At 67.2% G+C, this 230,686-nt stretch carries 195 protein-coding genes (2 of these 195 cut by a window edge); 108 read left to right on the top strand and 87 right to left on the bottom strand.

The features are described from left to right. A protein-coding gene (locus OG203_RS08850) for a 3-oxoacyl-ACP synthase III family protein (protein WP_405165193.1) crosses the window boundary here: on the bottom strand, window positions 1–378 show its beginning. 672 nt of this gene lie to the left of the window's left edge; 378 of the gene's 1,050 nt are visible here — the first part of the coding sequence; its start codon is at window positions 376–378; its stop codon lies beyond the left edge, outside the window. Between the two features lie 547 nt (window positions 379–925). On the opposite strand from OG203_RS08850, the gene OG203_RS08845 reads away from it, so the two are divergent. Continuing rightward, window positions 926–2,458 (top strand): flavin-containing monooxygenase, encoded by a 1,533-nt coding sequence (locus tag OG203_RS08845; protein ID WP_405165192.1) that lies wholly within the window; start codon window positions 926–928, stop codon window positions 2,456–2,458. Between the two features lie 156 nt (window positions 2,459–2,614). Here OG203_RS08845 and OG203_RS08840 read toward each other — a convergent pair whose 3' ends face one another. Then, the gene (locus OG203_RS08840) at window positions 2,615–3,292 is read right to left on the bottom strand and encodes a TetR/AcrR family transcriptional regulator (RefSeq protein ID WP_405165191.1); all 678 of its coding nucleotides are present in this window, start codon (window positions 3,290–3,292) and stop codon (window positions 2,615–2,617) included. Window positions 3,293–3,465: 173 nt separating this feature from the next. Between OG203_RS08840 and OG203_RS08835 the strand changes: the two genes are divergently transcribed. Together OG203_RS08835 and OG203_RS08830 are read left to right on the top strand one after the other, a co-directional pair. Continuing rightward, window positions 3,466–5,037: a succinic semialdehyde dehydrogenase gene (locus tag OG203_RS08835; RefSeq protein WP_405165190.1), complete on the top strand. Its 1,572-nt coding sequence runs from the start codon at window positions 3,466–3,468 to the stop codon at window positions 5,035–5,037. A 31-nt stretch (window positions 5,038–5,068) separates the two neighbouring features. Then, the gene (locus tag OG203_RS08830; RefSeq protein WP_405165189.1) at window positions 5,069–5,899 is read left to right on the top strand and encodes an SDR family oxidoreductase; all 831 of its coding nucleotides are present in this window, start codon (window positions 5,069–5,071) and stop codon (window positions 5,897–5,899) included. Window positions 5,900–5,902: 3 nt separating this feature from the next. Here the strand turns inward: OG203_RS08830 and OG203_RS08825 are convergent, their stop codons facing one another. Both OG203_RS08825 and OG203_RS08820 read right to left on the bottom strand, forming a co-directional pair. Continuing rightward, the gene (locus OG203_RS08825; RefSeq protein ID WP_405165188.1) at window positions 5,903–6,703 is read right to left on the bottom strand and encodes a putative protein N(5)-glutamine methyltransferase; all 801 of its coding nucleotides are present in this window, start codon (window positions 6,701–6,703) and stop codon (window positions 5,903–5,905) included. A 111-nt stretch (window positions 6,704–6,814) separates the two neighbouring features. Continuing rightward, the gene (locus tag OG203_RS08820; RefSeq protein ID WP_405165187.1) at window positions 6,815–7,684 is read right to left on the bottom strand and encodes a YdcF family protein; all 870 of its coding nucleotides are present in this window, start codon (window positions 7,682–7,684) and stop codon (window positions 6,815–6,817) included. A gap of 244 nt (window positions 7,685–7,928) precedes the next feature. Between OG203_RS08820 and OG203_RS08815 the strand changes: the two genes are divergently transcribed. From OG203_RS08815 to OG203_RS08785, 7 genes are all read left to right on the top strand, one after another. Beyond that, window positions 7,929–8,780: a bifunctional 5,10-methylenetetrahydrofolate dehydrogenase/5,10-methenyltetrahydrofolate cyclohydrolase gene (locus OG203_RS08815; RefSeq protein ID WP_405165186.1), complete on the top strand. Its 852-nt coding sequence runs from the start codon at window positions 7,929–7,931 to the stop codon at window positions 8,778–8,780. 246 nt (window positions 8,781–9,026) lie between these two features. After that, window positions 9,027–10,325: an MFS transporter gene (locus OG203_RS08810; RefSeq protein ID WP_405165185.1), complete on the top strand. Its 1,299-nt coding sequence runs from the start codon at window positions 9,027–9,029 to the stop codon at window positions 10,323–10,325. A 78-nt stretch (window positions 10,326–10,403) separates the two neighbouring features. Next, window positions 10,404–11,123, top strand: coding sequence for a GntR family transcriptional regulator (locus OG203_RS08805; RefSeq protein WP_405165184.1), 720 nt, complete (start codon window positions 10,404–10,406; stop codon window positions 11,121–11,123). Between the two features lie 126 nt (window positions 11,124–11,249). Continuing rightward, a complete protein-coding gene (locus tag OG203_RS08800; protein ID WP_405165183.1) occupies window positions 11,250–11,792 on the top strand; it encodes a thiamine pyrophosphate-binding protein in 543 nt (180 codons plus the stop codon). A 2-nt stretch (window positions 11,793–11,794) separates the two neighbouring features. Continuing rightward, window positions 11,795–12,385: a thiamine pyrophosphate-dependent enzyme gene (locus OG203_RS08795; protein WP_405165182.1), complete on the top strand. Its 591-nt coding sequence runs from the start codon at window positions 11,795–11,797 to the stop codon at window positions 12,383–12,385. Continuing rightward, complete coding sequence (locus OG203_RS08790) at window positions 12,382–13,761, top strand: aldehyde dehydrogenase family protein (protein WP_405165181.1); 1,380 nt, start codon at window positions 12,382–12,384, stop codon at window positions 13,759–13,761. Before OG203_RS08795 ends, OG203_RS08790 begins: the two co-directional genes overlap by 4 nt. Beyond that, the gene (locus tag OG203_RS08785) at window positions 13,758–14,891 is read left to right on the top strand and encodes a mandelate racemase/muconate lactonizing enzyme family protein (RefSeq protein ID WP_405165180.1); all 1,134 of its coding nucleotides are present in this window, start codon (window positions 13,758–13,760) and stop codon (window positions 14,889–14,891) included. The genes OG203_RS08790 and OG203_RS08785 overlap by 4 nt, the downstream gene beginning before the upstream one ends. Before the next feature lie 9 nt (window positions 14,892–14,900). On the opposite strand, the gene OG203_RS08780 is transcribed toward OG203_RS08785, so the two are convergent. After that, window positions 14,901–15,659, bottom strand: a complete 759-nt coding sequence (locus OG203_RS08780) for a hypothetical protein (RefSeq protein ID WP_405165179.1) — start codon at window positions 15,657–15,659, stop codon at window positions 14,901–14,903. A 171-nt stretch (window positions 15,660–15,830) separates the two neighbouring features. Beyond that, a complete protein-coding gene (locus OG203_RS08775; RefSeq protein WP_405165178.1) occupies window positions 15,831–16,256 on the bottom strand; it encodes a MarR family winged helix-turn-helix transcriptional regulator in 426 nt (141 codons plus the stop codon). Window positions 16,257–16,341: 85 nt separating this feature from the next. Between OG203_RS08775 and OG203_RS08770 the strand changes: the two genes are divergently transcribed. Beyond that, entirely contained in the window at window positions 16,342–18,099 is a 1,758-nt protein-coding gene (locus OG203_RS08770) for an ABC transporter ATP-binding protein (protein ID WP_405165177.1), read from the top strand. 5 nt (window positions 18,100–18,104) lie between these two features. Here OG203_RS08770 and OG203_RS08765 read toward each other — a convergent pair whose 3' ends face one another. From OG203_RS08765 to OG203_RS08755, 3 genes are all read right to left on the bottom strand, one after another. Then, entirely contained in the window at window positions 18,105–19,004 is a 900-nt protein-coding gene (locus tag OG203_RS08765; RefSeq protein WP_405165176.1) for an alpha/beta hydrolase, read from the bottom strand. 160 nt (window positions 19,005–19,164) lie between these two features. Then, window positions 19,165–19,917 carry a L,D-transpeptidase family protein gene (locus OG203_RS08760; RefSeq protein WP_405165175.1) on the bottom strand — a complete coding sequence of 251 codons (753 nt, stop codon included), beginning with the start codon at window positions 19,915–19,917 and terminating at the stop codon, window positions 19,165–19,167. A 1,212-nt stretch (window positions 19,918–21,129) separates the two neighbouring features. Beyond that, the gene (locus tag OG203_RS08755) at window positions 21,130–21,534 is read right to left on the bottom strand and encodes a winged helix-turn-helix transcriptional regulator (protein WP_405165174.1); all 405 of its coding nucleotides are present in this window, start codon (window positions 21,532–21,534) and stop codon (window positions 21,130–21,132) included. A 67-nt stretch (window positions 21,535–21,601) separates the two neighbouring features. Between OG203_RS08755 and OG203_RS08750 the strand changes: the two genes are divergently transcribed. Continuing rightward, window positions 21,602–22,522, top strand: a complete 921-nt coding sequence (locus tag OG203_RS08750) for an NADP-dependent oxidoreductase (protein ID WP_405165173.1) — start codon at window positions 21,602–21,604, stop codon at window positions 22,520–22,522. Between the two features lie 4 nt (window positions 22,523–22,526). Here OG203_RS08750 and OG203_RS08745 read toward each other — a convergent pair whose 3' ends face one another. After that, window positions 22,527–23,492, bottom strand: a complete 966-nt coding sequence (locus OG203_RS08745) for a TIGR03557 family F420-dependent LLM class oxidoreductase (protein ID WP_405165172.1) — start codon at window positions 23,490–23,492, stop codon at window positions 22,527–22,529. Window positions 23,493–23,561: 69 nt separating this feature from the next. Further along, window positions 23,562–24,221 (bottom strand): cyclodeaminase/cyclohydrolase family protein, encoded by a 660-nt coding sequence (locus OG203_RS08740; RefSeq protein ID WP_405165171.1) that lies wholly within the window; start codon window positions 24,219–24,221, stop codon window positions 23,562–23,564. Window positions 24,222–24,364: 143 nt separating this feature from the next. On the opposite strand from OG203_RS08740, the gene OG203_RS08735 reads away from it, so the two are divergent. Then, on the top strand, window positions 24,365–25,405 hold the full coding sequence (locus OG203_RS08735; RefSeq protein WP_405165170.1) for an LLM class F420-dependent oxidoreductase: 1,041 nt from the start codon (window positions 24,365–24,367) through the stop codon (window positions 25,403–25,405). A gap of 66 nt (window positions 25,406–25,471) precedes the next feature. Here OG203_RS08735 and OG203_RS08730 read toward each other — a convergent pair whose 3' ends face one another. The 7 genes from OG203_RS08730 to mftR form a co-directional block, all read right to left on the bottom strand. Then, window positions 25,472–25,810 carry an STAS domain-containing protein gene (locus OG203_RS08730; RefSeq protein ID WP_405167801.1) on the bottom strand — a complete coding sequence of 113 codons (339 nt, stop codon included), beginning with the start codon at window positions 25,808–25,810 and terminating at the stop codon, window positions 25,472–25,474. A 521-nt stretch (window positions 25,811–26,331) separates the two neighbouring features. Continuing rightward, window positions 26,332–28,713, bottom strand: coding sequence for a SpoIIE family protein phosphatase (locus OG203_RS08725; protein ID WP_405165169.1), 2,382 nt, complete (start codon window positions 28,711–28,713; stop codon window positions 26,332–26,334). Window positions 28,714–28,726: 13 nt separating this feature from the next. Further along, window positions 28,727–29,362, bottom strand: coding sequence for a SpoIIE family protein phosphatase (locus OG203_RS08720; protein ID WP_405165168.1), 636 nt, complete (start codon window positions 29,360–29,362; stop codon window positions 28,727–28,729). Then, entirely contained in the window at window positions 29,355–29,780 is a 426-nt protein-coding gene (locus OG203_RS08715) for an ATP-binding protein (RefSeq protein ID WP_405165167.1), read from the bottom strand. The genes OG203_RS08720 and OG203_RS08715 overlap by 8 nt, the downstream gene beginning before the upstream one ends. Continuing rightward, the gene (locus OG203_RS08710) at window positions 29,758–30,147 is read right to left on the bottom strand and encodes an STAS domain-containing protein (protein WP_040735779.1); all 390 of its coding nucleotides are present in this window, start codon (window positions 30,145–30,147) and stop codon (window positions 29,758–29,760) included. Before OG203_RS08710 ends, OG203_RS08715 begins: the two co-directional genes overlap by 23 nt. Before the next feature lie 14 nt (window positions 30,148–30,161). Further along, a complete protein-coding gene (locus tag OG203_RS08705; protein ID WP_040735778.1) occupies window positions 30,162–31,067 on the bottom strand; it encodes an STAS domain-containing protein in 906 nt (301 codons plus the stop codon). 149 nt (window positions 31,068–31,216) lie between these two features. Beyond that, window positions 31,217–31,810, bottom strand: coding sequence for a mycofactocin system transcriptional regulator (gene mftR, locus OG203_RS08700; protein WP_405165166.1), 594 nt, complete (start codon window positions 31,808–31,810; stop codon window positions 31,217–31,219). Between the two features lie 40 nt (window positions 31,811–31,850). Here mftR and mftE point away from each other — a divergent pair, with 40 nt between their 5' ends. Together mftE and mftD are read left to right on the top strand one after the other, a co-directional pair. Continuing rightward, window positions 31,851–32,606 carry a mycofactocin biosynthesis peptidyl-dipeptidase MftE gene (gene mftE / locus OG203_RS08695; protein ID WP_405165165.1) on the top strand — a complete coding sequence of 252 codons (756 nt, stop codon included), beginning with the start codon at window positions 31,851–31,853 and terminating at the stop codon, window positions 32,604–32,606. Beyond that, window positions 32,603–33,853 carry a pre-mycofactocin synthase MftD gene (mftD, locus tag OG203_RS08690; RefSeq protein ID WP_405165164.1) on the top strand — a complete coding sequence of 417 codons (1,251 nt, stop codon included), beginning with the start codon at window positions 32,603–32,605 and terminating at the stop codon, window positions 33,851–33,853. The genes mftE and mftD overlap by 4 nt, the downstream gene beginning before the upstream one ends. 103 nt (window positions 33,854–33,956) lie before the next feature. On the opposite strand, the gene OG203_RS08685 is transcribed toward mftD, so the two are convergent. Next, window positions 33,957–34,427 carry a MarR family winged helix-turn-helix transcriptional regulator gene (locus tag OG203_RS08685; RefSeq protein WP_405165163.1) on the bottom strand — a complete coding sequence of 157 codons (471 nt, stop codon included), beginning with the start codon at window positions 34,425–34,427 and terminating at the stop codon, window positions 33,957–33,959. Window positions 34,428–34,723: 296 nt separating this feature from the next. Here OG203_RS08685 and OG203_RS08680 point away from each other — a divergent pair, with 296 nt between their 5' ends. Continuing rightward, complete coding sequence (locus OG203_RS08680; protein ID WP_405165162.1) at window positions 34,724–36,400, top strand: fumarate hydratase; 1,677 nt, start codon at window positions 34,724–34,726, stop codon at window positions 36,398–36,400. A 10-nt stretch (window positions 36,401–36,410) separates the two neighbouring features. Here the strand turns inward: OG203_RS08680 and OG203_RS08675 are convergent, their stop codons facing one another. Then, the gene (locus OG203_RS08675) at window positions 36,411–37,502 is read right to left on the bottom strand and encodes an alkane 1-monooxygenase (protein ID WP_405165161.1); all 1,092 of its coding nucleotides are present in this window, start codon (window positions 37,500–37,502) and stop codon (window positions 36,411–36,413) included. A gap of 725 nt (window positions 37,503–38,227) precedes the next feature. Here OG203_RS08675 and OG203_RS08670 point away from each other — a divergent pair. The 4 genes from OG203_RS08670 (at window position 38,228) to OG203_RS08655 (ending at window position 40,349) form a co-directional block, all read left to right on the top strand. After that, window positions 38,228–38,695, top strand: a complete 468-nt coding sequence (locus OG203_RS08670; RefSeq protein WP_405165160.1) for a hypothetical protein — start codon at window positions 38,228–38,230, stop codon at window positions 38,693–38,695. A gap of 487 nt (window positions 38,696–39,182) precedes the next feature. After that, window positions 39,183–39,443: a hypothetical protein gene (locus OG203_RS08665; protein ID WP_405165159.1), complete on the top strand. Its 261-nt coding sequence runs from the start codon at window positions 39,183–39,185 to the stop codon at window positions 39,441–39,443. 71 nt (window positions 39,444–39,514) lie between these two features. Beyond that, the gene (locus OG203_RS08660) at window positions 39,515–39,763 is read left to right on the top strand and encodes a hypothetical protein (RefSeq protein WP_405165158.1); all 249 of its coding nucleotides are present in this window, start codon (window positions 39,515–39,517) and stop codon (window positions 39,761–39,763) included. A 52-nt stretch (window positions 39,764–39,815) separates the two neighbouring features. Then, complete coding sequence (locus tag OG203_RS08655; RefSeq protein WP_405165157.1) at window positions 39,816–40,349, top strand: M15 family metallopeptidase; 534 nt, start codon at window positions 39,816–39,818, stop codon at window positions 40,347–40,349. A 3-nt stretch (window positions 40,350–40,352) separates the two neighbouring features. Here OG203_RS08655 and OG203_RS08650 read toward each other — a convergent pair whose 3' ends face one another. Then, window positions 40,353–41,222, bottom strand: a complete 870-nt coding sequence (locus OG203_RS08650) for an NAD(P)-dependent oxidoreductase (RefSeq protein WP_405165156.1) — start codon at window positions 41,220–41,222, stop codon at window positions 40,353–40,355. 103 nt (window positions 41,223–41,325) lie between these two features. On the opposite strand from OG203_RS08650, the gene OG203_RS08645 reads away from it, so the two are divergent. Together OG203_RS08645 and OG203_RS08640 are read left to right on the top strand one after the other, a co-directional pair. After that, on the top strand, window positions 41,326–41,976 hold the full coding sequence (locus tag OG203_RS08645; protein WP_405165155.1) for a TetR/AcrR family transcriptional regulator: 651 nt from the start codon (window positions 41,326–41,328) through the stop codon (window positions 41,974–41,976). A 53-nt stretch (window positions 41,977–42,029) separates the two neighbouring features. Continuing rightward, window positions 42,030–43,664, top strand: coding sequence for an FAD-dependent oxidoreductase (locus tag OG203_RS08640; protein ID WP_405165154.1), 1,635 nt, complete (start codon window positions 42,030–42,032; stop codon window positions 43,662–43,664). Window positions 43,665–43,893: 229 nt separating this feature from the next. On the opposite strand, the gene OG203_RS08635 is transcribed toward OG203_RS08640, so the two are convergent. From OG203_RS08635 to OG203_RS08615, 5 genes are all read right to left on the bottom strand, one after another. Beyond that, the gene (locus OG203_RS08635) at window positions 43,894–44,301 is read right to left on the bottom strand and encodes a hypothetical protein (RefSeq protein ID WP_405165153.1); all 408 of its coding nucleotides are present in this window, start codon (window positions 44,299–44,301) and stop codon (window positions 43,894–43,896) included. 123 nt (window positions 44,302–44,424) lie between these two features. After that, window positions 44,425–48,609, bottom strand: a complete 4,185-nt coding sequence (locus OG203_RS08630; protein WP_405165152.1) for a TIGR02680 family protein — start codon at window positions 48,607–48,609, stop codon at window positions 44,425–44,427. Window positions 48,610–48,613: 4 nt separating this feature from the next. After that, window positions 48,614–50,077, bottom strand: coding sequence for a TIGR02678 family protein (locus OG203_RS08625; RefSeq protein WP_405167800.1), 1,464 nt, complete (start codon window positions 50,075–50,077; stop codon window positions 48,614–48,616). A 58-nt stretch (window positions 50,078–50,135) separates the two neighbouring features. Continuing rightward, a complete protein-coding gene (locus OG203_RS08620) occupies window positions 50,136–51,845 on the bottom strand; it encodes a TIGR02677 family protein (protein WP_405165151.1) in 1,710 nt (569 codons plus the stop codon). Window positions 51,846–51,963: 118 nt separating this feature from the next. Further along, window positions 51,964–53,157: an XRE family transcriptional regulator gene (locus OG203_RS08615; RefSeq protein WP_405165150.1), complete on the bottom strand. Its 1,194-nt coding sequence runs from the start codon at window positions 53,155–53,157 to the stop codon at window positions 51,964–51,966. Window positions 53,158–53,431: 274 nt separating this feature from the next. Here OG203_RS08615 and OG203_RS08610 point away from each other — a divergent pair, with 274 nt between their 5' ends. Further along, window positions 53,432–53,737 (top strand): hypothetical protein, encoded by a 306-nt coding sequence (locus OG203_RS08610; protein ID WP_405165149.1) that lies wholly within the window; start codon window positions 53,432–53,434, stop codon window positions 53,735–53,737. Between the two features lie 325 nt (window positions 53,738–54,062). On the opposite strand, the gene OG203_RS08605 is transcribed toward OG203_RS08610, so the two are convergent. The 3 genes from OG203_RS08605 to OG203_RS08595 all read right to left on the bottom strand — a co-directional run bounded on the left by OG203_RS08605 (window position 54,063) and on the right by OG203_RS08595 (window position 55,687). After that, complete coding sequence (locus tag OG203_RS08605) at window positions 54,063–54,557, bottom strand: hypothetical protein (RefSeq protein ID WP_405165148.1); 495 nt, start codon at window positions 54,555–54,557, stop codon at window positions 54,063–54,065. A 26-nt stretch (window positions 54,558–54,583) separates the two neighbouring features. Then, window positions 54,584–54,727 (bottom strand): hypothetical protein, encoded by a 144-nt coding sequence (locus OG203_RS08600; RefSeq protein ID WP_405165147.1) that lies wholly within the window; start codon window positions 54,725–54,727, stop codon window positions 54,584–54,586. Between the two features lie 75 nt (window positions 54,728–54,802). Continuing rightward, window positions 54,803–55,687, bottom strand: a complete 885-nt coding sequence (locus OG203_RS08595; RefSeq protein ID WP_405165146.1) for a PAC2 family protein — start codon at window positions 55,685–55,687, stop codon at window positions 54,803–54,805. 149 nt (window positions 55,688–55,836) lie between these two features. On the opposite strand from OG203_RS08595, the gene metH reads away from it, so the two are divergent. From metH to OG203_RS08565, 6 genes are all read left to right on the top strand, one after another. After that, entirely contained in the window at window positions 55,837–59,433 is a 3,597-nt protein-coding gene (gene metH, locus OG203_RS08590; protein WP_405165145.1) for a methionine synthase, read from the top strand. A 466-nt stretch (window positions 59,434–59,899) separates the two neighbouring features. Next, window positions 59,900–61,642, top strand: coding sequence for a protein kinase domain-containing protein (locus tag OG203_RS08585; protein ID WP_405165144.1), 1,743 nt, complete (start codon window positions 59,900–59,902; stop codon window positions 61,640–61,642). After that, the gene (locus OG203_RS08580) at window positions 61,639–62,310 is read left to right on the top strand and encodes an HAD family hydrolase (protein WP_405165143.1); all 672 of its coding nucleotides are present in this window, start codon (window positions 61,639–61,641) and stop codon (window positions 62,308–62,310) included. The genes OG203_RS08585 and OG203_RS08580 overlap by 4 nt, the downstream gene beginning before the upstream one ends. A 149-nt stretch (window positions 62,311–62,459) precedes the next feature. Next, window positions 62,460–63,323 (top strand): arpA protein, encoded by an 864-nt coding sequence (locus tag OG203_RS08575; protein ID WP_405165142.1) that lies wholly within the window; start codon window positions 62,460–62,462, stop codon window positions 63,321–63,323. Between the two features lie 60 nt (window positions 63,324–63,383). Further along, window positions 63,384–64,220, top strand: a complete 837-nt coding sequence (locus OG203_RS08570) for a class I SAM-dependent methyltransferase (RefSeq protein WP_405165141.1) — start codon at window positions 63,384–63,386, stop codon at window positions 64,218–64,220. Beyond that, window positions 64,217–66,031, top strand: a complete 1,815-nt coding sequence (locus tag OG203_RS08565) for a choline/carnitine O-acyltransferase (RefSeq protein ID WP_405165140.1) — start codon at window positions 64,217–64,219, stop codon at window positions 66,029–66,031. Before OG203_RS08570 ends, OG203_RS08565 begins: the two co-directional genes overlap by 4 nt. 77 nt (window positions 66,032–66,108) lie before the next feature. Here the strand turns inward: OG203_RS08565 and OG203_RS08560 are convergent, their stop codons facing one another. Then, window positions 66,109–67,065: an NAD(P)H-dependent flavin oxidoreductase gene (locus tag OG203_RS08560; RefSeq protein WP_405165139.1), complete on the bottom strand. Its 957-nt coding sequence runs from the start codon at window positions 67,063–67,065 to the stop codon at window positions 66,109–66,111. A 98-nt stretch (window positions 67,066–67,163) separates the two neighbouring features. On the opposite strand from OG203_RS08560, the gene OG203_RS08555 reads away from it, so the two are divergent. From OG203_RS08555 to OG203_RS08535, 5 genes are all read left to right on the top strand, one after another. Then, a complete protein-coding gene (locus OG203_RS08555; protein ID WP_405167799.1) occupies window positions 67,164–67,445 on the top strand; it encodes a phosphoribosyl-ATP diphosphatase in 282 nt (93 codons plus the stop codon). A 47-nt stretch (window positions 67,446–67,492) separates the two neighbouring features. After that, window positions 67,493–68,344: an ATP phosphoribosyltransferase gene (gene hisG, locus OG203_RS08550; RefSeq protein WP_405165138.1), complete on the top strand. Its 852-nt coding sequence runs from the start codon at window positions 67,493–67,495 to the stop codon at window positions 68,342–68,344. Between the two features lie 125 nt (window positions 68,345–68,469). Further along, a complete protein-coding gene (locus OG203_RS08545) occupies window positions 68,470–68,604 on the top strand; it encodes a hypothetical protein (protein WP_405165137.1) in 135 nt (44 codons plus the stop codon). After that, a complete protein-coding gene (locus OG203_RS08540; RefSeq protein ID WP_405165136.1) occupies window positions 68,604–69,803 on the top strand; it encodes a YeiH family protein in 1,200 nt (399 codons plus the stop codon). The genes OG203_RS08545 and OG203_RS08540 overlap by 1 nt, the downstream gene beginning before the upstream one ends. 236 nt (window positions 69,804–70,039) lie before the next feature. Beyond that, on the top strand, window positions 70,040–70,204 hold the full coding sequence (locus tag OG203_RS08535; protein ID WP_405165135.1) for a hypothetical protein: 165 nt from the start codon (window positions 70,040–70,042) through the stop codon (window positions 70,202–70,204). Between the two features lie 4 nt (window positions 70,205–70,208). On the opposite strand, the gene OG203_RS08530 is transcribed toward OG203_RS08535, so the two are convergent. Next, window positions 70,209–71,120, bottom strand: coding sequence for a RecB family exonuclease (locus OG203_RS08530; protein ID WP_405165134.1), 912 nt, complete (start codon window positions 71,118–71,120; stop codon window positions 70,209–70,211). Window positions 71,121–71,201: 81 nt separating this feature from the next. Here OG203_RS08530 and OG203_RS08525 point away from each other — a divergent pair, with 81 nt between their 5' ends. Further along, window positions 71,202–72,035, top strand: coding sequence for a tRNA (adenine-N1)-methyltransferase (locus OG203_RS08525; protein ID WP_405165133.1), 834 nt, complete (start codon window positions 71,202–71,204; stop codon window positions 72,033–72,035). 78 nt (window positions 72,036–72,113) lie between these two features. On the opposite strand, the gene OG203_RS08520 is transcribed toward OG203_RS08525, so the two are convergent. Next, a complete protein-coding gene (locus OG203_RS08520; RefSeq protein ID WP_405165132.1) occupies window positions 72,114–72,491 on the bottom strand; it encodes a hypothetical protein in 378 nt (125 codons plus the stop codon). A 311-nt stretch (window positions 72,492–72,802) separates the two neighbouring features. Here OG203_RS08520 and arc point away from each other — a divergent pair, with 311 nt between their 5' ends. From arc to OG203_RS08480, 8 genes are all read left to right on the top strand, one after another. Next, on the top strand, window positions 72,803–74,563 hold the full coding sequence (gene arc / locus OG203_RS08515) for a proteasome ATPase (protein ID WP_405165131.1): 1,761 nt from the start codon (window positions 72,803–72,805) through the stop codon (window positions 74,561–74,563). A 167-nt stretch (window positions 74,564–74,730) separates the two neighbouring features. Continuing rightward, entirely contained in the window at window positions 74,731–75,978 is a 1,248-nt protein-coding gene (locus tag OG203_RS08510; RefSeq protein ID WP_405165130.1) for a carboxylesterase/lipase family protein, read from the top strand. A gap of 18 nt (window positions 75,979–75,996) precedes the next feature. After that, entirely contained in the window at window positions 75,997–76,632 is a 636-nt protein-coding gene (locus OG203_RS08505; protein ID WP_405165129.1) for a TetR/AcrR family transcriptional regulator, read from the top strand. Continuing rightward, the gene (locus OG203_RS08500) at window positions 76,625–78,139 is read left to right on the top strand and encodes an ArnT family glycosyltransferase (protein WP_405165128.1); all 1,515 of its coding nucleotides are present in this window, start codon (window positions 76,625–76,627) and stop codon (window positions 78,137–78,139) included. Before OG203_RS08505 ends, OG203_RS08500 begins: the two co-directional genes overlap by 8 nt. Before the next feature lie 200 nt (window positions 78,140–78,339). After that, on the top strand, window positions 78,340–79,290 hold the full coding sequence (locus tag OG203_RS08495; protein WP_405165127.1) for a Fic family protein: 951 nt from the start codon (window positions 78,340–78,342) through the stop codon (window positions 79,288–79,290). Window positions 79,291–79,338: 48 nt separating this feature from the next. Continuing rightward, window positions 79,339–80,121, top strand: coding sequence for a methyltransferase domain-containing protein (locus OG203_RS08490; protein WP_405165126.1), 783 nt, complete (start codon window positions 79,339–79,341; stop codon window positions 80,119–80,121). Then, window positions 80,118–80,309 carry a VOC family protein gene (locus tag OG203_RS08485; protein ID WP_405165125.1) on the top strand — a complete coding sequence of 64 codons (192 nt, stop codon included), beginning with the start codon at window positions 80,118–80,120 and terminating at the stop codon, window positions 80,307–80,309. The genes OG203_RS08490 and OG203_RS08485 overlap by 4 nt, the downstream gene beginning before the upstream one ends. 259 nt (window positions 80,310–80,568) lie before the next feature. Next, window positions 80,569–82,503, top strand: a complete 1,935-nt coding sequence (locus tag OG203_RS08480) for a CocE/NonD family hydrolase (RefSeq protein WP_405165124.1) — start codon at window positions 80,569–80,571, stop codon at window positions 82,501–82,503. Between the two features lie 54 nt (window positions 82,504–82,557). On the opposite strand, the gene OG203_RS08475 is transcribed toward OG203_RS08480, so the two are convergent. After that, window positions 82,558–83,277: a peptidylprolyl isomerase gene (locus OG203_RS08475; RefSeq protein ID WP_405165123.1), complete on the bottom strand. Its 720-nt coding sequence runs from the start codon at window positions 83,275–83,277 to the stop codon at window positions 82,558–82,560. Between the two features lie 196 nt (window positions 83,278–83,473). Next, window positions 83,474–84,973, bottom strand: coding sequence for a PLP-dependent aminotransferase family protein (locus OG203_RS08470; protein WP_405165122.1), 1,500 nt, complete (start codon window positions 84,971–84,973; stop codon window positions 83,474–83,476). 122 nt (window positions 84,974–85,095) lie between these two features. Between OG203_RS08470 and OG203_RS08465 the strand changes: the two genes are divergently transcribed. The 7 genes from OG203_RS08465 to OG203_RS08435 all read left to right on the top strand — a co-directional run bounded on the left by OG203_RS08465 (window position 85,096) and on the right by OG203_RS08435 (window position 92,307). Continuing rightward, complete coding sequence (locus tag OG203_RS08465) at window positions 85,096–85,932, top strand: nitrilase-related carbon-nitrogen hydrolase (RefSeq protein ID WP_405165121.1); 837 nt, start codon at window positions 85,096–85,098, stop codon at window positions 85,930–85,932. A 16-nt stretch (window positions 85,933–85,948) separates the two neighbouring features. Beyond that, a complete protein-coding gene (gene hydA, locus OG203_RS08460; RefSeq protein ID WP_405165120.1) occupies window positions 85,949–87,370 on the top strand; it encodes a dihydropyrimidinase in 1,422 nt (473 codons plus the stop codon). Window positions 87,371–87,420: 50 nt separating this feature from the next. Further along, window positions 87,421–88,455 (top strand): TIGR03842 family LLM class F420-dependent oxidoreductase, encoded by a 1,035-nt coding sequence (locus tag OG203_RS08455; protein ID WP_405165119.1) that lies wholly within the window; start codon window positions 87,421–87,423, stop codon window positions 88,453–88,455. A gap of 106 nt (window positions 88,456–88,561) precedes the next feature. Further along, on the top strand, window positions 88,562–89,449 hold the full coding sequence (locus tag OG203_RS08450; protein ID WP_405165118.1) for an ABC transporter permease: 888 nt from the start codon (window positions 88,562–88,564) through the stop codon (window positions 89,447–89,449). 52 nt (window positions 89,450–89,501) lie between these two features. Further along, a complete protein-coding gene (locus tag OG203_RS08445) occupies window positions 89,502–90,386 on the top strand; it encodes an ABC transporter ATP-binding protein (RefSeq protein ID WP_405165117.1) in 885 nt (294 codons plus the stop codon). Next, on the top strand, window positions 90,383–91,168 hold the full coding sequence (locus tag OG203_RS08440; protein WP_405165116.1) for an ABC transporter permease: 786 nt from the start codon (window positions 90,383–90,385) through the stop codon (window positions 91,166–91,168). Before OG203_RS08445 ends, OG203_RS08440 begins: the two co-directional genes overlap by 4 nt. After that, window positions 91,165–92,307, top strand: coding sequence for an ABC transporter substrate-binding protein (locus OG203_RS08435; RefSeq protein WP_405165115.1), 1,143 nt, complete (start codon window positions 91,165–91,167; stop codon window positions 92,305–92,307). The genes OG203_RS08440 and OG203_RS08435 overlap by 4 nt, the downstream gene beginning before the upstream one ends. Window positions 92,308–92,342: 35 nt before the next feature. On the opposite strand, the gene OG203_RS08430 is transcribed toward OG203_RS08435, so the two are convergent. Together OG203_RS08430 and OG203_RS08425 are read right to left on the bottom strand one after the other, a co-directional pair. Further along, window positions 92,343–92,846, bottom strand: coding sequence for a hypothetical protein (locus OG203_RS08430; protein ID WP_405165114.1), 504 nt, complete (start codon window positions 92,844–92,846; stop codon window positions 92,343–92,345). Window positions 92,847–92,920: 74 nt separating this feature from the next. Further along, on the bottom strand, window positions 92,921–94,405 hold the full coding sequence (locus OG203_RS08425; RefSeq protein WP_405165113.1) for a bifunctional phosphatase PAP2/diacylglycerol kinase family protein: 1,485 nt from the start codon (window positions 94,403–94,405) through the stop codon (window positions 92,921–92,923). 85 nt (window positions 94,406–94,490) lie between these two features. Here OG203_RS08425 and OG203_RS08420 point away from each other — a divergent pair, with 85 nt between their 5' ends. Together OG203_RS08420 and OG203_RS08415 are read left to right on the top strand one after the other, a co-directional pair. Further along, window positions 94,491–94,859, top strand: coding sequence for an arsenate reductase family protein (locus tag OG203_RS08420; RefSeq protein WP_405165112.1), 369 nt, complete (start codon window positions 94,491–94,493; stop codon window positions 94,857–94,859). Window positions 94,860–94,920: 61 nt separating this feature from the next. After that, window positions 94,921–95,601 (top strand): TIGR00266 family protein, encoded by a 681-nt coding sequence (locus OG203_RS08415; protein WP_405165111.1) that lies wholly within the window; start codon window positions 94,921–94,923, stop codon window positions 95,599–95,601. A gap of 210 nt (window positions 95,602–95,811) precedes the next feature. Here the strand turns inward: OG203_RS08415 and OG203_RS08410 are convergent, their stop codons facing one another. After that, on the bottom strand, window positions 95,812–96,312 hold the full coding sequence (locus OG203_RS08410; RefSeq protein ID WP_405167798.1) for an NUDIX domain-containing protein: 501 nt from the start codon (window positions 96,310–96,312) through the stop codon (window positions 95,812–95,814). 91 nt (window positions 96,313–96,403) lie between these two features. Here OG203_RS08410 and OG203_RS08405 point away from each other — a divergent pair, with 91 nt between their 5' ends. Then, window positions 96,404–96,787 (top strand): nitroreductase family deazaflavin-dependent oxidoreductase, encoded by a 384-nt coding sequence (locus OG203_RS08405; RefSeq protein WP_405165110.1) that lies wholly within the window; start codon window positions 96,404–96,406, stop codon window positions 96,785–96,787. A gap of 86 nt (window positions 96,788–96,873) precedes the next feature. Here the strand turns inward: OG203_RS08405 and yidC are convergent, their stop codons facing one another. The 11 genes from yidC to OG203_RS08350 all read right to left on the bottom strand — a co-directional run bounded on the left by yidC (window position 96,874) and on the right by OG203_RS08350 (window position 111,352). Beyond that, window positions 96,874–97,797 (bottom strand): membrane protein insertase YidC, encoded by a 924-nt coding sequence (gene yidC / locus OG203_RS08400; RefSeq protein WP_405165109.1) that lies wholly within the window; start codon window positions 97,795–97,797, stop codon window positions 96,874–96,876. A gap of 96 nt (window positions 97,798–97,893) precedes the next feature. Next, complete coding sequence (locus tag OG203_RS08395; protein WP_405165108.1) at window positions 97,894–98,193, bottom strand: DUF6412 domain-containing protein; 300 nt, start codon at window positions 98,191–98,193, stop codon at window positions 97,894–97,896. Between the two features lie 94 nt (window positions 98,194–98,287). After that, a complete protein-coding gene (locus OG203_RS08390) occupies window positions 98,288–99,076 on the bottom strand; it encodes a helix-turn-helix transcriptional regulator (RefSeq protein ID WP_405165107.1) in 789 nt (262 codons plus the stop codon). Between the two features lie 103 nt (window positions 99,077–99,179). Further along, the gene (locus OG203_RS08385) at window positions 99,180–100,562 is read right to left on the bottom strand and encodes a condensation domain-containing protein (RefSeq protein ID WP_405165106.1); all 1,383 of its coding nucleotides are present in this window, start codon (window positions 100,560–100,562) and stop codon (window positions 99,180–99,182) included. After that, a complete protein-coding gene (locus OG203_RS08380; protein WP_405165105.1) occupies window positions 100,559–102,013 on the bottom strand; it encodes a condensation domain-containing protein in 1,455 nt (484 codons plus the stop codon). Before OG203_RS08380 ends, OG203_RS08385 begins: the two co-directional genes overlap by 4 nt. Further along, window positions 102,007–103,308, bottom strand: coding sequence for a condensation domain-containing protein (locus OG203_RS08375; protein WP_405165104.1), 1,302 nt, complete (start codon window positions 103,306–103,308; stop codon window positions 102,007–102,009). The genes OG203_RS08380 and OG203_RS08375 overlap by 7 nt, the downstream gene beginning before the upstream one ends. A gap of 572 nt (window positions 103,309–103,880) precedes the next feature. Beyond that, window positions 103,881–105,929: a CocE/NonD family hydrolase gene (locus OG203_RS08370; protein ID WP_405165103.1), complete on the bottom strand. Its 2,049-nt coding sequence runs from the start codon at window positions 105,927–105,929 to the stop codon at window positions 103,881–103,883. 119 nt (window positions 105,930–106,048) lie between these two features. Beyond that, window positions 106,049–107,221 (bottom strand): PucR family transcriptional regulator, encoded by a 1,173-nt coding sequence (locus OG203_RS08365; RefSeq protein WP_405165102.1) that lies wholly within the window; start codon window positions 107,219–107,221, stop codon window positions 106,049–106,051. Window positions 107,222–107,241: 20 nt separating this feature from the next. Beyond that, window positions 107,242–109,047, bottom strand: coding sequence for an AMP-dependent synthetase/ligase (locus OG203_RS08360; protein WP_405165101.1), 1,806 nt, complete (start codon window positions 109,045–109,047; stop codon window positions 107,242–107,244). 192 nt (window positions 109,048–109,239) lie between these two features. Then, a complete protein-coding gene (locus OG203_RS08355) occupies window positions 109,240–110,862 on the bottom strand; it encodes a hypothetical protein (RefSeq protein ID WP_405165100.1) in 1,623 nt (540 codons plus the stop codon). Window positions 110,863–111,070: 208 nt separating this feature from the next. Beyond that, window positions 111,071–111,352 carry a DUF427 domain-containing protein gene (locus tag OG203_RS08350; RefSeq protein ID WP_405165099.1) on the bottom strand — a complete coding sequence of 94 codons (282 nt, stop codon included), beginning with the start codon at window positions 111,350–111,352 and terminating at the stop codon, window positions 111,071–111,073. Between the two features lie 307 nt (window positions 111,353–111,659). Here OG203_RS08350 and OG203_RS08345 point away from each other — a divergent pair, with 307 nt between their 5' ends. After that, entirely contained in the window at window positions 111,660–111,980 is a 321-nt protein-coding gene (locus tag OG203_RS08345) for a type II toxin-antitoxin system VapC family toxin (protein WP_405165098.1), read from the top strand. Window positions 111,981–112,080: 100 nt separating this feature from the next. Here the strand turns inward: OG203_RS08345 and OG203_RS08340 are convergent, their stop codons facing one another. Further along, on the bottom strand, window positions 112,081–113,847 hold the full coding sequence (locus OG203_RS08340) for a DUF4873 domain-containing protein (protein ID WP_405165097.1): 1,767 nt from the start codon (window positions 113,845–113,847) through the stop codon (window positions 112,081–112,083). Next, on the bottom strand, window positions 113,844–114,743 hold the full coding sequence (locus tag OG203_RS08335; protein ID WP_405165096.1) for a diiron oxygenase: 900 nt from the start codon (window positions 114,741–114,743) through the stop codon (window positions 113,844–113,846). The genes OG203_RS08340 and OG203_RS08335 overlap by 4 nt, the downstream gene beginning before the upstream one ends. Before the next feature lie 99 nt (window positions 114,744–114,842). Between OG203_RS08335 and OG203_RS08330 the strand changes: the two genes are divergently transcribed. After that, window positions 114,843–115,553, top strand: coding sequence for a TetR/AcrR family transcriptional regulator (locus OG203_RS08330; protein ID WP_405165095.1), 711 nt, complete (start codon window positions 114,843–114,845; stop codon window positions 115,551–115,553). Between the two features lie 6 nt (window positions 115,554–115,559). Here the strand turns inward: OG203_RS08330 and OG203_RS08325 are convergent, their stop codons facing one another. Then, entirely contained in the window at window positions 115,560–116,087 is a 528-nt protein-coding gene (locus OG203_RS08325) for an NUDIX hydrolase (protein WP_405165094.1), read from the bottom strand. Window positions 116,088–116,151: 64 nt separating this feature from the next. Here OG203_RS08325 and OG203_RS08320 point away from each other — a divergent pair, with 64 nt between their 5' ends. Further along, complete coding sequence (locus OG203_RS08320) at window positions 116,152–116,907, top strand: DUF6882 domain-containing protein (protein ID WP_405165093.1); 756 nt, start codon at window positions 116,152–116,154, stop codon at window positions 116,905–116,907. 27 nt (window positions 116,908–116,934) lie between these two features. Here the strand turns inward: OG203_RS08320 and OG203_RS08315 are convergent, their stop codons facing one another. Continuing rightward, window positions 116,935–118,143, bottom strand: coding sequence for a DUF418 domain-containing protein (locus OG203_RS08315; RefSeq protein WP_405165092.1), 1,209 nt, complete (start codon window positions 118,141–118,143; stop codon window positions 116,935–116,937). A 132-nt stretch (window positions 118,144–118,275) separates the two neighbouring features. Here OG203_RS08315 and dop point away from each other — a divergent pair, with 132 nt between their 5' ends. From dop to OG203_RS08285, 6 genes are all read left to right on the top strand, one after another. After that, the gene (gene dop / locus OG203_RS08310) at window positions 118,276–119,775 is read left to right on the top strand and encodes a depupylase/deamidase Dop (RefSeq protein WP_405165091.1); all 1,500 of its coding nucleotides are present in this window, start codon (window positions 118,276–118,278) and stop codon (window positions 119,773–119,775) included. 160 nt (window positions 119,776–119,935) lie between these two features. Further along, window positions 119,936–120,130 carry a ubiquitin-like protein Pup gene (locus tag OG203_RS08305; protein WP_405165090.1) on the top strand — a complete coding sequence of 65 codons (195 nt, stop codon included), beginning with the start codon at window positions 119,936–119,938 and terminating at the stop codon, window positions 120,128–120,130. Next, window positions 120,127–120,987 carry a proteasome subunit beta gene (prcB, locus tag OG203_RS08300; protein ID WP_405165089.1) on the top strand — a complete coding sequence of 287 codons (861 nt, stop codon included), beginning with the start codon at window positions 120,127–120,129 and terminating at the stop codon, window positions 120,985–120,987. Before OG203_RS08305 ends, prcB begins: the two co-directional genes overlap by 4 nt. After that, the gene (gene prcA / locus OG203_RS08295) at window positions 120,984–121,754 is read left to right on the top strand and encodes a proteasome subunit alpha (protein ID WP_405165088.1); all 771 of its coding nucleotides are present in this window, start codon (window positions 120,984–120,986) and stop codon (window positions 121,752–121,754) included. Before prcB ends, prcA begins: the two co-directional genes overlap by 4 nt. Window positions 121,755–121,950: 196 nt before the next feature. Then, complete coding sequence (gene pafA / locus OG203_RS08290; protein ID WP_397134504.1) at window positions 121,951–123,309, top strand: Pup--protein ligase; 1,359 nt, start codon at window positions 121,951–121,953, stop codon at window positions 123,307–123,309. A gap of 143 nt (window positions 123,310–123,452) precedes the next feature. Then, window positions 123,453–123,830: a nuclear transport factor 2 family protein gene (locus tag OG203_RS08285; RefSeq protein ID WP_405165087.1), complete on the top strand. Its 378-nt coding sequence runs from the start codon at window positions 123,453–123,455 to the stop codon at window positions 123,828–123,830. Between the two features lie 77 nt (window positions 123,831–123,907). On the opposite strand, the gene OG203_RS08280 is transcribed toward OG203_RS08285, so the two are convergent. Further along, window positions 123,908–124,204: an MTH1187 family thiamine-binding protein gene (locus OG203_RS08280; RefSeq protein WP_040735631.1), complete on the bottom strand. Its 297-nt coding sequence runs from the start codon at window positions 124,202–124,204 to the stop codon at window positions 123,908–123,910. Between the two features lie 89 nt (window positions 124,205–124,293). Here OG203_RS08280 and OG203_RS08275 point away from each other — a divergent pair, with 89 nt between their 5' ends. The 7 genes from OG203_RS08275 (at window position 124,294) to OG203_RS08245 (ending at window position 132,324) form a co-directional block, all read left to right on the top strand. Beyond that, on the top strand, window positions 124,294–125,289 hold the full coding sequence (locus OG203_RS08275) for a helix-turn-helix transcriptional regulator (protein WP_405165086.1): 996 nt from the start codon (window positions 124,294–124,296) through the stop codon (window positions 125,287–125,289). 52 nt (window positions 125,290–125,341) lie between these two features. Beyond that, the gene (locus tag OG203_RS08270) at window positions 125,342–126,316 is read left to right on the top strand and encodes a helix-turn-helix transcriptional regulator (protein ID WP_405165085.1); all 975 of its coding nucleotides are present in this window, start codon (window positions 125,342–125,344) and stop codon (window positions 126,314–126,316) included. Between the two features lie 8 nt (window positions 126,317–126,324). Beyond that, window positions 126,325–127,335: a 2-dehydropantoate 2-reductase gene (locus OG203_RS08265; protein WP_405167797.1), complete on the top strand. Its 1,011-nt coding sequence runs from the start codon at window positions 126,325–126,327 to the stop codon at window positions 127,333–127,335. Window positions 127,336–127,468: 133 nt separating this feature from the next. Further along, the gene (gene tatA, locus OG203_RS08260; RefSeq protein ID WP_405165084.1) at window positions 127,469–127,744 is read left to right on the top strand and encodes a Sec-independent protein translocase subunit TatA; all 276 of its coding nucleotides are present in this window, start codon (window positions 127,469–127,471) and stop codon (window positions 127,742–127,744) included. A 113-nt stretch (window positions 127,745–127,857) separates the two neighbouring features. Then, complete coding sequence (gene tatC / locus OG203_RS08255; protein ID WP_405165083.1) at window positions 127,858–128,811, top strand: twin-arginine translocase subunit TatC; 954 nt, start codon at window positions 127,858–127,860, stop codon at window positions 128,809–128,811. Between the two features lie 2 nt (window positions 128,812–128,813). Further along, entirely contained in the window at window positions 128,814–131,516 is a 2,703-nt protein-coding gene (locus OG203_RS08250) for a DEAD/DEAH box helicase (protein WP_405165082.1), read from the top strand. 118 nt (window positions 131,517–131,634) lie between these two features. Continuing rightward, complete coding sequence (locus tag OG203_RS08245; RefSeq protein WP_405165081.1) at window positions 131,635–132,324, top strand: DUF4333 domain-containing protein; 690 nt, start codon at window positions 131,635–131,637, stop codon at window positions 132,322–132,324. Window positions 132,325–132,777: 453 nt separating this feature from the next. Here OG203_RS08245 and OG203_RS08240 read toward each other — a convergent pair whose 3' ends face one another. Next, window positions 132,778–133,746, bottom strand: coding sequence for a 5'-3' exonuclease H3TH domain-containing protein (locus OG203_RS08240; RefSeq protein WP_405165080.1), 969 nt, complete (start codon window positions 133,744–133,746; stop codon window positions 132,778–132,780). Window positions 133,747–134,073: 327 nt separating this feature from the next. On the opposite strand from OG203_RS08240, the gene OG203_RS08235 reads away from it, so the two are divergent. Next, window positions 134,074–135,201, top strand: coding sequence for a M24 family metallopeptidase (locus OG203_RS08235; protein WP_405165079.1), 1,128 nt, complete (start codon window positions 134,074–134,076; stop codon window positions 135,199–135,201). Between the two features lie 427 nt (window positions 135,202–135,628). Here OG203_RS08235 and OG203_RS08230 read toward each other — a convergent pair whose 3' ends face one another. Beyond that, window positions 135,629–136,057 carry a PPOX class F420-dependent oxidoreductase gene (locus OG203_RS08230; RefSeq protein WP_405165078.1) on the bottom strand — a complete coding sequence of 143 codons (429 nt, stop codon included), beginning with the start codon at window positions 136,055–136,057 and terminating at the stop codon, window positions 135,629–135,631. Between the two features lie 243 nt (window positions 136,058–136,300). Between OG203_RS08230 and OG203_RS08225 the strand changes: the two genes are divergently transcribed. The 6 genes from OG203_RS08225 to OG203_RS08200 all read left to right on the top strand — a co-directional run bounded on the left by OG203_RS08225 (window position 136,301) and on the right by OG203_RS08200 (window position 140,517). After that, the gene (locus OG203_RS08225) at window positions 136,301–137,056 is read left to right on the top strand and encodes an SDR family NAD(P)-dependent oxidoreductase (protein ID WP_405165077.1); all 756 of its coding nucleotides are present in this window, start codon (window positions 136,301–136,303) and stop codon (window positions 137,054–137,056) included. A gap of 149 nt (window positions 137,057–137,205) precedes the next feature. After that, window positions 137,206–137,475 (top strand): hypothetical protein, encoded by a 270-nt coding sequence (locus OG203_RS08220; protein ID WP_405165076.1) that lies wholly within the window; start codon window positions 137,206–137,208, stop codon window positions 137,473–137,475. Then, window positions 137,472–137,822, top strand: coding sequence for a hypothetical protein (locus OG203_RS08215; protein ID WP_405165075.1), 351 nt, complete (start codon window positions 137,472–137,474; stop codon window positions 137,820–137,822). Before OG203_RS08220 ends, OG203_RS08215 begins: the two co-directional genes overlap by 4 nt. Beyond that, window positions 137,819–139,060 (top strand): precorrin-6y C5,15-methyltransferase (decarboxylating) subunit CbiE, encoded by a 1,242-nt coding sequence (gene cbiE / locus OG203_RS08210; protein WP_405165074.1) that lies wholly within the window; start codon window positions 137,819–137,821, stop codon window positions 139,058–139,060. Before OG203_RS08215 ends, cbiE begins: the two co-directional genes overlap by 4 nt. 102 nt (window positions 139,061–139,162) lie before the next feature. After that, complete coding sequence (locus OG203_RS08205) at window positions 139,163–139,780, top strand: DUF6861 domain-containing protein (protein ID WP_405165073.1); 618 nt, start codon at window positions 139,163–139,165, stop codon at window positions 139,778–139,780. An 11-nt stretch (window positions 139,781–139,791) separates the two neighbouring features. Then, the gene (locus OG203_RS08200; protein ID WP_405165072.1) at window positions 139,792–140,517 is read left to right on the top strand and encodes a cobalt-precorrin-6A reductase; all 726 of its coding nucleotides are present in this window, start codon (window positions 139,792–139,794) and stop codon (window positions 140,515–140,517) included. Here the strand turns inward: OG203_RS08200 and OG203_RS08195 are convergent. The 5 genes from OG203_RS08195 to OG203_RS08175 all read right to left on the bottom strand — a co-directional run bounded on the left by OG203_RS08195 (window position 140,503) and on the right by OG203_RS08175 (window position 145,267). Beyond that, a complete protein-coding gene (locus tag OG203_RS08195) occupies window positions 140,503–141,033 on the bottom strand; it encodes a PadR family transcriptional regulator (RefSeq protein WP_405165071.1) in 531 nt (176 codons plus the stop codon). The two genes, OG203_RS08200 and OG203_RS08195, sit on opposite strands and share 15 nt — an antisense overlap. Before the next feature lie 73 nt (window positions 141,034–141,106). Next, window positions 141,107–141,373 carry a hypothetical protein gene (locus OG203_RS08190; RefSeq protein WP_405165070.1) on the bottom strand — a complete coding sequence of 89 codons (267 nt, stop codon included), beginning with the start codon at window positions 141,371–141,373 and terminating at the stop codon, window positions 141,107–141,109. A 32-nt stretch (window positions 141,374–141,405) separates the two neighbouring features. Further along, window positions 141,406–143,067 (bottom strand): precorrin-3B C(17)-methyltransferase, encoded by a 1,662-nt coding sequence (cobJ, locus tag OG203_RS08185; protein ID WP_405165069.1) that lies wholly within the window; start codon window positions 143,065–143,067, stop codon window positions 141,406–141,408. A gap of 800 nt (window positions 143,068–143,867) precedes the next feature. Continuing rightward, entirely contained in the window at window positions 143,868–144,503 is a 636-nt protein-coding gene (locus OG203_RS08180; protein WP_405165068.1) for a precorrin-8X methylmutase, read from the bottom strand. A 326-nt stretch (window positions 144,504–144,829) separates the two neighbouring features. Continuing rightward, window positions 144,830–145,267, bottom strand: coding sequence for an Lrp/AsnC family transcriptional regulator (locus tag OG203_RS08175; protein WP_405165067.1), 438 nt, complete (start codon window positions 145,265–145,267; stop codon window positions 144,830–144,832). A 138-nt stretch (window positions 145,268–145,405) separates the two neighbouring features. On the opposite strand from OG203_RS08175, the gene ddaH reads away from it, so the two are divergent. Then, complete coding sequence (gene ddaH, locus OG203_RS08170; RefSeq protein ID WP_405165066.1) at window positions 145,406–146,248, top strand: dimethylargininase; 843 nt, start codon at window positions 145,406–145,408, stop codon at window positions 146,246–146,248. Window positions 146,249–146,375: 127 nt separating this feature from the next. On the opposite strand, the gene OG203_RS08165 is transcribed toward ddaH, so the two are convergent. Further along, on the bottom strand, window positions 146,376–147,581 hold the full coding sequence (locus tag OG203_RS08165; RefSeq protein ID WP_405165065.1) for a precorrin-3B synthase: 1,206 nt from the start codon (window positions 147,579–147,581) through the stop codon (window positions 146,376–146,378). Between the two features lie 109 nt (window positions 147,582–147,690). Here OG203_RS08165 and OG203_RS08160 point away from each other — a divergent pair, with 109 nt between their 5' ends. Next, complete coding sequence (locus OG203_RS08160) at window positions 147,691–148,131, top strand: nuclear transport factor 2 family protein (protein WP_405165064.1); 441 nt, start codon at window positions 147,691–147,693, stop codon at window positions 148,129–148,131. Here the strand turns inward: OG203_RS08160 and OG203_RS08155 are convergent. Continuing rightward, on the bottom strand, window positions 148,128–149,705 hold the full coding sequence (locus OG203_RS08155) for an MFS transporter (RefSeq protein WP_405165063.1): 1,578 nt from the start codon (window positions 149,703–149,705) through the stop codon (window positions 148,128–148,130). The genes OG203_RS08160 and OG203_RS08155 overlap by 4 nt on opposite strands. Before the next feature lie 105 nt (window positions 149,706–149,810). Here OG203_RS08155 and OG203_RS08150 point away from each other — a divergent pair, with 105 nt between their 5' ends. The 3 genes from OG203_RS08150 to OG203_RS08140 all read left to right on the top strand — a co-directional run bounded on the left by OG203_RS08150 (window position 149,811) and on the right by OG203_RS08140 (window position 155,370). Beyond that, complete coding sequence (locus tag OG203_RS08150; RefSeq protein ID WP_405165062.1) at window positions 149,811–150,404, top strand: TetR/AcrR family transcriptional regulator; 594 nt, start codon at window positions 149,811–149,813, stop codon at window positions 150,402–150,404. Window positions 150,405–150,886: 482 nt separating this feature from the next. Continuing rightward, the gene (locus OG203_RS08145; RefSeq protein WP_405167796.1) at window positions 150,887–154,669 is read left to right on the top strand and encodes a cobaltochelatase subunit CobN; all 3,783 of its coding nucleotides are present in this window, start codon (window positions 150,887–150,889) and stop codon (window positions 154,667–154,669) included. Window positions 154,670–154,842: 173 nt separating this feature from the next. Then, entirely contained in the window at window positions 154,843–155,370 is a 528-nt protein-coding gene (locus tag OG203_RS08140) for a hypothetical protein (protein ID WP_405165061.1), read from the top strand. Between the two features lie 410 nt (window positions 155,371–155,780). Here the strand turns inward: OG203_RS08140 and OG203_RS08135 are convergent, their stop codons facing one another. The 6 genes from OG203_RS08135 to OG203_RS08110 all read right to left on the bottom strand — a co-directional run bounded on the left by OG203_RS08135 (window position 155,781) and on the right by OG203_RS08110 (window position 160,401). Next, window positions 155,781–156,059, bottom strand: coding sequence for a hypothetical protein (locus OG203_RS08135; protein ID WP_405165060.1), 279 nt, complete (start codon window positions 156,057–156,059; stop codon window positions 155,781–155,783). Between the two features lie 146 nt (window positions 156,060–156,205). Beyond that, window positions 156,206–157,171 (bottom strand): RimK family alpha-L-glutamate ligase, encoded by a 966-nt coding sequence (locus OG203_RS08130; protein ID WP_405165059.1) that lies wholly within the window; start codon window positions 157,169–157,171, stop codon window positions 156,206–156,208. Between the two features lie 192 nt (window positions 157,172–157,363). Continuing rightward, complete coding sequence (locus OG203_RS08125) at window positions 157,364–158,008, bottom strand: formylglycine-generating enzyme family protein (RefSeq protein WP_405167795.1); 645 nt, start codon at window positions 158,006–158,008, stop codon at window positions 157,364–157,366. Window positions 158,009–158,013: 5 nt separating this feature from the next. Next, on the bottom strand, window positions 158,014–158,541 hold the full coding sequence (locus OG203_RS08120; RefSeq protein ID WP_405165058.1) for a GtrA family protein: 528 nt from the start codon (window positions 158,539–158,541) through the stop codon (window positions 158,014–158,016). A gap of 378 nt (window positions 158,542–158,919) precedes the next feature. Beyond that, entirely contained in the window at window positions 158,920–159,594 is a 675-nt protein-coding gene (locus OG203_RS08115) for a cysteine hydrolase family protein (protein ID WP_405165057.1), read from the bottom strand. Window positions 159,595–159,675: 81 nt separating this feature from the next. Continuing rightward, complete coding sequence (locus OG203_RS08110) at window positions 159,676–160,401, bottom strand: lipase family alpha/beta hydrolase (RefSeq protein WP_405165056.1); 726 nt, start codon at window positions 160,399–160,401, stop codon at window positions 159,676–159,678. 23 nt (window positions 160,402–160,424) lie between these two features. Between OG203_RS08110 and OG203_RS08105 the strand changes: the two genes are divergently transcribed. After that, the gene (locus tag OG203_RS08105; RefSeq protein WP_405165055.1) at window positions 160,425–160,658 is read left to right on the top strand and encodes a hypothetical protein; all 234 of its coding nucleotides are present in this window, start codon (window positions 160,425–160,427) and stop codon (window positions 160,656–160,658) included. Here the strand turns inward: OG203_RS08105 and OG203_RS08100 are convergent. Then, window positions 160,648–160,995: a VOC family protein gene (locus tag OG203_RS08100; protein WP_405165054.1), complete on the bottom strand. Its 348-nt coding sequence runs from the start codon at window positions 160,993–160,995 to the stop codon at window positions 160,648–160,650. The two genes, OG203_RS08105 and OG203_RS08100, sit on opposite strands and share 11 nt — an antisense overlap. A gap of 924 nt (window positions 160,996–161,919) precedes the next feature. Between OG203_RS08100 and OG203_RS08095 the strand changes: the two genes are divergently transcribed. Together OG203_RS08095 and OG203_RS08090 are read left to right on the top strand one after the other, a co-directional pair. Continuing rightward, entirely contained in the window at window positions 161,920–162,312 is a 393-nt protein-coding gene (locus OG203_RS08095) for a PPOX class F420-dependent oxidoreductase (protein WP_405165053.1), read from the top strand. Window positions 162,313–162,906: 594 nt separating this feature from the next. Continuing rightward, a complete protein-coding gene (locus OG203_RS08090) occupies window positions 162,907–164,196 on the top strand; it encodes an IS256 family transposase (protein WP_405167794.1) in 1,290 nt (429 codons plus the stop codon). A 660-nt stretch (window positions 164,197–164,856) separates the two neighbouring features. Here OG203_RS08090 and OG203_RS08085 read toward each other — a convergent pair. Then, window positions 164,857–165,120 (bottom strand): helix-turn-helix transcriptional regulator, encoded by a 264-nt coding sequence (locus OG203_RS08085; RefSeq protein ID WP_405165052.1) that lies wholly within the window; start codon window positions 165,118–165,120, stop codon window positions 164,857–164,859. 314 nt (window positions 165,121–165,434) lie between these two features. Between OG203_RS08085 and map the strand changes: the two genes are divergently transcribed. Together map and OG203_RS08075 are read left to right on the top strand one after the other, a co-directional pair. Beyond that, window positions 165,435–166,202, top strand: coding sequence for a type I methionyl aminopeptidase (map, locus tag OG203_RS08080; protein ID WP_405165051.1), 768 nt, complete (start codon window positions 165,435–165,437; stop codon window positions 166,200–166,202). A gap of 808 nt (window positions 166,203–167,010) precedes the next feature. Then, window positions 167,011–167,160, top strand: a complete 150-nt coding sequence (locus OG203_RS08075; protein ID WP_405165050.1) for a hypothetical protein — start codon at window positions 167,011–167,013, stop codon at window positions 167,158–167,160. 245 nt (window positions 167,161–167,405) lie between these two features. Here OG203_RS08075 and OG203_RS08070 read toward each other — a convergent pair whose 3' ends face one another. After that, on the bottom strand, window positions 167,406–168,125 hold the full coding sequence (locus OG203_RS08070) for a glyoxalase (protein ID WP_405165049.1): 720 nt from the start codon (window positions 168,123–168,125) through the stop codon (window positions 167,406–167,408). A gap of 112 nt (window positions 168,126–168,237) precedes the next feature. Here OG203_RS08070 and OG203_RS08065 point away from each other — a divergent pair, with 112 nt between their 5' ends. Together OG203_RS08065 and OG203_RS08060 are read left to right on the top strand one after the other, a co-directional pair. Next, entirely contained in the window at window positions 168,238–168,786 is a 549-nt protein-coding gene (locus tag OG203_RS08065) for a PadR family transcriptional regulator (protein ID WP_405165048.1), read from the top strand. Window positions 168,787–168,810: 24 nt separating this feature from the next. After that, the gene (locus OG203_RS08060; RefSeq protein WP_405165047.1) at window positions 168,811–169,191 is read left to right on the top strand and encodes a PPOX class F420-dependent oxidoreductase; all 381 of its coding nucleotides are present in this window, start codon (window positions 168,811–168,813) and stop codon (window positions 169,189–169,191) included. A 66-nt stretch (window positions 169,192–169,257) separates the two neighbouring features. Here the strand turns inward: OG203_RS08060 and OG203_RS08055 are convergent, their stop codons facing one another. Continuing rightward, window positions 169,258–170,649 carry a metallopeptidase TldD-related protein gene (locus OG203_RS08055; protein WP_405165046.1) on the bottom strand — a complete coding sequence of 464 codons (1,392 nt, stop codon included), beginning with the start codon at window positions 170,647–170,649 and terminating at the stop codon, window positions 169,258–169,260. After that, window positions 170,646–172,175 carry a TldD/PmbA family protein gene (locus OG203_RS08050; RefSeq protein ID WP_405165045.1) on the bottom strand — a complete coding sequence of 510 codons (1,530 nt, stop codon included), beginning with the start codon at window positions 172,173–172,175 and terminating at the stop codon, window positions 170,646–170,648. Before OG203_RS08050 ends, OG203_RS08055 begins: the two co-directional genes overlap by 4 nt. A 159-nt stretch (window positions 172,176–172,334) precedes the next feature. On the opposite strand from OG203_RS08050, the gene OG203_RS08045 reads away from it, so the two are divergent. After that, on the top strand, window positions 172,335–173,054 hold the full coding sequence (locus OG203_RS08045) for a TetR/AcrR family transcriptional regulator (protein ID WP_405165044.1): 720 nt from the start codon (window positions 172,335–172,337) through the stop codon (window positions 173,052–173,054). Here the strand turns inward: OG203_RS08045 and OG203_RS08040 are convergent, their stop codons facing one another. Beyond that, window positions 173,055–173,822 carry a sulfite exporter TauE/SafE family protein gene (locus tag OG203_RS08040; RefSeq protein WP_405165043.1) on the bottom strand — a complete coding sequence of 256 codons (768 nt, stop codon included), beginning with the start codon at window positions 173,820–173,822 and terminating at the stop codon, window positions 173,055–173,057. A gap of 109 nt (window positions 173,823–173,931) precedes the next feature. On the opposite strand from OG203_RS08040, the gene OG203_RS08035 reads away from it, so the two are divergent. Beyond that, window positions 173,932–175,104: a sensor histidine kinase gene (locus OG203_RS08035; protein WP_405165042.1), complete on the top strand. Its 1,173-nt coding sequence runs from the start codon at window positions 173,932–173,934 to the stop codon at window positions 175,102–175,104. An 11-nt stretch (window positions 175,105–175,115) separates the two neighbouring features. Here OG203_RS08035 and OG203_RS08030 read toward each other — a convergent pair whose 3' ends face one another. After that, window positions 175,116–175,499 (bottom strand): hypothetical protein, encoded by a 384-nt coding sequence (locus tag OG203_RS08030; RefSeq protein ID WP_405165041.1) that lies wholly within the window; start codon window positions 175,497–175,499, stop codon window positions 175,116–175,118. Between the two features lie 14 nt (window positions 175,500–175,513). Between OG203_RS08030 and OG203_RS08025 the strand changes: the two genes are divergently transcribed. The 10 genes from OG203_RS08025 (at window position 175,514) to OG203_RS07980 (ending at window position 199,279) form a co-directional block, all read left to right on the top strand. Then, window positions 175,514–176,173, top strand: a complete 660-nt coding sequence (locus OG203_RS08025; protein ID WP_405165040.1) for a response regulator — start codon at window positions 175,514–175,516, stop codon at window positions 176,171–176,173. A 176-nt stretch (window positions 176,174–176,349) separates the two neighbouring features. Next, window positions 176,350–177,051: a TetR/AcrR family transcriptional regulator gene (locus OG203_RS08020; protein WP_405165039.1), complete on the top strand. Its 702-nt coding sequence runs from the start codon at window positions 176,350–176,352 to the stop codon at window positions 177,049–177,051. A 9-nt stretch (window positions 177,052–177,060) separates the two neighbouring features. Further along, window positions 177,061–178,197 carry an FAD-dependent oxidoreductase gene (locus OG203_RS08015; RefSeq protein WP_405165038.1) on the top strand — a complete coding sequence of 379 codons (1,137 nt, stop codon included), beginning with the start codon at window positions 177,061–177,063 and terminating at the stop codon, window positions 178,195–178,197. 87 nt (window positions 178,198–178,284) lie between these two features. Next, on the top strand, window positions 178,285–178,767 hold the full coding sequence (locus tag OG203_RS08010; RefSeq protein WP_405165037.1) for an FxsA family protein: 483 nt from the start codon (window positions 178,285–178,287) through the stop codon (window positions 178,765–178,767). A 76-nt stretch (window positions 178,768–178,843) separates the two neighbouring features. Further along, window positions 178,844–179,086 carry a hypothetical protein gene (locus OG203_RS08005; protein ID WP_405165036.1) on the top strand — a complete coding sequence of 81 codons (243 nt, stop codon included), beginning with the start codon at window positions 178,844–178,846 and terminating at the stop codon, window positions 179,084–179,086. A 164-nt stretch (window positions 179,087–179,250) separates the two neighbouring features. Then, window positions 179,251–180,846 carry an amidohydrolase gene (locus OG203_RS08000; protein ID WP_405165035.1) on the top strand — a complete coding sequence of 532 codons (1,596 nt, stop codon included), beginning with the start codon at window positions 179,251–179,253 and terminating at the stop codon, window positions 180,844–180,846. Window positions 180,847–181,310: 464 nt separating this feature from the next. Continuing rightward, complete coding sequence (gene lnt / locus OG203_RS07995; RefSeq protein ID WP_405167793.1) at window positions 181,311–183,080, top strand: apolipoprotein N-acyltransferase; 1,770 nt, start codon at window positions 181,311–181,313, stop codon at window positions 183,078–183,080. A 359-nt stretch (window positions 183,081–183,439) separates the two neighbouring features. Then, the gene (locus OG203_RS07990) at window positions 183,440–197,314 is read left to right on the top strand and encodes an amino acid adenylation domain-containing protein (protein ID WP_405165034.1); all 13,875 of its coding nucleotides are present in this window, start codon (window positions 183,440–183,442) and stop codon (window positions 197,312–197,314) included. Window positions 197,315–197,438: 124 nt separating this feature from the next. Continuing rightward, complete coding sequence (locus tag OG203_RS07985; RefSeq protein ID WP_405165033.1) at window positions 197,439–198,434, top strand: ATP-binding cassette domain-containing protein; 996 nt, start codon at window positions 197,439–197,441, stop codon at window positions 198,432–198,434. 62 nt (window positions 198,435–198,496) lie between these two features. Next, a complete protein-coding gene (locus OG203_RS07980) occupies window positions 198,497–199,279 on the top strand; it encodes an ABC transporter permease (RefSeq protein WP_405167792.1) in 783 nt (260 codons plus the stop codon). A gap of 2,013 nt (window positions 199,280–201,292) precedes the next feature. On the opposite strand, the gene OG203_RS07975 is transcribed toward OG203_RS07980, so the two are convergent. Beyond that, window positions 201,293–201,628: an RNA polymerase-binding protein RbpA gene (locus OG203_RS07975; RefSeq protein ID WP_040731279.1), complete on the bottom strand. Its 336-nt coding sequence runs from the start codon at window positions 201,626–201,628 to the stop codon at window positions 201,293–201,295. Window positions 201,629–201,896: 268 nt separating this feature from the next. On the opposite strand from OG203_RS07975, the gene OG203_RS07970 reads away from it, so the two are divergent. Continuing rightward, window positions 201,897–202,232 (top strand): hypothetical protein, encoded by a 336-nt coding sequence (locus OG203_RS07970; RefSeq protein ID WP_396973060.1) that lies wholly within the window; start codon window positions 201,897–201,899, stop codon window positions 202,230–202,232. Between the two features lie 106 nt (window positions 202,233–202,338). Here OG203_RS07970 and OG203_RS07965 read toward each other — a convergent pair whose 3' ends face one another. The 7 genes from OG203_RS07965 to OG203_RS07935 all read right to left on the bottom strand — a co-directional run bounded on the left by OG203_RS07965 (window position 202,339) and on the right by OG203_RS07935 (window position 209,713). After that, window positions 202,339–203,466, bottom strand: a complete 1,128-nt coding sequence (locus OG203_RS07965; protein ID WP_405165032.1) for a hypothetical protein — start codon at window positions 203,464–203,466, stop codon at window positions 202,339–202,341. Window positions 203,467–203,945: 479 nt separating this feature from the next. Continuing rightward, window positions 203,946–204,356 carry a YybH family protein gene (locus tag OG203_RS07960; RefSeq protein WP_405165031.1) on the bottom strand — a complete coding sequence of 137 codons (411 nt, stop codon included), beginning with the start codon at window positions 204,354–204,356 and terminating at the stop codon, window positions 203,946–203,948. A gap of 133 nt (window positions 204,357–204,489) precedes the next feature. Beyond that, on the bottom strand, window positions 204,490–205,890 hold the full coding sequence (locus tag OG203_RS07955) for an amino acid permease (protein ID WP_405165030.1): 1,401 nt from the start codon (window positions 205,888–205,890) through the stop codon (window positions 204,490–204,492). Between the two features lie 120 nt (window positions 205,891–206,010). Further along, entirely contained in the window at window positions 206,011–207,156 is a 1,146-nt protein-coding gene (locus tag OG203_RS07950) for an LLM class flavin-dependent oxidoreductase (protein ID WP_405165029.1), read from the bottom strand. 12 nt (window positions 207,157–207,168) lie between these two features. After that, a complete protein-coding gene (locus OG203_RS07945) occupies window positions 207,169–208,173 on the bottom strand; it encodes an ABC transporter substrate-binding protein (RefSeq protein WP_405165028.1) in 1,005 nt (334 codons plus the stop codon). Next, window positions 208,170–208,859, bottom strand: coding sequence for an ABC transporter ATP-binding protein (locus OG203_RS07940; protein WP_405165027.1), 690 nt, complete (start codon window positions 208,857–208,859; stop codon window positions 208,170–208,172). The genes OG203_RS07945 and OG203_RS07940 overlap by 4 nt, the downstream gene beginning before the upstream one ends. Window positions 208,860–208,975: 116 nt before the next feature. After that, complete coding sequence (locus tag OG203_RS07935; RefSeq protein WP_405167791.1) at window positions 208,976–209,713, bottom strand: ABC transporter permease; 738 nt, start codon at window positions 209,711–209,713, stop codon at window positions 208,976–208,978. 319 nt (window positions 209,714–210,032) lie between these two features. On the opposite strand from OG203_RS07935, the gene OG203_RS07930 reads away from it, so the two are divergent. Further along, a complete protein-coding gene (locus OG203_RS07930; RefSeq protein ID WP_405165026.1) occupies window positions 210,033–211,538 on the top strand; it encodes a flavin-containing monooxygenase in 1,506 nt (501 codons plus the stop codon). A gap of 5 nt (window positions 211,539–211,543) precedes the next feature. On the opposite strand, the gene OG203_RS07925 is transcribed toward OG203_RS07930, so the two are convergent. Then, complete coding sequence (locus tag OG203_RS07925) at window positions 211,544–212,272, bottom strand: TioE family transcriptional regulator (RefSeq protein WP_405165025.1); 729 nt, start codon at window positions 212,270–212,272, stop codon at window positions 211,544–211,546. Between the two features lie 82 nt (window positions 212,273–212,354). Between OG203_RS07925 and OG203_RS07920 the strand changes: the two genes are divergently transcribed. The 3 genes from OG203_RS07920 (at window position 212,355) to OG203_RS07910 (ending at window position 218,081) form a co-directional block, all read left to right on the top strand. Continuing rightward, window positions 212,355–213,548, top strand: a complete 1,194-nt coding sequence (locus OG203_RS07920) for an erythromycin esterase family protein (protein WP_405165024.1) — start codon at window positions 212,355–212,357, stop codon at window positions 213,546–213,548. Between the two features lie 157 nt (window positions 213,549–213,705). Next, window positions 213,706–214,725 (top strand): NAD-dependent epimerase/dehydratase family protein, encoded by a 1,020-nt coding sequence (locus tag OG203_RS07915; RefSeq protein WP_405165023.1) that lies wholly within the window; start codon window positions 213,706–213,708, stop codon window positions 214,723–214,725. A 176-nt stretch (window positions 214,726–214,901) separates the two neighbouring features. After that, the gene (locus tag OG203_RS07910) at window positions 214,902–218,081 is read left to right on the top strand and encodes a carboxyl transferase domain-containing protein (protein ID WP_405165022.1); all 3,180 of its coding nucleotides are present in this window, start codon (window positions 214,902–214,904) and stop codon (window positions 218,079–218,081) included. Between the two features lie 225 nt (window positions 218,082–218,306). On the opposite strand, the gene OG203_RS07905 is transcribed toward OG203_RS07910, so the two are convergent. Beyond that, window positions 218,307–219,473 carry a serine hydrolase domain-containing protein gene (locus tag OG203_RS07905; protein ID WP_405165021.1) on the bottom strand — a complete coding sequence of 389 codons (1,167 nt, stop codon included), beginning with the start codon at window positions 219,471–219,473 and terminating at the stop codon, window positions 218,307–218,309. A gap of 75 nt (window positions 219,474–219,548) precedes the next feature. Further along, a complete protein-coding gene (locus OG203_RS07900; RefSeq protein ID WP_405165020.1) occupies window positions 219,549–226,757 on the bottom strand; it encodes an amino acid adenylation domain-containing protein in 7,209 nt (2,402 codons plus the stop codon). Between the two features lie 351 nt (window positions 226,758–227,108). On the opposite strand from OG203_RS07900, the gene OG203_RS07895 reads away from it, so the two are divergent. From OG203_RS07895 to OG203_RS07885, 3 genes are all read left to right on the top strand, one after another. After that, window positions 227,109–227,513, top strand: coding sequence for a YciI family protein (locus tag OG203_RS07895; RefSeq protein ID WP_405167790.1), 405 nt, complete (start codon window positions 227,109–227,111; stop codon window positions 227,511–227,513). 1 nt (window position 227,514) lies between these two features. Next, window positions 227,515–228,765, top strand: a complete 1,251-nt coding sequence (locus tag OG203_RS07890) for an RNA polymerase sigma factor (RefSeq protein WP_405165019.1) — start codon at window positions 227,515–227,517, stop codon at window positions 228,763–228,765. Window positions 228,766–228,833: 68 nt separating this feature from the next. Further along, on the top strand, window positions 228,834–229,481 hold the full coding sequence (locus OG203_RS07885) for a pentapeptide repeat-containing protein (protein WP_405165018.1): 648 nt from the start codon (window positions 228,834–228,836) through the stop codon (window positions 229,479–229,481). A 21-nt stretch (window positions 229,482–229,502) separates the two neighbouring features. Here the strand turns inward: OG203_RS07885 and OG203_RS07880 are convergent, their stop codons facing one another. Beyond that, window positions 229,503–230,686 carry the 3' portion of a hypothetical protein gene (locus tag OG203_RS07880; protein WP_405165017.1) on the bottom strand. It continues 169 nt past the right edge of the window, so the window shows 1,184 of its 1,353 coding nt (coding positions 170–1,353); the start codon falls outside the window, past its right edge — the gene reads right to left on this strand; its stop codon occupies window positions 229,503–229,505.

Below are 230,686 nucleotides of genomic sequence, written 5' to 3'. Positions count from 1 at the left end.
TCCGGCGCAGGCGTTCGACACGTCGAACGTAATAGCGTTCTTCGCACCGATAAGACGGCTTATCGAACCCGCGAACGATGGCTCCATGTACATGCGGGTGGCGTGGTTGCTCCGCGTGATCGAGGTCGAGATGATCACATCGAGCTCCGCCGCCTCGTATCGCGACCTGGACAGACAGTCTTCGGCGGCCTTCATGGCGATCGCGAAGGAGTCCTCATAGCTGTCCGGGTTCGTGTCGTGCACCCGGCGTTCCTTCACTCCGGTAATTTTCTCGAGATCGAAGGCGGGTGGTTCCTTGAGCCGGGAGAGCAACTCCTCGGTTGTGACGATATTCGAAGGCAGATAGGCGCCGATGGATTCGAATCGAGAATGCGACACGCGCGCTCCTGGAAATCGTGGAAAGAAAACGGTTCCGGATCGTCTCTGATCTTCGGTGCGACGGACACTACCCGACGGTAACTAGGAATGCCTATGACGCGGATCGGGGGGTGAACGACGGTGTGGAAGTACATGTTTCGTGAAGTATCACTAACTGGTGATCGACTGGCTATGGTGGGATGACCTCACCCGATCGGGCCGAATATCGCGGGTCGCCAATGGTTTTCGGGTCTGGTGTACAAACGCGACACGGTGTGGTGTATATCCGCGCCACGACAAGTGAGCGAACGTTCAGCTAACTAGCTGCCCCGGCGGAATAATGAGTGACGCGCCACGGCGATGTGAGTGACTTCACTGCGAGTCGTGCAGTTTTAGTACCGTCCGGTCTCGCTTCTCGTGCGGCGCTAACTATGTTGCGGCCGAACGGAATCCACGCAAAGCGGGCGGTGGCAATGGGAAGATACGTCCCATGATTCGCGCGCCTCCGCCGGAGAAACTGTCTGGGTCGTAGGCTGGGGACGCACGCCGCCTAACCAAGGAGAGAGCGATGACCACCGCTGTTGAGCACGTCGATGTGCTCATTGTCGGCGCCGGACTGTCTGGGATCGGTGCGGCCTACCATCTGCAGCGAGCGTTCCCGCGACGGACCTACGCGATCCTGGAGAGCCGCGAGGCGATCGGCGGGACCTGGGATCTGTTCCGCTACCCCGGAATTCGCTCCGACTCCGACATGTACACCCTCGGCTACCGATTCAAGCCGTGGCTCGGCGACAAGTCGATCGCCGACGGCGAGTCCATTCTCGACTACGTGCGAGACACCGCCGCGGCGAACGGCATCGATCGGCACATCCGCTTCCGGCGCCGGGTGCTGCGCGCCGAATGGTCCTCCGCGGACAACCGCTGGACCGTGACGGCCGAGCGCACTCGCACCGGCGAGACGGTCACCGGAACTGGCGGTACGGTCACCGATACCGGTGAGACCGTCACGCTCACCGCCGATTTCCTGTTCTCCTGCTCCGGCTACTACCGCTACGACCAGGCCTACACCCCGGATTTCGCGGGCGCCGAGCGCTTCGCCGGACCCGTTGTGCACCCGCAGTTCTGGCCCGCCGACCTGGATTACGCGAACAAGAAGGTGGTGCTGATCGGCAGCGGCGCCACCGCGGTCACGCTCGGCCCCGCGCTCACCGAGCAGGGCGCGCACGTGACCATGCTGCAGCGCAGCCCGAGCTACATCATCTCCGCGCCCGCCCGCGACGCCCTCGCGGTGCGGCTGCGCCGCTACCTGCCGCCGCGCGCCGCCTACACGCTGGCCCGCGCCAAGAACGTGACCTTGTCCACGGCGATGTATCAACTGAGCCAACGCTATCCGGCCCGCATGCGTCAGCGCATTCGCGGCTGGCAGCAACGCTGGCTGCCGCCGGGCTACGACATCGACACGCATTTCACGCCGAGCTACAACCCGTGGGATCAGCGACTGTGCCTGGCCCCCAACGGTGACTTCTTCCGCGCCATCCGCAAGGGGAAGCTGGATGTCGTCACCGATCGGATCGAGACATTCACCGAGACCGGCCTGCGCCTGGCCTCCGGCGCGACACTGGATGCCGACATCGTCATCACCGCAACGGGATTGAACCTGGTCGCGTTCGGCGGTATCGACCTGGTGGTGGACGGGCGGGCGGTGACGCTGTCGGACAGCATGGCCTACAAGGCGATGATGCTGTCGGATGTGCCGAACTTCGCCTACATCATCGGCTATACCAACGCCTCGTGGACGCTGAAGGCGGATCTGGTGTGTGAGTACGTGGTTCGGCTGTTGCGGCACATGGACGCGCGCGGCTACGTGCGCTGCACGCCGGTGCGTGACCCGTCGGTCGGCGCCGAATCATTGTTCCTCAACTTCAATCCCGGCTATGTGCGGCGATCCGCTGATCAGTTCCCGATCCAGGGCGACCGTGCGCCGTGGCGATTACGGATGAACTATCTGCGCGACCTGGTCACGCTGCGGCACGGGTCGATCGCCGACGATACGCTGAGTTTCGAACGGGCCGAGCCGGTGTCCGCGACTAGGCCTCGGTGATCACCGAAGAGCGTGCTCGCGCACTGTGTTCCAGCACGGTCGCGGCGTGCTCGTCGAATCATGCACGGGGGACCGGGATCTCACCGTCGAGCCAGGGGCGGTAGAGGTAGGTTTGTGCCAGCAGGGTTCTGTGACACCTGCCGCGTCGGGGTGGCTTCAGGGAGCGGGGAAAATACCGGGCAGGTTCATCGCGTATTCGAGGTCGGTGCGGGTGCCGAGCGTCGTCAGCAGCACGCGGATCATCGTAAGCCGTGCCGCCGCAACCGTTTCCGGGTCGGGTTCGACGCCGGGCGCGGTATTCGCCGAGATGCGGTAGACCACGTACTCGCAGACATGCAGCGCGGCATCGAGATCCAGCGGACTCGGCACAGGGCGGCCGAGCTCGGTGAACGTCGCACGGACCAGACCGCGGATATCGTCCAGTGCGCGTTCCCGATACGCCGAAACAGGCGAGCCGGGGTCGTGTAGTTCGGCGAACAGCGGGCGCAGCATGAGGCCGTGGCCGCCTGCCCAGGCAAGGTAGGCGTCGATCAATCGGATGCCGAGCTCGACGGGTTCGTCGGTGCCGGTCAGTGCCACCCGGATGCCGTCGACCAGGCCGTCGTTCGAGGTGTTGAGCAAAACATGTAGTGGCTCAGTCGCATTGCCGAAGTAGCGGTAGAAGGTAGGCCTGGCCAGACCGGCCTGCTCGATGATCTGCGCGACGCTCAACCCGCGGGATCCGTTGCGGGTGAACACCTCCGCGGTCGCGAGCACGATCCTGGCGCGGACCTCGTCGGCCTGCTCCTGCGTCTGCGGCGGCCTACCCCGTCGCGTCGCTGCCGCCTCGGTCACGGTGCCTCGTGCCCGACATGGTGCTGCCTCACAGCCAGCAGCCTGCCATGTCTGTGTTCCATGACGAAGAGCTTGACACGAAGCGTGGCACGCCTATTAATCTAACACTAGTGTTCAGTTAAAGGCTGGCTGTGCTTCCGGCCCGTCCGACCACCCCACCGAGAGGGCCGACAATGACGACCGCCTCCCAGCTCGCCGCAGCAGACGCGTTGCCATCGTCGCTGGTCCAGCCATTACTGGACCGAGCGGTCGCGGGTGGTGCGCCCTCGGTGGAGGTGTTCGCGCCTGCCACCGGAGACAAGATCGCGGACCTGCCGCAGTCCTCGGTCGCCGATATCGACCGGGCGTTCGCGACGGCACGTACCGCGCAGCACGAGTGGGCGCGACGGCCGATCCGGGAGCGCGCCGCGATACTGCGCCGCTTCCACGACATCGTGCTCGCCGAGCAGGACGTCATCCTCGACATCGTGCAGACCGAGACCGGCAAGTCGCGCGCGCACGCCTTCGACGAGGTCGGCGATGTCGCGGTCAACGCCAGGTACTACGCGCAGGTCGCCGCGAAGCTGCTGGCCACCCGTAAGCCGCGCGGCGTGCTGCCGGTGCTCACCCAGGTCGACGTGCGACACCGGCCGAAGGGCGTCGTCGCGGTGATCTCGCCGTGGAACTACCCCCTGGCGCTGGCCGCCTCCGACGCGCTGCCCGCCTTGGTCGCGGGCAACGCGGTGGTGGCGCGACCTGATAACCAGACCGCGCTCACCGCGCTCTGGGCGATCGACGCCGCCGAACGCGCCGGGCTGCCGCGCGGGCTGTGGCAGGCCGTGCTCGGGCGCGGCTCGGTGATCGGCCATGAGGTGATCGGGCGCGCGGACTACGTCGACTACACCGGTTCCAGCGCGACCGGCCGCACCATCGCGCAGCAGGCGGGGGAGCGGCTCATCGGCTACTCGCTCGAACTCGGCGGCAAGAACCCCCTCGTTGTACTCGCCGACGCCGATGTGTCACGGGCCGCCAAGATCGCCATTCGCGCCTGCTTCGCCTCGGCCGGGCAGCTGTGCGAATCTATGGAGCGAATCTATGTGCACGACAAGGTGTATGACCAGTTCGTCGCCGAATTCATCGAGCACGTCGAGGGAATCGAGCTCGGCGGCGGGCTGAACTACGACAGCGATATGGGTTCGCTGACCTTCCCGCGCCAATTGGCCACGGTCCGTTCGCATGTCGACGACGCGGTGGCCAAGGGTGCGACGGTGCTCGCCGGCGGCCGGGCGCGACCCGACCTCGGCCCGTACTTCTACGAGCCGACGGTGCTGAGCGGCGTGCGCCCCGGCATGACGGTGTACCGCGAGGAGACCTTCGGTCCGGTCGTCTCGATCTACCGGGTCGGCAGCGATGACGAGGCGGTCGAGCAGGCCAACGACACCGCCTACGGACTCAACGCCAGCGTCTGGACCAAGGACACCGACCGAGGTCGCGAGGTCGCGGCGCGGATCAACGCCGGTTCGGTGAACGTCAACGAGGGTTTCATCGCGGCCTGGGCCAGCTCCGACGCGCCGTCGGGCGGGCTCGGCATTTCTGGCACCGGGCGCAGGCACGGCGCGGAAGGCCTGCTGAAATACATCGACACCCAGACCATCGCGGTGCAGCGGATGCTGCCGATCGCGCCGTTGCCAGGGATGTCCGAGCAGCTGTGGGCCAAGACCATGACGTTCTACTTCGGTGTCATGAAAGCGCTACGCCAGAAGTAACTTTCAGCGGAATCGACAGGGATAGGGACGGATGAAACTCGACACGGTTGCGGGCAAGAAGGTTCTCGTCACGGGTGCCGCGATGGGCCTTGGCAAGCTGTTCGCCGAGCGCGCGGTGCGCGAGGGCGCGGCCGCGGTGGTGCTGTGGGACATCAACGAGGTCGCGCTGAAGGAGACCGCCAACGAGCTCACCGGGCTCGGCGGCACCATCCACCACTTCGTGGTCGACGTGTCCGCGCCGGACGCCATCGCCGAGGCGGCGGAGTCGGTCCGCGCCGAGGTCGGCACCATCGACATCCTGGTCAACAACGCGGGCATCGTCCGAGGTAACAACTACTTCTGGGACACCGAGAACCGCGCAGACATCGAGAAGACGATGGCGATCAACGCGCACGCCCCCATGTACGTCACCCTCGAATTCCTGCCTGCCATGGTGGCCGGTTCGACCGAGGCGCGCGTGCTCACCATCGCGTCGTCCGCGGGGCTGGTGTCGAATCCGCGGATGAGTGTCTACGCGGCCTCCAAGTGGGCAGCGCTCGGCTGGTCCGATTCGGTGCGCATCGAGCTGGAGCAGGCGGGCAAAGAGCACGTCAAGGTCACCACCGTGTGCCCGACCTACATCAACACCGGAATGTTCGACGGCGCAAAGGGTTTCCTGTTCACGCCGATCCTGGAGCAGGACGAGGTGGTCGACACCTCGTGGCGTGCGATGAAGACCGGCACCCCGCTGGTGATCCTGCCGTGGACGTCTCGCCTCAACAAGGCGCTGTCCGGCATCCTGCCGATCAAGCTGCGCGACCTGTTCCTCAACACGGTCGGCGTCTACCACTCGATGGACGAATTCACCGGTCGCAAGAAGTAGGGACTACCGGGCCGGTCTGGTGCCGATGACGACGGTGGCGTTGAGTTCTTCGGATTCGGCGACTCGCCCCGTGAGGCCGTGTTCGGCAAGCACCGCGATCGCCACGGAAGCCTGCGCCTCGCTGGATTCGACCAGTAGGTGACCGCCGGGGGCGAGCCAGTTTCGAGCGCCCTCGGCGACGCGACGGAAGATATCCAGACCGTCGGGGCCGCCGTCGAGGGCGGTTCGCGGTTCGTAGTCGCGGGCCTCCGGCGGCATCCGCGCGATCATCTCGGACGGCACGTACGGGGTGTTGGCGAGCAGGATGTCGATGCAGCCGCGCAGTTCCTCGGGCAGCGGCTCGAAGAGATCGCCCTGGTAGACCGGCGCGCCCAGCGGGGTGAGGTTGCGGCGGGCGCAGTCGACGGCGACCGGGTCGATATCGGCGGCGGCGAGGGTCACCTGGATGTGCTCGGCGGCCAGCATGGTGGCCAGTCCCAGACCCAATGCGCCTGAGCCGCAACATAAATCGACCACAACGGGATGGCGTTCGCGGGTGCGGGCCAGCTCGGCGGCCGCCTCGACGAGGAACGCGGAGCGTTGGCGTGGCACGAAAACGCCAGGCGCGACCGTGACCCGAAGTCCGTGAAACTCGGCCCAGCCGAGCAGATGTTCCAGGGGAGTGCCGCAGACGCGCTGTGCCACCAGGGCGTCGAGATCCGCGCCGGTTTCCGCGGCCGCGGCGGTGAGCAAGCGGGCCTCGTCCTCGGCGAACACACAACCCGCCGCGCGTAAAGCCGCCACCACATCGGTACTACCTGCCATCACCCAGCCATCCTGCCGTGCCGGGCCGCGATCGGGCCACCGTATTTTCCGGTGCGGTCGCGTACCCGGGATCCGCATGGTCGTGCGGACCCCAGGGCGACCGCGCTGACCTCAGCGCGAGGTGTCCAACTCGAACGTGCGGCTGGCATCGAGGTAGATGCCCCGCTGGGATTGCCTGGCCGGTGGCGGCAGCTGGGACACCAGCTGATCCAGCGAGGTGGTCGCGCCGACCACCTGGGTGCCGGCCACGATGAAATCGGCGACCGCGCGCCGGATGTGGTTGGGCGAGGTGACCACCACCGCGCTCGTCGCGCCGACATCACGCAGCATCTTCGTGCTGAACAGGGCGTTCTGCACGGTCGACCCGGCACGGTTCTCCACACTGATCCGGCTCGGCGGCACGCCGTGGCCGATCAGCCAGCCCGCCATCGCGTCCGCCTCGGCGATGCCGTTCTGCGGATTGCCGCCGGTCACCACGATGGGCGACATAGGCGCGGCGATCGACTGCAGCCAGGCCGCGATCAGCCGATTCACCAGCTCGGGGCGCAGCCCGCCGTCGGGAAGCAGGCCGTAGCCGAGCACGACGATGCCGGTCTGCGGGCCGATGAGTGCGGGCAGCGGGTTCGGCAAGGTGCCGACGGCGGCACCGATGGCGTTGAGCACGTTGGTGGTGCCCGCGGCCATCCCTGGGTCGACGAGGTTGAGCCGCGCCATCGCGTCGGCGAGTGCGGGCAGATCGCCCGCGTAATGCGACCAGATGGCCTGCAGGGAGAGGGCGTCGGCGTCGGAGGGGTCGGCGCCGATCAGGTTGCGCAGGTCGGCGCGACCGGCGACGTCGTTGCCGTCGGTGAAGTTGCGCTGGGCGGAGTTGTAGAGGGCGTCGGTCTCGCCCGCGTTGGCCGGGACGTTGGCTAGGCAGGTGACGGTGACGGCCGCGAACAATGTCGCGGCTAGCTGTTTCCAGTGCTTCGAGATCTTCACTACAGTCGACACCTTTCCGCGAAATGCTGTGTGATCGGCAAGCTGGGTGATCGTCACGCAATGGGTTGGGCACGTGCTGGCAGTTAGCCGTGGGCAAGCATGATTACGATACGGTGGCGCGATCTCGAAATCGCGCATTAGCCGGGGGGACTCTGCGGCTTATTTCTTGCGGTCGGACAAACCGGGCGAGGGTTATCGGGCGCAGTCGCCTGGGCGCGCGGTGTCCCCGATAAGGTGTGACAACGTGGATACCGTTTCGCTGACCGGCAAGGAACTCGCCGCCGCCATCAACGCCGACACCAAGCAGCGCGCCGCCGCGCGCACCGAGGCCGGTGCCGCACCGCGCCTCGCCCTGATCGTGGCGAACGACGACCCGGCGAGCGCCTGGTACGTGAACTCGCTGCGCAAGGCCGCCGAACGGCTCGGAATCGCTTGCGACACCGTTGATCTCGGTGCCGACACGAGCGCGGACACGATCCGCGCCGAACTCGCGGCGCGCAGCGCGGACAGCGCGACCGACGGAATCATGCTGCAGACACCGCTCCCGACGGGCATCGCCCTCGAAGACGTCAGCTCCGCGATCGCCGCGACCAAGGACGTCGACGGCGTGAGCCCGCTGTCGCTCGGGCTGCTCGCGTCCGGACTCGACGGCTTCGTCGCCGCGACCTCCGAGGCCGTTGTCGAGCTGCTGAAGCACCACGAAATTCCGCTGTCCGGTCGGCATGTCGCGGTGGTCGGCCGCTCCAACGTCGTCGGCAAGCCGCTCGCCCAGCTGCTGCTCGCCGAAAACGCCACGGTCACCATCTGTCATTCGCGGACCACCGACCTGCCCGCCGTCACCTCCGTCGCCGATGTGGTCGTCGCCGCCGCGGGTCGCATCGGCCTGGTCACCGGCAAGCATGTGCGCGAGGGTGCGGTCGTCGTCGATGTCGGCACGAACGAGGCTGCTGACGGAAGCATCGTCGGCGATGTCGACGCGGATTCCGTGCGCGGCAAGGCCGCGGCACTGAGCCCGGTCCCCGGCGGCATTGGTCCTGTCACCACCGCCCTGCTCATGCGCCATGTCGTCGTCGCGGCGGAGAACGCCAACAGCTGACGATTCGCGGGTCGCGCCCGCACGCTTACGGCCCGACCGGGGAACATCCTGGCCGGGCCGTCCGCATTTCTCCTCCGCTTCTCGTCATCTCCGCGAAACTCTTGTGCGCCGCGTCACACGATGAGTAGCATGCCACTCATCAAGTGAGACATGTTACTTATCAGGGTGGCATGCCATCACAGCTTGGCTCTGTGCTGTGGAGGAAAGAAGATGGACCGTGCGATCCCCCGTACCGAGGGGGAAGTTATGCAGGCGAACGCAATCCGGAAGATCACCCGCCGGATCGTGCCGTTGCTGATGATCGGCTACATAGTGAGCTACATCGATCGGATCAACGTCAGCTTCGCCAAGTTCGGCATGGAGGAGACGTTCGGCATGAGCGCGACCCAGTACGGGTTCGTCGCCGGGATCTTCTTCGTCGGATACGTGCTGGCCGAGGTGCCGAGCAACATCATCATGACCAAGGTCGGTGCCAGGATCTGGCTCAGTCGAATCCTGGTGACCTGGGGCATCATCGCCGCGCTGACCGCGTTCGCGCCGAACATCGAGATGGTCTATGTGCTGCGCTTCCTGCTCGGCGTCGCGGAGGCGGGCTTCTTCCCCGGCATCATCGTCTATCTCGCGCGGTGGTACCCGAATGCCCAACGCACCAAGGTGATTTCGACGGTGATGGTGGCGATCCCGGTGGCCAGCGTGCTCGGCAGTCCGCTCAACGGGTGGATTCTGGACACCTTCGACGGCGCGATGGGATTGGACGGCTGGCGCTGGATCTTCATCGTCGGCGGCGTTCCCGCGGTGGTGCTCGGCATCGCGTTCTTCTTCGCGCTCACCGAATCACCGGAAAAGGCGAAGTGGCTGAACGCGACCGAACGCGCGTGGCTGAAGGAGACACTCGACGCGGAGAATGCCGAGCGCGCGCAGTCGGCACCGGCCGGTCACCTCGCGGCGCTGCGCGACAAGCGGGTGATCGCCCTGTGCCTGGCCTACTTCCTGCTGCTGTGCGGCGCGTATCCGCTGGCCTACTGGATGCCGTCGGTGGTCAAGGAGGTCGGGCACGGGTTGAGCAGCTTCCAGATCGGCTGGCTCTCGGCGATTCCGTTCCTGCTCGCCGCGATCGGCATGTACATCACCGGGCGGCTGGTGCGCAACGACCGTTCGTCGCGGCCGGTGCTGGTCGCGCTGGCCATCTCGGTGGTCGCGTTCCTGGTCACGGCGTTCGCGCTCGGGTCACCGCTGCTCGCGTTCGCCGCGATCACCATCGCCACGATGGCCGCGCAGACGGCGAAGCCGCTGTTCTGGTCGGTGCCGACGGCCTATCTGGCGGGGGCGGGCGCGGCAAGCGGTATCGCGCTGATCAATTCGCTCGGCAACGCGGCCGGGTTCGTCAGCCCGTACGCCTTCGGCTGGATCCAGGACGCGTCCGGCGGGCACACCAACTTCGCCATCGGGGTGATGATCCTGGCCAATGTCGGCGCCCTGATCGTGGTCGGCGCCTTGGCCATCCGAGCGCGGGGCCGTCGCGCCGCGGCGGTACCCGCTGTCTGAGCGGCTATGCTGGGGAATCGCCCGAGGTCGGTGTGCCACGGGCGATTTCCCATCGCTCTCGCTCCATGAAGAGGTGCCTTGTCGCAGGACGCGGTAGACAGCAAGTCCGAGCAGATCGCTGCCGAAATCCGGGACGCGATCCGGCAAGGGCGGCTCGAGCGCGGCATCCTCTACTCGTCCCGCGAGCTGGGTGAGCGCTTCGGCGCGTCAAGGACGCCGGTGCGTGAAGCGCTGTTGAAGCTGGCCGATCTGGGCCTGGTCAAGATCGAACGCAACCGTGGCGCGCGGGTGCTCGGGCAGGACGGTCGCGGCATCGTCGACCTGTGCAGCCTGCGCGTGCTGCTGGAACCGCCAGCGTGCCGCTCTGCCGCGGCCGTGCTGACCAGCCGCGACGACGAAGCCATGGTGACCGAATACCGGATCATGGAGCGCACGGCCGACGGCGGCGCCGAGTACTTCGCCGCCGATGAGCGTCTGCACGAATTGATCCTGGAGGCCAGCGGTAATCGTCGGCTCGCCAAGTTCGTCAAGGAGCTGCGCCAGACGCTCGACCTCGACGGCAGGCACAGTGTGCCGCGCTATCAAACGGTGGATACCGCGCTGAAAGACCACTGGGAGATCATCGAGGCGCTGCGCAAGCGCGACGGTGTCGGTGCTGAGCGTGCGATGCGCAAGCATCTGGTGCGATCGGGCGATCTGCTTGTCGCGCACAGCAGCGACGACAATCGCGGGCTGGTCGCGGAATGGCGGCGCTGGGTCTCGGTATCGGTCCCCGAGGGCGACCAAGTCGTCTACTGACAATCCTGCCGGAAACCGGATAGGTGTCACGCACAAGTGAGTGTTGCATGCTACTCATCATGAGTAGTATGTTGCAGACACCAAGTGGGCTGCGATTCGGCAGCCGGTCCGGCGAAGGGACATTCGGTGAATTCCAACTCGTATGCGACGTCCGTCGCCAGAGGCATCTGGGCGGCGGAGGTCGATCTGGTCGGGTACGTGCCATCGGTCAGCGTGGCACCCGTCATCACGGCGCTGGTCGATACCAGCGGCGGCGCGGCGGGCATCTCGGAGCGGGTGTTCCCGCTCTCCCGTGAAGAAGAGGCGGCCGGGCTGATCGGCGCCTTGCCGCTGACCGGCAAGCTCGGCGCGATCGTCATGCAGGACAACGGTTTCGGCAATGCGATGACGGCGCTGACCACGTTCAACCTCGCCTACCACCTGCCCATGCTGATCGTGGCGAACACCCGTGGCGGGCTCGGCGAGTACAACTCGATGATCCATACGTTCAGCCAGCACGTGCCGCGCATGCTCGACCAGTTCGGGATCCAGTCCTTCGAACTCGACCGGCGCAGTGGGCCCGACGACTGGGAGTCGGTGGTCACCGAGGCAGGGGTGCACGCCCGCATGACTTTTCGGCCCGTTGTCGTGCTCGCGCACTTCTGGGCGACCGACGGTAAGGCGGCTTGATCGTGAAACGTATTGACGCACTGCGGATTATCGCCGCGCAGACGAGCGATCTGCCCGTGGTTGTCACCTGTGCCGCCTCCAGTCGAGAGCTGGCGGCGGTCGCGGATGGCCCGAATCACCTGTATCTGCTCGACGCGATGGGGCTGGCGGGTTCGGTCGCCACCGGGGTCGCGTTGGGTATCGCGGACACCGACGTGCCGAAGGTGGTGGCGATCGAGGGTGACGGATCGTTGCTGATGAATCCGAATGTGCTTGCGACAGCGGGGTTTCTGCGGCCGTCGAAGCTGGTGATGGTGCTGCTTGACAACGGCGTGTACGGCGCGACGGCCAATCTGCCGACCTACGGTTCGCGAATCGACCTGGGGGAGTTGGCGACCGCGGCGGGGTGGACCGTGCGCCGCGCGGCCGATCCCGAAGAGCTCGCGCAGCGGTTGGCCGAAGTGCTTGCCCTGGAAGGCCCGGTGTTCCTGCATGTGCGTATCGCGGTGGGCAATGCCACCGACGTGCCGAAGCTGCTGGCGAACCCGGTGATCCTCGGGCGGCGGTTCCAGGATTGGCTTGCGGCTCGGTCAACGGTGCAGGTGGGCCGATGATCACGACGATCAACCCCGCCGACGGAAGTCCCATCGAGGCATACTCTTTCACCCCCGACCATCAGCTGTCCGCGCTGCTGAACCGGGCCGTTGTCGCCGCGCGCCTGGCCGCCGACGAGCCGGTCATGGACCGCGCCGATCGGCTGCGGCTGCTGGCCGCCCGATTGCGGGCCGATGCGCGGCGACTGGCGTCGCTGATCACCACCGAGATGGGCAAACCGATCGGCCAGGCCGTCGCCGAGATCGAGAAGTGCGCGCTCACCTGTGACTACTACGCCGACCGTGTCGCCGATCTGCTTGCGCCGCAAGCGGTCGACGTGTTCCCCGACGGCGGGCAGATCCGAACCAGGCCGCTCGGCGTGGTTTTGGCGATCATGCCGTGGAATTACCCGTTCTGGCAGGTCTTTCGGTCGATGCTGCCCGCGGTCGCGATCGGCAATACGGTGCTGCTCAAGCACGCCGACAATGTCACCGGTTGCGCGCTGGCCGTGCAGCGGCTGTTCGACGAGGTGTGCGGCACGGGTGTGCTGACCGCCGTGGTGCTGCCGCCGGATCGGATCGGGCCGCTCATCGATGATCCGCGGATCGCCGCGGTGGCGTTCACCGGCAGCAACCGTGTTGGCGCCATTGTCGGGGCACGGGCGGGGCGGGCGGTCAAGAAGGTCGTGCTCGAGTTGGGCGGGTCCGACCCATTCGTCGTGCTGTCCGACGCCGAGGTCGGCGACGCGGCGGCGGCCGCGGTGCGCTCCCGGTTCCTCAATGCCGGGCAGAGCTGCATCGCCGCGAAGCGAATCATTGTGGAGCGAAGCGTCTTTCCCGAGTTCACCGAGGCGATGGTCGCCGAGCTCGGCAAGCTGGTCGTCGGGAATCCGGCACTGCCAGGCACCGATATCGGTCCGATGGCCCGCGCCGACCTGCGCGACGAGTTGCGCAGGCAGCTGACCGCGACGGTGGCTGCCGGTGCCGAGGTACTGGTCGGTGGCGCAGACGATTCCGGTCCCGGCGCCTGGTTCACGCCGACCATCGTCGCAGTGCCCGACACGTATTCCGTTGCGTTCCAAGAGGAAACGTTCGGTCCGCTCGGCGCGGTGCTGGCCGTCGGCTCGGCGGCCGCGGCGCTGACCGCCGCGAATGCCTCGGCCTACGGCCTGAGCTGCTCGATCTGGGGCCGTGACCTCGGCAGGGTCGAGCAACTCGCGGCCAATATCGCGGCCGGATCCGTCTTCGTCAACCGGATCTCCGAATCCGACCCGCGCCTGCCCATCGGTGGGGTCAAGGCCAGCGGGCACGGCCGGGAACTGAGCACCTACGGCGCCACCGAGTTCGCCAACATCCAGGCGGTACGCACCGCCCCACTCGCGAGGAGTAGTCGATGACCATCACCCGAATCTCAGCCCGTGTCGTCGGCATCCCGGTCGACAAGCCGACCCGAATGTCCAACCGCGACTTGACCGATCGGCATTACGTCCTGGTCGAGGTCACCGACGACACCGGTGCGACCGGGCTCGGCTACACCTACGCCGGAACCAGCGGCGGGAACCTGACCAAGTGTGCGGTCGACGATGTGCTCGCGCCGGTCTATCTCGGCGCCGACCACAATGACGTGCACGGACTGTGGAGCCTCGCCTACCAGGAGGCGCTGCTCGCTGGCCGCCGCGGTGCCGTGCTCCGGGCCTTGTCGGCGATCGACATCGCCCTGTGGGACCTGCGCGCGAAGCGGGCCGGACTACCCTTGGTCAGCCTGCTCGGCGGTGCGACCGCCCCGCTGCCCTCGTACGCGTCGGGCGGCTACTACCGGCCGGACGAGGGCGAATGGACTGAAGCCGTCCGCAAAGAGATCGAATTCAATGCGGGACAAGGCTTTACCGATCACAAGATCAAGGTCGGCGGCCTGAGCGTGGCCGAGGACGCGCGCCGGGTGGCGGCCGCGATCGAGGCGATCGGCGACACCGGCCGACTCGCCCTCGACGCGAACAACGCCTACCGTTCCGTCCACGAAGCACGCACGGCCATCGAGGCTTTCGAGCGTGCGGCGGGCGACCGGGGCCTGTGGTGGTTCGAAGAGCCGCTCTCGCCGGACGCGATCGCCGGGCACGGCGAACTCGCCAGGCAGATCCGCACGCCGGTCGCCACCGGCGAAATACACCAGACCCGTTGGGAATTCCGGCAACTCATCGAGTCCGGCGCCGCCGCGATCCTGCAGGCCGACGCCGGTGTGGTCGGCGGTGTCACCGAGTGGCTCCGGATCGCGCACGCCGCGGATGCCTTCGGGCTGCAAATGGCGCCGCACTGGCATCACAACCTGCACGTCCACCTGTGCGGTGCGGTCAGCAACACCCTCGTCGTCGAGTACTTCGCGCTGGAGAAGGGCATCTACAACTTCGAGCAGTTGCTCACGCCCGAGACGCGGCTGCGGTACGGGTCCAACCAGGTGCACATTCCGACGGGTCCGGGGCTCGGTATAGAACTCGACGAGGACGTCGTCGCCAAGTACGAGTTCGCCTGAGCGCCAGGACTATTGGCCGGGGCTGATGGCGCTGATGAGGGTGCGTCCGTCATCCGTGGCGGTGGTGACCAGCTGCGGGTTGTAGGTGACCGGCGTGCGGCCCGGCCGGTTCTCGGTGACGACGACCATGTACTGGCTCGCGAACGCGCCGGGGGTGATCGCGACACAGTAGGTGGTGCCAGCCGGAATGCTGTCGATGCCGCGCTGGATGGCGTCGGCCGGTTCCACCGCCGCGTCCGGGGTGGTCGCGGCGCGCGCCTCGTCGCCGGAGCGCGTGACGTAGTACGCGTGCTGGAAGGCGAAGATCGCGCCGGGGCCGGAATCGAAACCGCCGGGGTCGTTGCCCTTGATCCGGTTCCCGACCCGCTCGGAGGTGCACTGCGTGCTCGCGGAGGCGGCGGGATCACCGATCCTGGCCGGGTTGTTCGCCGCCGAGGGCGGTTGCGAGTCGCCGCGGAAGAACACGAAGGCGCCCGCGGCCACGGCGGCGACGCCGAGTACGCCGAGCAGCGGCACCGCCCAGCGGCGGGCCGACCGGTTCCGCTTGGACCGGTCGATCAAACCGCTGAACTCGTCCTCGAAGTAGCCCGGTTCGTAGTCGGGTTCCGGGTCCGGTTCGGGTGCGGGCAGCCGGTCCACCCAATCGGCGTACTCGCCCTGGTACCTGTCATCCGGTGCGTACCGTTGTTCCGGCACACCACGTTTCGTCATCTGTGGCCCCCGCCCATAGTCGTATCCGGGCTGTGCGCCCATCTCCGGTCGATCCATCGCCCCGCCTTCGTCAGGTCATATCGCCAGGTTATCCGCACCGTTCCGGAAATGCAGCAACGCGGAGACGGGTCGGTCCAGCCGACTTCGCTGTCGCTTCGGGCAGAATACTGCCCGTTTGCTGACAACGGTGTACGCCCGGGGGATACCGGCCGGTAAGTCCGGATCGCGCTACACGGTAGCGGAATCGAGGGTAGCCAGCAGGTCTCGCAGGGTTTCGCGTTGGTCCGGGGACAGCGTGGCGAAGAGTTCCTCGGCGGCCTCGCGGCGGGCGTCCGCCATGCGGGCGAGGGTGGCGAGGCCGGATTCGGTCAGGCTGACCAGGGTGGCGCGGCGGTTTGCTGGGTCGGGGGCGCGGGTGACCAGGCCCGCGGCGGCGAGGGCGTCGACGACCGTCGTCGCCGAGCGTGGCACGATGCCGAGGCGGTCGGCCAGCGCGGTCATCCGCGGCGGTTCCTGCTGGTGGCCGATGATGCGCAGGGCCCGTGCCTGGGCGGGGGTGAGGCCGAGCGGGGCGAGTCGGCCGACCTGGTTGCGCCGGATCCGTTTGGCCGCGCGCAGGAACAGTTCGGGCAGGTCGGTGTCGGCGGACTCCATGTTTCTGAGCATAACTCATTGTTTTGGGAACAATTATGAGTCATGCTCAGTTTCATGACGTAGTTCTCCTCGGAAGGAGGCGCCTATGCAGCCCCCACATCAACTTCGCCGGATCGTCCGGTTGTTCCGGCCCTATCGGGCCCGGCTGGCCCTGGTGGCCGCCCTTGTTTGCCTTTCCTCGGTCGTCGCACTGGCCTCGCCGTTCATGCTGCGCGCGGTGCTCGACGACGCGCTCCCGCACGGGCGCACCGGCCTGCTGACCCTGCTCGCCGCGGGCATGATCGCGGTCGCCGCGCTGACCAGCGTGTTCGGCGTGCTGCAGACCTACATCTCGACCACCGTCGGCCAGGACGTCATGCACGACCTGCGCTCCGCGGTCTACGCCCAGCTACAGCGAATGCCGTTGTCCTTCTTCACCAAAACCCGCACCGGTGAGGTGCAGTCACGCATCGCCAACGACATCGGCGGTATGCAGTCGACCGTCACCTCCACCGCGACGTCGCTGGTCTCGAATTTCACCACGGTGGTCGCGGCGGTGATCGCGATGATCGTGCTCGACTGGCGGCTCACCCTCGTATCGCTGATCATGCTGCCGTTCTTCGTGTGGATCAGCCGCCGCGTCGGCAACGAACGCCGCAAGATCACCGGTCAGCGGCAGGAGAAGCTGGCAGGAATGTCGGCGATCGTCGAGGAGTCGCTATCGGTGAGCGGGATTCTGCTCGGCCGAACGATGGGACGTTCGCCCGCGCTGGTCGACAGTTTCGTGCGGGAATCGCGCGGGCTGGTCGATCTGGAGATTCGCGCGAGCATGGCGGGACGGTGGCGGCAGTCGACCATCACGATCGTCATGTCGGCCATGCCCGCTGTCATCTACTGGGCGGCGGGGCTCAGCGTGACGAGCGGGAAGCCGTTGGTTTCGATCGGCACGCTTGTCGCGTTCACCACGCTGCAGACCACATTGCTTCGGCCGATGGTGCAGCTGCTGTCCACCGGCGTCGAGGTGCAGAGCTCGATGGCGTTGTTCGGCAGGATCTTCGAGTACCTGGATCTGCAGCCCGATATCGAGGAGCCCGCTCGGCCGGTCGCGCTTGGCGAGGTTACGGGTGCGGTGCGGTTCGAGCACGTCGGGTTCTCCTACGGGTCGGGGAATCGAGATGTGCTGAGCGACATCGACATCACCGTGCCCGCCGGGTCCAGCCTGGCCATCGTCGGCGAAACCGGTTCCGGCAAGACCACTCTCGGTTACCTCGTGGCGCGGCTCTACGACGTGAGCTCGGGGCGGATCACCATCGACGGAAAAGACGTGCGCGACTTGTCCTTTGCCGATCTCGCCGCCGCCGTCGGGGTGGTGTCTCAGGAGACCTACCTGTTCCACGCCACCGTCGCCGATAACCTGCGGTTCGCGAAACCCGATGCGACGGAACGGGAACTGCACGACGCCGCGCGCGCCGCCCAGATCCACGAGCACATCATGAGCCTGCCCGATGGTTACAACACCCTTGTCGGTGAACGCGGGTACCGGTTCTCCGGTGGTGAGAAGCAACGGCTCGCCGTTGCCCGCGCGGTGCTGCGCAATCCGCCGATCCTGGTGCTGGACGAGGCGACCAGCGCGCTGGACACCCGCACCGAGCAGGAGGTGCAGCAGGCCATCGACGCGCTCTCGGTCGATCGCACCACGATCACCATCGCGCACCGGCTGTCCACCATTCGCGACGCCGATCAGATCGTTGTGCTCGACCAAGGGCACATCGTCGAGCGTGGGTCGCATGATGAGCTGATGGAACTCGATGGTCGTTATGCCGCACTGCTTTCGCGCGATGATGCGCTGATCGAGGCGGCGTAACTGGTTCAGCTCGGGCGTAGGTGTTCGACAAGGAAGGTGGTCTCGTCGGCCACTACCTTGTCGAAATCGGGGGAGACGTAGATGTCGAAGTGGCCTGCTGGATATTCGTGCACCTCGACGTTGGGTCCGGCGGCTGCCGCGTAACGCAGGGTGCGGCGGGCCGGGGCGACGGAGTCGGTCAGGCACACGCCGAGGAATACGGGGGAGTCGATCTTTCGCAGGCTGCGGCCGGGGCGATAGAGGGGGAGGGTTAGGCCGATCCGCGCCGCTATAGCGTTGGGGTGGGCGAACTTCGGCGGAACCAGCGCCGTGTATCCGGGGGCCGCGTCAGGTGTGTTCATCAGTGCGGTCTGGCCTGGCTTGCCGGTGAGCGGGACGGTGACCGGCGGCCTGCGCAGTGCCGCGGCGCCGAGGTCCAAGACCGCGCGGGCGGCGATGGCTAGCAGTGGCCGGAGTCCGACGGTCGGGGCGGAGGCCAGACCGTCGGTGAACGGGCATTGTGCGACTACCGCGGTGATCCGACGGTCCTGTGCGGCAACGCGCAACACATGACCGCCGCTGAAAGATGTTCCGAACAAAGCGATTCGGGATGGATCGATGCCGTCGAGGGTGACGGCGTAATCGATCGCCGCCGACCAATCGGCGAGCTGGCGGGCAATGCTCAACAGCTGTCGGGGTTCGCCGTCGCTCGCGCCGAAATGCCGATAGTCGAAGGCAACCACGGCAATTCCCGCGGCGGCGAATCGCTCGGCAAAGGCGTCCAGTCGCATTTCCTTGACCGCGCCGAGCCCATGCGCCATGACTACGACGGGGGCCGGGCCCTCGGTATTCGGCCGGTGCAGCCAGCCCCTGACCGTGGTGCCGTCCGACTGGAATTCGATATCCGAGCGGGGTGCGGTCGTCATCTGTCAGCTCCTGCCACGTTCCAGCGACCGAGACCTACTGTCTCATTCGCTCGATCATGTCATGAGCGGGAGCGATGGGCGATCCGAGTGAGGTGGGATGAGGTTCAACCGCCAAGACCTGCGAACCGTTCATACGGTGCGCAGGTCAGGGGGTGTTGATTTACCAGTGCAGGGTGACGGGGTCTCCGACATTGATTGTGTGGTAAACCCATTCGGCGTCCGCGGGGGCGAGGTTGATGCAGCCGTGGCTGACATTCGAGTTGCCCTGCTGGTCCACCGACCACGGGGCCGAGTGGATATAAACACCACCCCACGTGAGGCGTTCGGCGAATTCACCATTGATGAGGTAGCCCTCGGGCGAACTCAGCGGGATACCGATCGTACGAGAGTCGAATACGACGGAGCGGGCCTTCTCCAGCACCGGGAAAGTACCCGACGGGGTCTCGCGACCTGGCTTGCCCATCGAGGCAGGCATCGTCCTCGGGATGCCGCCGACCGTGAGCGTGAATGTGTGTGTCGACATGTTGCCGTCGCCGAAAACACCTGCGTTGGTGTTGAATTCGGTGCGAGCGTTACCCGCGCCGACGGTGATGCGGGCATTGGCAGGCAGGAAGCCGGTCGGCGTCCACACCGCCTCCCGATCGCTGGTCCACGCGAACGTCCCGGTCAACGGTTGCGCGGCCCTGATATCAATACTTCGCTCTGCTTTGGCGCGGTCAGCGACCTGCGCGGCGAATGTGATGGTCACCGGGTGGGCAACGCCCACCAGCTGTCCGTTCGAAGGTCCGATCGCTTCGACCGAACTCGCGGTTGTGGTATTTCCGATCAGCGTCGCTGTCGCCGTTCCGGACCAGAACGCGGCCAACACCGCGACCAAGATCGTTAAGAACAGAAATCTGATGACATTCCTCATGAGCTCCACCCCTTCGAGATGGTGGGTAGGCAAGCAAACTAAATTTTAGGCCCGCATGATCAACTCGATCTACGAATCGATCCAGCCGTGCCGCAGTCGTAACCGACCACCATGCCCCTCTCTATGTTGCCTACCCGCCCCACCCACCCCCAAACCCCACCCCCGCACACGACCGTTCGTACAGATCCCCCGCACAACGCGAGCAAATACACCCCCGAGCGTCGCCTGGGCCGGCAGCACCCTCGAACGCCTCCCACTCAGCAGAATCCGCACCTGGACTCGGGATCCGCACCCGGAATAAGGCCTCTAAAGTCAGTGCGGATCCCGAGTCAGAGTGCGGATCCTGGACGCCGACGCCCGGGACCGGGCTCGAGCTCAGGCCGGGCGCGAAGTAGTGGTGCTGATTGGCGCCTGCCCCACCAGACTGCGGAACCCACAGAGCGCCCATACCTTTCACAGAGGGTCTATCCCCCGTGAAAGGTATGCACGGTCTGTGAGACCCCGCCTCCATACCGCCACACGACTACCCGCCTCTTGGTCCGAAGCGCTTGTGACGCAACCACAGCCAGATGACCACGCTGGAACATCTACCCCCGCGCGCCTGACGAATAACTACAGTCGGGTACGGCAGGCGACGTGCCCAGCACTGCTGGGTAAACACCTTGGAAGGTTCACCTTGACGGATATCTCTCGGTATACCCGCCCAGGACAGTGCACTGAGAGAAGTCCAATGGTGTACTGCCCCAAGGTTTCCGGCGATCCGTGGGATGCCCGGGTAGTGCTGAGCGCGTCAGGTGGGGTTCCCGACTTTCTCTGCCGCGGCCCGGGTGTGGGAGGTGGCGGTTGGGGAGGGGAGGACTGGCTGTGGTGCTGTTTTCGGGCGTTTTCCAAAGCAGGGCGGTCTCAAGGTAGTGGGATCTTCATGCCCAACGGGACATGGTGGCGGGAAAGTGTGAGTGGGGCTGCCGTCATGTCCTGGAGGGGGTGATGTTGATCGTCGAACGGGAGGTGGTGGCGGGGGAAGTGCGGGTGGGGCCGCCGTCATGTCCCGTGCGGGGTGGTGTTGATCGTCAAACGGGACATGGTGGCGGGAAAGTGTGAGTGGGGCCGCCGTCATGTCCCGGACGGGTTGATGTTGATCGTCGAACGGGACATGGTGGCGGGGAAAGTGCGAGTAAGCCCGCCATCATGTCCCGTTGGGTGCTGTTGTGGTCAGGGGGTGAGGGGTTGGGGGGTGGGGCGGGTGTCGAAAGCTTTTCGGGCGGCGAGGATTTGGTGTTGGTGGTGGTCCGACCAGGTGCCTAGGGTGTGGCTGATGGCGGCGAGGCTTTCGCCGAGGGGGGTGAGCGAGTATTCGACCTTGGGTGGGACGGTGGGGTAGACGGCTCGGTGGACGAGGCCTTCGCGTTCGAGGTTGCGGAGGGTGCGGGTGAGCATCTTCTGGGTGATGCCGTCGAGGCGGCGGCGCAGGTCGTTGAAGCGGATGGGGGTCTTGTTGTCGCGCAGGACGCTGAGGACCAGCAGGACCCATTTGTCGGCGAGCACGGCGAAGATCTCACGGGCCGCGCAGTTGTGCAGATAGCTCTCGACCAAGGTCGGGGCGGGGGCAGTATCCATTGGGTACCTCGGGATCATAAAGGTGCCTTCTTTCCAATGAATACTAGGTCGCCGCAGAATTGTTGGCATGTTGGCAATCATTCAACGCACACACGGCGGTCCAGACGTTCTCGAAACGGTTGAGGTGGCTCGGCCGCAGCCGGGACCGGGGGAGGTGTTGGTGCGGGTCGCCGCTACCAGCGTGAACGCGGCGGACTGGAAGGTTCGCGAGGGACAGGTGCGTGAGCTCAGAAGTCTGCCGTTGATACTGGGATTGGACGTTTCCGGGATCGTCGAAGAGCTCGGGTCCGGCGTTGACCGGTTTCAGATCGGCGATGCCGTCTATGGGATGGTGTTCGGCGGTGCGAACGCGGAATACCTAGTGGCGCAGGCGAATACGTTGGCGCTGAAACCGGCGAGCCTGGACCACAGCCACGCGGCGGCTTTGCCGGTGGCGGCATCGACCGCGTGGCAGGCGCTGGCCGCCGTCGGCGCGGGGCAGCGAATCCTGGTGCACGCGGCGGCCGGTGGTGTCGGTCATCTCGCGGTGCAGATCGCCAAGCATCGTGGCGCCTACGTGATTGGCACCGCACGCACCGCTAACCACGAGTATCTGCGGGAACTCGGCATCGATGAGGTGATCGATTACACCGCAGTCGATTTCGCCGACACCGTCGGTGACATCGATGTCGTGCTCGATCTCGTCGGCGGCGAATACGGTTCGCGCTCACTGCGCGTGCTCCGCCCGAACGGTCGCTACCTCGAAACGCAAGGCTCGGATGCCGAGGTCGATCCGCGCGCCGAGACCGATCCGCGCTACGAACGCTTCTATGTCGAACCGTCGGGCGTCTCCTTGCGTGAGATCACGACCATGGTCGACCGCGGACACCTGCGCGTCACGATAGATCAGGTCCTGCCCCTCGCCGACGTAGTGAAAGCCCACCAGCTCAGCGAATCCGGCCGCGTCCGCGGCAAAATCGTACTGACAGCGTGGGATTGGCCCGCCTAGCGGATCAGCTCGGCGTGAGCTGGCGGAACCGGGGCTCGAGTTCCTGCTGGTAGAAGTCGATGAATCCGTCCGGGTCCGGCCCGGCGTTCTGCATGACGAGGTGGTCGAAGCCCGCGTCGACGAACTGTTGAGCCACCTCGACATAGCGGGCCGGGTCGGGTCCGCAGGCGAACTGCTGCACCACGTCCTCAAGACGCACGGTTTTGGATGCGGCGTCGAAATTGACCGGGTTGGGCAGTTCGCTCATCACTTTCCACCCGGTCAGCGCCCAACGGGACGTCTCGAGCACAGCCTTGGCCGCGGTCTCCTCGTCGGGCGCCCAGGCCATCGGGACCTCCGCATAGCGCGGCCCGGCACCACCGGCCGCGCGGTACCGCTCGACGATCTCGGACTTCGGTTCGGTGGCGAACAGCCCGTCTCCGAGTTCGGCCGCGATCCGCGCGGAGGGCGGTCCGCTCGCGGCAACGGCGATCACCGGTAGTTCGTCGGGCAGATCGAAGACTCGCGCGTCCGAGAGCGACAGATACCGGCCGTCGTACGACTGGTATCCACCGCGCCACAGCAATCGAATGATCTCCAACGCCTCACGCAACATCTCCTGACGTTTGCGCACGTCCGGAAACTCCCGCGCGACCACGTGCTCGTTGAGCCGCTCACCGGAGCCGACGCCGAGGGTGAAGCGCCCGTCGGACACCAGCGCCAGCGTCGCCGCGGCCTGCGCGATGATCGCCGGGTGGTAGCGGACGGTCGGGCAGGTCACCCCGGTCGCGAGGCCGATCCGTTCGGTCTGCGCGGCGATCGCGCCGAGCACCGTCCACGCGAACGGCGAATGTCCCTGGACATCGAGCCACGGATGATAGTGATCACTCATCTCGACGAAGTCGAACCCGGCGGATTCCGCCCGAATCGCTTGGCGCATCAGCTCTTTCGGTCCGAAGGCCTCCGCGGCCAACTTGTATCCGATCTGCACGGCTAGCTCCTCGGCTCGGTCGGCTGCTTGTCGCCGACATACCCGGCCGCGCGGTACGGAAACCCCGGGCTAGCCGCGGACCGCGTGCACCACGTCGGCGTGCAGACCGTCGGCGCGTGCCACGAGTTCTTCGATGCGCAGCAAAACCGGGGCGAATCGGTCACCCTCCTCGGCGGGCAGCGAGGCGACATTGATCTCGATGTTGAGCTGCGAACTGGCGGCCGCGGCACGGCAGGCGTCGGCGGCGGCACCGATATCGGTGACCACGTTCGGGTTGCCGATCGGGAACAGCTCGGTGGCCAGCGTGAGCACCTCGTCGGCCTCATCGACCACGGCGGCGGGCACGCGGGCGGCCTCGACGAGCGCGGCGTTGATCGTCGCGGTGCGCGTGGCGCTCTCCTCGTCCGTGGTCTTCGGCAGCTTGTAGGCGGCGCCGACCGCGGTGAACGCGGCGGCATCGGCGTCGGCGAGGGCCAGCGAGCGGGCGCGGGCGGCGTCGGCGGCCTCGATGATGCGGTCGACCACCGGCCGGTTGTCGGCATCCTTGGCGCGGGTCGTGTAGCGCGCGACCATCGCGACCAGCGCGGCGGCCTGCGCGGCGTGCAGCGCGGCCACGGCGCCGCCACCCGGCGCGGGAATCTTGGCGGCCAGATCGGTCAGGTACCGCGCGAGCGTTGCCTCGCCGAAGGAGGACACAGTTTCCTGGGACGAAGTGCTCGGCTGCGACACGGGATGATGGCCTTTCGGAGTGCGGCGAGGGTGGGGAGTGCGCGGTCAACGCTACCGGTTGGCCATCGACGCCCCCTGTGTGACCGGCCTGTCAGAGCGGTCCGATGCGGCGCCGACCCGTAGTCGCCATTATGTTGAGTGTTATGCGGATCGGATTGGGCATCAACTACTCGGGCGGTTTCAAAGAGGCGGCGGCGGAGGTGGCCGACCTGGAACGGGCCGGCCTCGACATCGTCTTCGTCCCCGAGGCGTACTCCTACGACGCGGTGAGCGCGCTCGGCTACCTGGCGGCCAAGACCGCCACCCTGCAGCTGGCCTCGGGCATCCTGCAGATCTACACCCGCACCCCTAGCCTGACCGCGATGACCGCGGCCGGGCTCGACTTCGTCTCCGACGGCCGGTTCATCCTCGGCCTCGGCGCCTCGGGCCCGCAGGTGATCGAGGGCTTCCACGGCGTTCCCTACGACGCGCCGATCGGGCGCACCAGGGAACTGGTGGAGATCTGCCGCAAGGTGTGGCGCCGCGAGAAGCTCGAATACCACGGGAAGTACTACCAGATCCCGCTGCCCGAAGGAAAGGGCACCGGCCTCGGCAAGACGCTCAAGCTGATCAATCACCCGGTGCGCGAACGCATTCCGGTGCTGCTCGCCGCGCTCGGCCCGAAGAATGTCGAGCTGGCCGCCGAGGTTGCCGAGGGATGGCAGCCGATCTTCTTCCTGCCGGAGCAGGCCAAGCAGATCTGGGGCGATTCCCTCGCGGCGGGCTTCGCCAAGCGTGATCCGCAGCTCGGCGACCTCGAGGTCTACGCGGGCCCAGCGCTTGCCATCGGCGACAACGTCGAGCCGCTGCTGGAATTCGTGAAGCCGCATCTGGCCCTCTACATCGGCGGCATGGGCGCCAAGGGCAAGAACTTCTATCACACGCTGGCCACCAAGTACGGCTACGGCGCCGAGGCCGACCGCATCCAGGAGCTCTACCTGGCGGGCAAGAAGGAAGAGGCGGCCAAGGCCGTGCCTGATGCCCTGGTCCGCGACATCTCCCTGGTCGGGCCCGCCGGCTACGTCAAGGAGCGGGTCGCCGCGTTCGCCGAGGCGGGCGTCACCGTGCTCAACGTCATCCCGATGGCCGCGACCCCGGCCGAGCGCGTCAAGCTGATCGAGCAGCTGCGCGAACTCTGCGACTGAATCTTCAATAGGGACAAGACAGCCGCCTCACCGTTGAGCTAGGTGAGGCGGCTGAGTCCGTTCGGGTCAGGCTTCGCGGAATCCCGCGAGCGCCGCTTCCAGAGTGGAATGCACGGCGAATACCTGATCGAGGTTGGTCATTCGCAGCTGTCTGCTGGTGGCCGGGCCGTCGGCCACCACGGCGATCGCCGTGTTCTCGCCAGCACGCTGATGTGTTGCGACAAGAACGGCCATGCCCGCCGAGGCGAGGAAGCTGACCGCGGTCAGATCGATGATCAGGGCCGCGGGTTTGCCGTTGAGAATCGCCTCGATCGAACTCTCGAGTGCGGGGGCCGTTGCCAGGTCGACCTCGCCGGCCACCGTGAGGACCGTCGCACCGTCTTGCGAGGCGACGGTGGTGGTCATCGTGTCCGCGAGGGGATACGCGTCTCCGGAAGTGTTGGTCACGACTGCGCCTCGCTGGCGCTCGGCTCCGTCGCGCCCAACTGGGTGCTGTGTCCTTGGTTCACTCGCTGTCGCTCGTTCACAGCATCACAACACACAAGTAGCGGCGAATTCGCAACCTAGGCGTGTCCATAGGGACAAACATTACCGTAGGACGCCCAACGAAGTCGCCGTTGTGGCGCTTCAGAATCGGAGCGTGACCGGCCGGTCTGCTCAATGGCTGGTCGCGGGGCTCGGTATCGGCCATGCCGTGACGGGTGTAACTGGGTGCCGTCGCCGAAGAACTCGCAGAACTTCATGATCAACGGGTTCAAGCCGACCGGATCGACGTGCTCGGTGTTTTCTCGATCTTGTACGGCGTCATCTCCCGCGAACCGCGAACCGCGAACCGCGAACCGCGAACCGCGAACCGCGAAGCAGCGCGAGCCGATCCACCGCCGACGCCAGATTCGAGGACGGCGGATTCAGCACATCGCGCGCCGTTACCTCGAGATGTGACGGCTGGTGCCGCGCAACGGGTTTGCCACCGGGAAGGTGATGGCGGGCAGCGTGACCGACATGCGGACGCGGGTACCAGGCCCGGTGTGGTCGATATCGAGTTCCTCGGTGAGTGCGCGCATCATGTCGATGCCGCGGCCGCGGTAGCCGGGATCGGCCGCGCGTGGCTTCCAACTGCCCGCGTCGGCGACGGTGATCACCACCGTCTCGGTGTTGCAGGTGGCGCTCAGTTCGACGCGGTTGGTGTCGGCGGCGGGGTCGCGCACTGCTCGGGCGACCCGGCCCATCGAGCGGTCCGTGCTCTCGGGACGGCCCGTCGGCACCGCGCCGTTGCGATAGGCGTGCTCGATGCTGTTGCTGCACGCCTCGTTGGCCGCGGCCACCAGATCGGACGCGAGATCGTGCGGCACCGCGGCGGCGGCCAGCCAGGCCTTGAGCGTACGGCGCAGTGCCGCAAGCTCATCCGCGTGCGCGGGCACCTCGAGCCGCAGTGGCGCCGGCGGCTGGCGATACACCACCATGGCGACGTCGTCGTCGTAGCCCGCGGCGGGTCGCAGGCGCGACAGCACCGCGTCGGCCACCTCGCGGGGCAGCTTGACCGCGGTGCCGGCGAGCACGTCGGCGATCTTGGCGAAGCTGTCGTCGATGTCGACGCCGCGCTGTTCGACCAGACCGTCGGTGAACAGCACCAGCGTTGAACCCGGCGTCAGCGCGGTGGTCGCCTCCGGGCGGCGCGGCGGATCGAAGGTGGCCAGCGGAAACGACCGCCCACCCTCCAGCAATCGCCCCGTCGCGTCGACGTCGGCCAGGATCGGCGGCATATGTCCGGCACTGCTGTAGCGGACCAGCCCGCGCACCGGATCGAGCACTGCGGCGCACACGGTCGTGCACATCGCGCCTGGGATCCGGGCCGCCACGGTGTCCAGCTCGGCGAGCAGCTGCGCCGGACCGGCCCCGCGCAATAGCAAAGCCCTTGCGGCCGTACGCAATTGACCCATCACCACGGCGGCGGACAGACCACGGCCGACGCAGTCGCCGACGACAACCCCGATGGTGCCGTCGCGCAGCGGAACCACGTCATACCAGTCGCCGCCGATTTCCAGCGGCGGCAGCGCCGGCTCGTAGTGCACCGAGAACCGCGGCGGCAGTTCGATCGGCCCGAGCATGGCCCGCTGCAGCGTCAACGAGGTCGAGCGCGCCTGATCGAAGTTGCGCGCCCGCTGCACCGCGAGGCTCAGGTGTCCGATCAGCAGCGAGAACAACGTCCAGTCGGCCGCGCTGATCGCGCGCGGCGCGGCGAACCGCAACCACAGTGCGGCGTCACCGGTTTCGCCGAGCGGGGCGACAATGCCCTCGGAGCTGTCGGTGCCCTCCGGAATCGCGAACAGGCTGCGGCCAGGTCTGCGTCGGGCCCGATCGAGCATGGCCCGCGCCCGCGCGTCCAGTTCGGCGCTGTCTGGCCCGTTCGCCGTGCCCTCGGCGCCGGAGACGTACACCTCCGGCTCGACGTGCCTGCTCGGCCACACCGACACCACCGCGGTCTGCGCGCCGACGGTGCGCCGCAATTCATCGAGCCCGACCGCGAGCACCTCGACCACGCTCGTCGCCGCGCCCACCGCGGTGGCCAGCCGGGACGCGGCCTGATCGCGGGCCTGCGCGTCGTGCTCGGCGGTGACGTCGCGGATGGTGCCGACGAAGATGCGCTCGTTGTTCTCCGGCTTGATCAGCGCGCTGGTACTCACCGCGAGCCACACGTCGCGGCCGTCGCGGTGCCGGATCGGAATGACGAAACGCAGTGCCTCCGTGCCGAGATCGGGATATCGGCCCGTAGCGACTGCTTGCAGGTCGCTCGAAAGGACCAGCCCCTCCGGCATCGACCACGGATGCGGCAGCGGGTAGGGCACATCGGCGGCGCCGTATCCGGTCAGCGCGCCGAACGCGGAGTTGACCTCGACGATGGCGCCGTGCGAGTCGGCGACGAAGAAGCCGTCCTGCAGCGACTCGACCAGTGCGGTGCGGAAGGCGTCGCGTCCGGCGAGATCGTCGGCGCGGGTGCGCTGTTGCTCGTAGCGGCCGACCCCGTCGAGGTAGCCGCGGGTCGCGATGTCAAGTGCGGCAAGGGTTTGCAGCAGGAACTCCAGCGCGGACTCGGCCAGTCGCGTGTCCGGTTCGCCGATGCCAGCGGCGTGCTCGGCGGCCTGCACCACCCGGAAGTGGTTCTCGTTGAGATCGAGCAGGCTGATGCCCTCGACCAGGGCCCGCCTGCCGAGCTCGTAGCCTTCGGCGAGGGTCGCCTGGGTGGGCGAATCCAGGTGTCGCCGTAGCGATTTCGCGTACTCGTCGAGGAAATCGGCCAGGGCTGTCATATGGCGCCGCCCCTCACGACGTCGGGCCTTGCGCCGAGCCGCGGTGGCGGGCGGCGAGCACCAACGCGTCGTCGGTGTCCTTGGCGTGCTTGGCCAGGATGTCGGCGGTGATCTCCGCGGTCGATTTCGACAGGTCGATCACGTCGGCGGACTCGCTGACGATGCCGTCGGTGGACATCAGCAGCAGATCGCCGGGGCGCACGTGAATGGTCTGCGTCTGCAGATTCGGCGGTAGTCGGTAGCCGACGATTCCCGCGGTGAGCAAGATGTTCGCCCGGCTGGTGAGCCCGGCGGGACTCACGGTCAGCACCCGGGATTCGACATTGCCGACGCCGAGCCAGCGCACCGTGTCGCTCGGATCGAACAGGGCAAGCGATACCGCGGCACCTCGGGTGTCGGCCATGGCCCGATGACAGAGCACCATCAGTACGTCCAGCGGTTCGGCGCGGTTCTCGGAGAGCACCTGCGCGGCCCGGTCGGCGGCGTCGGCCGCGGGGGCGCCGTGTCCGAGTCCGTCGAGCACGGCGAAAAGGACGGTGCCGCCGCCGGTGTCGAGGATGAGGCCGCGATCACCGGAGACCCGTTGACCGGGCAGCGCGCGACCGGCCACCGCCCACTCGATTCGGCCGATGAACCCGTCGTCATGCACTGTTGGGTACCCACTTCCACATCTCCACCAACGTGCCCTTACCCGGTGCCGAATCGACGATGAGCCGGTCCATCAGTCTGCGGGCGCCGGGGAGACCGAGCCCTAGTCCGCGCCCGGTCGAATAGCCGTCCTCGAGCGCGCGCGGGATGTCGATGATGCCTGGCCCTTGGTCCTCGGCCTGAACCACCAGCGCCTGACGACCCTCCCGGTCGTCGACCATCAGGCGGATTTCGCCGCTGCCCGCGTAACTGGTGATGTTGCGTGCGATTTCGGAGATCGCCGTCGAGATCATGGTGCGGTCTGTCAGTGTGAATCCGAGCTTCGCTGCTAGTTCGCGGCCGGCCTGACGTGCGATCACGATGTCGCCCGACACTCTGACCGCGATCACCAGGTTCTCAGCGGCCACTGTCACGACCATCTCGCTGGCGTGGGGAGGCGGTCTTCCGGTTGAGCCAGGCGAGGCCCTCTTCGAGATCGAGGGCGGTGTGCATGTCCTCGAACGTGAGCCCGAGTTGCACCATGGCGAAGGCGACTTCCGGTTGCAGCCCGACGATCACCGTTTCGGCGCCGCGCAACTGCGTCATGTGCGCGATGGTACGCAACGATCTCGCGGCGAAGGAATCCATGATGTCGATCGCGGTGACGTCGACGATGATTCCGTGCGCCCGATATTTGCTGACCTGTTTCATCAGGTCGTCTTGCAGGCGTTCGGTATCGGCGTCGGTCAACGCTGATTGAACCGACGCGATGAGATAAGTGCCCTGTTTGAGAATCGGTACCGGCATGTGCCCGCCCTGATCTAGCGGCCGTCGCGTTCGGTGACCCGCTCAGCGACTCGGGAAACCTCGTAACCAAGCAGACGTTCCGCTTCCTCGATGCCGCCTTGCAGGTCACCGACCGCGTTCATCTTGGACAGGTCGAGGCCGATGGTCACCAGTGTCAGCGCGATCTCCGAGGACAGGCCGGTGATGATCACGTTCGCACCCATCAGGCCGGACGCGTCGACGGTCTGTACCAGGTGGTTGGCTACGGTCGAGTCGATCTGCGGCACACCGGTGATGTCGATGACGACCACCTTCGCGCGATTGGCCCGGATCGCGCGCAGCAGCTGTTCGGTGAGCTGGCGCGCGCGTTGGCTGTCCAGCACGCCGATGATCGGCAGGATGAGCAGCTGTTCACGCACCTGGAGAACCGGGGTGGACAGCTCGCGGATCGCCTCCTGCTGCTGCCGGATAACGCGCTCGCGTTCCTGGACGAACGAGACGCCAACGGTATTGGCGATGCGGTTGGCGGCCGGTTCGTAGGCGTCGAGCACCGCGTTGAGTAACTGAAAGTCGGCCTGGTACTTCTCGAATAGCGAGCGGGCAAGCACGTCGCGAAGTAACAGCACGATGCCGAGGACTTCGTCGGTTTCGACGCCTCTCGGGATGATGCGTTCGGACAGGTCGCGGGCGTAGGCCTGCAGCGCCTCGACGCTACCGGTCTCGAGCACCTCGACGTAGTTGTCATAGACGGAGGTCGCCTCGGAGAAGATTTCCTCCGGGGTCATCGCGGTCAGGAGCTGGGCGTCGGTGATCCGGCGTGCCCACTCCTCACGCAGCGCGGTGCGGTTCTGACGCAGATGCTCGACCAACTGCGGAAGCAGGTTGTCGACCGGTCCCGCGGTCAGCGAATCCGCCGAAAGGCTCATGGACACCTCGGACATGGAAACTCCTGCCCCTTTCGACGGTTTGAGTCGGGATCTAGCGTGCGTCCGGTCGTCGGACCGAGCGCGTTCGGCCGTGAGACCGACACCGAGCCTAGTCATACCCCAACCGGGTTGCGGATGAAACCTGCCCGATGTTCGCTTGGGATTCATGGCGGAGGGGCGAAGCCGCGTTCCAGTCCGCTCAATGCCAGCTCTAAATAGACGGTGAGGTCCGCGTCGGCGCGGGCCAGCCAGGCGTCGAAGGCGGCGCGGGCCGCGGCCAATGTGGTGCGTCCCACAGCCAGTGGGATCAGGGCGTTCTCCGGTTCGCCAAGCCTGCGCGCGGCGAAGTCGCTGACCGCGCGTTCCCAGGCGTCGTAATGCGTGCCCGCGGTGGCGGCCAGGGCCGGGATGGTGGCGACCAGTTGCATGCGGGTGCGTAGCTCGGGCACGTCCTCGGCCCGATACCGATTGGCGTTCACGACAACTCGACGCACGGCGGTCATCATCGGAACATCGTCGGGCACTTCGCCGAAGGCGGTGCGCAGAGCGCTGACTTCGTCATCGAACTGGTACCAGAGCACCTCCGCCTTGGTGGGGAAGTAGCGAAAGAAGGTGCGGCCGCTGATCCCCGCCGCGGCGGCGATCTGCTCGACGGTGGTGTCCTCGAAGCCCTGCTCGGTGAACAGGCGCATGGCGATCAGCTCGAGTTCGCGTTTGCTGGTCCCGCGCGGGCGACCGCGGGTGGTCTTTGCTGGCACGGCTATTGATTATGTCAGTGACTGACGATAATCTCCGGATATGTCCGAAAGTGTCGCAGGCCACAGTCGCACAGCGGCTGATCCGGCCGTCGCGGCGGCCGATCTCACCTGGCCCGAGGCGGGGGAGCGGGCCGAGGCGGACGCGATTCTCGCCGTCGCGGTCGGCGCGACCGAACAGCACGGCCCGCATCTGCCGCTGTCCACCGACACCGACATCGCCGCCGCGTTGTGCGCGCGGTTGGCCGCGGCCAGGCCGGATGTGCTTGTCGCACCGGCGATCCCGTACGGCGCGAGCGGTGAGCATGCGGGGTTCCCCGGCACGCTGTCCATCGGGCAGGCCGCGCTGGAACTGCTGGTCATCGAGCTGTGCCGTTCGGCGACAGACACTTTCGACCGCATCCTGCTCGTCAACTGGCACGGCGGCAATCTCGAACCGCTGCGGCGCGCGGAGACGTTGTTGCGCGGCGAGTCCCGTGATGTGCGCGTGTATTTGCCGCGCTACCACGGCGATCTGCATGCCGGTCGCTCGGAAACCGCCGTCCAACTGGCGCTTACGCCGGACCGCGTCCGGCTCGACCGCGCCGAAGTCGGCGACGTTCGGCCGCTCGCGCAACTCATGCCGCTGCTGCGTGGCGCGGGTGTGCGCTCGGTCAGCGCCAATGGCGTGCTCGGCGATCCGACCGGAGCCAGCGCCGCCGAGGGCGCCGCGCTGCTCGACCACCTGACCACCGACCTGCTCGACCGAACCCGGCTCTGGTGGCCGGTAGCTTCCCCGGAAAGGACCCTCCGACCATGAATCCGTGGTTCGAAACCGTTGCCGAAGCGCAGCGGCGTGCGAAGAAGAGACTGCCGAAATCGGTGTACGGCGCGTTGATCGCCGGATCCGAGCGCGGCCAGACCATCGAGGACAATCAGCTGGCGTTCACCGAACTCGGCTTCGCGCCGCACGTCGCCGGTTCGATCGGCGACCGCGATCAGTCGACCACCGTTCTCGGCCAACACCTTTCGATGCCGGTGCTGATCTCGCCGACCGGCGTGCAGGCGGTGCACCCGGACGGCGAGGTGGCCGTTGCGCGCGCGGCGGCGGCCCGCGGCATCGCGATGGGGCTCAGCTCGTTCGCGAGCAAGCCGATCGAAGAGGTCATCGCGGCCAACCCGGCGACCTTCTTCCAGATGTACTGGTGCGGAAGCAGAGACGAGATCCTGCAGCGGATGGCGCGGGCGAAGGCGGCCGGTGCGGTCGGCCTGATCCTGACCCTCGACTGGTCGTTCTCGCACGGGCGGGACTGGGGCAGTCCGGTCATCCCGGAGAAACTCGACCTGCGCACCATGCTGAAGTTCGCGCCGCAGACCCTGGCACGGCCGCGCTGGCTCGCGACCTACGCCAAGTCCGGGCACATCCCCGACCTCACCGCGCCGAACATGGCGATCGGCGGCGGCCCCGCCCCCGGCTTCTTCGGCGCCTACGGCGAATGGATGGGCACCCCGCCGCCGGATTGGGCGGACGTGCAATGGATTTGCGAGCAGTGGGACGGCCCGGTGATGCTGAAGGGCGTCATCCGGGTCGATGACGCCCTCCGTGCGGTCGACGCGGGCGTCGCGGCAATCTCGGTATCCAACCACGGCGGCAACAACCTCGACGGGACACCTGCGGCCATCCGCGCGCTCCCCGCGGTAGCCGAGGCGGTCGGCGCGCAGATCGAGGTCGTCCTCGACGGCGGCATCCGCCGCGGCAGCGACGTCGTGAAGGCGGTAGCACTCGGCGCCCGCGCGGTAATGATCGGCCGCGGATATCTGTGGGGCCTGGCCGCGAATGGCCAAGCGGGCGTAGAGAACGTCCTCGACATCCTGCGCGGCGGCATCGACTCGGCCCTGCTGGGTTTGCGCAAAACAAGCATCACCGACCTCAACCGCGATGACCTTGTGGTACCAGCGGGATTCGAACGCGCACTGGGCATGCCCACAGCTCCCCGTGAATCAACCAATGGGGCAGTCGAATTGCTGGGTGCCGCGGCCGAGACGAGTGGTGTGACCGCCCAGTAGCGGAGTGAGACAAGCGAGTCGGGCGCTGCGGCAGCCGAATCGGTGGGTACTGAGATGGAATCGGTGGTGGCGCAGTGGGAGGCGGCGCACGCCTGCCGAATGGTTAGTTGTCGGCCGGTGTTTGGCGGTGGTGGGCGAGCAGGGTGTCGTAGATGTCGGCGAGGGCGGCCAATTGTTGGCGGTCGAGGATGTCGATCATGTGTTTGCGGACGCTGATGACGTGGGCGGGGGCCGCGCCGGTCAGTACCTCGGCGCCACGGGGGGTGAGTTTGGCGGCGGTGCGGCGGGCGTCGTCGGGGATCGGTTCGCGGACAACGAGTCCGCGCTTTTCCATCCGGGTGATCTGATGCGAGAGCCTGCTCTGCGACCACTCGAGTTGGGCGGCGAGCTCGGCGAAGGTGCAGCGGCTGTCCGGGGTCTTGCTCAGGAAGGCCAGCACCGAGTATTCGACATAGGTGAGGTTCGACTCGCGCGTCGAGTCTCGCCCGACCGCCGCGGCGATGAGGTCGCGGGTGCGCACAAAGCCCACCCAGGCGCGCATTTCGACGTCATCGAGCCAATGGGGATCGGTCACGATAGCGCTCCAAACTCTGGCGTGTCATACGTTGTCGCGCTTCGTTGTGCGTCGCGCGACGGTTGTGCGGCGAACCGACGCTTGGACGCCCGAACGCTTTTGTGTGGAACGACAGGTAGCACTCCCAGGGTTGAACGTGCAACCTTTTGTGTCAACTGCCCGGGATAAGCCTTGCCTAACCAGCGTGTGACGTAGCCGGGTGGATACGCTCGCTGTGCCTGTGACCAGCCCCGCTGAGCGACAACCAGGATCCGCGCTCAGCTTTAGGCCCCGACCTGCCCAAAGGAGTGCGTCCCGTGACCGCGCCGGACTTCCGCTATTCAGACCTGCTGCCGATCGGCGCCGACGACACCTCGTACCGGTTGCTCACCACCGAGGGTGTGCACACCTTCGAGGTCAACGGACGCACCTTTCTGCAGGTGGAGCCCGAGGCGCTGCGCCTGCTGACCGCCGAGGCGATGCACGACATCAGCCACTACCTGCGCCCGGCACACCTGGCGCAGCTGCGCAAGATCATCGACGACCCGGAGTCGAGCGGCAACGACCGCTTCGTCGCGCTCGACCTGCTCAAGAACGTGAACATCTCCGCGGGCGGCATCCTGCCGATGTGCCAGGACACCGGCACCGCGATCGTCATGGGCAAGAAGTCCGAGGGTGTGCTGACCGGCGTTGACGACGCCGAATGGATCAGCCGCGGCGTTTTCGACGCCTACACCAAGCTGAACCTGCGCTACTCCCAGCTCGCCCCGATCACCATGTGGGACGAGAAGAACACCGGGTCCAACCTGCCCGCGCAGATCGAGTTGTATTCCACACCAGGCGATCCCGCGCATCCGGCGTACAAGTTCCTGTTCATGGCCAAGGGCGGCGGGTCGGCGAACAAGTCGTTCCTGTACCAGGAGACCAAGGCCGTGCTGAACCCGACGCGGATGCTGGAATTCCTCGACGAGAAGATCCGCTCGCTCGGTACGGCGGCCTGCCCGCCGTACCACCTCGCGGTCGTGATCGGCGGCACCAGCGCCGAATTCGCCTTGAAGACAGCCAAATACGCCTCGGCGCACTATCTGGACAACCTGCCGACGGAGGGATCGCTTGCCGCGCACGGGTTCCGGGATCTCGAGCTGGAGGAGGAGGTCTTCAAGCTGACCCAATCCTTCGGCATCGGTGCGCAATTCGGCGGTAAGTACTTCTGCCATGACGTGCGCGTCGTCCGGCTGCCGAGGCACGGCGCGAGCTGCCCGGTGGCGATCGCGGTGTCCTGCTCGGCCGACCGGCAGGCGCTGGCCAAGATCACGGCCGAGGGCGTGTTCCTCGAGCAGCTCGAGCGTGAGCCCGCGCACTACCTGCCGGAGCAGACCGAGTCGATCCTCGGCGGCGACGTGGTGCAGATCGATCTGAACCGGCCGATGTCGGAGATCCGCGCCGAGTTGTCGAAATACCCGGTGAAGACCCGGCTTTCGCTGACCGGTCCGCTGGTGGTCGCCCGCGATATCGCGCACGCGAAGATCAAGGAACGCCTCGACGCGGGCGAGCCGATGCCGGAGTACCTGCGCGACATGGCCGTCTACTACGCGGGCCCGGCGAAGACCCCCGAGGGTTACGCGTCCGGCTCGTTCGGGCCGACCACCGCGGGCCGGATGGACTCCTACGTCGACCAATTCCAGGCCGCGGGTGGCTCGTTCGTCATGCTGGCCAAGGGCAACCGCTCCGCGCAGGTGACCAAGGCGTGCCACGAGCACGGCGGCTTCTACCTCGGTTCCATCGGCGGCCCCGCCGCCCGCCTCGCGCTGGACTGCATCAAGTCGGTCGAGGTGCTCGAATACCCCGAGCTCGGCATGGAAGCCGTCTGGAAGATCGAGGTGGAAGACTTCCCGGCGTTCATCGTCGTCGACGACAAGGGCAACGACTTCTTCGCCGAGACCCAGAAGCCCATCGCGCTGCGCGTGCGCACCCGTTCGGCCGAGCGGGTCTGAGCTTCGCCGCTCAGCTGGTTGCGCGCCGGTAGGCCAGTGTGGCGCGCAACCGGCCCTGCCTAGGAGGTTGGACGTTGGCGAGGGTGATGTCACCGCCGTAATGCGCGAGCACCCGGTGGTCCATCACCATCCGCCACAGCGGCGGGATGGCGGCGAGCACGACCATCGTCGCGTAACCGGCGGGCAGCTGCGGTGCCACCGCCGAACTGCGCAAAGTCTGGTACCGGCGTCCAGGATTGGCGTGGTGATCGCTGTGCCGCTGCAGGTGGAACAGGAAGATGTTGGTGACCAGACGGTCGCTGTTCCAGCTGTCCCGCGGCGAGCATCTGGCGTAGCGGCCGTTGTCGCGTCGGGCCCGCAGCAAGCCGTAGTGCTCAACGTAATTCACCGTCTCCAGCAGCGCGATCCCGATCACGGCCTGCAGCGCGAGCCAGGGCAGGATATGCCAGCCGAACAGCGCGACCAGCGTGCCGAACAGGACAACGGTCATCGACCACGCCTGCAGGATGTGGTTGTCCGCATCCCACCAACCCTTTTCCTTGCGCGCGAGGCGCTCCCGCTCGAGCGTGATCGCCGAGCGGAAACCGCCACTCACAGTGCGCGGCAGGAACTCCCACAGCGATTCGCCGAGCCTGGCGCTTGCCGGATCCTCCGGCGTCGCGACCCGCACATGGTGACCTCGGTTGTGTTCGACGAAGAAATGCCCGTAACCCGATTGTGCGAGCGCGATTTTGGCCAGCCAGCGTTCCAGGTGCTCGACCCGGTGCCCGAGCTCGTGCGCGGCATTGATGCCGATGCCGCTGACGAAGCCGAGCGTGGCAGCCAGGCCGAGCTTGTCGACGCCGCTGAGCCCGTTACCCGCCCACAGGTAGCTCGCGATGCCGAGCCCGAACAGTTGGATCGGCAGGAACAGATAGGTGCACCAACGGTAGTAGCGATCGCCGGAGAGCAGCTCGTAATCCTCGTCGCGCGGATTCGCGCCGTCCTCGCCAACGACCCAGTCCAGCACCGGAATGACGATCAGCACGATGATCGGGCCGATCCACCAGAAGACGGGCGCGCCGGTGTGCAGCACGAGCTGCGAGGGGAGCAATGCGCACATCGGGGCGATCAGGCCGAGCACCCACAGCGGGCGCTTCCGATCCTGACCTCGGGGCTGTCGACGGTTGATCTTCCTGCTTCTTTCGGTGCGATTCCGGCGACGGGTGACCGTAATCTGTTGTGAGTGATGACGTATCCGCTGCGCGTTTGTTCTCTGTCCTAGCTGAGTCGCCGAGACCCCGGATCTCGTTACCGGTGTGGAGCGAAAGCGTTCCGAATTGTGACAGGTCGCCCGATGCGGTGTGGACGATGGGTCGCCGCTGCGGTGGTCGGATCGTCCATGGTGCGGTGACACGATCGTCTGCGCGTCATGGGCAACGGCTGGCCCGTGGCCGGCTACCAGCACGGGCAGAATCGGGCCGGTGAACCCGTGCTTTCGCTAACAAAGTGGTTGCTGGGGGCCGCACGCGCTCGCATCGCACGCCGACCGGCGGTCGAGTCTCGGAAAAGCGGAGTTTCTACGCGAAACAATTTCCGGGACTTGGCGATATCGTCGGCAAAATAGCGCGGCCGGATTCGATCAGTCGCTGGGATATTACGGCTTCAGGGCGGCGAGTATGGGGTCTGAACTGGGCGTTCGTTTTTCGATGCGGCTTTTGTGCGGACACACAAATGTCACCCCGATCGCCGGGGTGACGTTGCTGTTTCGCGAGGCACCCTTAGCGATGTACGTCGTTGGTTCCAGAGTGCCGTTGATCGCAGATGCCATTAAAGGTCAGGAGGGCAATGAGTACGTCCAGCGTCATCACCACAACACTGCGTCTCTCACAATCCGCCAGCCGCAGGTTGGCCGAACGTGCCGCACGCGAGGGTACTAGTTCTACCGCACTGCTCGATCGCCTCATCCGGGAGGGCGTCGATCAGCTCGATCATCCCGGCATCGTTTTCCGCGGACCGATGCACGATCGCCGTGCCGCGCTGGTCGCGGGCCCCGATGTGTGGGAAGTCGTTGCCCGCCTACAGGAATTGGATGGGCCGGTAGAGCGGCGCATCGAAGTGCTGAGCGCGAAGTCGAGCCTGCATACCGGCAAGATCAAGATCGCCATCGCCTACGCCCGCGACCACGGCACCGAGATCATCGAGCGGATCGGGCGCAATCGCGAAGCGGCCGAAGCGATTCGCCGCCCCTCGACAATGCGCGCGCCCGTCGCCGAACGGGACTACCTCACGCTGGTCGCCCCGCTGCGCGAGTGACGCGGCCGAATTGTCCGGTGTCGTAGTCGAATTGTCCGTTGTAGTGGCTGTTCACATCGATGGGGAGCGAATGTGTACAGCTCCACTGTTTGTGCACAACCCGCTCGGCCTGCGGGCGGAACACCCTTCCATCAGCCCGGGGTGCCGCCCGCAGCCGGATCGGGGTGCTGGTGCCGGGTGGGGCGCGACCTTGCGGAAAACGGTACGGTCGTGAAACTTGGCAAACCGCCGCAATTTTCGCGAATCGGACTAGTAGCAGCCGCCCGCACATTGTGATCCACAGCACTGGGATAGATTGTGGATAACGTGCGTTCCTTGTGGATGAAGCATTTGCCACGCAAGGGATTTCGGGTATGCATGTGCCATGCCCAATGACTATGACTCCTCGTCAGTCCATCGCTCCCGTCGGACAGCCGCATCGAGCGGCACTAAGACTTGGTCACTGATGTCGCCAGTTCGCAGTATGGCGAGTGGTATGGTGAGACGTATGGCGACGAGGAAGATCACGCTCACGGTCGATGAGGCCGTGCTTGCCGATCTGCAACAGGGCGCCGCGGCCGCCGGGATGCAGCTGTCGCCGTATTTCGCGCGCTGCGCGCACAGTTGGATGCTCTATCAAGACGCGATCCGCTCGGCGGCTCGCGATCGCAGCCTCGGAATGAACGACCTCGAAGTGGCCGAGATCGAGCTCGCCGACCTACACGCGGCGGAAGCCGACGCTGAGACGCGTCGCGGCCCGCGCGCATGAGGCGGGGCGAGGTCTACGAGTTCGAGCGCGACCGGCCTTCCCGCGAAAACGATCCGCGCACCCCATATCGTGTGATCGTTTCCGCGGACTACCGCCTGCCCGACGAGCGCGTTCGGGTGCTGACCGCTCCCGTCGAATGCTTGGACCCGCAGTCGATGGTCGCGGTCAGGCTCGGCAGCGCGGACCCGGTAGAAGGGTGGGTCAGAGTGGATCTGATCACCAGCACCTATCGACCGTGGCTGTCCGGGCCACTCGGCGAGCTCAGCGCCGACACCATGGAGAGCCTGTCGTCGAAGCTGCGGATCGAGCTGGATCTCTGAGTGTCGGCGGCGACCGCCGCGATCACGGACACGGGCCACTACCATCGCCGACATGGTGTTGCGGAGTGGTGTGCGGAATCGACTAGCGCTCGGTCTACCGGTGGCGGTGCTGCCCGCGCTGGTCGTGACGGGGTTGCTGGCGCCGGAGGCGGTGGCGGCGGGGCCGGGGGTGCAGATCGATCAGCGGGAGGCGCTGGGGTCGGCGGCCGGGACCGAGGGGTTGGAGCCAGGGCTGGCGGTGGCGTACACGCTGGCCGAGGGCGAGGCGCACGCACAGGGTGTGCCGTTGTCGATTACCTCCGGCTATCGCACGCCCGCCGAGCAGCAGCAGTTGTGGGACAACGGCGTGGCGACCTACGGGAGTCCCGAGGCGGCGCGTCGGTGGGTGCTGCCGCCCGAGGAGTCGACGCACGTGTCGGGGAAGGCGGTCGACGTTGGCCCGCTCGCGGGCGCGCAGTGGCTGGAGGCCAACGGAACTCGCTGGGGACTGTGCCGGATGTACGACAACGAGTGGTGGCATTTCGAAGTGGCCACCGCGCCCGGCGGCGTTTGCCCGCCGATGCGCCCGGACGCGAGTACCCGGTAACCCTCAGTCTTCGTCGCGCAGCATATCGATGATCTTGGTTTCGTTGAGATCGCCATAACCGGCTTCGACGAGTCGGTGGAAGATGTCGTAGGCGGCGTGGCCGAGCGCGGCGGGACCGTCCACGTCATCGGACAGTTCGACGCCGATGCGGGTGTCCTTCAGACGCAGGGTTCCGGTGAACGCGATATCGCGATCGTGCACGCCGTCGAGCATTATCCGGCCGACGCGCGCGGCGGTGGGGCTGATCCGGGAGAGCGTGTCGACAACGGTCGGCAGCTCGAGCCCGGCGAGTTCCGCGACACGCAACACCTCCGCCGTCGCGGCGATCTGGATGGAACCGTGCAGGTTCTGCAACAGCTTGTACGCGGTACCCGCGCCGACATCGCCGAAGCGAACAATGTTGGTGCACAACGGCTCGAGCAGGGGACGGGCGGCGTCGAGGTCGGCAGGGTCGGCGCCGACGAACAGCGTCAACTCGCCCGCCGCTGCCGCGTCGGGCAGCCCGGTGACGGGGGAGTCGAGATACCGAAGCCCTTGCGCGCTGGCCTGTTTCGCCAGTTGCCACACCCACGGCCGGGAGATCGTCGAGCATTCGATGGCGAACGCGCCCGGCACGAGGTCACCGGCCAGGGCGCCGTCCGCGCCGAGCCACACCGCGCGCGAGGCATCGTCGTCGGCCATCATGGCGATGACCGCGTCGGCCTGATCTGCCGCCGCCCGCGGCGTCGCCGCCAGGACGGCTCCGGCCGAAACCAGTTCCGCGGCTTTGCCCGCCGACCGATTGAACACGGTCACCTCATGCCCGGCGGCCAGCATGCGCGCCGCCATCCCCGACCCCATCCGACCGAGCCCGAGAAAACCAATCTTCGCCATCCCGGCACCCTACCGAGCCTCGGTTAAGTCGCAGGGTCACCCGGGCGACCGGCGCAAAGTGCCGGTCGGCCACCCTCGACGGACAAGCTGTCAGACTGCGGAGATGAACGATTCGGTGCGGCGTCGTGGGCGCCCGGCCAGGCTGTCGCAGGACGCGATCCTTCTGGTCGCGCAGGAGATCGTGGAGTCCGCGGGGATCGACGCGCTGACCATGCGGGCGATCGCGGACCGGCTGTCGAGTTCGCCGATGGCTATCTACCGGCACGTCCGCGACAAGGACGAGCTGTTGTTGTTGCTGCTCGACCGCGCCGCCGCCACGCTCGAACGACCCGAGCTGCCCGCGGATCCGCGGCAGCGGCTGGTGGTGTTGTGGCGGTTCCTGCACGACGAACTGGCGGCGCGACCCTGGGTGGTCGGCGTGCTGACGGGCGGTGACTTGGCGGGCCGGTCGATCCTGTGGCTGGTCGAGGAGATGCTGCAGGCGTTCATGGCCTGCGGACTGACCGCCGCGCAGGCGGGTGCCGCGTACCGGGCGGTGTGGCAGTACACCGTCGGCGTGCTGACCATTCGAATCGCGATGACGCGCACCGAATCCGAACTGGATCGCCCGACCTTCCAGACCACGATGATCGCCTCCGTCGATCCGGAACAGACCCCGGCCATCGCCTCGTTCGGCGGCGCGTGGCCGCACGCCTGGGACAACTACGGCTTCGGGCTCGACGCACTGCTCGACGGGCTGCTTCCGCGCTCTTGACAGACCCCTCGCTTTTTTGTGTACTGATAAACAAATAGAGCGAGGAGACAGTCATGATCGAGGCCGATGTCGTGGTGATCGGCTCGGGCGCGGCCGGTTTGGCGGCGGCGCTCGCCGCTGCCGACGGTGGCGCCGAGGTGGTGGTGCTCGAGGCGTCCTCGCGCTGGGGCGGATCGACCGCGGTGTCCGGCGGGCAGGTGTGGGCACCGGCCAACCATCTGATGAGCGAGGCCGACTCCGTCGAGGAGGCGCTGACCTACTGCCGTGCCGCGGCGCCCGGGCGTGATGAGGACTTGGTGGAGACGTTTGTGCGCACGGTGCCCGAGGTGGTGCGTTTCCTCGAGGAGCGTTCGCCGATCCAATTCGTTTCGGCCCCGGCCTATCCGGACACCTTCGTCGAGCTGCCCGGCGGCAAGACCTCCCGTCATGTCGAGGTAGCGCCGCTGGACATCGGCGACCTGGGGGACCTGAACGAACTGGTTTGGCCGGCACCGTTTTTCGCGCCGGTGCTGACCAATCAGGAAGTGCTGGAGCACTATCTGTTCGCCGGTGGGCCGCCGCCGATGGAGCTGATCGCCCAGCGCATGTCCGCGGGCGCGGTGACGCTCGGCGCCGGGCTCATCGTCGGGTTGTTGCACGGCTGCCGCAAAGCGGGCGTGCACCTGATCCGGGACTGCCGGGTCACCGAACTGACCCGCGACACGTACGGGCGGGTCGACGGCGTGCGCACCGACCGCGCGCACCGCACCGTGCGCGCGCACTGCGGCGTCGTGCTCGCCTCCGGCGGCTTCGAACATGACCCGACTCTGCGAACCGAGCTGCTGTCCGGACCGCTCACCCACCCGGTGACACCGCCGATCCAGCACGGCGACGGCCTGCGGATGGCCGGACAGGTCGGTGCCGCCATGGCCTACACCGGCGAGTACTGGTCCTGGCCCGCCTGTCAGGCGCCGGGTCGTACCTGGCCCGATGTGGCCGCCACCCCGCAACCACAGCTCACATTGCCGGAAAGGTCACTGCCGCATGTGTTGTGGGTGAACGGCGCGGGCCGCCGATTCGTCAACGAGTCCAGCCACAACTGCGCGGCCGCCTTCGCCGAGATCGATCCCAACACGCACGGACCGCGTAACCTGCCCGCGTGGGCGATCGGTGACGCCCAGTTCCGTGCCAAATACTCGGTTGTCGGTATCCCCGCTGGCACGCCCGCACCGGACTGGCTGATCAGCGCCGACAGCCTCGCCGAACTCGCGAAGCTCATCGACGTCGATCCGGCGGCGTTGGCACAAACCATCACCCGCTTCAACCGCATGGCGGAGGCCGGGCACGATGACGACTTCCAGCGTGGGCGTACCTACTACGAGCATGCCTTCGGCGACCCGGAGGCCGCGCATCCTAACCTCGGAACAGTATGTGAGCCACCGTTTTTCGCCGTTCCGGTGTACCCGGGAGCGGTCGGCACCAAGGGTGGTCCGCGTACCGACCGGCGCGCCCGCGTGCTCGACTGGTCCGGCGATCCCATCCCCGGTCTCTACGCCGCGGGCAACGCCGCTGCCGCCGTCTTCGGCCCCGGCACTTTCGCTGGCGGCCTCACCATCGCCTCCGCCCTCACTTGGGGCTGGATCGCCGGTCGCGACCTGGCCGCAATGTGCCCGACGTCGCGTGGGTGCGCTGGTGGCAGTACAACCTGACCTTCCAGGCGCCCGCGTGGATCACCAATGCCCTTGGGGTGAGCCACTTCTCGCCTGTCGACGGACTGGCGGTTATCTGTCCGCGGGCACCGGGATCGTGCGCCTCGGCATCGACACCGGCAGCGTGCAGACCTCCCTTGCCGCCGAATCCAATCCGGACAACAAGGAATTCTGCGCCGCGTCGTCGCGGTCTTACTCGGACTCGGGCACGGACCTCGGTAACTCAGGGTCAATCCAGGAAGCCGACGGCAAAGAGGTTTCGGTCCAGGTCTGCGGGGCCAACCCGGGGGTCGAAGATCACGAGGCCGACTTCGCCGGTGGTGGAAGCGGCCGACGCGGCGACCGCGTCGGAGAGGTCGGTGACGATCACGTCGTCGCCGGACCTCGCCGCTGGTGGGACGATGATGGCCACCCCATGGTCACGCCAGAGGGGATCGAGCATTCCGGGCAGCGGGGTGTTGTTCAGGGCGACGGTTTCCGAGTGGTTCAGCTCAACGCTGTAGAGACCCAACTCCGGGGCGATCTGCGGTGTCAGCGCGGCGGCCTGGCCGGCCCCGGATGAGATAGCGATCGCGGTGAGTCCGGCCCCGATGCCAAGCGTCGTGGCGGCAGCACGAATACGCATGAAGTGCTCCAAGTTTCCTACGCGCCAACAGAAGTGGTGTTGGACCCCCAGTTGTGCCAGCACTGAGCACAACGCCCAAATCTAGCAAAATGAACGCGCTACCGGCAGCCCTCAGTTTCAGCGGTGACAGTTCGCCTAGCTGACCGGGGTGAGTTCGATGGCGCCCTCGATGGTGGTGTGGACCCGGCGGCGGTTGGGGGAGCCGAGGGCGGCGGTCAGGTCGGTGCCGTCGTGTTCGGCGAGGAGTTCGCCGCTGTCCCACACCAGAAGGGTTGCGCTGACGGTGTTTTCAGCGGCGGCGTGCGCGAGGTCGTAGTGGGCGCAGCCGGGGACGTGGGCGTAGGTGATCCACAGGTCGTAGCCGGTCATGAACAGGTCGAGGTCGAATTGCACGCTGAGCCCGAGCAATTCGCTGCGGCCGTTGTCGTCGACACCGGCGAACGCCTCGTCCAACGCGAGCAGGCGCGGCGCCTGCGGGTCGGCCGAGTCGAGCATCACGTGCGCGGCCGCGAACAGCGGCAGGTGCAGCGAGACCGACTGCTCGCCACCGGACAGGGCGCTGTGCCGTGCCACGGTGAGCTTGTCTTCGCTGCCGTCGGCGGAGATGAGGGTGAACGAGAACACCCGCCAGGTGCGGTAATCCAGGGTGGCGGCCAGGATCTCCGGGTAGGAGCGCTCGGGGTGCGCGGCCCGTGCCGCGCGGATCTCGGAGGCGAAATGCGCACGGATGGTGGCGAGTTCGTCCGCGCCGAGCACCGACGCGTCGCGGTCGAGCAGCTTGCACATGGCCCGCGCCGGATCGGAGAGCGTGTCGGCGAGCACCCAGTGCACGCCGATGGTGTTGCCGGAGGACATCCGTCGCTGCTTCATCTCCGCGCCCATCCTGGCGATGAGATCGCGCGCGTCGCTGGTGCGTTCGTAGATCTGCTGGGCGAGCCCGGTCAGCAGCGCGTCCTCCAGGATGCGCCGCTCGGCGTCGGTGAGCAGCAACTCCTGATCCTTGCGCGCGCCGTCGATGCGGGCCGCGAAGTCGGCGAGCGCGGACATGCCGTCGTCGTCCTGCACCTGGACCACGGTGAGCCCGTCGGCGGCATCCCACTGCAGCCGGTAGTCCCGGCCGGATCCGGACAACGCGGCGTCGAACTCCTGCAACGCCGCCGTCACCGCGCTGCGGGTCGACTTGCGCGTCGCCTCGCTGGCCCGCACCGAAGCCGTTGCGGTGGTGAGGCTTTCGAACAGCTCGGCGACCTCGTCCGGCAGCACCTGCGGCTCGACCTCCGGCCCAGCCTGAGAGATCCGGTACAGCAGCTGCTCCGGCGTCGACCAAGCGGCCTCGCTGCTCGGCCAGCGGCCTTCGGCCGAGGCGCCGAGCAGCCGGAGCAGGTCCGGGCGGGCATACGGGGCAAGGGCTTTCACGTCGGCGAGCACCTCGGTGAGTGCGGTGCCAAGCGATTCGTGCGCGGTCCGGTAGGCGGCCTCGGCGTCGCCGATCGCCTCGATGGCCTCGTTGGCGGCCTTGCGCGCGCCCTTCTGTTCGGCCTTGGTCGCCTCGATCTTGGCGCGTGCCTTCTCGAGTTCCTGATCGATGTCGGCGGCACCGGCACCCAGTGCCTCGCGCAGGGTTTCGAGCTTGCGCAGCTGCTCCTGATAGCCGGACTTGGCCGCCTCGGCCTCCTCGGCGAACGCCTCGGCCAGATCCTTGGCCTCGTCGTGGCGGTCGGTGCCCTCGCGTTCGCGCTCGCGTTCCCGGTCGTGCTCGGTGCGCAGCCGAAGCAGGCCGGTGCCGGTGTTCTCGAAATGCCGGATGGCGGCGGCCAGGGCATCGAGTTCGCGCGGGTCGCGCGGGGTCCGGTGCTTTGCCGCGGCCGCGCGCAGCTTCTTCTCGACCGAGGTGACGTCGGCGACGGCCTGGTCGAGGTCGCGCTCGGCCTGGGTGGCCGCCTCGGAACGGGAGCGCATCATGCCCGCCGTCTCCGAGACCGCGCGCAACGCGGTGGTGACGGCCGTGGCACGCGGTAATGCCTTGGCGGCGGCCGAGATTCGCGCGAGTTCGGCGGTGGCGTCGGCCTCTTGATCCTGTGCGCCCTGCTTCGCTTCGCCTGCCGCGTCGAGGGCGACGGCCAGTTCGGCGAGCCGCAGTTCGCGGCGGCGAGCCCGTGCGGTGGCGCCGATGAACTCGGCGTCGGCCTTGTGATGCCTGCCCACCTGGACGCCCTGGCGGAAACCGCCCGCGGTGCTGACCGCGATACCGGAGGCCGGATCGCCCTTGCCCTCGTGCAGCGCGATGGAGGCGAGCACGTCGGCAACGGCCTGCCGCGGCACCGTCAGTTCCGCCGAGTCCTCTTCGACGACAAGGACATCGGCGAGCGTACGGCCCTTCGGTCGCTCCTTTGCCGGGCGCGGGACGAGGAACTGGTCCGAGTCGTACTTGGCCGGCAGGTCGGCGCAGATCCATCCGTCGAGCAGATCGGCGGCGTGCAATGCGGCTTCGATACCAGCGGCGGCCTGCGGCTTCACGTCGTCGGCGAAGCGGACCAGTCGCCACAGCGGGGCACCGGGGCGGTCCTCGGTGTTCCGCGCGCGTGCGGCGAAAGGCGGTGGCGCGTCGTCGCTTTGCGCGGCGACCCGGTCGCGTTCGGCGGTCAGCTCGGCGATCTGCGCGCCCGCCGTCGCCGCACGACCGCGCGCCTCCTGGCGGTCGTTGCGGATCTCGTCGATCAGCGCCTCGGTGCGCTCGGCGAGCACCTCCGCGACCGTCGCCTCCTCCGAACCCGCCTGGGCGAGCGCGGTATCGAGGGCCTCGAACAGTCCGTTGCCGATAGGGGAGTAGACCTCGCGGTGCTCGTCCCACCAACCGCGCAGCGCGCCACCGGCTTCGGTGCGGGCCAGCACGACCGCCGCTTCGGCGTGCGCGACCTCGGCGGCCGCCGCCTCGCTCAGCTCCCGCGCGCGTTCGGCGAGCCGCTCGGCCCTGGTGCGTTCGGCGGCCGCGGTCTCCATGATGCCGAGGGCCTGCCGGACCGCGCGCACGTCGGCGTCGCGTTCCTCGGCATGCCCGCGCACCGTCGCGGTGAGCTGTTCGGCGCGCGCGGTTTCCGAGAGCGCCGTCCAGTTGATCCCGGCTTCCTCTGCGGCGGAACGCAATTCGTCCTCACCGCGAGCCAGTGCCGCAGCGGCCGTGCGGACCGCGCTGCGCGCGCGTTCGGCATCCTGTGCCCGTTGATCGAGGGTCTGGCGCGCCTTGAGTGCCTTGTCGCCGTGCACGCCCGCCGAGGTCTCCAGGCGACGGACCGCGTCGGCGAGATCATCGAGCTGCTGCTTGCCCTCGTAGGCGCTGGAGCGCTGCAGGTTCTCCCGGTCGCCGAGCGCCTGCTCGTAGGCGCGGTCGGCGTCCTCGGCACGCGCCTCGGCGGTGGCGCGTTCGGCCTCGCGACGCTCGCGCAGCGCGGTCGCGGCGAACAGCGCGGTGCTCGCGTGGGTGACCGCGTCGAGCCGGGTACGCAACTGGTCAACGTCCGTTTTGGCCTGCACCGCAAGGTATTTGCGGTAGACGTCGACGAAAATTCGGGTGGCGCTGTCGGCGTGCACCAGGCCCTCCAGGGTGCGGCCGACCTCCTCCATATCGCTGAACGAGCGGGCCGCGTCCAGGATCAGCTGCTCGTCGAGAGGGCGAAGGCCGTCGGTGAGTGCCTGCGAAAGTCCGCGCGGGTCAAGGTTTTTCGCCAGCTGTGGGCGACGCAGCGTGAGGATCAGGTTGATCAGCTGGTCGTAGCGCTGGGTGCCGAGCCCGAACATCCTGGCGTCGATGGCATTTCGATACTCCACCGGACGGTCCACGATGGCATCGGTGCCGATCTGCTCGGCCAGCTGCTTGCGGGTGAACGGCCGGTCGTCGGGTCCGATGAGCGAGAAGTCCACGCCGACTCGGCCGTCGGCCACGAAGTACCAGCGCGTCACCTTGTCCGAGGAGCGGGTGGCGCGCATGCCGATGCCGACCGTCACCGCCTCTGGGTCGTCCCATTCGCCGCGCGCGAACTCCATCCAGACATAGGAGTAGGCCGATTCCTGCTTGCGGTACAACAGGTTCGACTTCATCGTGCGCTCTTCGCCGGCGAACGGATTGAGCCTGCGCGGCTCGATCCGCCCGTCCAGCACGAACGGGAACAGCACCTCGAGTGCCTTGGTCTTACCGGACCCGTTCGGTCCGCGCAGCACCAATCTGCCGTCGGCGAAACAGAATTCCTGGTCGCGGTAGTCCCACAGGTTGACGATTCCGGCGCGGGTCGGGATGAACCGCACTCCGCCGTGAATGAGCGACATCGACTCAGTTCCCTTCCGTGCCAGTGCTGTCGGGCGCGATATTTCCCCACCCCGTCGGCTCCGCCGACTGCCGTCCCCCGGCGTAGGTGTCGGCCGCGGTGACGAACAGTTCCTCGGTGCGCTTGGTGCGCACCGTGACGACGGCGCCGCGATAACGGGCGAGTGCGGGCAGCACCAGCAGCCCGTCCTCGACCGTCCGCACCAGGCGCAATCGCTCGAGCAGGGCAACCACCTCGGTGGTCAGGCCGGGCACATCGGCCTGCCACTGGGCGGCGAACGTCGCGCCGTAACGATCGGCGAGTGCCTGCATGGTCTCGTGCACCCACGAGGAGTCGATCAGCGGATAGGTCATCTCGATCGGCTCCTCGGCCTCGGCATCGAAGGCCGAATCGGGCTGTGTCCCAAAGTCATCGAGCGCCCGAAGATCGGCCAACGGAGCGAACACCGTCGACTCCGGGATCGCGCCGTCCAACTGCGCCGCGAGCGCCTCGCCCGCGTCCGGCCCACCCGTCCGCCGCTCGAGTGGATTGTCGATATCGAGCACCCGGTCGGCGATCTCACCGGCCAGCAACAACCCCACCTGCGCCAAGGTTCCCGTGCTCGGGAAACGAATGTCGGAAAGCCGCCCGGAGGTGTCGATCAACGCGACCCCCTCCGCCCGGCGTTCGGCCCGCAGCCCCGTGAACAGCTCGACATCGGCGACGATCCGATCCTGACCGAGCACCGGCCGTTCCGCCGGCGCGAGGTCGTCGAGATACACCACCGGCCGCTCGACCAGCGTCCGGCGCACCCGCCGCGCCAGGTCGGCCGCGGTCGGCGCGTGCGCGTGACCCGTTGCGCCCGCGGCCTCCTCGGTGAGCAGCCCGCGCACGCTGTGCAGATGCTGCAGCGCGCGCGGCGGCCGGAACAGCGCGAACACCACCGGCCGGTCGATGTCGTAGAGCGCCTCGCCCGCCTCGGGATCGCTGGCCCAGCCGCCAGCGTCGCCGTCGGCAAGGGTGAGCGCGCCGCGATGGGTCAGCCAGCCGACCGCGTCGACGAACGCGTCCCGGTCCGCCGCGCGATCGGTGGACAGCTCGAGGCCCTCGACCCGGCCCGCGTAGGCGCCGACCTGATCGGCCAACTCCGACAACGTGATCTGGTCACCGGCCCGGCCGAGCGCGGCGATCGACAGCGCGAGGTAGGCGTAGCGGCGTCGATCGAAGAGGCGGTCGGCGGGCGTGCGCGCGGGCTTGCCCGCGTCGAGCCGGTCGATGATGGGGAACACGCGGGCGGTGGTCTCGGTGACCTCCAGCCGGTAGCCGAACAGCTCGGCCAGGTCCTCCCGCAGTTCGGTCGCCCATCGGCGGATCAGCGGCAGCGCGATCCGATCCGGATAGGTCCTGGTCACCAGGTGATTGGCGAGGATGACCCGCGCGGCGCGCTGATAGTTGTCCAGCGCAAGGGAATCGATCTTGCGTCCGTGCATCATGCGCGCCGCCGTGGTCCGCGCCCAGTCGGCTCGACGAGCGCCGCGTGATCGTGTCTCATCGAGCCTCCCCTTTGCCGCGCGGCCGTGTCCTGGTGGTCTGGCGCACTTCGAGCCTGCGGTTGTTCAGGTGCAGCAGCCCGTGCGCGGTCTGCACCACCGTCGAACCCTCGTGCTCGGAGACGGTCAGGGTGACCCCGCTGTCGGATCCGGTGGTCCCGGCCACTCGCCCGCTCACCGGCACCCACGCGGTGGACGCGGCATCGAGCAGCCGCAACAGCACCTCGGTCTCCCGTTCGTCCAGCACCCGATCGTGCACGTCGGCGGCGGCCAGGGACTTGGCCGCGTCGGCACGAGCACGCTGCGCGTCCAACTGTGCCTCGCGCAGCCGTCGAATGCCCGCGTCGTTGCGGTGGATTCGGGCGGGCGCACCGGCCGAGGGCGGCCGACCGGTTTCGGCCAGCGTGCGCGAGATCTCCAAGGGCGGTGCCTCCCACCAGGATCGCCGCGCCGGGATGAGGTCCGCGTCCGGATGTTCCATCGCCAGGTGGCGTGGCCTGCCGAGGCCGAACACCGCGTCGAAGAGGGCGTGCGCGCTGTCCGCGGTCGGTGCCGCGGTGAACCAGCCTGCCAGATGCCGCAGCGCCGATTCCCGGCTCACCCCGCCGCGCCGCGTCTCGGTGACCCGGCGCAGCAGCGACAGCACGGCGGCGATGGCGCTCATCGTCGCCTCGCGCAACCGTTCCGCCTCGGTGGTGCCCGCGTGCTCGCCGGTGCCGGACGCGACGAACCAGGTCCGCAGCCCGTCCCAGCGCGCGTGCCAATCGGCTTGCCGCTCGGCGAAACTCAGCAGCACCCGTTCGTCGCAACCGGCGGCGCGCTCGATCAGCTCGTCGACGCCGGTCTCCTCGATCTCGGCGATCGCACCGGCCAGCCGAGGGACGAACCTGGCCAGGTCGAGGCTGAACTCGCGCATGTGCGCGAGCAGCGCGTCCTTGTGCGCCAGAAACGATTCCGGGGTGATCTCGGTGGTCCGCACCAGGTCGCCGAGCGAGAGATAGAAGTGTGCGGCGCGGGCCGCCATATCGGTCAGTGCGGCGTCGAGGCGGCGCAGTGTGCGGTAGACGCGCTCGGCGTCGCCCTCCCGATTGGCGGTGGCGAGGGTGTGCAGATCGGCGAGCAGCTCGGGCAGCACCAACCGCGACAGCGATGCCTCGTCGAGCCGGGCGTTCAGTACCCCGGCGACCGCGCGGTAAGCCTGGAACCCGGCCTGGGAGAACTGGTAGACGAAGTGCCGGTTGCGATATTCGGCAAGGGTGGCCGCGCGGGTGCCGTCGTAACTGCGCTCCAGCACGCCCCATTGGTGCAGTTGATCGAGTAGCGGGCCGATTTCGGCGGCGGTGAGTCGCGGTGCGTTCGGGCGGGCGCCGCGCTCGGAGGACCACACGGCCGCGCTCGCGGGACCTTCGTCGGCCTGCGGTTTCTCAGCAGACTGACTGGTCTCCTTGTCCTCAGTATGTTGCTGGCTCTCGACGTCAGGCGCGGGTGCCGCGAGGTCAGGGGTGCGCGGGTTGTGTCCGTTGCGTTCGATCCACTCCGCCACATCGTCGGCGTGCAGCAACACCACGTAGGCGGCCCGCGCGCTGTCGAAGGCGCGCAGCACCCACAGGTAGTCGGCGCGGCGCTCGGCCGTGGCGAAGGAGAACAGCCGCAAGCGGTCGTCCCATAGGACGGAGGCGCTCGCTGAGCCGTCGACGGAGTCGGTCACCGGGAACAGGGTAGTAGCGGGCCGGTCGCCGACAACGCGAAGATCCCCGGTTCGGCGTGCCCGTGTCCTGTTTGCCGGATGTTCGCCGACGAAACGGCTTGTGCCGGTACGGTACTGGTCACTCGCTCGAGAGGGAGCGCAGCTGGTCCAGGTATACGCGGGCGCGCGGGTCGCCGGGGTAGCGGGCGATGATTTCGCGCGCGGTCTCGCCCGCGATCCACATCAGCGAGGGCAGTGAACGGCGTTTACCCGCGAACGCGCGCAGTCCCTCATCGACCGCGAGTTCCAGATCGCGATTGCGCACGGCGACCACCGCGAGGGTGAGATGCGCCTCGGACACCCGCATCGGATTGCGGAGCGTGCCGTCGGCGCGCGTCGAGTTACGGATGACCTCGTTGGCGTAGGTCTCGGCGAGCCGATCCTCGCCGGCGACGCGGCAGCAGTCCATCGCGTAGAAGTCGAACTTCTGTGGATCGACCACGAAATGGTTGTCCAGGTTGATCGGATGGTCGAGTCGCTGCAAAATTGCCCGACCCTCGTCGAGGGCCGCCTCGACCTCGTGCCGGTCGCCGAGACGCGCCCATGCCTTGGCCCGTTGCGCGGCGAGTTGGACACCGACGCCGAGGTTTTGGCTCGCGTCGAATGCCTGGTCGACCGCGTCGATCGCGCCGCGATAGTTGCCCTGCGTGAGCGCGAACCAGGCCGCCATTTCCGCACTCCAGCCGATGATTTCGGCGTTCTCGGCCTCCTGGCCGAGCGAGTGCGCCGCGCGTCGCGTCGCCTCGGCGGCGGTCCGCCTGCCGAGGTCGTAGTCCACGCAACCCACCAGCAGCGCAACCCATCCCGCGAGAACGAGGATGTCGCGATGCTGCGCCAAAGTCAGTCGGCCGTCCAGCAGTGAGGTAATCCGCCGCAACCAGCCGGTTCCCTCGGCGTGCAGCTCGTGCGGATCGGCGTAGGAGTACTCGCAGCACAGGCGTTCCGCGGTGATGCGGATGGCGTCGAGAGTGGCGGGGGAGACGTCCGACATGCGCAGGCGCCCGATGAATTCCAGTGTGTCCATGCCGGTTGCCGAGAGCACTTCGTCGTCGCGATTCGGCCTGGCTTTGGGGAAAAACGCCGCGGTGACAGTGTCGAAGGCGGCGGCGATGATCGGTGCGTAAAAATCATCCGGCCGCGACTCGCCCGATTCCCAGCGGCGCCAGTTACGCAGCAGTGTACTGTCTGTCGGCAGGTTGTGGGATGACTTGGCGCGCATCACGCGGACGGCATCGGCTTGTGACCACCCCCGCGCATCGCGTTCAGAGCGCATCCGGACAGCCCAGACGGGTCGATCGTCTCCAGCGGCCACGTCAGTAGTATCGCACCAGTTAACGCCCGGTGGCCGAGATAGGGCATATAGGTGTCAGTGGGTTGACATCTACATTCGCAAGTTGGCGTTGTACATGCTGGACATGAGAGCGGAAAGTTAGCCGGACTCGTATCGTCTCAATCAGATGCAATTGCATCTGTCCTTGCAAGGCGCAGTACCCCACAATGGGGAGATCCACATAAGGACAGCGGTACCCAATCCAACGGAGGTTCGGGTGGAAGCGTTGATCTATGGATACTTGCGTGACGATCTGGCCGATGGCCACAGTGCAGAGCTCGAGGATGCGATGAGCACCCTCGCCCGCGAGGAAGGGCTCTGCTTCGCCGCAACGTTCCATGAATCGACTTCCGGTGACGGCACGGCATTTGTCGAGCTGACCCAGGAGCTCAAGCGAGCGGACGCGCACCACGTAGTGGTTCCGTCGCTCGATCACCTTGCCGGCCAGACGATCCCGCGGGATATTCTGCTAGCGAAGCTGGCGCGCGAAGCGGCGGCGCAGGTCTGGACGATCGAGACCTGAGCGCGACGACGGCACGCCCGACCACCGGGGCAACACCCAGAGCTGGGGCGAATCGACACGCCGTCCGCACTTCCGCGAGCACCCTCGACGCGGCCACACCGGCCAGCAGCGAGGCGAGCAACGCCGCAACATGGTGTTGCCCGAACAGCGGATACACCTGCCAATGCAGGAGATACACGAACAACGAACTGTCGGCGAGCACCGCGGCGACCAGGGCGGGCACCCGGATCGGGTAGCCAGATGAGCACGAGCAGCCCGGCCATGACCAGACGCTCCCGCTCAGGCACGTCGAAATAGCCGGGCACGCAAGCCAACCGGACAGCACTCACCAGCAGCCGCTGCCACACAGCGGTCGTCTTGGCGGCGGCCAGGCCGATGGCGAAGAACCAGACGGCCAGCGGTGCGACGGCACATCCTGCGCCGGACACGGCGCGAACGGCTGATAGCGCAGCAGCAAAGCGATCGCGAGCAGGCCCATCGCGAACCAGAACGGTTCGCGCCGCTCCAGCCCGTCCACCCCCGGGATACGGATCAGCAGCGCCGTGGCGACCAAGACGAGCACCTCGATGAACCGGACGTGCCCTGCGGTGTCGCTATCGAACGATCCCAGAATCTTGTTGAGCAGCAGCACATTCTGCCAGCTGCAGTAGTCGGTGAACAGCAACGTGATGGCTACCCATGCGGCGGTCGGCACAGCGATCAGCGCGACCGTGCGCAGCGCGTGTCGCAACCGTTCGGCACGCGCTGCGGCGGTCACCGCGAAGCGCGCGAAGTCGAATCCGGCGACGCCGAGCAGCACGTGCGCGGCGCACAACAGCACCTACCTGCCGATAGGAGAGCTCGCGATCAGCACGATGGTGGCAGCGTGCTGGTGTCCAGGGTGCGGCCGAACCGTTTGCCGCCGTGCCGTATCCGGTCGAGCTCGGCGATCGTCATGGTCGCGGCCCTGCCGCCCGTCTGGGTGACGTAGCGCAGGTCGGGTAACTCCATGTCGGAGAAGCCGATTCGGTCGAGCAGGTCGATGGTGTCGGGGACGGCCGCGAAAGGCGTTGCGCGGCGAACGGTTCAGAGTCCGAAGCTGCCCGGACCTCGCCTGCGCAGGTACTTCTCGAACTCGGCCGCGATGGCGTCGCCGTCGATCTTGGCCATCGCCTCGTTCACGTCGACCGCCGCGTCGCCGCGCTCCTCCAGCGAGCGCACGTACTCGCTGACCTCGTCGTCGCCCTCGGTCATCTCGTTGACCGCGGTCTCCCACTCCTCGGCCTGCGTCGGCAGTTCGCCGAGCGGCACCTCGATGTCGAGCACGTCCTCGACCCGGTGCAGCAACGCGATGGTGGCCTTCGGGTTCGGCGGCTGCGAAACGTAGTGCGGCACGGCGGCCCAGAACGACACCGCGGGCACGCCCGCCTTCACGCACTGGTCTTGCAGCACACCGGTGATGCCGGTCGGCCCCTCGTACCTGGTCTGCTCGAGGTTGAATCGCTCGGCCGCCTCTTTGCTGTAGGCGGAGCCGGTGACCGGAACGGGACGGGTGTGCGGGGTATCGGCGAGCAGCGCGCCGAGGATGACGACGGTTTGCACGCCGAGCTGTTCGATGAATTCCAGCAGGTCCTCGCAGAAGCTGCGCCAGCGCATATTGGGTTCGATGCCGCGCAGTAAGACGATGTCACGGTCGCTGCCGGGGGGCGAGCAGACCGAAAGCATGGTGGATGGCCACTGGATTTCCCTGGTCACGCCGTCGACCTGCCGGACCGTCGGCCGGTTGACCTGATAGTCGTAGTAGTCCTCGGAGTCGAGTTCTGCTAGCGGCTCGGCGTCCCAGATCAATTCCAGATGCTCTACGGCACCGCTTGCGGCGTCGCCCGCGTCGTTCCAGCCTTCGAAGGCCGCAACCAGCACCGGTTCCCGCAACGTCGGCAGTTCCGGATCGGGAGTTTCACTGGGGTTCACTCGGTCAGCCTAATGTGTGCGGGGAACTGGCGTGTCGTATGCCGTGGCCGGGCCCGGCGTGTTCGACAGCGGCGACGGCGACCGGGTGTGTTCGTGCACACGCGACGCGGCAAGCAGCACTGTCGCACCCGACCATTACGCTTGATCTCATGTCTGCGGTCATCCCCACCGAGTTCGACACCACGCTACTCGACACACTGCGTCGCCGTGTCGTGATCGGTGACGGTGCGATGGGCACCATGCTCCAGGCCGCCGATCTCACCCTCGACGACTTCCTAGGGTTAGAGGGCTGCAACGAGATCCTCAACGACACCCGCCCCGACGTGCTGCGCAGCATTCACCGCGCGTACTTCGAGGCGGGTGCCGACGCGGTCGAGACCAATACCTTCGGCTGCAACCTGCCGAACCTGGCCGACTACGACATCGCCGATCGCATCCGCGATCTGTCCGAGCGCGGTACCCGGCTGGCCCGCGAGGTGGCCGACGAGATGGGACCGTCCGCCGACGGGACCCCGCGCTATGTGCTCGGCTCGATGGGCCCCGGCACCAAGCTGCCGACGCTGGGCCATGCTCCTTATACCGCGCTGCGTGATGCGTACACCGAGTCCGCGCTCGGCATGCTCGAGGGCGGCGCCGACGCTATTCTCATCGAGACCTGCCAGGACCTGCTGCAGGTCAAGGCGGCGGTGACCGGCAGCAGGGCGGCCATGCGGCTGCTCGGTCGGCGGATTCCGATCATCACGCACGTGACCGTGGAGACCACCGGCACCATGTTGGTCGGCAGTGAGATCGGCGCGGCGCTGACCGCGCTGGAGCCGCTCGGCATCGACATGATCGGGCTGAACTGCGCGACCGGTCCGGCCGAGATGAGCGAGCATCTGCGGCATCTGTCCAGGCACGCGCAGGTGCCGGTGTCGGTCATGCCCAACGCCGGCCTGCCGGTGCTCGGCGCGAACGGTGCCGAATATCCGCTCAGCCCGGAGGAGCTCGCGGTCGCGCTGAGCGGTTTCGTCTCCGAGTTCGGGCTCGCGCTGGTCGGCGGCTGCTGTGGGACCACTCCCGAGCACATCCGGCAGGTGACCGAGGCGGTCCGTGAGATCGAGCCGAAGCTGCCGCCGCTGGACGACCGTCGCAGTCCGGTGCACGAGCCCGCGGTGTCCAGCATGTACACGGCGGTGCCGTTCGAGCAGGAAGCGTCGGTCATGATGATCGGCGAGCGCACGAATGCCAACGGCTCCAAGGCATTCCGTGACGCGATGCTGGCGGAGGATTGGCAGAAGTGCCTCGACATCGCCAAGGATCAGACCCGCGACGGCGCGCACATGCTCGATCTGTGTGTTGACTACGTCGGTCGCGACGGTGCCAAGGACATGGAGGCGCTGGCCGCCCGCCTTGCCACCTCCTCGACGCTGCCGATCATGCTCGACTCCACCGAAACCCCGGTGCTGAGGGCGGGTTTGGAGCATCTCGGCGGTCGTTGCGCGGTGAACTCGGTGAACTACGAGGACGGCGACGGCCCGGAATCGCGCTTCCAGCAGACCATGCGGCTGGTCGCCGAGCACGGTGCCGCGGTGGTCGCGTTGACCATCGATGAGGAGGGCCAGGCCCGCACCGCGGCGAAGAAGGTGGAGATCGCCGAGCGGCTCATCGCCGACATCACCGGCAACTGGGGTGTGCTGGAAAGCGACATCATCATCGACACGCTGACCTTCACCCTGGGCACCGGTCAGGAGGAGTCGCGCAAGGACGGCATCGAGACCATCGAGGCCATCCGGCTGCTCAAGAGCAAGCACCCGGCGGTGCAGACCACCCTCGGCCTGTCGAACATCTCGTTCGGCCTGAACCCCGCGGCCCGTCAGGTACTGAACTCGGTGTTCATGCACGAATGCGTGCAGGCCGGACTGGATTCCGCGATCGTGCACGCGTCGAAGATCCTGCCGATGGCCCGCATTCCGGACGAGCAGCGCAAGGTCGCGCTGGATCTGGTGTACGACCGTCGCGGCGAGGACTACGACCCGCTGCAGGTACTGATGGGCCTGTTCGAGGGCGTGTCGACGTCCTCGTCGCGGGCCTCGCGTGCCGAGGAGATGGCCGCGCTTCCGCTGTTCGAGCGGCTGGCGCGGCGCATCGTCGACGGCGAACGCAACGGCATGGACGCCGATCTCGAAGAGGCGATGGGGCAGGTGCCGCCGCTGCAGATCATCAACGAGACGCTGCTGTCGGGCATGAAGACCGTCGGTGAGCTGTTCGGCTCCGGCCAGATGCAGCTGCCGTTCGTGCTGCAGTCGGCCGAGGTGATGAAGGCCGCGGTCGCCTACCTGGAGCCGCACATGGAGGCCACCGACGACAGCGGCAAGGGCCGCATCGTGCTGGCAACCGTCAAGGGCGACGTGCACGACATCGGTAAGAACCTGGTCGACATCATCCTGTCCAACAACGGCTACGAGGTGGTCAACCTCGGTATCAAGCAGCCCATCGCGACCATTCTCGATGCCGCCGTCGACAAGAAGGCCGACGTCATCGGCATGTCCGGGCTGTTGGTGAAGTCGACCGTGATCATGAAGGAAAACCTGCAGGAGCTCAACTCCAAGGGTGTTGCCGAACAGTTCCCGGTGCTGCTCGGCGGCGCGGCGCTGACCCGCGGTTATGTCGAGAACGACCTGACCGAGGTGTACGAGGGCGACGTGCATTACGCCCGCGACGCCTTCGAGGGTCTGCGGTTGATGGACGACATCATGACCCGTAAGCGCGGCGGCGGCATCGATCCCGACAGTCCGGAGGCGATCGCCGAGCGGGAGAAGGCGGCCCAGCGTAAGGCGCGCCACGAACGTTCCAAGCGCATCGCCGAGCAGCGCAAGGCCGAAGAGGTGCCGATCGAGGTGCCCGCGCGGTCCGATGTCGCCGCGGATGTGCCGGTGCCGACGCCGCCGTTCTGGGGGACCAGGGTGGTGAAAGGCCTGGCGCTGAACGAGTATTCGGGGCTGCTCGACGAGCGCGCTCTGTTCCTCGGCCAGTGGGGTCTGCGCGGCCAGCGCGGCGGCGAGGGGCCAAGCTACGAGGAGCTGGTGGAGACCGAGGGTAAGCCGAGGTTCCGCGCGTGGCTCGATCGGCTGAGCACCGAAGGTGTGCTGCAGCACGCGGCGGTGGTGTACGGATACTTCCCCGCCGTGTCCGATGGCGACGACGTGATCGTGCTCACCGAACCGAATCCCGGTGCGCCCGAACGCTATCGGTTCACCTTCCCGCGTCAGCAGCGTGACCGTTTCCTGTGTATCGCCGACTTCATCCGCTCGCGCGAGCGCGCCGAGCAGACCGGTCAGGTGGACGTGCTGCCCTTCCAGTTGGTCACCATGGGTCAGCCGATCGCCGACTTCGCCAACGAACTCTTCGCCGCTGACAACTACCGCGACTACCTCGAGGTGCACGGCATCGGCGTCCAGCTCACCGAGGCCCTCGCCGAATACTGGCACCGCCGCGTCCGCGAGGAACTGACCCTGGACGGGCACGCGGTCGCCGACTCCGACCCCGCCGACGTCCTCGAATACTTCAAACTCGGCTACCGGGGCGCGCGCTACTCGTTCGGTTACGGCGCCTGCCCAGATTTGGACGACCGTGCCAAACTGGTCGACCTGCTCGAGGCCGACCGCATCGGCGTTGTGTTGTCCGAGGAACTGCAGCTGCATCCGGAGCAGTCCACCGACGCGTTCGTCCTGCTGCATCCCGAGGCGAAGTACTTCAACGCCTGAGTCGACCGCTCGGGTCGCGCCACGTCCGTGTTAGCCGCACACTCGCTACGTCGAGTGTGTGGCTGACGGGCGTGCGGTTGCGCTCGAATCGGTTATCGAACCGGTCGGTGGATAGTGATCGTGGTCACGGTGGTGCGGAACACTGTTCGCGTACCGCAAGGGCCTTGGCTACCTGCTCGTATGTCATGATTTGGGCAAATCCCGACGCGCCGAGCGGATTTCGTGCTTCGGCGTGGCGGGGCGCTGACCTGGGGGATCGCCCTTGGACTTTTGGTGAGGTGGATGTGTGTCGGGTGGGTATGCCATTGTCGGAAGCGTTGCAACTGCATCCGGGGCAGTCGGCGGGTGCGTCGCCATCGCTGCTTACGGGTGCAAAGGACTACGGCGCGTAGCAATTTCGGGGATTTCCCGGCGTTGCGCGCCACAGCAGTACCAGCTCGGCGCGTAAGCAGGAAGGCACAACAGCATGACGGCGGACCGATTGATCGCGGGACGGTATCGACTCACGGATCCGATCGGCACAGGCGCTATGGGCGTGGTCTGGCGCGGCACGGATGTCCGCCTGCGCCGCACGGTCGCGGTGAAACAGCTCATCCTCGGGCCGGGATTATCACGCACGGCCGCGCTGGAGGCGAAGCTGCGCGCCATGCGCGAGGGCCGCATCGCGGCCCGGCTGCACCATCCGCACGCGATCACCGTCTTCGACGTCGCCGAGGAAGACGGCCAGCCGTGGCTGGTCATGGAGTACATGGACGCCCCGAGCCTCGCGGCCAAACTCTCCGGCAAACGCACCCTTGCGCCGGTGGAGGTCGCCCGCATCGGCGCGCAAGCCGCCGGAGCACTGGCCGCCGCCCATGACGCCGGCATCATGCACCGCGACGTGAAACCCGCGAACCTGCTCGTCGGCGACGACGGCACCGTGAAGATCACCGACTTCGGCATCTCCCGCGCCGTCGGCGACGTCACCGTCACCGCCACCGGATTCCTCGCAGGCACCCCGGCCTATCTGGCGCCCGAGGTGGCGCGCGGCGAGAACCCGGAACCCGCCTCCGACGTATTCGCCCTCGGCTCAACGCTTTACGCCGCCGTGGAAGGTCTGCCGCCGTTCGGCGAGGGCGACAACCCCCTTGCCGTGCTGCACGCCGTCGCGCGCGGACAGGTGCCGGTGCCCAAAGACGCCGGTGCGCTCGGCCCGGTGCTGATGCGGCTGCTCGCCCCGACGATCGACGCGCGCCCGACCATGCGGGAGGCGCAGAAGGCGCTGGAAGACGTTGCGGAGGGCCGGGTTCCGAGTTTGGGGATACCAGCGCTCACCAAGGCGCTGCCCGCGCCGGGCGGCGACGCCACGACCGTCCTGCCGCAGCCTGGCGGCCAATCGGGCACCGATGCCGCGGGAAGCACCGCGAACGCGAACGACGCGACGGCGCTGGTGCCGACTGCCGCGCTGACGAATCCCCCTGCGGCCGAATCCGTTTCCGCGCAACCACCGCTCCCGCCGCGCGGTGGCGCGTCCTCCACCCTGCCCGGCGGCGCTGGACCGGGACCGTCGCGCAACCGTTCCCTCGCCATGGCGGCGGCCGCGTTCGTCGCGGTGCTCGCCGTGATCGGGCTCATCGCCTTGGCCACCTCGAATCGCAACGAGGGCAGCACTGCGGCACCGCCCGCGACCACGATCCCGTCCTCCTCCGCCGAGGTCCCGGCAACGGCGCCCAACGCGGCGGGCCCAGGCCAGCAGCAGGAGCCCGCGGCACCGGCCGGCACACCGGCCCCGTCGGCCGAGCCGAGCCCGACCCCAAGCGCGCCGCCGTCCTCGGCACCCTCTTCGACGGCACCGACACCTACCCCGTCGACGAAGGTGCCGCCGTCGACGACCATCACCGTGACCCCCTTCGGCGCGCCGCCCGCGGCAAGCGTCACCCAATTCGTGCAGGGCTACTACAGCATGCTGCCCGGCAACACCGCCGGCGCGTGGTCCCAGCTCACCCCCTCCTACCAGGCGCAGGCCAGCGGCAGCGGCTACAACGGCTACGCGAGCTGGTGGGGCACGGTGCGCTCGGTCAGCATCGGCAACGTCACCGCGCAGGGCGACAACCGCGCGGTCGTTTCCCTCACCTACAGCATGAAGAACGGTGAGACCAGGTCCGAGAGTCGATGGATCCAGGTGGTATCGGAGAATGGACGGATGTTGATCTCCGGTTCCGGCACGTGACCCCGCGACTAGCCGCAGTTCTCTGGGACATGGACGGCACGCTGCTCGATTCGGAGAAGCTCTGGGACATCGCCGTCCGTGAGCTGGCTCGCGCGCACGGTCACGAGATGACCGACGAGCTGCGGCACGCGCTGATCGGCGCGTCCGGGCCCGACGCGTTGCGGATGATCTTCACCGGACTCGGCGTCGAGTCGACACCGGAGGTGTTGCTCGCGGCGGAGGAGTTCCTGGAGCGGCGGGTGACCGAGTTGATGACCGGTCCGATCCCGTGGCGTCCCGGCGCCGCGGCCGCGCTCGCGACGGTGCGGGAGGCGGGGCTGGCTTCGGCGCTCGTCACCAATACCAAGCGCTCGCTCACCGAGTTCGGCTTGGACACCCTCGGCCGCGACCGCTTCGATGTGTCGGTCTGCGGTGACGAGGTGGCGCGCGGCAAGCCGGAGCCGGACGTCTACCTGCGGGCCGCCGAGCTGCTCGGCGTCGACCCGCGCGACTGTGTCGCCGTGGAGGACTCGCCGACCGGCACCCGCGCGGCGCATGCGGCGGGCTGCGCGGTGATCGTGATCCCGTGCGAGATCGCGGTGCCCGAGGGGCCTGGGCGCAGCTTCCGCGACACCCTCGTCGGACTCACGATCGATGACCTCGACCAAGCGCTGAAACTGCGCGGCTGAACGGCCACCGTTCGACACTCCCGACCGCGCTCCAGCGAGAGTTACTGTGCCGCAACGGGAGTGCGTGCTGCTGATAGGTGTGACCGCGATCACCGGCAATCTCGCCCAATCTCGGGCGTGTCGGCGGTCCGCTCTACCAGAATGTCGCCATGGCAGCGTTGGGTGTCCTCGACGAGATCGTCGATACCGCACGGTATCCCCTCGCGAATCCGGCGGACTCCGGTCGGCGCACCGCGGTACAGCGCGCGAGGGCGGAGCTAGCGGCGATCGGCTGCACCGTCTTGCGCGGCTTCATCCGGCCGGAACTGGCCGAGACGCTGCGGGCGCAGGGCGACGCGATGGCGCCGCACGCGTACTACGAGGTCGAGCGGGTGAACGCCTACAACATTCCGCTGGATACCGAACTGCCGCAAGACCATCCTGGGCGCATCGTGCTGGAGCGCGGCAACGCGTTCGTGCCGCGTGACCGCATCCCCGGCGACGCGCTGATCCACCAGCTCTACACCGACACCCGATTCCAGCGGTTCCTCGCCGACTGCTTCGGCCTGGCCGAGCTGCACGAATTCGCCGACCCGCTGGCCGGTCTGTGCCTGAACGTCGTCGCCCCCGGCATGTCGCACCCGTGGCACTTCGACACCAACGAATTCACCGTCAGCATGCTGACTCAGCCCGCGGAGTCGGGCGGAATCTTCGAGTACTGCCCCAACATTCGCACGCCGCAGGCCGAGCACCTCGACGACGTGCGCGCCGTGCTCACCGGCTCCAGCGAGCACCTGATCCAGCGGCTCGACCTGCGCCCCGGCGACCTGCAGCTGTTCCAGGGGCGCTTCTCGCTGCATCGCGTGTCGCCGGTCGACGGTGCCACGCAACGACATTCGGCGATTTTCGCCTACACCGACCGGCCGGGCGTCATCGGCACGGTGGAGCGCACCCGTCAACTCTTCGGCCGCGTACTACCCGACCATCTGGCCGCCGCGGCCGACGCTGTCCGCGGCGACCGCTTGCTCGACTGAGCCGAACGGCCCGATCGATACCGCTGATCGGGAGTACCGCTCGACCCGAGAGGAACGACTGTGGCAGTGCCGTTACATACGACCGGGAAAGCCTCCTTCGACGATATCTACGACCGTCCCGATCCACGCGACTACTACGCCCGCATGTCCGACCTCGACTATCGCATTCCGGAACTGGCGAAACCCGTTTTCCAGCAGCAGATTCGGGAGTACCGCGCCTCGGCCCGCGTCAGCACGCCGACCGTGCTCGACATCGGCTGCTCCTACGGCGTGAACGCGGCACTGCTTCGCTTCGACACCACCATGCGGGAGCTCGCCGAGCATTACCGCACCGCGGACGGGGACCACGCGGCCCTCATCGCCCGCGACCGCGCGGCGCTCGGCAGCAGGGACGGCCTCGCCGATGTCCGCTTCCTCGGCATGGACGCCTCCGCGCCCGCGCTCGCCTACGCACACCAGACGGGTCTGCTTGACGACACCGTGCACGCCGATTTGGAGTCCGGCGAACCGACCGACGAACAGCGCGAGCTGCTCGCCAGCGCCGACATCATCATCTCCACCGGCTGCATCGGCTATGTCACCGAGAAGACGCTGGCCCGAGTCGCCACCGCGCATCCCCGTCGGCGACCATGGATGGCACACTTCGTGCTGCGCATGTTCGACTTCGCGCCGATCGCCGCGGAACTCGCCGCGCTCGGCTACCGGACCGAACAGGTGCCCGGGCTGTTCGAGCAGCGCAGGTTCGCCTCCGCGGCCGAGCAGTCCCAGGTGCTGAACACCCTGTCCGCCAAGGGAATCGACACCACCGACCGGGAAACCGAAGGCTGGCTCTACGCAGGCCTTTACCTATCGCGACCGTTGCCGAAGCACCACGCCGACACCGAGGACCAGCATTGACCGAACGCACCTTCGCCGCCGACGACACCCTGCCGAGGGTGCCCCTGCCGACACTGGAGGACAGCTGCGCCAGATTCCTGCGGTGGTGCGCGCCGCTGCTCACCGCCGACGAACTCGCCACCACCGAGGCGGCGGTCGATGACCTGCTGCGCGCGGACGGGCCGGGCCGCACACTGCACGCGGCGCTGGCGGAATACGACGCCACCCCCGGCGTCGGCAGCTGGCTCGACCTGTTCTGGCCGTCGCGATACCTTGGCAGGCGCGACCGGATCGCGTTGAACGCCAACTTCTTCTTCCTCTTCCGCGACGACACCACGCTGGCCGCATCCACGGCCGCGACCCAGGTGGATCGCGCGGCCGGAATCATTTCCGCCGCTGTGGATTACAAGATCGCGCTGGATGCCGAGGCGATCCCGCCGGTGCTGCAGCGCGGGCAGGCGCTGTCGATGTGGCAGAACAAGTACCTGTTCTCCGAGACCCGCATTCCCGGCGAAACGCAGGACAGCGTGCGGGTGCCCTACAGCGAGGAATGGCCAGGCCCGTCCGACGCCAAGCATGTGGTGGTCTTCTTCCGCGGCAGCATGTTCCGGCTGGACGTGCTCGGCAAGGACGGTGCGCCGCACTCGCTGGACGATCTCGCCTGCGGGTTGCGCGAGGTACTCAAGGCCGGTGCGCGGTCGACCCGAACCGATTCCGCCGTAGGGCATCTCACCACCAAGGCGCGCGCCGAGTGGGCGGCGAGCAGGCAGCAGTTGCTCGCCGAACCGGCCAACGCCGCGGCCCTTGACACCATCGAGACCGCGTTGTTCTGCGTCTGTTTGGAGGACTTCGCCCCGCGCGACGAACTGCACGCCTGCGATCAACTGCTGCACGGCGACAGCGCCAACCGCTGGTTCGACAAGGCGGTGTCGTTCATCGTCTTCGCCGACGGCCAGGCGGGCATCAACGTCGAGCACTGCGGACTGGACGGCACCACCATCCTGTCCTTCGTCGACGCCATGCTGGAGACTTCGGCGCAGGAACACGCCGACCGATCCGGCGCACAGGCGCAGGGCCTGCCCGCCGTCGAGCCGATCGACTTCGTGCTCGATGCCGCGCAGCGCAACGACATTGCCGCCGCCGGCGCCGATTTCGCCCGCTACGCCGCCGAAAATGCCACGCAGACGGTCTCTTTCGCGGACTTCGGCACCACCAGCGCCAAGTCGCTCGGCATCTCCCCGGATGCGTTCGCGCAGTTGAGCTATCAGCTGGCGCATCGGCGCAGCAAGGGAATCACCGGCGCCACTTACGAATCCATCGCCACCCGCCAGTACCGCAACGGCCGCACCGAGGCCATGCGGGTGGTCACCCCGGAGCTGGTGGCGTTCGTGGACGCGGTGCAGGACCCGGCGGTCGACCAGTCGGCCAAGCTCGCCGCCGCACGGACCGCGGCCGCCGCGCACGTCGCCCGCGCCAAGGAATGCCAGGCGGGTGCCGCACCCGAGCAGCACCTGTGGGAACTGCAGTGGATCCAACGCCGCCGCGGCGCGGAACTCGGTGTCACCGAGCCGATTCCGCTCTACGACAGCCCCGGCTGGCTGATCATGCGCGACGACTACCTGAGCACCAGCTCGGCCCCGTCGGTCAACATCAGCTACTTCGGTTTCGGCTCCACCAGCCCCCGCTGCATCGGCGTCGCCTACGTTCTGCTGCCGGACCGCTGGAATCTGTACCTGGCCACCCCGACCACGGTCGCCGACCAGATGCACGAATTCGCCGGACACCTGCGCACCGCGGTCGCCGACCTGGAGGCGCTGCTCAGCGAGAACTGACCGAACAGTCGAAAACGCTTCCGTCGCCTCGGCATTCGCCGGGGCGACGGAGGTGTTCACGGACCGACGTGGTCGCGTCAGACGTCGTCGATCCGTCGGCGCGCCGCGCGTGCGAGCGCGACATCGGCCTCCTCGGCGATCCTGCTCACCACGTCGGCGGCATAGTCGATGGCGCTGATGAGATCGACGGCCTCGCCCGCCCAGACCGGGGGAGCCGCGGCATCGTCGTCGAGGTAGCGATCCTGTGCGGCGGTGTCGGCGCGCAGCTCGTCCTCGCGGTCGTGCCAGTTGTCGAAGAACTCGTTGCGCAGCATGCGCGCGGTGTACTTCGTCGGCCACGGCGATCGGCGCGCGATATCGAACACCCGGTCGCGCGCGGTGTCGTCGCCGTGCGCGGCCACGATCGCCTTGGCCTGCTCGGGGGTGATCACGGCTTCGTGCGTCGCCTCGAAGCGGGTGCCGACCATGACGCCCGCCGCGCCGAGCGTCAGCGCGGCCGCAAGCCCGCGACCGTCCGCGATACCGCCCGCGGCGAGCACCGGCGTCGGATGCGCGAGATCGGCGACGGTAGGCACCATCGTCATGGTGGAACGCCCGGCACCGTGCCCGCCCGCCTCGCCGCCCTGCGCGACGATGACGTCCGCGCCGAGGTCGACGGCGCGGCGTGCCTCCTCGTGATCGGTGACCTGGACCATGAGCACGGCGCCCGCGGCGCGCACCGACTCGACGAACGGCGAAGGATCGCCGAACGACAGCAGCACCGCGCGCGGCCGGTACTCGTCGAGCACCCACCGGACCGTGTCGAGGTCGACCGCCCAGCTGAGAAATCCGACACCCCATGCAGAACGCGCGGTGTTCGCGACAATCGACAGTTCACGGGTCAGCCATGCCCGATCCCCGCTACCGACCAGGCCGAGTCCACCGGCATTCGACACGGCGGCGGCCAATTCACCACCGGCCACGCCACCCATGGGCGCCAACACGATCGGATGACGCAGAGCGAACAGGTCGGTCAGCGCGGTGCGGAAGGACATGAAACCATCATGCCCGCCCGCGTCCTTGCCTCTAGTGCGTCGCGGGCGGCGGTGAGTTCGGGCTGCGACGGGCCGGAGCAACGGTCCCGCACACCGGTCTGAAACAATGGTTCATCGTGAAGAACTTCGAAACCCTGTTCGCCGAGCTGCAGGATCGTGCGGTTACCCGCCCCGAGGGGTCCGGAACCGTTGCCGCGCTGGACGCTGGCGTGCATAGCCAGGGTAAGAAGGTGCTCGAGGAGGCTGGCGAGGTATGGCTGGCCGCCGAGCACGAGAGCGACGAGTCGCTCGCCGAGGAGATCTCGCAGCTGCTGTACTGGGTTCAGGTGCTGATGGTGGGTCGTGGGCTGAAGCTCGAAGACGTGTACCGACATCTGTGATGGCGCGTCTTACTCCCTAGTTTCACCTCCCGAAAGGACCCATTCCCATGCTGCGCGTCGCAGTCCCCAATAAAGGCGCCCTGTCCGAAGCCGCCACCGCCATCCTCGTCGAGGCCGGTTACCGCAAGCGGACCGATCCGCGCGAACTGACCGTGCTCGACCCGGCCAACCAGGTCGAATTCTTCTTCCTGCGGCCCAAGGACATCGCCATCTACGTCGGGTCCGGCGAACTCGACCTCGGCATCACCGGCCGCGACCTCGCGCTCGATTCCGGCGCGCCGGTCAGCGAACGGCTCGGCCTCGGCTTCGGCCGCTCCAGCTTCCGCTACGCCGCACCGGCCGGGCAGCCGTGGCAGGTCGAGGACCTCTACGACAAGCGCATCGCCACCTCGTACCCGAATCTCGTGCTCAGCGATCTGCAGCGGCGCGGCATTCAGGCGGAGGTGATCCGCCTCGACGGCGCGGTGGAGATCTCCATCCAGCTCGGCGTCGCCGACGCCATCGCCGACGTGGTCGGTTCGGGGCGCACACTGCGTCAGCACAACCTGGTCGCCTTCGGTGAATCACTGTGCGATTCGGAGGGCGTGCTGATCGAACGCACCGGCTCCGATCACAAGGAGCGGGCGCGTAATCAGCTCATCGCTCGTATTCAGGGTGTGGTGTTCGGTCAGCAATACATCATGCTCGACTACGACTGCCCCAAGGAGCTGCTCGACGCGGCGGTCAAGATCACGCCGGGCCTCGAGTCGCCGACGGTGTCCCCGCTGGCCGATGACAACTGGGTCGCGATCCGTGCCATGGTGCCGCGCAAGCAGGGCAACGAAGTGATGGACCAGCTCGCCGAGCTCGGCGCCAAGGCCATCCTCGCCTTCGACATCCGCTCCTGTCGCGCCTTCTGAGCCGATTATCGCCGTCCGTTTTGTCTTGTATGCGTGAATAACTCACGCTGAACGCAACCGGTGTGCCTGGTGACCGGGTGTTGTTACCGTGCGGCCTCTCGATGAGGAACGCAAGGAGCACACCCGTGTCACAGACATCGCCCGAGCAGCGCTCGGGAAGCATAATCACCTGGAATGAGGACTGGCTGGCGGCGATCGCCGGACTGGCGCTGATCGCGCTCGTCCTGGTCGGCGTGATTCCGGATTGGCTGGTGCCGTGATGTCGGATACCGAAGCGCGGGAAGCGAATACACCGGACTCGACCGTTGCCAGCGAAACTGGGACGGACGCAGCGTCTTCCGCTCCGGTGCGGTCGGAAACGGCGGCATTGCAGGCGATCTCGCGGCCAACCGTCGGCGCGATCGTGGCGGGGATCGCGGTCGTCGTCGTGCTCGGCGCGCTGACCCGCTTCTTCGACACGCACGTCCCGCAGTGGGCGGCGGGCACCCCGTTCAACCGGGTGGCGAAGTCGATCGAGTTCCCGGTGTACGCCATCGCGATCGGCCTGCTCGGCAACGTCATCCTCGGCAAACTCGCACTGCGCGACCGGCTTTCGGCCGGTTTCCGCACCGAGTTCTTCATCAAGACCGGCGTTGTCCTGCTCGGCGCCTCGATCAATCTGAAGATCCTGGTGACCGCGGCGGGCCCGTCGATCCTGCAGGCGCTGTTGCTGATCACCGTGGTGTTCGGGTTCACCTGGTGGCTCGGCGGGCGGCTCGGGCTCGACGACAAGCTGCGGGCGCTGCTGTCCTCGGCCGTGTCCATCTGCGGCGTCAGCGCGGCCATCGCGGCGGCGGGTGCGGTGCAGGCCAAGCGCGAGCAGATCGCCTACGCTGCCTCGCTGGTGATCATCTTCGCGCTGCCCTCGATCTTCGTATTGCCATGGCTCGCCGATGTTTTCGGGCTGTCCGACGCGGTCGCCGGTGCCTGGATCGGCGGCAATATCGACACGACGGCGGCGGTCGCGGCCTCGGGTGCCATCGCGGGGGAGAAGGCGCTGCAGATCGCCACCATCGTGAAGACCACGCAGAACGCGCTGATCGGCATTGTCGCGATCGCGTTGACCGCGTATTTCACCCTGAAGGTCGAACGCACCGCCGGTGCGATACGGCCCTCGGCGCGGCAGTTCTGGGAGCGGTTCCCGAAGTTCGTCCTCGGCTTCGTCGCCGCGTCCGTCATCGGCACGCTGTACCTGCAGTCCGCGGCCAAGAAATCCGGTGCAGCGCACATCGCCATCATCAACGACCTGCGCACCTGGTTCCTGATCTTCGCGTTCGTCTCCATCGGGCTGGAGTTCTCGCTGCGTGGCCTGCGCGAGGCCGGGTGGCGGCCGATCGTCGTCTTCGGTTCGGCGGTCGTGGTCAACCTGGCTGTCGGCCTTGGCCTTTCCCTCCTGCTGTTCCACAACTTCACCCTCTGAGCACGGGCGCGGGTGGTCGCGTCGGCGCGGGGGTGCGTTGTAGCCTGCTGCGCACGGAATCGTTATGATTTCGTGCGCAGCGAGCGGGCTCGTCGGTAGTCGGCACTGGCCGACTCCGCGAGTCGTGACGAGATTTCACGGTGTGTCGGCGACACTGTCCGGTGTGTCGTGCGACATGCACACAAGGAACGTCGGGGCGCGGCATGGGCCCCGCACGGAGGTACGGAAGGACGTCAATGCCGACGGAGGCCGAACGAGTCAAGCGCGGGCGCCGCATTCGGAACGTACTGGTTCTGATCGGCGACGTGGTGGGAGTGGTGGTGCTGATCCTTGCGGTGGCGCTCATCGGAACCCATGGCACGTCACTGGATTCCATCATGGCGGCGACCGGACACCGGTAGTTCGTCAGTCCGCTACCGCGTCCGCCAACGTCTCGTCCGGCGACTCACCGGTCCCGCCGACCGGCCACCCCGGGTAAGGCGGTGGGGTGCCGCCGAATTCGGGGCACAGCGGCTTGTAGTCGCAATACGAGCACAGCCAACTGGTATTCGGCTGGAAGTCGCCGGTGCGGCCCGCCTCCAGGATGGCCTCCCACAGCGCGGACAGGGTGCGTTCGAAGCGGAGCAGTTCCTCCTCGTCGGGGGAGTAGGTGAGGATCTGCTCGTCGGCCAGGTAGATCAGGCGCAGCTGGGTCGGCACGATGCCGCGGGTGCGCAGCACGACCAGCGCGTAGAACTTCAGCTGGAACAACGCCCGGGTCTCCTGGGTCGGCCCCGGTGCCCGGCCGGTCTTGTAATCGACAACCCGCAGCTGTCCGGTCGGCGCGACGTCGATCCGATCGACGAAGCCGCGCAACAGAACTCCGTCGTCGAGTTCGACTTCCACCCGCGCCTCCCTCGACTCCGGATCGAAGCGCGTGGGATCCTCCAACCGGTAGTAGGCCTGCACCAGCTTGCGCACCTCGCCGAGGAAACCGTCCAGCTCGGCGTCGGTGATCAACTCGGTCACCTCGGGCCAGCCGGCCGCCATCCGCGCCCACGCGGGCACGATCAGGTCCTCGGCCCGCAGCGGCTGCCGTTGCGCCGCAGGCAGGCCGTACAGGTCCTCGAGTACCGCGTGCACCATCGTGCCGCGCAGTGCGCTCCGATTCGGCGTCTCCGGAATCCGATCGATCGCCCGGAACCGGTACTTCAGCGGGCACTGCTTGAAATCCATTGCCCGCGAAGGCGACAGCGCCGGGCGCGACCGACTCGCCGCCGCACCGGGATCGGACGCCTGCGCGCCGTCGGTAGGGGGCGTTGACACGGGCGAGCTCATACCTGGCAGGCTATCCGGCGGCACCGACACGCCGGTGCGCGAGTATTCAGAGCACGCGGCTCTGCCAGCGAACGGAGATTCATGACGGCCAGACGGACCGGTCCATTCACCCTCGGTGACCGGGTACAGCTGACCGATGCCAAAGGGCGCCTCTACACGGTGGTCTTGGAAGAGGGCAAGGAGTTCCACACCCATCGCGGTGGGATCAAGCACGACAGCTTGATCGGTGCCGACGAGGGCAGCGTGGTCAACTCCACCAACGGCACCCCGTATCTGGCCTTGCGCCCGTTGCTGATCGACTACGTGCTGTCCATGCCGCGCGGCGCCGCCGTGATCTACCCGAAGGACGCCGCGCAGATCGTGCACGAGGGCGACATGTTCCCCGGCGCGCGGGTGTTGGAGGCCGGCGCGGGCTCCGGCGCGCTGACATGTTCACTGTTGCGTGCCGTCGGGCCGCAGGGCGAGGTCATTTCGTACGAAATTCGCCAGGACCATGCCGACCATGCCATCCGCAACGTCGAAACCTTCTATGGCGAACGTCCGGCTAACTGGTCGCTGACGATCGGCGACGTGGCCGACTACGCGGGCGAATCCGTGGATCGCGCTGTGCTCGACATGCTCGCGCCGTGGGACGCGCTGCCGTCGGTAGCAAAGGCGTTGGTCCCCGGCGGCGTGCTCATCATCTATGTGGCAACGGTCACGCAGCTGTCGAAAGTGGTGGAGGCGCTCCGCGAACAGGAGTGCTGGACCGAACCGCGCTCCTGGGAGTCGATGGTGCGCGGCTGGCATGTGGTCGGCCTCGCGGTCCGCCCCGAGCACCGTATGCAGGGCCATACGGCGTTCCTGGTGAGCGCACGCAAGCTCGCCGAGGGCACGGTGACCCCCAAGCCGCAGCGCAGGCCCTCGAAGGGCTGACGGGCCTGTCCGGCGCGGCCGGGGGCGTGCCTACCCGGCCGAGGGCGTCCGCACATAGCCCTCGGCCGTCGTCGCGAATCAGGCAGGAACGCAGGGCGCCTGTGCGAAGCCGAGCATCAGGCAGCCGCTCGAGTCCGAGAGCTTCCAGGTGCCGTCGACGTTCTCCCAGGTGAGGGGCATCGCCGGGACGGCGCCGTGCGGCGAGGTGATGGTCACCTGCGCGGTGGCGGTGTTGCCCTGCGTTGTGACATCCGCCACTGCGTAGGTCAGTGCGTAGCCCGCAAGCCCCTTGTTCATCTGATCGATGTTCGCCGTGCGCTTTTCGCCGTCGACGATGAGCTTGGCCTTGTCCGCGGTGGGTACCGCCGGATCGGACAATTTGACGAGCACCGCCTGCAGCGTGTCCGGGCTCGGCGCCGCCGCCGCACCGGCCGCCGCGGCGCTGCTCGAGGCCACTGCGCTGGAGGAAGAGGCCTTGGCATCGGATTTGTTGTCATCAGAACTACAGGCCGCGAGCCCGACGGTAACGGCAAGCACGGCAGTAGCGGTAGCAACGGAAACGCGAAGAATTCTGGCGGGAAGGAGCATCTTCAGCAACCTTTCGGCTCGGTCGGCGAGGTGGCTCACCGAGTGCGGGTTAGGGCAGGCTAACATGGTCATCCGGCCGTCGATCGCAGCCCAGATGTGATCACGACGAAACCATGTCGGAAAGCGAGAACGGTTCGCGCCCGGTAGCGTTGATAGACCGGGACTGGGAGGAGCAGCACATGAGCCCCATCGAGAATTCGGATTCGGCGGCCTGGAGAGAGCTCGAGGCGGTACGCGCCGAAGCGGCTGCACTCCGCAGGCAACTCGCCGATTCGCCGGATCGTGCACGGGAATTGGAAGCCCGCATCGATTCGCTGACCATTCGCAACACCAAGCTGATGGACACACTCAAGGAAGCGCGCCAGCAGCTCGTCGCCTTGCGTGAGGAAGTCGATCGGCTCGGTCAGCCGCCGAGCGGATACGGGATTCTGATCGGCGTGTACGACGATCAGACGGTCGATGTATTCACATCGGGTCGCAAGATGAGATTGACGTGTTCCCCGAACATCGAGACCTCGACCCTCGAATACGGCCAGACCGTCCGCCTCAACGAGGCACTCACGGTCGTCGAGGCCGGTGTCTTCGACGCGATCGGCGAAATCGGCACCCTGCGGGAAATCCTCGACGATGGACGCCGCGCACTGGTCGTCGGTCATGCCGACGAGGAGCGCGTGGTCTGGCTGGCGGGTCCGCTGGCCAAGGTCGCCGAGTACGACGACATGGACGACCCCGACTCCCCGATTCGCAAACTGCGCCCTGGTGATTCGCTGCTGGTGGACACCAAGGCCGGGTTCGCGTTCGAGCGCATTCCCAAGGCCGAGGTCGAAGACCTTGTGCTGGAAGAGGTCCCGGACGTCGACTACACCGATATCGGCGGTCTCGGTCGGCAGATCGAGCAGATCCGCGACGCGGTGGAGCTGCCGTTCCTGCACAAGGATCTGTTCCGCGAGTACGCGCTGCGCCCGCCGAAGGGCGTGCTGCTCTACGGTCCTCCCGGCTGCGGTAAGACGCTCATCGCCAAGGCGGTGGCCAACTCCCTTGCCAAGAAGATCGCCGAGGCGCGCGGTGAGGATGCCAAGGAAGCCAAGTCATTCTTCCTGAACATCAAGGGTCCCGAGCTGCTCAACAAGTTCGTCGGCGAGACCGAGCGCCACATTCGGATCATCTTCCAGCGGGCACGCGAGAAGGCGTCCGAAGGTACGCCGGTGATCGTGTTCTTCGACGAGATGGATTCCATCTTCCGTACCCGCGGTTCGGGCGTGTCCTCCGATGTGGAGACCACGGTCGTGCCGCAGCTGCTTTCGGAGATCGACGGCGTCGAGGGACTCGAGAACGTCATCGTGATCGGTGCCTCCAACCGCGAGGACATGATCGACCCCGCGATCCTGCGGCCCGGCCGCCTTGACGTGAAGATCAAGATCGAGCGGCCGGACGCGGAATCGGCACAGGACATCTTCTCCAAGTACCTCACGGAGACGCTGCCGCTGCACGCCGACGATGTCGCCGAGTTCGGTGGCGACAAGCTCCTGTGCGTCAAGGCGATGATCGAACGGGTCGTCGACCGGATGTACGCCGAGAGCGAGGACAACCGCTTCCTGGAGGTCACCTACGCCAACGGTGACAAGGAGGTCCTGTACTTCAAGGACTTCAACTCCGGCGCCATGATCCAGAACATCGTGGACCGCTCCAAGAAGTACGCCATCAAGTCCGTCCTCGACACCGGCAACCCCGGCCTGCGCCTCCAGCATCTCTACGATTCGATCCAGGACGAGTTCTCCGAAAACGAGGACCTGCCCAACACCACGAATCCCGATGACTGGGCCCGCATCTCGGGCAAGAAGGGCGAGCGGATCGTCTACATCCGCACGTTGGTCACGGGCAAGAACGCCAGCGCGAGCAGGGCGATCGACACCGAGTCCAGCACGGGTCAGTACCTGTAAGGTTCAACCAAAAGGCCGCGCTTCCATTGGGAGCGCGGCCTTTTCGTGTGGGTGGTCGATCGAAGCGAGTCGAATGGTTGCTGGCCAAGATCAGTAGGCGACCTTTTGACTCTCCCCGATTCTCGGAACCCCTTGTGGTGGGGGATTGGGGCGGCAGACTCGGACGTATGACCAGTGATATCAATCAGTCGGTAGTCGTCGAGACCGCGGCCGGGAAGGTGCGTGGCGTCAGCGACGGGCCGGTTAGCGTCTTTCGGGGCATTCCGTATGCGCGGGCCGTGCGATTCGGTGCGCCGGAGCCGGTGGCGCCGTGGCCGGATGTTCGGGACGCGAGCGAATTCGGGGTGGCGGCACCGCAATTGGCGTCGCGGCTGGATCGGGCGATGGGGTCGTTCGAGGTGCCGCAGGGGGAGGATTGTCTGTCGTTGAATGTGTGGGCACCGGCCGGGGAAGGGCATCCGGTGCTCGTGTTTCTGCACGGCGGCGGGTTCTCCAGCGGGGCGGGCAGGCTCGGGTGGTACGACGGGGCCGAGGTGGCGGCGCTGGGGGATGTTGTGGTGGTGACGGTCAACTATCGGCTCGGTGCGCTGGGGTTTCTGCGATTGCCCGGGGTGAGTGACGGCAATCTGGGGGTGCTCGATCAGATCGCGGCGCTCGGCTGGGTGCGCGACAACATCGCCGCGTTCGGTGGTGATCCGGCGCGGGTGACCGCCGCGGGGCAGTCGGCGGGTGCGATTTCCCTGGTGGCGATGTTGTCGGGGGAACGGGCGGATGGGCTGTTCCAGCAGGCGATTCTGCAGAGTCCGCCGCTCGGCATGGTGCCCGATACGCCGGAGGCGGCCGAGCGGATCGGCGCGAAGTTCTTGCGCGAGTTGGGGATCGAGGCGGGGCAGCTCGGCGAGGTGCCGGTGCACGCGTTGCTCGCCGCGCAGTTGGCGGTCGCGAAGGGGGCTGGCGGGCAGGTGGTTCCGCCGTTTCAGTTGGTGGGGGATGGGACCGTTGTCGCCGCCGACCTGGTGCGCGCGGTGCGTGAGCGCGCCATGCCGATGCTGATGGGGACGACCAAAGACGAAGCGGCGGCGTTCTTTTCCGACGACTGGAACGCGGTGCGGACGGCCACGGACCAGATCTTCGGGGCGCCGACCCGGCAGTTGAGCGCGGCGCTGAACGCGGGCGGCGGCGTGGCCTGGCTGTTCGAATTCGACTGGCAGCCGCAGGACAGCCCGTTCGGCGCGTGCCACTGCCTCGAATTGCCGTTCGTCCTCGGCAACGCGGCGGCCTGGCAGCACGCGCCGATGCTGCAAGGGGAGCGACCGCAGCGGCTCGTCGACGAGATACGCGGCAGCTGGCTCGGATTCGTCAAGGTCGGCGATCCTGGCTGGGCACGTGGAGACACCAAGCACTTTACTGGCTGATCGTGCTAATATTTGGCCGTGCGGTCAGAAAGTAGTCCGGACGGCCAGCAAAGGTCGTTTATCGAAGAGGCGCGGCGGCGGCAGATCATCGCGTCGGCGGTGGAGGTGATCTCCGAGGTCGGCTACGGCAGCGCGTCGCTGGCGCGGATCGCCAAGCATGCCGGGATCTCCAAAGGGGTCATCTCCTACCACTTCGATGGCAAAGACGATCTGATGACACAGCTGGTCATCCAGCTGTACATCTCGGGCGCCGAGCACATCGGGCCGAAGGTCGCCGCCGCGATCGGGCCGCGAAACATGTTGCTGGCCTACATCGAATCGAATCTCGCGTTCATCGCCGCGAACAAGAACTACGTCGCGGCACTGATGGATGTGGTGATGAACCTGCGCGACGCGCAGGGCCGGCCGAAGTTCGCCTCGGCCGACGGGGAACGAGAGATTATCGTGCCGTTGATCGACATCATGGAGGAAGGCCAGCGCGCCGGGGATTTCACCGCGTTCGACCCGCTGGTGATGGCGAAGTCCATCCGCGACGCGATCGACGGCGCGGCCGGGCGCGCCATCCGCGAGCCGGACTTCGATGTGGACGGGTACTCGGCACACATGTGCCGGCTGTTCGATGTGGCTACGCGGAAGGTGGGGGAACATGACTGATACGACGACAACCCAAGTGCGGCAACGGGATACGCCCAAGGAGCAGCCGCCGTTCGCGCTCGCCGGAGTTGGCGCCATCGCGATCGTGTCGGCGATCGCGCTGCTTGCTTCGGCGGGCCGCTACGGATTCTTCGGCGACGAACTGTATTTCATCGCCGCGGGCCGCAGGCTTGCCGTCAGTTACGCCGATCAGGGTCCGGTATTGCCCGCGATCGCCAGGCTGATGGATCTGATCGCGCCGGAATCCATGGTGGCACAGCGCATTCCGGCTATGCTGGTCACCGTCGCCGCAGTGCTGATCAGTGCGCAGATAGCCAGGGAATTCGGCGGCTCGCGCAACGCGCAGCTGCTGACCGCGACCGCCTACGCGACCTCACCCTTCCTGCTGGTGCAGGGAACTCAGTTGGCCACCAACACTATCGACACCGCGCTGTGGGTGTTGATCAGCTGGCTGCTCATCCGCTGGGTGCGCACCCGTCATGACTCACTGCTGCTGTGGGCGTCGCTGGCGACCGCCGTGGATATGCAGGTGAAATGGCTGATCCCGTTCTTCTGGATCGCGATCGCGATCGGCGTAGTGAGCTACGGTCCGCGTGATCTATTCCGCCGCCCCGCACTGTGGTTGGGTGCGGGGGTGGTGGTCCTCGCGACGCTGCCGAGCCTGATCTGGCAGGCTGCCCACGATTGGCCGCAGCTGCGGCTCGGCGCGGTCGTCGCCGACGAGCAGGCCACCATCGGCGGCCGCTACAGCTGGCTGCCGTTGGCCATTGCCTCGGCGGGCCTGCTCGGCGGCGTGCTGCTGATCTACGGAATCGTTGCCCTGTTCCGCTGGGAACCGTTGCGCCAGTACCGATTCCTCGCCCCGCTCCCGCTGCTGCTAGCGGTGGCCTTCATCGTCACCGACGGCAGGCCGTACTACGCGGCAGGCTGCTACGCCGCGATCATCGCCGCGGGCGCGGTGCGCTGGACCGAGAAAACAGGCCGCCCGCGCACCATCATCGCCATCTCAATGATTGTCATATCCGTTGTGCTGGTGGCATTTTCGATGCCTTGGCAATCCGATTCCGCCATCAAGCCCGCGAAGAGCCAGGCCGACGCTGGCCTGTCGATCGGCGTCTACGGCAGATTCGGCTGGCCCGAACTCGCCGCGGCCACCGCCACCGCCTACCAGTCCCTGCCCGAAGCCGACCGCGCCGACACCGTCATCATCACCGACTCCTACTGGCAGGCAAGCGCACTCGACGTCTACGGCACCAACCTCCCCGCCGTCTACAGCCCCAGCCGCGGCTTCGGCTACTTCGGCACCCCACCCGACTCCGCGACCACCGTCCTCTGGATAGGCGACGACCAATCCGAAGTAGCCCCCCTCTTCGCCTCCGTAACCCCGATCGGCCGTGTCGACGCCCGCCTCGGCTTCCCCGGCTCCACCCGCGACGTCACGATCTGGCGCTGCGACCACCCCCGCACCCCCTGGTCGGAATCCTGGCCGAACCTCCGACATCTCTGAGCGCGACCTCATGGCAAAGGGTTAAATTGCGCTGCTCGTTATCAAACCTTAAGGGCATAAGGTTTGATAACTCAGCCACTTACTGAACCTTATCGCTGCCCGCGACCCTGCTGGCCGAGGCGGAAGAGTCGGCACACCGACTCGCACGATTCGACGCTCATGTTTCCGCCGCCCTTGGCACGGACTGCGAGCTCGGACCGATGAGCGCCGTGCTGCTGCGCACGGAGAGCGCCGCATCGTCACAGATCGAAAATCTGACCGTCGGTGCCAGGCAACTCGCGCTCGCCGAACTGGGCAAGCACACGAACCGCAACGCTCGGATCGTCACCGCGAATGTCCGGGCGATGGAAGCCGCCGTCGAGCTGAGTCGTACGGTCGACGCCGATACGCTGCTGACAATGCATCGGGCGTTGCTCGAATCGTCCAATCCGGGCCACGCCGGGCAGTGGCGGACCGAGCAAGTGTGGATCGGCGGCAGCAATATCGGTCCGCACGTCGCCGATTTCGTTCCGCCGCATCACGAGCGGGTGCCGGACGCGATCACCGACCTGATCGGGTTCGTGCGCCGTGACGACATCCCGCTCGTCGTCCAGATCGCCCTGGCACACGCACAATTCGAGACCATTCATCCGTTCACCGACGGAAACGGTCGCACCGGTCGGGCTCTCGTGCACGCGATGCTGCGCGGCAAGGGGCTGACGCAGCATGTGACCGTGCCGATTTCGGCCGGGCTGCTGGTCAATACAACGGCCTACTTCGAGGCGCTGAACCGGTACCGGGCGGGCGATGCCGCACCGATCGTCCGTCAGTTCGTCGACGCCGTATTCTTTGCCATCGGCAGTGGTACCGATCTCGTCGAGCAGCTGAGTTCGATCCGTGCCGAATATCGCGAGAAGACCACTGCCCGTAGCGATTCGATTGTCTGGCGGGTGATCGACGTGCTTGTCGCGCAGCCCGTGATCGACAATCCCTACGTCATGCGGAGCTTCGAAGTCAGCAATGTCGCGGCGCAACGCGCTATCGATCGCCTGGTCGAATCCGGTGTGCTCCACGAGATTTCCCAACGATCCCGCGACCGGGTGTGGCAAGCCGACCATATCCTCACCGCCCTGGACGATTTCGCGGCCGGGATCCGTCGAGTCCGCGGCTGAGACGGAAATCCGGTGGCGGTGGGGGTGTGGGTTTGACACGCTGCGAGCATGGTCGACAGAGCCTTTAGTGAGGCGCGGTTAGCGGCGGTGTATGACCGGTTCAATCCGTGGGAGGGGCGGGGGGACTTCGGGTTTTATCTGCCGCTGGTTATGGGGGCGGGGTCGGTGCTCGATGTCGGGTGTGGGACGGGGGAACTGCTGCGCAGGGCTCGGGAGGAGGGGCATACGGGTCGTCTGTGTGGACTGGATCCGGCGGCGGGGATGCTCGACGTGGCGCGGGCGAGTGGGGATATCGAATGGGTGCTCGGTGATTCGAGTGCGGTGCGGGGGTGGGATCGGCAGTTCGACTTGGTGGTGATGACCGGGCATGCGTTCCAAGTGCTCGTCGGTGATGACGAGCTGCGGTCCACGTTGGCGGTGATCGCCGCGGCGCTGACCGATACCGGCAGGTTCGCGTTCGAGACGCGCAATCCGCTTGTGCGGGAATGGGAGACGTGGGATCGGCGGTATTCCGGTGCGGTGACCGATGAGTCGGGTGCGGTGGTGCGGTGCGTGTGCCGGGTCGCCGAGCCGGTCGAGGGTGACCTGGTGTCGTTCACCCACACCTTCACCAGCGAGCGGTGGGAGCCCGAGGTCAGTCACAGCACGTTGCGGTTCCTCGACGCGAACGCGCTGGCCGGGTTCCTGTCCGATGCGGGATTGGTCGTCGCGGAGCAGTTCGGCGACTGGGATCGCAGTCCGTTGACGGCCAGCAGTCCGGAGATCATTACCGTCGCGAAAGACGCCGCCCTCCCGGTCGGCCGAGTCGCCGAGTCGCCGGGTCTCCGATGAGCCTCGGTTTGTTCGTCGAAACCCGTGCGGACGTTGATCGCATCCTCGAACAGGCCGAGCAAGCCGGTGGCACCATCGTCCGCCCACCCATGGAACGCCCATGGGGCATCTACTCCGGCTACTTCACCGACCCCGACGACCACCTCTGGGAGGCGGTCTACTTCCTTAACGGCCAGCCCCCCAACTGATTCCGGCGCGGACCTCGCATACGACCCGTCAGTGACGTGCTTGTCAAACGTTGAACGTGGAAGTGGCTGCGCAGCAATGGGATTCGATGCGACAGACGTGATCGGAGCAGCCCGCCTCCGCTATGCGCATTCGTAGGACGTTTGGTACTAGATCTTGGTAACATCTGCTCGACAGAGGCGTTCGCACTGCTGAGTGGCACGCGTCGAGTGTCCGGGTAACGCCTCTCCTGGGAGGTGTGTCAGCTTGTCTGGTCACGGAATGGGCATCGGTCGCTTGCTCACCACGGTGTTGTGCGTGGGGGTGTTGGTCGGCGGATGCACCTCGAGCTCCGACACCAACAATGCGGCGAGTACGCAGCCACCGGCTCCGGGGTCCGCCGCGGCCTGGCCGCCGAACGAGGGCCGGGGCAAGTGCGCGGTCGATAAGCAGACCGACGTTCCCGCCGCTATGCGGGACGGGACGATATTGCGGGCGGATGTGTATCGGCCCAAGACAAATGACCCGGTACCGGTCATCCTGATGCGCACGCAGTACGGGAAAACGGCGGCGCAGATTCAACCTTCGCGGTTTCAGACACCGGACTGGTACGCCTCACAGTGCTATCTCGTTGTGATTCAAGATATTCGGGGCCTCGGGACCTCGGACGGTACATTCACCGAGTTCGACAACGACATGCACGACGGATACGACAGCGTCGAGTGGGCGGCCCAATTGCCCGGCACGAACGGCAAAGTGGGCATGTACGGCTCGTCCTACATCGGCGCGACGCAGTGGCTCGCCGCGGTCGAGACCCCGCCGCATCTGGCCGCCATCGTCCCCGCCAACACCGCGTCGGACTACTACGACGGCTGGACCTACGAGGGCGGCCAATTCCGGCTCGGCTTCGTCGAACCGTGGGCGGTGGGCACGATCGGGCTGTCAGCGGCCCAGCAGCGCCACGACAAGGCCGCCGTCGACCAGATCGACGCGGCGACGCAGAACGCCACCCAGTGGATGAATTTCCGTCCGTACAAAGACTTTCCGCCGCTGCAACCGGGCAATCCCGCGGTCGCGCCGTGGTACTTCGACTGGATCCGCAACTCGACCTACAACGACTCCTGGAAGAACCGCAGCATCCGCGAGCGCTACCAGAACGTGAAGGTGCCGGTGCTCGACATGGAGGGCTGGTACGACGCGTTCCTCTCCGGCGGCGTCGAGAACTTCACCGGCATGGTCGCCAAGGGCGGCACACCGGAGGCGCGGCAGAATCAGCGACTGGTGATCGGCCCGTGGGACCATCTCGGTTGGGGGCGGCCGACTTCCACGATCGCGCCGCGGCTCGAGGAGCTCGGAGCGGTGGCCAACAGCCCGATCAACGAGCTGATGCTCGCGTGGTACGACCACTTCCTCAAGGGTGTCGACAACGGTGTCGCCGGTACGCCGCGGGTCGACTACTACCTGATGGGCGCCAACCGGTGGAAGACGGCACCGAGCTGGCCGCTGCCGCAAACCCAATGGGAGACTTACTATTTCAACGGCAGCGGCGCGAACGGTGAGGCCGGCCGCACCGGAAAGCTCGTCGAGCAGGCACCGACCGGACCGGCCGACGCCGACCACTATGTCTACGACCCCACCGATCCGGCGCCGAGCGCCGGCGGCCATTCCTGCTGCGGCGTCGGCACGGGACCGCAGGGACCGTTCGATCAGGCTGCGGTGGAACAACGTTCGGACGTGCTCACCTATGACACCGATCCGCTCCGCACCGACACCGAAGTCACCGGCCCGATCACGGTGAAGCTGTGGGCCTCCTCGACCGCACCCGACACCGACTTCGTCGCGCGCCTGGAAGTGCTTGCGCCGGACGGCTCCTCGGTGAATCTCAACAACGGCATCATCCGCGCCGCATTCCGTGACTCGCTCACGAATCCGACGCCGATCGTGCCGGGCCAGCCCTACCAGTTCACCATCAAGATCTGGCCGACCAGCTACCAGTTCAAAGCGGGCGACCGCATCCGCGTCGCCGTATCCAGCAGCGACTACCCGCAATACGCGCCGAACCCGAACACCGGCGAGCCGTTCGGCGAGAGCACCCGCACCCAACCGGCCACCCAAACCATCTACAAGGACCCCGAACACCCGTCCTCAGTAACGGTTCCGATCATCCCGTCCGGCGACAACGGCGCGACCACCTTCCCGCTCACCCCGCACAAGTAGGTCGAGACGACAATGGCGGCGTCCCGTGGACGCCGCCATTGTCTCGAGGGGGTGTTAGTTCTTGACGGTTTCGACCTTGTTGAGGACTACGTCGTCCTTGGGAGCGCCATCGGGGCTGCCGTCGCGGGTGCCTGCGGCGGCGACGGAGTCGAGGACGTCGAGGCCGGAGGTGATGCGCCCGAACGGGGTGTAGCTCGGGGGCAGCGGGCTGTCCTTGTAGACGAGGAAGAACTGGCTGCCGTTGGTGTTCGGGCCCGAGTTGGCCATCGCGACGGTGCCCGCCGGGTAGGTCGCGCCCGCGAGGTTCTCGTCCATGATCTGGTAGCCGGGGCCACCGGTGCCGGTGGCCGTCGGGTCGCCGCACTGCAGCACGAAGATGCCGCCGGTGGTGATCCGGTGGCACCTGGTGTGGTTGAAGTACTGCTCGTTGGACAGGAACGCGAACGAGTTGACCGTCTGCGGCGCCTTCGGGTCGAGGGCGATATCGATGGCCCCGCAGGTGGTGTTGAGCTTCGCGGTGTACGTCGCACCGGGCTCGGTGGCCAGGCCTGGACCCGGGTAGTTGTTGCGCGCGGTCACCGCGCCGTCCTCGGGCGCGATGCACTGCCCCGGCTGCTGCTGTGTGCGCACATTCCACGTCTTCGCCGAAACACCACCGGTCGCGAACGCCGCGAGCGCCGCAGCGACCGCCGCGACACCAACCACGCGTAGCACGCCGAACCACCGCCCACGCTTGCTGTTGCCGAACTGCCGCCCCTGCACTTCGCTGCTCACCGCTAGGAATCTCCTTCATTCGGATTGCGCACCGGCTGATGCCGTGCCGAATCATTCCATCTCCCCGCCGTCAGCGGGCCGGGACCACCTCGATCACTGCGAAATCCACACATCCGCAGGTCCGCCTTGGTAGTTCGCATAACTCACGGGTTCTGCGGAGAGTCGATGGATGCCTGTGGGCTATGAAGTAGGCGACTCAAGCGCGGCGGATGCGACGGTAGGTGGGGGCGGCGGCGGTGGCCGCGGCGAGTTCGGTGGCGAGCCAGTCGAGGTCGCTGTCGGCGAGGGGGGAGATGGTGATGCGGAGGTGATCGGTGGGTGGCGGGTCGCCGACGATGAACGGGCCGCCGGGCGCGGCCTTGATGCCCGCAGCGGCGAGGGAGATCATGGCGGCGTTCTCGTCGGCGACGGGGAGCCACAGGTTGATGCCGTCGCCGCGGGTGACGGTGACGCCGAGGCGGGCCAGTGCGCGGCGGAGTTCGGCTGAGCGCCTGCGGTATTCGGCGCGGGCGGTGGTGACGGCGTGCACGGCGGTTTCGTCGTCGAGCATGCTCAGCAGGACGCGCTGGAGGAGCCTGCTTGTCCAGCCCGCGCCGAGCATGCGGCGTTCGACGACCGGATCGAGCAGGTCGGCGGGGCCACCCGCGACGGCGAGGCGTAGGTCGGCGCCGTGCGATTTGGAGTACGAGCGGATGTGGACGGTGCGCCGGGGGAGTCGGCTGCCGAGGGATCGTAGTGGGGCGGCGGCGATTCCGGCAGAGTGGTCGTCCTCGATGACGAGGGTGCCCGCGTCTTGCAGGATGGTGGACAGTTCGCGGATGCGGCGGGCGGTGATCGAGACGCCGGTGGGGTTCTGCGCGCGTGGTTGCAGGATGAGCGCGGTGGCCTCTTGGTCGGTGATGGCACGAGCGAGTTCGTGTGGTATCAAACCGGATTCGTCCATCCGGACGGGGATTGGCCGGGCGCCGAGACCGGCAAGCAGGTCGAGAAACGGTGGGAAGCAAGGATCTTCGACGGCGACCGCGTCACCGAGCCGGATGTGCGCGGACAGCAGCCGGTCGACGGCGTCGAGCGCGCCGTCGAGGACCGCGAGCCGTTCCGCGCGAAACGGCCAGTCGGCACGGACTTTGGTGGCCAGCTCTGGCAGCACTGCCGCACCGAGGTAGTCGGCGGCGAGGTCGCTGGCCCCGTCCCTGGTGAGATCGCGCAGTGCCGCACCGAGATCCGGCAGTAGCTCGGGATCGGGCGTGCCGCGGGACAGGTCGATTCGAAAAGCGCTGTAGGACGGCGGATGTAGCCGCTGATACCGGCCGACGGCGGTCGCGGACCTGGTGGTGGGCGCACCGACGAAGGTGCCCGCCCGGCCGCGCGCGACAATCGCTCCGGCCGCGGCGAGCGCCCGCCAAGCCTGGTTCACGGTCGCGGGCGAGACCTTCAACTCGCGGGCGACCTCGCGCACGGTGGGCAGCCTGGACCCCGGCGTCAACGCCCCCGAACGAATCTGCCTGCTCACCGCCGCCGCGATCCCCGCTGGCGTCCGATCGTCCAGGTCCGCGATGAACTGCCCCGACCCGGTGGCCGCGACTTCCTCCGCCGTGGCGCACTGTGCCGGCACGGCGGTGGTCACCGGCGGGTTCTGGGTGGCGCGCGCAGGCGTGGGGCGCATGGGCGCTGTGCCTCCGATTCGCTCGCTCACACCGTTATTCTGCGTCGGGTGTGGCGCCGGAACTACGACCAGAATCAAGGTTTACGGCTACGAAACTGTTTCCGCAATCTTGTAACACAACCGAATTGGTTCGGAGTGAAGTATAACAAAGCATGGGAATCGTTCGAGCGGCGCTCGTCCAGACGAACTGGACCGGCGACAAAGAGTCCATGATCAAAGCGCACGAGGATTACGCCCGTCAGGCGGCCGCGCAGGGCGCGAAGGTGATCTGCTTCCAGGAGCTGTTCTACGGCCCGTACTTCTGCCAGTTGCAGGACGCGAAGTTCTACGAGTACGCGGAGTCGGTGCCGGGTCCGACGACGGAGCGATTCGCCGCGCTGGCAAGGGAATTGGGCATGGTGATGGTCCTGCCGGTGTACGAGCAGGAGCAGCCCGGCCTGCTCTACAACACCGCTGCGGTGATCGACGCCGACGGCTCGTACCTCGGTAAATACCGTAAGCATCACATTCCGCACGTCAACGGCTTCTGGGAGAAGTTCTACTTCCGGCCGGGCAATCTCGGCTGGCCGGTGTTCGACACCGCGGTCGGCAAGGTCGGCGTCTATATCTGTTATGACCGGCATTTCCCGGAGGGCTGGCGCGCGCTTGGCCTGGCCGGCGCGGAAATCGTGTTCAACCCGTCCGCGACCTCGCGCGGCCTGTCGGGTTACCTGTGGAAGCTGGAGCAGCCCGCCTCGGCGGTGGCCAACGAGTACTACATCGGCGCGATCAACCGGGTCGGCGTCGAGGAGTACGGCGACGACGATTTCTACGGCACCAGCTACTTCGTCGACCCCGAGGGCAAGTTCGTCGGCGAGGTCGCCTCGGACACCGACCCGGAGCTGGTGATCCGCGATCTCGACCTCGATCTGATCAAGACGGTGCGCGACCGGTGGGCCTTCTACCGCGACCGCCGACCGGACGCCTATGGTCCGCTGGTGGCGCCCTGAGGCCGGGGACGAGCACATGACACTGACCTTCATCCACGGCGGCACGGTGGTCTCGGCCACCGGATCGCAACTGCTCGATGTGCTGGTGGACGGCGAAACCATTGTCGCCGTACTGCAACCCGGTTCGACCGCCCTCGGCGCGGACCTGGCCACCACCGCGGACGTTGTCATCGACGCGACCGGCAAATACGTGATTCCCGGTGGCGTGGACGGACATACGCACATGCAGATGCCGTTCGGCGGCACCGAGGCGTCCGACACCTTCGAGACCGGCACCCGCGCCGCGGCATGGGGCGGCACCACGACGATCGTCGACTTCGTAGTCCAGACACCGGGGCAGCGGCTGCAGGACACGCTCGGCGCCTGGCATCAGAAGGCGGCGGGCAAGTGCGCCGTCGACTACGGCTTCCATCAGATCATCGGCGAGGTCAACGACGAATCCCTCAAGGGCATGAGCGAATTGGTGTCCGAGGGCGTCACCAGCTTCAAGCTCTTCATGGCCTACCCCGGCGTCTTCTACTCCACCGACGGCCAGATCCTGCGCGCCATGCAGTCGGCGGGTGATCTCGGCGCGCTGCTGATGATGCACGCGGAGAACGGGATCGCCATCGACGTGCTCGTCGAGCAGTCCATCGCGCGCGGCGACACCGCCCCCTACTTCCACGGCACCAGCCGTCCGTGGCAACTGGAGGAGGAAGCCACCCACCGCGCGATCATGTTGGCGCAGTTGACCGGTGCGCCACTGTACGTGGTGCACGTGTCGGCGAAGCAGGCGCTGGAACAGATCGCCACCGCACGCGGCAACGGCCAGAACGTCTTCGGCGAAACGTGCCCGCAGTATCTGTACCTCTCGCTCGAAGAGCAGTTGGGCGCACCGGGTTTCGAGGGCGCCAAATGGGTCTGCTCGACGCCGCTGCGGTCGAAGGCCGAGGGCCATCAGGACGAGCTGTGGCGCTACCTGCGCACCGGTGACGTGACCACGGTCAGCACCGACCACTGCCCGTTCTGCATGAAGGACCAGAAAGAAATGGGCATCGGCGATTTCAGCAAGATCCCGAACGGGATCGGCGGCGTCGAGCACCGGATGGACCTGATGTTCCAGGGCGTCAAGAGCGGCAAGATCTCCCTCGAACGCTGGGTTGAGGTCTGCTGCACTACGCCGGCGCGGATGTTCGGCATGTACCCGCGCAAGGGCGTGATCAGTCCGGGCGCGGACGCCGACCTGGTGATCTATGACCCCAACGGGCACACCAGCATCGGCCTCGGCAAGACCCATCACATGAACATGGACTACTCCGCCTACGAGGGCTTCGAGATCGACGGTCACGTCGACACCGTGCTCTCGCGCGGCCGGGTGGTCATCGACGACGGCAAGTATCTCGGCAGCGCCGGGCACGGCCGATTCGTCAAACGCGCACTGTCGCAGAACCTGATCTGACACCACAGCTCCCGCACAGCTGTATCCGACTTCGAAACGGAGAGTGCCGCATGGACATCGGTGTGGTGCTGCAATGCACACCCCCCGCCTCCCGGGTGGTCGAACTGGCCAGACAGGCCGAGACGCACGGGTTCTCGCATGTCTGGACGTTCGATTCGCACCTGCTGTGGCAGGAACCGTACGTCATCTACAGTCAGATCCTCGCCGCCACCAGGAAAGTCGTGGTCGGCCCGATGGTGACCAACCCGGCCACCAGGGACTGGACGGTAACCGCGTCCACTTTCGCCACGCTGAACGACATGTTCGGCAACCGCACCGTGTGCGGCATCGGCCGCGGCGACTCGGCGGTGCGCACGCTCGGCGGCAAGCCGACCAATCTGGCCACCCTGCGCGAAGCCATCGAGGTGATCAGGGAACTCGGCAACGGGCGCAGTGCCAAGGTCGACGACACGATCGTGCGGTTCCCGTGGGCCGCCGATTCCCGCCTGGAGGTCTGGATGGCCGGATATGGCCCGCGCGCACTGGATCTCACCGGCGAGGTCGCCGACGGATTCATCCTGCAGCTGGCCGACCCCGACATCACCGCATGGACCATCGCCCGGGTGCGGGCCGCCGCCGAGCGCGCGGGTCGCGACCCGGGATCGGTCAAGATCTGTGTCGCCGCACCGGCTTACGTCACCGACGGGTCGGACGCCGCGCTGGCGCACGCCCGCGAACAGTGCCGCTGGTTCGGCGGCATGGTCGGCAACCACGTGGCCGATATCGTGGCGAAATACGGTACGGGCAGCGATGTTCCGGCCGCGCTCACCGAATACATCGCGGGCAGACAGGGTTACGACTACAACCAGCACGGTCGCGCGGGCAACACCCATGCCGACTTCGTGCCCGACACCATCGTCGACCGCTTCTGCCTGCTCGGCACGCCCGACGACCAACTGGCCCGGCTGCGTGAGCTGGAGAAGCTCGGGGTCGATCAGTTCGCGGTCTACCTCCAGCACGACGCGAAGACCGCGACGCTCGAGGCGTACGGCGAGTCCGTGCTGCCCAGGCTGGCGCACCCGGTCATCGCGACGGAAGGCGCCTGATGACGGCGCTGCTCGTAGGTGTCGCCGCGACGATGGCGCTGGTGCTGATCGAGTTCGGGCCGCATCGAGACGATGATCAGCCGGTCGCGGTGTACGTGGAGGACGAATGAGGGTTACGCCTGGGACGGCCCGCGTCGGTTACGCGGTCACCGTTCTGGTGCTGGTGCTCGCGCTCTGGGAGTTGGTGAAACTCGTTGTCCCGGAACGCGGTGTGAGCATCGGCGACCAGCGAATCCTGCCACGCACCGGAGACGGCGCACTGCCGCACGTGTGGTCGGTGGTGACGGTGCTCGGTGAGCGGGACAACACCGGCACGGTGGGCGAAACCTTGCTCAGGACAGCGGGATTCACCTTCGGGCTGGCCCTGCTCGCGTTGCTCATCGGCACCGTTGTCGGGGTGGCGTTGGCGATCCTCATGCAACGTTTCGCCTGGGTCGAACGCGGGCTGTTGCCCTACATCATTGTGTCGCAAACGGTTCCGCTGATCGCGCTGGCGCCGCTGGTGGCCGGATGGGGCGGCAAGATCGTGATCGCCGGTGAGCCGTGGCGGCCGTGGATGAGCATCGCGGTCATCGCGTCGTACCTGGCGTTCTTCCCGGTGGCGGTCGGCATGCTGCGCGGGCTGCAGGCACCGTCGAAGGCGTCGGTCGAACTGCTGCACAGCTATTCGGCAAGCTGGTGGGAAACGTTGGTGCACTTGCGGTTTCCCGCCGCCGTCCCGCACCTGCTGCCCGCCTTGCGATTGGCCGCCGCCGCCTCGGTGATCGGTGCGGTGGTCGCCGAGATCTCCACCGGCACCGCGGGTGGCATCGGCCGCCAGATCATCGTTTTCGCCCAGCAGGCCACCGGCGACGCCTCCCGGCTCTACGCGGCTGTCTTGGCCGCAGCCCTGCTCGGTGTCGCGATCACGGCGGTGGTCGGTCTCGCCGAATTCGCGCTGCGCCGCTACAGCCGCCCAGCCGGTGCTGCTCGTTCCCCGAAGTCCGCCCGGTGATCGCGCGTCGGCCGATCGCAGGTCGGATGGGCTGCTTTCCAGGAGGTATCCGTTGACCGCCAAAGCACAACCGGCCGTCGCCACCCCGGCGCCGGACCCGGCGGGTTCCGTCGACCGCGCCGATCAGATCGCCGCGGTGGAACTCACGGACGTTGGCAAGATCTACGCCGCGGGCTCGGTCACCGCACTGGCCGATGTCTCGCTGACCGTCGCTGCGGGCGAATTCGTCTCGCTCATCGGCCCTTCCGGCTGTGGTAAGTCGACCCTGCTTCGCATCATCGCCGACCTCGAGCAGCCGACCGGCGGCACGGTCACGGTGCACGGGAAGACCGCGCGCCGGGCCAGGATCGACCAGGACTACGGCATCGCGTTCCAACAGTCCGGACTGCTGGATTGGCGCACGGTACAGGCGAATGTCGAACTGCCCCTCGAGCTGCACAAGGTGCCGAAGAGCGAACGACGCTCGCGCAGTGCCGAACTCCTGGAGATGGCCGGGCTGACCGACTTCGCCAAACGCTATCCCGCCGAACTGTCCGGCGGCATGCAGCAGCGGGTCGCGATCGTGCGGGCGTTGGCGCCCAAGCCTTCCCTGCTGCTGATGGACGAACCCTTCGGCGCGCTCGACGAGATGACCCGCGAGCGGATGCAGGGTGAGCTGCTGCGGATCGCGGGGGAGACCGAGGCGGCCGTTGTCTTTGTGACGCACTCGATTCCGGAGGCGGTATTCCTGTCCGATCGGGTGGTGGTCATGTCGCCACGACCCGGCCGGATCACCGATGTGGTGCCGACCGGCGGCTGGGGCAGGCGAGACGCGGCCGAGGCGGGCGACGATGTGCGTTCCAGCCCAGCGTTTTTCGAGGCGGTGGCCGCCGTGCGCGAGGCGCTGCGCGGTGGCAACGACGACACCGGCGCGGTGGCGGGCCGGGACGTGCGATGACCACCTTCTGGAAGCTGCCGTGGCGAACGGTGTTGCCGCCGTTACTGTTCGGCGTCGGTGGGCTGGCGTTGTGGCAGCTGCTGACCGTCGTCGCCGGGGTCCCGTCGTTTCTGTTGCCCGCGCCGACCGCGATCGCGAGCGAATTCACCGAGAACTTCGGCCGCATCGCCGACGCCGCGACCGCGACCGGGACCAATGCGCTGATCGGCCTGCTGGTCGGCGCGGTGCTCGGCATTGTCGCCGCGATGCTGGCCGTCCGGTTCCATCTGGTCGACGGACTGCTGACACCGCTCGCCGCCGCCGCGGCCGCGGTGCCGATCGTTGCCCTTGCGCCCCTGCTGAATTCGATGTATTCGACCACCACCGACACACCGCGTCGGATGGTCGTCACCATCGTTGTGTTCTTCCCGATGTTCGTCAGCACGGCCAGGGGCCTGCGGCAGGTACCGCAAGTGCATACCGACCTGTTGCACTCGTATGCGGCGGGCGGCTGGCAGATCACCCGCACCGTCCGGCTGCCAGCGGCGCTGCCCTACCTGTTCACCGGCCTGCGCATCGCCGCACCGGGCGCGGTGATCGCCGCGATCATCGCCGAGTACTTCGGCGGACTGCAGAACGGCCTCGGCAGTCGCATCACCTCCGCCGCGGCCAATACCGCCTACCCGAGGGCATGGGCTTACGTGGCGGGCGCCGTGCTCGTCGGCCTGCTGTTCCTGGCCGCCGTCCTACTCCTCGAACTACTCACCCGTAGACCCCGCACCACCCTCTGGAGATCTAGATGACAAAGTCCACCAAGCGATTCCGGGTCGGCCTTGCGCTCACCGCGCTGGTCGCGGCCGCGCTGACCGGTTGTAGCACCACCGACAGCGGCTCCGGCACCACCGCCGACGGGCTCACCAAGGTGCGGCTGCAACTGCAGTGGTTCAAGCAGGGACAGTTCGCGGGCTACCTGGCCGCGGTCGACCAGGGCTTCTACAAGGAGCAGGGACTGTCGGTCGAAATCCTCGACGGTGGAACGGATATCGTCCCGCAGACGGTGCTCGCGCAGGGGCAGGCCGATTACGCGATCGCGTGGGTCCCGAAGGCGCTCGCCTCCCGCGAGGCGGGCGCGGGCATCACCGATGTGGCGCAGATCTTCCAGCGCTCCGGCACCAAGCAGGTGTCGTTCAAGTCGGAGAACATCACCGGCCCGGCCGCGCTGCGCGGCAAGACGGTCGGAAACTGGGGCTACGGCAACGAATTCGAGCTGTTCGCCGGGATGGCCAAGGCGGGCATCGACCCGGCCAAGGACGTCAAGCTGGTGCAGCAGCAGTTCGACATGAACGCCTTCCTCGGCAAAGACATCGCCGCCGCGCAGGCCATGTCGTACAACGAATACGCGCAGCTGTTGGAGACCAAGAACCCGGCCACCGGAAAGCTTTACACCGCAGACGATTTCAACACCATCGACTGGAACGCCGAGGGCGTCGCGATGTTGCAGGACGCCATCTGGGCCAACAGCGACAAGCTGAAGGACCCCAAATACCAAGACCAGACGGTGAAATTCATCGCGGCCTCGCTCAAGGGCTGGATCTTCTGCCGCGACAACGTGGACAAGTGCCGCGACATCACCGTCGCCGCGGGCAGCACGCTCGGCGCGACCCATCAGCAGTGGCAGATCAACGAGGTGAACAAGCTGATCTGGCCCGCACCCGCCGGGATCGGCATGGTCGACAGCGCGGCATGGGCCCGCACCGTGCAGATCGCCAAGGACACCAAGAACCAAGAGGGCGCGACCGTCCTGAAGAAGGATCCCGACGCGGCCGCCTACACCAGCGACTACGTCATGAAGGCACTGGAATCGCTGATGTCGGGTGGCATCGATGTGACCGGCGCGGGATACACGCCGAGCCAGGTCACGCTGACCGAAGGGGGCAAGTGATTCGCGGTGCAGGCCTGAGCTAGTGGCCCGCGAGCTCAGCGTGGCGTCAACGTGATGACGACACCACCCTGCTGCCACGTCTGATACAGGTCGGCCTTGTTCGGCGAACCGTCGGCGCCGAAACCGATTCCGTTGAACTTCGCGTTGGTCTTGTTGTCCCTGGCGATGATCTCGTACAGCCGCATGACGTCGTCCTGCCCGGTGTACACCACCGGATCGAACGCCCGCGGCTTGCTGCCGAGCGACGCCTCGACCGGCCCACCCGCCCGCAGGTTCTGCACCCACGGGCGCAACGCCGTGCCGATCAGCAGGGTGCCGTTGTTATCGGTATAGGCCACCGGCACGTCGTAGACCTTGCCCGACTTGCGCCCGACCACGTGCAGCGTCAGCAGGTGTTTGCCGATGACTCCGGAGATCACCGGAAGCCGCAGCAGCGTCCGGACGACCTGGTTGACCGTGCCCTGATACGACCGGATCGGCTCCGGGCCGGTGGTGGACGGTGTGCCGTAAGGGTTTTCCGCCGGTGATTGATCAGTCATGCCCTCAGTATCGAACGCCGACCAGGGTCGTCACCGCGAAACGCCGGGCACGACGCAGGGTTGCCGCTGACCGGTTACTCAGCGTCGTCGGGGAGCGGTTCCCGGAATACGGCCAAGGCGGCCGGTTGGCTGGCGAACTCCAATCGCTTTGCCGTGTGGTTGACTTCGCCGTCGGTGGCCAGCGATACGGGGGCGTCGTCGACCTGAACACCCAGCTGTCCGACGCGACGGTGCACGTAGGTGTCGGAACGATTCAGTGTGCCGGTGAAGGTGGCGAAGATCAGCCGGGCGCGCGAAAAGCGAAGGTCCGCACGGAGATACCGGACATCGAGGGTGCCGTCGTGCAGTTGCGGGCGCGACATCGGGATCTGGTCGGTGGGGTGGTACGCGCCGTTGCCGAGGAACAACATCCAGAGGGCGCTGCGCTTGCCGTCGAGCGTGCAGTGCAGTGGCTCCGCGCGAAACAGCACGCACAGCATGGCGAATCCGGCCGCGGGCCACTTGCCGACCCGGCGTTCCCACCGTTCCCGCAGCCGGACGAAGTCGGGGTAGCCGCCGAGGCTGGCCGTGTTGACGAAGGTGCGTTCCTCGTCGTCGTCCAATCGCACGCGGGCGGTGTCGACGAGCATGAGCTGGCCCGCGTCGAGCGCGGCGAAGGTCGTCGCGGGATTCTCCACGCCGATATCGCGCGCGAAGTGGTTGAGCGTGCCGCCCGCGAACACCGCCAACGGAAGGTTGTGTCGCACAGCGGCTTCCGCGACGGTCGAGACGGTTCCGTCGCCGCCGAGGACGCCGAGCGCGGCGATATCGTCCCGGCGCACCCGCGTGTCGATCTCGGCGGCGAGGTCGATGTCCCCGTCCAGCTCGAGGATTCGTGCGGCGGGTAACCGGTTGTGCAACAGGGTCGCCAGTTCGCCGCCGTCGTCGGTGCCCGAGGACGGGTTGACCACCAGCAGCATGCCGCGTCCGTCGGGGAGCGGTTCGGTTCGTTTCGTCGGACCGAGCGTCGCGGGCTCGTCGTCGCGCACCGCCCACCACCGCCGGGTGGCCAGCGCGACCCCGGAACCGAGCGCCGCCCCGGCCACCACGTCGGAGGGCCAGTGCACCCCGATATGCACCCGCGAATAGGCGACCGCGACCGCGAGGGGCGCGATCACCGCGGCCGTTCCCGGTGCCTCCAGCGCGACTGCGGTCGCGAATGCCGCCGCAGAGGCGGCATGGCCCGACGGGAACGAGGAGGACACCGGCGGCTTGACGACGCGCCGCAGCAGCGGCACCGCCTCCACCGGTGGCCGCCGCCGCGGGAACAGCGGCTTGCCGACACCGTTGGCGAGACCGCTGGCCAGTCCCACCGCCGCGAGGCCGCGCACCGCGCCGCGCCGCTGGGCCCGGCCGCCCGCCACGAACAGCACGGCGGCGATCGCCATCCAGAGGCGACTGTGGTTGGCGCTCATGCTGAGTGAACGCAGGACATGGTCGGCGGGCGTCGGTCGCAAGCGGGCGGTGCGCCGCACGAGGCGGCGATCCATGGCATTGATCCGGCGAAGTCGTTTACGCATCGCAACGAGCTTATCCAGCGAACCGGCGATCAAACGGTGTCCGCGCGCCGGCCGTGGCCGGGACCTCGCTCGGTACCCTGCTCACATGACATCTGGGCAGACGGAGATCTGGCACAACCCGCAGTGCTCCAAGAGCCGCAATGCCACCGCGTTCCTGGACCAGGCGGGCGTCGAGTACTCGGTGCGGCGCTACCTCGACGCGCCGCCGACCGCCGACGAACTGCGGGACGTGCTGCGACGCCTCGGCGCCGAACCGTGGGAGATCACCCGCACGAGTGAGCAGATCGCCAAGGATCTCGGCATCGCCAAGTGGGGCCGCACACCCGCCGATCGCGACCGGTGGATCGAGGCGCTTGCCGAGCATCCGAAGCTGATCCAGCGGCCCATCGTGTTGACCGCGGACGGCCGCGCGGTAGTCGCGCGCGACGATGCCGCATTGCGGTTGCTGGAGTAGGCGACTCGTACCCGATAGCGGTGTCCCTACCGGCACGAACCAGGCGGTAGGGTCGCCGAATATGAAGGTACAACTGCGCCACAACCCCGCATCGACCATCGCGCGGTGCTTCCTCTCCGGCGGCGAGCCGATGCGGGTCGAGAGCGGCGCCATGGTCGCCCACTCGGCGGGAGTTACGTTGGCCGCCAAGGCCGAAGGCGGCATCCTGGCCGGACTGAAGCGCTCGGTGCTCGCTGGCGAATCGTTCTTCGTCTCGACGTTCACCGCACCGCAGCAGGGCGGCTGGGTGGATGTGGCGCCCGCGCTGCCGGGCGACATGCTGAATCTGCAGATCACCCAGGACCGCCCGTTCTTCATCAGCCGCGGCGGCTGGATCGCGAATTCGCATGGGGTGCAGGTGGAAAGCAAGTGGGGCGGCTTCGCGAACCTGTTCGGCGGCGAGGGCGGTTTCGGTCTGCGCGCGCACGGTGACGGCGAGATCGTCGTCGGGGTGTTCGGCGCGATCGATGTGATCGATCTGCAGCCGGGGGAGCCGATCACCATCGACACCGGGCACGTGGTTGCCTACGACCTGGCGATGAACTTCACCATCCGCCGGGCGGTGGTCGGCCGGTCCATCCAGTCGCTGAAGTCCGGTGAGGGTTTCGTCTTCGACTTCGTCGGGCCGGGACGGGTGCTGCTGCAGACGCGCAACCCCGCCGCGTTCGCCGCGTGGGCCGGTTCGGTAGCGTCCTCGGGGTAAACCGGCGCGGCGACCATCGGTGTTCACTCGGTGTTCAGGCATCGGCCACGTTGGTCGCCAAGGCTCCGGGTGCTCCATCGATAAAGCCAACTTACGGAGAACCATGGAATTGCTCGAAGTTGTTGCCAACATTGTTTCCACCATGCTGTCGCTCGGCAGCGGCAGCGCGGCCTGATCGCGTTGTGAGGCGAGCGCCCGCCAGCAGGGCGCTCAGGTGAGCAGATCGTCGACGAGTGCCAGGGTGTCCGGCACGAACGGCCAGTCCGGGTCAGCCAGGTGGGCGCGCAGTTCCGCGTCGGTCCACCACCAGCCGTCGGCGATCTCCTCCCACTGATGGCGGATCGGTCCGTCATAGCGCAGTTCATACGCGAACAGGTGGCAGCGCATGGGTTTTCCCTGCCACTGGCCATCCCAGGCCACCTTGGCGACGAACCTCGGCGCCTCGACGTCGGTGATGCCGAGCTCCTCGGCCAGTTCCCGAACGGCCGTCTCTTCCGTGGATTCCCCCGGCCCGACCACACCGCCCGCGAGACAGTCGTGCATGCCGGCGAACACCATCTTGGTGTCGGTGCGCCGGTGCACATAGATCCGCTCGCCATCGCCGGACCGAACGAGCACACCGGCACTGGCGTGCCAGATTCCGTCCCGATAGACCTCGGCCCGATCCGCGGCGCCGACCACCTCGCCCGCCGCGTCGTAGACGGCGATCATCTCGGACTTCTGCTTGACTCGTTCCGGCTGCTCTGACACCGGACGAGGGTAACGTGGGGCCCGCACGCCGACTCGAGAGAGGACCGCGCCGATGGTGCTTCCCCGCGCACTGGCGAAATTCAACCGGTATGCCACCAACCGCGCGGCAGGGCTGTTCGCGGGTCGTGCCCCCGGCTTCGCCATCCTGCAGCACAGAGGCCGAAAGTCCGGCCGCGAGTACCGAACTCCGGTGTCGGTGTTCCAGAGCGACGGCGTCTACCGCATCGCGCTGACCTACGGTCGCGACACCGACTGGGCCAAAAACATCAGTGCCGCAGGCGGTTTCACCTTGCACACGCGCGGCCGCGTCATCGAGCTGACCGATCCGGCCGTGCTGCACGATCCGTCGGCGCAGTGGGCGCCGGTGGTGGTTCGTCCATGGCTGAAGGCGTTGTCGGCGGAGTACTACGTCGAAGCCCACCCCGCCCGCGATTAGCGCACCCCCGATGGGTAGCGACAGGGCAGCCGGCGGCTAGCTGTCCGGGGCGGGAACCGTGACTCGGTTCCCGCCCCGAACGCGTCTCATCGGCGGCGGACGGGTTTGGCACCTACCTTCGGGGCCGACTGGGCGCGGAGGGGTTTGACGCCGGGTTTGGGGGCCAACTGCGCGCGGGCGGCGGCGGCCCGCTGTGTCTCGACGGCGGCTTCGGCATCGAGGCGGCGGTAGACGAGGTGTTGTTGGGTGAGCGTCCATGCGTTGTTGGTGACGAAGTAGAGCAGGATCGCCACCGGGACGAGTGCGCCGCCGAGCAGGGTGAACGCCGGGAAGGCCCACAGGGTGAGTGGGCGCATCAGGGGGAGCTGGGCCGTGGTGTCCTGGCGTGCCATCGATGCGCGAGCGGTGAAATGTGTTGCGACAGCGGCGATCAGCATCAGCGGGATGGCGATGACGGCGACCGTTGCCAGGAGATCGCCCGAGCCACCGAGGATGCCCGAGAGCGGGGCGCCGAAGATCTTCGCGTGCAGGAACGACTGGACATCGGTGGCGCTGAAGACGTAATTGGGGGTCGCGGCGTTTTGCTCCGGCGTCATCGGCGTCGCGGTGGCCTGGAAGGGCAGATGACCCTGCGCACCGGTGCGGTCGAACGAGCGCAGCACATGGAACAGGCCGATGAATACGAAAAGCTGACCGATGACCGGAATCAGTGTCGCGAAGCTATTGATGCCGTTGTCTTTATAGAGTTTCTGTTGCTCGGTCGCCAGGCGCCTGCGATCGTTTTTGTATTTTTGTTTCAGCTTGGAAACATCGGGTTGCAATTTTTTGACAATTGCTTGCGTGCGGGCCTGTTTCAGAAATGGCACAAAAAGGGCCGCGCGGAGGGTGAGGACCAGAAAGATCACCGAAAGCACCCAGGCGAGCCCGCTGGCGGGTCCGAAGGCGGCGGCGAAGACGTAGTGCCAGAGCCAGAGAATGGCGGACACGGGGTAGTAGACGAAGTCGAGCATGGACAGCACCTGACTATGGGCGTGCGTGTGCGCACGAGGCGGAAGGGGTTCGACGAGAACGCCGACGACACCCCGCAGCAGGTGCGGAGGCTGTCGTCAGGCGGTCGCGAACCCTGGCGCTCGTGGGCGCGGACGCCCGGGGGTGTCAGGATTGCTCTGGCGCAGGAAAGAGCCACGTCGGCGGCGTTGCGCGGACGGCGGCGGGCCGGAATTGACCAGCGGCAGCGGCAGTCCGGCGGCCGGGTGCACCGTGACGAGCACGACGAACAGCGACGCCGCCACCAGGCCGACGACGGCGACCGAACCCGGCTCACCGGCCGGGATCGTGAAGAGCGCGAGCGCGGGCAGCACGAATGCGACAACCGCATACGCCATCAGCTGAGCCCGCGAGATCATGTTCCGAGCATACTGCCCGTCACCTCCGGCACCCCGGCGAAGGCCGGAACCGAGACGGTCCAAGGCCTTCGCCGGGACGAACGGAGTGGTCAGCTCAGAGGCTGATATCCCAGTCGACGTCGCGGCTCATCATCGACGGCGGCAGCCCGAAGGTGCGCCGGCAGGTCCGCGTGAGATGGGAGCTGTCGGCGAACCCGGCCGACGCCGACGCCGTCGTGACGTCCTCACCGGCCATGACGCCGTTCATCGCGATGTGCAACCGCAGCCAGAGGATGTAGCGGCGCAACGGAATACCGACCTGCTCGGTGAACAGGTGGGTGAGCCGGGTCGCCGAAATCCCCAGCTGGCGCGCTACATCCGAGCCGCGCACCGACCCGTCCTTGACCATGTCGGGCAGTAGTTGCAGCGCGGCGGTGACCACGCCGTGCCGATCTTCCGAGCCCGCCGCGTTGTCCCGCAGCAGATCCGCGAGGACGTCGGCCACATGTTCGGCCACATGGCCGAGCGCGGGATCGACCTTCAGCGCCTGCAACCAGCCGTGCAGGTGCGCGCGCCGGTCGGCCGCCGCACCGGCGACGGTTTCCGGGTCGAGATAGATCGCGATGCCGTGCGTGGCACCGCCGCACACCCGGTGCGGTGCGTCCGTGGGCACGATGATGTGGGTGCCCTGCTGCCGCACCCCGCTGCCGTCCACGACGGAGATGGGGGTACAGGCGGCCATGATCTGCACGGCGTGATGGGCGTGTAGTTCGGTCGGTCGGATCTCGCCTTCGAAGGCCAGGATGCCGGGGCGTAGCAGCGCGGTGCCCCGCCACTGTGCCGCATCGTTGGCATCGGCGTCCGCCGACGTCGAGAAGTCGTTGCTGAGCAGAGCCTTCATCATCGGACGCTCCCGGCTTTCACGAGAAATTCCTCGCTGGATCCTGTGCTGAGACTATCGGGTTGGGCTACCACACAGTTGTGCTTTGTGGATCGCCATCGGCCGTTCATACCCGAACCGAGATCGCCGCGGACAGGGTCCCGGCGACCTTGTCGAGGAACTCACCGATCAACGGTCCCGCGGTGGGCGTCGCGGGGAAGCGGGTGCGCAGTGCGAGCCCGTCGTCGGTGCGGGTGAACCACAGCTGGACGTCGTCCAACGGCGCGCTGCGGCTGAGCTGTGCCGGATTTCGCGGCACCGTTCGGGTGGTGTCGCTGCGCGAACCGCCCGGTAGTCGACGGTAGTCGGTATACGAGACGCTGAACAGGTCCTGCCTGGTCCGGCGTAGATCGCCGCCCATCGCGGCGAGCACCCGGTTGGCCGGAACCTGCGCGAGCCGCTGCCCGACCCGGACCGCGTCGTCGGCGCCCTGTGCGGTGGCGCAGAAATCGTGTGCCACCGCGACGTGTGCCGGTGCGTTCGACACCAGCCAGCCGAAGGTGTTGTGGTGCCTCGGCTCTCGCCGGGTGTGCACCGGGAACACCAGGTCGGTCCCGCTGCGGCCGCCGAGTTCGGCGGCGGCCATCGCGACCGCGGCGAGTAGCGCGGCGAACATCGAGTACCCGTCGGCCCGCGACTTGCGATGCAGCGCATCGGTCGCCATGGCGCCGAGCAGCAGGCGAACGTCGCTGCCGAACGGTGCCACCGACCCGGCGGGCAGGCCGAGATCGAGCGGGAAGTGCGGGAGGTCGTTGCCCGCGGCGTGCAGGAAGTCGCGCCAGCCGCGGATCAGCGGTCCGGTGGCCGCCGCCGGAATGGCGGCCTCGCGGGTCGAGTAGGACAGGAAGCTGCTCGGTTCGGGCAGCCGGTCGGCGGCCGCGCTCGCGCCGTCGTGGCCGTCCTCGCAGGCGGCACGGTACAGCTCGTCCAGCTCCGCCACCGCGATGGTGATCGACCAGGCGTCACACACCGCATGATCGAATCCACACACCACGGTGGAGGTTTCGGGCCTGCTGATCGCGCCGAGGAAATACGGCGCGAAGGTGAACGGCGAGCACGCCTGGTCGAGCCGGTCGCCGAGGACGGTGCGCAGGTCCTCGGTGGTCGCGGTCTCGACGGCGGGCCGGGGGAGGAGCCGAATATCGCTGTCCACCACCACGTGCACCGACGGCGGGTTGCCGTCGGACGGCGGTTCGAAGCTGCAGTGCAGCGCGTCGTGGCGCGGCAGCCACACCGAGAACGCGGTCTGCAGCGCGGATTCGTCGATCGGGCCCGCCACGTCGAAGGTCGCGGCGAGCCAGGTCGTCGGCCCGTTCGAGGACAGGTGGATGGCCTGGTTGGAGGAGGGGGGCGTCGCGTCCGGTGTCGGACCGGGCTCGGCGACCGCGGTCCATTCGAGCAGGGTGCCCGGTGGTGCATTCAGTTGGTCGAGAAAAAGCAACTGCATCATGACCTCGCGAGAGCTGGTGCGGTGACCGCGTAATCGCCGGTGGCGGCGATGGCGCGCAAGGTGGTTCGGATCTGCCCCAGGTAGTCGGCGGCCGACTTGTGCGCGACCGGAGTGTCGGGGTACATCATCGTGACGTGCAGCCGCTCCACCTCGCGGTTGAACCAGATCGGCGAGGTCTGCCCGATCTTGCTGCGGGAGCCGAGACCGTTGATCTCGGAGACGCCGGGCATCGCGGCCTCGAGTGCCGGACCGGACACCGCGCGCATGTCCAGGTAGGACACCCACGGCCAGTCCGTGGTGACCGGCAGCGGCGCTCCGGTGAGCGCGGCCGCCCGGTCGAGCGCGGCGTGGATCGGCACGTTCGCCAGCGGCTTGGTCCAGTCCAGTGCGACACCGGCGCGACCGATCAGCTCGGTGAACCGGTGCGCCCCCTCGAGATCGAACGCGATCGGCATCAGGTTGATGAACCAGCCCTGCGCGAGCTGGTACTGCGGCTCGCTGCGGGTGCCGACCACATTCATGCCCAGATAGCTTGTCCGGCCCGCGAATTCGAGCTCGGCGAGGGCGACCGCGGCGTACAGCCCCGCGGAGAACGAACCGCCCGCGTTCTTGCACGCCGTGGCGAACGCGTCGATTTCGGCCGCATCGAGCATGTCGACCTTGGTGCCGAAGCTGTCGGCCACCTCACCGGGCGCGAGGCCTAGCTCGATCGGCAGCGGGCGGACCCCATGCGCTTTCTCGGCAAGCAGGCCTGCCAACTGCGCCAACTCCGGCGGCTGCGCGGCGACGCCGGCACGCTCGTTCCTCGCGAACTCGACGTAGCTGCCGACCGGCGGAAGCACCGGCTCCTGACCGGTGCTGAACGCCGTGTAGAGCGCGTGGAATTCGTAGGTGGACGTGAGCACCGACATGCCGTCGGTGAACGCGTGGTCGGCGCTGTAGACGACGGTGAATCCGTCCGCGCCGTGATCGATCGCGCAGCAGACGATCGCGGGCCAGCGCGTCGGATTCGCGTTGGCCTTGAACTTGGCCACCAGGGTGTCGCGCAGCTCGCCGCTGTCGGTGAAGGTGGCCAGGGTATGGGTTTCCAGGTCGACCGCTGCCGGGTCGAGCAGGTACCTGGTCAGCGCGAACCCGCCGTCGGACTCGTCGATCCGGAACCACGAGCGCAAGGTCTCGTGGCGCTGCAGGAAAGCGATGTAGGTCCGGCGTAGCGCGTCCGCGTCGAGCGGGCGCGCGACCGAGAAGCAGAACGAGAGCTCGGAGGCGAGCGGGTCGTCGGTCTGCCTGCGCGCCGACCAGCGGCGGATGTGCGATTCCTGCAGATAGGTCGCGGGAACGTCGGAGGGCGCGGTGGTTTCGGTGGCAGCCTGGCTCGCCGCGGTGGTGGTGAACTCGAGTAGCACGCCGGGTTTCGGCTGCCAGTGTTCGGTGAGGGTCATCTCTACCATGACAGCGGCGCTCCTTCGATCGGACGGATTCGGGCATCTCCATAGCGGGTGAGCTCGGCGAGGAGATCGCGCATGCGCAGCACATGGCGGTGGACGTCGCGGGTTGCCTTGGTGGTGCCGGGATAACGCATGTTGAGGGTCACGCCAAGGGGGGTGCGGGCGATCCAGAAGTAGAACTCGTTGGTCGACACGTTGCTGCTGCGCAGGCAGCAGGTGCCGGTCTCGGTCCAGGTCGCCGCGCAGGGTGCGGAGCGAATATCCATGTAGGACACCATGAACGAGATGCTGGGCTGGGTGCCGAGCAGTTCGCACACCCGAGCGAACGGCACCGTCGCGGCGCCGTTGGTGCGGCGCAGTTCCTCGCCCGCCGGAGTGATCAACTCGGCGAGCGTGCGCGCCGTTCCGCAATCGAGCTGGAACGGGGCGAGCCCGACGAACCAGCCGAGTGTCTCGGCCCACTGCGGGTCGGAACGGGTGTGTAGCGGGATCACCGTGCGGAAATCGCGGCCAGCGCCGAGCTCGGTGGTGGTCACCGCGAACGCGGCGAGCAACAGGGCGAACAAACCCTGACCGTGCTCGCGCGCTATCCGTGCGGCGGCGTCGGCGGCGTCGGCGTCCAGCACCTCGACGGACAGGGTGCGTTGTGCCCCTCGGCGCGGCGCCTCGGCGGTGTCGATGAGATCGATCGGCGCCGCCGCGACCCGGCTGAGGGTGCCGGCCGGGCTGTCGTTGTTGGTGTCCTCCAGGAAGAACGTCCGCCAAGTGTCGACGGCGGGATGGTCGGCGGTGGTCGCCGCGCCGCGGATGCGTTCGTCCTGGCTGAAGTCGACGTAACTCCCGGTGTCGCGCAGCTGTGCGGGTTCACCGGCGCGGGCAGCGTGGTAGAGGGCGAGCAATTCGCCGCTGGTCGAGACGCTGGAGTAGCCGTCCATGATCGAGTGGTCGGCGGCGAAGATGACGGTGACGCCGTTGCGACCGGCAATGGTCACGCAGACGTAGGACGGCCACCGCAGCGGTGACGTTCCGTCGTCGAGTAAGCCGTTGACCAGGCGATATGTTGCCATCGTCGAGGTCGGCGCGCCCGCGTCGACCGGTTGCACCCGGATCTCACCGGGCGGCAAGGTGTACCTGGCCGGCTGGCCGCCCTCGATGGCGACATGCGAGCGCAGACCCTCGTGTCGGTCGATCCAGGCGTCCAAGGCGGTACGCCAGGCTTGTGGGTCGAGCGGTCCGTCGATCCGGAACGCGTGCCCGAGCCAGTAGTGGCGCCGGTCCCGTATTCGACTGTGTTCCACCGCATCTCGAAGATGATGCTCGTGATTATAGGAAACGGCACGAGTATCTCGCGGCCAGTCGGCCCAGTGTGAAGTGGCTGTCGGGAGCCACTCGATCACACGGCCGCTCGGCAACGGATAATCGGCCAGTTCGATGAATTCCATGACACACCTTCAGCTGCCCATCGACGATCCCCAAGCGCGGAAAGGGAATTGCCGATCCGAATAGTGACAAGAATTTCGGCCTGCATCCGAGAACTTTGTCCGAACGGTCCCGGGACGTCATCGTCGGACCGGAACGAGACAAACTGTAGAAGAAATTCTTGGTGAATGTGACGGTGAGCCTGATCACCGGTATTTGCCCCGGAATCGCGGACAACGGCGTTGCGGGCGGCGCAATGGCCGAGTGCAACGCCGCTGCCAGCGGGGATGTGAAACGCTTAATGTTCAGGTAGCTGATAGATTGCCGGACAAGGTGTCTCAATGCACCTGGAATTCATCCCAGGTTTGCAAGATCTTTACAGGTCCCGTGGATGAAGGCGGGCTAAACGTGACCTGTGCCGCACTCCGTTCCGGTCGATCCGGCCCCTGTCTCAGGCGCCGAAGGCGGACGCCGGTGCCAGCGGGACGACCAGACTCGACGGCCGGGCCGCGTCCCGGTGGATCTGCTGCGACGAGCCGAGCAGGCGCGGCAGGTCGGTCGGGATCGGCATGGTCGACGGGAAGGTGCCGCTGGTAATCCGAAGTCGCAGCGCGTGTCCTTGCTCGAGGCGGTAGAAGGTCGGGCGGATCTTCACCTGCAGCTCGGTCACCTCGCCGGGCGTCAGCAGTTGTTCGGCGTCCTTGCTGATCACGTGTTCCGGCGCGTAGATGGTGCCATCCGTTGCGCGCCAAGTCTTTTCGTCGTTCAACGTGCGCTGGCTCGCCAACTGCGAGCCGCCGGTGATATTGACCGCCGAACCGTCCGGCGCGACATCGTCGAGCCACACCTGGAAGGCGGCGTCGTCGCTGGTCGAGGACGCGTACAGGGTGACGCTGCTCGGCCCGGCCAGCACGGTCGGCTCGGTCACTGGGTCCATCGTGTAGCGGCGACCAGCGGTCGGTTCCTGCACCCATTCCGTGCACGGGTTGTAGGCGTTGAACAGCCGGAACAGGAAGTCGAACAGCCCGGCGCTGTACTGGCCGAGGCTCTGCCGGTTACAGAGGGTGTCGATGCCGGTGTAGTCCAGGCGATCCGACGCGTCGTCCACCGCGGGCGGCTGGGTGACCAGGCGATCTCCGTCGAAGTACCGCTGCTGGATTCCGGCCTGCTCGAACGGGTATCGGGCGGTCGCGACCGCCATATTGTTCGGGTCGATGACGTGCAGCGGAGTATCGGTCTTGTCGATGCCGTTCGGAATGTCCTTGAGCCAGCGGTCGAACCACGCAAGGGTGATCATGTCGGTGTCCATCCTGGAGCCGGGCCCGAAGCCGAGACCGACGTGGTACCACGGACCCATCAGCAGTTGGAACCGTCCGTCGGTGGCCTGCCCCGGCGCCATCGGCGCGAATTGGTCCTTACCCGCCGCGAGATTCTGCAGCTGGGAGTAGTTGCGCCACGGGCCTTCCTGATACAGATCCCACAGGCCGCCGACCTGGTACATGGCGATATCGTTCGCGACGACCTTGTTCAGGTCGGTCTCGAACCGGCGGTCCTGCCAGAACTGACCGTCATAGGCCAGCGAGCCGCCGCCGAACGCCTCGAGCAGCAGCTTGATGGTGCTGTCCGCGGAGACCGCCGCCTGCAGATGGTCGACCAGGGTCTTGATGAACAGCTGCGGCGAGACCACCGCGGTGAGGAACGGACCGATCAGGCTCAGATACGGCACCAGCACCGAGATGGCGGTGAGCAGGATCGGGCTCATCATGCCGTCGTGGCCGAGCACCTCGTTGAAGATGTTGTTCGGCATGGCCATCGGCACGATCGCCTTCAACGGCGAACCGGGCGAGACGGATTCGGCCGTGCGCAACGCGGACAGCGCCGGGAACGAGTACCCGTACATGCCGACCTTGCCGTTGGCGCCGGGCAGTTTCGCGGCCCAGTCGACGAGTTGGGCGCCGTCGATGCCGTCCTGCCGAGACGCCGGGTTCCACGCGCCGGTCGAGCCGCCGGTGCCGCGCACGTCGGCGATCACCTCGATGTAGCCGCGTTTCACCAGCATGTCCTGAGCGCTGGTGGCCTGGTTGATGATTCGCCGCGCGTCCCTGAGCTGGTCGGGCAGCTGGATGTGCAGCGTGTCGATCACGCTGGTCACCGCCGCCGCGAGCGCGCTGGACACCGCGCCGTAGGTGGTGAAGTTGACGACGACCGGGAAGTCGCCGGTGGCGCGCTGGCCGGTGGCGGGATCGGTCGGGTAGCGCACCTCGGTCTGTAACTGGGTGCCGTCGGAAAGCGGAACGATCTGTCCCAGTTCGTAAGCGATGCCGTAGCGTTCCGGCGTCGGCTGATAGTCGGCGGGCAGGCCGAAGTTCGCTGGCGCGTTCGGAACCGGTCCGGCGGTGGGCACCGCGTGTGCCGCTGGCGCGAGCTGGATGATCAATCCGACGGCGGTGATGGCGGCGACCGGCACGGAGCGGCGGGCAGCCCGGTATGCGATTCTCAACTACCTGAACCTTTGCTGGTTATGGTCGAGGCCGGGCGGCTAGCTACCCGTCCGTCGGCCGATACCGCGGATCGAGTGCCGAAACTGGGCCTGCCTAAAAGTTGTTCCGCCGCAGTCGATTACGGAGCGAACGCGGCGGATTCGAGTCGCCTGGCCAACCGTGCGGCGGACAGGGTCATCGCGTCGGCGGGGCGATGCGGGTCGAGCCCGGTCAGCTCGTGCACCCGAGAAAGCCGATAGGTCACCGTATTTCGGTGCACGTTGAGTTGGCGTGCCGTCGCGAGCTGATTGAAACCGCTGTCGACGAACACCTCCAGGGTCTCGGCGAGCATCGGCTGCGCGTCGAGCGGTGCGAGCACCGAGGCCAGCCCCGGCCGGGCCGCGTCGCTCACCGCGACGGTGTACTCGAACTGCAAATCCTGTCTGCGGCACAGGATGTCGCGCCGGGTGAGGCAGCGGCCGAGCTCGGCGAGTACCCGCGCCTCGGCGTACATCGTCGGGATGGCGTCCTTGCTGCGGGCCGCACCGACACCGACCCAGTACGGCGGCGGCTCGGCCGGTTCCTGCACGGGCAGCCGGGAGGTGAGCCCGGACAGCGTGGCCGACCCGTCGTCACCGGCCTGCAGCGGGATCAAGGCGGTCCAGCCGCCCGCGTCCAGCCGCAGGAACACCCCGGGAATGGCTTCCACCCGATGACGCAGCGCCGACGCGGGCCCGCCGCGGGTGCCGCACAGGCGGAACACCGCGACGAGGAAGGCGTCGGCCACCGGGATCACCGGATCGTTCGCCCACTCCACCGGGTCGCGGCCGGTGAGCAGCGCGTCGGCGATGCCGCGTCTGCGCTCGAGCAGCTCCCAGCGCGGGTCGTGCACGCGCTGGGTGGCCGCGGTGGCGATCCGCGAGGTGATCAGCGTGACGTACTTCAGCAGCACGAGCGAGGCGTCGAGCAGCAGTTCGCGCTCGGGCGCGCTGGCCGAGGCGCGCAACCGCTCCCAGATGAACGCCGCGCCGAGCCGGTAGCGCTCCAGCACCTCGGTGAGCGGGGTGCCGTCGCGCAGCCGGTCCATCGCGAGCTCGACGAGTTCTCTGGTGTCCTCCTCCGTCGGCTCCTCGCCGCGGCGCAGGTACTCGAAGAACAGGTCGACGTTGAGCTTGGTGCCGCGCGCGAAGTCGGTCTCCACCAAGGATTGCGGCAGCCGTTGGTACGGCGGCAGCTCGGCGTAGAACCCGTCGAGCATCGACGCGGTGCGCCGATGGAGATCGTCGAACACCCGAGTCCGCGATGGCATCATGCTGGTTCTTCTTCCCGGACTTATGTCGCGTACAAGGCTTCGATGGTATCTGTGTAGCCGCTGGAGATGGGTTTGCGCTTGAGTTTGCCAGTAGCGGTCAGGTAGTCACTGCCGTTCTCCCATACCTCCGGGAGCACGATGTACTTCCTGATCTGCTCGACCCTGGACAGTTTGCTGTTCGCCGCGGCGATGCCCTCTTCGATGGCGGTCAGGATCTGCGGGTCCTTCGACAGCTCCGCGACGGTGGTCCCGGCGAGGTTGTGCCGCTGCGCGTAGGCGGCGGCCAGATCGGGATCGAGGATCAGCAGCGCGGTGTTGAACGGCCGTTGCTCGCCGATGACGACCACCGTGCCGATCAGCGAGCAGTTGTCGGTGACCGTGTTCTCGATGTTGGCGGGCGACATGTTCTTGCCCGTCGCGTTGATGATCAGCTCTTTTTTGCGGTCGATGATCGACAGGTAGCCGTCGCTGTCGATGGTGCCGATGTCGCCGGTGTGCAGCCAGCCGTCGCCGTCGATCGCCTCCGCGGTCTTGGCCGGGTCGCCGCGATAGCCGCGCATCACCATCTTGCCTCGGATCAGCACCTCGCCGTCGTCGGCGAGCTTGACCTCGGCGCCGGGCAGCGGGGTGCCGACCGTGCCGATCTTCACCCGGTCCGGTCCGTTGAGGGTGGCGCCCGCGGTGCATTCGCTCATGCCGTAGCCCTCGCACAGCGGCAGGCCGAGCCCGAGGAAGAACTCGTGCACCTCCGGCGGGATCGCGTTCGAGCCGGTGACCGCGACGCGGACCTTGTCCAGGCCGAGGCCGCTGCGAATCGAGGCGAGCACCAGGCGATCCGCGAGCGCGTACTGGAGTTGATCGAGCGCGCCGAGGGGACGGCCGTCGGAGGCGGCGCGGGCCCGTTTGCGGCCGACGCCGATCGCCCAGTCGATCAGGCGGCGCTTGACCGGCGACTCGGTGGCGAACCGTTCCTCCAGTGCGCCTTTGACTTTCACCCACACTCGGGGCACACCGAGGAACACGCTCGGGTGCACTTCCGTCAAAGCCGTTGCGACCTGCTTGAAGTCGGGGACGGTGGTGATCTGGCAGCCCTCGAGCATGGTCATGTAGTGCGCGAACCAGCGGTTGGCGGCGTGCGCGTCGGGCAGGTAGGAGATCACCCGGTCGTCCGGGCCGCCACCGCCGAATTGTTCTAGGACGCGGGCGTTTTCGATGAAGTTGGTGTGGGTGAGCTCGACGCCTTTCGGCGGGCCGGTGGTGCCGGAGGTGTAGACGATGGTGAGCAGATCATCGGGCTGCACCTTGCGCCAGGTTGCGTCGAAATCGAAGTCGCCCCCGGACGCCTTCTCGACGTCGGACAGCGCGATGGTGCCCTCGGGCGCGTCGTCGACGCAGATCACGTGCTCGACGTGAATGCCCTTCTCGGCGGCCTTGGCGACGGCTTCCAGGATCTTCGGCACGAACTGGCGCTCGCAGATGACGGCCTTGTTGCCCGCGTTGCCGAACTGGTAGACCAGCAGGTCGACCGGGTTGGTGTTGTACACCGAGAACGGTGTCGCGCCGGTGTGCAGGATGGCGGTGTCGCAGAGGTGGAACTCGGGGCGGTTGGTCAGCATGATCGCGACCGTGCCGCCGGGTTCGATGCCGAGCGCGGCGAGCCCCGTCGCGATGGCCTGCACTCGTTCGCCGTACTCACGCCAGGTGATCGAGACGGCACCGCCGAGCGTGCGCAGCGCCACCGCATCCGGGTACTTCGCGACGTTTGACTGGAACGCCGCACATAGCGTGTCCGGGCGGACGGCCGCCGGGACTGTCGATGAAACCAAGAACCTAACCTCTGCTACTGAAGGGCTGAGGCCATGCCGGTCGTCTGGGGACGCGGATGACCTCATCGTCATCTATCAGCAGAACGCATGAGCGAGTGTGTGCGCTAGCGACAAACGCGCAGAGTGTGGCGTACGACATTGTGCACTTGACCAAATAGGGTCGCTCGGGTGCTGTTTTGCCTGCATCCGGTTTCAGCGACAGGTCGGCCAGGATCCCGGGTGGTCGACCGGCAGGCTCGGTGTGGCAAGGGCGGCCGCGGTGGTCGGCGCGAAACAGTTGTTCCCGGTGCTGCCGAGGCGACCGCCGCCGAAGTCGATGACCGAGCCGGCGCCGAGGGTGCTGTCGCTCTGGCCGAGGACGATGTCGCCGCCGAATCGGGAGTTCTCGACCTTGCCGGTGAGCTCGGCCAGGTCGCCGACGGTGCGCACGTGCAGGTCGGCTACCGCGGCGTTGCTGACGGTGGTGTCGGCGATGTCGAAACTCATGGTCGCCGTCGCGGGGGCGGGGCCGCTGGGGGAGTAGGCGTAGACGCCGATGCCGTCGGCGCTGCACTGACTCAGGTGCGCGTCGCGCAGGGTCAGTGCGGTCGTGTTGTCGCGGCCGAAGCTGGCCGAGAACAGGCAGCTGCCGAGATTGCCAGGCACGTACGGATTCAATACCGCGGCAGGGAAATTGGAGCCGGACGCGGTGAGGCCGTCGATAGTCATCACGTGCCGCGCGCCCTCGGCGCTGAGATTGAGGTTCTGCACGATATCGCCTGGGACATCGATGAATTCGCTATTGGTGAGGGTGACTTCGCTGTCCGGCGTGCCGTTGCTGGTGACGAATTCGATGCCGTTGGCGGATAAGTGGCCGCCGCCGTGGCGATAGCTGTTGCGGTCGATGGTGATTCGCATGCGGGCACGGTCGGCGGCATTGACGAAGATGCCCTCGCTGTCGGCGACGGCGTTGAGCGGGTCGTTCGCCGGAATGGCGATATTGCGTTGCGTGTTGCCGCGCACCGAGGCGGTGAGCGAGGAGGTGCCGGTGCTCTGCATGCCGACGGCGAGGACGGAGAGTTTGGCGACGCCCTCGTTGATGTTCTCGGTCAGATTGTCGGTGATGGTGGCCGTGACCTGTGCGGTGCCGGTGGTGCGTACGTCGATGCCGTCACCACACGCGGTGTCGTGCACGGTGTTTCGCTCGATGGTGAGCGTGCTCGCGCCGCCATCGGAGTCGATCATGATGCCCGCCCAGCCGTTGTTCAGTGCGACGACGTTCGGGGCGACCGGGAGCGACATGCCGAACGGGACGCCGAGCATCGGCGGGAAGGGCTGCACCACGAATCCGTCGTGGCAGGCGCGGTTGGTGGCGGCGATCGAGTTGCCGGTGAGGACCGTCGTGCCGACATTGTGGCCATAGATGCCGCCGCGCTTGGCGCTGGTGACGGTGAGGTCGCTGACCTCGGTGTCCGGTGCCAAGCGGACCGCGTCACCGTCGTTGGCGTCGGTTGTATTGGCCACGGCCGCAACGCTTCCGGGGGCCTGGCGGCCGACTAGGTGCTGGCCCGGTTTGAGGGCGATGCCGCCGTCCAGGGGCGGAGTGCCCAGTGGCGCGGCCAGGACGATGATCGTGTCGCTGTCACCCGACGCCTGCTGGACGGCCAGCAGGGAATTGAAAGGTGTTGCCTCCGTGCCATTTCCGCCTGCCGCGGCCGTCGCGCTGACAAACCAGGTCTGGCCAGGGTCGGCGCTCGCGTGCAGCGGTGCCGTGGCGGCGGTGAGCGCGCAGCAGAGCACGCTCACCGCGGCGAACCGCGGTGACAACAGTGTCATGGGGGCCTTCCAGCTCGATCTCGACGGTGCCGCGCACCGCCGTGTGATCCAGCCCACCCCATGATCGGACCGCACGGTATCGGCAGAATCCCGAACCTGCCGCCGATTCTTTGTGCGAACGCCAAGTCCGCACCGCCGCACGCCTACTGATTTCCCGCACCACGCATCGCTGCGCTGACACAGGCGGATTCAGGCGTGCGGCTGGTGCTCAGACGACGTCCACGCCCCGCCAGAAGGCCACGTAGTCCTTGATCTGGGCGGCCTCGGGTTTCGGATCCGGGTAGTACCAAGCGGCGTCGGTGTTGGTTTCACCGTCGACGACGACGGTGTAGTAGCTGGCGGTGCCCTTCCACGGGCAGAACGTATTGGTCTGCGAGGGCTGGAAGAACTCGGTCTGCACGGAGTCAGGTGGAAAGTAATGGTTGCCTTCGACGATGACCGTGTCGTCGCTGCTCGCGAGGACCCGGCCCTGCCAGGTTGCCGTTGCCATACCTTCGATTCTGCCCCAGCCCCCGCCGCGACCCCAGTGGTTAATGGACCTGGGCGGGTTCCAGGGGGTAGGGCGGGTCGCCGAAGGGCCAGACGCTGGCCATTGTTCGGGAACTACACTGTCAGCATGACTGCTGCTCACGAGGAGCTTCTTCGGCTGGCGGAGGCTGTGCCTGACGACCAGGTACCGGCCGCCACTGCGTTGCTGCGTCAGCTCGTCCGAAAGTCGGGACGACGTACGTTCCACAGCGATGGCATCGCTTCCGCCGAGCCCGATCTGGGCGAGCGGGCGAAGGAGATTGTTCGGGATGAACTCGACCGGGGCGGTACCGGCGCCCGTGTTCACAGAGGCAGCCATCTTGCTGGAACGCCGCTGCGGCCCAGCCGCCGAGCTGGCGTTTCTACAGGACGTGGCTGAAGGGGCCTTCATCGTGGTTGACACGACCGCCGACGATCTGGACCGGATCCGTCAGCTCGTCGACAAATACTCCGATCTCCCGCTCGGCACGGCGGATGCGTCCGTCGTGGCCGTGGCCGAACGATTCCCGGTCACGGCTGTCGCGACGTTAGACCGCAAGCACTTCTCCATCGTCCGATCCAAGGCCGGTCAGCTGCTCCTCGTGCCGTGACACCGCGTGGGTACGCAGTCGTAGTTCCGTTGCAGGCGTCGGGTTGGTTTCGCCGTCGACGACGGTCGATTCTGCCCCAGCCCCGGCATGACCCCAGTGGTTAATGGACCTCGGCGGGCTCCAGGGGGTAGGGCGGGTCCCCGATGCCGACGATGCGCAGGTTGCCCCAGGGGTCTCGCTCCTGGAGGCGGCCTGCCGTCGGGAAGCGGCCGGGGAGGGTGAGGAAGACCTCGGCGCGGCCGGGGTCGGGGAGGTCGGCGCCGTCGGTGGCGGTGATGCGGCCGTACCAGTGGTAGCAGCCGTCGATGGGGTCGGCGTGGCCGCTGAGCGCGACTGTCACCGGAAGTAGTGAGCCGGGGGAGTCGAGGGTGGCCGGGCCCGAATACTCGTGTGCCGGTTCGCGATCCGCGGCGACGGTGAGGTCGTAGTGGCCCGGGTCCGGATGACGCATGGTGCGCCAGTAGGAGACGCTGGAGCCGGGCCACGCGGCGCGGTTGACGCCGTGCTCGTCCAGGTACCAGCTGTCGCAGCCACCCGAATTCCACACCGTGCCGGCCAGTTTCTGCTGGGTGCGGCGATTGAACTCGTGCTGGGTCGCCGCACGCACCTCCATCCGGGTGCTCGAGGTCTTGCGCAGCAGTTCGACGCACTGACGGATGTAGCGGGCCTGTGCCTCGATCATGAAGACGATCGACTGGTGCCCGCCGCCGGAGTTCGGGCCGACGATGAGGAACATGTTGGGGAAACCGTGCACGGCGACGCCGAGGAAACCCTCCACGCCGTCGCGCCAAGCCTCTTGCAGGGCAAGGCCATTGGCGCCGACGATGTGCTGATCGGCGAATCGGTCGGAGATCTTGAACCCGGTGCCGTAGACGATCGCGTCGACGTCGTTCTCGGCACCGTCGACGGTAGCGACGCCGGACTCGGTGATACCCGCGATGGGCGTGGTCACCAGGTCGACGTTGTCGCGCTGCAATGCGGGATAGAAGTTGTTGGACACCAGGATTCGCTTACAGCCGAGCCGATAGTCCGGGGTGAGCCGATCGCGAAGATCCGGGTCGGTGACCTGACGGCGCAGATGACCGCGCGCGACCATCTCCACCCGCCGCATCAGCTCCGGGTTCATGAACGCGGGAATCATGGACTCGTAGCCCCAGTAGATGGCCCAGCGGTAAAGCCGTTGCGCGCCGGGCAGATACCGGAACATCCCATGCTCCGCCGCGGAAAACCGACGGTCCGGCTTCGGCACGATCCAGTGCGGGGTGCGCTGGAACACCGTCACCCGCGCGGCCTCTTTGGCGATCTGCGGCACGAATTGCACCGCGCTGGCACCGGTTCCGATGACCGCGACCCGCTTGCCGCTGAGGTCGAAGTCATGGTCCCACTCCGCCGAGTGGAAACTCTTGCCGCGGAACGTATCCCGGCCCGGAAAGTCCGGCACCGATGGCTCGTGCAGCGGGCCCGGCGCCAGCACGACCAGGCGCGGGCGGAAGTGCCGCCCGTCCGCGAGGCCGATATCCCAGCGGTCGGCCGCGTCATCGAAGTCGAGAGTTACCACCTCGGCGTGCAGGCGAATGTGCCTGCGCAGGTCGTACTTGTCGACGGTGCGACGCAGGTAGTCCAGTATCTCCGGCTGGCGGGCGAACATGCGCGTCCACCGCTTGTTCGGCTCGAACGAGTACGAATACATCAGCGACATCACGTCACAGCCCGCGCCGGGATAGGTGTTCTCCCGCCAGGTGCCGCCGATCTCGTCGGCCTTCTCCAGCACGACGAAATCGTCGATGCCGGCCTTGCGCAGCTCGATGGCCATGCCGAGACCGCCGAAACCGGCACCGACAATGACGATTTCGGGGTCGCGCGTCATGCGAGCAGCCCCCGTCGCCGCCAGATCCACTCGCCGACCGGCCCGATCAGGCCCTGCTTCTGCAGGAACACACCGAGATTCGCGGCGCCGATGCCGAGCGCCTTCTTGGCGTCCGGGTTGTTGGTGGCGATCCGCCTGGCCGCGTGCCCGTCCAGACCGGCGCGGGTGTACATGTGCCGGTTGGTCAGCAGGTAGACGAACAGCGGCGCGGCGACCGCGACACACAGTCTGGTGTAAGCGAGTTCGGCGCGGGACATGGTCGGCACCATCCGAGCGAGCGCGTCACGGGCGAAACCGATGTGGCGCGCCTCCTCGGTGACATGGATGCGCATCGCGCGAGAAACCAAGGGCTGCAACTCCGGATCGTCCAGGGTGCGCCGCTGGATCGCGTCGAAGATCTCCTCGCCGACCAGCGCGCCGACCCAGGTCATGGAGCCGCGCAAGAAGATCGGCAGCACACCGATCGCCAACCGGCCCGCGCGACGCGGCCAGTACGGGCGCGCCTCGATGCGGTCGATCAGCTTGCCGAACATCATCATGTGCCTGCACTCGTCACCCATTTCGACGAGGGTGTAGTGCGAATGCCGGGTGGTCGGGTCGTCGGCGAGCAACTCGCGCAACAACAGTCGGTTCAGCAGGTTCTCGAACCAAATGCCGACCGAGAGGACGTTGGCCAGTTCCTGACGCGACAGTTCGCGCTGCTGCTGCGGCGTCATCGACTCCCACAGCTCGGTGCCGTACAGCGAGAGGACCTCGGCGGGGAGGAAGAGTTTGTCCGGATCGAGCGGCGCGTCCCAGTCCATGTCGACCACCGGGTCGTAGGACTTCTTGACCGATCCGGTCAGTAGGCGCTGTGCGAAGGACTCTTGCGGGATCAGTGCGGCGTCGTTGCCCATAACTGCTCTCCAACATGTCAACTAACCGATACGAGCTGTCACACTCAGATTAGTGAGACAGTCTGTCGCAGTCAACCATGTTGCGGGTATCGTGATTCTGTGACCACGACCAGCGGAAACCTCGAGTCTCCCGTCGCTGACGGCCGCGCTACCCGCTGGAACGGACATAAGGCACAGCGCAGGGCCGACGTCATCGACGCCGCGATCACCGTCATCGAGGAATACGGCGACGAGGTGTCGGTGCAACAGATCGCCGACCGCCTGAAGCTGCCGCGCCCGGTTGTCTACCGCCATTTCGAGGGCCGCGCCGACCTGGACGAGCAGATCCGCCGCCAGATCCTGGAATCGCTACTCGCGCAGATCATGCCGACGCTCGCGCCGGACGGCACGGTGCGCGATGCCGTCCGCGGCGCCGTCGGCACCTACGTCCGCTGGGTCGAACGCCACCCGAACCTGCACCGCTTCATCGGCGGCGTCGCGACCCAGGGCGATTCGTCGCTGGCCGGTGCGCGCGATCGGATCGGCGGTCGGCTGGCCGACCTGTTCGCCATCTGGCTGTCCCGCTTCGGCATCGATCCCGGCCGTGCGCGTCCGATGGCCTTCGGCATCATCGGTTTCGTCGACGGCGTCGTGACCAGCTGGCGCGCCGACCCGGCCACCACCCTCGCCTCGGACCAGGTCGAGGGCATTCTCACCGAATCGGTACTCGCGCTGTTCGAAGGCAACGCGCGCAGTCTCGGCGTCCCGTTGGAACGAGACGTGGTCGTCGGCGACCTGCTCGCCAGGCCGGAAGCGTTGCGCGCCAAGTAGTTCCCGTCAGGGGCGGTGCAATTCGACCGCCAGGGCGATCAATTCGGCCACGTAATCACCATCCGTGCGGGCCAGTCGCAGCGCCTCCGCGAGGGGAACCGCGCGCACTTCGAGAATTTGCTCGGCGTCGTCGGGGTTGGTCGGCGCGGCGTCGAGCACCACGTCGGCGGCGCACCAGAGCCAGGCCTTGTGCGGGTGCGGCTGCCAATCGCGAAAGGGGGCAGCTAGTTTGCTGGTGGCGTAGTGGGCGCCGAGCCAGCGGACCGGGCCGGTAAGGTTGGCGCCTGCTTCTTCGCGGAGCTCGCGGCGGATACACGCATCGATGGATTCGTCCTTCTCGCGAGTTCCGCCGGGCAGCAACCAGATATCGCGGTCGTCGCGGCACAGCACGATATTGTCGCCGACGAAGCAGACGACGTGGATGTTGGTGACCAGTTCGTCGGGTGGTGCTTCGGTGGCGAACCGAACGTCCATATCACCCCACGCCCAGTGGGTCGGGGTGTGCAACAACGGATAACGGTCGGCCAACGTCACCACCTGAAACTAGTGGCACCGGACGATACGTACGAGGGGGAATGTGTTGACTACGCTCATGCCGGTGTCCGAACCTGTGCCCCTGACGAGGCTGCTCGATGATGCGGGATTGCTCTCGCTCGAGCATCGCCTGCACGTCGAGGAAGTGCTCGGTCCGCACCGGTGGCAGGCCGATATGGAGGAGCGTCGGCTCGAATTCATCGGCGAAGACCAGACATTCGTGTGTACCGACTTTCACCTGCTCGGCACCGCCGACGCCGACACCTGGCTGTGGGCATGGGCGAATCCCTGGGGTTTCGCGCCGCCGCTGATCCGGGTCGCACGGATGGTGCGCGAGTTCGGCTTCCGATACGGCGTCGCCGAATTGTGCGCTGCGGAAATGCCTATCGCGCTCGGGCGCGCGACACCGGAACCGCACCAGGTGGCGGGGCTGCTCGCGGACGCCGCGAAAGTGATTTCCGGGCATTGGAGTTCGTACTGCGGCGTTACCGACGGCACCTGCGTTGCGTTTCTCGTCGAGCATCCGGCTTTCGTATTACCGCCGCCGAGCGCGGCCGTCTTGGCGCGCGTACTCGCCCACGGCATCGGCGCATTGCCGCTGGCCGAGCATCGGCGCGCCACCCAGAGTTACCTGAGCAGACGGGGTTTGGCCACCGGTTTCCTGGAGGACTATCGGTTGCTCGAATTCAGCGGCTCCGGCGTCGCTGGCACCATCGAATTCGATGACGAAGGCCTCGTCGCGAACGTGGACGTCGGCGTGGTCATGGACCGAATCGAGCTGCCGTCGGAAACGAAAGCGCAGTCGGCCAACTCGCTTTGAGTCATGCCGACCGCGCGTCCGATTCGTTCAGGCTTTGCCGCCGGTCAGTGCCTGGAAGCTGCGGTTCCATGCCCATTCGACCGGGCCGCGCTCGAAGCGCCGCAACCAGAGATGCGCCCCGGTCATGATGATGAGCGACACCAGCAGATAGATGCCGACGGTGAACGGGACCCGTGCGTCGGCGGAGACCCGAGCGGCGAGGCCGAAACCCCAGCCGTAGCACAGGATCGACGCCACCAGGTTCTGCAGGATGTAGCAGCTCAGCGCGGCTCGTCCGACCTCGGTGAGGCGACGACCGAGGAAGCCGACCCGAGGCCTGCGCAGGTAGAACTCCGCGACCAAGGCCAGGATGCCAAGCGCGACAACAGGTGCGGTGCCGTACCGGGTGAAGAGGAAGTAGTCGCCGTTGCCCGCGATACCGGCGATCAGGTCGATCGGCGCGGCCACGCCGAAGCCGACGATCATCAGCCACCGACGAATCCGCGCACCCTCCGGCCGGAAGACACCGGCCCGGTACAGCCGGGCGCCGAGCAGGAACAGCGCCACCGACATCCAGAACACGAAGACCGTCTCCGAGCGGAACTCACCAACATTGTGCAGGCGGAACACCACGAGATCCCAGAACGAGCCGTCCGCATAGGGATTCGGGTCCAGGGGCTTGCGCGGGGCCGACGGCGGTCGCGGCGCGAAGGCCATGGCCAGCCCGATGGCGGTGAGCATGGCGATATGGATGCCCGCCGCGACGATCAGCCAACGACGTTGCGCGCGTTCGCTTGTCGCGAGCACGAAGGCGACGAGCAGCCCGGTCATGGCATACCCCATCAACACGTCGTACTCCGCGACGAACACGAAGTTCAGCAGTCCGTCCAGCAGCAACAGCCCGGCCCGGATCGGATACTTGCCCGGCCAGCGTCGCCCGCCACGCCGCGCCGAGCCCTGCTGGATGGCGAGCCCGATCCCGAACATGACGGTGAGCAGCCCGAGGAACTTGCCCTGCGCGACCTGCTGCAGCGCCCGTTCGGCCCACAGCCAGCCGGTCGCCGGCTCCTTCAACTCGCTGATGTATCCGACGAGCCCCTCATGGTTGGTCAGGATCCAGATGTTGGTGCCGAGGGTGCCGAGAATCGCGATACCGCGCAGCACATCCAGCGCGACCAATCGGGAGTGCCCGGGCGCGTCTACCGCACGGTGTCGCCCCGCGGTGCCGAGGTGCGGATCGGCGAGAGATTCGGTCATGCCCTGACTATCGTGCCGACCTGCGCCTGCGCGGGTCCTCCGGAAGTACCACCTGCGGTATGAGATTGGGCTCCACCGGTGTGTACGGGCTGCGGACGGACTTCGCCCGACGATGCCCGTTAGGCTCGGGGCATGCAGCGCATCATCGGAATCGAGGTCGAGTACGGCATTTCGACCCCAACCGAGCCGTCGGCCAACCCGATCCTCACCTCAACCCAGGCCGTGCTCGCCTACGCCGCCGCCGAGGGTGTGCCGCGCGCGAAACGTACCCGCTGGGACTACGAGGTGGAGTCGCCGCTGCGCGACGCGCGCGGCTTCGATCTGAGTCGAATGAACGGTCCGGCGCCGGTGATCGACGCCGACGAGGTCGGCGCGGCCAACATGATCCTCACCAACGGCGCCAGGCTGTATGTCGACCACGCCCACCCCGAGTACTCCGCGCCCGAGGTCACCGATCCGCTGGACGCGGTCATCTGGGACAAAGCGGGCGAACGGGTGATGGAAGCGGCCGCGCGCCACGCGTCGAGCGTGCCAGGCGCCCCCCGCCTGCAGCTGTACAAGAACAACGTCGACGGCAAGGGCGCCTCCTACGGCACCCACGAGAACTACCTGATGAGCCGCGACACCCCGTTCAACCAGATCATCCTCGGCCTCACCCCGTTCTTCGTGTCGCGCCAGGTGATCACCGGTTCCGGCCGGGTCGGCATCGGGCAGTCCGGCGACCACGCCGGATTCCAGCTGTCCCAGCGCGCGGACTACATCGAGGTCGAGGTCGGCCTGGAGACCACGCTCAAGCGCGGCATCATCAACACCCGCGACGAGCCGCACGCCGACGCGGACAAATACCGCAGGCTGCACGTCATCATCGGCGACGCCAACCTGGCCGAGATGTCCACCTACCTCAAGGTCGGCACCACCGCGCTGGTGCTCGACCTGATCGAGGCGGGCGAGGACCTCTCGGACCTGCAGCTGGCCCGCCCGGTCACCGCCGTGCACACGATCAGCCACGACCCGACGCTGCGCGCCACCGTCGCGCTCGCCGACGGCCGTGAGCTCACCGGGCTCGCCCTGCAGCGGGTCTACCTGGACCGGGTGATCAAGTTCATGGATCGCACCGGCAACGAGGACAAGCGCGTCCAGGACATCATCGAGAACTGGGCCATGGTGCTCGATCTGCTCGAGCGCGATCCGATGGAGTGCGCGAGCCTGCTCGACTGGCCGGCCAAGCTGCGCCTGCTCGAGGGCATGCGCCAGCGCGAGGGACTCGGCTGGGCCGCACCGAAGCTGCACCTGATGGATCTGCAGTACTCCGACGTGCGCCTGGACAAGGGCCTTTACAACCGCCTGGTGGCCCGTGGCTCGATGAAACGTCTCGTCACCGAGCAGCAGGTGCTCGACGCGATGACCAACCCGCCCACCGACACTCGTGCTTACTTCCGCGGCGAATGCCTGCGCCGCTTCGGTGCCGACATCGCTGCGGCGAGCTGGGATTCGGTGATCTTCGACCTCGGCGGCGATTCGCTGGTCCGCATCCCGACCCTGGAACCGCGCCGCGGCACAAAGGCGCACGTAGGCAAGCTGCTGGACGGCGTGACCTCCGCCGCCGATCTTGTGGAACAGCTCACAACCTGAGCACGAGACCGGTACCGACTCGGCCCACATCGGTACGGAATACGACATCGTGTCGGTTCGGCTGGGTAGTGTTGAAGAACGAGCACGGACATTGCTCATGATCGGGGCCGTGCTCAGAATGGAGCTCCGATCATGATGAAGACAGAGGAGGTCGGCTGCCATGGCACAAGAGCAGACCAAGCGCGCCGGGGGCGGCGACGAGGATGACGGTCCGGAGGGTGTAGACGCCGCCGGTCAGGAGCGCCGTGAGAAGCTGGCGGAGGACACCGACGACCTGCTCGACGAGATCGATGATGTGCTCGAGGAGAACGCCGAAGACTTCGTCCGTGCGTACGTTCAGAAAGGCGGCCAGTGACAGTAGGTGACCCCTCGCGTCTCCACCTGGGGTACGCCCTCTCGTCCTTCTCCGAGTACCTCCGCATGCACGCTCCGGAAATGTTGCCAGGCAACAAGTTCGGACCGATCGATGGCGCGGGTTTGAGCGCCAACAGTGCGAAGGACATCGCGCCGCATGGCACCACCATCGTCGCGATCAGCTACCGCGGTGGCGTGCTCATCGCCGGTGACCGGCGGGCCACCCAGGGAAACCTGTTGGCCAGCAGGGACATCGAGAAGGTCTACATCACCGACAGCTTCTCCGCGGCGGGCATCGCCGGTACCGCGGGCATGGCCGTCGAGATGGTGCGGATCTTCGCGGTGGAGCTGGAGCACTACGAGAAGCTCGAGGGCGTATCCCTGACCTTCGACGGTAAGTCCAACAAGCTGTCGAAGATGGTGCGCGAGAACTTGCCCGCGGCCCTGCAGGGTCTTGCGGTGGTTCCGATGTTGGTTGGTTACGACGTCAATGCGACCGATCCGGACAAGGTCGGCCGCATCGTCTCGTACGACGTGGTGGGTGGACGTAGCGAAGAGCGGTTCGGCTATGCCGCGGTGGGATCGGGTTCGGTCTTCGCCAAGGGGTCGCTGAAGAAGCTGTACGCCAAGGGAATTGATCAGGAGCGCGCGCTACGCATCGCCGTCGAGTCGCTGTTCGACGCGGCCGACGACGACACCGCGACGGGTGGTCCCGATCTGATGCGCGGGATCTATCCGACGGCGATCGTCATCGATGAGGAGGGCGCGGTCGAGGTGACCGAGTCCCGTCTCGAAACGATCACCCGAGGGATCGTCGCCGATCGCGAGGCTGCCGAAGAAGGGAGTGCCCGCGCATGACACTGCCGTATTACGCGTCCGCCGAGCAGATCATGCGCGACAAGACCGAGCTCGCGCGCAAGGGCATCGGTCGGGGTCGCAGCGTCGTGGTCCTGGTGTACGACAAGGGTGTGCTGTTCGTCGCGGAGAACCCGTCCGCGACGCTGCACAAGGTGAGTGAGCTCTACGACCGGGTCGGCTTCGCCGCGGTCGGCAAGTACAACGAGTTCGAGAATCTGCGCCGAAGCGGGATCCTGCAGGCCGACATTCGCGGTTATCAGTACGACCGCCGCGACGTGACCGGTCGGGCGCTGGCCAACGCGTACGCACAGGTGCTCGGGTCGATCTTCACCGATCAGCTCAAGCCCTACGAGGTGGAGATCTGTGTCGCGGAGGTGGGTTATCCGGAGCAGCCGCCGACCACGGTGCTGTATCGGATCACCTTCGACGGGTCGATCGTCGACGAGCGCGAATACGTGGTGATGGGCGGCACGACCGAGCCGATCCTCACCGCGTTGAAGGCGTCCTACAAGCCGGGTCTCGACCTGGCCGGTGCGCTCGAGGTCGCGGTCGGGGCGCTGCAGGCCGGTGTCCCGGAGGGCGCGGAGAAGGAAAAGCGGGTGCTCGACGTGAACTCGCTCGAGGTCGCCGCACTGGAGCAGGCACGGCCGCGGCGGGCCTTCCGCCGGGTCACCAACTCCGCGCTGGCGCAGCTGCTGAGCCCGGCCAAGAAGGGCAAGGCCAAGGCGGCGGAACCGGCCAAGGAGGAGACTCCAAAGGCGGAGTAATCACCGACGAGAAGTTCGGGCCCGTGTAGGGGTGTAGCGCGATCGCGGACACCGGTGCACGGGCCCGAACTCTGTTCGCAGCGGGTGATCCTTCCCACTCTGGGCGGTGAGCCGGACCGAATCGTTGTGAAGACGTATGCGTTCGTGTTGTCCGCAGCCCCACGCGAGCGCATGACATGGCTGTAATGTCGATAGTGTGCAGCGACGAATCATGGGGATCGAGACCGAGTTCGGTGTGACATGCACCTTCCACGGTCACCGTCGGCTGTCCCCCGACGAGGTAGCCCGGTACCTTTTCCGCCGGGTGGTGTCCTGGGGCCGCAGCTCGAACGTGTTCCTCCGCAACGGTGCTCGGCTCTACCTTGATGTCGGGTCCCACCCGGAGTACGCGACTGCCGAATGCGACAGCCTGCACCAACTGGTGACCCACGACCGAGCGGGCGAGCGGGTCCTCGAAGAGTTGCTGATCGACGCCGAGCAGCGGCTCGCCGAAGAAGGCATCGGCGGCGACATCTACCTGTTCAAGAACAACACCGATTCCGCGGGCAACTCCTACGGTTGCCACGAGAACTTCCTCGTGGTGCGCGCCGGTGAGTTCTCCAGGATCTCCGACGTGCTGTTGCCGTTCCTGGTGACCCGTCAGCTGATCTGCGGTGCGGGCAAGATTCTGCAGACGCCCAAGGCGGCCACGTTCTGCCTGTCGCAGCGCGCGGAGCACATCTGGGAGGGTGTCTCGTCCGCGACCACGCGTTCGCGGCCGATCATCAACACCCGCGACGAGCCGCACGCGGACGCGGAGAAGTACCGCCGCCTGCACGTCATCGTCGGCGACTCGAACATGGCCGAGCCGACCACCATGCTCAAGGTCGGCACCGCCGCCCTGGTGCTGGAGATGATCGAGGCCGGCGTCTCGTTCCGGGACTTCGCCCTGGACAACCCGATTCGTGCCATTCGCGAGGTAAGTCACGATCTGACCGGTCGCCGTCCGGTGCGGCTGGCCGGTGGTCGTCAGGCCAGCGCCCTCGACATCCAGCGCGAGTACTACACCCGCGCGGTCGAGCACCTGCGCAACCGCGACCGCGATCCGCAGATCGACCAGGTCGTCGACCTGTGGGGCCGCACCCTCGACGCCGTCGAGGCGCAGGACTTCGCCAAGGTGGACACCGAGATCGACTGGGTGATCAAGCGCAAGCTGTTCCAGCGCTACCAGGATCGCTACAGCATGGAACTGTCCGACCCGAAGATCGCCCAGCTCGACCTCGCCTACCACGACATCAAGCGCGGCCGCGGCGTCTTCGACCTGCTACAGCGCAAGGGCCTGGCCAAGCGGATCACCGAGGACGAGGCGGTAGACGCCGCCGTCGACACCCCACCCCAGACCACAAGGGCCAAACTCCGCGGCGACTTCATCACCGCTGCCCAGGAAGCAGGCCGCGACTTCACCGTCGACTGGGTCCACCTCAAGCTCAACGACCAGGCGCAGCGCACGGTCCTGTGCAAGGACCCGTTCCGCTCGGTCGACGAACGGGTAGATCGCCTCATCGCTTCGATGTAAAAGCTGATACCGCGAGCATTCTGACTGCGCTGCGGGAAGCTCGCGACGAGTATCTAGTGCCTGGTTCGCGCAGGATTCCGTCTCATTCCGCCGCGTTGGCCGACGCGGATGTCGATTGCCGCAATCGTGCCTACCGTGGACGTATGGCAGACACGGAACTCCTGAACGAGCTGCTCGACGTCGAGCGTAAGGGCTGGGACTCGCTGTGTGATGGCACGGCAGCGGATTTCTACGGTTCCCTGATGACCGGCGACGCGGTGCTGGTGCTGGCCAACGGGATGATCCTGGATCGCGGCGAAGTTGTTGCCGCGCTGAACGATTCACCGCCGTGGCGAACCTACGAGATCCTCGACCCGCGCCTGGTCGACGCCGATGTGGACAGCAAGATTCTCGTCTACACCGGCGTCGCCTACGGCGAGGGCGAGGCGCCCGCGTTCCGCGGGATCATGTCGAGCGTCTACCTGCGCGCGGGCGGCGAATGGAAGCTGGCGCTCTATCAGCAGACGCCGATCGCGGGCTAGCCCCCTCAGCCGCACGGCGTTTGACATCCGCACGCGTGTCAGCGCGTGGTGCGGAAAATCAGAGGGCGTGCGGCGGACTAACCCTCGGCGAGGTAGCGCTCGACGGTCTCGACCTTCGAGGTCATACCGTCGGTGACGCCGGGGCGGATGTCGGCTTTGAGGACGAGACTGCAGCGCGGAGCGACCTCGAGGATCGCGTCGGTGGCTTGTTTGACGACACCCATCACCTCGTCCCATTCGCCCTCGATGGTGGTGAACATGGCGTCGGTGCGGTTCGGCAGGCCGCTGGCTCGCACGATGCGGACGGCTTCGGCGACGGCGCGGCCGACATCGACGCCGGTGCCGAGTGGGGTCACGGAGAAGGCGATGATCATGTGATCAATACTGCCCGCCCCGCACATGTGATCGAGCGAATCGCGCGCCGACGCGCACGCGCGCAGCCGAGCAGATTACCCTCTATCGGGTGGCGATATCCAAGGTCGAGCGGCTGATGAATCTGGTCATCGCGCTGCTGTCGACCCGGCAGTTCCTGACCGCCGAGCGGATCAGGGACAGTGTCGCGGGATACGAGGATTCCGCCAGCGACGAGGCGTTCAGCCGGATGTTCGAGCGGGACAAGAATGAGCTGCGTGACCTGGGCATACCCCTGGAGATCGGCCCGGTCGGCCGGTACTCCTCGGTGGAGGGCTACCGGATCAACCGCGACGCCTACGAGCTGCCCGAGATCGACCTGACCGACGAGGAAGCCGCCGCCGTCGCGGTCGCCGTGCAGATGTGGGAATCGCCGGAACTGGCCGCCGCCGCGGACGGCGCGCTGCTTAAACTGCGCGCCGCCGGAATCCATGTGGAAACCGATGCCGCGGTGGCCTCGGTGCCCGCCGTTCCCGCGCGCACCCGCGGCTCGGAACCGGTGCTCGGCAAACTGCTCGCCGCGATCGACGCGGGCCAGGCGGTGCGATTCGAACATCGCGGCGCGATCAATGCCCCGTATCTGATGCGCGATGTGGAGCCGTGGGGCGTGGTGACCAGGCACGGCCGCTGGTACCTCGTCGGGCACGACCGGGCGCGCGATGCGGTACGCAGCTTCCGGCTGTCCAGGATCGGCGACGACGTGACCGCCTACGGGCCGGAGAACGCCGTCAGCAAACCGGACGGTATCGACCTGCGCAAGATCGTCGACACGGTCACCAGCTCGGCGCCGGTCAGCGGCACGGCAACGGTGTGGGTGGCCGACGGGCGCGGGCGGGAACTGCGCAGGATCGGTCAGGTGACCGGTGAACGCACCATCGGCGGCCGGGTCGGCGCCGTGGTCGAGCTGCCGGTCCGTTCGCGCGACTGGATTGCCCGCCTGATCACCGGCCTCGGCCCGGACGCCGTTGTGCTCGCGCCGGAAGAGCTGCGCACCGATGTTGTCGCTCGGCTGCGCTCGGTCTTCGACCATACGGAGGTCACGGCGTGAGTGAGCGAATCATCAACGCGGCGCCGGAACCGAGCGTCAGCGAGGTGCGGGCGTGAGTTCTAGGCTCTCCGTTCGACTTTCGCGGCTGTTGAACATGATCCCGTACTTCATCGCCCACCCCGGCATCAGCGCCGCCGAGGCCGCCGCGGATCTCGGCGTGACAAGCAAGCAGCTGATGAGCGACCTGAACCAGCTGTGGATGTGCGGCCTGCCCGGCTACGGCCCCGGCGACCTGATCGACCTGTCGTTCTCCGAGGAGAGCATCGAGGTCACCTTCTCCGCCGGCATCGACCGCCCGCTGCGCCTCACCTCCACCGAGGCGACCGCGCTGCTGGTCGCGCTGCGCTCGATCGTCGACATGCCGGGCATGGTCGACCCGACCGCGGCACACGCGGCCATCGCGAAGATCGAATCGGCCATCGTCGGCGGTTCCGGCGCCGAACCCGACGGCGCCCGCACCCCGCCGCCGGAGGCCCCGGCCGTCGCCACGGTGCGTTCGGCGCTGGCCAGGCAGCGCGCGTTGCGCTTGGTCTACTACTCGGCGAGCCGCGACGTCGTCACCGAACGGGTCGTCGATCCCATTCGAATTGTCTTGGTGGACAACAACAGCTACCTGCAAGCCTGGTGCCGACAGGCCGAAGGCGTTCGCCTGTTCCGATTCGATCGGATCGAGGCGGCCACCGAACTCGACGAACCGGCCAGGCCGCCGAGCCACGCGACCGAGGAATCCGCCGCACTCGACCTGTTCCAGGACGATCCTGCGGTTCCGCTGGCGCGCTTGCGAATTCGCGGCGACTACGCGTGGGTTCTCGATCAGTACCCCATGCATCGGCTCGCGGTACACCCCGACGGCAGCCTGGAGGCGACCATGCGGTTCGCCACCCTCGACTGGATGGCGCGCCTGCTGCTCGGATTCGGCTCCGGCGTCACGGTTCTCGGCCCGCCGGAATTGGTCGCCGCGGTGCGCGAGCGATCGAACGCCGCACTCGCCGCCTATGCGGAGGCCGGATTCGAGGCGACAGGGTGAGCCGGGTGATGGTGGTCGGTGCGGGCAGCATCGGGATCTTCGTGGGCGGCAAACTGGCCGTCGCGGGTGCCGACGTCACCTTCGTCGGCAGGCCTCGACTGCTCGACGAGATCACCGCCTCCGGTATCCGGCTCACCGACCTCGACGGCGGCGACGACTCGCTGCCGTCCGGTCGATTCCACGTGGCCACCGAGCCGGACGACGTCGGCTCGGCCGATCTGGTGCTCGTCGCGGTGAAATCGGCGGCGACCGCGGCGGCGGTGCGCGAGCTCACCGGCAAGATCCGACCGGGCACGGTGGTGCTGAGCCTGCAGAACGGCATCGGCAACGACACCGTGATCAGGGAGATCCTGCCCAACTGCGTGGTGCTGGCCGGAATGGTGATGTTCAATGTGGTGCACCACGAGGGCGGCCGGTTCCATCGCGGCACCGAGGGCGGGCTCGCGGTCCAGGACGATCCGGGGCTCACCTCGTTTCTCGGTGTCTTCGAGCAGGCCGGGCTCGCGCTGGATCGTTATCCCGACCTGCGCCCCGTGCAGTGGGCCAAGCTGCTACTGAACCTGAACAATCCGATCAACGCGCTGTCCGGGCGCCCGCTGCGCGAGCAACTCGCCGACCGCAACTATCGGCGCTGCCTTGCGCTGGCCCAGCGGGAAGCGCTGGCGGTGATGAACAGAGCGCGAATTGCCCCAGCCCGGCTGACGCCACTGCCGTCGACGGTGGTGGCCAGGCTGCTGACCGTTCCCGACGGTGTTTTCCGGCGCGTTTTCGGGCGGGTACTAGCCGTGGATCCGATGGCGCGCTCGTCCATGGCGGACGATCTCGCACTCGGCCGCAAAACCGAAATCTCTTGGCTCTGTGGCGAAATCGTCGGTCTAGGTGCGATGGTCGGGCTGCCGACACCGGTGAACCAGCGGCTGATCGAACTGATCGTCGCCGCCGAGCAGGGCGACCGGCGCACCTGGACCGGTGCGGAACTGTTCGACCAACTGCGGGCCGCGCACGCGAGCGGCCGTTGAGCGCGGCTGAACGCCGGGCAAACGCTGTCTCGTGTATTCAGTAGCAACTCGCTCTACCCGGCCGGACCGTGCGTTCACGCACGTCACCCTCCGGTAGCATCAGAACCATCACCAGTATTGGGAGGTAATAATCATGGGCAGTCTGAGCATCTGGCACTGGCTGATCATTGCGGTCGTTTTCGTGATGTTCTTCGGTGCCAAGCGGATGCCCGACGCGGCCCGCAGCCTGGGTCGGTCGCTGCGTATCTTCAAGAGCGAGGTCAGTCAGATGCAGAACGAGGGCAAGGAGTCCGACAACGCGTCGGCCGCTCCGGTACAGCAGCCCGCGCAGCAACTGCCTGCCGCACAGCCGGTGACCCCGTCGGTCACCCAGCAGCCCCAGCCCCAGGCCGAGCCGAAGACGCTCTGAGCGCCGTGCTCGACCCGGAGTGAGTGAGATCTCACTCCGGGCATAGTGCTGCGTCGCACTCGTCAGCGCTATCCGTTGTTGCCGAGCTTCCAACCCAGGGGCAAACACCGACCATGCGAATCCCGTTCGATCCCCGGCAGAGCAAGCGCCGGACCAACCCCGACGGCACCATGTCGTTGGTCGAGCATTTGCAGGAACTGCGCTATCGGTTGCTTGTCGCGATCGCCGCGGTCGTCTTCACCACCGTGCTCGGGTTCATCTGGTACGAGTACGGGTTTCTCGGCGTCGAGAGCCTCGGCGATATTCTGCGCGGTCCCTACTGTTCGCTGCCGGACTCGGCGCGCGCCGCGATCAGCCCGGACGGTTCGTGCAAGCTGCTGGCCACCGCGCCGTTCGAGCAGTTCACCCTGCGCTTGAAGGTCGGCATGACCGCGGGCATCGTGCTCGCCGCGCCGGTGTGGCTCTACCAGCTGTGGGCGTTCATCACACCCGGCCTGTACGCCAAGGAGCGCAAGTACGCGGTCGGGTTCGTGTCGACCGGTACCGTGCTGTTCGCGACCGGCGCCGCGCTGGCGTATGTGGTTGTCGCCCATGCGTTGAAGTTCCTGCTCTCGATCGGCAACAACGTTCAGATCACCGCGCTGAGCGGTTCACAGTACTTCAGCTTCATCATCCAGCTGCTGGTCATCTTCGGCGTCAGCTTCGAAACCCCGCTGCTGATCATCGGATTGAACCTCCTCGGAATCCTGACCTACGCGCGGCTCAAGGCGTGGCGACGCGGAATCACCTTCGGGCTCTTCGTCTTCGCGGCCATCGTGACCCCGCAGGACCCGTTCTCCATGCTGGCGTTGGCGATCGCGCTGACGTTGCTGTTCGAGGTCGCGATCCAGTTCTCCCGGTTGAACGACATCCGCAGGGCCCGCAGGGAAGAAGAGAGCCTGGCCGCGTTGTCCGACGAAGAGGCGTCCTCGCTGACCGGCCCTGAGCCGATCAACCCCGCCGACTCGCTGGTGACACCCCCGGATAAAACCGGGCGCTCCATGTCGGACTACTCCGATACCCTCTGACGGTGACACATCACCGGTCGCATACGGGCGAGCTAGCGAAGTTTTCCACCGAGCTGAAGTTCAGCCTTGATCCTTTCCAGCGCACCGCCTGTGCGGCACTCGAAGACGGGCACAGCGTCCTGGTATGCGCGCCGACCGGTGCGGGCAAGACCGTGGTCGGCGAGTTCGCCGTGCATCTTGCGCTCGCCGCGGGCGGTAAGTGCTTCTACACCACGCCGATCAAGGCGTTGTCGAACCAGAAGTTCGCCGACCTGACCGAGCGCTACGGGCGCGACAGTGTCGGCCTGCTCACCGGCGACCAGTCGATCAACCCCGGCGCGCCCGTTGTCGTGATGACCACCGAGGTGCTGCGCAACATGCTGTACGCGTCCTCGGACGCGTTGCGCGGGCTGTCGTTCGTGGTGATGGACGAGGTGCACTACCTCGCCGACCGGTTCCGCGGCGCGGTGTGGGAGGAAGTGATCCTGCATCTGCCGCAGGATGTGAAGCTGGTCAGCCTGTCGGCGACGGTCAGCAATGCCGAGGAGTTCGGCGCGTGGATGGAGACCGTGCGCGGCGACACCGCGGTGGTGGTCGACGAGACCAGGCCGGTGCCGCTGTGGCAGCACGTCATGGTCGGGCGGCGGATGTTCGACCTGTTCGACACCGATTCCACCGATCAGAAGGTGCTGGTCGACGGGGATCTGGTGCGATTCATCCGGCAGCGCGAGGCGGCTGACCGGGCGAACAGCTGGGATCGTCCGCGCAATGGCCGTGGCGGTCCGCGCCGCGACTTCCGGCCGTTGCCGCGTCCCGAGGTGCTGGCCAAGCTGGACGAAGAGGGGCTGCTGCCCGCGATCACCTTCATCTTCAGTCGTGCCGGTTGCGATGGTGCGCTGGCCCAGTGCCTGCGCGCGCGGCTGGATTTGAGCCGCGAGGACGACCGCGAACAAGTCGACGCCATCATCGAGAAGCACACCGGCGATCTGCCGAAGGCGGATCTGGAGGTGCTCGGATTCTGGGAGTGGCGTGAGGCGGTGCATCGCGGATTGGCCTCGCATCACGCCGGCATGCTGCCCGCGTTCCGGCACACCGTCGAGGAACTGTTCGTCAAAGGCCTGGTGCGTGCCGTATTCGCAACGGAGACACTGGCTCTCGGCATCAACATGCCCGCGCGCACGGTGGTGCTCGAGCGGCTGGTCAAGTACAACGGCGAGTCGCACGCCGAACTCACCCCCGGCGAATACACCCAGCTGACCGGTCGCGCCGGACGCCGCGGCATCGACGTCGAAGGTCACGCGGTGGTGCTGTGGCAGCCGGAGGTGGACACCAGCGCGGTCGCCGGTCTGGCCTCCACCAGGACCTATCCGCTGCGCAGCTCGTTCAAGCCCGGCTACAACATGTCGATCAACCTGATCGACCGGATGGGCGCCGACGAATCGCGCGCGCTGCTCGAGCGTTCGTTCGCGCAGTTCCAGGCCGACCGCTCGGTGGTCGGGCTGGTGCGCGGCATCGAACGCAACGAGTCCGCGCTGCGTAAGCTGCGCGGTCAGCTCGGCGGCGCGGATGGTGACTTCCTGGAATACATTTCGCTGCGCGAACGGATCAAGCAGCGGGAACGGCAGCTCGAGCAGCAGGGTCGCTCCGATCGGCGCGGCGTGGCGGTTGCCGCGTTGACCGCGTTGCGCCGCGGTGATGTGGTGGCGATCCCGTCCGGTCGGCGCGCCGGTCTCGCGGTGATCCTTGAACCCGATGCGACGCCGGGTGATCCGCGCCCATTGGTGCTCACCGAGGACAAATGGGCAGGGCGGGTGTCGGTGGCCGATTTCCCGGTGCCCGCGGAGACGTTGGGGCACATGCGGTTACCGCGCCGGGTCGATCACCGGACCGCGCAGACCCGGCGCGATCTGGCCTCGGCGCTGCGCAGCACCGGAATTTCGGCGCCGGGCCGGCCGCGGCGCGGCAAGCGCACTTCGGCCGCCGACGACCGGGAACTGTCCACGTTGCGCCGCAGCCTGCGTTCGCATCCGGCGCATACGCGCGCGGATCGGGAGCAGATGGCGCGCGTCGGTGAGCGCTACAACCGGCTGGAGCGGGAAACCGAGACCATGCGCCAGAAGGTTGCCGCCACCACGAACTCGCTGGCCCGCACCTTCGACCGGATCCTCGGGCTGCTGGAAGAACGCGGATTCGTGCACGAATCCGAGGTGACCGCGGACGGGCGCAGGCTCGCGAGGATCTACTCCGAGAGCGATTTGCTGGTCGCCGAATGCCTGCGGCAGGGGCTGTGGCGCGGGCTCGGTCCGGCCGAATTGGCCGGTGTCGTTTCGATTCTCGTGTTCGAATCCCGCCAGGACGGCGGATATCTCGGCGTGGCGGGTCCGACGGCACCGATCCGCCGTGCGGTCGGCGAGACCATTCGGGTGTGGAGCGAACTTCGCTCCGACGAGGCACGGCACAAGCTCCCGCCCACCCGCGAACCGGACCTCGGCTTCGTCACCGGCGTGCACAAATGGGCGCGCGGCGACGGGTTGGCCGAGTCGTTGCTCGCCAGCGGTGACCAGGCCGCGCCGCTGTCAGCGGGCGATTTCGTGCGCTGGTGCAGGCAGGTCATCGATCTGCTCGATCAGATCCACGGCACCGCCGACGATCCGGAGGTCGCCGCGACCGCCGCGAAGGCCGTGCGCGCGATCCGGCGGGGTGTCGTCGCGGTGGACGCCGCGTAGCGGATTCGATTGTGATTTGATTTCTTTCGCGTACCGACCGTGGCGGAGGACCGAGTAATCCGACCGTTCCCACGCGGGGGGCTACCGTGTGTACAACGATGCGAGTGGAGGCAACCAGATGAGCGGCCCGTTTGGACCCAACGAACCCGGGGAGGGACGCAACGATCCCACCCAGCAGTGGGGTGGACAGCAGGCACCCGGCGGGACAGGACCCGCCCACCAGTGGGGCGGCCAACCGCAGACCCCCGCGTCGGCACAGCCGACCCAGCAGTGGGGTGATCAGACGCCGCAGCAGCAGTGGGGTCAGCCGGGTCAGCAACCCGGACAGCAGCCGCAGTGGGGTCAGCAGCCCAATCCGCAGTGGGGTCAGCCCGGTCAGCCGAGCCAGCCGCAGTGGGGTCAGGCCCAGCCGCAGGATTGGCAGCAGGGTCAGCAGCCGCAGTGGGGCCAGCAGCAGCCGCAGTGGGGCGCGCAGGCACCGCCGCCGCAGTCGGGCGGCAAGGGGAAAGGCCTGATCATCGGCCTGGTCGTGCTCGGCGTCGTCGTCATCGGCGCCATCATCGCCCTCGTGCTCGTCCTGACCTCCAAGGACAAGCTGGACCAGTCCGCCGTCCAAGACGGCGTCAAGAAGGTCCTCACCGACTCCTACGGCATCCAGGATGTCAGCGACGTCTCCTGCCCCTCCGGCCAAGAAGTCAAGGTCGACGCCACCTTCGACTGCAACCTCAAGGTCAGCGGCGAAGGTAAGAAGGTGACCATCAAGATCACCAAAGACGACGGCACCTACGAGGTAGGCCGCCCGAACTAACCCCCGCTCCCGCTCGAACCTCCCGGTCGGCCCAGCTCCCTGGGCCGACCGTTGGTTTGCACAGGCCTGGACACAGCCGCACTCTTTCTCGGGCTCCGCACACTCCACCGGCACCCAGAAGAGTGCAGGTCCCGAGGAACGGTGCGGATTCCGGCGGACAACGGTCGCGTTCATGATCAACGGGACATGGTGGCGGGCTTACTCGCCCTATGTCCCGTTGGCCGTGAAACCACGTCCAGGGGGTGAATGCGGGGGCGTTCAAGATCATGGGGAACTGGTGGCGGGGGCATCTCGAACTTTGCCGCCACCAGTTCCCCATGATCTTGAACGGATGGCTCGATGTTCGGGTTGTCGTCCAACCGCGCGCTACTTGCGGCCGCCGATCAGCCAGCGGCGCACGGGATTGCTGGCCATATCGTGCGCGGCTTGCGAAAGGTGCGCGGGGGCTGGGGACTAGGTGCGGGTGGCGAGGGCTTTGATCAAGCGGGTGACCGGGCTTTCGGCGTTGTAGGCGGTGGCCAGTTCGCGGAGGCGGTCGGGGTCGGCGGGGGTGGTGGGGAGGGTGTCGGGGCGGGAGAGGGCTACCTCGGCGTCGCAGACGACGCGGACGACGGGGGCGGCTGCCTTCAAATACTCTTCTGCCGCACGGAGTTTGGCGCGAATGCCCTGTGCGAGGTCGGCGTCGGGGTCTTCGACGGCGGCGACAAGTGCCTCCAGCGAACCGAATCGGGTGATCAGCACCGACGCGGACTTCTCGCCGATGCCCGCGACGCCGGGCAGGCCGTCGGAGGCATCGCCGCGCAGGGTCGCCAGATCCGCGTAGGCGCGACCCGCATTCTCCAGCGGCACACCGTATTTGGTGGAAACCTCCGCGGGCCCGAACAGCTCGGCCTTGGCCAGTCCGCGTCCGGCGTAGAGCACCCGTACGGGCGGCTCGGGTGTGTCGCGGACGAGTTGCAGCAGATCGCGATCCCCGCTGACGACCACGACATGGTCGGTGGTCTCGCGGGTGGCCAGGGTGCCGAGCACGTCGTCGGCCTCGAGTCCCGCAGCGCCACCGGTCGCGATCCCGACCGCCGCGAGCACCTCGAGAATCATGTCGACCTGCGGAGTCAGCGTGTCCGGCACCTCCTCCGCGCCCGGCCCGGCGTCTGCCGAAGTATCCAGCCGGTGCGCCTTGTACGACGGCACCAATTCGACCCGAAACGTCGGCCGCCAATTCAGGTCCAGGCACACCACCAACCGACTCGGCGCATGCTTGGTGATCAGCGACGCGACCATATCGGTAAACCCGCGCAACGCATTGACCGATCGCCCATCCGGCGCAGTGATCTTCTCCGGAATCGCATGAAAAGCACGGAACCACAAGCTCGCCCCATCCAGGAGCAACAACGGTCCACCAGGAGTCGCAGCAGAAGTCACGCGCTGAGGCTACCTCCCACCCCCGACAAACCCCTGATGATTCAACGCCGATGTGCGAGCCGTCGCGGGAGCCGGCCCGCGCCATGCCCATCGGGCTCGACCGCCCGCACTCGCACAACTGAGGCCGGCGGTATCCCCACTTGATCTGATCGCGTTCCCACTCGACGTCTTCCGGCTTCGCACACCACGTCGTGTCCGCACACATCTTTCAACCGGTCGAGGCCTATGTGAAGCATTGAGCGCGTGTGCGAAGGCGATGCGGATGTGTGACGGGCGGCGGGGGTGCTCGGGTTCGCGGGGGAGGGGCGGGGAGGTAACGTCGGATGAATGAGCTCGCATACGGATTCCAGGTTCGCGGCGGATATTTACGGTGAACGGTTGGAGCGGGCGGTGCAGCTGATGCGGGCCGCTCATCTGGACGCCTTGTTGATCACTCCGGGCCCGGATCTTCGGTATCTGATCGGGTCCGCGGCCGAATCCTTCGAACGGTTGACCTGCCTGGTGATCCCCGCCGACGGCGCGACCCCCTCGGTGGTGATTCCGAAGCTGGAACTGGCCTCGCTGGAAGGTTCCGCGGCAGGCGAACTCGGCCTGCAGGTGCTGGACTGGGTCGACGGCATCGATCCGTATGGCGTCGTGAAGTCCGCGCTGCACGTCGGCTCACGCGTGGCAGTCGCCGACGCCATGCCCGCACTGCACCTCCTCCCGCTGGCCGCGTCGTTCACCGGCCTGCCCGCCTCCGCCACGCCGGTGCTGCGCGAACTGCGCATGATCAAGGACGCCGCGGAGATCGACGCGCTGCGCCGAGCGGGTGCCGCGATCGACAGGGTGCACGCGCGGATGGGTGAATTCCTGCAGGTCGGACGCACCGAGGCCGAGGTCGGTGCCGATATCGCCGCCGCCATTGTCGAGGAGGGGCACACCGAGGCCGCGTTCGTCATCGTCGGCAGCGGCCCGCACGGCGCCGACCCGCACCACCACGACTCCGAGCGCCGCATCGAGTCCGGCGATGTCGTGGTCATCGACATCGGCGGCCCGGTCGACCCCGGCTACTACTCCGACTCGACCCGCACCTACGTCCTCGGCGAACCCGACCCGAAGATCGCCGCCAGCTTCGCCGCCCTCGAACGGGCCCAGGCCGCCGCCGTAGCCGCCGTCCGCCCCGGCGTCACCGCCGAATCCGTCGACGCCGCCGCGCGAAACCCGTTGACCGAAGCCGGTTTCGGCCCCGCCTTCGTGCACCGCACCGGCCACGGCATCGGCCTCTCGGTCCACGAAGAGCCCTACATCGTCGAAGGCAACGACCTAGTCCTGCAACAGGGCATGGCCTTCAGCATCGAGCCAGGAATCTACTTCCGCGGCGACTGGGGCGCCCGCATCGAAGACATCGTCGTAGTCACCGAAGACGGCTGCGAATCCATGAACCAGCGCCCCCACGGGCTCACGGTCCTGTAGTCGACCAGACCCACTCGCGTCCGGGAACGCGCGCGCCCCGGCGGCTCGGGGCGTGCGCGAATCCGCGAGATCAGCGGCCGTGTGCTGGCCCTTCGGCCGCTGACCAAGTTGTCAGCCGCACTTCTCCTCGGGATCCGCGCGTTCTACGGTCTCGGAATGGGTGCTGCACCCAAAAAGTGTTGGGCTGCACACGCATTCGTGCCCAGGTAGTTGCTCGATGCGGGTACTGCGGGTGTGGTGCCAGTGAGGGCGGCTCGGCCGCGCCTGCACGGGCTGACGCAGCGCGCCCGGCTTGGCTCTAGACCGTGGTGGCCATTCGGCTGTGTCCGCCATCGAGAGCGGCGCGCACCCGCATGATCGCAGGCCCACACCTGCGCGACTTCGAAATCTGTTGGCGCACTTGGCCGTTCTTGGGCGGGCAGCGGCGCTACTGCGGTTGGATGGCGCTGTCCGTCGGGGCGATCAGGGTGCGGCTGGACAGCACGCGCTTGACCTCGATCGCGATGACCACCCGGGTCGGGTTTTCGCGCGGGACCCGGTACCGACCCGCATAGCGCTGTTCCGCCTCCGCGACCGCATCTGGATCATCGAGCACGGTCGCCGGGCCCTCGAGCGTGAGCCATCGAGGTCCCTCGACCTGGCTCACCGCCGCGTAACCACCCCGGCGCACGTTGCGCACCTTCGCCGACCCGCCGTCGGTGATCACCCGGACGATCCGAGCCGCCGGATCCCAGGTGAATCCCACCGCAACGACATGCGGTGTTCCGTTGGCCCGCAACGTGGTCAATGTCGCGAGGTGCCGTTCGGTCACGAACTCGAGCGCTGCGGGAGAAAGCTCCGCGGTCTGGCTGGGCATCCCCTGACCGTAGCGTTCGCCCCGATCCACCCCGCGCAGGGCACCCGTGAGACCGGCCGCCGCCCGACCGTCACCCCATCGACTCGGGCCACGAGCGGCACACGGCTGCGGCAAGGTCGAGAACACCTCGCCGCGGTGTGCCGCAGCGTGGTCAACGAGGTCGAGCCCGCGAGATAGCTCGAAGATTGCGTGTTGGTCGTGGGGTAGCGGGGGTGGGTGGGGACGGAATGACAGACTTAGGGCATGGGATTGCGAGGGATTGCGGAGGGGACGGTGCTGCTGCTCGGCGGGCGCAGCGAGATCGGGCTCGAGGTGGCGCGGCGGCTGGCACCGGGCCAGGTGGTGGTGCTGGCGGCGCGGCGCAGCGGTGACTTGGCGGAGCAGGTCGCGGCGCTCACGACGGGCGGGGCGGCGGCGGTGCACTGCGTGGAGTTCGATGCCGACGACACGGCGAGTCATCCGCCCTTCTTCGACAAGATCGTGGCCGAGTACGGGCAGATCGGGGTGGCGGTGCTCGCGTTCGGCGTGCTCGGCGATCAGGCGCGGGCCGAACAGGATCCGGCCCACGCGCTCGCCGTGGTGCACACCGACTACGTCGCCCAGATCAGCGTGCTCACCACGCTCGCGAATCTGCTTCGCGCGCAAGGGGAAGGACAGCTCGTCGTCTTCAGTTCAGTGGCGGGCGTGCGGGTCCGGCGCGCCAACTACGTGTACGGATCGGCGAAGGCGGGCCTCGACGGTTTCGCCAGCGGACTCGCGGATGCGTTGCACGGCACCGGAGTTCACCTCCTGCTGGTCCGCTCCGGCTTCGTCATCGGCCGGATGACCGAGGGCATGGACCCGGCGCCCTTCTCCAGCACCCCCGACCAGGTGGCCGCCGCCGTCGTCAAGGGACTGCACAAGCGCGCGGGAGTCGTCTGGAAACCCGGCATCCTTCGCCCGTTCTTCTTCGCGATGCGCCTACTGCCCCAAGCGATCTGGCGCCGGATGCCGCGGTGAGCGCTCGGCGACACAGCACGAGCCGTGCCGCGATATTGCGCGGCACGGGAACCGCTGCGTGCCGCGTGCCGTCTGATATCCCGAGCGCAGTGCCGGACGGTTGGCGGCTGTCATCGAAATCTCGGCTCCGGGGCATCGATCGCGCCGCGATGCCCGAACCGCACCGTCTGGCCCGCGTCGATCACGGCAAGCAGTTTGCCGGGCACCGGCTCCGAGCAGCGGATTCACACGGAAACCGAGGCCATCGCTGTCTCGGCCTCCACATGGATCCCGGCGGCACGCAGTTCCGGCACTGCGCCGTCTGCGGCAGCGGCAAGTTCCGGCTATTCCCGCATCTGCCCGGCGGCCGCGACAGTCTGCTCGTCGGTCAGATCGCTCTCGGGGCGGCCGATTTCCTGACGCTGTCAGGTGAACGATGACGGTGCCGTGGTCTGGTGGTTGCGCGGTGATAGTCGATGCGCAGACCGCCCCGTTTCGGGGACCGCGTTCGGTGCTGAATGTGGTTGATGTCCATGAGGATTCGGCGACCAACTGGGTAACGTGCGGGCGCGAGGCACTGGCCGATTTTCCTGACACCGCGGGGCGAGGGATGACCGTGCCGCGGTCTGGTGACTGCGTGGCGACGCCCGATGCGCAGGCGGCACCATCTCGGGACCGGTGTGTGGTGCTGAATGTGGTTGATGTCGAAGCTGTTTCGGCAATCCGCCGAGGAACATTCGGGCACGACGTGGTGGCCGATTTCCTGACGCTGCCAGGTGAACGATGACGGTGCCGTGGTCCGGTCCGCCGGTGGTAGTCGCCGGGATCGGGGCCGACGGGTGGGATGGGCTCGGGCGGGTGGCGCGAGAGGATATCGCGACCGCCGAAGTGCTGTTCGGCTCGGCGCGGCAGCTTGCTCTTGTGCCGGAACGTGATTCGGCGGGAGAGCGGGTGGTGTGGCCGTCGCCGCTGGTGCCTGCGCTGGCCGGGTTGTTCGAGCGGTATGCCGGGGCGCGGGTGTGTGTGCTGGCCAGTGGGGATCCGATGTTCTACGGGATCGGGGTGACGTTGGCGCGGCTGTTGGGGGCGGGGGCGCTTCGGGTTTTGCCGCAGCCGTCGTCGGCGTCGTTGGCGTGTGCGCGGTTGGGGTGGGGGTTGGCGGAGACGCCGGTGGTCAGTGTGGTGGGGCGGGCGTTGGAGTCGGTGCTCCCGGAACTGGTCGACGGACGACGGGTACTGGTGCTCAGTGCCGATGAGCACACGCCTGGACAGTTGGCGGAGGTACTGGGGCGCAATGGTTTCGGCGATTCTCAGCTGACGGTGCTCGAGCAGCTGGGTGGATCGGCGGAGCGGGTCGACAAGGGAATCGCGAAGCAATGGCAGCGGCCCACCGGTGACCCGCTGAACATCGTGGCGATCGAGTGCGTCGCCGACCCGGCACACCTTCGCGCGACGCGATTGCCGGGCCTGCCGGACGAACTCTTCAGCGGCGACGGCCAACTCACCAAAAACGAGGTGCGTGCCTTGACACTGACCGCGCTGGCACCCGCGCCCGGGGAACTGCTGTGGGATATCGGCGGCGGATCGGGCAGCATCGCGATCGAATGGTGCCGCACGCACCCCACCTGCCGCGCAATCACTTTCGAGCGACTGGAGCATCGGCGACGGCAGATCACCGAAAACGCGGCTGCCCTTGGCGTCCCGCACGTCGTCGTGCGTGGCGAGGCACTCACGGAATTGCAGACCACCGAATTCGCCTCTCCGGACACGATTTTCGTCGGCGGCGGACTTACCCAGGATGGCCTGCTCGAGACATGCTGGTCACAGCTGCGACAAGGCGGCAGGCTCGTCGTGAACGCGGTGACCGCGGAATCCGAATCACTGCTGCTCACCTGGGCGGCCACGCACGGCGGCGCACTGCGGAAGTTCCAGATCTACCGTGCGGAGCCACTGGGATCCTTCACCACCTGGCGCCCGCAACTACCCGTGACGCAGTGGTCCGTTGTGAAAATGCACAATGCATGACCGCAAAATGAGATCCACGGATGAAACGACTGCACCCCGGCAGGTAGGGTCGGGGCCGAGATCCGGTCATGATCGGAAATCCGGTTCCTGATGGGGAGATAGATGAAATACAAGAAGTTTGCCGCTACCGCACTGTTGGCCATCGCCGCGACCGGCGTGACCGCTGGCACCGCCTACGCCGCGCCGACGCCGCCCGCGGTACAGGATCAGACCGCCGCCGCGCCGACCGTCAAGGGTCAGGACCAGGGCGTCAGCTACGCCCTTCAGTTGGCCGACGCGGGCAAGTCGGTCGTCACCAGCGTCACCGGCGGTGCATTCAGCCTGGCCACCGATAAGCAGTCGGTCACCCTGACGAATGCCGCGGGCGAGACCGTCACCACCATCCCGCTCACCGCGACGGCGAAGGGTGAGCAGGTGGAAATCGCCGCGGCCATCGCCGACGACGCCAAGCAGCTGACGCTGACCCCGAAGATCGCGCCGACCGCGAACGCGCCGATCGCCGCCGATTTCATCGGCGCGCAGGACTGGTTCTTCGCCGAACTGCAGCACGCGTCGCTCGGCGCACTGGTCGGCGGATTGATCGGCGCCGCTATCGGTTTCCTGTTCTTCGGCGTCGGCATCCTGCCCGGTGCCGTGCTCGGCGCGATCATCGGTCTCGCCGTCGCGGGCGGGCCGTCGCTGCTGAACGCGGGCATCGCCTACTTCAGCGGCCAACCCTGAAAACCCTGATATTGGGCGGCACCCGGGAAGCCCGGGAACTCGCCGACATCGCTTCCGGCGAGCAAGGATTCGACATCGTCTCCTCGCTCGCCGGTCGCGTTCGTAACCCCCTGTTGCCGGTCGGTACCGTACGCGTAGGCGGGTTCGGCGGGGTCGACGGCCTGCGGGAATGGTTGGTGGCCAACGGGATCGATGCTGTGGTCGATGCCACTCACCCGTTCGCGGGCATCATCAGCGCGAATGCCGCTGCGGCTGCGGCGGATCTGCGCCTACCGCTCGCGCACCTGCGGCGCCCAAGCTGGACCGCGCAGCCCGGCGACCGGTGGATTCGAGTACCCGATCTCGCCGCCGCCGCGAAAACCGTTGGCGAGCTGGGTAATCGCGTCTTCTTGACCATCGGCCGCCAGGGTGTCGGCGCGTTCGCCGGACTGACCCGCCCGTGGTTTCTGATCCGCGCTATCGATCCGCCAGACGGCGCACTCCCGCCGCGGCACGAATTACTGCTCGCCCGTGGTCCTTTCGCGGTCGATGACGAATCCCGGCTGCTGGCGGACCGGCACATCGATGTGCTCGTCACCAAGGACAGCGGCGGCGACCAGACCGATGCCAAACTGACCGCAGCCCGCTCAGCGGGCCTACCGGTTGTCATGGTCGATCGGCCACCGCTGCCCGAGGGCGCCGTGGTCATGGAAAGCGTTGCCCAGGTCTGGGATTGGCTTCGATCAGCTGCCGAGTAGGTCAGGCAGCCGGTCGAACCAATCGAGTACCGCGCGTTCGTATCCGATGCCGAAATCCAGCGTCGCGCGGGCGAAGGCGGGCATGCAGCTCGGGTCCTCGGCGAGGTACTTGGTGAGTCGCGTCTGGTGAATCTCCCTGTTGGCGGCGATGATTCGATCGAGATGCGGTCGGTCGAGATGGTCGCCGAAGGCAAGGGTCAATAGCAATGGGAAGCGGATGTTCTCGCCGCCGGGGTCGCGGGCGATCCACTCCAGGAAGGCTTCCCGCCCCGCGTCGGTGATCAGATAGGGGGTGCGCTCACGAGCGCCCGGCGCGCCCTTCTCCACTAAGCCTGCCGCGTCCATCGTGCCGAGTTCCCGGTAGACCTGGCTTTGCGTGATCGTCCAGAAGTCGCCGATGCGTACCTGGGCCTGGGCCACCAGATCCCAGCCCGACATCGGCCCTTCGTGCAGAAATCCGAGCAGCGACGCGGCCGTGGAGTTCAACGGCTTGCGGCTGGTCGCGGTATTCGTCAACCGACTGCTCCCTTCGCTATCAACCTTCCATAGTGGAATGTTATACGAACGCGCGCCGGATCGGCGGTGTGACCTACTTGCCGGCCAGCTGATCGAGCCGGGCGAGCACCAGTGCCATGCCCTCCTCCAACCGTGCCTGGCCGAGGCGCAGTTCGACGAGGTCTTCCTCGATTTTCTCGGTGCGCTCATCGATCCGGTCGATGCCGTCGAGCGCCTTTCTGGTGAGCGCCGCGAGTTCGCTGAGGACATCGCCCTGCTCGTCGAGTGCTTGTTCGCCAGCAGTGGCTCGGGCCTCAAGGGCTCGGGCGCGCAGCGTCAGCTCCGACAGTGTCGCGGCCAAGATCCCTCCAATCGTCAGTGCGTCAGGAGATCTTACGCGTCGGGCGAGGTCGCGTCGCCCGTGCCCGCGTAGCGTCGCGAGGTGTAAACGCGGACCCCCTGGTCGGTTTCCGTGGTCGCGGTGGTGGACGCGCCGATGATCAGCAGCGTGCGCATATCGACCTCGGCCGGATCGAGTTCGCCGAGCGGCACCACCCGCACGGACTCCGTCGGCCCACCCACATCGCGTCCGAGTACCACGGGCGTGTCGGGCTTGCGATGCTCGAGCAGCAGGTCCCGCATGGCACCGACCTGCCAGGTGCGCTGCGACGAGGCCGGGTTGTATACGGCGATCGCCATGTCGGCGGCGGCGACGGCGGAAAGGCGTTGGGCGACAACCTCCCACGGCTTGAGGCGATCCGAGAGGGAGATCATCGCGTAGTCGTGCCCGAGCGGCGCACCGACGCGGCTGGCCACCGCGTTGGCCGCGGTGAGCCCGGGCAGTACCCGCACCGGCACGCCACGCCACTGCGGATCGGCGGCTTCCTCGAGTACCGCAGCCGCCATCGCGAACACTCCTGGATCGCCCGACGACACCACCACGACCCGCGCGCCCCGCTTGGCCAGGTCCAACGCCATGGCGGCGCGCTCCGACTCGACGCGATTGTCGCTGGGATGCCTGCGTTGGCCGGGGCGCGACGGCACTCGGTTCAAGTAGGTGGTGTAGCCGACGAGATCTGTTGCGTCGGTGAGTGCTTCGTGTACCTCGGTGGTGGTCCACTCGGGTGCGCCGGGGCCTAGGCCGACGACTACAACTTGACCTGGTTGGTCGTCTTGCGCGGTGGCATCGGCCAAATGAGGTGCACCTGGGTCGGATTCGTGCTGACCCGGCTGGTCGGTGGTACTGCCTTGCTCAGCATGGTCGGCCAAATGGTGTGCATCTGAGCCGGATTCGTACGTTGCACCGGGATTCGCGTGCTGGGCGATCAGGTTCGTCGAGTCATTCCGTGCCACAGCGGGTTCCGCGTCGGTGCGGGGGAGTGGGGTGGTCGGCGTCGGGCCGGGGACGAGGGTGATGGAGAAGTAGGGCACGTCCGCGTCAGCCACGTCGGCGGCGCGCAGGACGCGCTGGCGGGTGCTGCTGGCGCGTTCGATGTAGTAGGCGTCGGCGAGGCGGCCGGAATCCGAAAGGGCTTGGCGCACACCGGGGTAGGTGCGTCCGAGCTTCATGATGGCGGCGGCCTCGGTGTCGCGGAGTCGGCGGGTGAGCTCCTCGACCGGCATGGTTCCTGGCAGGATGGTCAGCACCTGCTCGCCCTCGACCAGCGGGGTGCCGAGCGCCGCCGACGCGGCACTCACCGAGGTGATGCCTGGAATGATCTCGGCCTCGAACCGATCGGCCAGCCGCCGGTGCATGTGCATATAGGAGCTGTAGAACAGCGGGTCGCCCGCGGCGAGTAGCGCGACCGACCGCCCCGCCGCCAAGTGCCCGGCCAGCCGCCGCGCGGCCTGTTCATAGAACTCATCGATCGCACCCTGGTACCCGCCCGGATGATCGGTGGTCTCGGTCGTCACCGGATAGACGAGGTGCTCCTCCACCTGCCCCGGCCGCATATAAGGCGCGGCAATACCTCTGGAGATACTCCGCCCATGCCGCGCACTGTGGAACGCGATCACATCGGCCTCGGCAATCACCCGCGCAGCCTTCACCGTCACCAACTCGGGATCACCCGGACCAAGCCCGACCCCCCACAACTTGCCAGCCGCCGTTAGTGATTCAGCTTTCGACGCCCCGCGACTTTGCCTCGAGGTGCCAGTGGCGTGCTCCTCGGCCGTGCTGGTCGAACGTTTGCCCCCGGCGCCCGTTAACTCGCCTGCCGCCGTGGCCGTTTCAGGTTTCGCTCTGCCGGTCGTGGGGCTTTGCGTTGCGATGCCTGCGGCCTGCGTGTCGGGCGTGTTTGCCGCGTGTGCGCCCTGGGTGCCCCGCAACTTGCCTGCCGCCGTGGCCGTTTCAGGTTTCGCTCTGCCGGTCGTGGGGCTTTGCGTTGCGATGCCTGTGGCCTGTGTGCCGGGCGTGTTTGCCGCGTGCTCGCCCTCGGTGCCCCACAACTTGCCAGCCGCCGTTAGTGATTCAGCTTTCGACGCCCCGCGACTTTGCCGCGAGGTGCCAGTGACGTGCTCCTCGGCCGTGCTCGTCGAACGTTTGCCAGCGGCGCCCGTTAACTCGCCTGCCACGGTGTCTGTTTCAGGTTTCGCTTTTCCCGTCGCGGGGCTTTGCGTTGCGATGCCTGTGGCCTGTGTGCCGGGCGTGCTTGGCGCGCGTTCACCCTCGGCGCCCCACAATCTGCCTGCCGCCGTGGCGGTTCGAGGTTTCGCCGCTGCGGGAATTTGCGCTGAGGAGCCTGCGTCGGGCGAGCTTTCGTCGTAGAGCTGTCCGCCGCCCAAATCGCCTGCGGTGCCGTCAAGTCGGCCATCGGTCCGTGCCGCGTGGTCGGTGCCGGTTCGGGTGCCGTCCGTCATTCCTGTTCGCTCGCAATCGCATTCAGTGCGGAGGCGGTGATAGCGCTGCCGCCGCGTCGGCCGCGGACGGTCAGGTACTCGATGCCGCCGAAATCGATCAGGGCGTCCTTGGATTCGGCGGCGCCGATGAAACCGACTGGGATGCCGAGGATGGCGGCGGGGCGAGGCGCGCCCGCATCGATCATGTCGAGTAGGTGGAACAGGGCGGTCGGCGCGTTTCCAATGGCGACGACGGCACCGTCGAGGTGCTCGCGCCAAAGCTCTAGCGCCGCCGCGGAGCGCGTATTGCCCATGGCCGCAGCGAGTTCCGGTACGCGCGGATCGGCGAGGGTACAGATGACCGCATTGTCGGCGGGCAGCCGCTTGCGCGTCACACCGGAGGCGACCATATTCGCGTCACACAGAATCGGCGCCCCCGCCCGCAACGCCGCCCGCGCCGAAGAAACCACCCCCGGCGAAAACGCCACGTCCCCGGCCAGATCCACCTGACCGCACCCATGAATCATCCGCACCACCACCTGCGCCACCTCCGGCGGAAACCCACCTAGGTCCGCCTCGGCACGGATCATCGCGAACGAGCGCCGATAGATCTCGGCCCCGTCGGTGAGGTAGCTGGCACGCACGTCGGACATGCCGTCCACCCTAAGAGGTGCGTTCCCGTCCAGGTCGGCGCGGGTAGCTGGAGTGGCAGCGTGTCCGACGCGTCAGGCTGTTCGCTGAGCGAGAGATCGGGCGATGAATCTCGGTCAGGTCGGCGTGGGTAGCTGGTGCGGCAGCGTGCCCTACGCGCAAGGCTGCTGGCTGAGCGAGACATCGAGGCGGTGGATCTCGGCCAAGTCGGCGCGGGGAGCTGGTCGGTGGCGTGCTCACCTCGTCGAACGGGACATGGGTGCGGCGAATCGCGGGCGGGTGCTCCGTCATGTCCCGTTCGGCGGATCCAAGGGCGCCGACGTTCGACTCAGGTGCGTGGGCGTTCGAGGATGCGGGACATCACGATCGAGCTGCGGGTGCGGCCGACGCGGGCGTTCTCGCGGATCCGTTCGACGGTCACCTCGATTTCCGCCATGTCGGTGGCCATCACGTGGATCAGGGCGTCGGCCTCGCCCGCGATCGTCCACACGCCGACGACCTGCGGAATCGGTTCGAGGGTTCGGCGCAGTTCGGCGGGGGAGATGTTGTCGCGGTAGTACACCTCGACGTACGCCTCCGTCTTCCAGCCCATCGCGGCGGGGTTGACCAGCGCGGTGAATCCGATGATCTGTTTGCTCGCGACCATCTTGTCGACGCGCCGTTTCACCGCGGGCGCGGTCAGGCCGACCGCGCTGCCGATTTCCTGGAACGAGGCACGTGCCTGTCTGAGTAGGTGCTCCAAAATCCGCCGGTCGATGTCGTCCATGTCACACTCGTTTCCTCGTTACACAATGATTCGATGCTCAAGGGCCGAAATGCGCAACGATTCGTTGTTCCTGGCGCAATAGTAGGCGAATTACGGTCGTGTGAGCCGCAAGATCGCGCCGACCACACGGGAGACACGTTGACGTCTGTAGCCACCCTCCGCGCCGAGCCCACCGCTCGCAAGCCGCTGCCGCGCCGGTTCGTCATGTGCCGTCCGGACTACTTCGAGGTCACCTACTGCATCAATCCGTGGATGGATCCGGATGCGCCGGTCGACCGCGCCCTCGCCGTGTTCCAGTGGGAAACGCTGCGCGCCACCTACGAGGAGTACGGGCACAAGGTCGACGTGGTGCCCGGCGTGCCAGGCCTGCCCGACATGGTGTTCGCCGCCAATGGTGGTCTCATCGTCGGCGACCGCGCGATGTCGGCCAGGTTCACCCATGTTCAACGGGCCGCCGAGGGTCCGGCCTATCACAACTGGTTCGCCGAGCACGGCCTCGCGGGATTGGTCGACGCCAAGGAGATCAACGAGGGCGAGGGCGACTTCCTCCTGGTCGGCGATCGCATGCTGGCGGGCATGGGCTTCCGCAGTTCGCTCGCGGCGCATCAGGAAGTGGCGCAGCACTTTTCGCGCGAGGTGGTGTCACTGGAGCTGGTCGACCCGCGCTTCTACCACCTCGACACCGTCCTGCTGCCGCTCGACGACACCACCATCGCCTACTTCCCGCCTGCCTTCAGCGCGGCCAGCCAGGCGGTGCTCGCCGAGATGTTCCCGGACGCGATCGTCGCCACCGACGCCGACGCCGAGGTCCTCGGATTGAACGGTGTCTCCGACGGATTGAACGTCTTCCTCAGCAACAAGGCCACCGCCCTGACCGAAGCCCTGCGCGCCCGCGGCTACAACCCCGTCGGCATCGACATGTCCGAACTCCTCAAGGCTGGCGGCAGCGTCAAGTGCTGCACGCTGGAAGTCCACGAGTAGGCAGTCACTCAACGGGACATGGCGGCGGGCCGCTCTCGGGCGATGCCGCCACTATGTCCCGTTGGACATGAAAGGCTCGTTCGGTGTCGGCCGTGAGTGCTCGAATTCGAACTATGACCGGCGCCGATCAGCCCGTCGGCGTCGAGGACTGACGGTAGCCGGAGTCGGTGGCAACGACATCGGTGACGGCCCCCCGTGGTCGTCCGCAGCGACGATCGCAGCCGGACCAGTGTTGACGACCGGCGACAACAACCTGGTCCGCATCGAGTATCGGGATAGCTTGGTACGCAGGCGGATTCGACTCCGGAAGAACTCGCCCCGATTCGACCGCGTCCGTCACGTCGGCGCGAACATCGGTGAGCGACTTCGCGCAACCAGGACGTCCCGCGCAGGCGCTGACCTGAAGCCAAGCGGAGTTGGCGTCGAAGATGAGGTCCATGGGCGCGAGCACGCGGACCACCTGTTCGGCGGCCCATTCGTCCAAATCGGCGATGACGAGGCTGCGCCACGGTGTGATGACGACCGGACGTTCAACGGCGGCAATGAATTCGGCGGTCCGAGCGGGCAGCGAGCCGAGCCGGACACCGGCGCCCAGGCTGACCAATCCGTTGTCCTGATCCAACCACCCGATCGGAATATCCTGGGCCGCACCGAGTTCCACGCGATCAACACCGCGGCTGAGGCCGAGTAGTTCGGCGACTCGCTCGGCACCGTCCTCGATCTCGTGCAGCCGCCACCGACCCGCCTCGTCACCGCGCACATCGAGAAACCCGTGCGCGGCGGCGAGCATGACATCCACCGCATCGACGGGCGAGATCCGAATGCCGGTATCGCGTCCCGCCAGCAGCAGCGCGAATTCGTCTGTGCCCGTCGCATGTACGCCGATATCGCCACCCAGGACGCTGACATCCCCCCGCCCGTCGTCCAGGGTGAACAGCACGCGCCCGGGTAACTCGGCCAGCCGCGGCGCGGCAAGCAACCCGGCATCGAGAACCGGTACGAGCTCGTGCACATCCGCCGAACCGCCGATCCGACCGGATAGCGGCGACGCGACGATATTGCGCACCCGCTCATGGCTGTGACTCGGCAACAGCCCGGCCGCCTCGAGCCGACTGGTCAGCTCACCCGCATCCCGCACCTGCCGCAACTGCACATTCCCCCGCGACGTCAGCTCGATATTCCCGTCGCCGAGCTCCCGCGCCGCCGCCGCGAGCACCTGCAACTGCTCCGGCGCCACCCGGCCCCCTGGCACCCGTATCCGCGCCAGCGGACCGTCGGCCGCCTCATGCAACCGCAGCACACCGGGACAGGAATCCGGAACACGTCGAGTCATAGTCCATCAAGGGTACGTACCCCCACCGACCAGCCATCCAGCGAGCGGTGGCAGCGGTCGAGTGATAACTCCGTGGTGTCTCGTTCGGCGGCCCGCTACGGTGAGGTCCATGTCCGAAATCTCCAACCTGACAGACCGACTCGCGATCGTTGACGTGGTCACTCGGATGTTCGTCTATACCGATCAGCGGCGTTGGCAGGACCTGGTCGACGCCGTCTTCACGCCGAAGGTCGATTTCGACGGCGGATTCGGCGGACCGGTGGGCGAGCGGCCCGCGACCGATATCGTCGAGGACTGGCGGGTAGGGCTCGGCGAGCTGGACGAGGTGCACCATCAGTCCGGAAACCACCTGATCGAGCTGGCTGGTGACACGGCGAACGTGCACGCGGATGCGATCGCCGTGCATGCGAAGAACTCCGCCACCAACGGCAAGACTCGTACGTTCATCGGCAGCTACGACATCGGTGTCGAACGGACTCCAAATGGCTGGCGGGTCAACCGTTTTCACTACCACCTCAAAGTCATCGACGGAAACGCCGATCTGACCTAGCCGGCTCGTTCAGGAATGCGTTGACGCCCGCTCCGAAGGAAGGGCGACGTCCGCCCCGGCGCCCAAATGCCGACGATGACCGCGGCGGCGAACGCCACGTACCCGAGGGCCAGACAGGACTGCTGGGCCCCGTGGATGAAGGCGGCCTTGGCGAATTCGACCAAAGGCTGAGCTTGCGGCCCCGCCCGTTCGGCAACCTGAAGGGCCGCGGCGAGCGAGTCGCCGACCGGCTCCCTGGCCGCCTCGGGGAGCCGGGGGAGCGCGGGAGCGATGCGATCGGAGTAGCCCGCGGCGAGGATGCTGCCCGCCACCGCGATCCCGATCGCGGCACCGACCTCACGTGCGGCATCGTTGACCGCCGCTGCGACACCGTGCTTTTCGACGGGCGTCCCGGCGATGATCGCGGCAGTCGCAGGGGCAGTACACAATCCGAGGCCGGTGCTCATGACCAGCAGTGGCCACAGCACATCGAGGTAGCTGCTGTCGACGTTCAGTCGAGACACGGCGACCAGCCCGGCGCCGAGCACGACGAGTCCGGCGAACGTCGGCAACCGCAACCCGATCCGGTCGGCGACCCAGGGCGCGACCGCCGAAATCGCCACCATGGGAACGACCATCGGCGCCATCGCCAGCGCGGATGTCAACGGCCGATACCCGAGAATCAGCTGCAGAAACTGCACGAGCAGCATGAAAACGCCGAAGGTGACCAGGAATTGGACCGTCACCGACATCGTTCCCGCGGCGAACCCGCGCCTGGCGAACAGCCGCACGTCCAAAAGTGGTTGCGCAGTGCGTAATTCGATCAGCGTGAAGATCCCCGCGGCCAACACGCCACCAACGAACATCACGATTACCAACGGATCCAGCCACCCCCGCGAGGGCGCTTCGATCGCCGCCACCACGATCAACCCGACCGCAGCGGCCGACGTGGCGGCACCCCACAGATCCATCGCGGGCCGTTCCTGATCGACCGATTCCGGAATCGTGCAACCCGCAACCATCAACAGCGCCCCGGCAACCGCCATCGCGAGGAAAACCGACAGCCACGACCAACGCTCCAGCAACAGCCCGGAACCGAGGATCCCGAGTACGCCACCGGCCCCCGCGACACCCGCCCACAACCCCACCGCATTACCGCGCCGATCGTCCGGAAACCCGGCGGTCAGTAGCGACAGCGTCGACGGCATCACCAGCGCGGCACCAACCCCCGCGGCGGCACGCGCGCCGATCAACCAGGTCGGGCTGTCGAAAACCAGGGGCATCGCGGAGGCCAGCGTGAACACGAACAATCCGACGACCAGAACGACCCGCCGCCCGTACCGGTCCCCGAGCGCACCGGCGGGCAACACCAGACAGGCCAGCGCCAACGTGTACCCATCGACGATCCAGGTCAGCTGCTTCTGCGTGGCACCGGTCGCGGTCGCGAGCTCGGGCAACGCCGTATACAGCGCTGCCATCGAGCCGACGACCAACGCCACCGCCGAACAGGAAAGCGCCAACATCCACCGCTGAGCCGTGGACAACCGCTCGGGAGCGCTTGCGAGCGCTGATGTGCGTGGCCGAACGGTTTCCATCGAGCCTCCTGACGATAATGGAACTATCAGTATCGCTACGCTACTATCAGTAGCATAAGTCTGGTAGGTGGCGATAGCCCCGGCGGAGAAGGAATGCTTCGATCCATGACCCCGACAGATGACGTCGACCCGCGCAAGGTGCGCTCCCGCGCGCGCTTGCTCGACGCCGCGGCCGCGTTGCTGAAATCCGGCGGCGTCGAGGCGGTCACCGTCGAGGCGGTGACTCGAATGTCCAAGGTCGCCCGGACCACGCTGTACCGGCACTTCGACAGCGCCATGCACCTGCGCGCCGCCACCCTCGAACGCTTGCTGCCGCCGGTCATCGAGACGCCGCCGGTCGGGCCGCTGCGTGATCGATTGATCGAATTGCTCAGCAGGCAAGCCGAAGTCGTCAAGGGGGCGCCGTTGCAGTTGACCACGCTCGCATGGCTTGCCACCGGCACCGAGCACGGCGAGGACGGGGCTGCCTTGTCATCGCTGCGGCATCGGCTGCTCGAGCAGTACCGCCAGCCGTTCGACGAGTTGCTCGACACCCCCGAAGTCCGTACGCAGCTCGGCGAATTCGATCTCGAACTCGCGTTGACCCAGCTCGTCGGGCCGCTCGTGTTCGCCAAACTGATCGGCATCGGGCACACCACCCCCGCCGACTGCGCCCGCATCGTGGACGACTTCCTCGCGGCCCGCGCGGCGACCGCCTGAGCGAGCGTCAGCGAGCGAATCAACAACACAGCGCCCTGTGGGGCATGGCGGAGCCGAGCGCCAGCGAGGTGGAGTCATGAGCCGAACCCGACAGGGCGGCAGGTAGCATCTGCATGCTCGGCGGGCGACGAGGAAACCGGTGGAAATCCGGTGCGGTCGCGCCACTGTGAAAAGCCAGACCCTCTGGGCTTGCCCACCCGCCAGCTCCGCTGGCTGCCGACCCCGGTGGCGAGCAGCAAACCGATGGGCGCGTAACCCGAGGAAGGCCGTCACCTGTGATTCTGCTGCTGTCCACGTCCGACACCGATCTGCTGAGCGCCCGCGCGAGCGGCGCCGAGTACCGGTGGGGCAACCCCGCTCGGCTGCTGGTCGACGACCTGCCCGCCCTGCTCGACGGCGCCGACCTGGTGATCGTGCGCATCCTCGGCGGCAAGCGCGCCTGGGAGGACGGCCTCGACGCGATCCGCGCCAGCGGTGTGCCGATGGTGGCGCTCGGCGGCGAGATCGCGCCGGACGCGGAGCTGATGGAGTGCTCGACCGTGCCCGGCGGTGTCGCCGCCGACGCACACAACTACCTGGCCGCCGGCGGGTCGGAAAACCTGCTGCAGCTGCACAACTTCCTCTCCGACACCGTCCTGCTCACCGGCCACGGCTTCGAGCCGCCGGTGCAGCTGCCGAGCTGGGGTGTGCTGGAACGGGTTTCGGCCGGGTCGGTCGCCGACGCCGACGATCAGCCAACCGTTGCGGTGATCTATTACCGCGCACAGCATCTCGCCGGGAACACCGGCTACATCGACGCACTCTGCCGCGCGATCGAAGACGCGGGTGCGCGCGCACTGCCGCTGTACTGCGCCTCGCTGCGCACCGCCGAGCCGGAACTGCTTGCGACACTGCGTCAGGCGGACACCTTGGTGGTGACGGTGCTCGCCGCGGGCGGCACGAAGCCCGCGACGGCCTCGGCGGGCGGCGAGGATGAGTCATGGGACGTCGGCGCGCTCGCCGACCTGGATGTGCCCATCCTGCAAGGTTTGTGCCTGACCAGCGGCCGTGAGCAGTGGGCGGCCAACGATGACGGGTTGTCCCCGCTGGACGTCGCGACCCAGGTCGCCGTCCCCGAGTTCGACGGCCGGATCATCACGGTTCCGTTCTCCTTCAAGGAGTTCGACGCCGACGGCCTGTCCACCTACGTCCCCGACCCCGAGCGCGCGGCCAGGGTCGCGGGCATCGCGGTGCGCTACGCGCGGTTGCGTCACATCCCGGTCGAGCGCAAGCGCGTCGCCCTGATGCTGTCGGCCTACCCGACCAAGCACGCCCGCATCGGCAACGCCGTCGGCCTCGACACCCCGGCAAGCGCGATCCGCCTGCTCACCGAAATGCGTACCGCCGGTTACCACCTCGGCGAACCGGGCGAGGTGCCCGGCCTCGATGAACGCGACGGCGACGCGCTCATCCACGCGCTCATCGCGGCGGGCGGCCAGGATCCGGACTGGCTGACCGCGGAACAGCTGGAGGGCAACCCGATTCGGATCAGCGCGGCCGCCTACACCGCGTGGTTCGACACGCTGCCGGAAGACCTGCGCGAAGCCATCATCGAGGCGTGGGGCCCGCCGCCCGGTGAACTCTACGTCGACCGTTCCGCCGACCCGAACGGTGAAATCGTCATCGCCGCATTGCGTTTCGGCAATGTCGTGCTGATGGTGCAGCCGCCCCGCGGTTTCGGTGATAACCCCGTCGCCATCTACCACGACCCGGACCTGCCGCCGAGCCATCACTACCTTGCCGCATACCGATGGCTCAGCGCCCCTGAGGGTTTCGGCGCCGACGCAATGGTGCACCTCGGCAAGCACGGCAACCTGGAGTGGCTGCCCGGCAAGACCCTCGGCATGTCCGCCTCCTGCGGCACCGACGCCGCCCTTGGCGATCTGCCGCTGATCTACCCGTTCCTGGTCAACGATCCGGGCGAGGGCACCCAGGCCAAGCGCCGCGCCCACGCGACCCTGGTCGACCACCTGATCCCGCCGATGGCCCGCGCCGAAAGCTATGGCGACATCTCGCGTTTGGAGCAGTTGCTCGACGAGCACGCCAACATCTCCACCCTCGACCCGGCCAAACTGCCCGCCATCCGCCAGCAGATCTGGACGCTCATGCGCGCGGCCAAGATGGACCACGACCTCGGCCTCGCCGAGCGCCCCGACGAGGAAGTCTTCGACGACATGCTGCTGCACGTCGACGGTTGGCTGTGCGAGATCAAGGACGTGCAGATCCGCGACGGCCTGCACATCCTCGGCCAGGCACCGGCGGGCGAGAGTGAAGTCGATCTCGTCCTCGCCATGCTGCGCGCCCGCCAGCTCTGGGGCGGCGAGCGGAACGTGCCCGGCCTGCGAGAAGCCTTGGGGCTGGACGAATCCGGCACCGAGGTCCGCGGCCGGGTCGACGTTGTCGAGAGCCAAGCCCGTGGACTGGTCGCCGCGCTACAAGCCGCCGACTGGTCGGCTGACGCGGTCGACCGACTCGTAGACGAGTTCGCCGCCACGCTCCTCGCACCAGCGGATGTCTCCCAGTCAGGCGAGCGATCCGGTGCCGAGGGCCCCAGCGAGACACCCGCATCCAGTCCTCAGTCGTCCGCTGACCGCCTGGCCGACTCGCCTGTGGCTGACCGCCTGGCCGACTCGCTCGCGGCCGCCCGTTCGGCTGACTCGCTTGCGGCTGACGGCATGGCCACCTCGTCTTCGGCTGACCGTCCGTCCGGCTCGCTTGCGGCTGACCGTCCGTCCGAGTCGCTTGCGGTTGACGGCCTGGCCGACTCGCTCGCGGCCGCTCGTCCGGCTGACTCGCTTGCGGCTGACCGCCCGGCTGACTCACCTGCGGCCGCCCACGCCGACCTCGCCGACCCCGCCGCCGTCCTGACTACCGATCCCCGCCTCACGGCAGTCCGTTCCGTACTCAGTTTCGCCGCAACCGAAGTCGTCCCACGCCTGCGCCAGACCGGCATCGAGATCGACCGCGTCCTGCACGCCCTCAATGGCGGCTTCATCCCCGCGGGCCCCAGCGGCTCGCCCCTGCGCGGCCTGATCAACGTCCTGCCGACCGGCCGCAACTTCTACTCCGTCGACCCGAAGGCCGTCCCCTCGCGGCTGGCGTGGGAAACCGGTCAGGCCATGGCGGATTCGCTGCTTGCCCGCTATCTGGCCGATCACGGCGAATACCCACGCTCGGTGGGGCTTTCGGTGTGGGGCACCTCGGCGATGCGCACCTCCGGCGACGATATCGCCGAAGTCCTTGCCCTGCTTGGTGTCCGGCCGGTGTGGGATGAGGCGAGCCGTCGCGTCACCACCCTCGAGGTGATCTCGCTCGATGAATTGTCCCGTCCCCGTGTCGATGTGACGGTGCGCATCAGCGGCTTCTTCCGCGACGCGTTCCCGCACGTGCTCGCTCTGCTCGACGACGCGGTGCGCATGGTCGCCGAACTCGACGAGCCCGCCGAGTCGAATTACGTTCGCGCGCATGCCGAAGCGGACTTGGCCGAGCACGGCGACGCACGCCGCGCCACCACCCGCATCTTCGGTTCCAAGCCGGGCACCTACGGCGCGGGCCTGCTCCAGCTCATCGATTCGAAGAGCTGGCGCACCGACGACGACCTCGCGCAGGTCTACACCACCTGGGGCGGCTACGCCTACGGTCGCGACCTCGACGGCGCACCCGCCGCCGACGACATGCGCACCGCCTACCGCCGAATCGCGGTGGCGGCCAAGAACACCGACACCCGCGAACACGATATCGCCGACTCCGACGACTACTTCCAGTTCCACGGCGGCATGGTCGCCACCGTGCGCGCGCTCACCGGCAAGAACCCCGAGGCCTACATCGGCGACAGCACCCGCCCCGACGCGGTGCGCACCCGCACCCTCTCCGAGGAGACCTCCCGCGTCTTCCGTGCCCGCGTGGTGAATCCGCGTTGGCTCGAGGCGATGCGCAGGCACGGCTACAAGGGCGCGTTCGAGATGGCCGCGACGGTCGACTACCTGTTCGGCTACGACGCCACCACCAATGTCGTCGCCGACTGGATGTACGAGAAGCTCGCGGAGAGTTACGTTTTCGACGACGTGAACCGCAAGTTCATGGAGCAGTCCAACCCGTGGGCGCTGCACGGCATTGCCGAGCGGCTGCTGGAGGCGGCCGAGCGCGATCTGTGGGAACATCCTGAGCAGGCGACGCTCGACCAGTTGCGTCAGGTCTACTTGGAGACCGAAGGGGAATTGGAATAGCGCGAAAATCAACCCCCCAATTGTTGGGGGAGTTCGAAATACCTGATCTTGCAAGGTAATTCAGTTTTCCGATTACTCTCGACAACACTCTCGTCGAGAGAGCATGATCGATGGTGTTCCATGGCCGTTCCCGGGGAAACGCCAATCGATTCGCTAGATGATTGGAAAGCCTTATGAATATCAGGAAATTGGTAGCAACCGCGGCATTAACCATTGCCGCGACAGGTATCGCCGCCGCCACCGCACACGGTGAGGTGCAGGTGGCAAACGCGATCAGTGGGGTCGACCAGGGTGTCGCCTACACGGCCGCCGTCGCGCCCGACCACTCGAGCGCGACGGTCACGCTGGCCGCCGGCAAGTTCGTGCTGACGCCCGATCAGGGCATCTCCGTGGTCGCACCGGACGGATCGCTGGTCGCCAACGTGCCGACCACGATGCAGTCGGTCTCCGGCCAGCAGGTGCGGGTCGCGCCGGAAGTAAACGCCGACGCAACCACTTTGACGCTGAAGCCGGTCGGGGCCGCGCTGCCGGAGGCGGGCGCGCCGCAGTTCATCGGTGACGCCGGAACCACCGTGGCCGGAGTGTTGATCGGCTGTGCGATCGGGTTCTTGATCGGACTGATCTTCGCCATTGTCGGCGCCATCCCCGGCTGCATCATCGGCGGAATCATCGGCGGCATCGCGGGCGCTAACCAGCCCTGAGCGTGAATTGCCGATAGTGCGAACCCGGCCATGATCGGCGCATTATGCCGGTCCGGCCGGGTTTCACTTTATCGCCGAATTCCGATGCACCGATGTTTCATTCGCAACCGGCCGCCCAGCGGAATCGCTCAGTGGTCGCCAGCAGCCGTTCGGCGAGGTCGAGCACCTCGCATCGACATCGGCCAGGGTGTGCCGGAATGCGTTGTGCAGCGTAGCCGCTCGCGCACTGGCGACAGCCGCGAGTACCGCGGCGTCGACGGTCGGCCTGCCGATACCGGACACGTGCACGGTGGCCCGGTCAGCGCCCCACCCGGTTGCGCGGCGCGGTCGCTCGATGTCGGTGCCGGATCGTGCGGGCACCCAGCGGCGCTCGGCGAGGATCAATCGAAGCAGTCGCCGCCGACGACTGTTCAGCCGATCACCGCGTTCATGATCGTGCCCGCACTCGTGGCGACAACACCGCCGATCATGGCCCCGGCGATCATCTTCGGCGAATCGATCGGCCCGCCCTGCCACTTCTCCCACGCGAATCGTCCACCGGCGTAGGTGATTCCGCAGACGCCGGACAGCAGCACCAGCCAGGTGAGGTAGCGAACCATCTGCAGAATCTTGTCCGAGATCGGCGGCGCTTCCGGGGTCGGATTGCCGAGTTGGGCGAGGAGGGCGTCGTGCACAGCGAAGATGACCATGAATACGCTCGCTTCGGGGTCGATGTGCCACCTGCTCGAGGCGACACTGGCGCGTTGTCTGGGTGATAGCCATGCTTGTACCGGACAGTATGTGCGGCGCCGACGATTTCGTGGAGCGTACGGAAGAACCTGTCGGGAATGTCCGATCAGCGGTGTGGGCGCAAGGATTCGTGCACCGGGGTCGCGGTGTCGGCGAGGTGCGCGAGCAGGAAGGGAACTGTCACCGTTTCGAATCCTTGCGGAACGTCGAGCACGGGATGCACATTCACCTCGAACACCGCGCCCCCGCGTTCGCGCACCAGATCGACGCCACCGAACGGTAGCCCGACCGATGCTGTTGCGCGGATGGCGAGGTCGTGTAGGTGCCAGGGGAGTGCGTCGGGTGGGAGCACGGTGGAGATCGCGCCCTGCGCCTCGTTGCAGGGGGCGTCGGGGTTGTGCTGCACGTGCTCGCACACGCGCAACACTCGATCGCCGAGGACGTTGACTCGGTATTGGTGGCGCCGTCCGCGCTCGTCGAAGTTGTGTGCGTCGCGGGTGAGCAGCCAACTGCTGCCGGTCTTTTGGTAGAGCGCGAGCGCCGCGTCGAGTTGCGCGTCGGTGGTCACGTGGAATACGTCGCGCCCACCGAAGCCGATGATCGGCCGGGTCCACACGTCGCGTCCGAGCCGGTCGAAGGCGGCCAGCGCCGCGTGCCGGGTTGGCTGGTGCAGTACCAGCGATTCTTCCTGCGGGATTCCCGCGGCCCGGAACCTATCGACGGTGCGTTGTTTGTCGGTGGCGTTTCGCCAGGCCCGCGCGTCGGCACCGAGGCAGGGGATGCCGCTGCGGGCGACCGCTTCTTGGAAGCGAGTGAATCGGTGACGTTCGCCGGGCGGTATTTCGTAGATGACGAGAGCGGAGGGTTGTACTTCGAGATTCTCGGACGGCACCACGAGCGTCGGCCGATCACCGAGGCGCAGTACACCATTGCCGCCGTCGTAGAAATGCCGCGCGTCGAGCACCATCGGTGCGGCGTCGGTGACCACTTCGACCGCGCGGGCGAGCTGAGCCGAGCTGCCCTCGGTGGAACTGTGGTCGGTCATTACGACGATGTGGCTGGTATTCCTCATCGGGCATCACCGTCCTGCAGCAGGGGCGAATCCACTATCGAGACAGGGCCACTCCGCGTCGGTGCGGTGAATACGCCGCTGGCGCAGGCCGACTACCACGGCCAATGCGTCACCGGCCTGTCCGACACCCTATCGGACTTCAGGCGTCGCGAAAGCTGAACGGCGGCAACGGAAATCCGTGGTGCGCCGGAATCAGGAACTCAGCGAACGCGCGACGCGGAATCCCACGTCGTCCAGGCGCAGGGTCGGGTGGCTGCGCCTGCGCACCGATGCGCGGCAGCTCCAGTGTTCATCGAACCAGCCACCGCCGCGTAAAACCCGGTAGGAGCCGTAGATTTCGGCGTCGTAGATGTCCCAGCACCAGTCCCAGGTGTTGCCGAGCATGTCGTACAGGCCCCACGCATTGGGCCGTTTACCGCCCACCTCGTGCATATGTTCCTTGGAATTGCCTCTATACCAGGCGATTTCGTCGAGTTCCCCGTAGCGCGGGCCGGTGCTGCCCGCTCGGCACGCGTGCTCCCATTCGGCCTCGGTCGGGAGTCGGTAGCCGTCGGCGGAGTCGTCCCATTCGACGTTCTCCTCGTCGAGCCGGTACGCGGGTGTCAGCCCCTCCTCGATCGACAGGGCATTGCAGAACCGCAGCGTGTCCCACCATGAGACGCTGTCGACCGGGAGCCGGTCGCCTCGGCTGCTGCTCGGCTGCTGTCCGGTGACCTGTTCGTACTGCTTCTGTGTGACCGGGAACACCGCCATCTGGAACGGTGCGACCGCGACCGACCAGCTGCGCTGAGTGCGCCGATCCGACAGCGTCACCTGTCCCGCCGGGATGGTGACCAGCACGTTCAGGCTCGCGTCTCGGAAACCGGTTCGTCGTGTTCCATGGCTCGCACCGGGTCGGGGAACACGAACTTGCGCATCGCCCACCAGCGGAACACCGTGGCGAGCAGGGTGCCGATGACGGTCGCGCTGACGAAGTCGGCGATGTTCTCCGTCAGGACCGAGACATGCGGGGTTCGGAGCTGGAAGAGGTAGCTCGACACGGCTAGCGGCAGCTGGTTGATCACCATGCCGACGCTCGCCACCAGGAAGAACAGGGCCGCTTCGTGACGGCGCTCACGTCCGCCGCGTGCGGTGAACGCCCACTCGCGGTTCAGCACGTAGGAGACCACGGTCGCGATCAGCACGGCGACCACGTTCGCGGTCACCGGCTTGCCTTCCAGCACAGTCCATTTCAATCCGAAGAAGAGCACCATGGTCGTCACGAAAGCGATCGCACCGACGGTCAGGAATTTCAGCAACTCGGCGTTCCGCACGAACACGGACAGCATCCGGCTCGGGACACGAGCTGCGACGATCTGGGCCAAGAACATCGGAACAGGTTATCCGAGGGCCAACTGGGCAGTAGCGGGCGGACCGTTGCCGGGCGGCGGCCCACCGGCGAATTCTTGGGGCGCGGTAGGTGTCGGCGAGCGGAACAGTTTGCGCACGTTTTCGGGGTGATGTTGCTATTTCGTTATCTACGAACGGCTTTCGCGCGGCGATTCCGGTGCACGCACAGCATCAGCGTGCTCGTACAGCTGCACGAGCACGCGAGCTCACCGGTCGCGGCTTCGCTCGGTGAGCCGAATGCCCGCAAGTATGAGAGCCTCATGTATCGAGGCAGGGGCCCAGAGGAAATCACTCGGACACCGGTCGGCACTACCGCAGGGGCTTCAGCTACGCGCTGAGGCCCCCGCAGTGCGTTTGGACTAAAATATTGGGCCGCTCCAGTATTCGGGGTCACGTCCGTAATCCCGGGTGGTGTACGCGCGATCCCACGGTGCGTCGGGTGCGAGCAGCTCCCGCCACGGGGCGACCTCCACGTACAGGACGCGCATCGCGTTCAGTGAGCCGTAGTGCAGCGCCGGTCCGTCGGTGGTGACGGCGTCGTCCGGCACGGCGACGTCGAAGTTTCGCTCGAGCGCGGCGCGCACGGTCGCCTCGATGCACACATTGGTCTGCAGGCCCGCGACCACCAGGCGGTGCACACCGAGGTTGCGCAGCAGCGGCTCCAGCTCGGTGTAGGCGAAGAAACTGTGCCGCGTCTTGACCAGGACCAGGTCGCCCTGGTGCGGTTCGACCGCGTCCATGATCCGCGTCTTCCACTCCCGGTGCTCGCTCGACAGCTTCGGTACCAGGTGCCTGCGGTGTTGCAGATGGCGGCGCGGGCGGGGACCGGTGCCGACCAACCCGGTCTGACCGGCCATCATGCGCGAGTAGATGACGGGGAGTTCGCGGCGGCGGGCGTGCGCGGCCAGGTCGGCGCATTCGCGGACGACCTCGTCGAGTCGCCAGATCGGCGGCCAGCCCAGTGCGTCACGGACGCCGTCGTCGGCGATGTAGGTGTTCTGGAGGTCGATCATGAGGACCGCGGTCTCGATCATCGGTGTCCTCCGCATGCGTCGACGGAACCCTCCTTCTGAGGGTAAGGACTGTGCGGTGGGCGAGGTCGAGGAATGGTCTGGTTAGACGCCGGGTGGGGCTTGCGATGGAGCGCAGGGGATCGGACGCGGAGTGCCGAGGGCTTGTAGGGCGAGCGCGGTGACGGTGGGGTCGACCGAGACGGAGAGGTGGCCGGACAGGTTCACCGGGCAGATATCTTGCAGCACAATGTTTGTCGCGTTCGGTGCGTCGCGTATGCCGCTGGTGTAGGGCCGGACCTGGATGTCGGTGGTGGTGACGATGTTGGTGTAGTGGACGGTCGGCGAGTAGACGCCGCTGGCCTGTAGGCGATTGATGAAGTCGGATCCGGTTCGTAGTTCCGCGCAGGCGGCGCAGGTTGGGTCCAGTGCGGCGTAGGCGTCGCCGTGCGGGCCCAGGATGGACAGCGGTGAGTCCAGTGGGTCGGTGATGGCGGTGCCGTTCCAGATCGGCGCCAGGTTGATCGCCTGGTCGACGGCTGTCGCGCCCGCCAGGAACTGTAGATATCCGGCGCTGACCAGAGTGCCCTCCGACCAGCTGAGCAGATCGACCCGATCGGTTCCCGTCGCGGCGCGTACCCGATCGACGAATTGCTTTAGTTCGGCACTGGATTCGTCGATCGGCGCTCGGCCGCCGAGGCCGGCAAGGACGCCGCGATCTGTCGGATAGACGCCGTAGGTCAGCGCGAAGACGCAGTACCCCTCGTTCGCCAGCAGCGGAGCGAATGTCTGCCAACTGTTTTCACCGTTGCCGCTGAGGCCGTGCACCAAGACAACCGGACGCGGATGGGCCGGTGCTGGGACGCAGCCCCCAATCGTTGGCGCCTGGCGGTGCGCCCGGTGGAGCGGTGGTCATGCTCGCGGAAACCATGGCCGACAACGAGTATGGGACCGGCAGCGGGTCGGCGGACGCTGTGCCGAGGACCAGTGGGATGGCAGCGGCGATCGCTGCCGTGACGACCATGATTCGACGCATTACTGCTTACTTCCTTCGGGTAGTGATCTTCGGTTCGGTGATCAGCCGATAGGGGCTCCGATCTCGACGATGACGCCGTTGGGGTCGTGGACGACGGCTACCCGCTGGCCCCAGGGGCGGGTTGTCGGTATCAGTGCGCTGTTGGCTCCTGCCGCGAGTGCGTCCACGTCGGTTGTCTCGGGGAGTACGCGAAAAGCGTTGGCGGGACCGGGTTCTGCGAAGTCCTCGATCTTCTTCCAGTGTTCGATGGTGAGGCTCGGGGTTGACGGGCCTGGTGTCCAGACGCCTCTGCCGAGGACCACAAAGGTGCCGTCGGGGTCGGCGAAGACGGTTCCGAGGCCGAACGCTGCTTCGTAGAAGGCTGCTGTTGCGTCTACGTCGTCGACCATTAGGGTCACTCCACCGAAGTGCATGGGTCTTCTCCTCGAGAGAACTTCCAGCTATTTGGTAGGGAGGATTACCATATAGTAGCTGTGGGGTTATTTCTAGTGTTCTGGGGAAAGTGATAAGGGCGGCTTGGGTAGGCGTGCTGTCATTGACCCCGTGCCGGCTATAGATGGCTAATGGATGGCGAATGGGAGGAGCCGGATCGATGACGCCGCCGGCCATGCTGGGCCTTCCATGGCCGAACGACGGCTTCCCGTAATGCCCGCGAGAGTTGTCAGATGACGAACACAGCGATCTGCACATCTGTGTCGACATTCCGCAGGGCGAGTTCGATGACTGCATGACCGGCTGGTGCGCGCCCGAGTACCGTGCGGTGCCATGGACCGAAAACTATTGGGGCCGTGGGATTGTGCCCGTCCGCCTCGCGGTGTTGGCGCGATGGGTTCGACTGGCGGTCGCATGTGGTGAAGCTCAATGTGTTCGACGGTTCGTGACCGAGATCTGTAGGCAGACTATCCATTTCATTCATAATGCGGTCGGCGGAAGCGGACTGTGCCGCTCGCAGGCAGCGAGGTTGAGCCGCAGCGCGGTGTGCGTATCAGCCCCGCCCTTACCTGTCGGCGCCGCCTGGATGCTGGCCGGACCAGTGTGGGTGCGATGCCGACATCGTGCGAGAGGCCGCCGCCAGTTCCCCGCTGATCCGGCGTCGGTGGGTTACGGGTTTGCAGGAACCGCATCTGTCGTCCCGGCGAGAGCGGTTGGAGCACATCGTGAGCCAGTGGCGCACATTTCGTAATCCGCAGGGCGGCCGACTGAGCCGTCACGACGGTCGCTCGTCCGCTACCGCGGGTACGTCCCGGCGCGTAGCCCGGATTTGTGTCCGCGGACGGATGTCCGACCGCACGCGGCGACCTACCGTTTTCGCTATGACATGGAATGAGCTGGGCGCGAGCAGATTCGTGCTGTTGACGACCTACAAGAAGGACGGCACACCGGTGGGTACGCCGGTGTGGGTGGCGCCGGACGGGGACCGAATCGTGGTGTGGACCAATCCGACGACGTGGAAGGTCAAGCGGATCCGCCGCAACCCGGACGTGACGCTGCAGGTATCCGATGCACGCGGGCGCCCGAAGGGTGACGAGGTGCTGACAGGTACCGCCACGGTCCTCGATGCCAACGACACCCAACGAGTACGCGACCTGGTCTCCCGCAAGTACGGAATCATCGGCACACTAGTCATCAAGCTGCACAAGCTGTTCCGCGGCGCAAACGCCTCCACCGCCCTCGCCATAACCCAACACCTGAACCCAGGGACATAGCGGATTCATGTCAACGGCACAAGATGCACGCCCAACGGGACATAAGGGCGGCCGTACTCGCACTTTCGCGCCACCATGTCCCGTTGGACGGTCAACCTCACTCCGTGTGGGACATGAGGGCGGTCTCACTCGCACTTTCCCGCCACCATGTCCCGTTCGACGACCAACACCACCCCGTCCGGGACATGAGGGCGGCCCCACTCGCACTTCCCCGCCACCATGTCCCGTTGGGTATGAAGATCCCACTACCTGAGACCGCCCTACTTGGAAAACGCTCGAAAACAGCACCACAGCCAGTCCTCCCCTCCCCAACTGCCACCTTCCACACCCGGGCCGCGGCAGAGAAGGTCGGGTACCCCACCTGACGCGCTCAGCACTACTCGGGCATCCCACGGACGGCCGGAAACCTTGGGGGAGTACACCCTTGGACTTCTCTCAGCACTCGATCCTGGGCGGGTATACCAAGAGACATCCGTCAAGGTGGACCGTCCCAGGTGTTTACCGAGCAGTGCTGGGCGCGTCGCCTGCGGTACCGGGACTGTAAGAACAACGGTGTAACTCCGAAACAAGGAGTGGCACATGAACTCTGATGTGATGGCCGTCGATGTGGTCGATACTGACTCGGTGGCCAGACCCAGGAAGGCGAAGTCGTCGGTGGTGGATGCCGAGTTGGTAGGCCAGCTCGTGGCCCAGGCCCGCGCGAGCGGGCTGCAGTTGACCGGCGAAGACGGGCTGCTGGGGCAGCTGACCAAGATGGTGGTCGAGTCCGCTCTGGACGGGGAGATCACCGATCACCTCGGCTATGACCACGGTGACCCGGCGGGTCGTGGAACGGCTAACTCCCGCAACGGAACCCGATCGAAGACGATAGTGACCGATGTCGGTCCGGTCGAGATCGATGTCCCGCGTGACCGCGACGCCAGCTTCGAACCGCAGATCGTGCGTAAACGCCAGCGTCGATTGAACGGGGTGGAGAACATGGTGTTGTCGCTCTCGGCCAAGGGCCTGACTCATGGCGAGATCTCGGCGCATCTGCGCGAGGTCTACGGCGCCGAGGTGTCCAAGCAGACGATCTCGACCATCACCGACAAGGTCATCGACGGCATGACCGAATGGCAGAACCGGCCCCTGGACCGGGTTTATCCGGTGATCTTCCTGGACGCGATCCATGTCAAGATCCGCGACGGGAAGGTCGCCAACCGGCCGATCTACCTCGCGTTGGCCGTCACGGTCGAGGGCGGCCGCGAGATCCTCGGGCTCTGGGCCGGTGACGGCGGTGAAGGCGCGAAGTTCTGGTTGCAGATCCTGACCGAGCTGAAAAACCGTGGTGTCGATGACGTCTGCATGCTCGTCTGCGACGGGCTCAAAGGACTACCCGAAGCGATCGGGCAGACCTGGCCGGCCGCGGTCGTTCAGACCTGCATCGTGCACCTGCTGCGCGCGTCGTTCTCCTACGCCGGGCGCCAGGACTGGGCCGTGATCGCCAAAGCCTTGAAACCGGTCTACACCGCCGCGACCGAAGCCGCGGCGTTGGAACGGTTCTACGAGTTCGCCGAGGCCTGGGGCACGAAATATCCTGCTATCGTGCGGCTTTGGGAAACCTCGTGGGCCGAGTTCACTCCGTTCCTGGCCTTCGACACCGAGATCCGGCGCGTTATCTGTTCCACGAACGCGATCGAGTCGGTCAACGCTCGTATCCGCCGCGCGGTCCGCGCCCGCGGCCACTTCCCCAACGAGCAAGCCGCCCTCAAATGCGTCTACCTCGCGGTCATGGCCCTCGACCCCACCGGAGACGGCCAGAAACGATGGATCACCCGATGGAAAGCCGCGCTCAACGCCTTCGATATCACCTTCGAAGGCCGACTCACCGCCGGACGAAAATAGTTCAATCAACCCGAGTTACACCGTTATCTGGACAGACCCGCGGTACCCGGCTGTAGTTATCAGTCAGGCGCGCGGGGTGGGTGTTCCAGCGTGGTCATCTGGCTGTGGTTGCGTCACAAACGCTTTCGACAAGAGGTGGTCGTCGTGTGGCGGTATGGAGGGGGTCTCACAGAGCGGGCATGCCTGTCACAGGGGGTTGAGCCTTTGTGAGAGGTATGCACGCCCTGTGGGTCCGGCGTGCGAGCTTCGTTGGGGTGAATCAGGCGTCGATCAGCAGCGCTACTTGAGGCTCCGCCTCGAGCCCGGATCAGAACCGAGGCCGGGCCGGACGAGGGCCTCGGCGTCGAGGTTGAGTCCGAACCCGGGTTTGAGCCCGAGGTTGCGTCCGGACCCGGGGCTGGGCCCGGACCAGAGCGTCGGTGTCGAGGATCTGCACCCTTACTTGGGATCCGCAATGGGGTTGTGGGCGCCTAGAGAGGGTGCAGATCCCGTGTTGGGGTGCGGATCCTGCTGATGGGGGCTGGTTTCAAGATCATGGGGAACTGGTGGCGGGGGCTTCTCGAACTTTGCCGCCACCAGTTCCCCATGATCTTGGTCGGGTGGTGGGGGTCAGCGCTGGCGGGGCGGGGGGATGCCCTGCGGCCGGTTCGGGTCAGGTGGTTAGGCGGATTCGGCGAGGCCTGCTGCGCGCCAGGTGTCGGCGAGGTCCTGGAGGGGGAGGTCGAGGGTGAGGCTCAGGGCTACTACGGTGCCGAAGGCAGGGGAGGGGAGGCGGCCGGTTTCGATTTTGCGGAGGGTTTCCGGGGAAATGCCTGCTGAGCGGGCGACTTCAGTGAGGTCGCGGTCGGCTCGGGCGGCGCGCAGGGCGGTGCCGAGGCGGCGGCCTGCGTCGATTTGAGCCGGGGTCAACGGGAGACGGACCATGTGGTCAGGGTATTGGTGGTATTTAAATACCGCAAGTGGCGACGTTGGAGCGGGTGGGCTGGGATGCATCGACGCGTCGGTTCGGGTCGTACCGCCTGTCTGGCGGCTCGGGTGGGTATTTGGTTTCGATGATCAGGCCTGGTCACCGGCATTTAAACATGTACTTACGTAGATATGCGCATCAAAATATGTGATCTTGTTTCAGTCGTGAGGGCTTGTGGTCGTGCGGAACGCATCGCTTTGGATGGACGGGATTGGTATTAAAATACCGAGTGGGCTACGGTGGTATTAAAATACCTAACTAGGGAGTACTCATGGTGGAGTTGAAGTCGCCGGGCGAGATCGAGCGGATGCGGGTCACGGGCCAGTTCGTGGCCGAGGTGCTGGGGGAGTTGCGCGAGCTTGCCCGCGTCGGGGTGAACCTGTTGGAGCTGGAAGCCCATGTGCGCGAACGGATCAAGCGTCGCGGCGCGGAATCCTGCTACTGGGACTACTCCCCGTCCTTCGGTCGCGGCCCGTTCCGCAACACCGTCTGCCTATCGGTCAACGACGCTGTCCTGCATGGACTTCCGTTCGACTACGCACTACGCGACGGTGACGTACTGACCATGGACCTCGCCGTCGGCATCGACGGCTGGGTGGCCGATTCGGCAACCACCATCGTGGTCGGCACTGCGGAGGAAGAAGACCTGCGCCTCGTCCGCGCGACCGAGGACGCACTCGCCGCCGCGATCGCAGTCGCTTTGCCTGGCAACCACATCGGCGACATCTCGGCCGCGATCTCGGCCGTCGCCCATGACTACGGCTACCCGGTGAACAACGAATTCGGCGGTCACGGACTCGGCCGCACCATGCACGAGGACCCACACATCTCCAACGTCGGCCGCCCCGGCCGTGGTTACCGCCTGCGCCCCGGCCTCACCATCGCCATCGAGCCCTGGTTCGCCCGCACCACCGACCGCATCATCACCGACCCCGACGGCTGGACCATCCGCTCCGCCGACGGCTCCCGCACCGCCCACTCCGAACACACCATCGCCATCACCGACAACGGCCCCGACGTACTCACCCAGCTTCGCTGAAACCCACACCACTCACCTGATCGCCATGTCGCCACCACGGACCGGGCCCCGCCGGGCTGACCTGGGTGCAGTGAAAGGTGAACGGTTGCAACACTGTTCGTCGTGGCCGTGGCGTCATCGGGCCGCGCGTCGATGTCTGCACCCGTCGATGCTCCGTGGGGCTCACTCCGAACGCACTGTCGCGGGGCCGGGTCCGAACTGCTGGTCGGGGCGCGGTGAAACCCACACCACCGCTGTGAACGCATCTGCTCGCCGTCGCCAAGGCTGGCCCCGCCGGGCTGACCTGGGTGCAGTGAAAGGTGAACGGTTGCAACACTGTTCGTCGTGTCCGTGGCGTCATCGGGCCGCGCGTCGATGTCTGCACCCGTCGATGCTCCGTGGGGCTCACTCCGAACGCACTGTCGCGATTGCGGGGCCGGGTCCGAACTGCTGATCGGGGCGCGGTGAAACCCACACCACCGCTGTGAACGCATCTGCTCGCCGTCACCAAGGCTGGCCCCGCCGGGCTGACCTGGGCGCAATGCAACCCTGACCGGCCGCTCCGCTTGCCGTCGCCATCACGTAGGGCCGTCTTGACGCGCTGGCCGGGCGCCACGAAAGGTGAAGGTATGCAACGCCGTTCATAGAGGCACCCGGTCGCGCCGCATGGGTATGTGCACCTGTCGACGGATCCGAATGGCCAGCTCCGAACGTGTCGCCGTGGTCGGGCCCGAGGCGGTGATCCGGGTGCCGTGCAATTCGGGCCGCCCACTCGGATGGTCATCGCCGTTACCTTCACGGAGTACGGCCGTGACGTGCTGGTTCCGTCATGACGCGAAAGGCGAAGGATTGCAACGCTGTTCGGCGTGGCCGCGGTGTCGCCGGACTGCATTGGTACCTGCAACCGTGGCGACTCCGCGCGGCCCGCTCCGAAACGCACTTCGCCGCCGAGGTGCTCTGTGCGCAGTGGAAAGGCTGACGGACGCAACACAGTTCGTCGTGTCCCTCGATCTCGGCGGGCCGCGTTGATACCGCGCCCGCTGACTGCTCTGCACTGTCTACTGGAGATCTGCACCCACTCTTGGCTCCCGACCTGTTGCGGAGCCGCGAGTGGGTGCGGCTGTTTCGGTGAGGGTTGTGCCCGGCGCGGACGTGTGAACGTTGATTACCAAACGGGATCGGAGCGGGGGTGGTGGCCACCGCTCCGATGGAAAGCATTGTGGGTCAGTCGCGTTCGGACAACCAGTGCTCCAAGTCGGTTGCGACCTGGAGGTGCTTAGCGATGGCCGCGCGGTCCTCCTCGGGCAGGTCGAGTGCGGCGATCTCGGCACGCAGTTCGGTCACGCGTTGTGGATCGTCCGCTGCCACTGCTAGTTCGATCAGTTCGGCCATCGCGTGGGCTTTGTCCAGCGGTGTCGCGGTTGTGGCGAAGCGGCGTAGGCCGGACTCGAGGGCTCTGCGGGCTGCCTTGTCGTCGAGTTTGGAGAAGCGCAGGATTCGGGCGTTGTCCAAAGTTCTTTGGAGGCCTTGGAGTTCGCGGGATCCGCCGTATTCGGGGTCGGGTTCGCCGCGCATGATGTAGATGATGTTGTTGCCGACCGGGTCGACCACCGTGAATCTGGACTGGCCCGGGCGGAATCTGGTGATGCGTGGCAGGCCGCGGGCGGGTACGCGGCCGAAGCGTTCGCGCAATGCGGTGGTGAAGAGTTTGTGTAGTTCGGCTACTTCGTCGACGAACACTATGCATGCCACGTGGCATTCTTCCGCGGTGCCCTTGTCCTTCGGAGTTGGGCCGAAGTGCACGGAGTAGCCGTTGCGAGCCACTACGCCGTAGGTGTAAGGCCGGGTCTGCTCGTGGGTTACCTCATAGCCGAGTGTTTTGTAGAAGTCGAGCGTCTCGGGCAGGTCGCCACCCCACATCATCGGCACTGACACGTCGCCCATAAGGCCTCCATACCTGCGGTAATCAATTTTGACTAGCTGAGATTAGGGCAGTCTCGGTCAAGAAGTCAAGTTTGACTACTATGGTGATTTCCTATCTGAAGGAGGTTCGTCCATGTCGGCTGTGCGCCTGTTGGTGCTTGGGGTGATGCGCTTGCGTCAGCCAACCTATGGCTATGCCGTTCGCCGCGAATTACTGTCCTGGCGTGCCGAAACGTGGACGAACGTCAAGCCTGGCTCGATCTATCACGCGCTGAAACAGCTGACGCAAGAAGGGAAGCTGAGCGCACGCGGCACCGAGGGCAGCAGTGAAGGGCCGGGCCGCACGATGTTCGAGCTGACCGAGGAGGGCGAGGTCGAGTTCCGGAAGTTGATGGACGAGGCACTGGTCAGCATCGACATGGAGGAACTCGGCGCGGCCATCGCGTTCATGGACGCGCTGCCCCGCGCGCACGTCATCGAGAAGCTGCGCGAACAGCGGCGCCGCAGCGAGGAGACCCGCACCAGCCTGCTCGCGATGATCCCGAACTTCCCCGGCCGCTACGAGACCCCGCACACGCCGGACCTGCTGGAACTGTGGAGCAGCGTCTTCGGCAACCTCGCCGGCTGGACCGACGGCCTGCTGGAACGGCTGGAATCGGGCGAGTACCGAATGTCTGATTAGGTGGCATCCCGATACGCTGCCTTTATGACGAACACGCTGGGGGCCGTCGGCAAGGCCGATTACGTTCTGCTGACCACGTTCCGGAAGGACGGCACACCCGTCGGGACACCGGTGTGGGCGGTCGCCGACGCCGACAAGCTCTACGTCTGGACGGTCACCGACAGCTGGAAGGTGAAGCGCCTGCGCCGCAACCCCGACGTCACCGTGCAGCCGTGCAACGTGACGGGCAAGCCGCGCGGCGAGGTCGTCGCGGGCACCGGACGCATCCTCGACCAGGATGGCACCGATCGCGTGCGCAAGCTGCTCATGCGCAAGTATTGGCTGATGGGCCCGATCACCATTCTCGGCAGCAACCTCCGCCGCGGCAAGAAGGGCACCGTCGCCGTCGAGGTCACCCTCGCCTGAATCCGCGCACTCTCTCGGGAGCCGCACCGTCTTTAGCGCCTGGTGTGGATCCCGAGAGAGTGCGGATCAGGTTGCCTGGCTGACCGAGGACATGTGGAAGTCGGGGATTCGCAAGGGCGGCATGGCGGTTCGGGTGAACCAGTCTTTCCACTCGCGGGGCAGGGTGATCTCGGTGGCGCCCGCTTCGGTGACGCGGCGGAGCAGGTCGAGGGGACTCTCGTTGAAGCGAAAGTTGTTGACCGCGGCGGTGACTTCGCCATTCTCGATGAGATAGACGCCGTCGCGTGTCAGTCCGGTCAGGAGCAGGCTGGCCGGGTCGACTTCGCGGATGTACCACAGCGTGGTGAGCAGCAGTCCGCGTTCGGTGCGGGCGATCATCTCGTCGAGCGTTGCGTCGGAGCCGCCGGTGAGTAGCAGGTTGCCGCCGGGAACCGTAGCGGCGGTATCGAATTCGGCGGCGGTGGCGCGCGGGTAGACCAGCGATTCGATGACGCCTTCGCGCACCCAGTCGACCCGTTCGGCGGACAGGCCGTTGTCGAATACCGACATCGCCTGGGAGGACGAGGATGTCGCGACGAACGGGCGATACTCGAGCCCGATGGCAGTCGGGTCGGAGTAGAGCGTCAGCGGAATGTCGGTGAGCCGCTCGCCGATTCGAGTGCCGCCTGCCCGGGAGAACGCGGTGTGGCCCTCGTGCGCGCCACGACCTTCCATCTCCCAGTTCATGTAGATCATGAGATCGGCGACAGTCGAAGGGGGCATGAGGGTTTCGTAGCGGCCCGCCGGCAGGTCGACCTTGCGCTTGGCCCAGTCCAGCCGCCGGGACAACTCGGTGAGCATGCCTGGGACATCCACGTCGGTGAAATCGGCGGTGCCGACGCCGACCCAGGCGCTGGCGAGATCGGCTCCCTCGCCACGCTTTCCGTTGATCTCCACCGAACCGGTCGGCTGCACGAAACGGCGGCGCAGCCCGGTCGAGGTGCCGAGCCAGGTGGTGTGCACGGTGTGATGGGCGAAACCGTAGAGGCGGTCGCTACCGTCGAAGCCCTTGGACAGGTCACGGGCGAGATCGGTGAACACCTCGATGCCGGTGCTGCCGGGCGCGGCGGCCCAATCGTCGGCGGGCGCAACCGATTCCAGCAGCGGCATCGCGTCCCTGGCGGGTTCGGCGGTGCGCGCGGCTTCCTCGCTCTTGCGTACTACCGCTTCGATCTCGTCGGGGTCGACGCTGGTGGAGCCGATGGTGCCGACGCGCGCCGCATGCGGTCCGTCGCGGAAGATCGAAACGACGGCCCAATCGCGCGACACCGACGATCCATTGGTGGTCATCGAGTTTCCGGCCCACCGCAGCGACGCGTCGTGCGCGTCGGTGACGATCACCATCGCCTCATCGGCACGGGACAGCGCGAGCGCCCGCTCGACAACCTCGCCCGCGGCGATAACGGTCTGTGCGGTCATTGGCCCGCCTCCGTCCGAGTGTTGAGAATGTTGATGCCGCGCACCAGAACCGACGGGCACCCGTGACTGACCGCCGCGACCTGACCCGGTTGCGCCTTGCCGCAGTTGAACGCGCCGCCGAGCTGCCAGGTGGACGGTCCGCCGACCGCTTCCATCGCACCCCAGAAGTCGGTGGTGGTGGCCTGGTAGGCGACGTCGCGCAGCTGGCCGTCGAGCTTGCCGTCGCGGATCCGGAAGAACCGCTGGCCGGTGAACTGAAAGTTGTAGCGCTGCATGTCGATCGACCACGACTTGTCGCCGACGATGTAGATGCCGTTGTCGACCCGGGCGATGAGTTCCTCGGTGCTGGTGTCGCGCTCGGGGTCGGGTTGCAGCGAGACGTTCGCCATCCGCTGGATCGGCACGTGGTGCGGTGAGTCCGCGTAGGAGCAGCCGTTGGAGCGGTCGAGGCCGAGGCGCGGCGCGAAGACGCGGTCCAGCTGGTAACCGACCAGCACGCCGTCGCGCACCAGGTCCCAGCGTTGCCCGGCGACGCCCTCGTCGTCGTAGCCGACACTGGCCAGGCCGTGCTCCTGGGTGCGGTCGCCGGTGACGTGCATGACCGGCGTGCCGTACTGCAGGGTGCCGAGCTTGTCGGGGGTGGCGAACGAGGTGCCCGCGTAGGCGGATTCGTAGCCGATGGCGCGGTCGTATTCGGTGGCGTGGCCGATGGATTCGTGGATGGTCAGCCACAGGTTGGTCGGATCGATCACGAGATCGGTCGGGCCCGGGGTGACGGTGGGCGCCTTGACCTTCTCGGCGAGCCACTCGGGGATGCGCGCGAATTCGCCTTGCCAGTCCCAGGTTCCGTCCGCGCCGGTGACGTACTCCCAGCCGCGACCGACCGGCGGGGCCAGCGTGCGCATGGTTTCGAACACACCGGCCGAGGAATCGACCATGGTCGCCTCGAACTGCGGGTGCAGCCGGACCCGCTGCTGGGTGATGGACGAACCGGCGGTGTCGGCGTAGAAGGTCTGCTCCTTCACCTGCAGTACCGACGCGGTGACATGGTCGACGCCGTCGGAGCCGGACAGGCGGCCCGAATAGTCCTGCAGCAGTGCGACCTTGTCGGTGGTCGACACCGTGAACGGGTCGAGGTCGTAGGCCGAGACCCAGTGCACGTTGTCGTAGATCGGCTCGTCGGCGAGTTCGACCCGTTCGCGGTTGAGTGCGCGCAATGTCGTCGCCACCGTCACCGCGCTGCGGGCCACCTCCACCGCGGTCTCCGGCGTCAGCGCGGCATGCGAGGCGAAACCCCACGTGCCGTCGACGATCACACGGACGGCGAAGCCGAGCTCGGCGTTGTCGCTGATCGACTCGACCCGCCCGTCGCGCAGCCGGATCGACTGGGTGACCAGCCGATGTACCCGCAGGTCGGCATGTTCGGCGCCCGCCGCCTTCGCCGCGGTCAACGCGGCTTCGGCGAGCGCGGCCAGTGGGAGGTCGAGGAACTCGGCGTCCACATCCTTGGAAGTCGCGATGCTCACCCGGTCCAACCTAGTCGGTGCGGCCTCGCGCGTCCGCGACTGGTAAGCGCTCCGATCCATCCGAGAGCACTTGCGCCCGCCCTGATTACACGCCGTGCGAGTTTGCAGCGCATGCAAACAAGCGTGAAATGCGCAGTGGCACAGCGTGAAAGACAGGGGATGGCCGGTGGGAACGGCACGCGCGAAACCGTCGCCTACCGCGTCTGCCTCGCGAAATGCCGTACTGTGCCCGCCGTGCCGCCATCCGCCCTTCGTGACCGCAAACGCGAACGTACCCGCCGAGCCCTGCTCCAGGCAGCCGTAGAGCTTTTCGAGACGAGAGGCTATGAAGAAACGACGGTGGCCGACATCGCCGCGGTGGCCGATGTCGGGACCCGCACCTTCTTCAACTACTTCGCCAGCAAGGAAGAACTGCTCTTTCCGGAGACGGACGAGCGGGTGCGGGCCGCGGTGGCCGCGATCGGCAGTCGGCGGCCGGGGGAGCGGCCGGTCGAGGTGTTGCTACGGGCGTTGCGCGCGGCCGGGGACAATCCCGGCGAGCATCTGGTCGACGATCTGAACGCGCGGATCGCCGCGTTGCGCGCGCAGGTGTCGCGCACCGTGCCGTCGGTGAGCGGGCGGGCCGCGCACGCACAGCTGGTCGCGCAGCGTGAGATCGCCCGTCAGCTGCATATCGCGTTTCCGAACGAACTGGACGAGGTCGGCGCCGCGGCGTTGGTCGGTGCGGTCGTCGGTGCCGTGTCCGGTGCGCTCACCGTGCTGTTCCAGCAGCCGCTCAACGGCGCGGAGGACGGGGAGCGACTGCACCGGCGCATCCACGAGACGACCTCGCGGGTACTGAAGCCGTGGCTCGCCTCGCAGGTCGAAACCCGGGGCTGATCAGCCGAACTGCTGCCAGCCCAACCGAATCACCATGCCGATCACCACCACGAGCAGCACGACGCGGACGAACTTCGCGCCGTTGCGCAACGCCATGTGCGAGCCGACGATCGCGCCCGCCACATTGCCGACCGCCATCGCGGCGCCGAGCGCCCAGATGATGTGACCGGTGCTGCCGAAGAAGATCAGCGCGCCGACGTTGGAACCGCAGTTGATCACCTTCGCCATCGCGGCCGCGCGGACGAACTCGGTGCCGAGCAGGGTGGCGAAGGTGATGATGAGGAAGGTGCCGGTGCCGGGACCGAGCAGGCCGTCGTAGAGGCCGATCAGGCCCGCGGCCAGCGCGACGGTGAGGATGAACTTGCGGCGCGTCGGCGGGTGCGTGGCCAGGGTGACGCCGATCGACGGGCGCAGCGTGACGAACACCGCGACGGCGACGAGGACAACCATCACGATCGGGATGAACAGCTCGCGATCGATCAAAGATACTGCGGCAGCGCCGATTCCGGCCGTGACCGCCGCGATCGCCGCCGCGGGCAGCAGCACCCGCCAGCGTATCGGGACCTTCCTGGCGAAGGTCGCCACCGAGGCGCCGGTGCCAGCGACCGCGGCCAGCTTGTTGGTGCCGAGCGCGGTCTGCGGTGCGATGGTCGGCGCTACCAGGAACAGGGTGGGCAGGATGATCAAGCCGCCACCGCCGACTACCGCGTCCACCCAGCCCGCGGCCGTCGCCGCCGTCAATAACACCGCCCAATCACCGATCTGCACGCCGGTAGCCAAGCAGATCAGGTGTCCAGGACCAGTTAGCGGTCCAGTGTCTCGCCTGGGAGCTGTGGCGTTGTCGTTGGCCGGATGCGGGTCGCTTTAGGCTGACGTGGTGCGTCGGTTCAGTCTGTGGCTTCGCGGGAAGCCCATCGTTGCGGATTCGATGCTGGCGCTTGTCCTGTTGGTGCTCGAGGTCCTCGGCGCCACCAATGCGGAGAACAAGGTCGCTGGGCTCGCGATCGGGTTGTTCTTGCCGCTGCCCGTGGTGTTCCGGCGGGTGTATCCGCGGGCGATGGCGGTGGTTTCGCTGCTGCTCTCGTTCACCGCGACGGCGGTGCAGTATGTGGTCGGCGACGAGAAGGTCGAGCACATCACGCTGTTCAGCCTCGGCATCATGCTGTACACGTTGGTCGCCTACGTCGGGCGGCGCGACGGGCTGTGGTTCGCGATCGGACTGGTCGCCGACAGCGGTCTGTCGGTGTCGGCGGATATCGTCAAGGCCAGCGATCTCATCTTCACCGCGATGTTCTTCGCGTTGTGCTGGACGCTCGCGGAATTCATCGGGGCACGACACGCTTACGACACCGAGGTCGCGGCGCGGCTCGCGGTCGCCGACTACGACAAGGAACGCCGCGCCCACGACGCGGTTTCGTCCGAACGCACCCGCATCGCACGCGAACTGCACGACGTGGTCGCGCACGCGGTGAGCGTGATCATCGTGCAGGCCGACGGCGCGCGATACGCGCTGCGCCGCGACCCCGACGCCGCCGAACAGGCACTCGGCACGATCGCGGGCACCGGGCGCGAGGCGCTGCGCGAACTCCGCAGGACCGTCGCGCTGCTACGCACCGAACACGCCCCCGACCAGTTGCCGCAGCACGGCACCGCGGGCCTGGCGAAGGTGGTCGAGATGATGCGCGGCACCGGGCTTGCCGTCGAACTCGAGCTGACCGGCGAACTCGATGACATCGCCCCCGAGGTCAGCCTCGGTGTGCACCGCATCGTGCAAGAATCACTCACCAACACCTTGCGGCACGCCGGTCCGCACCCGAAGGCCTGGGTCCAGGTGCGCCGCCGCGACACCGACGTCACCATCGACATCTCCGACACCGGCGGCGTCCCCCTCGACGAACCCGCGATCCGCATCAAGGGCGGCGGCATGGGCCTGGTCGGCATGCGCGAACGCATCGCCGTCCTCGGCGGCACCCTGGAAACCGGCCGTTCCCCCGACGGCGCCTGGCGCGTCCAAGCGACCATCCCCCTCGAGCCCGGCTTCCCGGAGTAGTCGCCGCGCAGTCATTCGCTCGTCGCGATTGCCAGCGGATTCGTGCGCGGCGTGCGGAAGGGGGCGCGGCGTGCGAAGCGCAGCGTCCGGCCCTCGGCGTGTTTGGCGGTGCGTTCGGATTTGCCTGCCGCGCGAATGCTTGCCTGCCGCGCGAATGTTCGCTTGTTGCGCATGAGATTGTCAGCTGATTCATGTGCGTCGGGTGAGCGGGTGTGCGGCGTGCGGAAGGGGGCGCGGCGCCGGGCCATCGGCGTGCTCGGCGGCGGTTCGGACTTGTCTGCCGCGTGCGTGCCTGCTTGCCGCGCGCGTGTTCGCTCGTTGCGTGCCGAATTGCCAGCGGATTCATGTGCGGCGGGTGAGGGGGTGCGCGGCGGGTGGGGTGTGGGGGTTGGCACGTTAGATTAGGGGCGTGCCGATCACCGTTCTCGTTGTGGATGACCAGGAACTCATGCGTATGGGGCTGAAGATGGTGCTCGGTGCGCACCCGGACATCGAGGTGATCGGGGAGGCGGCCAATGGGGCGGGCGCGGTCAGCCGGGCGGCGGAGTTGCGGCCCGATGTGGTGTTGATGGATGTGCGGATGCCCGTGGTGGATGGGGTTACCGCGACGGCGCGGATCGTCGAGGCCGGGCATGGTTGCCGGGTACTCGTGATGACGACCTTCGACCTCGATGAACACGCACTCGGCGCGTTGCGTGCCGGGGCGAGCGGGTTCCTGTTGAAGGACACTCCGCCGGAGGACCTGATCTCGGCCATCCGCAGTGTCGCCGCGGGTGACGCGGTGGTGTCGCCGAAGGTGACCAAGCGGCTGCTGGATCGGCTCATCGCCGAGGATCCGGCGCGCATGCGCGACCCCGGCGTCCTCGACGTACTCACCGCCCGCGAACGCGAGGTGCTTGAGCAGATCGCCGCAGGTCGCTCGAACGCCGAAATCGCCGAGCAGCTCTACCTTTCCGAGGCCACGGTGAAGACCCACGTCGGCCGCGTACTCACGAAACTCGGTCTGCGCGACCGGGTTCAGGCCGTCGTGCTGGCCTATGAGACCGGACTGGTCCGCCCCGGCGGCTGACCGCATCCGTCCCGCCTCACCGAGATGTAGTCGGCAGTCCCGCAACAGGATGCACCAGCATTGGTGCGGTCTTCTTCGTTTGTCGATCTATGAATAGCAATGCCCTGAGCAGGTGATTCTCTGCGATTCAATCTAGCGAACTTGTTCGTAACGAACATGTTCGTTACGATGAGGGCATGCCGAGAGAGACACCTGGACCGCGAAGCCGCCGAGAGCGCCCGGCGAAACCTGCGCTGACCCGGCCCGGCATCATCGCGACAGCCGTCGAACTGATGCGGGCCGAGGGTTTGGAGCGGGTCACTATGCGACGGCTTGCTGCCGCGTTGGATACCGGGCCCGCCTCGTTGTATGTGTACGTCCGCAATACCGCCGAACTGCACGCGGCGGTCCTCGATGACATGCTCGGCGCGGTCGACCTCGCACCGGCCACTGCCGCGGGTAACTGGCAGGACCGGCTCGTGCGGGTGCTCACGTCGTATACGACGGTGCTGCTCGACAATCCAGGCCTCGCGCAGTCCGCGCTGGTCGCTCGCCCGTCCGGCCCGCGCTACTTGAATCTCCTGGAAGTAATTCTCGCGCTGCTGAACGAGGGGGGTGTGCTCGACGGGCGCGCGGCCTGGCTGTGCGACATCCTGCTGCAGTTCGCCACCGCGACCGGCGCCGAACAGGCTGCGCGAGACCGCAATACCGAGGCCGAGCAGGAAATGGACGCGCTTGCCTCGGCCATCCGGAACGCCTCGCCCGAAACCCACCCCAGAATCGCCACATTGGGCGAGGACCTACTGTCCGGGCCCGGCTCCGACCGCCTCGACTGGGGTTTCCACCTACTCATCAACGGCGCATTGCACACACCGCGCCCCACCGAAACGACCCGTTAGGGGAATGCCATGTCAGAACACCATCCCATCGCCATAATCGGCGCGGGGCTCAGCGGCCTCGTGCTCGCCCGTGTCCTGCACGTGCACGGAATATCAACGGCCATATACGAACTCGACGCCTCGCCGACCGCGCGCAACCAGGGCGGCATGCTCGACCTCCACGTGGAATCGGGTCAGGCCGCCTTGCGCGCGGCGGGCTTGTTCGAGGAGTTCCGCGCGCTCGTGCACGCGGGCGGTGAGCAAATGCGCATCATCGACAAGCACGGCACCGTCCGCATGGAAGACGCTGGCGGGGACGGCGAACGGCCCGAAATCGACCGCAACGACCTGCGCCGAATACTACTGAACTCACTGCCCGACACAACAATTCGCTGGGGCGCCAAAGTGACCGGCGCGCATGCGCTCGGCGACGGCAGGCACGAGGTGACCCTCGCCGACGGCACCACCTGCACTACCGACTTACTCATCGGCGCCGACGGAGCCTGGTCCAAGATCAGGCCGCTGTTGTCCTCGGCCACCCCCGACTACTCCGGTGTCTCCTTCGTCGAATGCGACCTACCCGACGCGGCAACTCGACAGCCCGCCACCGCCGAATTGGTCGGCGGCGGAATGATGTTCGCTCTCGCCGACCGCAAAGGCCTGCTCACGCACCGCGAAACCGACGGCTCGGTGCACACCTACGCCGCCTTCGCGGCAGCGGACTGGCTGAGCGGCATCGACTTCACCGACACCGCCGAGGCGAAAGCTGCTGTACTGCAACACTTCCAAGGTTGGGACGACCGACTCCGTGCGCTCGTCGCCGACGCCGACGGCCCGCTCGTGCCCCGCCCGATCTACAGGCTGCCCGTCGGCCACTGCTGGGACCGGGTCCCCGGCATCACGCTACTCGGTGACGCCGCCCATCTGATGTCCCCCTTCGCCGGTGAGGGCGCGAACCTCGCCATGCTCGACGGTGCCGAACTGGCTACGGCCCTCGTCGACTACCCTGATATCGAGCAGGCACTGGCCGCCTACGAACAAGAACTCTTCCCACGCAGCGCCGAACTCGCCGCCGGATCCGCCGAGAATCAGGCCTTGATGTTCGGTCCGGACGCACTGGAGAAGCTGCTTGTCCAGATGAACGCCTACCGCGAGCCGGTCGCCTGAGCGGATCTCAGCGGGCTCTCAGGCGGATTCGGGAGAAAATCGGCGCCGCCGGACGTTGCACCCAGTAGATCGTCCGAAAGGATCGCCATGCCCGCCCTAGTATTCGTCCTCTACGTGATCACCGAGATCATCGCACTGGTCGCCGTCGGCCAGTGGCTCGGTGTGATTCCCGCCATCTTGCTGCTGATCGCCGGATCCGCCGCGGGCATGCTGCTGATCGGTTCGCAGGGTCGGCGCGTGTTCGAGCAGTTCCGCCGCGCCGGACGCGGCGAGATCGCGCCAGGCACCGCGGTCGCCGACGGCGCGCTGGTCGCCGCCGGCGGATTCCTGATGTTCGTGCCCGGTCTGGTCACCTCGCTGTTCGGGTTGCTCCTGCTGTTGCCGCCGACCAGGATGCTGGTGCGTCCGCTGGTCACCGCGTTCGCCGCGCGCCGGTTCGGCAAGCTGGCCGCCGCGGTCCCGTATCGCGGTGTGGTGATCGACGGTGACGAGGTGGTCGACGGCGTCGTCGTGCAGCAGTGGTACGACGACGGGCAAGGCAACGCCCGCCGCGCGATTACCAAGCCATAGTTTCGCTATTACCAACGAGTAGTAAAGGCACGCGGGCGCGCTAGGGTTCCGCGCGAATCGGAGCTATGGTGGCGCGATGGCCACCGAGCAACTCACCATCACGGTGAGCGAGGAGCTAGCCGCAGCAGTCAAGAAGGCCGCGGCAGCTGCCGGACAGTCGATTTCTGGGTTCACCGCGGCGGCGCTGCGGCTGGAGCTGATCGCCGTCGAAGCAGGTTGTCGGTCCGGCTCGCACCTAGGGCCGTCACAATTCGCCGAGGTGATGACGGTACTTGCCTGCCCCGAAGACACGGCACCGCACCGCGTTCTGAACGGCTGACCTGAACGCCCGAATCGGGCATACGGCAGACTGGTGCCTCGTGAGTGAGCGTTGCGAGCGAACCATCAGCACAGCGTGCGTGCGCACGACCGAGCCGAGCGAGGTCGAGTCGTGAGCCAACGAACCGTGCGCGCGACGGAGCCGAGCGCTAGCGAGGTGGAGTCGTGAGTACCCAGTTGCTGATCGGCGGTCGCTTCTACAGTTCCAGTTCGCCCGACGCGACAGCCATGGCGGTCACCGACGGCACCGTGGTGTGGCTCGGCGCCGAGCAGCCGGGCCGCGCACTGCACCCGGACGCCGAGATCATCGACCTGGACGGCGCGTTCGTGGCACCGGCCTTCGTCGACCCGCACGTGCACGTCACCGCGCTGGGACTGAAGCTGACCGGGCTCGACCTATCCGTGGCCCGCTCGCTCGAACACTGCCTGACGCTGCTGAGCGATTTCGCCGCGGCCCGCCCCGAGGGCGCGATCCTCGGCGACGGCTGGGACGAGACCACCTGGCCGGAGGGACGCCCGCCGACGATCGAGGAAATCGACAAGGCCGCAGGCGCCCGGCACGTGTATCTGTCCAGGATCGACGCGCATTCGGCCGTGGTGTCCTCGGCCCTACTCGACGCCCTCCCTCAGGTCACCACCACCGACGGCTTCACCCGCGGCGAACCCGTCCGCGCGACCGCCCACCACCTGGTGCGGACCGCCGTGCTCGCGGAACTCGATCAGGCACAACGAGATCGAGCACGAACCGCCGCCCTCGACCACGCGGCCGCGCACGGCATCGTGGCGGTGCACGAATGCGCGGGCCCAGAAATCTCCGGCCGCACCGACATTCGTGAACTGCTCGCCTTCCAGCACGGCGTCGAGGTGCGCGCGTACTGGGGCGAAGCAGTCAGCAGCGCGGACGAAGCCCGCGCAGTGGTCGCCGAACTCGGCGTGCACGCCCTCGGCGGCGACCTGTTCGTCGACGGCTCCTTCGGCTCGCACACCGCCTGGCTGCGCGACCCCTACACCGACGACCCCGGCACCGGCCGCGCCTACCAGGACGCCGACACCATCACCGCCCACGTCCGCGCCTGCACCGAGGCCGGAATCCAGGCGGGCTTCCATGTGATCGGCGACGCCGCCATGGACGCGATCGTCACCGGATTCGACCGTGTCGTCAGCGAATTCGGCGGCCCGGCCGTCGCCGCCCTCGGCCACCGCGTCGAACACGCCGAACTTCTCGACGCCGAGCAGATCGCCAAGCTCGCCTCGTGGGGGGTAATCGCCAGCGTGCAACCAGGATTCGACGCGGCATGGGGCGGCCCCGACGGCATGTACGCCGCCCGCCTCGGCGCCGAACGCGCCGCCGCGCTGAATCCCTTCGCCGCAATGGCTGCCGCGGGCATCGCCTTGGCCATCGGCTCCGACGCCCCGGTCACCCCGCTCGACCCCTGGTCCGCCGTCCGCGCCGCGGCCAACCACCGCACCCCCGGCCATTCCCTTTCCCCGCGTGCGGCTTTCGCCGCCGCCACCAGGGGAGCCTGGCGCGCGGGCGGTGTCCGCGACGGCATCGCGGGCACCCTGGTCCCGGGCGCTCCCGCCTCCTACGCGGTGTGGGACGCCGACCAACTCGTTGTCGCCGCGGCCGCCGACACCGTCCAACGCTGGTCAACCGACCCGAGATCCCGCGTCCCCGGATTGCCGCCGCTGGCACCGGATTCACCGCTGCCCAACTGCCTGCGCACCGTGCACCGCGGAGCAACTATCTATGCGGCGTGAACACGCGGCCGAACACGCTCCATGGCGGCGCAGATCGCTAGGCCCTGTGTCGAAGTCCCATCCGGCGCCTCCGGGGGCTGGATCGCCGCCTGGCCGCGTTGTCGTCGTCGCCGATACAAACCCGGTATCGGCAACTCCTCCGCCTTGCCAGGCGACGATCCAGCCCCCGGATGCATCCGTCCGGACTTCGACACAGGGCCTAGGCAGGCTTGTCGAGTCGAGCGCGCGGCCAGGGGATGTACCTCGTCGCGACGACGCGGCCGAATCCCGCAGCGCTACATCGGCTGTCACGGGCGGCGTTCCGATGAGGCACGCGCGGACTACTGCGCACCTCGATGCCAGCTCGATGGCAAGTCGAGTCGAGCCGCGCGGCCATCGAACTCGCCGCGCTCGGCGTGCGTGCCGGTGGCTCGACACGACATCGCAACATCGGGGAATCGCTGCGCTCGGCGCGGCTGTATCGCATGGGAAGGCGACCACTCGTGGTGCGTGAACGACTGTCGGCGGCACTGACCAGGTATCCGGTGCTGTGGCGATCGGTGGCGGCGATCGTGGCCGGGCTGCTGCTGTTCGGCAGTTTCCCGCCGCGGCCGTGGTGGTTCCTTGCGCCGCTTGGCATTACGGTGCTCGCGCTGACCGTGCGCGGGAGTCGGCGGTTGCGCGGTGGATTCGGGTACGGGTTCCTGGCCGGACTCGCGTTCTTCGTTCCGCTGTTGCCGTGGACCGGTATCTACGTCGGGCCGCTGCCGTGGCTGGCGCTGTCGACGGTGTGCGCGGTGTACATCGGGTTATTCGGGTTGGTGGCGCGACTCGTCGGGACGTTGCCAGGCTGGCCGCTGTGGGTGGCTTTGGCGTGGTCGACCGCGGAGTGGGCGCGGTCCAGTTTTCCGTTCGGCGGATTTCCGTGGGGCCGTTTGGCATTCGGACAGGCCGACGGGTGGTTCCTGTCGCTGGCGTCGATCGGCGGCGCGCCGCTGGTCAGTTTCGCGGTGGCGCTCACCGGAACCGGCGCGGCGGCGCTGATTCTGGCGGTGCGATCGAGACGTGTGAGTCAGTCGGCGCCCGGTTCGGATGATGTTGGCCAGGAATCGAATAGTGACGACGCGTCGACCGAGGATGCTGTCGCACCGGGCCGTGGGGTCGAGGTCATGGATCGCGCCTCCGAGGATGCGGATCACACCTCGAAGATCACGCCGCAGCATCGCGCCCCCACCTCGCGCATCGCATTGGTCACCGCTGCAGTGACTTTGATCATCATGCCGATCGCCGGACTGATCCTGAGCACCACCCTGCCCGCCCCGGATCAAGGCGACCGCACCATCACCGTCGCCGCGATCCAAGGCAGCGTCCCGCGCCTGGGCCTCGACTTCAACGCCCAACGCCGCGCCGTGCTGGACAACCACGTCCGCCGCACCAAGGAACTGGCCCGCGCGATCGAGGCGGGCCAGGCGAAGAAGCCGGATGTGGTGATCTGGCCGGAGAATTCGTCCGATATCGACCCATTGCGCAACGCCGACGCGGCGGCGCTGATCACCGAGGCGTCCGAGCAGGTCGGCGCGCCGATCCTGGTCGGCGCGGTGCTGGTGAACAGCGATCGCACCACGACGAACTCGGTGATCGTGTGGAACGGCGCGGCGGGCCCGGGGGAGCGGCACGACAAGAAGATCATCCAGCCGTTCGGCGAATACCTGCCGATGCGCTCGTTCTTCCGGTTGTTCTCCGAATACGCCGACCGCGCCGGGTATTTCGTGCCAGGCCACGGCAACGGTGTGGTGCACGCGGATGGTGTCGGTATCGGCGTCGCCACCTGCTATGAGGTCGCCTTCGACCGCGCCTTCGAGGACGCGATGCGCGCGGGCGCCCAGCTGCTCACCGTGCCGACCAACAACGCGACCTTCGGCGACAGCGAGATGACCTACCAGCAGCTGGCCATGTCGCGAGTGCGGGCCGTCGAGCACGGCCGCGCGCTCGTTGTCGCGGCAACCTCCGGGGTGAGCGCGATCATCGCCGCCGATGGCACTGTGCTACAAGAGACTCCGCAGTTTGTTCCGGCCGCGTTGATCGCGGATCTGCCGCTGCGCACCAGCAACACACTCGCGACCCGAGTCGGTCCGGCGCCGGAGATCGTCTTTGTCGGGCTGACCGTCGGCGCCATGCTTGCCGCCGTGATCCGGCGCCGACGGTCCCGCGCCACGACCGGTCAAACGGTAGAGATCGGACAAACCGTTTCCTGACCGGGCCGATTACGGACCGAACACTCGGTATTTTCTGTGGCATCTGTAGCTATATTGTGATGTAGCGCGTAATTCGCCGGATGGCGTGGGGTACGCAGTCGTTTTCTTGTCGCGTCACCTATCTTCCTGGCGTTTCGCCGAGGCAATGCGCCCATAACGCCCAGTTCGCGACGATGTAGCTACCAAAATCGTGGCCCACCAACGGCGTTGGATGTGAAACAAATCCAACTCGTCGGCAATCCGCCCGTTCTAACGCTCCGAATCTAAATGCGTAGATCACGTCCACCGTCGGCGCACGCGCGCCGACGGTGCGGCGTTGCTCGGAGAGTGGCGTCAACAGCGGCAGAACGGAGTGATTGATGAGTTCATTGGCCACGGATCGCGTCGACCAATGTTCATCCGGCGAATTCTCGGCACAACCGTTCGTTCTGTCGCCAGCGCAGACCGCGCTCTGGTACGCGCAGCGGATACGCCCGGATGTGCCGTTGACCATCGCCCAGTACGTGGAGATCCACGGCGACCTGGATGTCGGGCGGTTGCTCTACGCGATCGAGCGCTTCGGCGCGGAGGCGCAGGTCGGTCACGTGCGGCTGCTGGAGATCGACGGAATCCCGCATCAGCGCATCGATTCCACCCGTCGCCCCGGGTGGGCCCGGCTCGACCTGCGCGGCGAGGCGGACCCGAAGGCGGCGGCGCGACGCTGGATGAGCGAGCACGCCAGCTCGCCGATCGATCTGGAACGCGACCCGCTCAGCACCAATGTGGTACTGCGGACCGGAGATTCGGACTACATCTGGTACGCCCGTGCCCATCACATCGTGATCGACGGATACGGCGCGATGAACGCGCTCACCCGCACCGCGGAGATCTACACCGCGCTGGAGAACCACACCGAGCCGGTGGCCTCCCGCGCGACACCGCTGGCCGAGATGTACGCCGACGAGCTGCGCTACCGGGATTCCAGCAGGTTCCGCGCCGACCGCGACTACTGGCTCGAGCAGCTGGCGGGCGCGGGCGAGCCGATGAGCCTCAGCGGCGCCATCGTCACCGCCGTGACGCACGAGGCGGGCAGGCGCACCGCCACCGCCGTGCTCGACGATCACTGCCAGTCCGCGATGGACGCGGCGACCACCACCTTCGGCACCGCCAACTCCGCGCTGTTCGTCGCGGCGCTCGGCGCGTATGTGCGGTCGGTGACCGGCAATTCGGATGTGGTGCTGAGTCTGCCGATGTCCGCGCGCACCACGGTCTCGCTGCGCCGCTCGGCGGGTGTGGTGTCCAACGTGGTGCCGATCCGGTTGAAGTTCACCGCGAAGACCACCATCGCCGACCTGGTGAAGGCTACTGAGCTGCAGATCACCGGCGCGCTGCGCCATCAGCGCTACCGGCACGACGACATCCGCCGCGACAGCGGCTACTCCCGCGACGCGCGCGGCTTCTTCGGCCCGATGGTCAACATCATGCTGTTCCACAACGAGCTGAAGTTCGGCAGCCTGGTCGGCTCGTTCAACGTGCTGGCCACCGGACCCGTCGAGGACCTGTCGGTCAACGTGTACAACGGCGTCGGCAATCGCATCCACGTCGACTTCGAGGCCAACCCCCGGCTCTACAGCGACACCGAGGTGACCACCCACCACGACCGCTACGTCGACTTCCTCACCCGTTTCCTCACCGCGGCACCGGACACCCTCGCCGAGACGCTCACCGCGATCACGGCGACCGAACGCGACCGCGTCCTGTACGACTGGAACGCGACCGAGACCCCACCGCACACCGGCACCCTCGCGAGCCTGTTCGCCGAGCGCGCCGCGAGCTGCCCCGACGCCGTCGCCCTCGAATTCGGCGACGACGCACTGGCCCTCCCGTCGCCGGACCACCACCCCTCGATGAGTCCCTTCGGGACGCTGACCTATCGCGAACTCGACGACCGTGCCAACCGGCTCGCCCGGCTGCTCATCGCCCGCGGCGCAGGCCCGGAGCAGTCGGTCGCGCTGTGCCTGCGCCGCAGCCTCGACCTCGTCGTCGGCATGTACGCGATCGTCAAGGCGGGCGCGGCCTACCTGCCGCTCGATCCCGAGCATCCGGCCGAACGCATCGAGCAGATCGTGCGCCAGGCGGCACCGGTCTGCGTACTCACCGCGGACCGCGACGAACTCACCCTGCCCGTGCATCAGCTCGCCATCGACACCGTCGACCTGTCCGGCTTCGACAGCGCCCCGATCACCGATGCCGACCGCACGGCCGCGCTGCGTCCCGACCACCTCGCCTACATCATCTTCACCTCCGGCTCGACCGGAAAACCCAAGGGCGTTGGCGTCACTCACGCCGCGATCGTCAACCGGTTGCGCTGGATGCAGCACGAGTATCCGCTCGACCACACCGACGCGGTCCTGCAGAAGACCCCGGCCACCTTCGACGTCTCGGTGTGGGAGTTCTTCTGGCCCTTGCAGATCGGCGCGCGACTGGTCGTCGCCGAGCATGACGGTCACCGCGACCCCGGCTACCTGGCCCGGTTGATCACCGAAAAGCACATCACCACAGCGCATTTCGTGCCATCCATGCTGTCGGTCTTCGTCACCGACACCGACGTGCGCGGCTGCACCGCCCTGCGCCAGGTGTTCTGCAGCGGTGAGGCGCTGCCCGCCGCGACGGTCCGCGACTTCCATGCCGCGCTGCGTTTACCCACCCCGCCGGCTACCGTCCCCAGGCACACACCCGCGCTGCACAACCTTTACGGCCCGACCGAAGCCGCGGTCGACGTCACCTACTGGCCGTGCACCGCCGACCCGGCGAACGTGCCGATCGGCTCACCGGTCTGGAATACCCAGACCTACGTACTGGATTCGCGCCTGCGCCCGGTGCCTCCCGGCGTGGTCGGCGAGCTGTATCTGGCCGGTGTGCAGCTGGCCCGCGGCTACCTCGGCCAGCCCCGGCTCACCGCCGATCGCTTCGTGGCGAACCCGTTCACCCCGGGCATGCGGATGTACCGCACCGGTGACCTGGCCCGCTGGCAGCTCGCGACCGGGCGCCCCGGCGTGCTGGAATACATGGGCCGCAGCGACTTTCAGGTCAAGATCCGCGGCCTGCGCATCGAACTCGGCGAGATCGAGGCGGCGCTGCTTGCCGACGACCGCGTGGCAAGGGCGGTCTGCGTGGCGCACACCGGACGCAACGGCGACGAACTGGTCGCCTACGTCGTCGCGACACTGGACGCCGAGGAGTATCGGCCAGCGGTGCCCAGTGTCAGCGGTCCGCACCCGGTCTCCCGCATCGACACGGCCGCACTGCTCACCGCGCTGCGCCGCACCCTGCCCGCGTACATGGTGCCGTCCGCGCTGATGGAACTCGACGAGCTGCCACTGAGCGCCAACGGCAAGATCGACCGCAAGGCGCTGCCCGCGCCCGCGCTGGGTGCCCGTTCGGCGAACAGATCGACCGCCGAGCCGCGCACCGAGGTGGAGCGGGTGCTCGCGGGCGTCTTCGCGGAGGTGCTCGGCACCGACGATATCGGCGTCGAGGACAGCTTCTTCGACCTCGGCGGCAATTCGCTCATCGCCGCCCGCGCGGTGGCCAGGATCAATGCCGCCCTCGGCACCGGGCTGACCATCCGCGACCTGTTCGAGGCGTCGACCATCGCCGCGCTCACCCAGTGCTTCGCCACCAACACCGCCGACGTCGCCTCGCCGAAACTCGTTGCGGCCGTGCGCCCGGAACGGATTCCGCTGTCGCTGGCACAGCAGCGACTGTGGATCCTCAACCGGTTCGCCGAACACGCCGCGGCCTACAACATGCCACTCGCCGTCCGGATCGAGGGGGTACTCGACGTCGAGGCGTTGCGTGCCGGTCTGGTCGACGTGATCGAACGGCACGAGAGCCTGCGTACCACGTTTCCCGAGGCGGCGGACGGACCGTGCCAGCTGATCCATCCGGCCGCCGAGATCCCGCTCACCCTCGACCCGATCGACGCCACCGGCGCCGATGTCGCCGCGCTGGCCACCGAATTCGCCGGGTACGGTTTCGATCTGCGCATCCAGGCCCCGGTCCGGGTGGCGCTCTACGCCACCGGACCGGACAGCTGGGTGTTTCTGCTTGTGCTGCACCACATTTGCGGTGACGGCTGGTCGATCGCGCCGCTGGCCAGGGACCTGATGACCGCGGTCTCGGCGCGCACCGAGGGCGCCGCGCCGCGCTGGACGCCGCTGCCGGTGCAGTACGCCGATTTCGCGCTGTGGCAGCGCGAACTGCTCGGCGCCGAATCCGATCCGGCGAGCGCGCTGAGTGGTCAACTGACGCACTGGCGTTCGGCGCTGGCCGGGCTGCCGGACCAGCTCGATCTGCCATTGGACCGCCCGCGCCCGCTGCGCCGGTCCACCACCGGCGACCGGGTCGAATTCACCATCGCCCCCGAAATCCGCCGCGCCGCAGGCGAACTGGCGGCCACCCGGGGCGTGAGCATGTTCATGGTGCTGCACGCCGCACTCGCCACGCTGCTGGCGCGGCTGTGCGCGAGCACCGACATCGCCATCGGCACCCCGATCGCCGGTCGCTCCGATCCTGCCCTCGACGAGCTGGTCGGCATGTTCGTGAACACGCTGGTACTGCGCACCGAGGTCGATCCCGCCGCGGGCTTCGACCGCATGCTCGACGTGGTGCGCGAGACCGACCTCAACGCCTTCGCCAACGCCGACGTGCCGTTCGAGCGGCTGGTCGAGGTCGTCAACCCGGAACGCTCGGCTGCCAGGCATCCGCTGTTCCAGGTGATGCTGTCCTACGACCGCGCGCCGGACCTGCACGTCGAGCTGTCCGGCCTGCGGGCCGAGGTGCTGCCGATCGTCTCCGGCATCGCCAAGTTCGATCTGCAGCTTGTGGTGCACGACGATATCTCCGACGGCCCGCTGACCGCCGAATTCGGTTACGCCACCGATATTTTCGACAGCGCGACGGTCGAGTCGTTCGCCCGCCGCTTCGTCGCCGTGCTCAACGCGGTGGTCGCCGCGCCGAGCATGCCGATCGGTGACCTGACCATCCTCGATCGCCGCGAACTCGCCAACCTGGTACCGATCGCGGGCTCGCCCGCCGAGCCGTTCAGCACGCTGGCCCAGCTGCTCACCGACACCGCCGAACGGCTGCCGGATGCGGTGGCGGTGCGCTACCTCGGCATCGACACCACCTACCGCGAGCTCGACGAAACGTCGAACAAGCTGGCCCGCGCGCTGATCGAACACGGCGCCGGTCCCGAGGTGGTCGTCGCGATCGCGCTGCCGCGCGGCCTCGACGCCATCACCGCCGTGTGGGCCGTCGCGAAAACCGGTGCGGCATATGTGCCGGTCGATCCGGGCTACCCGGGCGAGCGGATCGCGCACATGATCGGCGACTCCGGCGCCATCCTCGGCCTGACCGATGCCGAATGTCTTGCCGCCCTGCCGGAATGGCCCGCGCCGCGCGGTAAGCACCGCAAGAACAACGTCGACTGGCTGGTGTTCGGCTCCGAGGAGCTGGCCGCCGAATCCGTGGACTACTCAACGGGTCCCATCACCGATGCCGACCGGCATCATCCGCTGTGCACGGTGCATCCGGCCTACCTCATCTACACCTCCGGCTCGACCGGCATGCCGAAGGCGGTGGTGATCACCCACGCCGGGCTCGCCTCGCTCGCACACGAGCAGATGCACCTGTTCGGTGTCTCGGATTCGGCACGGACACTGCACTTCTCGTCGCCGAGCTTCGACGCGTCGGTGCTGGAACTGCTGCTCGGTTTCGCGGCGGGCGCGACCATCGTCGTCGCACCGGCGGGCCTGTACGGCGGCACCGAACTCGCCGCGTTCTTACGCGACGAACGGGTCACCCACGCCTTCGTCACCCCCGCCGCGCTGGCCACCGTGCCGACCGAGGGGCTCGACGAGCTCGAGGCGGTCATCGTCGGCGGTGAGGCGTGCGACGAGGAGCTCGTCGAAACCTGGTCGGTCGAGCACCGCATGCACAACATGTACGGTCCATCGGAGGCGACCGTCGCGGCCACCGCGACCGGTCCGATGGTGCCTGGTCGCCCGGTGCCGCTCGGCAGGCCGATCCGCGGCATGCGGCTGTTCGTGCTGGACGGACGGCTGCATCCGGTGCCGCCTGGTACGCCGGGCGAGCTGTATCTGTCCGGGCCCGGCCTGGCGCGCGGCTATCACGGCCGTTTCGGCATGACCGCGCAGCGGTTCCCGGCCAACCCGCACGGCAGGCGGGGCGAGCGCATGTACCGCACCGGCGACCTGGTGGTTATCGAACCGGGCGGACAGCTGCGGTTCCTCGGCCGCGCCGACGACCAGATCAAGATCCGCGGGTTCCGCATCGAGCTGCGCGAGGTCGACCATGTGCTGCGTGGCCACCCCGGGGTGAGTTTCGCGCTGACCGTGGTGCATACCGACGAGCAGGGCCGGGCGCGGCTCGCCTCGTACGTCACGGCGGAGCAGCCGGTGCAGGCCGCGGCGGTCATCGAGACCGCGCGGCAGCGGCTGCCCGGATACATGGTGCCCGCCTCGGTCATCGTGCTGGACGAGCTGCCGGTCACTCCGGCGGGCAAGCTGGATCGAAAGGCGTTCCCGGAACCCGTCTTCGCTGCCATCGGTTCCTCGCGCGCGCCGCGCACGGAGCTGGAGTTGCGGGTCGCCGGAGTGTTCGGCGACATTCTCGGCCGTCCCGTCACCGGGGCGGAAGACAGCTTCTTCGACGTCGGCGGCAACTCGCTGCTTGCCACCAGGCTGGCCGCGGCACTGCACGCGGAGTTCGATGTCGACCTGCCGGTGCGGGTGATCTTCGAGGCGCCGACCGTCGCGGGTGTCGCCGAGCGGCTCACGGAAGCGCCCCGGACGCAGCGGTTGGCGCTGGCTGTGCAGACCACGCGTCCGGGACGCATTCCATTGTCGCTGCCGCAGCAGCGACTGTGGTTCCTCAATCGATATTCTCCCGAATCGAGCGCATATAACATCGCTTTCGTTATCCGAATCGCCGGTGAGTTGGATGTGGCGGCGCTGCGCGCGGCGCTCACCGACGTCATCGAGCGGCACGAAGTGTTGCGCACGGTTTTCCCGGAGGACAGCAACGGGGCACAGCAGTCGGTGCTGCCGACCGCTCGCGCGCTGCCGAGCATCGACCCGATCGACACCGACGACGCGGGCGCCGCGGCCGCACTGCGCACCCTCGCGCACACCGGCTTCGATCTCGTTCGCACCACTCCGCTGCGAACGACGTTGCTGCGCACCGCATCCGAGCGCTACTTGCTCGGCATCGTGGTGCACCACATCGCCGCCGACGGCTGGTCGCTCGGCCCGCTGACCAGGGACCTGGCCGCTGCCTATGTGGCGAGGCACGAGGGCACCGCGCCCGCGTGGGCGCCACTTCCGGTGCAGTACGCCGACTTCGGGCTGTGGCAGCGTGCCTGCCTCGGCGACGAGAACGACCAGGGCAGCCTCGCGGGCAACCAGTTGGCGTACTGGCGGACCGCGCTCGCCGACCTGCCCGACGAACTCCCGCTGCCCTACGACCGGCCGCGGCCCGCGGAACCGACGCAGCGGGCGGGCACGGTGAAGTTCACGGTGCCCGAACCGGTGCAGCACGCCCTCGCCGACCTCGGCAGGGAACAGGGCGTGAGCATGTTCATGGTGCTGCGCTCGGCGCTCGCGGTGCTGCTTCGCTCGGTCACCGGCGGCCGCGACATCGTGATCGGCACACCGGTCGCGGGGCGCACCGACACCAAGCTCGACGAGCTGGTCGGCATGTTCGTCAACACGCTGGTGCTGCGTTCCGACGTCGACCCGGACCACACCTTCGCGGGGTTGCTGCGTGCCGATCGGGACACCGAGCTTGCCGCGATGGCGCACGCCGACATTCCGTTCGAACGCATCGTGGAGGAATTGGGCCGCGACGCACGGGCTTCCGGTCGCCATCCGTTGTTCCAGGTGGCGCTGAGCGTGCAGGACGGGCCCGTCCCGATGCTGGAATTGCCGGGTCTCGCGCTGCGCGCCGAGGAACTCGATATCGCACTCGCCAAGTTCGACCTGGAACTGCGGGTCGCGCACATCGGCTGCGACGCCGGACCGGGCGAACCCGGGCAGGCCTTCGAATTCGTCTATGCGGCCGAGCTTTTCGACGAGTCGACGATCCATACCCTGGCCGACCGGTTCCTGCGCGTGCTCGCGTCGGTCACCGCTGATCCGCGAGTCCTGGTGCGCGACATCGACGCTCGTACCGAGCGCGAACGACGCCTGTTCGCCCCGGCGACCGGCGGGGCGACGATGCCGCAGTGCACGCTGCCCGCGTACTTCACCGCCACCGCGCACATGCACCCGCAGCGCACCGCCCTGCAGTGGGGCAGTACCACGCTCACCTACGCCGAGGTGGATCGCCGCTCGAATCGGCTGGCCCGCGCACTCCTCGCGCGTGATATCGGCTCGGGGGACCGGGTCGCGCTCGGGCTCACCCGATCGATCGAATCCGTCATCACGGTGCTCGCCGTGGTCAAGACCGGCGCCGCGTTCGTGCCGGTCGACCCGAACTATCCGGCCGACCGGATCAGGCACATGCTGACCGACGCCGGCTGCTGGCTCGGTGTCACCGCCAGCGCGTACGCCGAGCAGTTACACGCGGCCGCCATGGACGGCCCGGCGACGGACTGGGTGCTGCTCGACGATCCCGACTTCGCCACCGAACTCGACAACCACGACGACGCGCTGGTCGACGACCTGGACCGGCTGTGCACCATCGAGGTGGACGATCTCGCCTACCTGATCTACACCTCGGGCTCGACCGGAAAACCCAAGGGCGTCGCGGTAACCCACGCCGGACTGTCCAATTTCGCGGACGAACTCCGCGACCGGATGCGGGTCGACCGCGAATCGCGCACCCTGCACTTCGCCTCGCCGAGCTTCGACGCGGCCGTGCTCGAGCTGCTGCTTGCGATCGGATCCGGTGCCGCGATGGTGATCTGCCCGCCCGATATCTACGGCGGCGACGAGCTCGCCGCGCTGATGGAACGCGAGCGGATCACCCACGCCTTCATCACCCCGGCGGCGCTGTCGACCATCGACCAGGACCGCTGGCCGCTGCCGCACCTGCGCGCGCTGATGGTCGGCGGGGAGGCCTGCGCACCGGACCTGGTCGCCCGCTGGGCGCCGAATCGCCACCTGCACAACATGTATGGGCCCACCGAGACGACCATCGTTATCACCATCTCCGAGCCGATGGCACCCGATCGGCCGGTCACCATCGGCACGCTGGTGCGCGGGGCACGCGCGCTGGTTCTCGATGAGCGGCTGCGCGCGGTGCCGGTCGGTGTGCCAGGCGAGCTGTACCTCGGCGGCTACGGCGTGGCGCGCGGCTACTTCGACCGATTCGGGCTCACCGCGGCGCGTTTCGTGGCCGACCCGTACGGTCCCGCCGGAGCGCGGCTGTACCGCACCGGTGACGTGGTGCGCTGGAACGCCGCCGGTGAACTGTGCTACCTCGGCCGCAGCGACCATCAGGTGAAGGTGCGCGGCTTCCGCATCGAGCTCGGCGAGATCACCGCCGCGCTCGGCGAGCACCCCGGAGTGCGGTTCGCGCACACCGAGGTTCGCCAGATCGCGGGCGCCGATCGGATCGTGTCCTTTGTGCAGGCCTCCGACGAGCACGCAGGTGTGGATGTGGAGGCGGTGCGCGCCCATGTGGGCGCGCAGTTGCCGTCGCACATGGTGCCAGCGAGTATCACTGTGCTGGAACATATTCCGTTGACGCCGGTGGGCAAGCTCGATACCGCCGCGCTGCCCGAACCGCAACTCGTCGCCGATGTCGCGACGCGCGCGCCGGAGACCGAATCGGAGCGGCTGGTCGCCAGGGTGATGGCGGAACTGGTCGGCGTCGACGCGGTACGGGCCGACGACAGCTTCTTCGACATCGGCGGAAACTCGCTGCTGGCAACGCAACTCGTCGCCCGGCTGGCCGCGGCGACGAACATCCGCCTCGAGGTGCGCACCGTGTTCGCCGCGCCTCGGGTCGCCGCGCTCGCCGCGCTGCTCGATTCCGGGCCAGCGGGCTCGGACGCGCGCCCGGCGTTGGCACGACGGCACCGGCCCGAGCGGATTCCGCTGTCCGCGGCACAGCGGCGACTGTGGTTCCTCAACCGGTTCAACGGATCCGGCGAATCGGCCGACCGGACGGCGGGCGCCTACAACGTGCCGGTCGTGCTGCGGATGAACGGCACACTCGATGTCGACGCGCTGGTCATGGCGTTGCACGCGGTGCAGGCCAGGCACGAGACGCTGCGGACCGTGTTCCCCGAGACCAACGGCGAACCGGCCCAGCAGGTGCTCGATCTGGCCGCCGCCGCGATCACGCTGTTCGTCGCGACGGTCACCCCCGAAGAGGTCGACGATGCCGTACGGCGCTTCGCCGCACCGGGATTCGACCTCGCTGGCATGGTGCCGATGCGGGCCGCGCTGATCTCGGTATCGCCCGACGGCGACACCGGGGTACAGAATCCGGCCGAGGTGTCCGACGAACACGTGCTGGTGCTTGTGGTGCATCACATCGCCATGGACGGCTGGTCGCTCGAGCCGATGGCGCTCGACGTGGCGACCGCCTACCGGGCGGCCTGCGCGGGGCGGACGCCGGAATGGACCGATCTCGCCGTCCAGTACGCGGATTACACACTGTGGCAACAGGACACGCTCGGCGCCGAGAACGACGCCGACTCGGTACTGAGCCGTCAGCTGGCCTACTGGCGGCGTGCCCTGGACGGCAGTCCTGAACTGCTGACCGTCCCCGCGGACCGACGGCGTCCGCCAACGCCGTCGTACCGTGGCGGGCTCGTCGAATGCACGGTCGACGCGGACACCCACCGGGAACTGCGGACGGTCGCGACCAGCAACAACGTCAGCATGTTCATGGTGCTGCACGCCGCGCTCGCGGTGCTGCTGCACCGGATGACCGCGACCGACGACATCACCGTCGGCACGCCCATCGCCGGGCGCGGCCACCCCGCGCTGGACCGGCTGATCGGCATGTTCGTCAACACGCTCGTCCTGCGCACCCGGATCGATCCGGATGCCAGGTTCACCGATCTGCTGCACACCGTCCGCGACACCGATCTCGACGCGTTCGCGCACGCCGACGTGCCGTTCGAGCGGCTCGTCGAGGTGCTGAATCCGGCACGGTCGCAAGCACATCACCCGATGTTCCAGGTGATGCTCTCGGTGCAGAACCAGCCGGTGACCGGGCTCGATCTGCCTGATCTGCGGATCGAGGCGGCCGATATCGACACCGGCATCGCCAAGTTCGATCTGCAGTTCACGCTCACCGAATCGCAGACGCCGGAACGGGATCCGGCGGGCATCACGCTGTCGGTGAACTACGCCAGCGATCTGTTCGACGAGCAGACCGCGCTGCGGCTCGGCAAGCGGCTCGTCCGGCTGCTTGCCGCGGTCGCCGCGAATCCGACTACGGCCGTGGGGGATCTGGAGCTGCTCGATCCCGCCGAATGGTCCGGGCTGGCCCCGGTCCGCGGTGCGGAGGCGGACCGCCCGGTCACCTTCCCCGAGGTGTTCGAGGCGGCGGCGAATGTCGACCGCAAGTCGATCGCGTTGCGTACCGAGGACACTCAGGTGAGCTACGACGCGCTCGACCGGTGGACGAACCGGTTGGCTCGGGTGTTGATCCGGCGCGGTGTCGGGCCGGAAACACTGGTGGCGCTTGGCATTCCGCGTTCAGTGGAGTCGGTGGCCACGGTGCTCGCGGTGGCCAAGGCCGGTGCCGCGTTCGTCCCCGTCGACCCGCTGTACCCGGCGCACCGGATCGAGCACATGCTCTCGGATTCCGGCGCGGAACTCGGCATCACCCTCGGCGACTATCGGGCCGAGTTGCCCGGCGGCGTCGAGTGGATCGTGCTGGACGACGCGCACTTCCGCGGGCTCGTGCTCGACTCCTCCGACGCGCCGATCACCGCGGCGGATCGCACCGCGCCGCTGCGGATGGACAACCCGGCGTACGTGATCTACACGTCGGGGTCGACCGGAACGCCGAAGGGGGTGGTGGTCACGCACGGCGGTTTGTCCAACTTCGCCGCCGAGACCGCGCAGCGCTTCGACGTCCAACCCGGTTGCCGTGTCCTGCATTTCGCGACACCGAGCTTCGACGCGGCGATGCTCGACCTGCTGCTCGCCCTCGGCGGCGCGGCCACCCTGGTGATCACGCCGCCCGGTGTGGTCGGCGGTGAAGACCTGGCCAGGGTGTTCATCGACGAGGCGATCACGCACGCGTTCATCACCACCTCGGCGCTCGGCACGGTGGACCCGACCGGGGTCACCGAGCTGCGGCACGTGCTGGTCGGCGGCGAGGCGCTGCCGCCGGACCTGGTCACCCGCTGGGCGCCGAACCGCAACCTGTACAACGTGTACGGGCCCACCGAGACGACCATCGTCACGGTGATCGGTCAGCCGTTGACGCCTGGCGGGCCGATCACCATCGGCGGGCCGATCCGTGGCGTCAGCGCGACCATCCTGGACACCCGCCTGCACCCGGCACCGGTCGGCGTCACCGGCGAATTGCATCTGTCCGGTGCGGCGTTGGCTCGTGGCTATCTCAATCGGCCGGGCCTCACGGCGCAGCGGTTCGTGGCGAATCCGTATGGCAAGCCGGGGGAGCGGATGTATCGAACCGGCGATCTTGTGCGCTGGTGGACCGGGGCGGGATCGCTGTCCGCGGGTCGCAGTATGGGCTCGGGTCGCGAGATCGAGTACGTCGGGCGCACTGATCATCAGGTCAAGATCCGTGGCTTCCGTATCGAACTCGGCGAGATCGACGCGGCGCTGGCGCGGCACGGCGCGGTGGAGTTCGCCACAACCATCGGGCATCGCACGCCAGCGGGAAGCACCGCACTGGTGTCATATGTCAAGGCGCGCAACGGAACCGACGTGACGGCGCCGGAGCTCACCGAGCACGTGGCCGAGCTGGTGCCGAATTACATGGTGCCGCAATCGATCATGCTGCTCGACGCGGTGCCGCTCAGTCCGGTCGGCAAGCTGGACCGAAAAGCATTGCCGGAACCGGTATTCGCCGCCGCCGAGGGCTACCGTGCGCCGTCGACCCCGTCGGAGGCGGCGCTGTGCGCGGCCTTCGCCGCGGTGCTCGGCGTGGAATCGGTTGGCGCCGACGACGGGTTCTTCGAACTCGGCGGCAACTCGCTGCTTGCCACGAAAGTTGTTGCGCAGGTGCGGTCCAACGGTCTGGACCTGCCGGTGCAGTTGATGTTCGGCGAGGCGACCCCGGCGGCCATCGCCGCCCGCCTCGACGGCTCGGGTGCGGGTATCGCGGCGGCGCTTGGCCCGGTGCTGCCGATCCGTCCCAACGGTGCCGCGGCACCGCTGTTCTGCATCCATCCCGCGATCGGGCTTGCCTGGTGCTACTCGGGGCTGCTCGCGCACCTCGCGCCGGACCGTCCGGTGTACGGGCTGCAGGCACCGCACGTCGCGGGCGAGGACGGCTTCGCCTCGATCGCCGAAGCCGCCGGACAGTATGTGGCACATATCAAGTCGATCCAGCCGACCGGGCCCTATCACCTGCTCGGTTGGTCGCTGGGCGGCCTGATCGCACATGAGGTGGCGGTGCGGCTGCAAGAGGCGGGCGAGCAGGTCGCGCTGCTGTCGATGATGGACAGCTACCGGCTCTCCGATGCCTGGCTCGAGCACGCGATCCCGAGCGTGGCCGAGATCATCGAGGAATTCGGCAGCGATCAGCTCGACGCACCGATAGATCCCGCAATGAACCTGCGCGACGCGGCAGAGCTGCTGCGCGCGCGGCCGGGGCCGTTCGCGGCGCTCACCGTCGAGCACCTCGAACGGCTCTACGCCGGGTACACCAACGGCACCCTGCTCGCACACGGCTTCCGGCCCCGCGTCTTCGACGGCGACCTGCTGTTCTTCACCGCAGGCGCGGACGAGATCAACCGGGCCGATCCGGAGCGCCGCGCGTCCGCGTGGCAGCCGTTCGTCACCGGCGACATCAACGACCATGAACTCCCGTGCAGGCACTCGGCAATGACCGCACCCGAATCGCTCGCCGCGATCGGTTCGGTGCTGCGCCGTCAGCTGGACGGCGAACCCGAGCGGCCCTCGGCCAACGGGTCGCATCCGCTGAACGGGGACGCGAAACGGGCCAAGAACGGCTCGCGCTCCGACAAACCCGCCATCGGGATCCGAAAGAAGGAGAAGCAAAGGTGAGTGGGCAGCACCCGTCCACAACCGACTCGTGTCGAGCCGTCGACAGACCGGCCCCGACAACGGGGGAGTTGCGTCAGGACGGCCAAGTGCGCAGACCGGGGGAATCGCTCGTGGAGGTAAACCAGTGAGCTTGGCGGTAGAGGTCCTCGGCCTGGTCAAGAGCTACGGCAAGATCCGCGTACTCGACGACATCGACCTGCAGATTCCGTCCGGCACGGTGATGGGTCTGCTCGGGCCGAACGGGGCCGGCAAAACGACGACGGTTCGCATCGTCACCACCCTGCTCAGCCCGGACGCCGGATCGGTCCGGGTGGCCGGGGTAGACGTGCTGCGCAATCCGGGCGCGGCACGGCGGCGGATCGGTCTGTCCGGCCAGTACGCCGCGGTCGACGCGAATCTGTCCGGGTACGAGAACCTGCGCATGGTGGCCCGGCTGTACGGGATGTCGTCGCGGCAGTCCACGGTCCGGGCGATGGAACTGTTGAGCGCGTTCGGGTTGGAGCACGCGGCGGACCGCAGGGCGGGCACCTACTCCGGCGGTATGGCGCGGCGGCTCGACCTGGCCGGTGCGCTCGTCGCCCGGCCCGCCGTGGTGGTGCTGGACGAACCGACCACCGGACTCGACCCGCGCGGCAGGCTCGACATGTGGCGCGTCATCGGCGAACTCGTCGACGACGGCACCACCGTGCTGCTCACCACCCAGTACCTGGAAGAAGCCGATCTGCTCGCCGACCGGATCACCGTCATCGACCGTGGCCGGGTGATCGCGCGCGGGTCGGCGGACGAGCTGAAGATGTCCATCGGCGGCGACCGGCTCACCGTCACCCTCGCCGCCGGACAGGACGTCAAACCTGCCCTGACCGTGCTGGCCCAGGTCGGCATCGGCGAACCGAGCCACGAGGCCGACACCAACGAGGCGTCGATCGTGGTCGGCGACGGCTCGCGCACCATGGTCGAAGCGCTGCGCCGCCTCGACGACGCTGGCGTGTGCGTGGTGGACGCCAATGTCCATCGGCCGAGCCTGGACGACGTATTCCTTTCCCTCACCGGCACTTCGGCCCGCGATTCGGCCGACCGCCAGCCAGAAACCGATGACGTACAAGAGGAGATCCTGTCGTGACCGCTGTCATGGATATGCCGAAAATGCAAGTGGTTCAGCTGGATTCGGGGCCACGGTTGCGAATCTTCCGAGACAGTGCGATCGTTGCCCACCGCAATCTGCTGACCATTCTTCGGGTGCCTACGTTGTTGGTGACCGCGACGATTCAGCCGTTGATGTTCGTGTTCCTGTTCGCGTACATTTTCGGTGGGTCGCTGGGCGGCAGTCAGTATCGCGAATTCCTGCTGGCCGGAATCTTCACGCAGACAGTCGCTTTCAACGCGGCGTTCACCACCGTCGGCCTGGCCAGTGATTTGCAGAAGGGCATCATCGATCGGATGCGCACGCTGCCGATGTCGCGGCTCGCGGTATTGATGGGTCGTACCCTGTCCGATCTGGTCGTCAATGTGCTCAGCGTCGCGGTGATGGTCGGCTGCGGTTATGTGGTCGGCTGGCGGATCAATGGCGGAATAGCTGACGCCGCACTCGCTTTCGGCGTGATTCTGCTGTTCGCCTTCGCGATGTCCTGGGTCGGCGCGCTCACCGGCTTGATGTCACCGAATGTCGAAGTAGCGCAGAGCGCGGGCCTGATCTGGCTGTTCCCCCTGTCCTTCATCTCCTCGGCCTTCATCCCCGGACAAACCCTCCCCGGCCCGCTGCGCACGATCGCCGAATGGAATCCGATCACCGCCGTCTCCGCCGCAGGCCGCAAACTCTTCGACAACGACGCCCCACCCGCATTCGCCCACCCCACCGGATGGGCCGCCGACCACTGCGTCGGATACGCAGTCGGCTGCTCACTCGCCATCCTGGCTGTAGCGGTTCCTCTGGCACTGCTGCGCTACCGAAAGGTCGCCAGCCACTAGCCGTTTCGATTCAGCCCGCACCCAAGTCGATCCCGATATCGAATCCATCCCCGCAAATAAGCCGCTCGAAAACAGCACCACAGCCAGCCCCCAACAGCTCGGCCCAGGGGGTAGGCATTTCATGATCAACGGCATACGATGCGCGCCCAACGGGACATGATGGCGGCCGTACTCGCACTTTCCCGCCACCATGTCCCGTTGGACGATCAACGTCACTCCGTCCGGGACATGAGGGCGGTCCCGCTCGCACTTCTCCGCCACCATGTCCCGTTGGACGGTCAACCTCACTCCGTATGGGACATGAGGGCGGTCTCACTCGCATTTTCCCGCCACCATGTCCCGTTGGGTATGAAGATCTCACTACCTGAGACCGTCCTACTTGGAAAACGCTCGAAAACAGCACCACAGCCAGTCCTCCCCTCCTCAACCGCCACTTCCCACACCCGGGCCGCGGCAGAGAAGGTCGGGCACCCCACCTGACGCGCTCAGCACTACTCGGGTATCCCACGGATCGCCGAAAACCCTGGGGGAGTACACCCTTGGACTTCTCTCAGCACTCGATCCTGGGCGGGTATACCAAGAGACATCCGTCAAGGTGGACCGTCCCAGGTGTTTACCCAGCAGTGCTGGGCGCGTCGCCTGCGGTACCCGGCTGTAGTTATCAGTCAGGCGCGCGGGGTGGAAGTTCCAGCGTGGTCATCTGGCTGTGGTTGCGTCACAAACGCTTTCGACAAGAGGTGGTCATCGTGTGGCGGTATGGAGGAGGGGGCTCACACAGTATGCATACCTGGCAGCGGGCGTAGAGCCCCTGTGAAAGGTATGCACGCCCTGTGGGTTCGGCAGTCGAGGTCCGTTGGAGCGAGTCAGGCGCCGATCGGCAGCATTACTTCAGGCTCCGTCCCCGGCGCGGCCCGCCCCCTGCCCGGCCTGAGCCCGAACCCGAGCCCGGACAGGGTCCGAACCCATGGTCGAGCCAGGACCAGGGCCTCGGCGTCGAGGTTGAGCTCGGATAGGGCCTGAGCCCGCGGTCGAGCCCTGGCCAGGGCTCGAGCCGAGGCGGGGCCTGGACCGGGGCCTCGGCGTCGAGGTTGAGCCCGAATAGGGCCCGAACCCGCGGTCGAGCCCGGACCAGGGCCTCGGCGTCGCGGTCGAGCCCGAATAGGGCCTGAGCCCGCGGTCGAGCCAGGGCCAGGGCCAGAGCCGAGGCCGAGCCCGGACCAGGGCCAGAGCCGAGGCCGGGCCCGGGCCAGGGTATCGGCTTCGAGGTTGAGCCCGGATAGGGCCTGAGCCCGTGGTCGAGTCCGGGCCTGGGCCAGAGCCGAGGCCGAGCCCGGACCAGGGCCAGAGCCGAGGCCGGGCCCGGGCCAGGGTATCGGCTTCGAGGTTGAGCCCGGATAGGGCCTGAGCCCGTGGTCGAGTCCGGGCCTGGGCTTGAGTCGAGGCGGGGCCCGGGCCAGGGTATCGGCTTCGAGGTTGAGCCCGGATAGGGCCTGAGCCCGTGGTCGAGTCCGGGCCTGGGCTTGAGTCGAGGCGGGGCCCGGGCCGGGGTATCGGCTTCGAGGTTGAGCCCGGATAGGGCCTGAGCCCGTGGTCGAGTCCGGGCCTGGGCTTGAGTCGAGGCGGGGCCCGGGCCGGGGTATCGGCTTCGAGGTTGAGCCCGGGTAGGGCCCGAACCCGTGGTCGAGCCCGGACCAGGGCCTGAGCCGAGGCCGGGCCCGGACCAGGGCCAGAGGCTGGGCCCGGACCAGGGCCTCGGCGTCCGGGATCTGCACCCTTTCTTGGGGATTCGCACTGGTTGTGGGCACTTAGGGGGGCGGATTCACGTGTTGGGGTGCGGATCCTGCCGATGCGGGCCGGTTTCAAGATCATGGGGAACTGGTGGCGGGGGCTTCTCGAACTTTGCCGCCACCAGTTCCCCATGATCTTGAACGGAGCTTCGGAGCTTGCTTGGGGTATGCGAAAGGCCGCCTTCATCGGGGGATGTAGGCGGCCTTTTCGGCTGACTAGGTGCCTTTAGACGCGGCGGCGGGTCTTGAGGAGGTCGAGGCGCTCCTTGAGCAGCTCCTCGAGCTCTTCCTTGCTGCGGCGTTCCAGCAGCATGTCCCAGTGGGTGCGCGGGGGCTTGACCTTCTTGGTCTCGACGGTGGTGCCCTCGATCAGCATGCCTTCCTGACCGTTGCGGCAAAGCCACGTCGGGGGGATTTCGGCGTCGTCGGCGAACGGGACGTCGAATTCTTCACCGTTGTCGGTGCGGTACCGGGCGATCCGACGCGGAGCCAGGTCGTGGTCGCGATCGGTCTCGTAGCTCACCGCTCCGAGCCGACTGCCCCGGAGTACGCGATCTGCCATGGTGTGCCTCTCCCTGTGTGCTCGAGTCTTGTTGCTGCGACCGTACGAGCGTTTGGTGCTCGCTGGACGTTATGTGCAACGAACGGGCCTGCGCCGATAGTTCCCGACGGGCCGCGGAACCGTTCCATTGTAGTGCCAACGGCGCGCCGACCTCGCCACGCCTGCCGTCCGGCGGTTCCCGGGGGTCGCTGAGCGGCTTCGAGCCGTTGAACCATTAAGGTTCTGCGTCATGTCGCGCCGCTCGCTGTCCCGCTAGGGGGTGTGTTCCATCTCAGATCGTCGTCACTCTCGCCAACTGTCCTGCCTGTGGTGTGGGCGGGAGATCGTGGAGTCGGAGGCCGGACGTCGTCGCCGGTACTGCCGCCAGTCCTGTCGCCAACGCGCCTACGAGAACCGCAACAGTCTGAAGGGCACCGGGATCCCCGACGATTCCGTCGTGCTCAGCGCCCAGGAGGCCGCCGACCTGGCCGACCGCTGGTTCGCCGCCCGTTGCGCCGCCGAGGACGTAGCCACCGCCATCGAAGAGGGCGCCAGCCCCGACGAACTGGCCATGCTAGGCAAAACCCTGCTCGAACTGACCAGGGACGCCGAACGTCTACGTTGACCGGTCGCGACAGGCCGCGACCCATCATCGACTTGGGCAACGACGTGCTCTTGGCCGATGCACGCGTCGAGAACACGGAACCTACGCCAGGTACTTCTGGCGGTGGCTAGGCCTGGAACTCGTTGTCAGCCTTCAGGTCTGCGACTGCGTGCAGTGTGGCGGGTGCCGGGCGGAGGGGGACGATCTCGGCGTCTGCGGTGGGATCGTTCGATTCGACGCGGGCTCTCCAGTAGATGAGACCGAGTAGCGCGGCGACACCTGCGATGAGTCCGGCGAAGGAAATGAGCGTGGTGCCGTCCGGGTGGATGAGTGACTGCGCGCGCATCGCCTGGGTGAACACGATGGCCAGGAAGCCGGTATAGCCGAGGGCGAGCACGCCGATGACTGCCGCGCGGGTGCGTTCGGCGCGTAGCCAGGGGTAGCGCGGGGCCAGCCAGGCCAGGATGACGACGACGAGCAGCAAGAACTGAATGCCGTGCAAGCCGACGAAGTGCGGGACGCGGAGGTCGCCGCCGATGGTGCTCCAGTGCGTGATGGGCATACCCGCCGCGGCATCACGTGGCGACAGGTCTCGGTTCGCGGGGTCGATGACGGTGTGACCGGCGACCAGTTCTACGACATTGCCGTCGGCGTCGCGGACCAGCTGTTTGCCGGTGAAGCCCATCAGATAGCCGAGCATCATCCCGACGACCGCCAGGAACAGTCCGGCATGGATGGCCCGTGCGGTCGGCCGATCCACCAGCCGCTGCCAGGACAGGATCAGCACGATGATCAGGTTCGCGAAGAACAGCCCGGGCACGCCGGACTGGAACACCTGCTGACCGATCTCGTTCACCGCGTCGGTCTCGGAATTGAAGTGGCTGAAGGTGCCGCGCGCAGCCTGCAACGCGATGAACCCGACATCGACGAACCCGGTCACCGCGAACACCGTGCCCAACCACCACGTCACGCGACTTCCCCTGTGCGGCAACGACAACAGCCAAGCCAACGTGAGCCCATACAGTGCGAACGCGATCCCGAACTTCATCGGCTTCAACCACACCGACTCCCCGAGCAACATGCGATCATCGACGAACATCGCCACCAAACTGACAACGACGAGCACGACCATCACGACCGCCATCCACATCAGCGGCCGATGCAACCGACCAGCGGCCGCGGCAACCACGCCGCCGCGGCGATGCCGCGCCGACGACCGACCATCGAGTACAGCAGCGAATTGTATTGTTGGCATGGACCGACGGTAGAAATCGTCACCCCCGGAAGACGTCCCGCCGCAGCACTATTCACCTCTAGCACCGGAGTACTGATCAGCTCGACCATCTCCATCGACGAACCTACCCCGATGGCGAATGATGTTGTGCGCGTGGACCGACGGTAGACATCGCCACCCCACAAGACGTCCACCGCCGCTTTCTCAGCGCCCGATGATGAACTCACCTCGCCGACTAGTCCTGTTGTGGTCGGACCGTCCGTCGGCCGCGCTATCGGATGATTTGATTGCTGGGCTGTCCGTCAGTCTTGTTGCAGGATGTCCTGGCGACCGAACTGGCTGTCCTGCCGTTGAGTCTGCGACAGGACCCTGTCGGTCCCGCTGCGGGACGATTCGGCGGCGAGGCTGCCTGTCGGCCGCGCTATCGGATGATTCGGTTGCTGGGGCCGTCCGTCAGCCTGTTGCAGCATGCCCCGGCGACCGAACGCTCGTCGGCCCGATCAGATCGTAGGCAGGCTGGCGTCTGGGAACGAGTGGTGTTCGTGCGCGACGATCCACCGGCCGTTTTCTTTGCGCAGGCCGAGGGTGAGGCGGAGGCGGCGGTTGGGGTCCTTGGCGAAATCCTCGGCTGTTCCGCAGAGCAGGAGGGCGTGGGCGAAGGCGACGTCGGTGCCTGCGGTGACGTCCAGTGAGACGATTTCGAAGGTCGCGCCTTGCGCCTGCCATTCGAAGAAGCCGGGCCAGGAGGCCTGGTAGGCGTCGATGCCGCGCAGGCCCTCGTCCGGCGGCGGCACGTCGAACATGACGATGTCGGGGGCGTGATCGGCGAGAACGGCAGCCAGGTCGCCGGCGTGCACGGCGGCCGCCCACCGCTCGATCAGCACCCGGATTGTCTTCTCGTCGTCCGACATCGTTCATCGTCCCTTCGTATGGTGCCTCACCAGTACGTTCGGCAACTGTGAGCCTGCCGAAAACACGCATGGGACGCAATGGATTCCGCGTCATATGTGAGATATCCCGACCGTCATGGGCCGGTTTCCGCTGCTAGTCCACTGCGGCGGGGGCAAGAGTCGAGCGTTTACGGCCGTAACCGAGATAGACGACGAGACCGACAACGACCCACACCACGAACCGCACCCAGGTCAATCCGTCCAGCGTCGTCGCGAGCAACACGCACCCGATCAGCGCAAGCACCGGAACCACCGGAACAAACGGCGTGCGGAACGGCCGCTCCCGCTCGGGCTCGGCCCTGCGCAACACCAGCACCCCGACGCACACCACCGCGAACGCGGACAGCGCACCGATATTCACCAGCTCCACCACGATGTCGATAGGCAGCAAACCGGCGATCACCGCACCGACCGCACCGAGCAGCAGCGTAAGCCGCACGGGCGTGGAACGCTTGCCGGTCTGCGCAAGACCGAAGGGCAGCAACCGATCTCGGCACATCGCGAACATCAGCCGCACCTGCGCGTAGACGATCAACAGCAGCCCCTTGGTCAACGCGATGATCGAGGCGATCACGATGACATTGCCGATCCAGCCGATCTTCAATCCACCGAACGCCGTCGCGATCGGCGCACCATTGTTCAGCGACGCGAACGGCGCGATCCCGGTGAGCACGGCACTGACCAGGGCATAAAGCACGGTGGCGACGAGCACCGTGCCGATGATGGCGAACGGCACGTCCTTGCGCGGATTACGCGCCTCCTCGGCCGAGGCCGCGACCACATCGAAGCCGAGGAACGCGAAGAACGCGATCGCCGCGCCGCCGACGATGCCGCCGAAACCGAAGGGCGCGAACGGAGTCCAGTTGTTCACGTCGATATGCGGCGCACCCACCGCGACAACCAGCACAAGCACACCGATCGTCACCCCGACAAGCGCCTTGGTGATCCGCGCGGTCAACGACACCTCACCGACCAGCACCGCGACGATCACCCCGATGATCAGCACCGCGGGCAGATTCACGATCCCGCCCTCGCCGGGACCCGCCGCGAGCGCCTTCGGAACGGTGATCCCGAATATCGAATCCAGCGCCGACACCGTCGTCCCTGACCAGCCGATCGCGACCGCGGCCCCCGCGATCACGAACTCCAGCAACAGATTCCAGCCCACCAGGAACGCGGGCCCCTCGCCGAGCGTGGCGTAGGTATAGGTGTAGGCACTGCCCGACACCGGCACCATCGCCGCCAGCTCGCTGTAGCAGAGCGCGACAAGCACGCAGACCGTCCCGGCCAACAGGAACGACAGCACGATCGACGGCCCGGCCTTCTCCGCCGCGGCCACACCGGTGATCACGAAGATGCCGGCGCCGACGATGGTGCCGACACCCATCGCCGTGAGGTCGATGCGCCCGAGCCTGCGCGCCAGCGTCGGCGCCCCGTCGGTCGTCGCGGTGTCGGGCAGGCGGCGGCGCCATCGCTGAGCGGCTGGGGTGGTCATGACTCCCTTATGAACTCGTCTAGAGGTCCCGCCTGTGAGCCGGACCGACAGACCATTCTGGTTGAGGTGAGTCAGTCACCGTTAACTGGGTGCAACTGGGGAACGCAGTGACCAGGTAGATCAGCTGCTGGACGACGCCGCGAACGGCGTGGCGGCTGGCGCGGCGGCCGGACGAGACGGGTGGCTCCACAGCCCCTTGCGCTCCAGGATCGGCAACACACCCTCGCCGAACCAGTACGCCTCCTCCAGGTGCGGATATCCGGACAGGATGAAGTGGCTGATGCCGAGCTTCGAGTACTCGACCAGCCGCTCGGCGACCTCGGCATGCGAGCCGACCAGCGCGGTCCCCGCGCCACCGCGGACAAGCCCGACCCCGGCCCACAGGTTAGGCGCGATCTCCAACCGATCGGTGCTGCCGCCGTGCAACTCCGACATCCGCCGCTGCCCCTCCGACTCGCTGCGCGCCAGGCTCGCCTGCACCCGCTCGACGTCGGCCGGATCGATGCCCTGCAGCAGGCGGTCGGCCTCGGCCCACGCCTCCTCGGAGGTGTCGCGGCTGATCACGTGGATGCGCAGGCCGTAGTCGAGAACGCGACCCTGATCGACGGCGAGCCGACGGATCCACTCCAGTTTCCTGCTCACCGCGAGCAGCGGTTCACCCCAGGTGAGGTAGGTGTCGGCGTAGCGGGCCGCGACCGGTCCGGCCGGAGCGGAGGAACCGCCGAAGAACACCGGCGGAATCGGATCGGGCCGGTTGCTCAGCAGCGCGTCGCGGACGTGAATGTGCTCGCCCTCGAACGTGATCGGCTCGTGCGAGTGCCACAGCTCCCGCACCACGTGCAGGAATTCGCCGGTGCGCGCGTAGCGCTGCTCCTTGTCCAGGAAGTCGCCGTAGGCCTGCTGTTCGTGCGGCTCGCCGCCGGTCACCACGTTCAGCAGCAGCCTGCCCCGCGAATGCCGCTGGAAGGTGCCCGCCATCTGCGCGGCCAGCGTCGGGCTCACCAAACCGGGACGCAACGCGACCAGGAACTTCAGCGTCTCGGTGGTCTCGACCATCATCGCCGTGGTGAGCCAGGCGTCCTCGCACCAGGCACCGGTCGGGGTGAGGACGGCCTCGAAGCCGTTGTCCTCGGCGGCCGCGCCGATCTGATTCAGGTAGCGCAGCGTCGCGGGACGGTCGCCGGACATGAAGGTGCCGTGTCCGCCCGCAACCAGGCCGCGGGAGTCACCGTAGGTGGGCAGGAACCAATGGAATGACAAAGTCATGGAGCCAACTCCTCAGGAAGCGGGGAACAGGTCGTTGAAACGGGTGTCGGTGTAGTCGGTGATGTTCACCTTTCCGGGGATGAGCCCGGCGTCGGCGAACACGTCGGCGACACCCTGCTCGGCCGCGATGGTGGCCGGGTCGAGCGGATGGTCTTGGTAGCGGCCACGTTTCACGACGGTGAGGATCACGTCATAGGGCAGGCCGGTGAGGTCGGCGTAGGTCTTTGCCCACTGTTCGGGGTGATCGTTCACCCAGGTGTGCGCCCGTGCGATCCGGGCGATCAGGTCGCGCAGTGCGGCGGAGGTCGCCTTGCTGCCCAGCGCCTTGGTGCTGGCGACGAAGAAGGCGTCACCGGCGACATACCCGTTGCCGTTCACCAGGATTCGCGCGTTGGACTGCTGCTCGGCCTGCGCGGTGTACGGGTCCCAGATGGCCCAGGCGTCGACCCGGCCGGTGGACAGCGCGGCGAGCGCGTCCGGCGGCTGCAGGTACTGCGGTTCGATCTGATCCCATTTGATGCCCGCCTTGTTCAGCACGGCGAGCAGTTGGTGGTGTGCCGAACTGCCCTTGGCGACGGCGATCTTCTTGCCGCGCAAGTCTTCTGGAGTGCGCAGGGGCGAGTCCTTCGGTACCACGACGGCCTGGCCTTCGGTGCCGCCCTGATAGCCGCTGACGATCTTGATCGCCGACTTGGCCGCGGCCGCGAACACCGGCGGGGCATTGCCGACGCCGCCGATATCGACCGCACCAGCGTTGATCGCCTCCAGCATCGGCGGGCCGGACTGATACTGCGACCAGGTGATCTTGTAGGGCGTCTTGTCCAGCTCGCCCGCCGCGGTGAGCAGCGCCTGCAGCCCGGTGCCCTTCTGATCGCCCGCGTGCAACGTCACCTGGGACAGGTCGATCGAACCGTCGGGGCGGACCGCCGCATCGTCGGCCTTGTCGGACCCGCAGGCCGTGCCGACCGCCACGACCAATGCGAGAGTCGTTGCGAGCAGCAGCCTTCTGGCTTTCATTCGGTTCCTTCCGGTGCCACGCCGAGCTCGGCGAGCAGAGTTTCGCGCAGGGAGAGCAGATGCGGATGGTCGCCGCGGCGCGGACGCGGCAGGTCGATGCGGGATTCGTGGGCGATGCGGCCGTCGCCGAGCACAAGCACCCGGTCGGCAAGCCGCAGCGCCTCATCGACGTCGTGGGTGACCAGCAGGACACCGGGACGGCGGCGCTGCCACAGGTCGATGACGAGGCGGTGGATGGTGATCCTGGTCAGCGCGTCGAGCGCGCTGAAGGGCTCGTCGAGCAGCAGCAGCTCCGGCTCGCGGACCAGCGCGCGGGCGAGGCTGGCCCGTTGCGCCTCACCGCCGGACAGGGTGAGCGGCCAGGCGTTCGCGCGTTCGGTGAGGCCGACCTCGGCGAGCGCGGCACGGGCCGCGGACTTGGGGTCGCTGTGGCGCAGGCCGAGAAATACGTTGGCCAGCACGCGTTTCCACGGCACCAGGCGAGGTTCCTGAAAGGCAACGGCGATCGTGCCGTTCGTGGTCAGTTCGCCGTGGACGTCCTTGTCGAGACCGGCGAGCGCACGCAGCAGAGTGGACTTGCCCGAACCGCTGCGGCCGAGTAGCGCGACGAATTCGCCTGGCGCGATGTCGAGATCGAGGCCGTCGAGCACACGGCGACCATCGAATTCGCGGACAAGGCCGCGCACTCGGGCGACCGGAGTCGCAACGGAAGTCGTTGCCGCCGAACGCTCCCCGTTTGATTCGACACGGGAACGGACGGATGTCCTTTCCGTGCTTGCGTTGTCGATCAGTTCTTCGGTAATCACTGCCCCAGGAACCCGCGTCGCCATGCCAGGGCCTTTCTCTCGATCAATCGGACGAACGCGTCGGTCAGCAGACCGAGCACGCAGTACACGAGCAGCCCGACGACGATGACGTCGGTGCGCAGGAATTCACGGGCGTCGTTGATCAGAAAACCAAGTCCCGCATCGGCATTGACCTGCTCGGCGACGATCAACGCCAGCCAGGCGATACCGAGCGACTGGCGCAGCCCGACCAGCGTCTGCGGCAGCGCACCCGGCAGCACGATATGCCCGATCAGCGCGATCCGGCCGAGCTGCTGCACCTGCGCGAGCTCGGCCAGTTTGCTGTCCACCCCGCGGATACCGGCGAAGGTGTTGAGGTACAACGGAATCGCCGCGCCGAACGCGACGAGCACCACCTTCGGCAACTCACCGATCCCGAACCACAGGATGAAAAGCGGAATCAGCCCGTAGAACGGCAAGGTCCGCAGCATCTGCATCGGCGGATCGACGACATACTCGCCGATCGTGCTCAATCCGGCGAGAATGGCGAGGCCGATGCCGAGCACCGCACCGAATACGAACCCGGTCGCCGCCCGGCCGAGCGACACCGTGATCGCTTCCTGCAACGTCCCTGCCTGCAACAGTTCCCAGGTGGTTTTCACGATCGTGAGCGGCGAGGCCAGCAGCCGTTCCGGCAGTACCCCGGTGCCACTGGCCAGCTGCCACGCCACGACGAGGACCAGCGGGCTGACGATCCGTAACCAGGTCTTGCGCGGCCGCCACCGAGCCGCCGACCGAACCCGAATCGGTGTCGGCTCCAAGACAATTGATGACACGCGACACCTCGGGTAGGGGACAAGATCCGCGCAGCGCTACTGAGCACGCCGCAGTCATCCATGCTGTGCCCGCGACGCGCCGGAGTCACCGGTTGAAACCAGCACGGTTTTAATTGCCGCTCCGGCGTTAGCATGTTCCCAGCAACCGGACTAGACGTAACCTCAGATAACACGTAACCTCGGCAGTAGCTCTCGGTCGAAGGTGACCGAGGCGTGAGCAGACGAAACGAGTTCCTCAATGACGCGGCATGTCGACGTACTGATCATCGGCGCCGGCCTCTCCGGCATCGGCATGGCCTGCCACCTCACCCGCGAAAAGACCGGGCGCAGCTACGCGATCCTGGAGCGCCGCACCGCCATCGGCGGCACCTGGGACCTGTTCAAGTACCCCGGCATCCGTTCCGACTCGGACATGTACACCTTCGGCTACGGCTTCCGCCCGTGGACCGGCACCAAGGTGCTCGCCGACGGCCCGAACATCCGCCAGTACGTCGAGGACACCGCCGCCGAATACGGCGTCAAGGAGCACATCCACTTCGGTCGCAAGGTGACCACCGCCCGCTGGTCGAGCGAGGCGGGGCTCTGGACCGTCGAGGCACTCGACGAGCAGACCGGCGTCACCGAGACCTTCACCAGCAACTTCCTCGTCGGCTGCACCGGCTACTACGACTACGACAACGGCTACCGTCCGGAATTTCCCGGCGAGGCCGACTTCGGCGGGCAGATCGTGCACCCGCAGCACTGGCCCGAGGATCTCGACTATCGCGGCAAGCGGGTCGTCGTGATCGGCAGCGGCGCCACCGCGATCACCTTGATCCCCGCGATGAGCAAGGACGCCGCGCACGTCACCATGTTGCAGCGCTCGCCGACCTACATCACCGCGCTGCCCGCCGACGACCCGGTCGCCGTCGGCTTGAAGCTGGCCAGGGTGCCGGTCAAGCTGGCCTATCGGGTGGGCCGTGCGCGCAATATCGCGTTGCAGCGCGCCAGTTTTCAGCTGTCCCGCACCAATCCCGCCGCGGCCAAGAAGGTGCTGCTCGGCGCGGTGCGGATGCAGCTCGGCCCTGACATCGACATGCGGCATTTCACGCCGTCCTACAACCCGTGGGACCAGCGGCTGTGCGTCGTGCCGAACGGTGACCTGTTCAAGGTGCTGCGCAGCGGTAAGGCTTCCATCGCCACCGACCGCATCGAGACCTTCACCGAGACCGGCATCCGCCTCGCCTCGGGCGAGGAACTGCCCGCCGACATCGTGATCAGCGCGACCGGCCTGCGCGTGCAGATACTCGGCGGCGCCACCCTCGAAGTGGACGGTGAGCCGGTCGTCACCCGCGATCGTGTCGTCTACAAGGGCGCTTTGCTCGACAGCATCCCCAACGCGCTGATGGTCCTCGGCTACACCAACGCCTCCTGGACGCTCAAGGCCGATCTCGCCGCCGAGTACTTCTGCCGGGTTCTCAACCACATGAAGGCGAACGGTTACACGAAAATGGTTGCGGTGGCCGAAGAAGGCGACCGGTCCACCGACTCCGTCATGGGCGGCGCCCTCACCTCCGGCTACATCCAGCGTGGTGACGCGGTCATGCCTCGCCAGGGCACTCGCGGGCCGTGGCTGGTCATCAACAATTTCTTCCGTGACCGCAAGATGCTCCGCAAGGGGGCCATCGAAGACGGTGTCCTGACCTTCAGCCGGGCCGCGAACGAGACCAAGGATCGCCCGCTGGCGGTAACCCGCACCGCCTGACCTCGCTAGGTGATCTGTTCTGGCAGAACATGATCGAGCATGCGCAGGTACTGGCTGAGCTGAGCGGCGGCGTCGAGCATGGCGACACCCTGTGCGGTGAGTTTGCGCTGCCAGTCGTTCAGTGCGTCAGCCATTGCGGCTGTGCCGCCTGCTGTTCGGATCTGCTGGATCACGGTGCGGATGTGGTCGAGCGGGTAGCCCCCGCGCCGGAGCAGATCGGTGAGTTGGGCGTCGCGGATATCGCTTGCGCCGTAACGGCGGTAGCCGGTGGCTGGATCACGGGCGGGGTTGAGAATGCCCGCGCCTTCCCAATTGCGAAGGGTCGCAGGGGTAATCCGGAGTAGGTGCGCGAGTTCACCGATGGTCCGGGTGTCGTCGGATAGGTCCGCGACCGCGTCGGACTCCGCCGTCAGGTGCGCCACTGCTTTGCGCACCGCATCGAGGGTGTCCCTGTCGCGGAGCAACTGGCTGTGGCCGCGGTCGATGGTCAGCAGAACGCCGTCGAGTCCGGCATCGTGGAGTGCGTTCATGATCTGGCCGCTGGCCGCGTGCCCATACGCTGGGATGAGCGCGAGGTAGGTGCGCAGCGCTGCCGCGTGCACCTCGGTGTAGATCCGGTAGCCGCTGGGAGTGCGCGCGGCGGGTGGGAGGCAGCCGTCGCGCTCGTAATTGCGGACGGCCTGGGTCGAGATGCCATGCTCGCGGGCAAGGTCGGCGGGACGCAAGGTGATCACCGGTTTGAGACTTTACCGCACGTAGAGTCGGTCAGAGGCCGGGAAAGTATCAACCGATCTTTCAACGATACGATTGAGACACATGAGCCAGAACATTCGAGACTTCGTATCCACCTCATGTGACCTGGTAGGGCTGGGCGAGCCGACCCACCAGGAACCCGCCTTCCAACTGATCCGCAACGAACTGTTCGCGCAACTGGTCGACCTCGGCTTCCGCTCGATCGCCCTCGAAACCGACCGCGTGGCCGCGCTTATCGTGAACGACTTCGTCCAAGAGGGCATCGGCGACCTCGACACGGTGCTGAGCGAAGGCTTCTCCCACACCTTCGGAAACCTGGACGGCAACAGGCAATTGGTCACCTGGATGCACGAGTACAACCAGCACCGACCACCACAAGACCGGGTGGCCTTCCACGGCCTCGACGCGCAGACCGAGAACACCACCGCACCAAGCCCGCGCCGCTACCTCGAATACGCCCGCGACTACCTGCGACTCGACCTCGACCTCGCGACTCTCCTTGGCGCCGACGAACTCTGGGATCGCGAGGAGGCAATCCTGAACCCGGCCAAGTCGATCGGCGCCACACCCGAGGCCGAGCGGCTGCGGGCGATGGCCAACGACATGCTCATCTCGCTCGACGTACGCGCGCCGGAACTGATCGCGGCGACATCACGCGCCGAATGGCTCAGGGCCAGAACGCATCTCACCGCCGGGCTCGGTCTGCTCCGCTACCACAAGCAGGCGGCACGTGACCTCGCGCGGAATGCTCGGATATCCCTGCTCATGGCCACCCGGGCGGCGATCATGGCCCAAAACCTCCTCGATATCCGAAGCATCGAGGCACGTCGCGGCGCGACACTTGCCCACGCGCACAACGATCACCTGCGCCGGAACCCGAGCACCATGCGCGTGGCAGGCCTGGTGCTCGACTGGCTCGGCGTCGGCGCCATCGTCGGGTCGCTGCTGGGCGAGCAGTACGCCTTCATCGCGGGCAGCCTGGGTCGCAGCGACATCCTCGGGATCCCGGAACCCGAACCGGACACCTACGAGGGCCTCCTGCAGAGTCGCATCGGCACTTGGGGTTTGACACCGGCCACCACGATCTCCGCCGCGCGAACGCGTACCGGCGCGCCCCCCGAGAAGGGTTACTTCCCGCTCGATCAAACGATTCTCGGCGCTGCCGACACGGTCCTACACATCGGCGACGCCACAGCGGCTTTGCCCAAGATGACGAATCATGACGCGGCACCGCGCCGCGTCACCTCCGACACCTAGTCGGCGACACCGTATTTGAGCGACCTCATCGACAATCGCAGCGCCATCAGCGGTAGATGTCGGCTGGTAACGGCGTCACCGGGTACGGTGTCAGCCGTTACCGGTGGGGTCTGGAGTTTCTTTCTCGCACAGCGTTCCGAACACACGGAGGACGATGATGGCTGAGTTGGTTCTGGTTACCGGAGGAAGCGGCTACGTCGCGGGGTGGTGCATCGTCGAGCTGCTGAAACGCGGCTACGACGTGCGCACGACCGTGCGCGGCGCGGACAAGGAGGCGGCGGTCCTCGCGGCCGTGTCCACCGCCGTCGACCCGGCCGGACGGCTCAGCTTCGCCATCGCCGATCTCACCGCGGACGACGGCTGGGACGCGGCGGTCAAGGACGTCGACTATGTGCTGCACGTCGCCGCACCGCTCGGCCGCAACGCCGACGACGAGGCCGCGCTGATCGCCGCGGCCCGCGACGGCGCACTCCGGGTGCTGGGCGCGGCGGCCGCCACCGGGGTCAAACGCGTGGTGCTGACCTCAGCGGCGAACGCGGCGAGCCCCTCGTCCTACGCGACCGACGGCGTCACCGACGAAACGTTGTGGACCGATCCCGAGGATCCGACGCTCATCCCGTACCGTCGCTCGAAGACCCTCGCCGAGCGCGCGGTCTGGGACTTCATGGCCGACTACGACGGCCCGACCGAGCTGACCACCATCCTCCCCGGCGCGGTCTTCGGCCCCATTCTCACCACGAACACCACCGGATCGGTCGACATCATCGCCCGCATGGTCTCCGGCAAGCTGCCCGGCGTACCGCGCATCGGACTCGAAATCGTCGACGTCCGCGATCTCGCCGACATCCACATCCGCGCCATGACCACCCCCGCCGCCGCAGGCGAACGCTTCCTGGCCACCGGCGAATTCATGTGGATGCGCGACATGGCCCGCACCCTGCATGACGGCCTCGGCCAACGCGGCAACCAGGTCTCGACCCGCCAACTCCCGGACTTCGCGGTCCGCCTCGCCGCCCGCTTCAGCGACGTATCCCTCGGCGAGGTCATCCCCGCCCTCGGCCGCCGCAACCGCCACAGCACCGAGAAAGCCAAGCGCATCCTCGACTGGCAACCCCGCCCGGCAACCCGAACAGTCCTCGACTGCGGCACCAGCCTGCTCGACCACAACGCCACCTGACACTTCCCGCGCTGGAGACTCGCCGGGCCGCCACCATGTCGCGCCGACCGCCGTCGCGGCGGCCCTCGCCGGGTTCATCGCATGATCATCTAGCGTTCCGCCGGGCGAGGCTGTCTCGTGATTAGGCTCGGGCCTGTCGGGTTCGGTGTGAGATTGGGATGCGGGAGACTGGCTGGATGCGCGTGGTCGTGGTTAACCGGGGTGAGGTGGCGGTTCGGGTTTTGCGGGCCGCTCGGGAGCGGGGGTACGCGACGTTGGCGGTGTACACCGCTGAGGAGCGGGATGCGCTGCATGTTCGGTTGGCCGATGACGCGGTGCAGCTGGCCGGGGTGGGTGCCGGTGCGTATCTGGATGTGCGTGCTGTAGTGGCGGCGGCCCGTAAGGCCGGGCCGGGGGCGTTGGTGCATCCGGGGTACGGATTCCTCAGTGAGAGTGCGGATCTCGCTTCCGCCTGTGCGTCCGCCGAGCTTGTTTTCGTGGGTCCGGCGCCGGAGGTGTTGCGGACGTTCGGTGACAAGGTTGCGGCGCGGGCGGCGGCGAAGCGGGCCGGGGTTCAGGTGTTGACGGCGACGTCGAGTGGTGCGGGGGTCACCGAGATCGCCGCTTTGCTCGCCGCGCATCCGGGCGGGGTGATGGTGAAGGCGGCTGCCGGGGGTGGCGGGCGCGGGATGCGGGAGGTGCGCGACTCGGAATCGCTGGGGGAGGCGTATGAGCGGTGTCGGGCGGAGGCATTGGCGGGGTTCGGGGATGACACCGTATACGCGGAAGCGTTGGTGGCCGATGCTCGGCATATCGAGGTGCAAGTGGTGGCTGACGGGGAACGCGCCATCGCCCTCGGTGACCGGGATTGCAGTGTGCAGCGGCGGCACCAGAAGCTGATCGAAGTGGCGCCCGCACCGAATCTCACTGCGGCGCTGCGGGAACGGCTGCACGGTGACGCGATGCGCCTCGCGGAATCGGTGGGTTGCCGCGGCGTCGTCACCGTCGAGTTTCTCGTGCGCGGCGACGAGGCATGGTTCCTCGAGGTGAACCCGCGACTACAGGTCGAGCACACCGTCACCGAGGAGGTGACGGGGGTCGATCTGGTTGCGCTCCAGTTGGATCTGGCGCAAGGGCGCACCCTCGCCGACCTCGACCTGCCCGCTGGTGCGCCGCGTGGTTATGCCGTACAGGCACGGGTGAACGCCGAAATCGTCACTGCCGGAGGCGATGTGCTGCCGAGCACCGGCACGGTGGCACAGTTCGCCGCGCCGACCGGCGTCGGCGTGCGCGTCGACACGGCCGCCTATACCGGTATGCGGCAAGGGGCACAGTTCGATTCGTTGCTGGCCAAGGTGATCGCTCGCGGTCCGTCGTATTCCGCCGCGCTGCGCCGTTGTTCGGACGCGTTGGCCGAAACCGTTGTGGTCGGCGTCGATACGAATGCGGCGTTGCTGCGGGCGGTGCTGGATGAACTCTGCGCCGGGACCACGGTATCGACCGAGTGGTTCGAGCGGAATCTGACCGAACTCGTCGCTCGGGCAAGCGATTACGCGCCCGCGCCGCACCTCGAGTCCGTCGCTACTTTCGTGCCGGATTCCGTTGTCCTGCAAGACGATGAACAGACCCTGCGTTCACCCATGGGTGGCACCGTGGTCAGCCTGGTCGAACCGGGTACCGTCGTCGCGGCCGGTGCCGAGGTCGCCGTCTTGGAAGCCATGAAGATGCAGCATGTGCTGCGCGCCGAACAATCACTGCGCGTTCGACGGCACGTGGCAGCACCGGGCGCCACGGTGGATCCGCATGCGCCCCTGCTGATCTGGACCGAGGCCGACCACGACGGGATCGTCGCCGATGTCGAGGCGATCGATCTCGACGCCATCCGCCCTGACCTCGCCGAAGTGCGCGACCGGCACCGCATCGGCCTCGACGAGGCCCGCGCCGACGCCGTCGCCAAACGCCACCGGCTCGGCAGGCGCACCGCTCGCGAGAACATCAGCGACCTCGTCGACGACGACAGCTTCGTCGAATACGGCGCACTGGCGGTCGCCGCACAACGACTGCGCCGCAGTCAAGAAGACCTGATCGCGAAAACCCCCGCCGACGGCCTGATCGGCGGCGTCGCCACCATCAACGCGGACCGCTTCGGCGCCGACCGCACCCGGGTGGTCGTGATGTCCTACGACTACACCGTGCTGGCAGGCACTCAGGGCTACCGCGGTCACGCCAAGACCGACCGCATGCTGGAAATGGCCAGTGCCCAACACCTTCCGGTGATCTTCTTCACCGAGGGCGGTGGCGGACGCCCCGGCGACACCGACACCGGCGGCATGTCGGGCCTCGACTTCACCACCTTTCACACCATGGGCGCGTTGTCCGGCCGAGTCCCGTTGATCGGCATCGTGTCCGGCCGCTGCTTCGCGGGCAACGCCGCCCTGCTCGGCATGTGCGACGTCGTGATCGCCACCCCCGACGCCAACATCGGCATGGGCGGTCCCGCCATGATCGAAGGCGGCGGTCTCGGCGTCTACGCCCCCGAAGACATCGGCCCGATCGAGGTCCAACGCCGCAACGGTGTCGTGCACATCGTCGCCGCCGACGAAGCCGAGGCCGTCCGCGTCGCCCAGCGTTACCTCGCCTATTTCCAAGGGCCGGTGGATGATTGGACCGCGCCGGACCCGCGCCTGTCCCGCCACGTGATCCCGGAGAACCGGCTGCACGCCTTCGACATCCGCGCCGCCATCGAAGCCGTCGCCGACCTCGATTCCATCCTCGAGCTGCGCCGCGACTGGGCCGTCGGCATCGTCACCGCGCTGATCCGCGTCGAAGGACACCCCTACGGCCTCATCGCCAACAACTGCCACCACCTCGGCGGCGCCATCGACGCCCCGGCCGCCGACAAACTCAGCAGCTTCCTGCGCCTCTGCGGCGCCAACAACCTACCGATCGTCTCCCTGTGTGACACACCCGGTTTCATGGTCGGCCCGGAAGCCGAAAAAGACGCCACCGTCACCAAATTCAGCCGCCTCTTCATCGATGCCGCCGCCCTGTCCGTCCCCTGGGGCACCGTCATCCTCCGCAAGGGCTACGGCCTGGGCGCCCAAGCCATGGCCGCTGGTTCCTTCCGCGCGCCCCGCTTCGTCATCGCCTGGCCCACCGGCGAAATCGGCGGCATGGGCCTGGAAGGCGCTGTCCGCCTCGGCTTCGCCAAGGAACTGGCCGCCATCGAAGACCCCGTCAAACGCCAGGAAGCATTCGACAATCTCGTCGGCCTCGCCTACGCCAGCGGCAAAGCCCTCACAGCCGCCACCCTGCTAGAACTCGACGACGTCATCGACCCCGCCGACACCCGCCGCTGGATCCGCACCCTCCGCTGACCACCGCCCACCCCCGCGCACGAGGTCGCAGGTAAATCCGTGCGCAGCAAGACAATCCGCGCGCAGCACGCAACACCGGCCGCCGCTGCACCCGTCTTGCCCTGCCGCGCACGTACTGTCGCATCGTGAGCGCCGGCCTTGCTGTACGCATTCGTTAGCCCGCGCGCGTTCTGCCGGGCCGCGTACGGATATAGCCGGCGGGCCGAGAAGGTGTGCGCGGCAGCGCTATTCGAGCGCGGTCTCCAGGGCATCGACCAGGTTGCGGGCGCGCAAATCGAGGGCACCTTCGACGATGTAGTTGGTGACGTAGGCGAAGGAGAGGCGGCGCTCCGGGTCGGCATAGCCGAGTGATCCACCGCGCCCCGGGTGGCCGAAGGAGTTCGGGCCGCCGAGGGTGAGATCGGCGATGGGCAGCATGAATCCGCTGGCGTAGCGATCGGGGAGCATGATGACCCGGTCGATGCCGCTGGTCTGCTCGCGGATGGCGGCGGCGAGGGTCTCCGGGCTGAGTAGACGATTGCCATCGACCACGCTGACCAGCGACGCGTACAACCGAGCCAGCCCGCGCGCGGTGCCGATACCGTTGCTCGCGGGGATCTCCGCGGCATGTACGGCGGGGGAGTTGAAGTCGATGTCCGGCGGGTCGGTGATCTGGAAGGCCCGGTTCGTCAACGATTCCGGATCACGCATCGCCGCGACCATCGGCCGCATCTGCTCCGGAATGGCCTCGTCCGGCACCGAATCCAGATCCGGCTTCGGCGCGAACACCAACCGGCTGACCCGGCTCTGCTCGGCGGCGGGCAGGCCGATGAAGAAGTCGACCCCGAACGGCGCCGCGATGTCCTCGGCCAGGAACCGCCCGACGGTACGTCCGGTAATCCGGCGGATCACCTCGCCGACCAACCAGCCGAAGGTGCGTCCGTGATACCCGTGATCGGTACCCGGCGTCCAGTTCGGCGCCTGCGCGGCCAGCGCCTCCACCATCGGCGTCCAGACCAACGCCTCGGCGAGCGGTACCGGCTTATCGATCGCCGCGAGACCCGCCTGATGAGTCAACAACCAGCGCACCGGAATCTCGCCCTTACCGGCCGCCGCGAACTCCGGCCAGTACTGCGCGACCGGCGCATCCAGATCGAGCAACCCCCGCTGAACCAGCAGATGCGCCGCGGCCGCGACCACACCTTTGGTCGCCGAGTAGACCAATTGCAGAGTGTCGCGCTCCCAAGGCCGCCCGGCGTCCGGGTCGGCGAGCCCACCCCACAGATCGACAACGGGCTGGCCATCCCGATACACGCACACTGCCGCCCCGACATCGCCCTGATCAGCGAAGTTCGCGGCGAACGCGTCCCGAACCGCCTCGAATCCAGGAGCAACCGTTCCGTCAATCCTCATGAAACACAGCATGACACGATGCCCGACCGGCCGAGCTGAGAGCTGGCACAGGTCGCCGTGACCTGTGCCAGCGGATCAACTCGCGCATTTCGTGCACCGCGTCGCGCGCTCGCAACAGCGCATCCCACCCGACGCCTCATCGAGGTAGCGGCTCAGTACCGGCCCGATCTCCGCCAGCGCCTCGGGCGAGGTCATCTCGCCGTGCGCGCAGCGGACGAAGTGCTCGTGCACCGCACCATCGACATACGGATACCAGGCCGCCGCACCCCTGGCCGACACGATCCGGCCGTGCTCGTCGACGGGCGCGGAATCGGTGTCCGCGGTGAAATACAGCAGGTCCCCGGCGTAGCCGCGCGGTGTGAACCGGAACCCCATGCGGGAGCAGACGAGATAGCTCGCGTAGAGCCGCTCCACATTCGCGGTGGTCAGCGACGCGAACCGGCCCTGATGCGCCCGCAGCAATGCGGCCGCCTGCTCGGCGGTGACATCCTCGACCACCCGGGCCGCGTCGCCGAGCAACGCGCTGAGCAGCTCACCGGCGGTCGGATCGATGACCTCCATCGCACCCTCGATGAGCCGGGTGTCCAGCATGGACAGCAGCGCCACGCGATCACCGGCGTCGTTGAGGCGCGCGGCGATCTCGTAGGCGATCACTCCGCCCAGCGACCAGCCGAGCAAATGGTACGGCCCGGTCGGCTGCACCTTCTTGATCTCCGCGACATAGTGTTCGGCGAGCTGCTCCACCGTCTCGACGTCGGCACCGGCACCGATCAGCTCGGTGATCTGCAACCCATAGACCGGCCGCTCGGGACCGAGGTAGGCGAGCAGGCCTGCGTAACTCCAGGATTCGCCACTCACCGAGTGCACGCAGAACAGCGGCGCCTGCGTGCCGTGCGCCCGAATCGGCAGCATCGTCTGAAAGGCCGCGTCGATGGTGGCCGCGACAGTGTGATCGCCGGATTCGATACGCGAGGCAACTCCGGCAGGCGTCGGATCAAGGAACAACGCCTGCACCGGGATGTCGAATCCGTGTCGATCACGCACCACCGAAACCACTCGTGTTGCCAGCAGCGAACTTCCGCCGAGTTCGAAGAAACTGTCGTCCGCGCCGACCGCATCAAGACCGAGGACCTCCGCGAAGGCCTCGCACAGTGCCGACTCCGCCGCAGACCGCGGCGCCCGATATCCCGCACCCGCTCGCAACACCGGCTCCGGCAGCGCCGCCCGATCCAATTTCCCCGCGGGCGTGCGCGGCAACGTGTCCAGCACGGTGATCGACTGCGGCACCATGTAATTCGGCACCCGGCTGGACAGATAGTTCGCCAGATCGCCCGCACCGCATTCGGCAGCGGGCACCAGTTGCACATAGGACGCCAATATCGTTGTGCCGTTCGGCATCTCATATCCGGCGGTGGTGGCGTACGCGACCTCGGGATGACTCACCAGCGCCGAGTCGATCTCGCCGAGCTCGATCCGGAAACCACGAATCTTCACCTGATGGTCGGCGCGACCGAGCAGAACAAGCTCACCGGCGGCCGTCCAACGCGCCAGATCGCCGGTGCGATACATCCGTTCACCCACGCCGCCAAGGGGATTCGCGACGAATCTGCCCGAGGTCAGACCCGGCCGTCGATGATAGCCGCGAGCAAGCCCGACACCGGCGAGATAGAGCTCACCCGCCACTCCTGGCGGCACCGGATGCAAGCGCGCGTCCAGCACGGCGACACCGGCGCCACGGATCGGCCGACCGAGCACCACCGGGCCGCCCGGTCGCATCGGCTCGGAAATGGTCACCGCGACAGTGGCTTCGGTCGGCCCGTAGGCGTTGAGCATGTCGCGACCTGGCGCCCAGCGCTCGACCAGCTCGGTACCGCAGGCGTCGCCACCCACCACCAGCAGCCGCAGCCGCGGCAACGGCCAGCGCGCCGCATCGATACTGGCCAATGCCGCAGGGGTGATGGCCGCGTGCGTGATCCGCTCCCGGCCGAGGAACTCGGCCAGCGCGTCGCCGCCGAAGACATCGGTCGGCGCGATCACCATCGTCGCCCCGGCACACAGCGCCATCAGCAATTCCAGCACCGAGATATCGAAGCTCGGCGACCCGATATGCAGTGTCCGCGAATCTTGTCGCACCCGATACCGCTCGCGTTGCTCGGCCGCGAAACTCGACAGTCCGCGATGGGTGACCGCGACACCCTTTGGCGTGCCGGTGGAGCCGGAGGTGTAGATGACATAGGCGAGGTCGTCGACGCGAACCGCGCGCACCCGATCCGAATCGGTGACCGGCGCCGCATCGCATCCGTCCAGATCCGAAACCACCAGCCACGGCACCGTATCGGGCAGGCTTGCCGCGCCGGTCGCCGTGGTGAGACCGACCAGCGCCCCGGAGTCCGACAACACAGCTCGAATCCGCTCGGCGGGGTGACCCCGATCGATCGGCAGGAACGCCGCACCCGCCTTGGCGACCGCGAGCCACCCGACCACATTGTCCAGCGATCGCGCAAACCCCAGCGCCACAACATCACCCGCGCCGACGCCGCGATCGATCAACATCCGCGCGAGCCTGTTCGCGCGTGCGTCGAGTTCAAGGTAGCTGAGTTCCGTCGAACCACACTGCACCGCAACATGATTCGGATGCCGCTCAGCGACTGCCGCGAAGTAGTCGGCCAGCGTGACCGCAGCCGTCGCCGGCCGACCTCGCACGGCAACCACAGCGGCCCGTTCCGACGCGCTGAGGATCTCGATGTCCCCCACAATGACCGCCGGGTCGGTGGCCACCGCCGACAGGACCCTGGCGAACCGATCGCCGATCCGCGCGGCCGTCGCGGCGTCGAACAAGTCCGTCGCATAGGTCAGGCACAAGCCGAGTCCATCCGGTCGACGATCGGCGGTGTAGCTCTCGGTCAGCGCGAACTGCAAGTCCCACTTGGCGATTCCGGCATCGATCGCCGCGGCGGCGACCTCGAGTCCCGGCAAGTCCACCTGCACGGGTGCCGTACTGTCCACCGACAACATGATCTGGAACAGCGGATGCCGCGCGGTCGACCGAACCGGATTCAGCACCTCGACCAGCCGTTCGAACGGCACATCGGCGTGCGCGAACGCGTCCACATCGATCGCACGCTGCCGTGCGAGCAAATCCGTGAACGACTCGCCCGGATCGACCAGGGTCCGCAGCACAACCGTGTTCACGAACATCCCGATCACATCGTCCAACTCGGACTCGCCGCGACCCGCGATCGGCGTACCGACCGCGATATCCTGGACACCCGAAATCCTGGCGAGCAGCACCATCAGGGCGGCATGTATCGCCATGAACAAGGTCGCGTTGTGTGTACGCGCCAATTCGACAAGGGCGCGGTGCGTTTCGGCATCGATGGCGATCTCGGCCCGGCCGCCGCGAAAGGACTGCATCGCGGGGCGCCGCCGGTCGTACGGCAGCGAAAGCTCGTCGGGCAGATCGGCGAGCTGGGTACGCCAGTAGGCCGACTGAATCGCCGCCGGGCTGTTCGGTATCGACTCGTCGCCGATCGTATCCCGCTGCCACAGACTGTAATCCGCGTACTGGACCGGCAATGGCTCCCACCGTGGCGCCTGCCCGGCCCGCCGCGCGCGGTAGGCCGCCACCAGATCGGCGCACAGCGGTGTCAGCGACCACCCGTCGGCCGCGATGTGCTGGATGACGACCGCGAGCACGTAATCACTTGCGCCGGTGCGCAACAGCTCGACCCGCAGCGCGGTGTCGATCGTCAAGTCGAATCCGCGCCGGGCCGCCGCCCGCAGCCGGTCCTCGACCTCGGTGGGGGACAGGTCGGTCACCGGCATCGTGGGTGCGACACCCGCCGCGGGCAGGATCACCTGGCTCGGCCCGTCCGGGCTGTCGGGAAAGATCGTCCGCAGCGTCTCGTGCCGGTCGACGATATCGGCGAGTGCCGCACGCAGCGCGTCGATATCGAGGTCGCCGCGCATCCGCAGCGCGAACGGGATGTTGTACGTGCCGGATTCGGGGTCGAATCGGTTGATGAACCACAGGCGTTGCTGCGGCGGCGAGAGCGGAATCCGATCCGGTCTCGGCCCTGCCGTCAAAGCGATCCGAGCACCGCCATCGGTCTGCGCCAGCTGCGCGGCGAGCGCCGCGACGGTCGCCTGCTCGAGCAACAACCGGACCGGCACCTTGGTGTTCAGCGCGGCGCCGAGCCGAGAGGCCACCCTGGTAGCCGCCAACGAATTGCCACCGAGCGCGAAGAAGCTGTCGTCCAACCCGATTCGATCGATACCGAGCACCTCGGCGAAGACGCGCGCCACGCCCTGCTCCACCGAGGTCCGCGGTGCGCGATACGCCGTCACCTCGGGAGCGGGTACCGGCAACGCACGGCGGTCCAGTTTCCCGTTGGCGGTCAACGGCATTGCCGCGACCACGACGAACGCCGAGGGAATCATGTAGTCGGGCAACAGAGTTCCGGCATGTTCCCGCAGCGCGACGGTGTCGATCGCGAAGTCGCGATGACCGACCACATACGCCACTATGCGCTGATCACCCGGTTCGTCCTCGCGCACGATCACGGCCGTCTGCCGCACCGCGTCGTGGGTGAGCAGTGCCGCCTCGATCTCACCGAGCTCGATCCGGAAGCCGCGCAACTTGATCTGATCATCGGCGCGACCCAGGTACTCGAGCCCCCGGTCGGGCCGCCATCTGCCGAGATCGCCTGACCGATACAACCGGGTGCCAGGCTCGCCGAATCGATCCGCCACGAACCGGGCCGCGGTCAACGCGGGTCGACCGAGATACCCGCGGGCCAGCTGGTCGCCCGCCACGTAGATCTCGCCTGCCACACCCGGTGGCACCAGGCGCAATCTGCTGTCCAGCAACAGAATCCGCAATCCAGGGATGGCCCGCCCGACGCCACCGGCGTTCGGCGCGGCAACGGCGGCACTGTCGAGCCCGCTGTAGGTCACGTGCACCGTGGTCTCGGTGATGCCGTACATATTCACCAACCGCGGCCGCGAATCATCGTGCCTGGCATACCAGTCGACGAGTCGGCGCAGTTCGAGCGCCTCGCCGCCGAAGATCAGGTATCGCAGCGCCGGGGGCGGCTGATCCGGCTCATCCCGATCCGCCTCGGCCAGTTGATAGAACGCGGACGGCGTCTGGTTGAGCACGGTGACCCGCTCGCGACGCAGCAACTCCAGGAATTGGGCAGGCGAACGGGAGGTGTAATAGTCGACAACCACCAGCGTCGCGCCGTACAGGAGCGCGCCCCACAACTCCCACACCGAGAAGTCGAAGGCCGCCGAGTGGAACATCGTCCACACGTCGTGCTCATCGAAGCCGAAGAACTCCTCGGTGCGCGTAAACAACTGCGCCACATTGCAATGCGGAACCTGCACGCCCTTCGGACGCCCCGTCGACCCCGACGTATAGATCACGTACGCGACGTTGCGCGGCGCCAAGGGCGCGCGTCGGTCGGCGTCGGTGATCGCCCCGGCGTCGAGCCGGGACAGGCCCGCCGAACCCACCTCTACGGCGGGCAATCCAGCAGGCAACTCGACACTGTGGTGTGCGGCGGTCACTATGCACACCGGACGCGCATCGGTGAGCAGGTACTTGATCCGATCCGCCGGAGAATTCGGATCCACCGGCAGATAACCGCCGCCCGCTTTGAGCACCGCGAGTATGGCGACGACAAGGTCCAGCGACCTCGGCACCGCAACGGCCACCAGCGATTCCGGGCCGACTCCGAGCTCGATCAGCCTGCGCCCCAACTGATTCGCCCGCGCATCGAGCTGGCCATAGGTCAGCGAATCGCCGAGAAACTTCACCGCCGTTGCCCCGGCCCGCGCCCGCGCGACGGCTTCGAACAGCTCGACCAGGGTCACCTCGGGGGCCGCGGCGTCGGTCGTCACCCCTTCGAGTTCGACCGCATTGCGTTCCGCCTCGCTCATCAGCGACAGCTCGGACACCTCCGTTTCCGGTGCCGCGGCGAGGAATTCGGCGAGGTAGTCGAGGAAACGCCGATGATGCCCGCGCAGCTCGTCGGCATCGTAGCGATCCGGATTGGCGACGAAGTCGACGCACAGGCCGACATCGCGCGGGCCGTTGTAGATGTTGATCGACAGATCCTCGACCGGCCCGGTGGACACCACGTGCACCGAACCCGCTGCGGGACCGAGCCGAATCTCGTTGTAGAACAACATGATATTGACGCTCGGCCCGAACAGTCCGCGCGAACCGGGCACGGCGTCATAGTCGCGCCGGATGTCCTCGTGACGATAACGCTGATGCGCGAGCACCGCCGTGATCTGCCGATGGGCCTGCTCGGCGAGTTCACCGATCCGCACACCCTCGGCGACCGGAAGGAACAGCGGAACCACATTCGAGACGAACCCCGCGGAGCAGCGCAGTCCCGCGGTCGTGCGGGCCGTCACCGGCAGGCTCAGCACGACCTCGCGATTGCCGCTGACGGCGGCGAGGTAGGCGGCCAGCCCGGCAACGAACAACGCGGGCCGCGACACCCGCAACGAGGTCCGCGCCGCGTCGAGCAGCGTGGCCGCGTCGTCGGCGAGGACGCCCTCCTCGACCAGCCGCTGTCTGTTCGCGGGCGCCGTGCGCTCACTCAGGCTGAACGCGCCGGGAATTCGCGACATCTGCTCGTGCCAGAAGTGCCTGTCCTCGATGAAGTCCGCGGACGCGCGATAGGCCCGCTCGGTGTCGTAGATCGCGTACAGGGACTTGGCCATGGTCCGGCTCGCCTCAATGCCGTTGCGTAGCGCGTTGTACCGCTCCGCGATCCGCATGGACAGCAGCATGGCGCCATACCCGTCGATGGCGATGTGGTGCATCTTCGCGTACCAGAAGTACTCGGCGGCACCGGTTTGCAGCACCACGTTCCGCACGAGCGGCGCGTCGGCGATATCGATCGGCACCGTCGAATCGCGCCGGATCCATTGCCGCGCCGCCGCGCGCGGCTGTTCGGCGCCGCGCAGATCTACGTGCAGCACACCGAGCGGCAGCGCGTGGTCGACCCGCTGACACGGCTGGTCCTCGAGCTCGATGATGCGCACCCGCAGGCTCTGCATATCGAAACCGCAGCGGTAGATCGCCTCGGCGAGCAGCTCGACATCCAATTCGCCACGCAGCTCGATGTATTGCGACACGGTCTGCGGTGCCTCCGGGGCGACCTGCTGCACGTGCCAGATGCCTAGCTGTGCGTTCGATAGCGGGAACGGAGCTTCGGCGTCCGATGGATCAGACTCCGCGGGCGGGTTGGTCACTGCCGCTGTCATCACATCGCTCCGTTCCGTCGAGTTGTCGTCACGCCGCCTGCAAGTTACCCGTGCCAGCAAGCTCGCCGTCAGCGCAACGCGGGCGCTGATGCTGCGATTTAGCATGAGAATCGGACGAAAACGGCTCGCCCGCAAACTTTCAGAGAACTTCAATTCCGTCATTCGGAGCGACCGGTCAGTTGGATTTGAACTGTGACCTAGATCACTTAATCTGATCTTGATGGCGGTCGCGACTCGCTACGGTTCGCAGCTGTTGCCACGCGGATGTCCGAGAATGATCAGTGGCTCCGACGTTCCTGATGAGCGGCGCAACCGTGGTGCCGACAACGCAGAGGAGTTGCCGTGAAATACATGATCCTGAGCTACGGCTCGCAGCAGGACTACGACGGCATGTCGGGCAAGGACACCGGCAGGCCCGCCTGGACGGCCGACGAGGTCGCGGCGATGGTCGAGTTCATGACCGAGTTCAACAAGGGGCTGGAGGAGTCGGGCGAACTTGTCGAGACTCGCGGTCTTGTCGATCCGGTGCACACCCGGCGGATCGGCAGCAAGGGCGGCGCGCCGTTCGTCACCGACGGACCGTACGCGGAGACCCAGGAGGTGCTCGCGGGCTACTGGATCGTCGAGTGTGAAAGCTTCGACCGTGCCACCGAGATCGCGGCGGAACTCGGAAAATGCCCGGCGCCAGCACATCTGGCCGATATCGCCTACGCGGACGTGCGGCCGATCGCCGAGGCGCCGCCCGAGTTCGGCTGATATGTCGAAAGATAGGGTGGCGGACCTGCTGCGCTCCTCGGCGCCGCAGGTCCTCGCCGCGCTGGTGCGCCGCTACGGCCACTTCGACACCGCCGAGGACGCGGTGCAGGAAGCGCTGCTCGCCGCCGCGACGCAATGGCCCGCCGACGGCATTCCCGACAACCCTCGAGCCTGGCTGATCACGGTCGCGTCCCGCCGACTGACCGATCTGCTGCGCAGCGAGCAGGCCCGCAAACAACGCGAAGAGACGGTCGCCCGGTGGGCGCTGCCGGAAGATTGGCTGACCCCGCCCGCCGACCGGCAGCCGACGGATTCCGACGACACCCTGATCCTGCTGTTCCTGTGCTGCCACCCGTCGCTGTCGCCGCCGTCGCAGGTCGCGCTCACCTTGCGCGCGGTCGGCGGCCTGACCACCGCCGAGATCGCCCGCGCGTTCCTGGTCCCCGAGCCGACCATGACCAAGCGCATCGGCCGAGCCAAGAAGACGATCAAGGACAGCGGCGTCCCGTTCGCGCCCCCGTCCGTCGGCGACCGCGACGCTCGCCTCGCCGCCGTACTGCACGTGCTGTACCTGATCTTCACCGAGGGCTACGCCGCCACCTCCGGCGCGAGTCTGCACCGTGTCGAATTGTCCACGGAGGCAATCCGACTCACCCGCCTGGTGCATCGGCTGCTGCCCGCCGACACCGAGGTGGCCGGGCTGCTCGCGCTGCTGCTGCTCACCGACGCCCGCCGCGAGGCGCGCACCGGCCCGGGCGGCGAACTCGTCCCGATGGAAGAGCAGGACCGCGGCCGCTGGCACACCGAATCCATCACCGAGGGCATCGCACTCATCACCGTGGCCCTGCCGCGCGGCGTTCCAGGCCCGTACCAACTGCAAGCGGCGATCGCCGCGCTGCACGACGAGGCGCCGAGCTACGACGCGACCGACTGGCCGCAGATCATGCTGCTCTACGAACGCCTGCTCGCCCTCGTCGACAACCCGATGATCGCGCTCAACCACGCCGTCGCGGTCGCCATGGCCCTCGGCCCGCACGCGGGCCTGAAACTGGTCGACGACCTCGAATCCGACGGTCGCCTCGCCGACGACCACCGCCTGCACGCCGTGCGCGCGCACCTGCTGGAGACCACCGGCGACACCGCGGCCGCCCGCGCCGCGTATCTGCTTGCCGCGCACAAAACTATGAGTCTGCCGCAGCAGCGCTACTTGAACGCGCGCGCGGCACGGCTCCCAGGGGAGACCTCGGGATGAACTTGTCGGTGCCGAACGGAATACTCGACCGCTGACCGCACCGCACACCAAGCACCGGAGGAACCCGCATGCCCCGCGAGCTCGAAGACCTGCCCTACGCGCGCCATCTCGCGGCCTTGGCGGGCGAGCTCGAGCCGGAGGGTGATTACGACTGCGTGCACCTCGACGGCGGCGAGTTCGACGAGGTCGACGTGCAGAACGCCCGGTTCAGCGAGTCGGCCTTCACCTCGGTCGGCTTCCACCGGGGCAGCATGCGGCACACCAGGTTCGTCGACGTGTGGCTGCGCAACGTCCGCTGGGTCGGCACCGAACTCGCCGACACCGGATGGCAGGACGGCGAAGTGATCGACGGCGCCCTGTCCGGCGTCGATCTGGCGGGCTCGCGCCTGCGCCGCGTGCGTTTCGAGGGCTGCAAGTTCGACTCGGTCAACTTCCGCACCGCGCAGCTACGCGACGTGTCGTTCGTCGAATGTGTCTTGCGCGACTGCGATTTCGGCGACGCCACGCTCACCAACGTGACCTTCCCCGGCTCGATCCTGGAAAGCATGGTGATGAACCGGGTCAAGCTGACCAAGGTCGACCTGCGCGGCGCACGGGCACTCGACATCACCGACGGTTTGGATTCGCTGCGCGGCGCGACGATCGACAACGGCCAATTGATGGAGCTGGCACCGGCTTTCGCCCGCCACCTCGGCATCGCGGTCCGGAACTCCTGACGACGGCCGCGGATTAGGGGTTCAGATCAGCTGAAGCTGCTCCATTCGGGCATCAAGCTTGCGCGCCGGGGCCGACCCAGGGGCACGGATATGGACCAAGCTGCGAGCGTCAAGCAGCTGCCCCGACAGCCGGGCAGAAGCGTTGTCGGCATCCGCTTCGGCACCAGCAAGGATGGACACAACTCCCGCTTCGAGATCCCCGGCGTACACATAGATCGTGCCGAGCAGGATGTGCGAAGCCGCGCGATCACGTACGGCTTGGAGCCTCAAGGATTCCATGGCGGCATCAATAGCGGCCGGGAGGTCTCCGAGCTGGCGAAGCGCCTTGGCCCGCATACGTGCAATGTGACCAGGCGTGCAGAAGTACGCGAGAGATTCTTCCGGTGTCCGCGCAATCGTCACGTCGAAGCTGTCGGCCCGAACCAGCGCCTCATGTGCGTCGGCTCGATAGTCTGGCCCCGACTTTGCCAGGGCGAGTGCCGCGATTCCTGCGGCGTGTGCGCGCAACAGTGGATCTCCGGAACGGGTTGCGCGGGACTCTGCGCCAGCTGCTTGGTCCACAGCTTCGATTGGGCGGCCGACTTCCTCTGTCATCCCGGCCCATTCCGCAAGTGCCAGCGCGGCGGCTGCGTAGTCGCGAGCTTCGTCGGCTAGGTCGCGCGCCTTCTCGAAGTGGTCCTTGGCGAAGTCCCTGCGGCCTAGGTCGAACAGTTGCCAGCCAGCAGACGTGCTCACCTTGCTGCGCAACGACTTCAAGCGGCCTTCGAGCGGTCCCGTATAGCCGTTCAGCAACGCGTCCGCGATATCCACTTGGGTCAGCGTTGTACGGATAGCCGCCTGCGGCCCAAGGAGGTCATCCTGCAACCGGGCCTGGTTCAAGATCGCCTGAATGTTTTCCAAGACCGCAGCATCGACCCGATGCGGGGACGCCGCCGCGCGGATCGTTCTCTCCAGCTCTTCGGCGTTCAATGCAGCCACAATCGCTGGTGACGCAGCCGTAAGTACTGCCATGGCCCTCAAAAGCTCTCGGCGCTGCACTTCGTCGACCTCCTCGCCACCCCAACCCAAGACTAGGTCAGTATGAACATCTGTACCAGTTTGCGACGGCTTCGCCCTCGCGGCGCGAGGGTTGTAGAGGCCTAGCTCAGCCGCAGTGACGCCGAAGGCTTGCTCCAGCGCAAGCCGGTAGCCATGCGTTGGCCATC

The sequence above is a fragment of the Nocardia sp. NBC_01499 genome (genome assembly GCF_045040275.1).
Lineage (GTDB): Bacteria > Actinomycetota > Actinomycetes > Mycobacteriales > Mycobacteriaceae > Nocardia.
The sequence above is the reverse complement of the archived record's forward strand: the minus strand, read 5'-3'. Positions and strand labels throughout refer to the sequence as shown.

Coding starts and splice junctions, on each gene's coding strand:
- OG203_RS07955 (WP_405165030.1), bottom strand. CDS start 205,890: ATGACCACCCCAGCCGCTCAGCGATGGCGCCGCCGCCTGCCCGACACC.
- OG203_RS08735 (WP_405165170.1), top strand. CDS start 24,365: ATGCGGATCGGATTGGGCATCAACTACTCGGGCGGTTTCAAAGAGGCG.
- OG203_RS08225 (WP_405165077.1), top strand. CDS start 136,301: ATGGGATTGCGAGGGATTGCGGAGGGGACGGTGCTGCTGCTCGGCGGG.
- lnt (WP_405167793.1), top strand. CDS start 181,311: ATGGGAAGGCGACCACTCGTGGTGCGTGAACGACTGTCGGCGGCACTG.
- OG203_RS08830 (WP_405165189.1), top strand. CDS start 5,069: ATGAAACTCGACACGGTTGCGGGCAAGAAGGTTCTCGTCACGGGTGCC.
- OG203_RS08385 (WP_405165106.1), bottom strand. CDS start 100,562: ATGATGCAGTTGCTTTTTCTCGACCAACTGAATGCACCACCGGGCACC.
- OG203_RS08495 (WP_405165127.1), top strand. CDS start 78,340: ATGAGCGCCGTGCTGCTGCGCACGGAGAGCGCCGCATCGTCACAGATC.
- OG203_RS08140 (WP_405165061.1), top strand. CDS start 154,843: ATGAATATCAGGAAATTGGTAGCAACCGCGGCATTAACCATTGCCGCG.
- OG203_RS08710 (WP_040735779.1), bottom strand. CDS start 30,147: ATGCCGGTACCGATTCTCAAACAGGGCACTTATCTCATCGCGTCGGTT.
- OG203_RS08285 (WP_405165087.1), top strand. CDS start 123,453: ATGGCAGACACGGAACTCCTGAACGAGCTGCTCGACGTCGAGCGTAAG.
- OG203_RS08305 (WP_405165090.1), top strand. CDS start 119,936: ATGGCACAAGAGCAGACCAAGCGCGCCGGGGGCGGCGACGAGGATGAC.
- OG203_RS08155 (WP_405165063.1), bottom strand. CDS start 149,705: ATGGAAACCGTTCGGCCACGCACATCAGCGCTCGCAAGCGCTCCCGAG.
- OG203_RS08165 (WP_405165065.1), bottom strand. CDS start 147,581: ATGACTCGACGTGTTCCGGATTCCTGTCCCGGTGTGCTGCGGTTGCAT.
- OG203_RS08395 (WP_405165108.1), bottom strand. CDS start 98,193: ATGATCTCGCGGGCTCAGCTGATGGCGTATGCGGTTGTCGCATTCGTG.
- OG203_RS08485 (WP_405165125.1), top strand. CDS start 80,118: ATGAGCCTCGGTTTGTTCGTCGAAACCCGTGCGGACGTTGATCGCATC.
- prcA (WP_405165088.1), top strand. CDS start 120,984: ATGACACTGCCGTATTACGCGTCCGCCGAGCAGATCATGCGCGACAAG.
- OG203_RS08650 (WP_405165156.1), bottom strand. CDS start 41,222: ATGGCGAAGATTGGTTTTCTCGGGCTCGGTCGGATGGGGTCGGGGATG.
- OG203_RS08585 (WP_405165144.1), top strand. CDS start 59,900: ATGACGGCGGACCGATTGATCGCGGGACGGTATCGACTCACGGATCCG.
- OG203_RS07945 (WP_405165028.1), bottom strand. CDS start 208,173: ATGAAAGCCAGAAGGCTGCTGCTCGCAACGACTCTCGCATTGGTCGTG.
- OG203_RS08625 (WP_405167800.1), bottom strand. CDS start 50,077: ATGCACGGACGCAAGATCGATTCCCTTGCGCTGGACAACTATCAGCGC.
- OG203_RS07895 (WP_405167790.1), top strand. CDS start 227,109: ATGATCCTGAGCTACGGCTCGCAGCAGGACTACGACGGCATGTCGGGC.
- OG203_RS07930 (WP_405165026.1), top strand. CDS start 210,033: ATGACGCGGCATGTCGACGTACTGATCATCGGCGCCGGCCTCTCCGGC.
- OG203_RS08785 (WP_405165180.1), top strand. CDS start 13,758: ATGACCATCACCCGAATCTCAGCCCGTGTCGTCGGCATCCCGGTCGAC.
- OG203_RS08315 (WP_405165092.1), bottom strand. CDS start 118,143: ATGACCGAATCTCTCGCCGATCCGCACCTCGGCACCGCGGGGCGACAC.
- OG203_RS08825 (WP_405165188.1), bottom strand. CDS start 6,703: ATGGCAGGTAGTACCGATGTGGTGGCGGCTTTACGCGCGGCGGGTTGT.
- OG203_RS08045 (WP_405165044.1), top strand. CDS start 172,335: ATGGCCGGTGGGAACGGCACGCGCGAAACCGTCGCCTACCGCGTCTGC.
- OG203_RS08015 (WP_405165038.1), top strand. CDS start 177,061: ATGTCAGAACACCATCCCATCGCCATAATCGGCGCGGGGCTCAGCGGC.
- OG203_RS08530 (WP_405165134.1), bottom strand. CDS start 71,120: ATGAGCTCGCCCGTGTCAACGCCCCCTACCGACGGCGCGCAGGCGTCC.
- OG203_RS08085 (WP_405165052.1), bottom strand. CDS start 165,120: ATGGTCCGTCTCCCGTTGACCCCGGCTCAAATCGACGCAGGCCGCCGC.
- OG203_RS08100 (WP_405165054.1), bottom strand. CDS start 160,995: ATGGTCGACGACGTAGACGCAACAGCAGCCTTCTACGAAGCAGCGTTC.
- OG203_RS08430 (WP_405165114.1), bottom strand. CDS start 92,846: ATGACTGATCAATCACCGGCGGAAAACCCTTACGGCACACCGTCCACC.
- OG203_RS08705 (WP_040735778.1), bottom strand. CDS start 31,067: ATGTCCGAGGTGTCCATGAGCCTTTCGGCGGATTCGCTGACCGCGGGA.
- OG203_RS07975 (WP_040731279.1), bottom strand. CDS start 201,628: ATGGCAGATCGCGTACTCCGGGGCAGTCGGCTCGGAGCGGTGAGCTAC.
- OG203_RS08345 (WP_405165098.1), top strand. CDS start 111,660: ATGAACTCGACCGGGGCGGTACCGGCGCCCGTGTTCACAGAGGCAGCC.
- OG203_RS08220 (WP_405165076.1), top strand. CDS start 137,206: ATGCCCGAACCGCACCGTCTGGCCCGCGTCGATCACGGCAAGCAGTTT.
- OG203_RS08060 (WP_405165047.1), top strand. CDS start 168,811: ATGACGAACACGCTGGGGGCCGTCGGCAAGGCCGATTACGTTCTGCTG.
- OG203_RS08175 (WP_405165067.1), bottom strand. CDS start 145,267: ATGGACGACATCGACCGGCGGATTTTGGAGCACCTACTCAGACAGGCA.
- OG203_RS08600 (WP_405165147.1), bottom strand. CDS start 54,727: ATGGAGTTACCCGACCTGCGCTACGTCACCCAGACGGGCGGCAGGGCC.
- OG203_RS08420 (WP_405165112.1), top strand. CDS start 94,491: ATGACATCTGGGCAGACGGAGATCTGGCACAACCCGCAGTGCTCCAAG.
- OG203_RS08115 (WP_405165057.1), bottom strand. CDS start 159,594: ATGATCGAGACCGCGGTCCTCATGATCGACCTCCAGAACACCTACATC.
- OG203_RS08180 (WP_405165068.1), bottom strand. CDS start 144,503: ATGTCCGACGTGCGTGCCAGCTACCTCACCGACGGGGCCGAGATCTAT.
- OG203_RS08750 (WP_405165173.1), top strand. CDS start 21,602: ATGTTGGCAATCATTCAACGCACACACGGCGGTCCAGACGTTCTCGAA.
- OG203_RS08525 (WP_405165133.1), top strand. CDS start 71,202: ATGACGGCCAGACGGACCGGTCCATTCACCCTCGGTGACCGGGTACAG.
- OG203_RS08380 (WP_405165105.1), bottom strand. CDS start 102,013: ATGGTAGAGATGACCCTCACCGAACACTGGCAGCCGAAACCCGGCGTG.
- OG203_RS08730 (WP_405167801.1), bottom strand. CDS start 25,810: ATGACCACCACCGTCGCCTCGCAAGACGGTGCGACGGTCCTCACGGTG.
- metH (WP_405165145.1), top strand. CDS start 55,837: ATGTCTGCGGTCATCCCCACCGAGTTCGACACCACGCTACTCGACACA.
- OG203_RS08845 (WP_405165192.1), top strand. CDS start 926: ATGACCACCGCTGTTGAGCACGTCGATGTGCTCATTGTCGGCGCCGGA.
- hisG (WP_405165138.1), top strand. CDS start 67,493: ATGCTGCGCGTCGCAGTCCCCAATAAAGGCGCCCTGTCCGAAGCCGCC.
- OG203_RS08780 (WP_405165179.1), bottom strand. CDS start 15,659: ATGGATCGACCGGAGATGGGCGCACAGCCCGGATACGACTATGGGCGG.
- OG203_RS08755 (WP_405165174.1), bottom strand. CDS start 21,534: ATGGATACTGCCCCCGCCCCGACCTTGGTCGAGAGCTATCTGCACAAC.
- OG203_RS08480 (WP_405165124.1), top strand. CDS start 80,569: ATGGGCATCGGTCGCTTGCTCACCACGGTGTTGTGCGTGGGGGTGTTG.
- OG203_RS08090 (WP_405167794.1), top strand. CDS start 162,907: ATGGCCGTCGATGTGGTCGATACTGACTCGGTGGCCAGACCCAGGAAG.
- OG203_RS08665 (WP_405165159.1), top strand. CDS start 39,183: ATGGCGACGAGGAAGATCACGCTCACGGTCGATGAGGCCGTGCTTGCC.
- OG203_RS08500 (WP_405165128.1), top strand. CDS start 76,625: ATGACTGATACGACGACAACCCAAGTGCGGCAACGGGATACGCCCAAG.
- OG203_RS08770 (WP_405165177.1), top strand. CDS start 16,342: ATGCAGCCCCCACATCAACTTCGCCGGATCGTCCGGTTGTTCCGGCCC.
- OG203_RS08765 (WP_405165176.1), bottom strand. CDS start 19,004: ATGACGACCGCACCCCGCTCGGATATCGAATTCCAGTCGGACGGCACC.
- OG203_RS08070 (WP_405165049.1), bottom strand. CDS start 168,125: ATGGGCGACGTGTCAGTGCCGATGATGTGGGGTGGCGACCTGCCCGAG.
- OG203_RS07960 (WP_405165031.1), bottom strand. CDS start 204,356: ATGTCGGACGACGAGAAGACAATCCGGGTGCTGATCGAGCGGTGGGCG.
- OG203_RS08615 (WP_405165150.1), bottom strand. CDS start 53,157: ATGCGCTCTGAACGCGATGCGCGGGGGTGGTCACAAGCCGATGCCGTC.
- OG203_RS07965 (WP_405165032.1), bottom strand. CDS start 203,466: ATGCCAACAATACAATTCGCTGCTGTACTCGATGGTCGGTCGTCGGCG.
- OG203_RS08160 (WP_405165064.1), top strand. CDS start 147,691: ATGTCCGAAATCTCCAACCTGACAGACCGACTCGCGATCGTTGACGTG.
- OG203_RS08760 (WP_405165175.1), bottom strand. CDS start 19,917: ATGAGGAATGTCATCAGATTTCTGTTCTTAACGATCTTGGTCGCGGTG.
- OG203_RS08355 (WP_405165100.1), bottom strand. CDS start 110,862: ATGACACTGTTGTCACCGCGGTTCGCCGCGGTGAGCGTGCTCTGCTGC.
- OG203_RS08135 (WP_405165060.1), bottom strand. CDS start 156,059: ATGGTCATCTTCGCTGTGCACGACGCCCTCCTCGCCCAACTCGGCAAT.
- OG203_RS07915 (WP_405165023.1), top strand. CDS start 213,706: ATGGCTGAGTTGGTTCTGGTTACCGGAGGAAGCGGCTACGTCGCGGGG.
- OG203_RS08020 (WP_405165039.1), top strand. CDS start 176,350: ATGCCGAGAGAGACACCTGGACCGCGAAGCCGCCGAGAGCGCCCGGCG.
- OG203_RS08510 (WP_405165130.1), top strand. CDS start 74,731: ATGACCAGTGATATCAATCAGTCGGTAGTCGTCGAGACCGCGGCCGGG.
- OG203_RS08560 (WP_405165139.1), bottom strand. CDS start 67,065: ATGTCCTTCCGCACCGCGCTGACCGACCTGTTCGCTCTGCGTCATCCG.
- OG203_RS08340 (WP_405165097.1), bottom strand. CDS start 113,847: ATGACGCGCGACCCCGAAATCGTCATTGTCGGTGCCGGTTTCGGCGGT.
- hydA (WP_405165120.1), top strand. CDS start 85,949: ATGACACTGACCTTCATCCACGGCGGCACGGTGGTCTCGGCCACCGGA.
- OG203_RS08215 (WP_405165075.1), top strand. CDS start 137,472: ATGACGGTGCCGTGGTCTGGTGGTTGCGCGGTGATAGTCGATGCGCAG.
- OG203_RS08630 (WP_405165152.1), bottom strand. CDS start 48,609: ATGTCGCTCATTCACGGCGGAGTGCGGTTCATCCCGACCCGCGCCGGA.
- OG203_RS08440 (WP_405165116.1), top strand. CDS start 90,383: ATGACCACCTTCTGGAAGCTGCCGTGGCGAACGGTGTTGCCGCCGTTA.
- OG203_RS08535 (WP_405165135.1), top strand. CDS start 70,040: ATGCCGACGGAGGCCGAACGAGTCAAGCGCGGGCGCCGCATTCGGAAC.
- OG203_RS08450 (WP_405165118.1), top strand. CDS start 88,562: ATGAGGGTTACGCCTGGGACGGCCCGCGTCGGTTACGCGGTCACCGTT.
- OG203_RS08725 (WP_405165169.1), bottom strand. CDS start 28,713: ATGACAGCCCTGGCCGATTTCCTCGACGAGTACGCGAAATCGCTACGG.
- OG203_RS08790 (WP_405165181.1), top strand. CDS start 12,382: ATGATCACGACGATCAACCCCGCCGACGGAAGTCCCATCGAGGCATAC.
- OG203_RS08065 (WP_405165048.1), top strand. CDS start 168,238: ATGTCGGCTGTGCGCCTGTTGGTGCTTGGGGTGATGCGCTTGCGTCAG.
- OG203_RS07920 (WP_405165024.1), top strand. CDS start 212,355: ATGAGCCAGAACATTCGAGACTTCGTATCCACCTCATGTGACCTGGTA.
- tatC (WP_405165083.1), top strand. CDS start 127,858: ATGCGAATCCCGTTCGATCCCCGGCAGAGCAAGCGCCGGACCAACCCC.
- OG203_RS08425 (WP_405165113.1), bottom strand. CDS start 94,405: ATGCGTAAACGACTTCGCCGGATCAATGCCATGGATCGCCGCCTCGTG.
- OG203_RS08640 (WP_405165154.1), top strand. CDS start 42,030: ATGATCGAGGCCGATGTCGTGGTGATCGGCTCGGGCGCGGCCGGTTTG.
- OG203_RS08205 (WP_405165073.1), top strand. CDS start 139,163: ATGAAATACAAGAAGTTTGCCGCTACCGCACTGTTGGCCATCGCCGCG.
- OG203_RS08465 (WP_405165121.1), top strand. CDS start 85,096: ATGGGAATCGTTCGAGCGGCGCTCGTCCAGACGAACTGGACCGGCGAC.
- OG203_RS07900 (WP_405165020.1), bottom strand. CDS start 226,757: ATGACAGCGGCAGTGACCAACCCGCCCGCGGAGTCTGATCCATCGGAC.
- OG203_RS08810 (WP_405165185.1), top strand. CDS start 9,027: ATGCAGGCGAACGCAATCCGGAAGATCACCCGCCGGATCGTGCCGTTG.
- OG203_RS08350 (WP_405165099.1), bottom strand. CDS start 111,352: ATGGCAACGGCAACCTGGCAGGGCCGGGTCCTCGCGAGCAGCGACGAC.
- OG203_RS08490 (WP_405165126.1), top strand. CDS start 79,339: ATGGTCGACAGAGCCTTTAGTGAGGCGCGGTTAGCGGCGGTGTATGAC.
- OG203_RS08335 (WP_405165096.1), bottom strand. CDS start 114,743: ATGGGCAACGACGCCGCACTGATCCCGCAAGAGTCCTTCGCACAGCGC.
- OG203_RS08005 (WP_405165036.1), top strand. CDS start 178,844: ATGGCCACCGAGCAACTCACCATCACGGTGAGCGAGGAGCTAGCCGCA.
- OG203_RS07885 (WP_405165018.1), top strand. CDS start 228,834: ATGCCCCGCGAGCTCGAAGACCTGCCCTACGCGCGCCATCTCGCGGCC.
- yidC (WP_405165109.1), bottom strand. CDS start 97,797: ATGCTCGACTTCGTCTACTACCCCGTGTCCGCCATTCTCTGGCTCTGG.
- OG203_RS08410 (WP_405167798.1), bottom strand. CDS start 96,312: ATGATCGCCGTCTACGACGCGGCGGGCGAGGTGGTCGGCGCCGCGGAT.
- OG203_RS08235 (WP_405165079.1), top strand. CDS start 134,074: ATGAGCTCGCATACGGATTCCAGGTTCGCGGCGGATATTTACGGTGAA.
- OG203_RS08835 (WP_405165190.1), top strand. CDS start 3,466: ATGACGACCGCCTCCCAGCTCGCCGCAGCAGACGCGTTGCCATCGTCG.
- cbiE (WP_405165074.1), top strand. CDS start 137,819: ATGACGGTGCCGTGGTCCGGTCCGCCGGTGGTAGTCGCCGGGATCGGG.
- OG203_RS08245 (WP_405165081.1), top strand. CDS start 131,635: ATGAGCGGCCCGTTTGGACCCAACGAACCCGGGGAGGGACGCAACGAT.
- OG203_RS08670 (WP_405165160.1), top strand. CDS start 38,228: ATGAGTACGTCCAGCGTCATCACCACAACACTGCGTCTCTCACAATCC.
- OG203_RS08230 (WP_405165078.1), bottom strand. CDS start 136,057: ATGCCCAGCCAGACCGCGGAGCTTTCTCCCGCAGCGCTCGAGTTCGTG.
- OG203_RS08150 (WP_405165062.1), top strand. CDS start 149,811: ATGACCCCGACAGATGACGTCGACCCGCGCAAGGTGCGCTCCCGCGCG.
- OG203_RS07990 (WP_405165034.1), top strand. CDS start 183,440: ATGAGTTCATTGGCCACGGATCGCGTCGACCAATGTTCATCCGGCGAA.
- OG203_RS08645 (WP_405165155.1), top strand. CDS start 41,326: ATGAACGATTCGGTGCGGCGTCGTGGGCGCCCGGCCAGGCTGTCGCAG.
- OG203_RS08675 (WP_405165161.1), bottom strand. CDS start 37,502: ATGTGCGCATTGCTCCCCTCGCAGCTCGTGCTGCACACCGGCGCGCCC.
- OG203_RS08145 (WP_405167796.1), top strand. CDS start 150,887: ATGGTGGCGCTCGGCGGCGAGATCGCGCCGGACGCGGAGCTGATGGAG.
- OG203_RS08010 (WP_405165037.1), top strand. CDS start 178,285: ATGCCCGCCCTAGTATTCGTCCTCTACGTGATCACCGAGATCATCGCA.
- mftD (WP_405165164.1), top strand. CDS start 32,603: ATGAATCCGTGGTTCGAAACCGTTGCCGAAGCGCAGCGGCGTGCGAAG.
- OG203_RS08365 (WP_405165102.1), bottom strand. CDS start 107,221: ATGATGCCATCGCGGACTCGGGTGTTCGACGATCTCCATCGGCGCACC.
- map (WP_405165051.1), top strand. CDS start 165,435: ATGGTGGAGTTGAAGTCGCCGGGCGAGATCGAGCGGATGCGGGTCACG.
- OG203_RS08055 (WP_405165046.1), bottom strand. CDS start 170,649: ATGACCGCACAGACCGTTATCGCCGCGGGCGAGGTTGTCGAGCGGGCG.
- OG203_RS08715 (WP_405165167.1), bottom strand. CDS start 29,780: ATGGTCGTGACAGTGGCCGCTGAGAACCTGGTGATCGCGGTCAGAGTG.
- OG203_RS08390 (WP_405165107.1), bottom strand. CDS start 99,076: ATGATGAAGGCTCTGCTCAGCAACGACTTCTCGACGTCGGCGGACGCC.
- OG203_RS08655 (WP_405165157.1), top strand. CDS start 39,816: ATGGTGTTGCGGAGTGGTGTGCGGAATCGACTAGCGCTCGGTCTACCG.
- OG203_RS08120 (WP_405165058.1), bottom strand. CDS start 158,541: ATGTTCTTGGCCCAGATCGTCGCAGCTCGTGTCCCGAGCCGGATGCTG.
- OG203_RS08775 (WP_405165178.1), bottom strand. CDS start 16,256: ATGGAGTCCGCCGACACCGACCTGCCCGAACTGTTCCTGCGCGCGGCC.
- arc (WP_405165131.1), top strand. CDS start 72,803: ATGAGCCCCATCGAGAATTCGGATTCGGCGGCCTGGAGAGAGCTCGAG.
- OG203_RS08455 (WP_405165119.1), top strand. CDS start 87,421: ATGGACATCGGTGTGGTGCTGCAATGCACACCCCCCGCCTCCCGGGTG.
- mftE (WP_405165165.1), top strand. CDS start 31,851: ATGTCCGAAAGTGTCGCAGGCCACAGTCGCACAGCGGCTGATCCGGCC.
- OG203_RS08575 (WP_405165142.1), top strand. CDS start 62,460: ATGGCAGCGTTGGGTGTCCTCGACGAGATCGTCGATACCGCACGGTAT.
- OG203_RS08265 (WP_405167797.1), top strand. CDS start 126,325: ATGGTGGTCGGTGCGGGCAGCATCGGGATCTTCGTGGGCGGCAAACTG.
- OG203_RS08415 (WP_405165111.1), top strand. CDS start 94,921: ATGAAGGTACAACTGCGCCACAACCCCGCATCGACCATCGCGCGGTGC.
- OG203_RS08075 (WP_405165050.1), top strand. CDS start 167,011: ATGACGCGAAAGGCGAAGGATTGCAACGCTGTTCGGCGTGGCCGCGGT.
- OG203_RS07905 (WP_405165021.1), bottom strand. CDS start 219,473: ATGAGGATTGACGGAACGGTTGCTCCTGGATTCGAGGCGGTTCGGGAC.
- OG203_RS08405 (WP_405165110.1), top strand. CDS start 96,404: ATGGTGCTTCCCCGCGCACTGGCGAAATTCAACCGGTATGCCACCAAC.
- OG203_RS07890 (WP_405165019.1), top strand. CDS start 227,515: ATGTCGAAAGATAGGGTGGCGGACCTGCTGCGCTCCTCGGCGCCGCAG.
- tatA (WP_405165084.1), top strand. CDS start 127,469: ATGGGCAGTCTGAGCATCTGGCACTGGCTGATCATTGCGGTCGTTTTC.
- OG203_RS08095 (WP_405165053.1), top strand. CDS start 161,920: ATGACATGGAATGAGCTGGGCGCGAGCAGATTCGTGCTGTTGACGACC.
- OG203_RS08130 (WP_405165059.1), bottom strand. CDS start 157,171: ATGAGGAATACCAGCCACATCGTCGTAATGACCGACCACAGTTCCACC.
- OG203_RS08540 (WP_405165136.1), top strand. CDS start 68,604: ATGTCGGATACCGAAGCGCGGGAAGCGAATACACCGGACTCGACCGTT.
- OG203_RS07950 (WP_405165029.1), bottom strand. CDS start 207,156: ATGACTTTGTCATTCCATTGGTTCCTGCCCACCTACGGTGACTCCCGC.
- dop (WP_405165091.1), top strand. CDS start 118,276: ATGCAGCGCATCATCGGAATCGAGGTCGAGTACGGCATTTCGACCCCA.
- OG203_RS07910 (WP_405165022.1), top strand. CDS start 214,902: ATGCGCGTGGTCGTGGTTAACCGGGGTGAGGTGGCGGTTCGGGTTTTG.
- OG203_RS08435 (WP_405165115.1), top strand. CDS start 91,165: ATGACAAAGTCCACCAAGCGATTCCGGGTCGGCCTTGCGCTCACCGCG.
- OG203_RS08280 (WP_040735631.1), bottom strand. CDS start 124,204: ATGATCATCGCCTTCTCCGTGACCCCACTCGGCACCGGCGTCGATGTC.